Annotated in this window: 209 protein-coding genes, 1 tRNA gene, 2 other RNA genes and 1 pseudogene (2 of these 213 cut by a window edge); 134 read left to right on the top strand and 79 right to left on the bottom strand. The window is 67.0% G+C overall.

From position 1 onward, the window contains the following. The 6 genes from EP380_RS14320 to EP380_RS14295 all read right to left on the bottom strand — a co-directional run. Positions 1-1,307: the 5' portion of a TRAP transporter large permease gene (locus EP380_RS14320; RefSeq protein ID WP_127599072.1), read on the bottom strand. The gene continues 313 nt to the left of window position 1, outside the view; 1,307 of the gene's 1,620 nt are visible here — the first part of the coding sequence; the start codon lies at positions 1,305-1,307; its stop codon lies beyond the left edge, outside the window. A gap of 5 nt (positions 1,308-1,312) precedes the next feature. Beyond that, positions 1,313-2,008: a TRAP transporter small permease gene (locus EP380_RS14315; RefSeq protein WP_106571450.1), complete on the bottom strand. Its 696-nt coding sequence runs from the start codon at positions 2,006-2,008 to the stop codon at positions 1,313-1,315. Positions 2,009-2,103: 95 nt separating this feature from the next. After that, a complete protein-coding gene (locus EP380_RS14310; protein ID WP_106571451.1) occupies positions 2,104-3,105 on the bottom strand; it encodes a DctP family TRAP transporter solute-binding subunit in 1,002 nt (333 codons plus the stop codon). A 288-nt stretch (positions 3,106-3,393) separates the two neighbouring features. Next, positions 3,394-4,734, bottom strand: coding sequence for a sigma-54-dependent transcriptional regulator (locus EP380_RS14305; protein WP_127599071.1), 1,341 nt, complete (start codon positions 4,732-4,734; stop codon positions 3,394-3,396). Next, entirely contained in the window at positions 4,731-6,554 is a 1,824-nt protein-coding gene (locus EP380_RS14300) for a sensor histidine kinase (protein WP_127599070.1), read from the bottom strand. Before EP380_RS14300 ends, EP380_RS14305 begins: the two co-directional genes overlap by 4 nt. 201 nt (positions 6,555-6,755) lie before the next feature. Continuing rightward, positions 6,756-7,649 (bottom strand): LysR substrate-binding domain-containing protein, encoded by an 894-nt coding sequence (locus EP380_RS14295; protein WP_127599069.1) that lies wholly within the window; start codon positions 7,647-7,649, stop codon positions 6,756-6,758. 115 nt (positions 7,650-7,764) lie between these two features. On the opposite strand from EP380_RS14295, the gene EP380_RS14290 reads away from it, so the two are divergent. The 9 genes from EP380_RS14290 to EP380_RS14250 all read left to right on the top strand — a co-directional run bounded on the left by EP380_RS14290 (position 7,765) and on the right by EP380_RS14250 (position 17,232). Beyond that, entirely contained in the window at positions 7,765-7,980 is a 216-nt protein-coding gene (locus EP380_RS14290) for a hypothetical protein (RefSeq protein WP_127599068.1), read from the top strand. 250 nt (positions 7,981-8,230) lie between these two features. Continuing rightward, a complete protein-coding gene (locus EP380_RS14285) occupies positions 8,231-9,784 on the top strand; it encodes a benzoate-CoA ligase family protein (protein ID WP_127599067.1) in 1,554 nt (517 codons plus the stop codon). A 1-nt stretch (position 9,785) separates the two neighbouring features. Beyond that, complete coding sequence (locus EP380_RS14280) at positions 9,786-10,601, top strand: alpha/beta fold hydrolase (protein ID WP_127599066.1); 816 nt, start codon at positions 9,786-9,788, stop codon at positions 10,599-10,601. A gap of 32 nt (positions 10,602-10,633) precedes the next feature. Continuing rightward, the gene (locus EP380_RS14275) at positions 10,634-11,161 is read left to right on the top strand and encodes a DUF309 domain-containing protein (RefSeq protein ID WP_238719865.1); all 528 of its coding nucleotides are present in this window, start codon (positions 10,634-10,636) and stop codon (positions 11,159-11,161) included. 125 nt (positions 11,162-11,286) lie between these two features. After that, complete coding sequence (gene boxC, locus EP380_RS14270) at positions 11,287-12,948, top strand: 2,3-epoxybenzoyl-CoA dihydrolase (RefSeq protein WP_127599065.1); 1,662 nt, start codon at positions 11,287-11,289, stop codon at positions 12,946-12,948. An 89-nt stretch (positions 12,949-13,037) separates the two neighbouring features. Further along, entirely contained in the window at positions 13,038-14,489 is a 1,452-nt protein-coding gene (gene boxB, locus EP380_RS14265; RefSeq protein WP_106571460.1) for a benzoyl-CoA 2,3-epoxidase subunit BoxB, read from the top strand. Positions 14,490-14,567: 78 nt separating this feature from the next. Continuing rightward, on the top strand, positions 14,568-15,764 hold the full coding sequence (gene boxA, locus EP380_RS14260) for a benzoyl-CoA 2,3-epoxidase subunit BoxA (protein ID WP_106571461.1): 1,197 nt from the start codon (positions 14,568-14,570) through the stop codon (positions 15,762-15,764). Between the two features lie 15 nt (positions 15,765-15,779). Then, the gene (locus tag EP380_RS14255; protein WP_106571462.1) at positions 15,780-16,238 is read left to right on the top strand and encodes an acyl-CoA thioesterase; all 459 of its coding nucleotides are present in this window, start codon (positions 15,780-15,782) and stop codon (positions 16,236-16,238) included. 73 nt (positions 16,239-16,311) lie between these two features. Next, on the top strand, positions 16,312-17,232 hold the full coding sequence (locus EP380_RS14250) for a helix-turn-helix transcriptional regulator (protein ID WP_106571463.1): 921 nt from the start codon (positions 16,312-16,314) through the stop codon (positions 17,230-17,232). A 13-nt stretch (positions 17,233-17,245) separates the two neighbouring features. Here the strand turns inward: EP380_RS14250 and pbpC are convergent, their stop codons facing one another. The 3 genes from pbpC to EP380_RS14235 all read right to left on the bottom strand — a co-directional run bounded on the left by pbpC (position 17,246) and on the right by EP380_RS14235 (position 25,707). Next, entirely contained in the window at positions 17,246-19,348 is a 2,103-nt protein-coding gene (pbpC, locus tag EP380_RS14245) for a penicillin-binding protein 1C (protein WP_127599064.1), read from the bottom strand. A gap of 90 nt (positions 19,349-19,438) precedes the next feature. Then, on the bottom strand, positions 19,439-24,910 hold the full coding sequence (locus tag EP380_RS14240) for an alpha-2-macroglobulin family protein (RefSeq protein ID WP_127599063.1): 5,472 nt from the start codon (positions 24,908-24,910) through the stop codon (positions 19,439-19,441). Between the two features lie 203 nt (positions 24,911-25,113). Continuing rightward, positions 25,114-25,707, bottom strand: a complete 594-nt coding sequence (locus EP380_RS14235; protein ID WP_127599062.1) for an NAD(P)H-dependent oxidoreductase — start codon at positions 25,705-25,707, stop codon at positions 25,114-25,116. Positions 25,708-25,948: 241 nt separating this feature from the next. Between EP380_RS14235 and EP380_RS14230 the strand changes: the two genes are divergently transcribed. The 7 genes and pseudogenes from EP380_RS14230 (at position 25,949) to EP380_RS14200 (ending at position 40,126) form a co-directional block, all read left to right on the top strand. Then, positions 25,949-27,877 (top strand): autotransporter assembly complex protein TamA, encoded by a 1,929-nt coding sequence (locus tag EP380_RS14230; RefSeq protein ID WP_127599061.1) that lies wholly within the window; start codon positions 25,949-25,951, stop codon positions 27,875-27,877. Positions 27,878-28,001: 124 nt separating this feature from the next. After that, positions 28,002-32,171: a translocation/assembly module TamB domain-containing protein gene (locus EP380_RS14225; protein ID WP_338036302.1), complete on the top strand. Its 4,170-nt coding sequence runs from the start codon at positions 28,002-28,004 to the stop codon at positions 32,169-32,171. Positions 32,172-32,545: 374 nt separating this feature from the next. Then, positions 32,546-34,198: an ABC transporter substrate-binding protein gene (locus EP380_RS14220; RefSeq protein ID WP_106571468.1), complete on the top strand. Its 1,653-nt coding sequence runs from the start codon at positions 32,546-32,548 to the stop codon at positions 34,196-34,198. A gap of 222 nt (positions 34,199-34,420) precedes the next feature. Continuing rightward, positions 34,421-35,458: an ABC transporter permease gene (locus EP380_RS14215; RefSeq protein ID WP_106571469.1), complete on the top strand. Its 1,038-nt coding sequence runs from the start codon at positions 34,421-34,423 to the stop codon at positions 35,456-35,458. 12 nt (positions 35,459-35,470) lie between these two features. Then, positions 35,471-36,628 (top strand): ABC transporter permease, encoded by a 1,158-nt coding sequence (locus EP380_RS14210; RefSeq protein ID WP_106571470.1) that lies wholly within the window; start codon positions 35,471-35,473, stop codon positions 36,626-36,628. 78 nt (positions 36,629-36,706) lie between these two features. Further along, positions 36,707-38,806 (top strand): annotated as a pseudogene (locus tag EP380_RS14205) (dipeptide ABC transporter ATP-binding protein); the annotation flags it as partial. A gap of 864 nt (positions 38,807-39,670) precedes the next feature. Next, the gene (locus tag EP380_RS14200; protein ID WP_127599059.1) at positions 39,671-40,126 is read left to right on the top strand and encodes a hypothetical protein; all 456 of its coding nucleotides are present in this window, start codon (positions 39,671-39,673) and stop codon (positions 40,124-40,126) included. Positions 40,127-40,305: 179 nt separating this feature from the next. On the opposite strand, the gene EP380_RS14195 is transcribed toward EP380_RS14200, so the two are convergent. Continuing rightward, positions 40,306-40,542, bottom strand: coding sequence for a hypothetical protein (locus EP380_RS14195; RefSeq protein WP_127599058.1), 237 nt, complete (start codon positions 40,540-40,542; stop codon positions 40,306-40,308). 587 nt (positions 40,543-41,129) lie between these two features. Between EP380_RS14195 and EP380_RS14190 the strand changes: the two genes are divergently transcribed. From EP380_RS14190 to preA, 3 genes are read left to right on the top strand one after another with little or no spacing between them, the layout of a single operon-like run. Then, the gene (locus EP380_RS14190) at positions 41,130-42,485 is read left to right on the top strand and encodes an NAD(P)-dependent oxidoreductase (RefSeq protein WP_127599057.1); all 1,356 of its coding nucleotides are present in this window, start codon (positions 41,130-41,132) and stop codon (positions 42,483-42,485) included. Continuing rightward, on the top strand, positions 42,486-42,986 hold the full coding sequence (locus EP380_RS14185; RefSeq protein ID WP_127599056.1) for a hypothetical protein: 501 nt from the start codon (positions 42,486-42,488) through the stop codon (positions 42,984-42,986). A 2-nt stretch (positions 42,987-42,988) separates the two neighbouring features. Further along, positions 42,989-44,299 (top strand): NAD-dependent dihydropyrimidine dehydrogenase subunit PreA, encoded by a 1,311-nt coding sequence (preA, locus tag EP380_RS14180; protein WP_106571475.1) that lies wholly within the window; start codon positions 42,989-42,991, stop codon positions 44,297-44,299. 133 nt (positions 44,300-44,432) lie between these two features. Here preA and EP380_RS14175 read toward each other — a convergent pair whose 3' ends face one another. After that, complete coding sequence (locus tag EP380_RS14175) at positions 44,433-45,161, bottom strand: class I SAM-dependent methyltransferase (RefSeq protein WP_106571476.1); 729 nt, start codon at positions 45,159-45,161, stop codon at positions 44,433-44,435. A 378-nt stretch (positions 45,162-45,539) separates the two neighbouring features. On the opposite strand from EP380_RS14175, the gene EP380_RS14170 reads away from it, so the two are divergent. The 4 genes from EP380_RS14170 (at position 45,540) to EP380_RS14155 (ending at position 48,158) form a co-directional block, all read left to right on the top strand. Beyond that, complete coding sequence (locus tag EP380_RS14170; protein WP_106571820.1) at positions 45,540-46,070, top strand: RrF2 family transcriptional regulator; 531 nt, start codon at positions 45,540-45,542, stop codon at positions 46,068-46,070. A gap of 11 nt (positions 46,071-46,081) precedes the next feature. Beyond that, the gene (locus tag EP380_RS14165) at positions 46,082-46,546 is read left to right on the top strand and encodes a carboxymuconolactone decarboxylase family protein (protein WP_127599055.1); all 465 of its coding nucleotides are present in this window, start codon (positions 46,082-46,084) and stop codon (positions 46,544-46,546) included. Positions 46,547-46,753: 207 nt separating this feature from the next. After that, a complete protein-coding gene (locus tag EP380_RS14160; protein ID WP_238719864.1) occupies positions 46,754-47,701 on the top strand; it encodes a DMT family transporter in 948 nt (315 codons plus the stop codon). 46 nt (positions 47,702-47,747) lie between these two features. Further along, the gene (locus EP380_RS14155; protein WP_127599053.1) at positions 47,748-48,158 is read left to right on the top strand and encodes a PaaI family thioesterase; all 411 of its coding nucleotides are present in this window, start codon (positions 47,748-47,750) and stop codon (positions 48,156-48,158) included. A gap of 24 nt (positions 48,159-48,182) precedes the next feature. On the opposite strand, the gene EP380_RS14150 is transcribed toward EP380_RS14155, so the two are convergent. After that, a complete protein-coding gene (locus tag EP380_RS14150; RefSeq protein ID WP_127599052.1) occupies positions 48,183-48,815 on the bottom strand; it encodes a TetR family transcriptional regulator C-terminal domain-containing protein in 633 nt (210 codons plus the stop codon). A gap of 246 nt (positions 48,816-49,061) precedes the next feature. Here EP380_RS14150 and aptA point away from each other — a divergent pair, with 246 nt between their 5' ends. The 11 genes from aptA to EP380_RS14095 all read left to right on the top strand — a co-directional run bounded on the left by aptA (position 49,062) and on the right by EP380_RS14095 (position 59,903). Further along, the gene (aptA, locus tag EP380_RS14145) at positions 49,062-50,390 is read left to right on the top strand and encodes an omega-aminotransferase AptA (protein WP_106571481.1); all 1,329 of its coding nucleotides are present in this window, start codon (positions 49,062-49,064) and stop codon (positions 50,388-50,390) included. A gap of 1 nt (position 50,391) precedes the next feature. Further along, a complete protein-coding gene (locus EP380_RS14140) occupies positions 50,392-50,685 on the top strand; it encodes a cupin domain-containing protein (protein WP_127599051.1) in 294 nt (97 codons plus the stop codon). 13 nt (positions 50,686-50,698) lie between these two features. Continuing rightward, positions 50,699-51,949: a Zn-dependent hydrolase gene (locus EP380_RS14135; RefSeq protein ID WP_127599050.1), complete on the top strand. Its 1,251-nt coding sequence runs from the start codon at positions 50,699-50,701 to the stop codon at positions 51,947-51,949. A 125-nt stretch (positions 51,950-52,074) separates the two neighbouring features. Continuing rightward, positions 52,075-52,440: a hypothetical protein gene (locus EP380_RS14130; protein ID WP_127599049.1), complete on the top strand. Its 366-nt coding sequence runs from the start codon at positions 52,075-52,077 to the stop codon at positions 52,438-52,440. Positions 52,441-52,599: 159 nt separating this feature from the next. Next, complete coding sequence (gene hydA / locus EP380_RS14125) at positions 52,600-54,051, top strand: dihydropyrimidinase (RefSeq protein WP_106571485.1); 1,452 nt, start codon at positions 52,600-52,602, stop codon at positions 54,049-54,051. 88 nt (positions 54,052-54,139) lie between these two features. After that, positions 54,140-54,547 carry an NUDIX hydrolase gene (locus tag EP380_RS14120; protein WP_127599048.1) on the top strand — a complete coding sequence of 136 codons (408 nt, stop codon included), beginning with the start codon at positions 54,140-54,142 and terminating at the stop codon, positions 54,545-54,547. A 180-nt stretch (positions 54,548-54,727) separates the two neighbouring features. Continuing rightward, a complete protein-coding gene (locus EP380_RS14115) occupies positions 54,728-55,585 on the top strand; it encodes an ABC transporter ATP-binding protein (RefSeq protein WP_127599047.1) in 858 nt (285 codons plus the stop codon). A gap of 60 nt (positions 55,586-55,645) precedes the next feature. Continuing rightward, positions 55,646-56,575, top strand: coding sequence for an ABC transporter permease (locus EP380_RS14110; protein WP_106571488.1), 930 nt, complete (start codon positions 55,646-55,648; stop codon positions 56,573-56,575). Beyond that, entirely contained in the window at positions 56,572-57,429 is an 858-nt protein-coding gene (locus EP380_RS14105) for an ABC transporter permease (RefSeq protein WP_127599046.1), read from the top strand. The genes EP380_RS14110 and EP380_RS14105 overlap by 4 nt, the downstream gene beginning before the upstream one ends. 31 nt (positions 57,430-57,460) lie before the next feature. After that, positions 57,461-58,450, top strand: coding sequence for an ABC transporter substrate-binding protein (locus EP380_RS14100; protein WP_106571490.1), 990 nt, complete (start codon positions 57,461-57,463; stop codon positions 58,448-58,450). 166 nt (positions 58,451-58,616) lie between these two features. Next, entirely contained in the window at positions 58,617-59,903 is a 1,287-nt protein-coding gene (locus EP380_RS14095; protein ID WP_106571491.1) for a cystathionine gamma-synthase family protein, read from the top strand. A 25-nt stretch (positions 59,904-59,928) separates the two neighbouring features. Here the strand turns inward: EP380_RS14095 and EP380_RS14090 are convergent, their stop codons facing one another. Continuing rightward, positions 59,929-60,813 carry a helix-turn-helix domain-containing protein gene (locus tag EP380_RS14090; RefSeq protein ID WP_127599045.1) on the bottom strand — a complete coding sequence of 295 codons (885 nt, stop codon included), beginning with the start codon at positions 60,811-60,813 and terminating at the stop codon, positions 59,929-59,931. A gap of 113 nt (positions 60,814-60,926) precedes the next feature. On the opposite strand from EP380_RS14090, the gene pobA reads away from it, so the two are divergent. Next, a complete protein-coding gene (pobA, locus tag EP380_RS14085; protein WP_127599044.1) occupies positions 60,927-62,099 on the top strand; it encodes a 4-hydroxybenzoate 3-monooxygenase in 1,173 nt (390 codons plus the stop codon). Here the strand turns inward: pobA and pcaQ are convergent. Beyond that, the gene (gene pcaQ / locus EP380_RS14080; RefSeq protein WP_127599113.1) at positions 62,093-63,016 is read right to left on the bottom strand and encodes a pca operon transcription factor PcaQ; all 924 of its coding nucleotides are present in this window, start codon (positions 63,014-63,016) and stop codon (positions 62,093-62,095) included. The genes pobA and pcaQ overlap by 7 nt on opposite strands. Before the next feature lie 89 nt (positions 63,017-63,105). Between pcaQ and pcaC the strand changes: the two genes are divergently transcribed. From pcaC to EP380_RS14055, 5 genes are read left to right on the top strand one after another with little or no spacing between them, the layout of a single operon-like run. Further along, positions 63,106-63,519: a 4-carboxymuconolactone decarboxylase gene (gene pcaC / locus EP380_RS14075; RefSeq protein ID WP_127599043.1), complete on the top strand. Its 414-nt coding sequence runs from the start codon at positions 63,106-63,108 to the stop codon at positions 63,517-63,519. A gap of 1 nt (position 63,520) precedes the next feature. Next, on the top strand, positions 63,521-64,261 hold the full coding sequence (gene pcaH, locus EP380_RS14070; protein ID WP_106571495.1) for a protocatechuate 3,4-dioxygenase subunit beta: 741 nt from the start codon (positions 63,521-63,523) through the stop codon (positions 64,259-64,261). A 2-nt stretch (positions 64,262-64,263) separates the two neighbouring features. Beyond that, on the top strand, positions 64,264-64,878 hold the full coding sequence (pcaG, locus tag EP380_RS14065; RefSeq protein ID WP_127599042.1) for a protocatechuate 3,4-dioxygenase subunit alpha: 615 nt from the start codon (positions 64,264-64,266) through the stop codon (positions 64,876-64,878). A gap of 13 nt (positions 64,879-64,891) precedes the next feature. Beyond that, complete coding sequence (locus tag EP380_RS14060) at positions 64,892-65,956, top strand: 3-carboxy-cis,cis-muconate cycloisomerase (protein ID WP_127599041.1); 1,065 nt, start codon at positions 64,892-64,894, stop codon at positions 65,954-65,956. Beyond that, complete coding sequence (locus tag EP380_RS14055) at positions 65,953-67,125, top strand: multidrug effflux MFS transporter (RefSeq protein ID WP_164749853.1); 1,173 nt, start codon at positions 65,953-65,955, stop codon at positions 67,123-67,125. The genes EP380_RS14060 and EP380_RS14055 overlap by 4 nt, the downstream gene beginning before the upstream one ends. Before the next feature lie 27 nt (positions 67,126-67,152). On the opposite strand, the gene paaZ is transcribed toward EP380_RS14055, so the two are convergent. Next, positions 67,153-69,177: a phenylacetic acid degradation bifunctional protein PaaZ gene (gene paaZ, locus EP380_RS14050; RefSeq protein ID WP_127599039.1), complete on the bottom strand. Its 2,025-nt coding sequence runs from the start codon at positions 69,175-69,177 to the stop codon at positions 67,153-67,155. Between the two features lie 63 nt (positions 69,178-69,240). Continuing rightward, on the bottom strand, positions 69,241-70,455 hold the full coding sequence (locus tag EP380_RS14045) for a cytochrome P450 (RefSeq protein WP_127599038.1): 1,215 nt from the start codon (positions 70,453-70,455) through the stop codon (positions 69,241-69,243). Positions 70,456-70,581: 126 nt separating this feature from the next. Here EP380_RS14045 and paaI point away from each other — a divergent pair, with 126 nt between their 5' ends. Genes paaI through EP380_RS14030 form a run of 3 tightly spaced genes read left to right on the top strand, consistent with a single transcriptional unit; the run spans position 70,582 to position 72,961 of the window. Beyond that, the gene (gene paaI / locus EP380_RS14040; protein ID WP_106571501.1) at positions 70,582-71,022 is read left to right on the top strand and encodes a hydroxyphenylacetyl-CoA thioesterase PaaI; all 441 of its coding nucleotides are present in this window, start codon (positions 70,582-70,584) and stop codon (positions 71,020-71,022) included. 35 nt (positions 71,023-71,057) lie between these two features. Further along, positions 71,058-72,368: a phenylacetate--CoA ligase PaaK gene (paaK, locus tag EP380_RS14035; RefSeq protein WP_127599037.1), complete on the top strand. Its 1,311-nt coding sequence runs from the start codon at positions 71,058-71,060 to the stop codon at positions 72,366-72,368. Continuing rightward, positions 72,368-72,961, top strand: coding sequence for a TetR/AcrR family transcriptional regulator (locus tag EP380_RS14030; protein ID WP_127599036.1), 594 nt, complete (start codon positions 72,368-72,370; stop codon positions 72,959-72,961). Before paaK ends, EP380_RS14030 begins: the two co-directional genes overlap by 1 nt. A 58-nt stretch (positions 72,962-73,019) precedes the next feature. Here EP380_RS14030 and EP380_RS14025 read toward each other — a convergent pair whose 3' ends face one another. Both EP380_RS14025 and EP380_RS23595 read right to left on the bottom strand, forming a co-directional pair. Then, a complete protein-coding gene (locus EP380_RS14025) occupies positions 73,020-73,247 on the bottom strand; it encodes a hexameric tyrosine-coordinated heme protein (protein WP_106571504.1) in 228 nt (75 codons plus the stop codon). Positions 73,248-73,268: 21 nt separating this feature from the next. Further along, entirely contained in the window at positions 73,269-73,439 is a 171-nt protein-coding gene (locus EP380_RS23595; protein WP_158264357.1) for a hypothetical protein, read from the bottom strand. 246 nt (positions 73,440-73,685) lie between these two features. Between EP380_RS23595 and EP380_RS14020 the strand changes: the two genes are divergently transcribed. Continuing rightward, positions 73,686-74,564, top strand: coding sequence for a PaaX family transcriptional regulator (locus EP380_RS14020; protein ID WP_238719862.1), 879 nt, complete (start codon positions 73,686-73,688; stop codon positions 74,562-74,564). Between the two features lie 90 nt (positions 74,565-74,654). On the opposite strand, the gene EP380_RS14015 is transcribed toward EP380_RS14020, so the two are convergent. Further along, entirely contained in the window at positions 74,655-75,074 is a 420-nt protein-coding gene (locus tag EP380_RS14015) for a PaaI family thioesterase (RefSeq protein ID WP_127599034.1), read from the bottom strand. A 102-nt stretch (positions 75,075-75,176) separates the two neighbouring features. Here EP380_RS14015 and paaA point away from each other — a divergent pair, with 102 nt between their 5' ends. The 6 genes from paaA (at position 75,177) to paaE (ending at position 79,256) form a co-directional block, all read left to right on the top strand. After that, positions 75,177-76,172, top strand: a complete 996-nt coding sequence (paaA, locus tag EP380_RS14010; RefSeq protein WP_106571506.1) for a 1,2-phenylacetyl-CoA epoxidase subunit PaaA — start codon at positions 75,177-75,179, stop codon at positions 76,170-76,172. Positions 76,173-76,244: 72 nt separating this feature from the next. Further along, positions 76,245-76,532: a 1,2-phenylacetyl-CoA epoxidase subunit PaaB gene (gene paaB / locus EP380_RS14005; protein WP_127599033.1), complete on the top strand. Its 288-nt coding sequence runs from the start codon at positions 76,245-76,247 to the stop codon at positions 76,530-76,532. Between the two features lie 28 nt (positions 76,533-76,560). Beyond that, positions 76,561-76,857, top strand: a complete 297-nt coding sequence (locus EP380_RS14000) for a hypothetical protein (protein WP_106571510.1) — start codon at positions 76,561-76,563, stop codon at positions 76,855-76,857. Then, the gene (paaC, locus tag EP380_RS13995) at positions 76,850-77,602 is read left to right on the top strand and encodes a 1,2-phenylacetyl-CoA epoxidase subunit PaaC (RefSeq protein ID WP_127599032.1); all 753 of its coding nucleotides are present in this window, start codon (positions 76,850-76,852) and stop codon (positions 77,600-77,602) included. The genes EP380_RS14000 and paaC overlap by 8 nt, the downstream gene beginning before the upstream one ends. Positions 77,603-77,607: 5 nt before the next feature. Further along, positions 77,608-78,117: a 1,2-phenylacetyl-CoA epoxidase subunit PaaD gene (gene paaD / locus EP380_RS13990; RefSeq protein ID WP_127599112.1), complete on the top strand. Its 510-nt coding sequence runs from the start codon at positions 77,608-77,610 to the stop codon at positions 78,115-78,117. Between the two features lie 59 nt (positions 78,118-78,176). After that, complete coding sequence (gene paaE / locus EP380_RS13985; protein ID WP_127599031.1) at positions 78,177-79,256, top strand: 1,2-phenylacetyl-CoA epoxidase subunit PaaE; 1,080 nt, start codon at positions 78,177-78,179, stop codon at positions 79,254-79,256. Between the two features lie 21 nt (positions 79,257-79,277). On the opposite strand, the gene EP380_RS13980 is transcribed toward paaE, so the two are convergent. From EP380_RS13980 to EP380_RS13955, 6 genes are all read right to left on the bottom strand, one after another. Then, positions 79,278-80,978, bottom strand: a complete 1,701-nt coding sequence (locus EP380_RS13980; protein WP_127599030.1) for an ArnT family glycosyltransferase — start codon at positions 80,976-80,978, stop codon at positions 79,278-79,280. Positions 80,979-80,986: 8 nt separating this feature from the next. Further along, a complete protein-coding gene (locus tag EP380_RS13975) occupies positions 80,987-81,319 on the bottom strand; it encodes a lipid-A-disaccharide synthase N-terminal domain-containing protein (RefSeq protein ID WP_106571515.1) in 333 nt (110 codons plus the stop codon). Further along, positions 81,316-82,056, bottom strand: coding sequence for a glycosyltransferase family 2 protein (locus EP380_RS13970; protein ID WP_106571516.1), 741 nt, complete (start codon positions 82,054-82,056; stop codon positions 81,316-81,318). The genes EP380_RS13975 and EP380_RS13970 overlap by 4 nt, the downstream gene beginning before the upstream one ends. Before the next feature lie 84 nt (positions 82,057-82,140). Then, positions 82,141-83,790, bottom strand: coding sequence for a thiamine pyrophosphate-binding protein (locus EP380_RS13965; RefSeq protein ID WP_127599029.1), 1,650 nt, complete (start codon positions 83,788-83,790; stop codon positions 82,141-82,143). Beyond that, positions 83,787-84,962 (bottom strand): CaiB/BaiF CoA transferase family protein, encoded by a 1,176-nt coding sequence (locus EP380_RS13960; protein ID WP_106571518.1) that lies wholly within the window; start codon positions 84,960-84,962, stop codon positions 83,787-83,789. The genes EP380_RS13965 and EP380_RS13960 overlap by 4 nt, the downstream gene beginning before the upstream one ends. 97 nt (positions 84,963-85,059) lie before the next feature. Beyond that, complete coding sequence (locus tag EP380_RS13955) at positions 85,060-85,998, bottom strand: alpha/beta fold hydrolase (protein WP_127599028.1); 939 nt, start codon at positions 85,996-85,998, stop codon at positions 85,060-85,062. 114 nt (positions 85,999-86,112) lie between these two features. On the opposite strand from EP380_RS13955, the gene EP380_RS13950 reads away from it, so the two are divergent. From EP380_RS13950 to EP380_RS13925, 6 genes are all read left to right on the top strand, one after another. Continuing rightward, on the top strand, positions 86,113-86,967 hold the full coding sequence (locus tag EP380_RS13950) for a YiiX/YebB-like N1pC/P60 family cysteine hydrolase (protein ID WP_127599027.1): 855 nt from the start codon (positions 86,113-86,115) through the stop codon (positions 86,965-86,967). Between the two features lie 92 nt (positions 86,968-87,059). After that, on the top strand, positions 87,060-88,082 hold the full coding sequence (locus EP380_RS13945) for a ribonuclease T2 family protein (RefSeq protein WP_127599026.1): 1,023 nt from the start codon (positions 87,060-87,062) through the stop codon (positions 88,080-88,082). Between the two features lie 131 nt (positions 88,083-88,213). Next, a complete protein-coding gene (gene ettA, locus EP380_RS13940) occupies positions 88,214-89,863 on the top strand; it encodes an energy-dependent translational throttle protein EttA (protein WP_106571521.1) in 1,650 nt (549 codons plus the stop codon). A gap of 51 nt (positions 89,864-89,914) precedes the next feature. Further along, positions 89,915-90,139, top strand: a complete 225-nt coding sequence (gene relB / locus EP380_RS13935; protein WP_127599025.1) for a type II toxin-antitoxin system RelB family antitoxin — start codon at positions 89,915-89,917, stop codon at positions 90,137-90,139. A 2-nt stretch (positions 90,140-90,141) separates the two neighbouring features. Continuing rightward, positions 90,142-90,405, top strand: coding sequence for a type II toxin-antitoxin system RelE family toxin (locus EP380_RS13930; protein WP_127599024.1), 264 nt, complete (start codon positions 90,142-90,144; stop codon positions 90,403-90,405). A gap of 329 nt (positions 90,406-90,734) precedes the next feature. Then, positions 90,735-91,106: a hypothetical protein gene (locus tag EP380_RS13925; RefSeq protein WP_127599023.1), complete on the top strand. Its 372-nt coding sequence runs from the start codon at positions 90,735-90,737 to the stop codon at positions 91,104-91,106. Positions 91,107-91,222: 116 nt separating this feature from the next. On the opposite strand, the gene EP380_RS13920 is transcribed toward EP380_RS13925, so the two are convergent. Beyond that, positions 91,223-91,636: a hypothetical protein gene (locus tag EP380_RS13920; protein WP_127599022.1), complete on the bottom strand. Its 414-nt coding sequence runs from the start codon at positions 91,634-91,636 to the stop codon at positions 91,223-91,225. A gap of 179 nt (positions 91,637-91,815) precedes the next feature. On the opposite strand from EP380_RS13920, the gene EP380_RS13915 reads away from it, so the two are divergent. The 3 genes from EP380_RS13915 to EP380_RS13905 all read left to right on the top strand — a co-directional run bounded on the left by EP380_RS13915 (position 91,816) and on the right by EP380_RS13905 (position 94,187). After that, positions 91,816-92,148: a hypothetical protein gene (locus tag EP380_RS13915; protein WP_127599021.1), complete on the top strand. Its 333-nt coding sequence runs from the start codon at positions 91,816-91,818 to the stop codon at positions 92,146-92,148. Positions 92,149-92,329: 181 nt separating this feature from the next. After that, complete coding sequence (locus EP380_RS13910) at positions 92,330-93,451, top strand: beta-ketoacyl-ACP synthase III (RefSeq protein WP_127599111.1); 1,122 nt, start codon at positions 92,330-92,332, stop codon at positions 93,449-93,451. A gap of 118 nt (positions 93,452-93,569) precedes the next feature. Beyond that, entirely contained in the window at positions 93,570-94,187 is a 618-nt protein-coding gene (locus EP380_RS13905; RefSeq protein ID WP_127599020.1) for an MOSC domain-containing protein, read from the top strand. A gap of 49 nt (positions 94,188-94,236) precedes the next feature. Here the strand turns inward: EP380_RS13905 and EP380_RS13900 are convergent, their stop codons facing one another. Beyond that, positions 94,237-95,616: a serine hydrolase domain-containing protein gene (locus EP380_RS13900; RefSeq protein WP_127599019.1), complete on the bottom strand. Its 1,380-nt coding sequence runs from the start codon at positions 95,614-95,616 to the stop codon at positions 94,237-94,239. A 199-nt stretch (positions 95,617-95,815) separates the two neighbouring features. Here EP380_RS13900 and EP380_RS13895 point away from each other — a divergent pair, with 199 nt between their 5' ends. Next, positions 95,816-96,607, top strand: coding sequence for a glycoside hydrolase family 25 protein (locus EP380_RS13895; RefSeq protein ID WP_106571529.1), 792 nt, complete (start codon positions 95,816-95,818; stop codon positions 96,605-96,607). A 129-nt stretch (positions 96,608-96,736) separates the two neighbouring features. After that, a complete protein-coding gene (locus tag EP380_RS13890; protein ID WP_127599018.1) occupies positions 96,737-97,912 on the top strand; it encodes a lytic murein transglycosylase in 1,176 nt (391 codons plus the stop codon). 16 nt (positions 97,913-97,928) lie between these two features. Here EP380_RS13890 and EP380_RS13885 read toward each other — a convergent pair whose 3' ends face one another. After that, positions 97,929-99,146 (bottom strand): alanine racemase, encoded by a 1,218-nt coding sequence (locus EP380_RS13885; protein ID WP_127599017.1) that lies wholly within the window; start codon positions 99,144-99,146, stop codon positions 97,929-97,931. A 234-nt stretch (positions 99,147-99,380) separates the two neighbouring features. Between EP380_RS13885 and EP380_RS13880 the strand changes: the two genes are divergently transcribed. Continuing rightward, the gene (locus EP380_RS13880) at positions 99,381-100,331 is read left to right on the top strand and encodes a DMT family transporter (RefSeq protein WP_106571826.1); all 951 of its coding nucleotides are present in this window, start codon (positions 99,381-99,383) and stop codon (positions 100,329-100,331) included. 388 nt (positions 100,332-100,719) lie between these two features. Here the strand turns inward: EP380_RS13880 and metF are convergent, their stop codons facing one another. Then, complete coding sequence (metF, locus tag EP380_RS13875) at positions 100,720-101,640, bottom strand: methylenetetrahydrofolate reductase [NAD(P)H] (protein ID WP_127599016.1); 921 nt, start codon at positions 101,638-101,640, stop codon at positions 100,720-100,722. Continuing rightward, positions 101,637-102,659: an ArsR/SmtB family transcription factor gene (locus EP380_RS13870; RefSeq protein ID WP_106571532.1), complete on the bottom strand. Its 1,023-nt coding sequence runs from the start codon at positions 102,657-102,659 to the stop codon at positions 101,637-101,639. The genes metF and EP380_RS13870 overlap by 4 nt, the downstream gene beginning before the upstream one ends. Before the next feature lie 146 nt (positions 102,660-102,805). Here EP380_RS13870 and tsaA point away from each other — a divergent pair, with 146 nt between their 5' ends. Beyond that, positions 102,806-103,309 carry a tRNA (N6-threonylcarbamoyladenosine(37)-N6)-methyltransferase TrmO gene (tsaA, locus tag EP380_RS13865; protein WP_127599015.1) on the top strand — a complete coding sequence of 168 codons (504 nt, stop codon included), beginning with the start codon at positions 102,806-102,808 and terminating at the stop codon, positions 103,307-103,309. Beyond that, a complete protein-coding gene (locus EP380_RS13860) occupies positions 103,306-103,620 on the top strand; it encodes a DUF2293 domain-containing protein (RefSeq protein WP_106571534.1) in 315 nt (104 codons plus the stop codon). Before tsaA ends, EP380_RS13860 begins: the two co-directional genes overlap by 4 nt. On the opposite strand, the gene EP380_RS13855 is transcribed toward EP380_RS13860, so the two are convergent. The 3 genes from EP380_RS13855 to EP380_RS13845 form a co-directional block, all read right to left on the bottom strand. Beyond that, on the bottom strand, positions 103,617-104,345 hold the full coding sequence (locus EP380_RS13855) for a class I SAM-dependent methyltransferase (RefSeq protein ID WP_127599014.1): 729 nt from the start codon (positions 104,343-104,345) through the stop codon (positions 103,617-103,619). The two genes, EP380_RS13860 and EP380_RS13855, sit on opposite strands and share 4 nt — an antisense overlap. Next, the gene (locus EP380_RS13850) at positions 104,342-105,589 is read right to left on the bottom strand and encodes a BtaA family protein (protein WP_106571536.1); all 1,248 of its coding nucleotides are present in this window, start codon (positions 105,587-105,589) and stop codon (positions 104,342-104,344) included. The genes EP380_RS13855 and EP380_RS13850 overlap by 4 nt, the downstream gene beginning before the upstream one ends. A 111-nt stretch (positions 105,590-105,700) precedes the next feature. Continuing rightward, positions 105,701-106,504 (bottom strand): HAD-IIB family hydrolase, encoded by an 804-nt coding sequence (locus EP380_RS13845; protein ID WP_127599013.1) that lies wholly within the window; start codon positions 106,502-106,504, stop codon positions 105,701-105,703. 154 nt (positions 106,505-106,658) lie between these two features. Between EP380_RS13845 and EP380_RS13840 the strand changes: the two genes are divergently transcribed. Next, positions 106,659-107,048, top strand: coding sequence for a cupin domain-containing protein (locus EP380_RS13840; protein WP_127599012.1), 390 nt, complete (start codon positions 106,659-106,661; stop codon positions 107,046-107,048). 13 nt (positions 107,049-107,061) lie between these two features. On the opposite strand, the gene EP380_RS13835 is transcribed toward EP380_RS13840, so the two are convergent. After that, positions 107,062-110,700 (bottom strand): hydantoinase B/oxoprolinase family protein, encoded by a 3,639-nt coding sequence (locus EP380_RS13835; RefSeq protein WP_127599011.1) that lies wholly within the window; start codon positions 110,698-110,700, stop codon positions 107,062-107,064. Positions 110,701-110,806: 106 nt separating this feature from the next. Between EP380_RS13835 and EP380_RS13830 the strand changes: the two genes are divergently transcribed. The 6 genes from EP380_RS13830 to rnpB all read left to right on the top strand — a co-directional run bounded on the left by EP380_RS13830 (position 110,807) and on the right by rnpB (position 114,870). After that, entirely contained in the window at positions 110,807-111,328 is a 522-nt protein-coding gene (locus EP380_RS13830) for a winged helix DNA-binding protein (protein ID WP_106571540.1), read from the top strand. A gap of 123 nt (positions 111,329-111,451) precedes the next feature. After that, on the top strand, positions 111,452-111,658 hold the full coding sequence (locus tag EP380_RS13825) for a hypothetical protein (protein ID WP_106571541.1): 207 nt from the start codon (positions 111,452-111,454) through the stop codon (positions 111,656-111,658). A 198-nt stretch (positions 111,659-111,856) separates the two neighbouring features. Next, a complete protein-coding gene (locus EP380_RS13820; protein WP_106571542.1) occupies positions 111,857-112,576 on the top strand; it encodes a J domain-containing protein in 720 nt (239 codons plus the stop codon). Further along, positions 112,573-113,328: an N-acetylmuramoyl-L-alanine amidase gene (locus EP380_RS13815; protein ID WP_127599010.1), complete on the top strand. Its 756-nt coding sequence runs from the start codon at positions 112,573-112,575 to the stop codon at positions 113,326-113,328. The genes EP380_RS13820 and EP380_RS13815 overlap by 4 nt, the downstream gene beginning before the upstream one ends. A 200-nt stretch (positions 113,329-113,528) precedes the next feature. Further along, positions 113,529-114,332, top strand: a complete 804-nt coding sequence (locus tag EP380_RS13810; protein WP_127599009.1) for a lytic transglycosylase domain-containing protein — start codon at positions 113,529-113,531, stop codon at positions 114,330-114,332. A gap of 99 nt (positions 114,333-114,431) precedes the next feature. Then, positions 114,432-114,870, top strand: an RNA gene (gene rnpB / locus EP380_RS13805) — RNase P RNA component class A. A 117-nt stretch (positions 114,871-114,987) separates the two neighbouring features. Here the strand turns inward: rnpB and EP380_RS13800 are convergent. Continuing rightward, complete coding sequence (locus tag EP380_RS13800; protein ID WP_127599008.1) at positions 114,988-116,094, bottom strand: cystathionine gamma-lyase; 1,107 nt, start codon at positions 116,092-116,094, stop codon at positions 114,988-114,990. Positions 116,095-116,493: 399 nt separating this feature from the next. On the opposite strand from EP380_RS13800, the gene mraZ reads away from it, so the two are divergent. The 22 genes from mraZ to EP380_RS13690 all read left to right on the top strand — a co-directional run bounded on the left by mraZ (position 116,494) and on the right by EP380_RS13690 (position 142,565). Continuing rightward, positions 116,494-116,961 carry a division/cell wall cluster transcriptional repressor MraZ gene (mraZ, locus tag EP380_RS13795; RefSeq protein ID WP_106571545.1) on the top strand — a complete coding sequence of 156 codons (468 nt, stop codon included), beginning with the start codon at positions 116,494-116,496 and terminating at the stop codon, positions 116,959-116,961. Next, a complete protein-coding gene (rsmH, locus tag EP380_RS13790) occupies positions 116,958-117,980 on the top strand; it encodes a 16S rRNA (cytosine(1402)-N(4))-methyltransferase RsmH (protein WP_127599007.1) in 1,023 nt (340 codons plus the stop codon). Before mraZ ends, rsmH begins: the two co-directional genes overlap by 4 nt. Position 117,981: 1 nt before the next feature. Further along, positions 117,982-118,356, top strand: a complete 375-nt coding sequence (ftsL, locus tag EP380_RS13785) for a cell division protein FtsL (RefSeq protein WP_106571547.1) — start codon at positions 117,982-117,984, stop codon at positions 118,354-118,356. After that, positions 118,353-120,092 carry a peptidoglycan D,D-transpeptidase FtsI family protein gene (locus EP380_RS13780; protein WP_420845864.1) on the top strand — a complete coding sequence of 580 codons (1,740 nt, stop codon included), beginning with the start codon at positions 118,353-118,355 and terminating at the stop codon, positions 120,090-120,092. The genes ftsL and EP380_RS13780 overlap by 4 nt, the downstream gene beginning before the upstream one ends. A 41-nt stretch (positions 120,093-120,133) precedes the next feature. Then, positions 120,134-121,588 (top strand): UDP-N-acetylmuramoyl-L-alanyl-D-glutamate--2,6-diaminopimelate ligase, encoded by a 1,455-nt coding sequence (locus EP380_RS13775; protein WP_127599006.1) that lies wholly within the window; start codon positions 120,134-120,136, stop codon positions 121,586-121,588. Continuing rightward, positions 121,585-123,024 carry a UDP-N-acetylmuramoylalanyl-D-glutamyl-2,6-diaminopimelate--D-alanyl-D-alanine ligase gene (locus EP380_RS13770; RefSeq protein ID WP_127599005.1) on the top strand — a complete coding sequence of 480 codons (1,440 nt, stop codon included), beginning with the start codon at positions 121,585-121,587 and terminating at the stop codon, positions 123,022-123,024. The genes EP380_RS13775 and EP380_RS13770 overlap by 4 nt, the downstream gene beginning before the upstream one ends. Positions 123,025-123,043: 19 nt before the next feature. Beyond that, entirely contained in the window at positions 123,044-124,126 is a 1,083-nt protein-coding gene (gene mraY / locus EP380_RS13765) for a phospho-N-acetylmuramoyl-pentapeptide-transferase (protein ID WP_106571551.1), read from the top strand. A 2-nt stretch (positions 124,127-124,128) separates the two neighbouring features. After that, complete coding sequence (murD, locus tag EP380_RS13760) at positions 124,129-125,529, top strand: UDP-N-acetylmuramoyl-L-alanine--D-glutamate ligase (protein ID WP_127599004.1); 1,401 nt, start codon at positions 124,129-124,131, stop codon at positions 125,527-125,529. Next, positions 125,529-126,683, top strand: a complete 1,155-nt coding sequence (gene ftsW, locus EP380_RS13755) for a putative lipid II flippase FtsW (RefSeq protein ID WP_106571553.1) — start codon at positions 125,529-125,531, stop codon at positions 126,681-126,683. Before murD ends, ftsW begins: the two co-directional genes overlap by 1 nt. A 1-nt stretch (position 126,684) precedes the next feature. Continuing rightward, positions 126,685-127,809, top strand: coding sequence for an undecaprenyldiphospho-muramoylpentapeptide beta-N-acetylglucosaminyltransferase (gene murG, locus EP380_RS13750; protein ID WP_127599003.1), 1,125 nt, complete (start codon positions 126,685-126,687; stop codon positions 127,807-127,809). Further along, complete coding sequence (murC, locus tag EP380_RS13745; RefSeq protein ID WP_127599002.1) at positions 127,806-129,212, top strand: UDP-N-acetylmuramate--L-alanine ligase; 1,407 nt, start codon at positions 127,806-127,808, stop codon at positions 129,210-129,212. Before murG ends, murC begins: the two co-directional genes overlap by 4 nt. Continuing rightward, positions 129,209-130,171: a UDP-N-acetylmuramate dehydrogenase gene (gene murB / locus EP380_RS13740; protein ID WP_127599001.1), complete on the top strand. Its 963-nt coding sequence runs from the start codon at positions 129,209-129,211 to the stop codon at positions 130,169-130,171. Before murC ends, murB begins: the two co-directional genes overlap by 4 nt. A gap of 240 nt (positions 130,172-130,411) precedes the next feature. After that, positions 130,412-131,338, top strand: coding sequence for a D-alanine--D-alanine ligase (locus tag EP380_RS13735; RefSeq protein ID WP_127599000.1), 927 nt, complete (start codon positions 130,412-130,414; stop codon positions 131,336-131,338). After that, positions 131,326-132,255, top strand: a complete 930-nt coding sequence (locus EP380_RS13730) for a cell division protein FtsQ/DivIB (protein WP_106571558.1) — start codon at positions 131,326-131,328, stop codon at positions 132,253-132,255. The genes EP380_RS13735 and EP380_RS13730 overlap by 13 nt, the downstream gene beginning before the upstream one ends. Beyond that, positions 132,252-133,562 carry a cell division protein FtsA gene (gene ftsA, locus EP380_RS13725; RefSeq protein WP_106571559.1) on the top strand — a complete coding sequence of 437 codons (1,311 nt, stop codon included), beginning with the start codon at positions 132,252-132,254 and terminating at the stop codon, positions 133,560-133,562. The genes EP380_RS13730 and ftsA overlap by 4 nt, the downstream gene beginning before the upstream one ends. Before the next feature lie 67 nt (positions 133,563-133,629). Then, on the top strand, positions 133,630-135,249 hold the full coding sequence (gene ftsZ / locus EP380_RS13720) for a cell division protein FtsZ (protein WP_127598999.1): 1,620 nt from the start codon (positions 133,630-133,632) through the stop codon (positions 135,247-135,249). 286 nt (positions 135,250-135,535) lie between these two features. After that, the gene (gene lpxC / locus EP380_RS13715; RefSeq protein WP_106571561.1) at positions 135,536-136,486 is read left to right on the top strand and encodes a UDP-3-O-acyl-N-acetylglucosamine deacetylase; all 951 of its coding nucleotides are present in this window, start codon (positions 135,536-135,538) and stop codon (positions 136,484-136,486) included. 138 nt (positions 136,487-136,624) lie between these two features. Beyond that, on the top strand, positions 136,625-137,491 hold the full coding sequence (locus tag EP380_RS13710) for an outer membrane protein assembly factor BamD (protein ID WP_106571562.1): 867 nt from the start codon (positions 136,625-136,627) through the stop codon (positions 137,489-137,491). An 18-nt stretch (positions 137,492-137,509) separates the two neighbouring features. Beyond that, positions 137,510-139,183 (top strand): DNA repair protein RecN, encoded by a 1,674-nt coding sequence (gene recN, locus EP380_RS13705; RefSeq protein ID WP_106571563.1) that lies wholly within the window; start codon positions 137,510-137,512, stop codon positions 139,181-139,183. An 84-nt stretch (positions 139,184-139,267) separates the two neighbouring features. Further along, on the top strand, positions 139,268-141,391 hold the full coding sequence (gene ligA, locus EP380_RS13700) for an NAD-dependent DNA ligase LigA (RefSeq protein ID WP_127598998.1): 2,124 nt from the start codon (positions 139,268-139,270) through the stop codon (positions 141,389-141,391). 119 nt (positions 141,392-141,510) lie between these two features. Further along, positions 141,511-142,272 (top strand): AzlC family ABC transporter permease, encoded by a 762-nt coding sequence (locus EP380_RS13695; RefSeq protein ID WP_106571565.1) that lies wholly within the window; start codon positions 141,511-141,513, stop codon positions 142,270-142,272. Next, entirely contained in the window at positions 142,269-142,565 is a 297-nt protein-coding gene (locus EP380_RS13690) for an AzlD family protein (protein ID WP_106571566.1), read from the top strand. Before EP380_RS13695 ends, EP380_RS13690 begins: the two co-directional genes overlap by 4 nt. 111 nt (positions 142,566-142,676) lie before the next feature. Here the strand turns inward: EP380_RS13690 and EP380_RS13685 are convergent, their stop codons facing one another. Then, complete coding sequence (locus tag EP380_RS13685) at positions 142,677-144,512, bottom strand: aminopeptidase P family protein (protein ID WP_127598997.1); 1,836 nt, start codon at positions 144,510-144,512, stop codon at positions 142,677-142,679. A gap of 208 nt (positions 144,513-144,720) precedes the next feature. On the opposite strand from EP380_RS13685, the gene EP380_RS13680 reads away from it, so the two are divergent. Next, positions 144,721-144,900, top strand: a complete 180-nt coding sequence (locus EP380_RS13680) for a hypothetical protein (RefSeq protein ID WP_106571568.1) — start codon at positions 144,721-144,723, stop codon at positions 144,898-144,900. Between the two features lie 120 nt (positions 144,901-145,020). Here the strand turns inward: EP380_RS13680 and EP380_RS13675 are convergent, their stop codons facing one another. From EP380_RS13675 to EP380_RS23590, 3 genes are all read right to left on the bottom strand, one after another. Beyond that, positions 145,021-145,893 (bottom strand): 50S ribosomal protein L11 methyltransferase, encoded by an 873-nt coding sequence (locus EP380_RS13675; protein ID WP_127598996.1) that lies wholly within the window; start codon positions 145,891-145,893, stop codon positions 145,021-145,023. A 172-nt stretch (positions 145,894-146,065) separates the two neighbouring features. Then, the gene (locus EP380_RS13670; protein ID WP_127598995.1) at positions 146,066-146,647 is read right to left on the bottom strand and encodes an SCO family protein; all 582 of its coding nucleotides are present in this window, start codon (positions 146,645-146,647) and stop codon (positions 146,066-146,068) included. Positions 146,648-146,689: 42 nt separating this feature from the next. Next, positions 146,690-146,833, bottom strand: coding sequence for a hypothetical protein (locus tag EP380_RS23590; protein ID WP_164749852.1), 144 nt, complete (start codon positions 146,831-146,833; stop codon positions 146,690-146,692). Positions 146,834-146,968: 135 nt separating this feature from the next. On the opposite strand from EP380_RS23590, the gene EP380_RS13665 reads away from it, so the two are divergent. The 4 genes from EP380_RS13665 to EP380_RS23585 all read left to right on the top strand — a co-directional run bounded on the left by EP380_RS13665 (position 146,969) and on the right by EP380_RS23585 (position 149,172). Further along, positions 146,969-147,460, top strand: coding sequence for a CreA family protein (locus tag EP380_RS13665; RefSeq protein WP_106571575.1), 492 nt, complete (start codon positions 146,969-146,971; stop codon positions 147,458-147,460). An 82-nt stretch (positions 147,461-147,542) separates the two neighbouring features. Further along, positions 147,543-148,187 carry a DapH/DapD/GlmU-related protein gene (locus EP380_RS13660; RefSeq protein WP_127598994.1) on the top strand — a complete coding sequence of 215 codons (645 nt, stop codon included), beginning with the start codon at positions 147,543-147,545 and terminating at the stop codon, positions 148,185-148,187. Positions 148,188-148,467: 280 nt separating this feature from the next. Then, on the top strand, positions 148,468-148,827 hold the full coding sequence (locus tag EP380_RS13655) for a DUF488 domain-containing protein (RefSeq protein WP_127598993.1): 360 nt from the start codon (positions 148,468-148,470) through the stop codon (positions 148,825-148,827). Between the two features lie 198 nt (positions 148,828-149,025). Next, positions 149,026-149,172 (top strand): hypothetical protein, encoded by a 147-nt coding sequence (locus tag EP380_RS23585; RefSeq protein ID WP_164749851.1) that lies wholly within the window; start codon positions 149,026-149,028, stop codon positions 149,170-149,172. Between the two features lie 2 nt (positions 149,173-149,174). Here the strand turns inward: EP380_RS23585 and EP380_RS13650 are convergent, their stop codons facing one another. Next, positions 149,175-150,038, bottom strand: a complete 864-nt coding sequence (locus tag EP380_RS13650; protein WP_127598992.1) for a DMT family transporter — start codon at positions 150,036-150,038, stop codon at positions 149,175-149,177. A 107-nt stretch (positions 150,039-150,145) separates the two neighbouring features. Between EP380_RS13650 and EP380_RS13645 the strand changes: the two genes are divergently transcribed. Then, on the top strand, positions 150,146-151,543 hold the full coding sequence (locus tag EP380_RS13645; protein ID WP_127598991.1) for an aminotransferase-like domain-containing protein: 1,398 nt from the start codon (positions 150,146-150,148) through the stop codon (positions 151,541-151,543). Positions 151,544-151,608: 65 nt separating this feature from the next. On the opposite strand, the gene EP380_RS13640 is transcribed toward EP380_RS13645, so the two are convergent. From EP380_RS13640 to EP380_RS13610, 7 genes are all read right to left on the bottom strand, one after another. Next, positions 151,609-152,286 carry a transposase gene (locus EP380_RS13640; protein ID WP_164749850.1) on the bottom strand — a complete coding sequence of 226 codons (678 nt, stop codon included), beginning with the start codon at positions 152,284-152,286 and terminating at the stop codon, positions 151,609-151,611. A 62-nt stretch (positions 152,287-152,348) separates the two neighbouring features. Beyond that, complete coding sequence (locus EP380_RS13635) at positions 152,349-153,212, bottom strand: hypothetical protein (protein WP_127598989.1); 864 nt, start codon at positions 153,210-153,212, stop codon at positions 152,349-152,351. Between the two features lie 33 nt (positions 153,213-153,245). Further along, a complete protein-coding gene (locus EP380_RS13630; protein WP_127598988.1) occupies positions 153,246-155,852 on the bottom strand; it encodes an ATP-dependent helicase in 2,607 nt (868 codons plus the stop codon). Positions 155,853-156,109: 257 nt separating this feature from the next. Continuing rightward, on the bottom strand, positions 156,110-157,159 hold the full coding sequence (locus EP380_RS13625; RefSeq protein WP_127598987.1) for an MBL fold metallo-hydrolase: 1,050 nt from the start codon (positions 157,157-157,159) through the stop codon (positions 156,110-156,112). A 216-nt stretch (positions 157,160-157,375) separates the two neighbouring features. Then, positions 157,376-157,573 carry a hypothetical protein gene (locus EP380_RS13620; RefSeq protein WP_106571583.1) on the bottom strand — a complete coding sequence of 66 codons (198 nt, stop codon included), beginning with the start codon at positions 157,571-157,573 and terminating at the stop codon, positions 157,376-157,378. A gap of 163 nt (positions 157,574-157,736) precedes the next feature. Continuing rightward, positions 157,737-159,368, bottom strand: coding sequence for a chloride channel protein (locus EP380_RS13615; protein ID WP_127598986.1), 1,632 nt, complete (start codon positions 159,366-159,368; stop codon positions 157,737-157,739). Positions 159,369-159,376: 8 nt separating this feature from the next. Further along, a complete protein-coding gene (locus EP380_RS13610) occupies positions 159,377-159,862 on the bottom strand; it encodes a thioesterase family protein (RefSeq protein ID WP_127598985.1) in 486 nt (161 codons plus the stop codon). A 132-nt stretch (positions 159,863-159,994) separates the two neighbouring features. On the opposite strand from EP380_RS13610, the gene EP380_RS13605 reads away from it, so the two are divergent. After that, a complete protein-coding gene (locus EP380_RS13605) occupies positions 159,995-161,407 on the top strand; it encodes an FAD-binding oxidoreductase (RefSeq protein ID WP_127598984.1) in 1,413 nt (470 codons plus the stop codon). Positions 161,408-161,501: 94 nt separating this feature from the next. After that, positions 161,502-165,488: an AsmA family protein gene (locus tag EP380_RS13600; RefSeq protein WP_275069006.1), complete on the top strand. Its 3,987-nt coding sequence runs from the start codon at positions 161,502-161,504 to the stop codon at positions 165,486-165,488. A gap of 42 nt (positions 165,489-165,530) precedes the next feature. Here the strand turns inward: EP380_RS13600 and EP380_RS13595 are convergent, their stop codons facing one another. The 6 genes from EP380_RS13595 to EP380_RS13570 form a co-directional block, all read right to left on the bottom strand. Next, positions 165,531-165,782, bottom strand: a complete 252-nt coding sequence (locus EP380_RS13595; RefSeq protein WP_106571587.1) for a ribbon-helix-helix domain-containing protein — start codon at positions 165,780-165,782, stop codon at positions 165,531-165,533. Then, entirely contained in the window at positions 165,779-165,976 is a 198-nt protein-coding gene (locus EP380_RS13590; RefSeq protein WP_106571588.1) for a DUF4169 family protein, read from the bottom strand. Before EP380_RS13590 ends, EP380_RS13595 begins: the two co-directional genes overlap by 4 nt. A gap of 29 nt (positions 165,977-166,005) precedes the next feature. Beyond that, positions 166,006-166,566 carry an SspB family protein gene (locus EP380_RS13585; RefSeq protein WP_127598982.1) on the bottom strand — a complete coding sequence of 187 codons (561 nt, stop codon included), beginning with the start codon at positions 166,564-166,566 and terminating at the stop codon, positions 166,006-166,008. Between the two features lie 117 nt (positions 166,567-166,683). Further along, complete coding sequence (locus EP380_RS13580; protein WP_127598981.1) at positions 166,684-167,238, bottom strand: AAA family ATPase; 555 nt, start codon at positions 167,236-167,238, stop codon at positions 166,684-166,686. A 128-nt stretch (positions 167,239-167,366) separates the two neighbouring features. Beyond that, positions 167,367-167,722: a transfer-messenger RNA gene (gene ssrA, locus EP380_RS13575) on the bottom strand. A gap of 21 nt (positions 167,723-167,743) precedes the next feature. After that, positions 167,744-168,535: a crotonase/enoyl-CoA hydratase family protein gene (locus EP380_RS13570; RefSeq protein WP_106571590.1), complete on the bottom strand. Its 792-nt coding sequence runs from the start codon at positions 168,533-168,535 to the stop codon at positions 167,744-167,746. An 88-nt stretch (positions 168,536-168,623) separates the two neighbouring features. Here EP380_RS13570 and EP380_RS13565 point away from each other — a divergent pair, with 88 nt between their 5' ends. From EP380_RS13565 to EP380_RS13530, 8 genes are all read left to right on the top strand, one after another. Next, a complete protein-coding gene (locus tag EP380_RS13565) occupies positions 168,624-169,214 on the top strand; it encodes a TetR/AcrR family transcriptional regulator (protein WP_127598980.1) in 591 nt (196 codons plus the stop codon). 117 nt (positions 169,215-169,331) lie between these two features. Next, positions 169,332-169,787 carry a YHS domain-containing (seleno)protein gene (locus tag EP380_RS13560; RefSeq protein ID WP_127598979.1) on the top strand — a complete coding sequence of 152 codons (456 nt, stop codon included), beginning with the start codon at positions 169,332-169,334 and terminating at the stop codon, positions 169,785-169,787. A gap of 119 nt (positions 169,788-169,906) precedes the next feature. Continuing rightward, a complete protein-coding gene (locus tag EP380_RS13555; protein ID WP_127598978.1) occupies positions 169,907-170,701 on the top strand; it encodes a thymidylate synthase in 795 nt (264 codons plus the stop codon). A gap of 21 nt (positions 170,702-170,722) precedes the next feature. Beyond that, positions 170,723-171,217: a dihydrofolate reductase gene (locus EP380_RS13550; RefSeq protein WP_127598977.1), complete on the top strand. Its 495-nt coding sequence runs from the start codon at positions 170,723-170,725 to the stop codon at positions 171,215-171,217. Positions 171,218-171,405: 188 nt separating this feature from the next. Then, positions 171,406-172,488 carry an FtsH protease activity modulator HflK gene (gene hflK / locus EP380_RS13545; protein ID WP_127598976.1) on the top strand — a complete coding sequence of 361 codons (1,083 nt, stop codon included), beginning with the start codon at positions 171,406-171,408 and terminating at the stop codon, positions 172,486-172,488. After that, positions 172,488-173,447 carry a protease modulator HflC gene (gene hflC / locus EP380_RS13540; RefSeq protein WP_106571596.1) on the top strand — a complete coding sequence of 320 codons (960 nt, stop codon included), beginning with the start codon at positions 172,488-172,490 and terminating at the stop codon, positions 173,445-173,447. The genes hflK and hflC overlap by 1 nt, the downstream gene beginning before the upstream one ends. 1 nt (position 173,448) lies before the next feature. Then, positions 173,449-173,634 carry a DUF2065 domain-containing protein gene (locus EP380_RS13535; RefSeq protein WP_106571597.1) on the top strand — a complete coding sequence of 62 codons (186 nt, stop codon included), beginning with the start codon at positions 173,449-173,451 and terminating at the stop codon, positions 173,632-173,634. Positions 173,635-173,755: 121 nt separating this feature from the next. Further along, positions 173,756-175,243, top strand: coding sequence for a DegQ family serine endoprotease (locus tag EP380_RS13530; protein ID WP_106571598.1), 1,488 nt, complete (start codon positions 173,756-173,758; stop codon positions 175,241-175,243). A gap of 51 nt (positions 175,244-175,294) precedes the next feature. Here the strand turns inward: EP380_RS13530 and EP380_RS13525 are convergent, their stop codons facing one another. Beyond that, positions 175,295-175,858: a GNAT family N-acetyltransferase gene (locus tag EP380_RS13525; RefSeq protein WP_106571599.1), complete on the bottom strand. Its 564-nt coding sequence runs from the start codon at positions 175,856-175,858 to the stop codon at positions 175,295-175,297. Further along, positions 175,855-176,745: a phosphoserine phosphatase SerB gene (gene serB / locus EP380_RS13520; protein ID WP_106571600.1), complete on the bottom strand. Its 891-nt coding sequence runs from the start codon at positions 176,743-176,745 to the stop codon at positions 175,855-175,857. Before serB ends, EP380_RS13525 begins: the two co-directional genes overlap by 4 nt. On the opposite strand from serB, the gene miaA reads away from it, so the two are divergent. Continuing rightward, complete coding sequence (miaA, locus tag EP380_RS13515; RefSeq protein ID WP_127598975.1) at positions 176,744-177,691, top strand: tRNA (adenosine(37)-N6)-dimethylallyltransferase MiaA; 948 nt, start codon at positions 176,744-176,746, stop codon at positions 177,689-177,691. The two genes, serB and miaA, sit on opposite strands and share 2 nt — an antisense overlap. Positions 177,692-177,803: 112 nt before the next feature. Next, a complete protein-coding gene (locus EP380_RS13510) occupies positions 177,804-178,586 on the top strand; it encodes a GGDEF domain-containing protein (protein WP_106571602.1) in 783 nt (260 codons plus the stop codon). A 380-nt stretch (positions 178,587-178,966) separates the two neighbouring features. Here the strand turns inward: EP380_RS13510 and EP380_RS13505 are convergent, their stop codons facing one another. Beyond that, a complete protein-coding gene (locus EP380_RS13505; protein WP_127599109.1) occupies positions 178,967-180,847 on the bottom strand; it encodes an ATP-binding protein in 1,881 nt (626 codons plus the stop codon). A gap of 350 nt (positions 180,848-181,197) precedes the next feature. On the opposite strand from EP380_RS13505, the gene EP380_RS13495 reads away from it, so the two are divergent. From EP380_RS13495 to EP380_RS13460, 8 genes are all read left to right on the top strand, one after another. Further along, positions 181,198-182,985, top strand: coding sequence for an acetolactate synthase 3 large subunit (locus tag EP380_RS13495; protein WP_106571605.1), 1,788 nt, complete (start codon positions 181,198-181,200; stop codon positions 182,983-182,985). 96 nt (positions 182,986-183,081) lie between these two features. After that, positions 183,082-183,657, top strand: coding sequence for an acetolactate synthase small subunit (gene ilvN, locus EP380_RS13490; RefSeq protein WP_106571606.1), 576 nt, complete (start codon positions 183,082-183,084; stop codon positions 183,655-183,657). A 205-nt stretch (positions 183,658-183,862) separates the two neighbouring features. Further along, positions 183,863-184,456 (top strand): LysE family translocator, encoded by a 594-nt coding sequence (locus tag EP380_RS13485; protein ID WP_106571607.1) that lies wholly within the window; start codon positions 183,863-183,865, stop codon positions 184,454-184,456. A 51-nt stretch (positions 184,457-184,507) separates the two neighbouring features. Continuing rightward, on the top strand, positions 184,508-185,119 hold the full coding sequence (nthA, locus tag EP380_RS13480; RefSeq protein ID WP_106571831.1) for a nitrile hydratase subunit alpha: 612 nt from the start codon (positions 184,508-184,510) through the stop codon (positions 185,117-185,119). Beyond that, on the top strand, positions 185,116-185,784 hold the full coding sequence (gene nthB / locus EP380_RS13475; protein WP_127598974.1) for a nitrile hydratase subunit beta: 669 nt from the start codon (positions 185,116-185,118) through the stop codon (positions 185,782-185,784). Before nthA ends, nthB begins: the two co-directional genes overlap by 4 nt. Next, on the top strand, positions 185,774-186,100 hold the full coding sequence (locus EP380_RS13470; RefSeq protein WP_106571609.1) for a nitrile hydratase accessory protein: 327 nt from the start codon (positions 185,774-185,776) through the stop codon (positions 186,098-186,100). Before nthB ends, EP380_RS13470 begins: the two co-directional genes overlap by 11 nt. A gap of 125 nt (positions 186,101-186,225) precedes the next feature. Further along, on the top strand, positions 186,226-186,702 hold the full coding sequence (locus EP380_RS13465) for a hypothetical protein (RefSeq protein ID WP_238719861.1): 477 nt from the start codon (positions 186,226-186,228) through the stop codon (positions 186,700-186,702). Between the two features lie 124 nt (positions 186,703-186,826). Then, positions 186,827-187,954, top strand: coding sequence for an ATP-dependent DNA helicase (locus EP380_RS13460; protein ID WP_127598972.1), 1,128 nt, complete (start codon positions 186,827-186,829; stop codon positions 187,952-187,954). 14 nt (positions 187,955-187,968) lie between these two features. On the opposite strand, the gene EP380_RS13455 is transcribed toward EP380_RS13460, so the two are convergent. Further along, positions 187,969-188,370, bottom strand: a complete 402-nt coding sequence (locus tag EP380_RS13455) for a SpoIIAA family protein (RefSeq protein WP_106571612.1) — start codon at positions 188,368-188,370, stop codon at positions 187,969-187,971. A gap of 114 nt (positions 188,371-188,484) precedes the next feature. On the opposite strand from EP380_RS13455, the gene EP380_RS13450 reads away from it, so the two are divergent. The 6 genes from EP380_RS13450 to EP380_RS13425 all read left to right on the top strand — a co-directional run bounded on the left by EP380_RS13450 (position 188,485) and on the right by EP380_RS13425 (position 193,564). Then, a complete protein-coding gene (locus tag EP380_RS13450) occupies positions 188,485-189,234 on the top strand; it encodes a pyridoxine 5'-phosphate synthase (RefSeq protein ID WP_106571613.1) in 750 nt (249 codons plus the stop codon). Between the two features lie 80 nt (positions 189,235-189,314). Beyond that, the gene (locus EP380_RS13445) at positions 189,315-189,893 is read left to right on the top strand and encodes a transglycosylase SLT domain-containing protein (RefSeq protein ID WP_106571614.1); all 579 of its coding nucleotides are present in this window, start codon (positions 189,315-189,317) and stop codon (positions 189,891-189,893) included. A 211-nt stretch (positions 189,894-190,104) separates the two neighbouring features. Next, positions 190,105-191,325: an FAD-dependent oxidoreductase gene (locus EP380_RS13440; protein WP_127598971.1), complete on the top strand. Its 1,221-nt coding sequence runs from the start codon at positions 190,105-190,107 to the stop codon at positions 191,323-191,325. Between the two features lie 87 nt (positions 191,326-191,412). Further along, positions 191,413-192,093 (top strand): TetR/AcrR family transcriptional regulator C-terminal domain-containing protein, encoded by a 681-nt coding sequence (locus tag EP380_RS13435; RefSeq protein ID WP_106571616.1) that lies wholly within the window; start codon positions 191,413-191,415, stop codon positions 192,091-192,093. A gap of 2 nt (positions 192,094-192,095) precedes the next feature. Beyond that, entirely contained in the window at positions 192,096-193,115 is a 1,020-nt protein-coding gene (gene ilvC / locus EP380_RS13430) for a ketol-acid reductoisomerase (protein WP_238719860.1), read from the top strand. Positions 193,116-193,273: 158 nt separating this feature from the next. Then, entirely contained in the window at positions 193,274-193,564 is a 291-nt protein-coding gene (locus tag EP380_RS13425) for a PilZ domain-containing protein (protein ID WP_106571618.1), read from the top strand. Positions 193,565-193,710: 146 nt separating this feature from the next. Here the strand turns inward: EP380_RS13425 and EP380_RS13420 are convergent, their stop codons facing one another. Further along, on the bottom strand, positions 193,711-194,226 hold the full coding sequence (locus EP380_RS13420) for a BA14K family protein (protein WP_238719859.1): 516 nt from the start codon (positions 194,224-194,226) through the stop codon (positions 193,711-193,713). Between the two features lie 179 nt (positions 194,227-194,405). Here EP380_RS13420 and EP380_RS13415 point away from each other — a divergent pair, with 179 nt between their 5' ends. The 4 genes from EP380_RS13415 (at position 194,406) to EP380_RS13400 (ending at position 197,506) form a co-directional block, all read left to right on the top strand. After that, positions 194,406-195,518: an endonuclease/exonuclease/phosphatase family protein gene (locus EP380_RS13415; RefSeq protein WP_106571619.1), complete on the top strand. Its 1,113-nt coding sequence runs from the start codon at positions 194,406-194,408 to the stop codon at positions 195,516-195,518. Positions 195,519-195,581: 63 nt separating this feature from the next. Next, complete coding sequence (locus EP380_RS13410) at positions 195,582-196,232, top strand: GntR family transcriptional regulator (RefSeq protein ID WP_127598969.1); 651 nt, start codon at positions 195,582-195,584, stop codon at positions 196,230-196,232. A 249-nt stretch (positions 196,233-196,481) separates the two neighbouring features. Next, positions 196,482-197,072 carry a biotin transporter BioY gene (locus EP380_RS13405; protein WP_127598968.1) on the top strand — a complete coding sequence of 197 codons (591 nt, stop codon included), beginning with the start codon at positions 196,482-196,484 and terminating at the stop codon, positions 197,070-197,072. Then, entirely contained in the window at positions 197,069-197,506 is a 438-nt protein-coding gene (locus tag EP380_RS13400; protein WP_106571622.1) for a DUF1284 domain-containing protein, read from the top strand. The genes EP380_RS13405 and EP380_RS13400 overlap by 4 nt, the downstream gene beginning before the upstream one ends. A gap of 21 nt (positions 197,507-197,527) precedes the next feature. Here EP380_RS13400 and EP380_RS13395 read toward each other — a convergent pair whose 3' ends face one another. The 6 genes from EP380_RS13395 to aztA form a co-directional block, all read right to left on the bottom strand. Next, positions 197,528-198,568, bottom strand: coding sequence for a hypothetical protein (locus EP380_RS13395; protein WP_127598967.1), 1,041 nt, complete (start codon positions 198,566-198,568; stop codon positions 197,528-197,530). A 78-nt stretch (positions 198,569-198,646) separates the two neighbouring features. Then, positions 198,647-202,237 carry a peptidoglycan-binding domain-containing protein gene (locus tag EP380_RS23755; RefSeq protein WP_238719858.1) on the bottom strand — a complete coding sequence of 1,197 codons (3,591 nt, stop codon included), beginning with the start codon at positions 202,235-202,237 and terminating at the stop codon, positions 198,647-198,649. A 463-nt stretch (positions 202,238-202,700) separates the two neighbouring features. Beyond that, positions 202,701-202,776, bottom strand: a tRNA-Lys gene (locus EP380_RS13385). An 83-nt stretch (positions 202,777-202,859) separates the two neighbouring features. Then, positions 202,860-203,777 (bottom strand): PhzF family phenazine biosynthesis protein, encoded by a 918-nt coding sequence (locus tag EP380_RS13380; RefSeq protein ID WP_127598966.1) that lies wholly within the window; start codon positions 203,775-203,777, stop codon positions 202,860-202,862. A gap of 99 nt (positions 203,778-203,876) precedes the next feature. Then, complete coding sequence (aztB, locus tag EP380_RS13375) at positions 203,877-204,743, bottom strand: zinc ABC transporter permease AztB (RefSeq protein WP_106571625.1); 867 nt, start codon at positions 204,741-204,743, stop codon at positions 203,877-203,879. Further along, positions 204,740-205,552, bottom strand: coding sequence for a zinc ABC transporter ATP-binding protein AztA (gene aztA / locus EP380_RS13370; protein WP_127598965.1), 813 nt, complete (start codon positions 205,550-205,552; stop codon positions 204,740-204,742). The genes aztB and aztA overlap by 4 nt, the downstream gene beginning before the upstream one ends. A gap of 247 nt (positions 205,553-205,799) precedes the next feature. Between aztA and EP380_RS13365 the strand changes: the two genes are divergently transcribed. Then, the gene (locus tag EP380_RS13365) at positions 205,800-206,984 is read left to right on the top strand and encodes a DUF3095 domain-containing protein (RefSeq protein ID WP_127598964.1); all 1,185 of its coding nucleotides are present in this window, start codon (positions 205,800-205,802) and stop codon (positions 206,982-206,984) included. A 9-nt stretch (positions 206,985-206,993) separates the two neighbouring features. Here EP380_RS13365 and EP380_RS13360 read toward each other — a convergent pair whose 3' ends face one another. From EP380_RS13360 to EP380_RS13315, 10 genes are all read right to left on the bottom strand, one after another. Further along, positions 206,994-207,689, bottom strand: coding sequence for a gamma-glutamylcyclotransferase (locus tag EP380_RS13360; protein ID WP_127598963.1), 696 nt, complete (start codon positions 207,687-207,689; stop codon positions 206,994-206,996). Further along, a complete protein-coding gene (locus EP380_RS13355; RefSeq protein ID WP_127598962.1) occupies positions 207,686-208,981 on the bottom strand; it encodes an amidohydrolase family protein in 1,296 nt (431 codons plus the stop codon). Before EP380_RS13355 ends, EP380_RS13360 begins: the two co-directional genes overlap by 4 nt. Next, positions 208,978-209,919: an ABC transporter permease gene (locus EP380_RS13350; RefSeq protein WP_106571833.1), complete on the bottom strand. Its 942-nt coding sequence runs from the start codon at positions 209,917-209,919 to the stop codon at positions 208,978-208,980. The genes EP380_RS13355 and EP380_RS13350 overlap by 4 nt, the downstream gene beginning before the upstream one ends. A 5-nt stretch (positions 209,920-209,924) precedes the next feature. Continuing rightward, the gene (locus tag EP380_RS13345; RefSeq protein WP_106571834.1) at positions 209,925-210,974 is read right to left on the bottom strand and encodes an ABC transporter permease; all 1,050 of its coding nucleotides are present in this window, start codon (positions 210,972-210,974) and stop codon (positions 209,925-209,927) included. Between the two features lie 81 nt (positions 210,975-211,055). After that, positions 211,056-212,576 carry an ABC transporter ATP-binding protein gene (locus EP380_RS13340; protein ID WP_127599108.1) on the bottom strand — a complete coding sequence of 507 codons (1,521 nt, stop codon included), beginning with the start codon at positions 212,574-212,576 and terminating at the stop codon, positions 211,056-211,058. A 178-nt stretch (positions 212,577-212,754) separates the two neighbouring features. Next, positions 212,755-213,792 carry a BMP family protein gene (locus EP380_RS13335; RefSeq protein WP_127598961.1) on the bottom strand — a complete coding sequence of 346 codons (1,038 nt, stop codon included), beginning with the start codon at positions 213,790-213,792 and terminating at the stop codon, positions 212,755-212,757. A gap of 128 nt (positions 213,793-213,920) precedes the next feature. Then, positions 213,921-214,733: an ABC transporter permease gene (locus EP380_RS13330; RefSeq protein WP_106571632.1), complete on the bottom strand. Its 813-nt coding sequence runs from the start codon at positions 214,731-214,733 to the stop codon at positions 213,921-213,923. Then, positions 214,733-215,458, bottom strand: a complete 726-nt coding sequence (locus EP380_RS13325) for an ABC transporter permease (RefSeq protein WP_238719871.1) — start codon at positions 215,456-215,458, stop codon at positions 214,733-214,735. The genes EP380_RS13330 and EP380_RS13325 overlap by 1 nt, the downstream gene beginning before the upstream one ends. A gap of 108 nt (positions 215,459-215,566) precedes the next feature. Further along, positions 215,567-216,349 carry a transporter substrate-binding domain-containing protein gene (locus EP380_RS13320; protein ID WP_106571634.1) on the bottom strand — a complete coding sequence of 261 codons (783 nt, stop codon included), beginning with the start codon at positions 216,347-216,349 and terminating at the stop codon, positions 215,567-215,569. Between the two features lie 45 nt (positions 216,350-216,394). Continuing rightward, the gene (locus tag EP380_RS13315) at positions 216,395-217,207 is read right to left on the bottom strand and encodes an ABC transporter ATP-binding protein (RefSeq protein WP_106571635.1); all 813 of its coding nucleotides are present in this window, start codon (positions 217,205-217,207) and stop codon (positions 216,395-216,397) included. Between the two features lie 211 nt (positions 217,208-217,418). On the opposite strand from EP380_RS13315, the gene EP380_RS13310 reads away from it, so the two are divergent. The 3 genes from EP380_RS13310 to EP380_RS13300 are packed head-to-tail and all read left to right on the top strand — an operon-like array spanning position 217,419 to position 220,533. Continuing rightward, positions 217,419-218,288, top strand: coding sequence for a dimethylarginine dimethylaminohydrolase family protein (locus EP380_RS13310; RefSeq protein WP_164749848.1), 870 nt, complete (start codon positions 217,419-217,421; stop codon positions 218,286-218,288). Next, positions 218,285-218,938: a TetR family transcriptional regulator C-terminal domain-containing protein gene (locus tag EP380_RS13305; protein ID WP_127598959.1), complete on the top strand. Its 654-nt coding sequence runs from the start codon at positions 218,285-218,287 to the stop codon at positions 218,936-218,938. The genes EP380_RS13310 and EP380_RS13305 overlap by 4 nt, the downstream gene beginning before the upstream one ends. Beyond that, positions 218,938-220,533, top strand: coding sequence for a 5-guanidino-2-oxopentanoate decarboxylase (locus tag EP380_RS13300; RefSeq protein ID WP_127598958.1), 1,596 nt, complete (start codon positions 218,938-218,940; stop codon positions 220,531-220,533). The genes EP380_RS13305 and EP380_RS13300 overlap by 1 nt, the downstream gene beginning before the upstream one ends. Positions 220,534-220,561: 28 nt before the next feature. Here the strand turns inward: EP380_RS13300 and EP380_RS13295 are convergent, their stop codons facing one another. Both EP380_RS13295 and EP380_RS13290 read right to left on the bottom strand, forming a co-directional pair. Further along, complete coding sequence (locus tag EP380_RS13295) at positions 220,562-221,752, bottom strand: pyridoxal phosphate-dependent aminotransferase (RefSeq protein WP_106571638.1); 1,191 nt, start codon at positions 221,750-221,752, stop codon at positions 220,562-220,564. Beyond that, a complete protein-coding gene (locus EP380_RS13290) occupies positions 221,745-222,647 on the bottom strand; it encodes a homocysteine S-methyltransferase family protein (protein ID WP_338036305.1) in 903 nt (300 codons plus the stop codon). Before EP380_RS13290 ends, EP380_RS13295 begins: the two co-directional genes overlap by 8 nt. Positions 222,648-222,952: 305 nt before the next feature. Between EP380_RS13290 and EP380_RS13285 the strand changes: the two genes are divergently transcribed. Continuing rightward, entirely contained in the window at positions 222,953-223,663 is a 711-nt protein-coding gene (locus EP380_RS13285; protein ID WP_106571640.1) for a nitroreductase, read from the top strand. 12 nt (positions 223,664-223,675) lie between these two features. On the opposite strand, the gene EP380_RS13280 is transcribed toward EP380_RS13285, so the two are convergent. The 3 genes from EP380_RS13280 to EP380_RS13270 form a co-directional block, all read right to left on the bottom strand. Then, entirely contained in the window at positions 223,676-225,304 is a 1,629-nt protein-coding gene (locus EP380_RS13280) for an SIR2 family protein (RefSeq protein WP_127598956.1), read from the bottom strand. A 137-nt stretch (positions 225,305-225,441) separates the two neighbouring features. Beyond that, positions 225,442-226,029 carry a sarcosine oxidase subunit gamma family protein gene (gene soxG / locus EP380_RS13275; RefSeq protein ID WP_127598955.1) on the bottom strand — a complete coding sequence of 196 codons (588 nt, stop codon included), beginning with the start codon at positions 226,027-226,029 and terminating at the stop codon, positions 225,442-225,444. Beyond that, a protein-coding gene (locus EP380_RS13270) for a sarcosine oxidase subunit alpha family protein (protein ID WP_127598954.1) crosses the window boundary here: on the bottom strand, positions 226,022-228,189 show its 3' portion. The gene runs 832 nt beyond the window's last position; the window shows 2,168 of its 3,000 coding nt (coding positions 833-3,000); the start codon falls outside the window, past its right edge — the gene reads right to left on this strand; its stop codon occupies positions 226,022-226,024. Before EP380_RS13270 ends, soxG begins: the two co-directional genes overlap by 8 nt.

The raw sequence follows: 228,189 nt of genomic DNA, 5'->3' as shown, positions 1-228,189 counted from the left end.
AACTGGCCGCCGAGCAACAGCAAAAGGTTGACCGCGATCAGGAAGGTGAACCAGTTGAAGCCGTAGCCGATCATCAGGTCGGTGATGGCGTCGGGGATGCGCTCCGAGGTCAGGACATGGGCGAAAAGCAGCGCGTTGACGATGATGAACATCAGCATGATCGTCGTCTTCGACGCGTCGGTCATGACCTTGCGCGTGTCCTCGTTGAAGAACATGCGGAAGAAGTTGCGGCCCATCAGCGCGACATTGCGGCCCCAGATCGGCAGGCCGGCGACGATGTAGCCGGGAATGTTGAAGGGGTTGGATTCGCGGTCGCGCCACACCGCGTAGGCGACCATGATGGCGAGCGACAGCACCAGGCCGATGAGCGCGCGGCCGCCCGCGGTCACGCCTTCCCATTCGGCGGTGGCGAAGAAGGACAGGATCATGAACACGAAAAAGAAGGCGAGGGCGTAGACGAGGGCCGAAAAGCCGACGCGGGCGCGCTTGCTGTCGGTGTCCTGGATCCAGCGCACGCCCTTGAGCGGGCCCATGTCGCGATAGACGAACAGCGCGACGAAGAAGGCGTAGACGGCCGCGACCGCGGCGGCCTCGGTGGGCGTGAAGACGCCGCCATAGATGCCGCCCAGAATGATGATGATCAGGAACAGGCCCCAGCCTGCCTCCTTGCCGCCGGCCAGAATTTCGCCGAACCCCTTCCACTCCTCGGCCGGCAGGTTGCGGATGCGCGCCAGCACGTAGATCGCCGCCATCAGCATCAGCCCGGCGACGAGGCCGGGCACGACGCCGGCCAGAAACATGCGCCCGACCGACACGTCGGTGGCGGCGGAATAGACCACCATGACGATCGAGGGCGGGATCAGGATGCCGAGCGTGCCGGCATTGGCGATGATGCCGGCGGCGAAGTCCTTGCTGTAGCCGACCTGGCGCATGCCGGCGATGGCGATCGTGCCGATGGCGACCACGGTCGCCGGCGAGGAGCCGGACAGCGCGGCAAACAGCATGCAGGCCATGACGCTCGCCATCGCCAGGCCGCCGCGGAAATGGCCGACCGTGGCGATCGCGAAACGGATGATGCGCCTGGCCACGCCGCCGGTCGACATGAAGGCGGAGGCGAGGATGAAGAAGGGGATGGCGAGCAGCGTGTAGTTCTGCGAGGCGGTGAAAAGCTGCAGCGCCACCGAGGACATCGAATCGGCGGAGAAGAAGGCGATGATGATGATCGACGACAGGCCGAGCGACACGGCGACCGGCACGCCGAGAAACAACAGACCCAGGACGAGAACGAACAGAATGGCGGCTTCCATGGTGCTCAGTCCTTCAGGATGTCTTTGTGTTCGGAGACGAGCTCCTCGGCCTCGTGGCCGGCGATCACCAGTTCCCGCTCGCCGCGCAGGATGGCGATCATGGCTTCCAGAGACCGGAAGGCGAGCAGCGAAAGGCCGATCGGCAGCATCAGATAGGCGATCCAGCGCTGCACCCGCTCCTGGGTGCCGAACAGCGACTGGATCAGCTCCGGCCAGCGCAGATCGTCGAGGCCGGTGCCGCGGTCGAACATGAATTTCCAGTAGCCGATGGCGCCGGTCTGGCGCCAATTGGTGCTGACGTCGACCCCGAACCAGGCGAGCCAGCCGGCATGCAAGAGCATGAAGGCGTAGAGGAAGGCGCAAAACGCGCCGAACACGGCCACGACGCGGAAGGCGGGCTTGGGCAGGAAGCGGATGAAGGCGTCGACGCCCAGATGCATGTGCTGCTTGATGCCGTAGCTCATGCCGAACAGGATCAGCCAGGCAAACAGGATACGCGTCAGTTCCAGCGCGCCGCTCCAGCCGGTGTTGAAACCGTAGCGCGCGACGACCTGGAAGAACGACACCAGGGTGATGATCGCCATCAGCGCGGCGATGAAGTTTTCTTCAAGCCGGGTGATCGCCTCGGGCCAGCGCCGCTCGGCCGCGAAGAGGATCACAACGAGCGCGATCAGGCCGAGGATCGGCCACAACAAAGCCATTGGATGGTTCCCCCGCTTTGGACCGGCCGCGCTTTAAGGCGCGGCAGGAGAAGGACACGGCCGGGTCGCCTCGGCCGTGTCCGCGTCTTTTACGATCAGGAGCCGGCGCCCGCGGCGGCGTCGATCAGGTCCTTGCCGATATCGCCCTCGAACTTGTCCCAGACCGGCTTCATGGTCTTGACCCATTCGGTCCGCTGCTCGGGCGTCAGGGTGCGGATTTCGCCGTTGGCGTCGAGGATGCCCTGGCGGCAGTCGGCTTCCTTCTTGCCGACCTCGTCATTGGCGGCGTTGGTGACGTCCTCGGCGATCGCCAGAAACTGGTCGCGGACGTCGGCGTCGAGGCCGTTCAGCCACTCGGTCGAGGTGACTAGCAGATAGGCCAGCGCCTGGTGGTTGGTCTCCGAGATGCCGTCCTGAACCTCGAAGAATTTCTGCTTGTAGATGTTGCACCAGGAGTTTTCCTGGCCGTCGACAACGCCCGTCTGCAGCGCGCCGTAGACTTCCTTGAAGGCCAGTTTCTGGGCCGAGGCGCCCATCGCCTCGATCATCGCCACGGCGACGTCGGAGGTCTGGACGCGGAATTTCAGCCCGTTGGCATCGGTCGGCACCAGGAGCGGCTTCTTGGCGGAGAAATATTTCATGCCCGACATCCAGTAGCCGAGCCCGGTATAACCCTGGTCCTCCATCACCTTGAGAAGGTTCTTGCCGGCCTCGCTGCCGGTGAAGGCGCCGACGGCTTTCAGGTCGGCGAAGATGAAGGGCAGGTCGAACAGCCGGTATTTCAGCGTGTAGGCCTCGAACTTGGACAGCGACGGGGCGGCGAGCTGGACGTCGCCGAGAAGCAGCGCCTCCATCACCTTGTCGTCGTCGAACAGGGTCGAGTTGGCGAACACCTCCATGCAGGCCTTGCCGTCCATCTCCTTGTTGACGCGCTCGGCAAGCAGCGTGGCGGCGTCGCCCTTGGGGTGGCCGGTCGCGGCCACGACATGGCTGAACTTGATGACCATCTCGCCATCGTCGCAGCCTTCGGACGCGACGGCCTGTCCGGCAAACAGCGCCATGGCGAGCGCCGATACGGCGCCGAGAAGCTTTTTCATGATCGTCCTCCACTTGGTGGGCCCAGGCCCGGTTGTGCTTTCACATCCACGGCTTCCGCCGCGCTTGCGCTCCCCGGGGAGCGCGGCAGCGGTCCGCGCCGTGGCGGCGGACGCGCCGCTCGTCGTCTTGCTAGCAAGAGCGGTGCCAGTTTCGAGGCGCCGTAGGCTTTTCTTAAGAAATGCTTTCAAATCAGGCGGCTGGGCGTCTGTGCGCCCGCGACCGCCCGATCCGCTTGAAGTGGCGATGTTACGTCGATCACACATCGCGCCAGCGCCGTGGGTGGATATCTACCCATCGTCGTGCCCACCAAGTCCGAGCTTTTTCATCTTGTCGTAAAGGCCCTTGCGCGAGATGCCGAGCGCTTCGTAGGTCTCTTTCTGGCGTCCGCCGTGGCGTTTCAATTCGGCCTCGATGACCGAGCGCTCGAAGGCGGCGAGCCTGTCTGCAAGCGTGCTGGCGCCCCCGGCCGCGACGGGCGCATCCGGCGAAAAGCCGCGCCACAGCCCGAGCACCCAGCGATCGGCGACATTGCGCAGTTCGCGCACATTGCCTGGCCAGTCATGGGCGGTGAGCTCGGCTTCCAGCGCCGGGTTCATTTCGGGCATGTCGCGGCGGTAGCGGGCGCGCGCCTCGCGCGCCAGATGGGTGAACAGCAGCGGAATGTCGTCGCCGCGCTCGCGCAAGGGCGCGATCTTCAGCGTCGCCACGTTCAGCCGGTAAAACAGGTCGGCGCGGAAGCGGCGCGCCTCGCTCTCGGCCTTGAGGTCGGCCTTGCTGGCGGCGACGAAGCGCACGTCGAGCGGGATCGAGCGGTTGGAGCCGAGACGTTCGACGGTGCGGTGTTCGATGGCGCGCAGCAGCTTGACCTGCAGCTCGAGCGGCATCGATTCGATCTCGTCGAGGAAGACGGTGCCGCCGTCGGCGTGCTCCAGCTTGCCGATGCGCATTTCCTGGGCGCCGGTGAAGGCGCCGGCCTCGTGGCCGAACAGTTCGCTTTCGAAAATCTCCTTCGGCAGCGCGCCGCAATTGATGGCGACGAAATTGGCGCGCGCGCGATCGCCGAAATCGTGCAGGGCCCGCGCCACGACTTCCTTGCCGGAGCCGGTTTCGCCCAGAATGAGCACGTCGGCGTCGGTGCCGGCCAGAGCCGCGATCTCCTCGCGCAGGCGCCGCATGGCCGGGTTGCGACCGACCAGGCGCGATTCCAGATCGCCGGAGGCGTCGAGCGTTTCGCGCAGGACCCGGTTTTCCAGCACCAGGCGGCGTTTTTCGATGGCCCGGCGCACCACCGATGTCAGGCGGTGGACAGGGAAGGGTTTTTCGATGAAATCGTAGGCGCCGTCGCGCATCGCCTGGACGGCGAGCGCAACCTCGCCATGGCCGGTGATCAGCACGACCGGCAGCGCCGGGTCGATCTCCAGGCAGCGGCGCATGAGTTCCATGCCGCCCATGCCGGCCATGCGGATGTCGGTGACGATACAGCCATAGAGCTCGCGGCCGATGTCGGGCAGCGCCTCCTCCGCGCTGCGGTAGGCGGTGACGGCGAGGTCCTCGATTTCGAAACCCTGGACGAGGGCGGGGCGCAGATCGTCGTCGTCGTCGACAAGCAGGACGCGGGCGTCGCTCATGAGGCTTTGGCGAGCGTCTGCGGGGGGGCGGCGGCGGCCGACAGCAGAACGGTGAAGCGCGCGCCGCCGCCCGGGACGGCGGAGACGTGCACCGCGCCGCCGAATTCGCGCACGATATTGTAGACGATCGACAGGCCGATGCCGACGCCTTCGCCGACGCCCTTGGTGGAGAAGAACGGTTCGAACACCTGCTCGCGCAGCGCGTCGGGAATGCCGGGACCGTTGTCTTCCACGGTCAGCGCGACGCGCTCGCCGAGGCGGCGCGCGCCGATCGTGACCAGGGGCGCGTCCGGCCGGCCCTGCGAGCCGATGCCGCAGAGCGCGTCGAGCGCGTTGTTGAGCAGGTTGACCACCACCTGGGTGAGGCGCAGCTTGCCGCCGCGCACCGCGAGGTCGGGCACGATCGCCTCGCGCCGGATCTCGATGCCGGCATTGCGCGCCCTCGGTCCGACGAGCATCAGCGCCTCCTCCAGCACCGGGGCAAGCGCGACATCGCCGATTTCGGTGCCCGGCTTGCGGGCAAACGACAACAGCGTGCGCGACAGTTCCGACATGCGGTCGACGAGACCGGAAATGCGGGTCAGCGCCTCGCGGACGGACTCGGCGCGGCCGCGCTGCAGAAGCGCGGTCGCATTGTCGGCATAGGTGCGGATGGCGGCCAGCGGCTGGTTGTATTCGTGGCTGAGCGTGGCCGACATCTGCCCGAGCGCGGCCAGCTTGGCGGCCTGGATGAGCTCGTTCTGGGTCTTGCGCAATTGCGCCTCGGCCTCGGTGCGTTCCCTGACCTCGTGGGCAAGGGCCGCGTTGGCCTGGGTCAGGTCGGCGGTGCGCTCCTGGACCAGATGTTCGAGCCGGTGCGCTTCGGCCTCCGCGCGCGCCTGGCGCAGCGCAAAGGCCTCGCGGCGCTTGACGAGGAAGAAGGAGAGGCTGCCGGCGAGCAGGGCCGCCAGCACGACGACGAGGCTGGCCGTGCGTCCGGCGGCCACCACCGGCGCGCGGTCGGCCAGAACATGCAGGGTCCAGCCCATCAAGGGCAGGTCACGCCGGGCGGAAATATAGCCGAGGCCGGGTTCGCCGGTTTCGGCGACCACGCCGTCTCCGTCGGGATCGCCGCTCAGAACCGCGTCGCCGCCCGCCGGGCCGAACAGGCGGCGCTGGTTCCATTGCGTGCGGTTGGAGATGAAGACCAGGCCGCCGGCATCGGCCACGGCGATCGGGTTGGCCGAAAGCGACCAGGTCTGCTCGATCCGGTCGATGCGCACATAGACCGCGATCACCCCGACCAGCGCGCCGCCGCGCCGGACGGACGCGGCGAACACGTAGGCGCGTTCATTGTCGTCCGACCGGGTCTCGCGGCCGAGACGGCCCTGTCGCGCGGCGTCGAGCAGGGCGTTTTCGTTGAGGCGCGAATTGTCGAATATGCCGCGCGCGGAGGCGAAGATGCGCCCGGTCGCATCGGCGAAGGCGACATCCTTGGCGCCGGAATAGCCGGCGATCTCGAAGGCGACGTGGCGGGCCGCCGCACGCGCCTCGCCGTCATGCGGCGGAGCGAACAGGGCGATGATGTCGTCGCGTCGCGCCAGCAGCGGCGGCAGGAGGCGGTATTTTTCGAGCACGCCCGACAGGGTCTCGGATTGTAGGGCCAGCGCCTCGCTGGCGGACGCCTCGACCGCGCGCCGGGCCTGGGCGCTGCCGAAAGCATAGCCGAGCCAGGCCAGCGCCGCGCCGCAGACCAGCGTGGCGGCCAGCACCGCGAAGCCGATGCGCGCATAGCGCCTCCGGATCAGGCTTTCGCCGGCATGGATTTCGGCCGGACCCACATTCTCCTCCCCGTGCGCCTTGTCCGCGACCGTGTCGTCGTGGTGCGGCGGCGCACTTGTTTTGCCATGGTTTGGGCAAAATATCGGTGCGCGTCCAGCCTTTTCTGGCGGTGCGCATGCTGGCCTGCCACAGGTGGCGCGAACGATGCGGCCACGCCATGACCTGGATCAAGCGCGGCCGGCGCCGCGGGGCGCGCGCCCTCAGCGCGGCTGCCGGTCGAACAGCGGCAGGATCCAATCGCGAAAGGCGCGCGTCTTGGGCGCGTTGCGCCGGGCCTGCGGATAGACCAGGAAATAGGCTTGGCCCTCCGTGCCGACGATGTCGAAGGGCTGGACCAGTAGGCCGGCCTCGATCTCCTGGCGGTAGAAGGCCGTCGTCAACAGGGCCACGCCCTGGCCGGCGATCGCGGCGCTCGCCTCGACGGCTTGCGACCCCAGGCTGGTGTGCGGCCGTCCGGCGAGCGCGTCGGGGGCAAGCCCGGCGCGCGCCAGCCAGTCTGGCCACCATGGGTCGTTGGGCGACACGATCGGCAGCTTCAGCAGGTCGGCCGGCTCGCGCAGCCCGCCCGCCGAGGCGGCCAGCCCGGGCGACAGCATCGGCGAAAAGTCGGTGCCGATCAGTTCGTGCTCGATCAGGCCCGGCCAGCCGCCGGAGCCCGAACGAACGGCGATGTCGGCCTCGTCGCGGACGAAATCGATGACCTTCTGGTCGGTCTCGATGCGGACCGCGATGCCGGGATGGGCGATCTGGAAAGAGCCGATATGGCGCGCGAGCCAGGCGGAGGCGAATGTCTGCAGCGTGTTGATGACCAGCGTGCCCTGCGCGCCGTGGCGGGCCTCCTGCCAGGCGGCGGCGATCCGCTCGAAGGCCTCGCCGATCGCCGGCGCCAGGCGGCTGCCGGTCTCGGTCAGCTCTATCCGGCGCGGGCGGCGGACGAAAAGCGGCACGCCGACCCGCTCCTCCAGAACCTTGATCTGATAGCTGACCGCGGCCTGGGTCATACCGAGCTCGCCGGCAGCGCGGGTGAAGCTATTGTGCCGGGCGACGGCCTCGAAGGCGCGCAGCGCAGCCAGGGGCGGGAGCGGCGCAACCATGATGGATAAAACTCCCTTATGTGTTCCGGTTGCCGTTTGATTGGAAAATCTAGGCTTTTCCGGTCAGAGTCCCGATCGACGCATCAACAATCAAGCATAAGGAAGGCGGTGTGCCATGGCCAGCGCAGATTATCTCTCGCGACTTTTGGCGCCGCGTGGCCGGTCCTGGATCGGGCGTGTCGCGGCTTTCCTCGCCCGGCCGCGTTCGCGTCGGCGTCGCCTCGATCCGCGCACGCTTCCCGATCATCTCCGGCGCGACATGGGCTTTGCCGACGGCAACGACCCGCGCGGACGGCGCGCGCAGCGCCCGGACTGGCCCGACATGATCTGAACGGCATGGTGGTCGGGAGGGCCCGCACTTCCGCGACATCTGCAATATAATGCAATTATGGTCGCTGCCCTGGACCAAGTTTTTGACAAAAAAGCCGAAACGAGGCTGATGCGGATGGAATGGTTTGCAATCCATGCGTTCGCCTCCAGGAGGATGCTTGCCTTTCGCGGCGTGTTTGTGCATGATATCGCATAAATCCGCCGCCTGATCATATGGTTGTCGCGGAGCCAGAATCGCATTCGGGAGGAGGATGGTTTTGGGTCAGGAGAACGGCAACGCCGCCGCCTATTTCATCGACAGGCATGTCGCGGCGGGGCGCGGCGAGGCCGTTGCCTTCGTCGAATGCGGGCAAGAGGGACGGCGGTTGAGTTATGCCGACCTATCGCGGGAGGCCGGCCGCATGGCCGACCTGTTTTGCCGCCACGGGGTGCGGCGCGAGGATCGGGCTGCGATGATCGTGCTCGACCAGATCGAGTTTCCGGTGATCTTCTGGGGCGCGCTGAAGGCCGGCGTCGTGCCGGTGCCGCTCAACACGCTGCTTTCGGCCGATTATTACGAGATCATCCTGGCCGACAGCCGCGCCAAGGCGCTGTTCGTGTCGCGCGAGCTCCTGCCGGTGGTCGCGCCGATTCTCGACCGGCTGCCGGAGCTCGCCACGGTGTTCGTGGTCGGCGGCGCGGCGGACGGGCATGCCGATTTCGCCGCCGAACTCGCCACGAGCCGGGACGGCGGCACGGTCGAGGCGAGCGCGGACGAATGCGCCTTCTGGCTTTATTCGTCGGGTTCGACCGGCCGGCCGAAAGGGGTTCGCCATCTGCATGGCAGCCTGAAGGCGACCGCCGACACGTTCGGCGCGCAAATCCTCGGCATGCGGGCGGACGATGTCGTGTTGTCGGCGGCCAAGCTGTTTTTCGCCTACGGGCTCGGCAACGCGATGACGTTTCCGATGGCGGCCGGCGCGACGGCGGCGCTCTTCAAGGGGCGGCCGACGCCGGACGACATGTTCGCCGCCATCGCCCAGATCAGGCCGACGATCTTTTGCGGCGTGCCGACGCTCTACGCGGCCATGGTGGCCGCCGCCGGCGGGGCGCGGCCGGACGGGATGGACAGGCTCAGGCTTTGCGTGTCGGCCGGCGAGGCGCTGCCGGCCGAGATCGGCAATGGCTGGAAGGCGGCGACCGGCGTCGACATTATCGACGGGGTCGGCTCGACCGAGATGCTGCACATCTTCCTGTCGAACGCACCCGGCGACATCGTCTACGGCACGTCGGGCGTGGCCGTGCCGGGCTACGCGCTGCGGCTGGTCGACGAGACCGGCGGCGAGGTCGGGGTCGGCGAGGTCGGCGAGCTTCTGGTCGACGGTCCCTCCGCGGCGGAGAATTACTGGAACCAGCGCGAGAAGAGCCGCTCGACCTTCGAGGGGCGCTGGACGCGCACCGGCGACAAATACGAGCGCACCGCCGAGGGCCGCTTCGTCTATTGCGGGCGCACCGACGACATGTTCAAGGTTTCCGGCATCTGGGTGTCGCCGTTCGAGGTCGAGCAGGCGCTGGTGACCCATCCCGAGGTGCTGGAGGCGGCGGTGGTGGCCGACCGCGACGAGGCGGGGCTGGAAAAGCCGCGCGCCTTCGTCGTCTTGAAGACCAAGGTCGCGGGCGACGGGCTGGAGCAGGCGCTCAAGGACCATGTGAAGGCCAAGGTCGGCGCCTGGAAATATCCGCGCCGGATCGATTTCGTGCCCGACCTGCCGAAGACGGCGACCGGCAAGATCCAGCGTTTCAAACTCAGACAAGGAGCTGCCTGACATGTGGACCAGCGGCGAAAGCATGGTGATCCGGACCCGGGGCGTGTCGCTCGAGGGCAGGGGCTACGGCCCGACGCCGGAGCGCGCGCCGACGATCGTGCTCCTGCACGAGGGGCTCGGCTGCGTCGAGCTGTGGCGCGATTTCCCGCAAAAGCTCGCCGAGGCGACCGGTTATGGGGTGTTTGCCTATTCCCGGCAGGGATATGGCCGCTCGGACGCGGCCGCGCTGCCGCGCCCGCTCGACTACATGACCCGCGAGGCGGTCGACGTGCTGCCCGACGTGCTCAAGGCGATCGGCTTCAAGAAAGGCGTGCTCGCCGGCCATTCCGACGGCGCCTCGATCGCGGCGATCTATGCCGGCTCGGTCCAGGACCACCGGGTGCGCGGGCTGGTGCTGATGGCGCCGCATTTCTTCACCGAGCCGATGGGGCTCGACGCGATCCGCGACGCGCGCCAGGCCTATGACGAGGGCGACCTGCGCGCGCGGCTCGGGCGCTATCATCGCGATGTCGACAATGCGTTCCGGGGCTGGAACGACGCCTGGCTCGATCCGACATTCGAAGCCTGGAACATCGAGGAGGTGATCGCCTATATCCGCGTGCCGGTGCTGGCGATCCAGGGCGTCGACGACCAGTACGGCTCGCGCGCGCAGATCGAGGCGCTCGAGACGCAGAGCTACAATCCGGTCGACGTTGCGATGCTGGAAGACTGCCGGCATTCGCCGCATATCGACCAGCCGGCCCGCACGCTCGCGGCGATGGCCGAGTTCGTGGCGCGGCTCGACGCGATCGAGGCGGCCGAGGCGGAGGCGGCATAGCCGGCGAGGCGCGAACGGTGCCGGAAAACAGCATGTCCGATCGCATTTTCGGTCACGCCGCGGCCTGGCCGCTGCCGGACACCGCCTTCGTGCCCGGCGTGACGCGCCGGCCCGAAAGCGGCGTCTTCATCGACATCGCCGATGCCGCGCCGGAGACGACCGATCCGGCCGGCTGGGCCGACAATCAGGCCTGGCTCTACGGTTTCGCGCTCTACGGCAACGGCTTCTTCTGGGAGGCGCACGAGGTCTGGGAGCCGGTGTGGATGGGGCTCAGGCCCAACAGCGCCGAGCGGATGCTCGTCCAGGGCATGATCCAGCTGGCCAATTGCTGCCTGAAGCTCGGCATGGGGCGGCCGCGCGCGGCCGATCGTCTTGCCCATCACGCGGCCGACTGCTTGTGGAACGCGGGGCATGGCCGAACGGAACGCGTGATGGGGGTCGACGTGGCGCAGCTCGCCGAGGCGTCGATCGCCTTCGCCGCGGCGATCGACGCGGAGGCCGGCTCCGGCGCCTTGGAGCGCCTTGTGGCACGGCGGCCCGTATTGGCATGGAAAATATGAATTATAATTCATATTGAGCATGAAATCTGCGGAGCAATCGGCGAAATATCGCTATAGTTAAGCCAATCGGGCTTGGAATTTGCATCATATTGCACTAGAGTGCAGCAGCAAGGTGGAGGCAGAGCGTGGCCAAGACAATCGATTTCCAGACCGACCCGTCGCAGTATCGCCACTGGCGGATCGATTATGACGGCGAGGTCGCGCATCTGTTCATGGATGTCGACGAGAATGGCGGCCTGTTCGAGGGCTACGAGCTCAAGCTCAATTCCTACGATCTCGGCGTCGATATCGAGCTGGCGGACGTGGTCCAGCGGATGCGCTTCGAGCATCCCGAAATCAAGGTCGTTGTCCTGCAGTCGGGCAAGGACCGGGTGTTCTGCGCCGGCGCCAATATCCGCATGCTGGGCGGGGCGGCGCACACCCACAAGGTCAATTTCTGCAAGTTCACCAACGAGACCCGCAACACGTTCGAGGCGGCGGGGGCGGAGTCCGGGCAATATTACATCTGCGCGGTCAAGGGCGCGTGCGCGGGCGGCGGTTACGAACTGGCGCTCGCCTGCGACCACATCATCCTGGCCGACGACAGCTCGTCCTCGGTCGCGCTGCCGGAAGTGCCGCTTCTGGCCGTGCTGCCGGGCACGGGCGGGCTCACCCGCGTCACCGACAAGCGCAAGGTGCGCCGCGACCACGCCGACGTGTTCTGCTCGATCGAGGAGGGGGTGAAAGGGCGCCGGGCCAAGGACTGGCGTCTGGTCGACGACGTCGTGCCCAACACCAAATTCGCCGAGACGGTCGCGGCCCGCGCGCGGGAATACGCGGCCAAGTCGAAGCGGCCCGCCGACGCCAAGGGGATTACGCTGACGCCGCTCAAGCGCGGTTTTTCCGAGGACGGATCGGCGACCTATTCGAGCGTCGAGGTCGAGATCGACCGCGAAAAACGCATCGCGCGGCTGACCGTGCACGGTCCCGACGCCCCGGCGCCGGCCTCCGTCGAGGCGCTGCACGCCGAGGGCGCCGAAAGCTGGATGCTGCGGGCGGCGCGCGAACTCGACGACGCCATTTTGCATCTGCGCAACAATGAACTCGAGATCGGTGTCATCGTGTTTCGCAGCCAGGGCGACCCGGCTCTGGTCGCCGCGCACGAAGCGTTTTTGCTCGACAATCGCGACGACTGGCTCGCCAACGAGATCCTGCTTTACTGGAAGCGGGTTTTGAAACGCGTCGACATGACCTCGCGCTCGCTGGCGGCATTGATCGAGCCGGGCTCCTGTTTCGCGGGTCCCCTGGCCGAACTCGCCTTCGCCGCCGACCGCTCCTATATGGCCGACGGCGAGTTCGAGGGCGACAACCGCTCGGTCGCGACGCTTACCCTGACCAAGGGCAATTTCGGGCCGTACCCGATGTCGAACGACCTGACGCGCCTGGAGACGCGCTTTCTCGGCGAGCCGGCGAGCGTCGGGGCCGCCGAGGAACGGATCGGTGAGGCGCTGGAGGCGGACGCGGCGAGCGGGCTCGGCCTGGTCACCTTCGCCTTCGACGACATCGACTGGGAGGACGAGGTGCGCATCTTCCTGGAGGAGCGGGCGAGCTTTTCGCCCGACGCGCTCACCGGCATGGAGGCCAATCTGCGCTTCGCCGGGCCCGAAACCATGGAGACGCGCATTTTCGGCCGGCTGACGGCTTGGCAGAACTGGATCTTCCAGCGTCCCAACGCGGTCGGCGAGACCGGCGCGCTGCAGCGCTACGGCACCGGGCTGCGCGGCGAATTCGACATGAAGAGGGTGTGAGGACCGTCCACGGCGCGCGGCCGTTCGGGCCGGCCCGTTTCCTTCGCCCCGGCGACCAATCACGGCTTACAGTCTTGCGGGAGTGACCTATGTCCGAACTGATCAATGTTTCCTACGACACGATGATCCCCAACAATGTCGGGCTTTCGTCCGACCGGCGCGTTCTCAAGGCGCTGGAGAAGTGGCATCCGGGCTACATCAATTGGTGGAACGACCTGATCCCGCAGAAATTCCAGGAATCGCTGGTCTATCTGCGCACCGCGATCTCGGTCGATCCGAAGGGCTGGGCCAAGTTCGACTACGTCAAGATGCCGGAATATCGCTGGGGCATCCTGCTCGCGCCGCAGGTCGAGGATCGCCGCATCCCGTGCGGCGAACAATACGGCGAACCGGCCTGGCAGGAAGTGCCGGGCGAACACCGCGCCATGCTGCGCCGGCTGATCGTCATCCAGGGCGACACCGAGCCGGCCTCGGTCGAACAGCAGCGCCATCTCGGCAAGACCGCGCCGTCGCTCTACGACATGCGCAACCTGTTCCAGGTCAATGTCGAGGAGGGGCGGCATCTGTGGGCGATGGTCTATCTCTTGCAGAAATATTTCGGCGCCGACGGCCGCGAGGAGGCCGACGAATTGCTGCGCCGCTCGTCGGGGTCTGAGGAGGCGCCGCGAATGCTGGGCGCCTTCAACGAGGCCACGCCCGACTGGCTGTCCTTCTTCATGTTCACCTATTTCACCGATCGCGACGGCAAGATGCAGCTCGAAAGCCTGGCCCAGTCCGGCTTCGATCCGCTGTCGCGTACCTGCCGCTTCATGCTGACGGAGGAGGCGCATCACATGTTCGTCGGCGAGACCGGCGTGGGCCGGGTCATCCAGCGCACCTGCGAGGCGATGAAGGAGGCGGGCATCGAGGATCCCTACGACATCCAGGCGGTGCGCGCGCTCGGCGTCATCGACCTGCCGACGATCCAGAAGAAGCTCAACCTGCACTACACGCTGTCGCTCGACCTGTTCGGCTCGGAAGTGTCCACCAACGCCGCCAACGCGTTCGCCGCCGGCATCAAGGGCCGCTATCAGGAAACCAAGATCGACGACGACCACCAGCTCAAGGATGCGACCTATCCTGTCGTCCAGCTCGTCGACGGCAAGGTGGTGACGGCCGATCTGCCGGCGCTGTCGGCGATCAACATGCGGCTGCGCGACGACTATATCCGCGACTCCCAGGGCGGCGTGAACCGCTGGAACGCGATGATCGCCAAGATCGGCATCCCGTTCGAGATGAAGCTGCCGCATCCGGGTTTCCATCGCCAGATCGGCGTGTTCGGCCAGGCCAACATCACCCCCGACGGCGAGATCGTGTCGAAGGAGGAATGGGACAAGAAGCGCGACGAATGGCTGCCGTCGAAAGCCGACGGCGACTATATCGCCTCGCTGATGGTGCCGGTGTGGGAGCCGGGCAAGTTCGCCGGCTGGATCGCGCCGCCGCGCGTGGGGATCGACAACAAGCCCGGCGATTTCGAGTATGTGCAGCTGCACATGGCGTAAGGCGAGACCCGGCCTGCGCGCCCGCCAGAGGGGGCGCGGGACCGGTCTTGAAACCAGAACCCCGGAGCGAAGATTTTCATGACCGCGCTCGTCAAACAGCATCTGATCGATCCGGAAATCTGCATCCGTTGCCACACCTGCGAGGAGGCGTGCCCGATCGACGCGATCACCCACGACGACAACAATGTCGTGGTCGACGCTTCGATCTGCGATTTCTGCATGGCCTGCATCGCCCCGTGCCCGACCGGCTCGATCGACAATTGGCGGATCGTCAAGACGCCCTATTCGCTGGAGGAGCAGCTGTCTTGGATGGAGCTGCCCGAACAGGAGGAGTTCGAGGCCGGGGACGGGGCGGGCGGCGGCGCGATCGAGGCGCTGGACGACGAGGTCGCCGCCCTTCTGGCCGAGGCGCACAAGGGCGCAGGCGGCGCGGCCAAGGCGCCGGCCTCCGCGGCCAAGCCGACGGTCAACCTGTTCACCGCCGCCAGCCCGGCCGTCGCCACCGTGCAGGGCAATTACCGGCTGACCGGCGACAATGCCGATTCCGACGTGCGCCACATCATCCTCGATCTGGGCACGACCTCGTTTCCGGTGCTGGAGGGCCAGAGTGTCGGCATCGCGCCGCCGGGCACGGACGAAAACGGTCGGCCGCACCGCATGCGGCTTTATTCGGTGTCCTCGCCGCGCGACGGCGAGCGCCCGAACACCAACAACCTGTCTTTGACCGTCAAGCGCGAGCCGCACGGGCTGGCCTCCAACTATGTCTGCGATCTCAAGCGCGGCGACCAGGTCAAGCTGACGGGGCCGTTCGGCTCGACCTTCCTGATGCCGAACGATGCGCGCGCCGCGATCTTGATGATCTGCACGGGAACCGGCTCGGCGCCGTTTCGCGGCTTCACCATGCGCCGCCAGCGCGCCGCGTCTGGCGAGACCGGCGGCATGATGCTGGTGTTCGGCGCGCGCCGTCCCGATTCGCTGCCCTATTTCGGCCCGCTGAAAAAGGTGCCGGACGCGCTGCTCGACAAGCATCTGGTGTTTAGCCGGGTGGAGGGGACGCCGCGCGAATATGTGCAGGACCGGATGCGGGTCGAAAAGGACAAGATCGCGACCATGCTGGCCTCCGACACCACCCATGTCTATGTGTGCGGGCTCAAGGCGATGGAAGCCGGCGTGGAAGAGGCTTTTGCCGACATCGCGCGCGGGGCGGGGCTCGACTGGAAGGCGGTGCGCGACACGATGCGCGACACCGGCCGCTACCATGTCGAGACCTATTAGCGGAGCAACTGGACGATGGATGCCAGGACCGACGACAAGGCGTCTCAGGCCGAGGCGGGCAGCGGTTTCGTGCACACGGTGCATGTGCGCTGGGCCGATTGCGATCCGGCGCTGATCGCCTATACCGGCCGCATTCCCTATTTCGCGCTCGAGGCGATCGACGCCTGGTGGGAGGCGCATGTCGGCCAGGACTGGTACCGGCTCAATCTCGACCGCAATGTCGGCACGCCGTTCGTGCATATGAGCCTCGATTTCCGCGCGCCGGTCACGCCCCGACACCCGCTTGCCTGCGCGGTGACGCTCATAAAACTCGGCGAAAGCTCGGTGCGGTTTTCGGTCGCCGGACGCCAGGACGGGGGCTTGTGTTTCGAGGGCACGTTCGTGTGCGTGTTCGTCGAGGCGAAATCGTTCCGCAAGATGGCCGCGCCGCCGGATATCCGCGCCCTGATCGGGCCGCTGGCGGTATCCGGCTGACGGCGACGGCCGTTCTTGCGAATCTCGGCAATTTGTGCATTATAATGCATAAATTGGAACGGATCGTGAGCGCATGGACGAGATCGTCGGCTTCGATGGACGGGCAAGGCCGCCGGAAACGGCCGCCGGCGAGGACGCGGCCAACCGGGCCCTTTTGGCGCTGGTCGGCGAACGCGTGCGCACGGCGCGCGCCCGCAAGGGCCTGTCGCGGCGGGTGCTTTCGGAAAAGTCGGGGGTTTCGCAGCGATATCTGGCCCAGCTCGAGGGCGGCGAAGGCAATATTTCCATCCTGCTTCTGCGGCGCATCGCCGAGGCGCTCGACCTGAAGATCGAATGGCTGGTCGCCGCCGACGATCCGTGGGCGTCGGAGGCGGGCACCGTGACGCGGCTTTTCCAGCGCGCGACGGCCGAGGAGCGCCGGCGGGTGATCGCCATCCTCGATCCGCAGAACCCGGCGCTCAGGCGCGCCCGGCGCATCGCCTTCATCGGCCTGCGCGGTGCCGGCAAATCGACGCTGGCGCGCATGGCGGCCGACACGCTCGGCCTGCCGTTCATGGAGCTGAACGAGGAGATCGAGGCGGCGAGCGGCATGCCGGTGACGGAGGTGATGGCGCTTTACGGCCAGGAAGGCTATCGGCGGCTGGAACGCCAGGCGCTCGAGCGCGTCATCGCCACCTGCGAGGACATCGCGCTTGCGGCGGCCGGCGGCATCGTCGCCGAGCCGGAAACCTTCGACATCCTGTTGCGCAACTTTCATACCGTCTGGCTGAAGGCGGCGCCCGAGGAGCACATGGCCCGGGTGCGCGCCCAGGGCGACACACGGCCGATGGCCGGCAATCCGGCGGCGATGGAGGAGCTGAAATCGATCCTGACCAGCCGCGAGGCGCTCTACGCCCGCGCCGGCCTGCATATCGAGACCTCGGGCCGCACGCCGCAGGACTGTCTGGCCGAGGTGATGGACAAGCTCAAAGGCCTCGGCCGCCCGGCGGGGTAGGGACGGCGCTCGCCTATTCCAGAAACACGTTGACGCTGGCCGCGCGGCCGGCCGCGTCGATGACGGTCAAGGTCGAGGCGCCGGCGCCGTCCGGCGTCCAGGCGGCGGTGCGTCGCCGCGCCGACAGCCGCACCGGGCGGCCGTTGGCGAGCCAGCGGAACGGCGCGCGGCCGCCATTGATCTTCAGCGCCAGCGGCATGGTGGCACCGGCGCGCAGGCCGAGATCGACACGCGCGCCCTGCGGTGGATAGACGATCTCCGGCGCCGGTTCGACCGGCGCGTCGGCGCTCTCGCGCGCCGAGGGGGCGAAGCGGCGCTGGGCGAAGGGCAGGTCGGCGCGTGCAAGCCGGACCGCGCCGGCCGGCGGACGCGGCTGGGGCGCGATGCCGAGCCCGGATTTGGCAAACGCCTCGAACAGGATCGGCGCGGCGGCGAGATAGCCGGTGAGGCCGGGCACCGCGCCGCCGTCGGGACGGCCTACCCAGACCCCGATGACGTGGCGGCCGTCATAACCGACCGACCAGGCGTCGCGATAACCGTAGGAGGTGCCGGTCTTGTAGGCGATGCCGAGCCGCGGCGCGCCCTGGGGCGGGGCGACGCCGGACAGGATGTCGGTGATCTGCCAGACGGCCTGCGGCGACAGGATCGGCTCGCCGGGCGGCTTTGGCAGCTCGGCGCCGGCGCGGCTGTGCAGCCGCGCGACCCGGCTGCGTTGCGACAGGCCGGTATAGAGCTGGACCAGCTCCTCCAGCGACAGGCCGACGCCGCCGAGGCCGATGGCCAGCCCCGGCCTTTCGCCCTCCGGCAGCGTCGGCGTCACGCCGCCGCGCTTCATGCGCGCGACCAGCCGGACCGGGCCGACCGTGTCGAGCAGCCGCACCGCCGGCACGTTCAGCGACAATTGCAGCGCCTGGCGCACGCTGACGTCGCCCTGATACTCCATGTCGAAATTCTTCGGCCGGTAGCCGGCGAAATTGGCCGGCCGGTCCTCGATCGTCGTCTCCTGCATGACCAGGCCGTCCTCGAAGGCGAGCCCGTAGATGAAGGGTTTCAGCGTCGAGCCCGGCGAGCGGGCGACGCGCGCCATGTCGATCCAGCCGGCGCGGGCAGCGTCGAAATAATCGGCCGAGCCGGCCTTGGCGAGAATGGCGCCGGTGTCGGCCCGGGCGAGCACGATCGCCACCGAGACTTTCGGGCCGATGCGCGCCGCCGCCTTTTTCGCGACCAGTTCCAGCCGTTCCTGCACGCCGCGGTCGATGGTGAGCTGGTGGCGTTGCGCGGCGGGTTCTTCGCGCAGCGCGGCGTCGGCGACATGGGCGGCGAAGCCCGGCAGCGGGCGGCGGACCGGCGAGACCGGTTCGGCGGCCGCGCGCGCGACCTCGCTGTCGATGATGACGCCGGCGCCTGCCATGCGCGCCAGCACGCGGTCGCGGGCGGCGCGCGCGGCGTCGGGATGCCGGTCCGGCCGGCGCGCCTCCGGCGATTGCGGCAGGGCGACCAGCAATGCCGCCTGCGGCAGCGACAGCCGGGCCGGCTCCTTGCCGAACCAGGCCAGGCTCGCCGCGCGCACGCCCTCCAGATTGCCGCCATAGGGCGCGAGCGTCAGATAGCGGGTCAGGATCTCGCGTTTCGACAACCGGCGCTCGATCTGCAGGGCGCGCGCCATCTGGCGCAGCTTGGCGCCGAGGCTGCGTTCGGCGCGCGGCTCGATCAGCCGGGCGAGCTGCATGGTCAGCGTCGAGCCGCCCGACACGATGCGGCCATGGGCGAGGAACTGGCCGGCGGCGCGCAGAAGCGCCAGCGGATCGACGCCGCGATGGCTCCAGAACCGCTGATCCTCATAGGCGACCAGCATGGCGACAAAGGCGCGGTCTATCCTGTCGAGATCGGCGCCGAGCCGCCAGCGTCCGTCCTCGAGCGCGTAGGCGCGCAAAAGCACGCCGTTGCGGTCGACGACTTCGGTGGAGATCGCGGCGGCGCTGTCGAGCGGCGGCGGAAACGCGCGGTCGAGCCGGTCGAGCAGCCACAGGCCGGCGCCGGCCACGACCGCCAGAACGGCGACGGCGAGCGCGCTCCGGCGCGCGAGACGGACAAGGGCCGGCCGGTTCAGGCGCATGACCTTTCCGCCCGGCGCGCGCCGCGCGCGGGCGGTCCCGCACGCCGGAAACGGCCCATCGGGCGCGTGCTCATCGTCGGCCTCCGTCTCTTACTCGCCCACCACCTCCATGAAGCCGGAGGCCGTGCGCGCCGAAAGCTGCGGGCGGTACATGTCCTCCACACTGGCGGCGGGGTGGACGAAGACGCCCGGCGTGACGGCGCGCACCACATAGGCGAGCGTGTAGTCGCGATCGCCGCCCTGGCCGCGGGTGAAGGCGGCGATGAACCGGTCGTCGCGGAACTCGGTATGCACCGCGTTTGTCTGGCCGAGCCATTCGAAATTCTTCAGCTCGGCGCTGCCGACCAGGCGCGGATTGTCGATCTCGAACCCGGCGGGCAAGAGATCGTTGACCAGGATGCGCGAGGGCCAGTCGTTGTGTTCGCGCACCTTGATCACCACCACGTAGCGCTCGTTCTGGCGGGCGGCGGCGATCGAGGCGGGCTTGCCGTCGAGCGTGTAGTAGCTGCGCTCGATCGAAAACCCGTCTCCGCCGGCCGGCAGAGGCTGTTCGGGGGCGGCGAGCGTGGTCACCACCGCCTCGACCGGCTCGTCGCCGCTGTTTGTGATCACGAACGGATCGGATGCCAGCGCCTCGCCGCTAAGACGGCGCGAGAAGGCGCCCTCGTGCGGGCTGCCGCCGATGTCGAGGCGGATGTCGTCGCTGGCGCCGGCGACGGCGCGCGCGGCGAGCAGCATCCAGGCCTGGTCCTGCGTGCTGAGATACCGCGTCTGTTTGCGGATATCGGAGACGTAGGAGACCATTTGCGGCACCAGCGCCGGCTCGGGCCGGCTTTCGGCCGCCAGCGCCAGCATGGCCGCGCCGTCGCGCAGCGCCGAGCCATAGTCGGCGCGGGACTGCAGGCCGGGTTTCACGCCGCGCGCCAGCGTCAGCGCGGAGGAGAAGGCCTGGCCGGCACGCTGGGCGTCGCAGTAAAGCGACAGGCTGGCGGCGAGCTGGGCCCGTGCCAGCGGGCTGGAGAAGGCGCCGAGCTGCGTGTCGGAATAATAACGCAGATCGCCGGCCGACGCCTTGCGGTTGCGCGCCAGCACGTAGAGCGCATAGGCGACCTCGCTGCCATTGGTGGCGAGATCGACATCGTAGGCGAGCGAGTTCTGCAGATTAAGCAGTGCCTGGTCCATGGCCGCGGCCGGCACGTGATAGTCCTGCTCGCGTGCGCGGGTCAGGAAATCCGTGACGTAGGCGTCGAGCCACAGATCGCCGGAGCCCGGGCCCCACAGTCCGAACGAGCCGGACGAGGCCTGATGGGACAGGACCCGTTCGATCGCGTCGGCCACGCGTCCGCGCAGGGCCGGATCGTCCTCCAGCCCGGCCGATTTCGACAATTCGCCGACATAAAGCAGCGGCAGCGCCCGGCTCGTCGTCTGCTCGGCGCAGCCATAGGGATATCGGTCGAGCGACATCAGCAGCGCCGGCACGTCGAAGGCGGAGCCGCGGGTGACGTTGACGGTGACCGAGGCGCCTTGCGCGATCGACGCGGCGAGCAGTTCCCCGTCGATCCTCAGGCTGCCGCCCTTGCCTGCCAGCGCCACGGTGCGCCGGGTCGTGACCGGCATGACGCCGGGCCGGACCGGCAGCGCGACCGTGCGTTCGATCGCCAGGCCGGAGGCATGGGAGAGCGTGAGCGTGATCGCGCCGTCGCCGGCGGTTTCGGCCGCGACCGGCACTGTGAGCGTCGTCTTGCCGCCGGCGGGCAGGTCGAGGGTCGCGGGCAGGGCGCCGGTGTCGGCGACCAGGGCGGCGCCGGTGGCGAGGCCGAGCTTGTAGGCGCCGGCCGGCCCGTCGGTGTTGGCGATCTCCAGCAGCAGCCGGGTCTGGTCGCCGGGCGCCAGGAAACGCGGCAGGCTCGCCGTCAGCACGACCGGATCGCGGATGACGATGTCCCGTTCGGCGCTGCCGGTGCCCGATTTCGACCAGGCGACCGCCATCACGCGGGCGGTGCCGTTGAATTGCGGAATGTCGAAGGCGACCGTGGCGCGCCCGTCCTCGTCGACTTTGACGATGCCGGAGAAGAAGGCGACCAGCTTTTCGGTCGGCGGGCTGCCCTGAGGGCTCATGCCGCCGCCGTCGCCGCCGGTGCGCAGCCGGCCGGTCGCGCCGGGCGATCCGTCGATCAGCCGACCGTAGAGATCGCGCATCTCGATGCCGAGCATGCGCTGGCCGAAATACCAGCCGGCCGGGTCCGGCGCCTCGTAGCGGGTGAGGTTCAAGATGCCGACGTCGACGGCGGCGACCGTGACATAGGCCTCTTCGCCAGGCTGCAGGCCGGTGACGGCGAGCGGGATGGTGAGCGGCTGGCGCGGCTCGGTCTTTTCAGGCAGTTCCAGGGCGACGGCGAGCTTGCGCGGGCCGGGGTCGACGGTCAGCCATTTCACGCCGATGGCGCGCATCGGCAGGCGCGTCTCGGCGGCCTCGCCGGGCCTGAACAGGGTGGCCGTCACATAGGTGCCGGCGCCGAAGTCCTCGGTCACCGGGATCTCGATGGTCGCGCCGTCGGCGGGAACCGCGGCGGTCACGGTCGAAATCAGGCTTTCCGACCCGACGGTGACCAGCGCTTCGCCGGCGAAACGCGACTCGATCTTCAGCCGCGCGGTGTCGCCCACCCGGTAGCTTTCCTTGTCGAGCGCGATCTCCAGCCCGTCCGGCGTTTCTGTCGAGCGCGCGGCGACGAACCAGCCGGCGGAAAATTCCACGCTGGTGACCGGCCCCGCGGGGTCGTCCGTCTCGATCTCCAGCCGGTAGCGGCCCCAGTCGACCGGAACGCTGATCTGGGCCTCGCCCGCCGCCGTGGCGTCGATGCTGCCTTCCTCGACCAGGCTGGTCGAAACGATGGGCTCGTAGCGCCAGGAATTGCCGCTGCGATACCATTGATACTGGCGGTTGATCTTGACCAGCGACCAGGACAGGCCGGCGGCGTCGAGCCGCGCGCCGTCCGGGCCGACCGCGATGGCGCGGAAACTAGCGATGCTGCCTTCCGGCACCTGACCGCCCTCGAATTCGGGCTTGAGGCCGAGCGAGGGACCCTCGGGCTCCACGCCGAGTTCGAGCTTGCGCTCGACGGCGCGACCGCCGGCCTCGACCATGCGCACCGAGATCTCGGCCGAGAGCAGCTGGGTGGTGGAGGGCACTTGCGCAAGTTCGACCGGGAAGGCGGCCTTGCCGTCCGGGCCGGTGCGCGGCAGGCCGTCGAGCGCGACGCGCACGTCCTCGACATCCTCCTCGTCCTCGAGGCCGAACCGGTAACCCGGGAAGCGCGCCCATTCGCGGCTGCGCGTGATCGCCAATTGGCCTTCGAGCGCCAGGCCCTCGGCCGGCGCGCCGTAGAGATAACGCCCGTCGACCTCGACGGAGGCGGCCTCGCCAAGGGCGATGTCCTCGCGATCGGCGGCGAGATCGAACTCGATGCGGTCGGGCACGAAATCCTCCACCAGGAAGAACTTCTCCGACAGCGGCGGCTCTTTCGGATCGGCGTGGATGCGCAGGCTCCAGGTGCCGCGCATGGCGTTGTCGGTCAACTCCAGCTCGACGGCATGGCCGCCGAGTTCGGCACCGTTGGAAACGATGCGGCGGTCCTCCACCCCGTCCGGGCGCTGGAAGATGAAGGTCAGCGGCAGGTCGTCGATGGCGTCGGCGGCGGGATTGCGCGCCAGGGCGGCGGCGTGCACGGTCTCGCCGGCGCGGTAGATGCCGCGCTCGGTCCAGGAATAGACGTCGAGCGCGCCGGGCGAGGGCCGGCCGGTGACGCCGCGGTCGGACAGGTCGAAACCGGCCCGTGTCATGTCGAGAAAGACGAAATCCTCGCCGGTCTCGGCGGTTATGACGGCCGGGGCAAGGCCGTTTTCGCCGCGTGCGAGGCCGGCGTCGAAGCGGGCGCGGCCGTCATAGTCGGTGCGCGCGGTGGCGAGCACCTCGTTGTTGCGCGCAATGAGCTGCAGCGTGACGTCGGCAAGCGGCGCGGCGCTGTCGAGCGAGCGGGCGAAGACGTTGAGCCCGTCCTCGCCGGCGAAGGTGGCAAGCCCGATATCGGAGACCAGGAACCATTGCGTGGCGCGCGAATCCCAGCTGTCGCGGCGGTCGTTTTCGGGCACGGCGGTCATCACGTAGACGCCGGGCTCGCGCTCCGGGACGGCCTCGTCGACAGGGAAGGAGGTGATCACCTCCTTGTTGCGGTCGGCGGCGATGTCGATCGTGCCTTCGAAGACCGGCGCGCCGAGATCGTCGGCGATGCTGCCCAGCTCATAGGCGTCGAGCTGGCGCAGGAAGCGCGATTCGCCCATCAGCCGGGCGAGCGAACGCGCGCCGATGCGGTAGAGCGCGATCTCGGCCTTGTCGGTGTTCACCGAGACCAGCGGGATGCCGCGGCGCGCGCTGTCCGGCAGCACGAAATTGTCGCCGGTGAAGCGGATCGAGGGCGAGCGGTCGCGCACATAGATGTCGAGCGCGACGGGCTCGGCGATCACCTCGCCGATCGCGGCCGGCAGGCCCTGGCGGATGACGATGCGGTAGCGCCCGCCATGCTCGAGCCCGGCGACGCACAGTTCGCGCGCGCCCTTGTCGACGGCCGTGGTCGGCGCGTTGTCGACACGCACGAATTGCGCGTAGTCGATGCCGCTCTTGACCAGATCCTCGGAGAACTGGACGCACACGCGCGGCGTGGCGCTGTCGGAATCGATGGTGTGTTCGACGACGCGGAACCCCTTGCGACGCTTCAGGTCGGCGTAAAGCGCCTGGATCCGGGGCGAGGCTACCAGCGCCAGGCTTTCCTCGTAGGCGGTGATCGCCGGGCGGAACATGCTGCGTTTTTCGAGCGCCGGCGCCAGTTGGTTGAGCGCGTCGGCGCGCTGGTTGGCGGTGCGCGACAGGAGATAGGCGTTGATGGCGGCTCCCGTGCCCAGGCGCTGGAAATAATAGGCGCTTTCGCCCGAGCGCGGCACGACCGCGTTGGCGGCGGCGGCAAGCCCGGTCCAGATCGCCGTGTCGTCGGGCAGGATCGCGAGCGCGTTCTGGTAGTTGAGCAGGGCGGCGCGCGGATCGTTGGAGGCCATGGCGTTTTCGGCCGCCTGGACCAGGAAGGCGAGGCCGGCGCCGCCGGCATTGGCCTTGCCAAGCACGTCGGCGCGCAGGCGCTCGGCATCGCCGGTCACGTGGGCGGGCACGAAGGAGAGCGTTTTCGGCGCGCCGATGTCGGGCTCGCCGAGGGCCGTCTCGACCTTGCCGGCAACCGCGCCGGGAAACGGGTTCAGCTGATTGTAGTCGGATTTGAGAAAACACCATTTCGCGCTGGTGTTGAAGGTGAAGGCGCGGCAGGCCGGATCGGCCAGGCAGGCGGCCTTGCATTGGTCGAGCGAGACGTCGCGCTCGGTGCGCAGGTCGAAACCGTAATAGTCCGAATCGGCGGTGGTGACGATCTGGCGCGTTTCCTGGCCGAAGGCCGGCGCCGCAAGCAGGGCGAGCGTCGTGAAAAGGGTAAGAAAAAGGCCTTTGCCCGTGCGTGGCGACATGAAATCCTCCGGCGGTCGGCGCGTGGTCGCCGATATTTGGCCAAGCTTTGTGTCGGCTTGTCAATCAATGTGATGGTAGGCGCGCGAATGCGGCCAGAGCGTGTCGCGCCGCCTTCGCGCTCGAGGCCGGACGGCGCCTTTCGCCGTCTTCGCAGCAGGAGGCCGGGCGTCGGGCGGCGACGCACAGGCCGGCTGGCCGGCGCTCAGGCGAAAAACGCCGCCAGCCTGTGCTCGACCCTGGCCAGGAAGGCCGCGCGGGCCGGTTCGTCCGCCGCGTCCATCTCGTATTTGGCGAGGTAGAGCGTGCGGCAACGGCGCGCGCACAGCGCCCGGATGCCGCGCAGCAGGGTCTTGCGTCCGGGATGGCCGACGAGAAAGGACCACCAGCGCGGCGCGCCGCAGGTGGTGAGGATGGCGAGCTTTTCGACGTGGCGCATCAAAGGCTCGATCCGCCCGCCTTCGTCCGCAAGCGTGAAGGCGACGTCCTTGGCCCAGACCCGCTCGAACCAGCCTTTGAGCATGGCCGGCTGGCCGTACCACCATGTCGGGTAGACGAACACCATCGCCTGCGCCCAGCGCAGCGCCTGGATATGGGGCGCGAGCCTGTCGTCGACCGGTTCGTGGATGTTGTAGCCGCGCCGTTCCTCGGCGTCCATCACCGGATCGAAACCCTCGGCATAAAGGTCAACAAGGCGTGTTTCGTGACCGGCCGCGGCGAGCGCGGCAAGGGCGCGGTCGCGCAGGGCGGCGCAAAAACTCTCGGGCACCGGATGGCAGTAGACGACAAGCACACGCATCGGGCGCGGTTCCTTCCGTTCGCCGCGCTGGGGGGCCCGCAAAGCCATCCGGGCGGCGCCGATTTGCGTATCAGCTTGCCGTAATGGTGAAAACAGGGCGAAGCGATCGTCGTTTTTTTCCGGCGAACCCCTTGTGAAATCACCCAAGCATGCGAAGGGAGGGAACCGCGGAGGTGCATCCCGTTTCCACATCCGCTAAAACCTTCAGGGCAATTTTAACCATTATCGCTATGTTGGAGCCATGCTGAGCCCGGGCGCGGAAAGTTCTGGAGTACCGCACGGCAGGCGCGTTCGTCGCGGCCTGGCTTCCGTGTCCGCCGTCGCCTTGGCTCTCGTCCTGGCGCCGGGGCCGGCTTTTGCGTTCGAGCTTTTCGGCATCACGCTGTTCGGCTCCAAGCAGGAAGACGACGTCGCGGCCGTCGTCGATCCGCTCACCTATGCGGTCGAACTCGAAACCGGCGATGCCGGGTCCGAGCTGGACGGCAGGCTCAGAGCCGCCTCGACGCTTCTCGCCGACGCCGACCGTCCGGTGTCGGGGTCGCTGGGCCTGTTGGCGAAGGCGCGCACCGAGCGCGAATTGCTGGTCGCCGCGCTCTACGAGGCAGCGCGCTACGACGGCACGGTGGAGATTTCGATCGCCGGGCGGGCGCTGGACGACCTGCCGCCCGACGCGGAATTTACCGCCGAACCGGTGCCGGTGCGGGTGGTGGTGACGCCGGGCCAGGTCTTCCGTCTCGGCCGGATCGACGTCGGCGGCGATACCGGCGACATCGCGCCGGCCCGCTTCGGTCTCATGCCCGGCGGCGAGGCCGGCTCGACGGTGATCCTCAACGCCGAAGCGAAAATGGTGCGGGCGCTGCGCGACAGGGGCCACCCCCTGGCGCAGGTGACCGAACGCGAGATCGTGGCCGATCACAAGACCGGCCTGCTCGACGTCACCCTGGTGCTGGAGGCGGGGCCGGTCGCGCCTTTCGGCGCGACGCGCGTCGAGGGGACCGAAAGGGTCGACCGCGAGTTCACAGCCTATATGGCGGGGATCGAACCGGGCGCGACCTATTCGCCCGACGAGCTGGAGGCGGCGCGCGAACGGCTCCTGGAGCTCGAAGTGTTCGACAGCGTGGCGGTCAACGAGGCCGACGCGCTCGATGCCGACGGCAGCCTGCCGGTCGATGTGACGGTGTCGGAGCGCAAGCATCGCTTTTTCGGCGTCGGGGCCACGTTCTCCAATACCGAGGGCGCGGGGCTCGAGGGCTATTGGGGGCACCGCAACCTGTTCGGGCGGGCGGAAAAGCTGCGCGTGGAAGGTTCGATCAGCCGGATCGGCGACACGACGCAGTTCGGCAAGCTCGACTACCGGGCCGGGCTGCTGTTCGAAAAACCGGGCGTGATCGGGCCGCCGTCGAAATTCATCGCGCGGCTGGACGCCACGTTCGAGCATCCCGACGCCTTCGACCGCTTCTCGGTCAAGGGCGCGACGGGCCTGCGCTACGAACTCACCGACACGCAGACGGTGTCGGCCGAGGTCGCGCTCGACTATTCCAAGATCGACGATTCCTTCGGCAGCAACGAGCATCTGATCGCCAGCACGCCGATCCAGTACGTGTTCGACAACCGCGACAACAGGCTCGATCCGAAATCCGGCTTCCGTCTGCTCGCCTATGTCGAGCCGGCGCACGACTTCCTCAACGCGACCAGCTTCGTCAAGATCAAGGGCGAGGCGTCCGCCTATCGGGCGCTGGACGAGGCCAAGCGCTTCGTCGCCGCCGGTCGGCTGGCGGCGGGCTCGATCTTCGGCGCGCCGCTTGCCGCGATCCCCGCCGACCGGCGCTTCTATGCGGGCGGCGGCGGCTCGGTGCGCGGCTACGGCTACCAGGATATCGGTCCGCGCAATGCCGCCGGCATGCCGACCGGCGGGCTTTCCTACGTCGAGATGTCGGCGGAGATGCGCATCCAGGTCACCGACAGTTTCGGCATCGTGCCGTTCATCGACGGTGGCGCGGTTTCGACCTCGACCACGCCCGACTTCGCCGACATGCAGTTCGGCGCCGGCCTCGGGGTGCGCTACCTGACGCCGTTCGGTCCGCTCAGGGTCGATGTCGGCGTGCCCTTGAACAGGCGCCCCGGCGATCCGACCTTCGGCATCTATGCCGGCATCGGCCAGTCCTTCTGAGGTGTCCGGCGCCGGTGCGGCACGGCCTGCATGCCGCAGAGGGCCGTTCAACATGATTTCGGCGGAAATCACCCTATAGTCGTTGCCAGACGGACTGATTCACGGTCCGGCCGAAAGGATAGTCGTGCTTCGCAGAATCCTGCGCTCCGTGCTGATCGGGCTCGTCCTCGTCGTGGTGTTCGCGGCGGGGATGCTGGTGGTGTTCACCCAAACGCAGGCCGGGCGTGCCAAGCTGGCCGCGATCGCCTCGGGCCTGGCCTCGGGGCCGGAGCGCACGGTGCGCATCCAGGGGCTGGATGGGCTGCTTTCGGGGCAGGCGCGGGTCGGCTCGGTCGTCGTGTCGGACAGACGCGGCGCGTGGCTGTCGCTGAGCGATATCGCGCTCGACTGGTCGCCGCTGGCGCTCGCGGGGTTCGCGTTCCAGGCCGAGCGGCTTCATGCCGGCAGCATCGACATGCTGCGCCTGCCGGAGGCGGCCGAACCGGCCGACACCGATGACGGCGGCGGCTTCTCGCTTCCGGTTTCGGTCGAGATCGCGCGCATCGACCTGCCGCGGATCGCGCTCGGGGCCGACGTCGCCGGCGAGGCGATGACGCTCGCCGCGCGCGGCTCGGCGATGGCCGATGACGCGCCGCTGAGGATCGGCGCCGATCTTCAGGCCGAGCGCATCGACGGCGCGCGCACCGAGGTCAGCGCCAAGGTCGATTTCGCGCCGGACCAAAACCGTCTGGCGCTCGACGTGACCGCGCGCGAACCCGATGGCGGCCTTTTGGCCGGGCTCTTGAAACTGCCGGGCGCCCCCGCCGTCGAACTCGTGGTTTCGGGCAGCGGCCCGCTTGCCGACTGGCAGGCGCAAGGACGCCTGTCGGTCGACGATAAGGTGGTCACGAGCCTTTCGGCGCAGCATCGCCAGAGCGGGGCCGGGCGCTTCGTGGCGGCCAAGGGCGAAGGCGATTTTGCGCGCTTCCTGCCCGACGGGCTGGCGCCAGCGGCGGCCGGCACGATGCTGTTCGACCTCGCCGCAACGCTGGGCGAGGACGGCGCGGTGGCGATCGAACGCGCGCTGGTGCAGTCGGACGCGCTCAGCGCCACAGCGTCGGGGCGGGTCGATCCGAAAGCCGAGAGCGATCTCGACATTAAGGCCGCGGCGCAGAACGGGCCGGTCATGCTCACCTTCGGCCCCGATGCCGATCCGGTGATCGTGGGGGTGCGCGAGGCGCATGTGCGGGTGACGGGCAAGGGGGCGGCGCCGGCCTTCGAGGCGGCGCTGTCGCTCGCGTCCGCCCAGGCGGCGGGTTTCGGTTTCGCCGACATCGCGGCGAGCCTCTCCTCGGAGGGGCTCGACATCGCCGAGCGGACCGGTCCGGTGTCGCTGCGCCTGTCGGCGGGGGGCGTGGGCACGGTTCAGACCGCGCTCGCGCCGCTGGTGGCCGGGCCGCTCGACATGACGGGCAAGGCGCGTCTGGAAACCGGCCGGATCGTCTTCGACACGATCGCGGTCAAGAACAACCAGCTCAGCGCCAGCGCCGATGGCGCCTTCACGATCGAGGGCGCTGCCGTCGAGGCCAATTTTGCCGCGGACCTGCTGGTTGCGGCCCTGCCGGAAGCCGCGCGCGCCTATCTCGGCGACAGGCTGGCCGTCTCGGGCCGGCTCGAGCGGGGAGGCGATGGCGCTCTGGCGCTCAGCGACCTCGCGCTGCGTTCCGATCCGCTCGCCGCCGAAGGGCGGGTATCGCTTTCCGACGGCGCGCTCGACGCGCGGCTCGACGGCCGCTACGGCGCCGTCGCGCGGCTTTCCGACCAGGCGCAAGGCGCGATCAGCTTCGCCCTGGCGGCGACGGGCGAAGTGGCCCGGCCGGACGTCACGGTCACGGTGGAAAGCGAGCGCATCGAAAGCGCCGGCCGGGCGATCACCGATCTCGTGCTCGAAGCCTCCGGCACGGCCGATCTGGCGCGACCGGTCGCCGACATTTCGCTCAGCGGCGCGATCGAGGGCGAGACGATCAAGGGCAAGGCAACCCTGCGCTCGGCCGACGGCGCAAGCCGGGTCGAGGAGCTTTTGGTCGAGGTCGGCGAGAACCGCATCTCCGGCACGCTCGATCTCGACGACGCCTTCGTGCCGGTCGGCGAACTGACGATCGCGCTGCCCGATATCGGGCCGCTGGCGGCGATGGCGCTGGAAGAGGCAAGCGGCGATGTCTCCGGGTCCATCCGCTTCGGCAAGGACGGCGCGGTCCCGGTGGTCGATCTGTCGGCGCAGACGGGGCGGATCGTGCGCGGCGACATCGTTGTCGACGAGGCCCGCGTGAGCCTCAGCGCGCGTGACTATCTCGCCGCGCCGACCCTTGCCGGGCGCGTGCAGGCAAACGCGGTCAGGGCGGGCGGGGCCGATATCGGCGCGATCGACCTGCGGCTGACGCGCGAGGGCGCATGGACCGGCTTTTCCGGCGGGGCGACGGTTGCCGGCATACCGGCTTCGGCCGCCGGCCGGGTGGCGGTCGCCGACGGCGAGACGACCGTTGCGCTGGACGCGGCCAAGGGCACGTTCCGCGGCATTTCGGCGACGCTGGCGCGGCCGACGACGGTCACGGTGCGCGACGGCACGGCGGTGCTCGACCGGCTGGCACTCGGCCTCGGCGGCGGCGAAGCCGAGATTTCGGGCACGGCCGGCGCAACGCTTGATCTCAAGGTCCGGCTTTCGGGACTGCCGGCCTCGCTTGCCAACGGATTCGCGCCGGGACTCGGTGCGACCGGCGCGATCTCGGGCACGGTGGATGTCGCCGGCGCGGCGTCCGACCCCCGCATTGCCTATGCCGTCGACTGGCGCGACATGGCGACGAGCCAGACCCGCGAAGCCGGGTTCGGCGCGCTGTCGATCGCCTCCAGCGGCACGTTCCAGCAGGGCCGGCTGCGTTTCGACGCCGATGCGGGCGGTGCCGGCGGGCTGGGTGTGAAGGGCGGCGGCACGGTCGACACGGCGGGCGCCATCGCGCTCGATCTCAACTTCGCCGGCAAGGTGCCGTTTTCCTTCCTGACGCGGCGCCTGGCCGCGCAGGGGCTTGCCCTCGACGGCGGCGCCGATCTCCAGGTCGCGGTCTCCGGCCCGGCCGGCGCGCCGGCGATCTCCGGATCGGTCAAAACCACCGGCGCGCGGCTTGTCGATGCGCGCTCGGGCATCGCGGTCAAGGACATCGCCGCCGATATCGGTCTGGCCCGGAACGTGGCCACGATCCGCTCGATGACCGGCACGTTGTCGACCGGCGGGCAGTTGAGCGTCGGCGGCACGCTGGCGATCGACCCGGCGCGCGGCTTTCCCGCGGATCTGACGGCGCGGGTCACCGACGGGCGCTACACGGACGGGCGCGTGGTGACGGCCAATTTCGGCGGTACGCTGACGGTGACCGGGGGGCTGACCCAGTTGCCGCTGCTTTCGGGCCAGGTCGATCTCGGCAGAACCGTGATCACCGTGCCGGAAAAACTGCCGCCGTCTCTGGCCCAGCTCGACGTCAAGCATCGCAACGCCACCGGCGCGATCGAGGCACAGGCCGAAGCCATGCGTCCGGCCGAAGCGGGCGGGAGCGGCGGCGGCGGGCTGACGCTCGACGTCACGGTCGACGCGCCGCGCCAGATCTTCATCCAGGGCCGGGGCATCGATGCCGAGTTCGGCGGCAGGATACGCCTGACCGGCTCGGCGGCGGCGCCGCGCGCGATCGGCAATTTTACCATGCGGCGCGGGCGGCTTTCCATCCTCGGACAACGGCTGGACTTCACGCGTGGCACGCTCGACTTCGCCGGCTCGCTGATCCCGCGCCTGGATTTCGCCGCCGACACAAGGGCCGACGACGTCACCGCGACGGTGGCCGTGACCGGCCAGGCGAACAATCCGAAATTCTCGTTCACCTCGACGCCCAGCCTGCCGGAAGACGAGGTGCTGGCGCGGGTGATCTTCCGCCGCTCGTTGTCGAACCTGTCGCCGCTGCAGATCGCCCAACTCGCCGCCGCGGCCGCCCAACTGGCCGGCGTCGGCGGCTCGACCTCGCTGCTCGACAATCTGCGCGACCAGATCGGCGTCGACGACATCGACATCAAGACGGACGCGGAGACCGGCAAGGCGTCGGTTGCCGTCGGCAAATATCTCAACGACCGCACCTATGTGGGCATCGAGAAGGGCGACGGCGCCGGCACGGGCAAGGCCCGGATCGACCTCAATATCGGTCGCGGGGTGAAGCTGCGCGGCGAAGCCAGCGACGACGGCGAGGCCAAGGGCGGCATCTTTTTCGAACGCGAATACTGAGCCTGTTTCGCGCCTGCGGCGGCGGTCTCGACAAGCCGGGCGATTTTTTCTGCAACCGCGGCCTGTCGCGGGCAAAAGTCAGGGCAGGCAAGGCCTCGCGTCCCGATGCGTCGCTCCCGCGCGGCCTCGTCACGCCCGCGCGGCCGGTGCGCAACCATGGCGCGAGCCGCGCACGCGATCGTGGCCAGCGGCGCGCTATGCGCAACAATTCGGCGGCTTCGCGGCGATTCTAGCCTGTTCTTGTCGCAATCGCGGCATCTTGTCCTTTGGCGAAGTTGCACATTTCGCTCGGGAATGTCCCGTGTCCGGCTTTTGACAAGTGTGGCCGGATGCGGAATGCTAATAGGCGAAAAGCCAAACAACGGGAGAGTGCGATGAAGTTCTACAAGAGCAATGGCGACCGGGTGCCCGAGAAGATTGCCGAGCTCGCCGAGAGCGTGAAATCGGGCAAGATGGATCGCCGCGAGTTCCTCACCATGGCAAGCGTGTTCGGCGCCTCGACGGCGATGGCCTATGGCATGATCGGCCTGACCGCGCCAACCAAGGCTTTGGCGCAGGAGCCGAAGAAGGGCGGCGTGCTGAAGGTGGCGATGTGGGTCAAGGATCCCAAGGACCCGCGCACGGCGGACTGGTCGGAAATCGCCAATGCCCAGCGCCAGACCCTCGAGCCGCTGGTCAAATACACGCATCAATATACGATCGAGCCTTATCTGCTCGAAAGCTGGGACGTTAACGACGACGCCACCGAATACGTGCTTCACGTGCGTCCGGGCGTGACCTGGAACAATGGCGATACATTCAATGCCGACGACGTGATCTTCAATTTCACCCGTTGGGCCGACAAGAGCTCGGAAGGCAATTCCATGCCGGGCCGTCTCGGCTCGCTGGTGGACGACGAAACCGGCAAGCTCAGGGAAGGCGCGATCGAGAAGGTCGACGACATGACGATCAAGCTCAAGCTGACCAAGCCCGACATCGCCTTGATCCCGAACCTCACCGACTACCCGGCGCTGGTCGTGCACCGCAGCTTCGACGAGACCGGCGCGAACTTCGTCGAGAACCCGATCGGCACCGGCCCGTTCGAACTGGTCTCCTACGATGTCGGCCAGAGCGTGGTCTACAAGCGCCGCGAGAACGGCACGTGGTGGAACGGCGAAGCCTATCTCGACGGCGTCGAGTTCATCGACTACGGCACCGATCCTTCGGCGATGGTGTCGGCGTTCGAGGCCGGCGAGGTGCAGGCCAACCACGAGACCTCGGCCGATTTCGTCGACATTCTCGAAGGCGTCGGCATGGACACGTCGGAGACGGTCACCGCCGCCACGATCGTGGCGCGCACCAATGTCAACAACAAGCCGTATGACGACATCAAGGTGCGCAAGGCGCTGCAGATGGCGGTCGACAACAAGATCGTGCTCGCGCTCGGCTACGGCAATGCCGGCGAGCCGGCGGAAAACCACCACGTGGCGCCGATCCATCCCGAATATGTCGAGCTGCCCCCGCAGGAACGCGACGTCGAGGGGGCGAAGGCGATGATGGCCGAGGCCGGCCAGAGCGACTACGAGCACGAGCTGATCACGGTCGACGAGGACTGGCACAAGAACACCGGCGACGCGATCGCCGCGCAGATCCGCGAGGCCGGCATCAAGGTCAAGCGGACCGTTCTGCCCGGCTCCACCTTCTGGAACGACTGGACGAAATATCCGTACTCGATGACCAACTGGAACATGCGTCCGCTTGGCGTGCAGGTCCTGTCGCTCGCCTACCGCACCGGCGAGGCCTGGAATGAGGCCGGCTATTCCAACGCCGAGCTCGACGGCATGATCAACGAGGCGCTGACCATCGCCGATGCCGACAAGCGCAAGGTGCTGATGGAAAAGATCGAGAAGCACCTGCAGGATTCGGGCATCATCATCCAGCCCTATTGGCGCAAGCTCTACAATCACCACGCGCCGGAGGTGATGAATTTCGAGATGCATCCGACGTTCGAGCACGATTTCGGCAAGGTCTGGCTCGACAACGCGTAAGGAAAATCGGGAATGGGGGCGCCAGCGCCCCCATTTCGCGCGGGGAACGCCGCGGTCGGGCCGCCCAGAGGGAACAAGAAGAGCCGGAAAACCGGCTTGCATCGTGGAGTGGGTTTGGATGGAACGTCGATCCGTCCCGTTTTCGGCACCCGCAAAACATCCTTGATCTCGTAACGGCGACCCCGGCGCGCGGCATCCCCACCCGACCGGCAGGGGATAGAGATGATTTCATTCGTCGCGAGACGGCTCGGCACCATGGCGCTGACCATGTTCTGCCTGACGCTCGTCGTCTTTTTCATGGTCAATCTCGAGCCGAATCTGCGCAAGCTGTCGATCAGTCAGCTCGACATGCGCTCCTCGGACGAGCATATCGAAAGCTGGCTGGTCAAGAACGGCTACCGGGACAATTTCTTCGTCCGTTACGGCCGCTGGCTGGGCGTGGTCCAGAAACAGCCTTATGTCGACCCGGAGACCGGCGTGGCGACGGCGCGGTTCTCCTATTGCGACGAGCCCGACGAGCCCTATTACGGCGGCATTCTGCAGGGCGATTTCGGCTGCTCGACCAAGTTCAAGACGACGGTGGCGGCGAAGCTGTTTCCCGCGCTCGGCGCGACCGGCCTGCTGATGTTTTGGGTGATGATCGTGATGGTGCCGGTCTCGCTGTTGATCGGCGTGATCGCCGGCATGCGGGAAGGCACGCGAACCGACCGAAGTCTCTCGGTGGCCTCGATCGCCACCACGGCGACGCCGGAATATGTCTCCGGCGTCATCTTCACCGTCATCTTCGCCTCGTGGCTGGGCATCCTCAACGGATCGGCGGCAACCGCCACCAGCCGCGGCATCACATTCTCCAATTTCACCCTGCCGGTGATGACGATGGCGATCTACGGCATCGGCTATATAGCGCGCATGACGCGGGCCTCGATGGTCGAGGTGATGACGCAGCAATATATCCGCACGGCGCGCCTGAAGGGGCTGGCCTTCAACGCGGTGGTCATCAAACACGCGCTCAGGAACGCGCTGATCGCCCCGTTCACGGTGATCATGCTTCAGTTCCCGTGGCTGCTGACCGGCGTCGTCATCGTGGAGGTGATGTTCCGCTATCAGGGGTTTGGCTACACGCTGGTGGAGGCGGCCGGCAACAACGACATCGATCTTCTGCTCGGCTGCTCGCTGGTCTCGGTGTTCGTCGTCCTGTTCACGCAGCTCATCTCGGATGTGGGATATGCCTATCTCAATCCGCGCATCCGCGTAAGCTAGGGGGCGCTTCGCATGGAACTTGAATATCTCGGCGTCTTCCAGACCTTTGTTGGCGTGCTTGTCCGTTTCTGGCCGGTTTGGCTCGCGCTCGCGATCGTGTTGAGCCTGAGCATGACCTTCAAGGCCAGGCTCGGCCTTTACGGACAGCTCTTCGACACCGGTGCCGGCATCGCCGGCGTCGTCATCTGCCTGTTCTGGCTGTTCACGTCGATCTTCGCCGAAGTGATCTCGCCGTTCGACCCGTTGGCGCAGCTCTTCGTCATGAAGGATGCGCTGCCCGGCGCGATCGAGCCCGAATCGGGACAGGCGTTCCTGTTCGGCGGCGACCGGCTGGCGCGCGACATCTTCAGCCGGATGGTGTTCGGCAGCCAGATCGTGCTGGTGATCGCGCCGGCGGCGACCTTGTTCGCGCTGATGGTCGGCATCACGCTCGGCCTGCCGGCCGGCTATTACGGCGGGCGCATCGATTCGGTCCTGTCCTTCCTGGCCAATCTGGTGCTGGCCTTTCCGGTGATCCTGCTGTTTTACCTGCTGGTGACGCCGGGCATCATGGACACGCCGATCCCCTACGGCATGGCCGGCGTGTTCTTCCTGTTTCCGATCATCTTCTTCTGCACGCTGTTTTTCACGCGCTACAAGAGCCGCCCGCAACTGCTTGCCGTGCAACTGGTGGTGACGCTTTTGATCGGCGGCTGGGTCTATCTCGGGCTGGTCTTCGACGCCGATCCGTTCGGCATCATCGCCATCCGGCCGAACGAGCTCAACATCTTCGTGGCGGTCGTGTTCGCCTCGTCGCCGGGCGTGTTCCGCATCGTGCGCGGGCTGGTGATGGACATCAAGACCCGCGACTATGTCGCGGCGGCGCAGACGCGCGGCGAGAGCCCCTGGTACATCATGCTGTGGGAGGTGCTGCCCAATGCGCGCGGGCCGCTGATCGTCGATGCCTGCCTGCGGATCGGCTACACGACGATCCTGCTCGGCACGCTCGGCTATTTCGGCCTCGGCCTGGCGCCGGAAAGCCCTGACTGGGGCACGGCGATCAAGGAATCGAGCCGTCTCCTGCGCTCCTATATCCATCCGGCGCTGCCGCCCACGATCGCGCTGATGTCGTTCGTGCTCGGGCTCAACCTGCTCGCCGACGCGCTGCGCGAGGAGTCTTTGAAGGACTGACGGCAGCCGAACCACGATCTCCTCGCGTCCCGCCGCGCGGCGGGGCCCGCACAGACAGAAGAAACCGAGAGCGACGCCATGAACGAAGCCATCAGCATCTCGCGGAACCAGAAGACGGACGAACCGATCCTGGAAATCGAGAACCTGTCGATCTCGTTCTTCACCCGCAAGGGCGAGATCCCGGCGGTGATGGATTTTTCCTGTTCGGTGATGCCCGGCGAGGCGATGGGCATCGTCGGCGAATCGGGGTGCGGCAAGTCGACCGTGTCGCTCGGCATCATGCGCGACCTTTCGAATGTCGGCCAGATCGTCGGCGGGCGCATCAAGTTCAAGGGCCGCGACATGGGCGACATGTCGGACGCGGAGCTGCGGGCGATCCGCGGCAACGAGATCGCCATGATCTATCAGGAGCCGATGGCGAGCCTGAACCCGGCCATGAAGGTCGGACAACAGCTCATGGAAGTGCCGCTGATCCACGACAAGGTGTCGAAGGAGGAGGCCTATAGTCGCGCGCTGGAGATGGTGCGCTCCGTGCGCCTGCCCGACCCGGAGCGCATGATGCGGTCCTATCCGCACCAGCTTTCGGGCGGCCAGCAGCAGCGTATCGTCATCGCCATGGCGCTGTTGTCGAAGCCGGCGCTGCTTCTGCTCGACGAGCCCACCACCGCGCTCGACGTGACGGTCGAGGCCGGGATCGTCGAACTGGTCAAGGGGCTCGGCAAGGAGTTCGGCACGTCGATGATCTTCGTGTCGCATAATCTCGGCCTGATCCTGGAGACCTGCGACCGGATCACGGTGATGTATTCGGGCGAGGCGGTGGAAACCGGCAATATCGACGACGTGTTCAACCAGATGCGCCATCCCTATACGCAGGGCCTGTTCCGCTCGATCCCGCTGCCCGGCGCGGACAAGAACTCGCGGCCGCTGATCGCCATTCCCGGGCAGTTGCCGCTGCCGCAGGAGCGTCCGCGGGGCTGCAATTTCGCGCCGCGCTGCCACCATTTCGTGGAAGGGGTGTGCGACGCGGCCGAGATCCCGATGATCGACGTCGAGGGTCACGACCGGCACCAGAGCCGCTGTGTGCGGTTCAACGAACTCGACTGGGAGGCGCTGCCGGAAGGCGCGACGGTCGAGCACGAGGCCACCGAGCCGGGCGCGCCGGCGCTGGTGGTCGACAAGCTGAAGAAATATTACCACGTCGCCGCCAACGCGATCTTCGGCGGCTCGGAGACGCGCACGGTCAAGGCGAACGAGACGATCAGCTTCGAGGCGCGCGAGGCCGAGACCGTGGCGATCGTCGGCGAATCGGGCTGCGGCAAGTCGACACTCGCCAAGGTGCTGCTCGGCCTGGAAACGGCGACCGAGGGAAGGGTGACGCTGGGCAACAAGGAAATCCAGTCGACGCCGATCGAGGAACGCGACGTCGACACGATCTCCTCGATCCAGATGGTGTTCCAGAACCCGTTCGACACGCTCAATCCGAGCCATTCGGTCGGCTCGCAGATCATCCGCACGCTGGAGAAATTCAAGGTCGGCAACAGCCAGGCCGACCGCCATACGCGGATGCTGGAACTGCTCGACCTGGTCAAGCTGCCGCGCGCCTTCGCGGTCAGGATGCCGCGCCAGCTTTCGGGCGGCCAGAAGCAGCGCATCGGCGTGGCGCGCGCCTTTGCCGGCAATGCCAAGGTGGTGGTCGCCGACGAGCCGGTGTCGGCGCTCGACGTGTCGGTGCAGGCCGCCGTCACCGAACTCTTGATGGACATCCAGCGCAAGAACAAGACGACGATGCTGTTCATCAGCCACGATCTGTCGGTGGTGCGCTACCTCGCCGACCGGGTGGTGGTGATGTATCTGGGCTACATCGTCGAGCAGGGCACGACCGACCAGATTTTTTCGCCGCCTTACCATCCCTACACGGAGGCGCTGCTTTCGGCGATCCCGATCGCCGACACCAGCGTGGTCAAGCAGCATATCGTGCTTGAGGGCGATATTCCCTCCGCGCTCAACCCGCCCACCGGCTGTCCGTTCCAGACTCGCTGCCGCTGGAAGTCGCGCGTGCCGGGCAATAAATGCGAAACCGAGGTGCCGCCGCTCAAGGAACTCGGCAATGGCCACAGAAGCCTGTGCTGGCTCGACGACGAGATCCTGGACGAGATGGAGCCGGTGATCAGCTTCGAGGTCGGCGCCAGCAAGGTCGCCGAAACGAAGCGCAAACCGGCATCCGCCAAGGCCACCAAGGCCGCCGAGACGGCCCCGTCGCCCCGGCAAAAGGCGAAGGGCGAAATTCCGGCAGCCCGCGAGGCGGCGGCGAAGAAGACGGGCAGCGCGCGCACGCGCAAGACACCCTCGGCGCTGCCGGGCGAATCCGCGCCGGCCAAGGTGATGTCGCAGGTCGGCGCCGGCCGGCAGGCGGTGAGCGCATCGACCAAGCCGGCCGCCGCGAAGCGGCCGAAAACGGCCAAGCAGGCCGCGCCCGACACCGATCTCGCCGGCCGCAAGGCCACCCCGGCGGGGCCGAAGAAAGTGTCGCGCGGAGAGCTTGCCGCGCGCGAACCGGCACCGAAGACCGCCAAAAAAGCGCCGTCGGCTGCGGCCCGCAAGGGTAGCTCCGTCGGCGGGAAGGCAGGGCCAGCCAAGGCCCAGCCGGCGCCCGACCCGGACAAGAACCGCCCGCCGGCGATGAAAAAGCCGGCCAAGCCGGACGATCTCAAGCTGATCTCGGGCGTCGGCCCGAAGATCGAAGGCATTTTGAACGGGCTCGGCATTTACAGCTACGGCCAGATCGCCTCGTGGAAGAAAGCCGAACGCGCGTGGGTCGACGGGCATTTGAAGTTCCACGGCCGCATCGAGCGCGAGGATTGGGTCAAGCAGGCCAAGGCGCTCGCCAAGGGCGGCGAAGCCGAATATGTCAAGATATTCGGCAAGAAGCCGCGCTAGCCGCCGGAGCCGTTCTGCTTTTCACGGCTTCGCAGACCGGCTCTGACCTATCGTCTTGACGTGTTTTTGAACGGCGAACCGGCTTCCACTTCGCCGGGAAACGCTATGGCCGCAAAGCGCCGGTCTTGCCGGCGACCGAAGCCGTCGGTCCGGGAGGAGGGGCTGGACGCGATCGCCCGCCCCTCGCCGGACGCGGCCCGTGGCATCGGCCGTGCGGGATGTTTTCCTCCACAACCCACTGCAACCAGGGCCTGTTATGGGCGGAAACCCGCGCGTGTCCGTCTTGGCGGTTATGGTGCCGGCGGGGTGAGTGACAGTTTTGAAAAGGGGGATTTCGTCGTGGGCGCAAGAACGCGGGGAAGCCGGCATCAACGTCTGGTCTATCTACAAGAGCATTTGCGCGAGTTGCGCCAGCTTGCCGAAGGCGACGGGTTGCCCCTGATCGGCTATTTTGTCGAGATGGCCTATATCGAAGCGTGCGACACGGTGCGCAAGGAGCGTCCGTTCGATGCGTCTGTCGGTAACAACAATGTGCCGCATCCGGCCCTGGCCAGGGACTAAGCGTCCTGCTTTCCACGGTTTCGCAGACCGGCTCTGACTTTTCGTCTTGACGCGTTTGCGAACGGCGATCCGGCTTCCTCCTCGCCAGGAAACTCCAAAACGGGCTGATGTCCTTATCGAGTGGGGTTCGGCGGGCTGGATTTTCGGCCCGCGAGGAAACCGCGAGCCATGAGGACGGATTATCGCTGTGTCGCGCTCTGGTCGCGCGCGGCCGCCGGCGTCCATTTTTCGGGTGTCTGTTGCAGGCAGCGTTTTTCGATCTCTTCTCGAACCGCCCGCGCAAAAACCTTGTTGACCGCATGGTCTTCCGCGCGGGCTGCCTGCCGCAACGCGTGCTGCGGGTCTTCGCCGCCATAAGCTTCCATCACGGCGTCGGCGGCGCGCATCACGTCGGCGGGATCGGGTCTGCTTGTCATGCGGGTCAATCCAGGCTGAATGATTTGATATCCAAGTTTTTATAGCAAGAAACTTGCGTTCATACGATTCAATCCATCTATTTTCCGCAAGGCCAGCGAAGAAGTACACAGGAATCGTCAGGATTTTTGAATATCAGACATGACGCGGACTTGCGAGTCGAACGGAGCGAAAGTAGTCGCCGTCTTCGGCCGGCTCAATTGTGAGAAAATCTGAGAAAGATTGAATTCTTCTCAGCGATGTTTGCCGGGCGGTCGGCCCCGTTGCGGACTCGGCGGCGACGGGGTCGCGGCCTTGCCGACACGCCGCGCGTCCCGCACGGAGCGACCGGCCGCGGGTTGCGCGTCGGATGGCGATGACGGCAGTGAAACTGAAAAAGGGGACGGGCGGCGACGCGGCTGTCGCCGGCCCGCCGTCCCGGTCGGGGCCAAACCCGCCATGCCTGGAGATGGCCCGGATTCCCATTCCATAAAAACATGAAAGTAATAGTCAAGTAATAATCGTGGCCTGGCGCGGATTAAAAATTTGACCGATTGATAAAAAAACAAAACGTGCTAGATTTTTCCCAAACCAAGAATGGGGAACAGGGATGGCACAAGGCCAGTTCAAGGACGGGATCGTCGCCGGGCGACTGTCGCAGACGCAGTATTCGGACAATTTCTCCGACTTGCATCCGCCGCTCGACCGTCACGAGGCGGTGGTGGAGGCGGATCGCTGTTATTTCTGCTATGACGCGCCGTGCATGCAGGCCTGTCCGACCTCGATCGACATCCCCATGTTCATCCGCCAGATCGCGACCGACAATCCGCTCGGTTCGGCCAAGACGATTTTCGACCAGAACATTCTCGGCGGGATGTGCGCGCGTGTCTGCCCGACCGAAACGCTGTGCGAGGAAGTGTGCGTGCGCGAGGTCGCCGAGGGCAAGCCGGTCCAGATCGGGCGGCTGCAGCGTTATGCCACCGACGTGGCGATGGAGGCCGGTAAGCAGTTTTACGAACGCGCCGCGCCGAGCGGCAAGTCGGTCGCCGTGGTCGGCGCCGGACCGGCCGGTCTCGCCTGCGCCCACCGCCTGGCGGTCGCCGGCCATACGGTCACCATCTACGAGGCCAAGCCAAAGGCCGGCGGTCTCAACGAATACGGCATCGCGGCCTACAAGACCGTGGACGACTTCGCCCAGGCCGAGGTCGACTATGTGACGGCGGTCGGCGGCATTGCCATCGAATACGGCAAGGCGCTCGGCCGCGATATCGCGCTTGCCGAGCTCGCGGCCACGCACGACGCCGTTTTCCTGGGCATGGGGCTTGCCGGGGTCAACGCGCTGCGCGCGGAGGGCGAGGACGCGCCGGGCGTGGACAACGCGGTGGAGTTCATCGCCGGACTGCGCCAGGCGGACGATCTCGCCTCGATCCCGGTCGGGCGCCGGGTCGTGGTGATCGGCGGCGGCATGACGGCGATCGACGCGGCCATCCAGTCCAAGCTGCTCGGCGCCGAGGAGGTGACGATCTGCTACCGACGCGGCAAGGAGCACATGAACGCCTCGGAATACGAACAGGATCTCGCCGCCTCGAACGGCGTCGTCATTCGCCACTGGCAACAGCCGAAGCGCGTCGTTGCGGTCAACGGCACGACGGTCGGCATCGAGCTCGAATATACGCGCCTGGACCAGGGAAAGCTGGTGGGCACCGGCGAGGTGGTCACGCTTGCCGCCGACCAGGTGTTCAAGGCGATCGGCCAGACCTTCGATGCCGCACCGCTCAACGGCAGCGGCAACGCGATCGCGCTCGAACAAGGCCGCATCAAGGTCGACGAGGAGGGCCGCACGTCGATGAAGTCGGTCTGGGCCGGCGGCGACTGCATTGTCGGCGGCGAGGATCTGACGGTGTCCGCGGTCGCGCAGGGGCGCGACGCGGCCGACAGCATCAACCGGGCGCTGTTGGACAAGTGAATGACGAATCTCACAAAAGGTGAACGCGCCGCGTTGGTTGAGATTGCCAATACGCTTAACCCTGAGAGGTTGCGCACTTTTGTCACTAACGCTAGGCGCCAAGGCTCTGCAGCTGTCGAGCGAGCTGCTTTTACAAGACTGTGCGTTGTCCAGCCAGAGGCTAATCCGGGGACGGTCGAGCACGATGTTTGGCAATCGGTTTTTGCGCTTGAGGAGATGCTCCGCCAAGAGCGAGGCAAGACCGTCAAGCTCAGTCGAACCAGGCAAAAGATTGCCCGCGACGGCGAGGCAAAGACCGTATCAGACCTTACAATGAAACCTAACGTGTCGGCCGGGTTCACCGACCTGATCGAACGGGGCCATCCTGAACTTACATTTGAGGCGGTTGTGTTGTGTCATCCGAAGACATTTGACGATGAAGTGCAGGCCGCAGCACGCGCCCGGCTATCCAACGCCAACGTCGACCCGGCCCAAGTGCAGGATCACGCAGAAGGGAACTGACCATGGCAGATATCCGCAACAATTTCGTCGGCATCAAATCCCCCAACCCGTTCTGGCTGGCTTCCGCCCCGCCGACCGACAAGGAATACAATGTGGTGCGGGCCTTCCGCGCCGGCTGGGGCGGGGTGGTGTGGAAGACGCTCGGCGAGGACCCGCATGTCGTCAACGTCAACGGGCCGCGCTACGGCGCGATCTGGAGCGGCGACCGGCGCCTGCTGGGCATGAACAATATCGAGCTGATCACCGACCGGCCGCTGCAGACCAATCTGCGCGAGATCAAGCGGGTCAAGAAGGAGTGGCCCGACCGCGCGATGATCGTCTCGTTGATGGTGCCGTGCGAGGAGGAGAACTGGAAGTCGATCCTGAAACTGGTCGAGGAGACCGAGGCCGACGGCATTGAGCTCAATTTCGGCTGTCCGCACGGCATGTCGGAGCGCGGCATGGGCTCCGCCGTCGGGCAGGTGCCCGAATATATCGAGATGGTGGTGCGCTGGTGCAAGCAGAACTCGCGCATGCCGGTGATCACCAAGCTCACGCCCAACATCACCGACATCCGCAAGCCGGCGCGCGCGGCCAAGGCCGGCGGCACCGACGCCGTGTCGCTGATCAACACGATCAACTCGATCACCGGCGTCGATCTCGACAGTTTCGCGCCGCAGCCGACGATTGACGGCAAGGGTTCGCATGGCGGCTATTGCGGGCCGGCGGTGAAGCCGATCGCGCTCAACATGGTGGCCGAGATCGCCCGCGATCCCGAGACCGCCGGCCTGCCGATCTCCGGTATCGGCGGGGTGACCACCTGGCGCGACGCGGCCGAGTTCCTGGCGCTGGGGGCGGGCAACGTGCAGGTGTGCACGGCGGCCATGACCTACGGCTTCAAGGTCGTGGAGGAGATGATCGAGGGCCTGAAGACCTGGATGGACGTCAAGGGCCACGCCACGCTCGACGACGTGATCGGGCGCGCGACGCCGAATGTCTCCGACTGGCAGTACCTCAATCTCAACTACGTCACCAAGGCACGCATCAACCAGGATCTGTGCATCCAGTGCGGCCGCTGCCATATCGCCTGCGAGGACACGTCCCACCAGGCGATCACCGCGATCGTCGACGGCCAGCGCCGCTTCGAGGTGATCGAGGAGGAGTGCGTGGGCTGCAATCTGTGCGTCAATGTCTGCCCGGTCGAAAACTGCATCGACATGGTGGCGCTCGAGGCGGGGGCGCTCGACAAGCGCACCGGCGAGACGGTCGACCCGACCTACGCCAACTGGACGACGCACCCCAACAACCCGGCCGCAAGGCAGGCCGCGGAATAACACGCAGACGGCGCTGCCGTGGCCGATTGCGCGGGCGCCGTCACGCCCCGCCGGAGAGCATTGCGGCAGGGGCGGGCGGCGGTCGGGTATCGTGTCCGCCAAACCCTGCCGCGCCACGCGGAGACGGCTAACGCTAACGCTGCGCCGAGACCAGCAGCATCATCGGCCGTTCGACCTCTTCGGCGAGATCCGGGTTCTCGGCGATCTGCCCGGCCGTCGGCGCGAATTCTTCGACCTGGCGGATCGCGAAACCCGCGCCGATCAGGCTGTTGAGGGTCGTGGCGACCGTGCGGTGATATTTGAGCACGCCGCTGGCGAACCAGTCGGTGCGGCGCTCGCCCTCGCGCGAATAGCCGTTGACCGGCCATGTCTTGCGACCGTCTTCGTCGCTCAGCCAGTGCGGATGCGCGGCGGCCATGAAGATGGGATGCTCGATGGTGAAGACGAAATGCGCGCCCGGCGTCAGGGCCTGCCGGACGGTTGCCGCGAGGGTGCCGAAATCCTCGATATAGTGGAAGGTGAGGGCGCTGTAGGCGACATCGAAACCCGCCCGCGGCAGGACAAGCTTTTCCAGATCGGCGATCTCGAAGCTGACCATCGGGTCGGTCGTATCGGCCCTGGCGCGCGCGATCATGTTCTGCGACAGATCGATGCCGAGCGCGCGGGCGGCGCCGTTTTCGCGCGCCCAGCGCGTGAACCAGCCGAAGCCGCAGCCCAGGTCGAGCACGCGCTTGCCGGCAAGGTCGGGCAACATGGCGCGCACGGCCGGCCATTCCGGCGCGCCGGCCAGGCCGTGCACCTGGCGCGGCAAGGCGCTGTAGCCTGCGAAGAACTCGGGTTTGTCGTAGATATTCTGTGCCATTTTCTGTCCATCGATGGTGGCCGATGCGACGGGGCACGTCCGCTGCAGCAATAACCCCGTCCGTCGGCGGCGGGGTTGCTGGATACGCGATGCGTGCTGCTTTCAGCGTGCGCGTTTATCCGGCATCCCACCTGTCGGGATGCCGGCGAGCCGGGAAACGATCAGCGAGCCTTTTTCGCGCATGGGTCGATTATTAAGAACGCATCCCGGGCGCTGTCAACACGTGCTCGGCCCCGGTTTGGCGCCATCCGCAAAGACGCGGGTTTGCGCCGTCGGCTGCGGTGCCGCAATCCTGGCAGGGTGTGTCAGGAGCAGGTCGTGTCCCTATTGAAGATAAAAAATATCCAAGATATAAAATATCGAAGATAGGAGATGGCGATGAAACTGTCCGAAGGCGTGGAGGCGGCGATCCATTGCGCCGCGCTGCTGGCCGGTCTGGCGCCCGGCAAGACCCTGCCGGCGGCGGCATTGGCGGAGTATCACGGCGTGTCGGCGAGCTATCTCGTCAAACATCTCAACAGGCTGGCGGCGGCGGGCGTGCTTGTCTCCGTGCCCGGGCCGCATGGCGGCTACCGGCTTGGCCGGTCGGCCAAGCGCATTTCCCTGCTCGATATCGTGCTTGCGGTCGAGGGACCGGAGCCGGCCTTTCGGTGTGCGGAAATCCGCCAGCGCAGTCCGGGCGCGCTGGAGCCCGACGCCTATCAAAAACCGTGCGGCATCAAGGTGGCCATGCTCAAGGCCGAACAGGCCTGGCGTCAGGCCTTGCGCGCCGAGCGGCTTGCCGACGTGATCGCCGGCTACGAGGCCGAGGCCGATCCGCGCGCGCTCGCGTTCGGCTGTGCGTTTTTGCAACGCCACCAGCGGCCCGGCGACGCCGCCGCAATGTCCGCATCACCCGATCCCCAATGAAAGGAAACCCAATGCAACAGCGTCTCGACTACTGGAAGGCCGAACCGGCCTTGCTGAAGGCCGTGCTCGACCTCGACACCGCGGCGAGAGAGTCCGGCCTCGATGGCGGGCTGGTTCACCTCCTCAAGCTGCGCGCCTCGCAGATCAACGGCTGTTCCTATTGCGTGGACATGCACAGCCGCGAGGCGCGCCGCGACGGCGAGAGCGAACAGCGCGTTCAACTCGTCTCGGCCTGGCGCGAATCGCCGCTTTTTTCGCCGCGTGAACGCGCCGCGTTCGCGTGGACCGAAAGGCTGACCAGGATCGCCGACGGCCCGGTCGAGGACGCGGAGTACGAGGCGGTGTCGGCCCATTTCTCCGAGGCCGACCTGGTCAAGCTCACCGTCCTGATCGGCGTCATCAATGTCTGGAACCGGGTCGCGATCCCGTTCCGCACCGTTCATCCCGTCATCGGCGGCGAAAGCCGCGCCGCCTGACGGCGCGGTGCTTTTTGCAGGAAAGTCATCATGGCGGCCGTCCTTCCGGCCCCGGCCGAACCGGCCGGTCGCCGGTTGGCCGGCGCCGTGTCGGTCTTGACCGGCTGGCGGCCGGCTAGGGCGGACCTTGCCGGCCCAGGACCAACGGAAAAAGCTTTTCCCGCCGCGGCCGGCGCGTTACGTCAAAGGGCCCGAAGGGAGAGTTGCTTGACACACGCCGCCGATATCCACGTCGCGCGCCGCCCCGATCACAAGAGTTTCGCCACCGGCAGGCAAAAGCTGCTCGGCCACCTGGCGGGGCTGTGTTTTGCGGCGCTCGTGGCGGGCTCGTTTTCCTTCGGCGCGCTGGCGGCCCCGCATATCGGGCCGGCCGCGATCAATGCGGCGCGGTTCCTGCTCGGCACCACCATCATGGGGGTGGCGACGTGGCTGTTGATCGGCAGCGGGGCGCTGGCGCGGCCGCGCGCCCCCTGGCGGTTCCTGGTGCTGGGCGGCCTGATGGCGATCTTCTTCGTGACCATGTTCGTGGCCCTGCAATTCACCGCGCCCGTGTCGACCGGCGCGGTCTTTACGCTGATGCCGCTGATGAGCGCCGGGTTCGGTTATCTGTTTTTGGGCCAGGTGCCGCGGCCGCTGGTCGTGTTCAGCCTGGTGGTTGCCGCCGCCGGCGCGATCTGGGTGATCTTTCGCGGCGATCTCGACGCCATTCTCGGCTTCGATGTCGGACGCGGCGAGGTGATCTTCTTTTTCGGCTGCGCCTGTCACGCCGCCTATGCGCCGCTGGTGCGCAAGCTCAATCGCGGCGAGCCGGTGCTGGCCTTCACCTTCTGGACGCTGATGGCCACGGGCATCGTCATCGCCGCCTACGGCCTGCGCGAAATCTTCGGCACGGCTTGGGCGGACCTGCCCGCGATCGTGTGGGCGGTGATCGCCTATCTCGCCGTCTTCACCACCGCCGGCACCTTCTTCCTGCTGCAGTTCGCCACGCTCCGGCTGCCGGCCTCCAAGGTGCTCGCCTACGGCTATCTGATGCCGAGCATCGTCATCCTCTACGAGGGCATGCTCGGCCACGGCTGGGTGAGCGCGAGCGTGGCGGCGGGCGCGCTGGTCACCGTTCTCGCCCTGGCGGTGGTGGTGTTTTCGCGCGACGGCTGAGGCCGCCCGCACCGCGGATGAAGGGATCAACGTCATGGAGGCGGCAATGGATCAAGCGCTTTTCGACTATGGCCGCAAAATCTTGGCCGCCCAGCCGTTTAGTGTTCTTCTGGGCACCGAACTCGTCACCTTCGAGCCCGGCCGGGCCGAACTCGCGCTCGACTTGAAACCCGAACATTTGCAGCAGCACGGTTTCGCCCATGGCGGCATCGTCTCCTATCTGGCCGACAACGCGCTGACCTATGCCGGCGGCTCGGTGCTGGGGGATTCGGTGACGCTGGAGTTCAAGATCAATTATCTGCGGCCCGCCAAGGGCAGCCGGCTGGTGGCGCGGGCCCGCGTGACCGGCGCGGGCAAGACCCAGGCAGTGTGCCAGTGCGATGTGATGGCGATCGACGAGGCCGGCGTGGAAAAGCTGTGCGCGGCTGCGCAGGGGACGATCTGGAAGGCGGGCTGAGGCGGCCGACAGCCCCGCGCCGCGTCAGCCCTTCGGCTTGAGCCCGTCCATGAACAATTGCTCCAAAAACCGGGCGGCGTCTTCGAACCGGCCCTCGCCGTCGCGCCCGGGGCCGAGCACGGCGCGGACCTGAACGTCGAAATCGGCATAATGCTGGGTGGTGGCCCAGATCGAGAAGATCAGGTGCCGGGGGTCGGTGCGTGCGATCCGGCCGGCCTTCATCCAGCCCAGGATCACCTCGGCCTTCTCGTCGACCAGCGTCTTCAACTCGTCTTCCAGCATCGGCATGGCGCGCGGCGCGCCCTGCAGGATCTCATTGGCGAAAAGCCGGCTTTCGCGCGGAAAATCGCGCGCCATTTCGAGCTTGCGGCGGATATAACCGCGCAGTTCCGTCAGCGGGTCGCCGACCGCGTCGAGCTCGCGCAACGGCGCCAGCCAGGTGTCGAGCAGGCGCTGGATCAGCGTGTGATGAATGTCTTCCTTGTTGCGGAAATAATAAAGCAGGTTCGGCTTCGACATGCCGGCGGCCTCGGCGATCTGGTCGATCGTGGAGCCGCGGAAGCCGTGCTGGGAAAACACCTCGAGCGCGGCTTCCAGGATCAGTTCGCGTTTCTGTTTCTGAATGCGGGTGCGGGTCTTCGGCGAAGGCGTATCCACGGTCGTATTCCTGCTCCACTGGCGACGCTCAGAACCGCTCCCGTTTTTTGGACCAATCGACTGGACCAGTGGCTGCCGGCTTGTGGAGCGCGAAGCCGGGCGCGCACTTCGTCTACAATTCCCTTGACCGTCTTCATGGCGGTGCTAACGTTTGTCCATTCGGTCAAAAAATGCGTAGCACAGTTACGCGCGAAAAACCAAACGTTGGCGCAACATCGGCTCAAACCACAAAATGAAAGGCCTGGTATGTCCAACAGACTGAATGTCGCACCGAACGATCTTTCCGCGTTCTGGATGCCGTTCACCGCCAACCGTCAGTTCAAGCAGGCGCCGCGCATGCTCGTCGCCGCCGAGGACATGCACTACACCGCGTCCGACGGCCGCAAGATCCTCGACGGCACGGCCGGGCTGTGGTGCGTCAATGCCGGCCATTGCCGCCCCAAGATCACCGAGGCGATCCAGCGCCAGGCGGCCGAGCTCGACTACGCGCCCGCCTTCCAGATGGGCCATCCGATCGTGTTCGAACTCGCCAACCGGCTGGTCGACGTCGCGCCGCAGGGCATGGACCATGTGTTCTTCACCAATTCCGGGTCCGAATCCGTCGACACCGCGCTCAAGATCGCGCTCGCCTACCACCGCGTGAAGGGCGAGGGCTCGCGCTTCCGGCTGGTCGGACGCGAGCGCGGCTATCACGGCGTCAATTTCGGCGGCATCTCGGTCGGCGGCATCGTCGCCAACCGCAAGATGTTCGGCACGCTTCTGACCGGCGTCGACCATCTGCCGCACACCCATCTGCCCGAACAGAACAATTTCGTGCGCGGCGAGCCCGAGCACGGCGCCGACCTTGCCGATGAGCTGGAGCGCATCGTGGCGCTGCACGACGCCTCGACCGTCGCCGCGGTGATCGTGGAGCCCGTCGCCGGGTCGACCGGCGTGCTGATCCCGCCGAAAGGTTATCTCAAGCGCCTGCGCGAGATCTGCGACAAGCACGGCATTCTGCTGATCTTCGACGAGGTCATCACCGGGTTCGGCCGTCTCGGCACGCCGTTCGCCGCCGATTATTTCGATGTCATCCCCGACATCATGACCACCGCCAAGGGCGTGACCAACGGCGTCGTGCCGATGGGCGCGGTGTTCGTGAAGAAGGAGATTCACGACGCCTTCATGAACGGGCCGGAACACCTGATCGAGTTCTTCCACGGTTACACCTATTCCGGCAATCCGATCGCCTCGGCGGCGGCGATCGCCACGCTCGACACCTACAAGGAAGAGGGTTTGTTGACGCGCGCGGCGGAGCTGTCGGAGCACTGGGCGAACGCGCTGCATTCGCTCAAGGACGCCCCGCATGTCATCGACGTGCGCAATATCGGCCTCGTCGGGGCGATCGAGCTGGAACCGATCGCCGGCCAGCCGAGCAAGCGCGCCTTCTCGGCCTTCGTGAAGGCGTTCGAGCGCGGCGCGCTGATCCGCACCACCGGCGACATCATCGCGCTGTCGCCGCCGTTGATCATCACCAAGGGCCAGATCGACGAACTCGTCGACCATGTGCGCGAAGTGCTGACCATGGTGGATTGAGATGGGCAGCGAACGCCCGAAAGCCAGCCACGACGTCTTGATCGACGACGAGCGCGTGCGCGTGACCCGGTGGGATTTCCCGCCGGGCGCGGAAACCGGCTGGCACCGGCACGGCATGGACTATGTCGTGACCACGCTCACGCCCTGCGCCTTCCTGCTGGAAGAGCCGGGCGGGGCGGCGCGCCGCGTCGACATGGAGGCCGGCGCCAGCTATCGCCGCGACGAGGGCGTCGAGCACAATGTCGTCAATGCCGGCGACAGGGCGATGGCCTTCGTGGAAGTCGAACTGAAATAGGGGAAATCAGCACATGGCCGCACCGGGCGAGAATTTGAGGATCAACGCCGACCGTCTCTGGGAGTCCCTGATGGAGATGGCGAAGATCGGTCCCGGTGTGGCCGGGGGCAACAACCGCCAGACGCTGACCGACGAGGACGGCGAGGGCCGGCGCCTGTTCCAGCGCTGGTGCGAGGCGGCGGGACTGGAGATGGGCGTCGACGAAATGGGCACCATGTTCGCGCGCCGCGAGGGCACCGACCCCGACGCGCTGCCGGTCTATGTCGGCTCGCATCTCGACACCCAGCCGACCGGCGGCAAATATGACGGCGTGCTCGGCGTGCTCGGCGGGCTGGAACTCATCCGCACGCTCAACGACCTCGGCATCAAGACCAAACACCCGATCGTGGTCACCAACTGGACCAACGAGGAGGGCACCCGCTTCGCGCCGGCGATGCTGGCCTCGGGCGTGTTCGCCGGCGAACATACGCTCGACTGGGCCTATGCGCGCGAGGACGCCAAGGGCAAGACCTTCGGCGAGGAACTGGAACGCATCGGCTGGAAGGGCGAGGAAAAGGTCGGCGCGCGCAAGATGCACGCCTTCTTCGAGCTGCATATCGAGCAGGGGCCGATCCTGGAGGCCGAGGGCAAGGATATCGGCGTGGTCACGCACGGCCAGGGGCTGTGGTGGCTGCAGGTGACGCTGACCGGCAAGGATTCGCATACCGGCTCGACGCCGATGCCGATGCGCAAGAATGCCGGGCTCGGCATGGCGCGCATCACCGAGCTGGTGCACGAGATCGCCATGAGCCATCAGCCGGCCGCGGTCGGCGCCATCGGCCATTGCGACGTCTATCCCAATTCGCGCAACGTCATTCCCGGCAAGGTGGTCTTCACCATCGATTTCCGCTCGCCCGACCGGGAAACGCTCGACGCGATGAAGGCGCGGCTCGAGGCCGAGGCGCCGAAAATCGCCGAGGAACTCGGGCTTGGCATCGAGATCGAACCGGTCGGCCATTTCGATCCCGTCACCTTCGACGAAGGCTGCGTGACGGCGGTGCGCGAGGCGGCCGAACGGCTCGGCTATTCGCATCGCGATATCGTTTCGGGCGCGGGCCACGACGCCTGCTGGGTCAATCGGGTCGCGCCGACGGCGATGGTGATGTGCCCGTGCGTCGACGGGCTTTCGCACAACGAGGCCGAGGAAATCTCCAAGGACTGGGCCGCCGCCGGCGCCGACGTGCTGTTCCACGCGGTGGTCGAGACGGCGGAGATCGTGGAGTGAGGAATTGGCGTTCCGTATCGGCTGGTCATGCGCGGGCTCGACGCATGCCGGCGCGGGTCGACAGGCCTTCACGGAGGGCCCCGGCGCCGACCCGTCCTGCCACAGTCGAGTGGATCGGGTAAGCCGTGGCCGTGCGTGCTGGCGCGATCGGGCCGCGGGCGATCAAGGCGATCATCGCCGGCGAGATCGCGGCCTATGATCCGGTCGCCGAGGCGCGCAGGACCTCGCGCACCGGCAGCGCCGCGACGGCTAGCTGGTATGAACGCACGCTGGCGGATTTCGAGGCCGACTTGATCGAACCGGCTCCGGTCATGGTAGGGTTTTCCGGCGGCCTCGAGCAGCGTTGCTGGTCGGTGACGCGCGGCGACGAACGCTATCACGTCGTCTACATGCCGAAGGCCGGTTATTTCGCGCTCGCCGTCGCCACCGTGTTCGGCCCGGTCGACATCGGCGTGCACGGCACGGCGATCGACGTGTTCGGGGCGGTGTGAGGCGATGGCGCGCGCAGTCGGCCAAGACAAGATTTCAGGCGTGGGGGCGCCGAAAAGGAAAAACGGCGCCTGGCGCCGGAGCGGCAGGGCCGCATGAGCGGCCGGCGCGCCGATCCGACGGCGTGAGGCCACGACGAAGACCAGCAGGGAGGTTGCAGCATGTCCAAAGTCATCAAGAACGGAACCATCGTCACCGCGGACCGGACATGGAAGGCGGACGTGCTGATCAAGCACGACAAGATCGTCGGCATCGGGCCGGATCTGCACGCCGACCATGAGATCGACGCCACCGGCTGCTACGTTCTGCCGGGCGGCATCGACCCGCACACCCATCTGGAAATGCCCTTCATGGGCACCTATTCGACCGACGATTTCGAGTCCGGCACGCGCGCGGCGCTCTCGGGCGGCACCACGATGGTGATCGATTTCTGCCTTTGCCAGCCCGACGGCTCGCCGCTCGACGCCATCAAGATGTGGGACAACAAGTCGACCCGCGCCTGCTGCGACTATTCCTTCCACATGGCGATCACCTGGTGGGGCGAGCAGGTGTTCAACGAAATGCCGGAAGTGGTCGAGCGCGGCATCACCTCGTTCAAGCATTTCATGGCCTATAAGGGCGCGCTGATGGTCAATGACGACGAGATGTATTCCTCGTTCAGTCGCTGCGCCGAGCTCGGCGCCCTGCCGATGGTGCATGCCGAAAACGGCGACGTGGTCGCCGCCCTGCAGCAAAAGCTGCTTGCCGAAGGCAATAACGGGCCGGAGGCGCACGCCTATTCGCGCCCGCCCGAGGTCGAGGGCGAGGCGACCAACCGCGCCATCATGATCGCGGATGCGACCGGCGCGCCGCTTTACGTGGTCCATACGAGCTGCGAGCAGAGCCACGAGGCGATCCGCCGGGCGCGCCAGAAGGGCATGCGGGTCTACGGCGAGCCCTTGGTCCAGCATCTGGTGCTCGACGAGAGCGAATACGCCAATGCCGACTGGGACCACGCCGCGCGGCGGGTGATGAGCCCGCCCTTCCGCGACAAGCAGCATCAGGATTCGCTGTGGGCAGGGCTGTCGGCCGGCTCGCTGCAGGTGGTGGCCACCGACCACTGCGCCTTCACCACCGAGCAGAAACGCACCGGCATCGGCGATTTCACAAAAATCCCCAACGGCACTGGCGGGCTCGAGGACCGCTTGCCGGTCCTGTGGACCTATGGCGTTTCAACCGGCCGGCTGACGATGAACGAATTCGTCGCCGTCACCTCCACCAACCCGGCCAAGATTTTCGGAATGTATCCCAAGAAGGGGGCGATCACCGAGGGCGCCGACGCCGACATCGTGGTCTGGGATCCGGAAAAGACCAAGACGATCTCGGCCAAGACGCAGCAATCGGCGATCGATTACAACGTGTTCGAGGGGATCGAGGTCAAGGGCCTGCCGAAATACGTCTTGTCGCGCGGCGAGGTCGTCGTCGACGATTTCGAGGTCAAGGCCAAGCCCGGCCACGGCCAGTTCGTCGCGCGCGAGGCGCGCGGCCCGGTCAGCACGGCGCTGTCGCAATGGAAGGAGATCACCGCCCCGCGCAAGGTCGAGCGGTCGGGCATCCCGGCAAGCGGGGTCTAAGCGTGGCCGGCCTGTCGCCGGACGAGAGCGGATTGTCGGCGCGGGAAAAGGCGCTGAACCCGGCCTGGCGCTCGGTCGGGGCGCACGCATGAGTGTGGCGACGGCTGCAACGATCCGGATCGCCGCCGCGGCCATCGTCAACCGGCGCGCCCAGATGCTGCTGGTGCGCAAGGCCGGCACCGACATCTTCATGCAGCCCGGCGGCAAGATCGATGCCGGCGAGACGGCGTGCGATGCGCTGGTGCGCGAATTGCGGGAGGAACTGGGGCTTGAGACCGACGAGGGGGCCCTGTGCTTCCTGGGCAGGTTTTCGGCGCCGGCCGCCAACGAGCCCGGCCATGTCGTCGAGGCCGTCCTTTACCGGCTGCATCACGACGGGCCGGTCTCGGCTCAGGCCGAAATCGCCGAACTGGCCTGGTATCCCGGCGGTTTGCCACGGCGGGCGCTGCTTGCGCCGCTGACGCGCGACCACGTGATTCCGGCGGCCGGGCTGTGACGATGGTCTTGCGCGTCGCCTCGATCGCAAGCCCGCGGCGACGGTCGCGCGCTTGCGCGCTGCCTGCGTGTTCTGCGCCCGGCGCAGCGGCTCCAAGGCAGCGGCTTGGCGACGGCCGGCTTGGCGTTCTATCCTCGACACAAGCGTCGCGGGGGCGGCGTATCCAAGGGAGACGGATCGATGCGCGATAGTTCCGCCGCAATCAGGCAGGAGGCCACGGCCGGCGACGGCGCGGCCTTGCCGGCGGAGGCCGGGGCCGGGGCGCGAAGCGTCGTCGAGGCCAAGGGGCTCGGCCTGACCTTCCAGACCGGAGACGGGCCGGTGCGGGCGCTGGCCGATGTCGATCTTTCGATCGGCAGGGGCGAATTCGTGTCCTTCATCGGGCCGTCCGGCTGCGGCAAGACGACGTTTCTGCGCGTCATCGCCGATCTCGAACAGCCGACCGCCGGTTCGATCACCGTCAACGGCATGACGCCGCAGGAGGCGCGGCGCCGGCGCGCCTACGGTTATGTCTTCCAGGCGCCGGCGCTTTATCCCTGGCGCACGATCGAGAAGAACGTCGCGCTGCCGCTGGAAATCATGGGTATCGCGCGCGCCGAGCAGCGGCAGCGCATCGCGCGCGTCTTGGAACTGGTCGACCTGAAGGGGTTCGGCAACAAATTTCCGTGGCAGCTTTCCGGCGGCATGCAGCAGCGCGCCTCGATCGCGCGCGCGCTCGCCTTCGACGCCGATCTGTTGCTGATGGACGAGCCGTTCGGCGCGCTGGACGAGATCGTGCGCGACCATCTGAACGAGCAATTGCTGAAATTGTGGGAACGCACGACCAAGACGATCTGCTTCGTCACCCATTCGATTCCGGAGGCGGTCTATCTGTCGACCAAGATCGTGGTGATGTCGCCCAGGCCGGGACGGGTGACCGACATTATCGATTCGACCCTGCCCAAGGAGCGGCCGCTCGACATTCGCGAAAGCCCGGAGTTTTTGAAGATCGCCCATCGCGTGCGCGAGGGGCTACGGGCGGGGCACAGCTATGAATGAGGCCAGGGCGATGGCCGCCACGGCCGGCCGCGGCCCAGGAAAGCCGCACGGAGGCGGGTGATGGCCGCGCTCGATCCCGCAGCGAACGTGCCGACGGCAAGGCCCACGCTGGGCGCGCGCCTCGTCGCCGGCAAGACGTTTCCCATTCTCACCGTCGTCGTTGCGCTCGTGGCGCTGTGGTACGCCTTCGCGGTCTATCTGAACGCGCCGTGGCAGCTCGACCGCTACGCCAAGGCCGAGCGGGAATGGACGGCCGGCGAGCTTGTCCGCGACACGCTCAACCAGGAACGGCCGGTGCTGCCGAGCCCGCATCAGGTGGTGGCCGAAATCTGGAAGACGACGGTCGATGTGCGCCCGACATCCAAGCGCAGCCTCGTCTATCACGGCTGGGTCACGCTGTCTTCGACCCTGCTCGGCTTCGCCATCGGCACCGTACTCGGCATTCTGCTCGCCGTCGGCATCGTTCACAACCGGGCCATGGACAAGTCCGTCATGCCGTGGGTGATCGCCTCGCAGACGATCCCCATCCTGGCGATCGCCCCGATGATCATCGTGGTTTTGAACGCGATCGGCCTGTCGGGCATCCTGCCCAAGGCGCTGATCTCGACCTATTTGTCGTTTTTCCCGGTCGTGGTCGGCATGGTCAAGGGACTGCGCAGCCCCGAAGCGATCCAGCTCGACCTGATGCGCACCTATTCGGCCGGCGCCGGCCAGGTGTTCTGGAAACTGAGATGGCCGAGCGCGCTGCCTTACCTGTTTACCTCGATGAAGGTCGCGGTCGCCATCAGCCTGGTCGGCGCGATCGTCGGCGAACTGCCGACCGGCGCGGTGGCGGGTCTGGGCGCGCGGCTTCTGGCCGGCTCCTATTACGGCCAGACGGTGCAGATCTGGGCGGCGCTGTTTGCCGCGGCCGCGATCGCGGCGGTCTTGGTGATGGCGGTCGGTTTCGCGCACGGCCTGGTCTTGAAGCGCATGGGGATGGCGCGATGAGTGTGTTCCTGCTCGCCGTCCTGTTCTGGCTCGCGGCCTGGGCCTTTAACGAATGGCTGGTGCGCCGGCAGCCGGAAAGCCGCACCCAGGCGCGGCTGATCGGTATCGCCGTGCCGCTGATCTTCGGCGTGACCCTCCTGGTGCTATGGGAAGGCGCGGTGCGCGGCTTCGAGGTTCCCTTCGTGCTGCTGCCGCCGCCGTCGGCGATCTGGGAACGGCTGATCAATTCGCTGCCGATCCTGTGGGCCGATTTCCGCCAGACCTTTTTGAAGGCGGTGCTGGCCGGCTACGTGCTGGGATGCGGATCGGGCTTCCTGGTCGCGATCCTGATCGACCGCTCGCCGTTTTTGCAGCGCGGGCTGTTGCCGCTCGGCAATTTCGTCTCGGCGCTGCCGGTGATCGGCGTGGCGCCGATCATGGTGATGTGGTTCGGTTTCGACTGGCCGTCGAAGGCGGCGGTCGTCATCATCATGACCTTCTTTCCGATGCTGGTGAACACGGTCCAGGGGCTGACCGCGGCGTCGTCGATGGAACGCGACCTGATGCGCACCTATGCGGCGGGCTACTGGCAGACCTTGTTCAAGCTGCGCCTGCCGGCCGCCGGACCGTTCATCTTCAACGCGCTCAAGATCAACTCGACGCTGGCGCTGATCGGCGCGATCGTGGCGGAGTTTTTCGGCACGCCGATCGTCGGCATGGGGTTTCGCATCTCCACCGAGGTCGGGCGGATGAACATCGACATGGTCTGGGCCGAAATCGCGGTTGCAGCGCTGGCGGGTTCTGTCTTTTATGGTGTGGTCGCGCTCGTGGAACGGGCCGCCACGTTTTGGCATCCGTCTATCCGTGCGGGATAGGCATCACTTCAACCACAGAGGGAACGGCACAATGAAAAAATTGATGACTGCCATGCTGGCCGGGGCGATGTCCTTCGCCGCCGCCCAGGCGCTCGCCGCCGACAAGCTGACATTGCAGCTCAAATGGGTCACGCAGGCCCAGTTCGCCGGCTATTACGTCGCCCAGGACAAGGGTTTTTACGAGGAGGAAAACCTCGACGTCGAGATCAAGCCGGGCGGGCCGGACATCGCGCCGCCACAGGTCCTGGCCGGCGGGGGAGCCGACGTCATCATCGACTGGATGCCGGCCGCGCTTGCCACGCGCGAAAAGGGCGTGCCGCTGGTCAACGTCGCCCAGCCGTTCAAATCGTCGGGCATGATGCTGGTGTGCCGCAAGGAGACCGGCATCGAAAGCCCGGAGGATTTCAAGGGCAAGACGCTCGGCGTGTGGTTCTTCGGCAATGAATATCCGTTCCTGTCGTGGATGAGCCATCTCGGCCTGCCCACCGATGGCGGCGAGGAGGGCGTGACGGTGCTCAAGCAGGGCTTCAACGTCGACCCGCTGATCCAGAAGCAGGCCGACTGCATCTCGACCATGACCTACAACGAATATTGGCAGGTGATCGACGCCGGCTTCGAACCCGACGATCTGGTGGTGTTCAAATATGAGGACCAGGGGGTCGCCACGCTCGAGGACGGCATCTACGTGCTCGAGGACAGCCTCGAGAACAGGGATTTCGTCGACCGGCTGGCCCGCTTCGTGCGCGCCTCGATGAAAGGCTGGAAATGGGCCGAGGAGAACCCGGACGAGGCGGCGATGATCGTGCTCGACAACGACGCCACCGGCGCCCAGACCGAAAAGCACCAGAAGCGGATGATGGGCGAGGTCGCCAAGCTGACGGCCGGCTCCAACGGGGCGCTCGACCCGGCCGACTACGAGCGTACCGTCAAGACGCTGCTGGAGGGCGGTTCCGACCCCGTCATTACCAAGGAGCCCGAGGGCGCCTGGACGCATGTGGTCACCGATAAGGCGCTGCAGTAGCAAAACGGCCTGACAACGGCGGGAAAGGGGCGGGCGACCGCCCCTTTTTCGTGGGGCAGCGCCGCCGCCGATCTTGTGCAGGAAGGGCCCGTTATGCGCACGCATGGGGCGAAACCGGCCGGCCGAGATGCTAGGCTGCGGACCGAGTCCATCTGGAGTGAGCCTCATGACCGCGCCGCGCCCCTACAAGACCCATATCGGCAACCATCGCCTCCATCCCGAAACGCTGATGCTGTCCTATGGCTTCGATCCGGTCCTGTCGGAGGGCGCGGTCAAGCCGCCCGTCTTCCTGACCTCGACCTTCGTGTTCAACAGCGCGGAGGAGGGGCGCGACTTTTTCGACTACGTCGCGGGCCGCAAGGAGCCGCCGGAGGGTTCGGCCGCCGGACTGGTCTATTCGCGCTTCAACCATCCCAACAGCGAAATCGTCGAGGACCGGCTGGCGGTCTATGAAGGGGCGGAGGCCTGTATCCTGTTTTCGTCCGGCATGTCGGCGATCGCCACCACGCTTCTGGCGATCGCGCGGCCGGGCGACGTGATCCTGCATTCGCAACCGCTTTATGGCGGTACCGAGACGCTGTTGGCGCGCACGCTGGCCGATTTCGGCATCCAGTCGGTCGGGTTTTCCGACGGCGTCGACGACAAGGCGGTGCGCGCGGCGGCCGATGCCGCGCTGGCCAAAGGCCGGGTTTCGGCGATCTTCATCGAGACGCCGTCCAATCCGCTCAACACGCTGATCGACATGGGACTGATCGCGCGGGTCGCCGACGAGATCGCGGCGCGGCAGAACGGTCTTCGGCCGGTGATCGCCTGCGACAACACGCTGCTCGGTCCGGTGTTCCAGCGTCCGCTCGACCACGGCATCGACATCTCGGTCTATTCGCTGACCAAATATGTCGGCGGGCACTCGGACCTGATCGCGGGTGCCGTGCTCGGCTCCAAGGCGGTGATGAAACCGATCAAGGCGCTGCGCGGGGCGATCGGCACCCAGCTCGACCCGCATTCGTGCTGGATGCTGGGCCGCTCGCTGGAGACGCTGACGATCCGCATGGAGAAGGCCAACACCAATGCGCATGTCGTGGCCGAATTCCTGCGCGACCACGCCAAGGTCGAAAAGGTGCACTATCCGCCGTTCTTCGGTGCCGACACACCGGCCGGGCGCTGCTTCGCGGCCCAGTGCACGGGCGCCGGTTCGACATTTTCCTTCGACATTCGCGGCGGCGAGGCGGCGGCCTTCGCCTTCCTGAACGCGCTGCAGATCTTCAAGCTGGCGGTCAGCCTGGGCGGAACGGAATCGCTGGCCAGCCATCCCGCCGCCATGACCCATTCGGGCGTGCCTTTGGAGATCCGCAACCGGATCGGCGTGCTCGACACCACCATCCGCCTGTCGATCGGCGTGGAGAACGCCGACGACCTGGTCGCCGATCTGGCCCAGGCGCTGGCGGTGGTGTGAGGCCGGGGGCGGGGCCGGCGCGCGGTCAGAATTTCAGCCGCGCGCGCTCGCGTTCGCGAAAGGCGCCGGGCGTCATGCCGGTCTGCTTGCGGAAGAAGCGGCTGAAATAGGCCGGGTCGGAAAAGCCGAGCGACAGGGCGATCGACTGCGCGGGCAAAAAGGTGAAGACGAGATCGCGCCTGGCCTCCTCGACGAGGCGCAGGGTGAGAAGCTGGCTGACGCTGCGGCCGGTGGCGCGCTGCGCGATCCGGTTTAGCTGCGCGGCCGAAACGCCCAGCCGGTCCGCGTAGAAGCCGACCGGCCGGTGCTCGCGGAAATGCGCGCCGATCAGCGCGCCGAGCGCTTCCACGCGTTCGCGGTCGAGGCCGTCCGGCGGCGGGGCTTGACCGGCATGTGTCGCGCCGGCGCGGGCGAACTCGATCAACGCCGCCGTCACCAGCGCGTCGAGCATGGTCCAGCGCCCGAGCGCGTGGCCGGCAAGTTCGGCGGCGATGCGCGACAGGGCGTCGACGGCGCGCGGGGCGCCGGTGTCGGCGTCGAGCAGAAGGCGCGGGTCGCGGGCGAAGGCGGCGATGTTGCGGTCGGCGGCGGTCAGCCGGTCGAGCCGGTCGCGCAGCACGGTGACGACCAGGCCGCAAATGTCGGGGGAAAAGCGGAAACCGTGCACGGCGCCGGGCGGGACGAAGATCGCCGCCGGCGCCTCGAACGGGCGATAGGCGCGGTTCATCAGCGCTTCGCCGTTGCCGTTGGAAATGTACAATATCTGGAAAAAGGCGGCATGGCGATGCGGGCGAATCTCCCAGTCGTGCAGCCGGCTCCGCTCCGGGATGGACTCGCAGTGAAGCCAGAAATCGGCGCTTTCGGCGTGTTTGTCGCCATAGAGCTGATAGGTGGGGACGTGTCGGGTCATGTCGGGTTGTTCTCAGTCATGCGCGAATTGTGCAAGATGTTGCGCCGCGTGTCCATTGAGGCGCGACAGGTCCAAGGTCCAGTGTGGCATGAAAGCGGAATGTGGGAGATTTCATGCGCACCCAGGTGGCGATCATCGGGTCGGGGCCCTCGGGCCTCTTGCTCGGACAGCTTCTGACCAATGCCGGGATCGACAACGTCATCCTCGAGCGCGCGACCAAGGCGCATGTGCTGGAGCGCATCCGCGCCGGCGTGCTGGAGGAGGGCATGTGCGCGCTTCTGGACGAGGCGGGGGCGGGCGCGCGCATGCGCGCCGAGGGGCTGGCGCATGAAGGCATCGACCTGGCCTTCGACGGCAGGCGTCACCGCATCGACCTTGCGGATCTGACCGGCGGCAAGAAGGTGATGGTCTACGGTCAGACCGAGGTCACCCAGGACCTGATGGACAAGCGCGAGCAGAGCGGCGGCGTCAGCGTCTACGAGGCGGCCAACGTCGCATTGCACGATTTCGACGGCGCCAGTCCGTCCGTCACCTTCGACAAGGACGGCGTGACGCAGCGTCTCGACTGCGATTTCATTGCCGGCTGCGACGGCTATCACGGCGCGGCGCGCAAGTCGGCGCCCGCGGCGGTGCTGAAAACCTATGAGCGGGTCTATCCGTTCGGCTGGCTCGGTATCATCGCCGAGGTGGCGCCGGTCAATCACGAACTGATCTATGCCAACCATCCGCGCGGCTTCGCGCTTTGTTCGATGCGCTCGACGACGCGCAGCCGCTATTACGTCCAGGTGCCGCTCGACGAAAAGATCGAGGACTGGCCCGACGACCGGTTCTGGGACGAGATTCGGCGGCGCCTGCCGGCGGCGACGGCGGAGCAGGTGACCACCGGGCCGTCGGTGGAAAAATCGATCGCGCCGCTGCGCTCCTTCGTCGCCGAGCCGCTGCGTTTCGGACGCTTGTTCCTGGTCGGCGATGCCGGTCACATCGTGCCGCCGACCGGCGCCAAGGGGCTGAACCTGGCGGCGAGCGACGTGCGCTATCTGTTCGACGCGCTCGGCGAATTCTACGGCGAGCGATCGCAGGCCGGTCTCGACGCCTATTCGCAACGCGCGCTGAACCGGATCTGGAAGGCGGAGCGGTTTTCCTGGTGGATGACGACGCTGATGCATCGTTTCCCCGATACCGGCGCCTTCGGGCAGAAGATCCAGGAGGCGGAACTCGATTATCTGGTGCACTCGCGCGCGGCGTCGACCTCGCTGGCCGAAAACTATGTCGGCCTGCCTTACTGAGAGGCGCGCAGCGCGGCGGTGGCGGCGCGGAGCGCCCGGCCGAAGGCGTCGAGTAGCGGCGGGCGGTCCTGGTCGGCGCGCAGGGTGAGGCCGACGGCGCCGCGGGTTTCGGCCGTGTCGACCGGCAGCGCCACGAACGCGCCGGCGGCGATCTCGTCGGCGACCACGCCCTCGGAGATGATCCACACCGCGTTGGTCTCGCGCAGGAAGGCGCGGCCGAAGGAATCCGACACGCTTTCGATGCGCCGCTGCGGCTCGGGCAGGGCAAGCGCGATCAGCAGGCGTTCGACATACGGGCGGATGACCGAGCCGGGTGTCGGCATGATGACGGGGTAGGCGGCGATGGCGGCGGGCGCGAAGGCGTGCGTGTCGGCAAGCGGGTGGCCGCGGCGGACGACGAAGCGCACCTCCTCGGAATAGAGATGCTCGAAACTCAGGCCGAACATGCGCTCGGGCGCGGCCAGCCGGCCGACGACGACGTCGAGCTCGCCGCGCGCGAGCCGGTCGAGCAGCACCGTGTTCTCGCCGGTCACGATCGTCAGCAGCGCGCCGGTGTCGGCGAGGAAGCCGGCGGCCACCTTGGGCATGATGCGCGCCGACACGGTCGGCAGCGCGCCGATCCGCAGCGCGGCCCGGCCGCTGCCCGCCAGATCCTGCACGGCGTCGACGCCGCGGCGCAGCGCCGCCAGGCTGGCGGCGGCATGGCGGCAAAATTCCTCTCCGGCCGGCGTCAGCCGAATGCCGCGCCCCTCGCGCGCCAGCAGCGGCCGGTCGAGCGCGGCCTCCAGTTCGCGCAGCGTGCGGGTGGCGGCCGGCTGCGACAGGCCGAGCGCCGCCGCCGCCTTGCCGACGCTCATGCGCTGGGCGGTCTCGACGAAAACGGCAAGGTGGCGGGTCTTGATCTGCATCGCATTCATATCGTTATTGATATGGTAGCGGCGAAAAATAGCATTTTTCATAACCGGTTCAATCTGGTTGAGTGCGGAAAACCGAAAATGGAGGCCGCATGTCCGCACATTCGCAAAAGCCGGAGCGTCACCGGCAAGGCATGGCGACGCGCCGGACCGTGCTCGGCGATGCCCATGTCGAGCGGGCGGAGGCGCGCAAGACGCCCTTCGACGAACCATTCCAGGATCTGATCACCGAGGCGGCATGGGGCCATGTCTGGTCGCGCCCCAACTGGACCAAGCGCGAGCGTTCGATGGTGACGCTGGCATTGCTGGCCGCGCTCGGCCATTACGACGAGGTCGCCATGCATGTGCGCGCCACCGCCAATACCGGCGCGAGCCCGGATGACATTCGCGAGGCGATGCTGCATGTGGCAATCTATGCCGGCGTGCCGGCGGCCAACCACGCCATCAAGGTGGCCAAGCAGACGCTCGACGAAATGGGCGCAAGCGCCGCCGAACAGGAGGGATGAGATGTCGAACGAACGGCCCGAGACCGGCGCGTTTTTCCAGCGCGACCGCCAGTGGCAGCCGCCGGCCTATACGCCGGGCTACAAGACCTCGGTCGTGCGCGCGCCGCAAAAGGCGCTGATCTCGCTCGACAACACGCTTTCGGAGATCACCGGGCCGGTGTTCGGCCATTCCATGCTCGGCGCGCTCGACGCCGACCTGATCCACAATTTCGCCAAGCCCGGCGAAAGTGCGATCGGGCCGCGCATCATCGTCCACGGCCGGGTGCTCGACGAGCGCGGCAAGGGCGTGGCCGGCGCGCTGGTGGAGGTGTGGCAGGCCAATGCCGGCGGGCGCTACCGCCACAAGAAGGAAAGCTATCTGGCGCCGCTCGATCCCAATTTTGGCGGCTGCGGGCGCGTGATCACCGACGCCGACGGCAATTATTGTTTTCGCACCGTCCAGCCCGGACCCTATCCGTGGCCGAACGGCGTCAACGACTGGCGGCCGGCGCATATCCATTTTTCGGTCTTCGGCCACGGGTTCGCCCAGCGGCTGATCACGCAGATGTATTTCGAGGGCGACCCGTTGATCTGGCGCTGCCCGATCGTGGCCACCATTCCCGACCGCGCGGCGGTGGAGGGGCTGGTCGCGGCGCTCGACATGCAGGCCACGATCCCGATGGATGCGCGCGCCTACAAGTTCGACATCGTGCTGCGCGGCCGCCGCTCGACGCTGTTCGAAAACCGGCTGGAGGGGAATTGATCATGGTGCAGTCGCTCAATCGCCTGAAGGAAAGCGCCTCGCAGACGGCCGGCCCCTATGTCCATATCGGGCTGACGCCGAATTTCTCCGGCATCAAGGGCGTCTTCGCCGACGATCTCGGCGCCGCGATGGTCAACGACAAGACAAAGGGCGAGCGCATCACCGTGCGCGCCCGGGTGATCGACGGCACCGGCACGCCGCTCAAGGACGCGCTGATCGAGATCTGGCAGGCCGACGCGGCCGGGCTCTACAATTCGCCCTCGGAGCTGCGCGGCGCCGCCGATCCGAATTTTTCGGGCTGGGGCCGGCTCGCTTCGGACATGGAAAGCGGCCTGTTCGAGTTTTCCACCATCAAGCCGGGCCGCGTCCCGTTCAAGGACGGCCGGCTGATGGCGCCGCACATCACCTTCTGGATCGTGGCGCGCGGCATCAATCTCGGCCTGCATACCAGGATGTATTTCGCCGACGAGCAAGAGGCCAATGCGCAGGACCCGCTGCTTCAGCGCATCGAGCACAAGAACCGGGTGCCGACCCTGATTGCGCCGCGCGACGGCGACGTCTACACCTTCGACATCCATCTCCAGGGCGAGAAGGAAACGATCTTCCTCGATATCTGAGCCGCATGTCATCGTGAGCGTTTTTCCCTTCGAGCATCCTTTCCTGTCCGGCCTGACCGGCGACCGGGAGATCGCCGCGCTGTTTTCGGTCGAGGCCGAGATGGCGGCGATGCTCGCCTTCGAGGCGGGGCTGGCGGCGGCGGAGGGGGCGGAAGGTGTCGTTCCGGCCGGTGCGGCTGCCGAAATCGAGAGTCGCATCAAGACGTTCCGGCCCGACCTTGAGGCTTTGAATCAGGCGACGGCGCGCGACGGCGTCGTCGTGCCGGAGCTGGTGCGCCAGCTTCGCGCCGCGGTCGGCGAGCCGCATGCGAAATACGTTCATTTCGGTGCGACCAGCCAGGACGTGATCGACACCGGCCTGGCGCTGCGGCTGGCCTCCGCGTTCGACATTTTCGGCGCCCGGCTCGACGCGTTGGCCGTCGCGCTGGACGCGCTCGCCGTGCGCGACGGCGCGGTCGAGGTGATGGCGCATACCCGCATGCAGGCCGCGATCCCGGTGCCGGCTTCACGCAAGATCGAAAGCTGGCGCGCGCCGCTTCTCAGGCATCGCGCGGCGATGGCCGGGGTGAGAGAGGGTGTGTGCGTGCTGCATTTCGGCGGGGCGGCCGGCACGCGCGACAAGCTCGGCGCGGCCGGCGCGGCGGTGGCACGGCGGCTGGCCGTCGGGCTCGACCTGACGGTGCCGGACACGGTGCGCCACGCCGAGCGCGACGGCATTGCCGGCCTGGCCGCCTGGCTGTCGCTGGTGACCGGCACGCTCGGCAAGATGGGCCAGGACATCGCGCTCGCCGCGCAGAGCGAAATCGGCGAGATCCGGCTTGCCAGCGGCGGCGGGTCGTCGGCGATGCCGCACAAGGTCAATCCGGTCGGCGCCGAATTGTTGGTCGCCCTGGCGCGCTTCAACGCCACGCTCCTGTCCGGCATGCACCAGGCGCTGGTGCACGAAAACGAGCGTTCGGGCGCGGCCTGGACGCTGGAATGGCTGCTCCTGCCGCAGATGGCGGTCGCCTGCGGTGCGGCGCTGCGCACGGCGCTTTCGCTGGTCGAGACGATTTCCTTCGAGGGGCGATCGGGGTGAGCGCGCGTGCGCTGATCGTCTATTGCGGGCTGTTGATGTCCGTCTCCGCCTTCGCCGTCGACATCACGCTGCCGTCCTTCGGCGCCATGGTCGACGCGCTCGACACGCGCTACGCGCTGGTCCAGTGGACCATCACTTTCTACATGTTCGCCGCCGCCTTCGGGCAATTGCTGTGGGGCTCGGCGTCGGACCGCTACGGGCGCCGGCCGGTGCTGGCGGCGGGCCTGACGCTGTTCGTCGTCGGCTGCGCGGTCGCGGCGCTGGCGCCGACGATCACGGTGCTGCTGGGCGCACGCGCGGTGCAAGGCTTTGGCGCGGCGGCGGCGATCGTGTCGTCGCGGGCCATCATCCGCGATCTCTATTCGGGCGCCGATCTGGCGCGCAATCTGGCGTTTGCCACCGCCATCTTCGCCGTCGGGCCGATCGTCGCGCCGCTCGCCGGCGCGGGCATTGCCGCGCTGTTCGGCTGGCGGGCGATCTTTGCCGTTCTGGCGCTGTTCGGCGTGTTCTTGCTCGCCGCATTGACGCGGTTTTCCGAGACCATTCCCAAGCTCGCCCCCGACGCGCTCAGCCCGGCGACCTATCTGCGCCGCACCAGGCGGCTCGTCGGCCATCCGCAGGCGCGCCATTTCCTGATCCTGTCGGCGGTGGTGATGGCGACCATGCTGTTGATCCTGGCATCCGCGCCACGGGTCTATGAGAGCGAATTCGGCATTACCGGCGGGCTTTTCGCGCTCTATTTCGCCCTGCATGGCACCGGCATCGTCATCGGTCAGATGGTCAATCGCCGGCTGATCGCCGTGGCCGGCATCGTGCCGGCGATGCTGGTCGGCAACGCGGTGCTGATATTGTCGGCGACCTTGATCCTGGCGACGGCTTTGGCAGGCCTGCTGACGCCTTGGCTGCTGGCCGCGTTTTTCGTGTTGTTCGCAACCAGCTATCTGGTGGTCTATTCCAATGCGGCGGCGATGGTGCTCGACCCGCATGGCGACATCGCCGGCTTTTCCGCCTCGCTCTACGGTTTTGCAAGCCAGATGGGCGGGGCGCTTTTGGTCACCGCGCTGGTGGTTGTGACCGGCGAAGGGGTTGTGGCCTTCGCCGGCACGCTGCTTGTGCTCTGTCTCGCCACCATGGCGATGATCGCCTGGTGGCATTGGAGCCGGCGTTAAGGCCGGTCCGGGACCGCCTGTCGGGGCCTACATCTGGTTCATGGTCAAAAGCTCGTAGCCGGCGACCTGTTCGCCGTCCTGGTTGACGACCGTGACGTCCCAGCGCACCTCGCCATAGTCGGCGTTGCGCCGGGTCTTGGCCTTGGCGGTCAGGCGCACCTTCAGCCTGTCGCCGGGCGAGACCGGCTTCATGAAACGCAGATTGTCGAGGCCGTAATTGGCGAGCACCGGGCCGGGGGCGGGGTCGACGAACAGGCCGGCGGCAAACGACAGGATCAGATAGCCGTGCGCCACCCGGCCGGGGAAGAACGGGTTGGCCTTGGCGGCCTCCTCGTCCATGTGGGCGTAAAAAGTGTCGCCGGTGAATTCGGCGAAATGTTCGATGTCCTCGAGCGTCACCTGGCGTTCGGCGGTCTCCAGCGTATGGCCGATCTCCAGTTCCGGAAAGCGCAGGCGGAAGGGGTGTTTTTGCCCGGCGATCGGGGTCGCGCCCTTCACATAAATGCGGGTGATGCCGGTCAGCAGATCGGGGCTTGCCTGGAGGGCGGTGCGCTGCATGTAGTGCATGACGCCGCGAATGCCGCCCATCTCCTCGCCGCCGCCGGCCCGGCCGGGGCCGCCATGGACCAGATGCGGCAGCGGCGAGCCGTGGCCGGTCGCCTCGCGGCCGGTGTCGCGATTGGCGAAATAAAGCCGGCCGTGAAAGGCGCCCGAGGCGAGCACCACCCGGCGCGCCACCGCGGGGTCGTGGGTGAACACGGAGGCGACCAGCGAGCCGGCGCCGCGATTGGCGAGCGCGGTGGCGTGGTCGAGGTCGCGATAGGCCATCACGGTCGAGACCGGGCCGAACGCCTCGACCGAATGAACCTTGTCGGCGCCGTCCGGATCGTCGCAGGCAAACAGCATCGGCGACACGAAGGCGCCGTTCTCGGCGTCCACGCCCTCGGCGAAGCCGTTTTCCGTCCCATAGACCTGACGCGCCTCGGACCCGATCAGCGCCGCCTTGTCCAGCACGTCGCGGCGCTGGGCGAGGCTGGCGAGCGCGCCCATGCGCGTCGCCTCGGCCCTGGGGTCGCCGATCACCGTCTTGGCGAGCCGCGCCGAGATCGCCTCGATCACCGCCTCGCGGTGGTCGGCCGGCACCAGGATGCGGCGGATGGCGGTGCATTTCTGCCCGGCCTTGGCCGTCATCTCGCGATGCACCTCCTTGACGAAAATGTCGAATTCGGGCGTGCCGGGCGCGGCGTCGGGGCCCAGAATGGTGGCGTTGAGCGAATCCTGCTCGGCGATGAAGCGGGTGGCGTTTTCCAGGATCGTGGGGGTCTTGCGCAGCAGGTTGGCGGTGGCGGCCGAACCGGTGAAGGAGACCACGTCCTGCGAACCGAGCCGGTCGAGAAGGTCGCCTGTGGAGCCGGCGACGAACTGCACCGCGCCGTCGGGCAAAAGCCCGGATTCGACGATCATGCGAAAGGCGGCCTCGGCGAGCCAGGCCGTGGCCGAGGCCGGCTTGACGATCGCCGGCACGCCGGCGAGTAGCGTCGGGGCGAGCTTTTCCAGCATGCCCCAGACCGGGAAGTTGAAGGCGTTGATGTGCACGGCCACGCCCTGCAGCGAGGTGGCGACATGCTGGCCGACAAAGGCGCCGGTCTTGCCGAGCTGTTCCAGATTGCCGTCGACATAGATCACGTCGTCGGGCAGTTCGCGCCGGCCCTTGGAGGCGAACACGAACACCGTGCCGATGCCGCCGTCGATGTCGATCATCGAATCGGGCTTGGTGGCGCCGGTCTCGTAGGACAGTTCGTAGAGCGCGTCGCGGCGCTCGTTGAGATATTGCGCCAGCGCCTTCAGTTTCGCCGCGCGTTCGTGGAAGGTGAGCGCGCGCAGGGCCGGGCCGCCGACCGCGCGGGCGTGCTCGATCATGGCGGCGAAATCGAGCTCGGCGCCGAGTTCGGCGATCACGCGGCCGTCGACCGCGCTTTTCAGGCTGGTCAGGTTGCCGGACGGGGCGACCCATTTGCCGGCGGCGAAGCTGTTGAGGGAAAGAACGGTCATGGACGATACTCCTGGGCGAACGGGGTTGCTCGGTCGGCGTGGCGGACGGTCTTTGCCGCCCGGCTAGGCGACGCTGGCCGGTAGGGTCGAAAAGCCGCGAAAGCGCACGCGGCCGGTGCGTTTCGGCGCGCCTGAAAGCCGGTAATTCGGAAAACGCTTCAAGAACCGCGAGACGGCGATGCGGCCCTCCATGCGGGCGAGCGAGAACCCGGCGCACAGATGCGGGCCCTGCGCGAAGGCGAGATGGCGATTGGGCTTGCGGGCGAGGTCGAGCCGGTCGGGGGCCTCGAACTGGCGCGGGTCGCGATTGGCCGCGCCGATCGCCAGGTGGATGCGCGTGCCGGGCGCGATCGTCTCGCCATGGAATTCGCATTCGGCCAGCGTCATGCGGTTGCCGAGCTGGTTCGGGCTCTGGAAGCGCAGGAACTCGTCGACGGCGGTGTCGATCAGGTCGGGATTGTCGATCAGCCTTTGGCGCTCGTCCGGCCATTGGGCGAGTTCGTGGAGCGCGTTGCCGATCAGGTTGGTCGTGGTCTCGTGACCGGCATTCAGGATGAAGATGCAGTTCTGCAGCAGCTCGGTGTCGGACAGCAGCTCGCCGTCATTGCCGTCGATCAGCCGGGTCAGCACGTCGGTCGCCGGATCGCCGGGGCGCGACCTGCGTTCGGCGGCAAGCCCGGCCAGATAGGTCTTGAAGGCGGTGACGGCCTGGTTGCCGCGCGCCTTGTCGGCCTCGCTCAACACCGGCTCCAGCGCGCCGAGGATCGCCAGCGACCAGTCGCGCAGCGGCCCGCGCTCGTCGTGCGGCATGACGAAGAGATTGCCGATCACCTCGATCGGGATGGCGGCGGCGAAATCCTCGATCAGGTCGGCCTCGCCCTTGTCGGCGATGCGCTCGATAAGCCCGTCGACCAGCGCGATCAGGCCGGGCTCCATCGCCGCGATCGCCCTGGGGGTCAGCGCGCCGACCATGATCTTGCGCACGCGCGTGTGCAGCGGCGGGTCGTTGAAGACCAGGCTGGTGGTGTGATGTTCGTAAAGCGGCGTGTCGCCGAATTTCGGCAGGAACTCGACCTTCTTGTCGGAGGAAAAGGTTTTGGTGTCGCGATAGACCCGGTCGAGATCGGCGTAGCGCGACAGCATCACCGACCCGTCGGCAAAGTGCTTGAGCGGCATGTGCTCCAGCAGCGCGTGGTAGACCGGGAACGGGTTTTCGGCAAAGCCCGGCGGCAGGGCGTTGATGTCGAACGCCTCGGCGAGCGCGCGTGTCGGCTCCATCGCGTCGTGTCCTCCCGTCCTGCGCGGCGGGCCCGCAGAGGGCCGCCCGAGTATTATTGACCGACTGGCCGGTTTATGCAAGTCTTGCGTCCGACGTGAGATGGGATCGCGCGGGGAGGGTTGCGGATGGCGTTGTCGGCGGAAGAGATCGCGCGCAGGTCGGCGGCGGCGATGTGGGCGCGCGACGATGCGTCGAAATGGCTGGGCGCCAGCCTCGACGCGGTCGGGCCGGGAACGGCGCGCTTGTCGATGACGGTCGAAAAGCACCACACCAACGGTCACGACATCTGCCACGGCGGCTACATCTTCACGCTGGCGGATTCGGCCTTCGCCTTTGCCTGCAATTCCTACAACACACTCGTGGTCGCGCAGCACAATGCGATCACCTTCATCGCGCCCGGCCGGCTCGGCGACCGGCTGGTGGCGGACGCGCGCGAGGTTGCCCGGTTCGGCCGCTCCGGCATTTACGACGTGCGGGTGAGCAATCAGGCCGGCGCGCTGATCGCCGAGTTTCGCGGCAATTCGCGCGTCATCGAAGGTCGGCATTTCGACGAGGACAACGCCTGAGGCTGCGGCCTTGCAGGCGGCCGTGGAGGAGCACCATGAAGGACCTGACCCCGAACAAGGCCGATCTCGACCCGATCGAGATCGCCTCGCGCGACGAGATATCGGCGCTGCAGCTAGAGCGGCTGAAATGGTCGCTGAAACATGCCTACGACAACGTCGCCTTCTACCGGAAGAGCTTCGATGCCGCCGGCGTCCATCCCGACGACCTGAAAACCCTGTCCGATCTGGCAAAATTCCCGTTCACGGTGAAGACCGACCTGCGCGACAATTATCCGTTCGGCCTGTTCGCCGTGCCGCGCGACAAGGTGGCGCGCATTCACGCCTCGTCGGGCACGACCGGCAAGCCGACGGTGGTGGGCTACACGGCCAACGACATCGACGTGTGGGCGACCTGCGTGGCGCGCTCGATGCGCGCGTCGGGCACGCGGCCGGGCGATATCGTGCATGTCGCCTATGGCTACGGGCTGTTCACCGGCGGGCTCGGCGCGCATTACGGCGCCGAAAAGCTCGGCTGCACGGTGGTGCCGGTCTCCGGCGGCATGACCACGAGGCAGGTGACCTTGATCGAGGATTTCCGCGCCTCGACCATCATGGTCACGCCGTCCTACATGCTGTCGATCCTCGACGAATATCGCGCCCAGGGGCTCGACCCGCGCGAAAGCCCGCTTCAGGTCGGGATTTTCGGTGCCGAGCCGTGGACCAACGCGATGCGCACGGAAATCGAGGCCGCCTTCGACATGCATGCCGTCGACATTTACGGCCTGTCGGAGGTGATGGGGCCGGGGGTCGCCAATGAATGCGTGGAGACCAAGGACGGGCTGCATATCTGGGAGGATCATTTTTATCCCGAGATCATCGACCCGGCGACGGGCGAACCGGTCGCCGACGGCGAGAAGGGCGAACTCGTCTTCACCTCGCTGTCGAAGGAGGCGTTTCCGATCATCCGCTACCGCACGCGCGACCTGACCCGGCTCCTGGCCGGCACGGCGCGCTCCATGCGACGGATGGAAAAGATCACCGGCCGCTCGGACGACATGATGATCCTGCGCGGCGTGAACGTGTTTCCCACCCAGATCGAGGAGCAGATCCTCAAGGTCGACGTGCTGGCGCCGCATTTCCAGGTCGAGCTGTCGCGCCACGGGCGCATGGACGAGATGACGGTCAATGTCGAGGCGTTGCCCGACCATGCCGACAATGCCGAGCGCGCCGGCGCCGCCGCCGAGCTCGCCCGGCGCATCAAGCAGGTGATCGGCATCACGGTCCGCATCAACGTCACCGAGCCCGGCGGCGTCGCCCGCAGCCAGGGCAAGGCGCAGCGCATCGTCGACAACCGGCCGAAGGCATAATGGCCCGCACCCGCGCCAAGGACTATGACGACAAGCGCCAGGCGCTGCTGCACCAGGCGGCGCTGACCTTCGCGCGCGACGGTTACGACCGCGCCTCGATGGCCTCGCTGGCGGCCGATTGCGGCGTGTCGAAGGCGCTGCTTTATCACTATTACGCCTCCAAGGAGGCGTTGCTGTTCGATATCATCAACACCCATCTGGAGGCGCTGGTCGATGCCGTCGAGGCGGCCGACCGGCCGCTTGCCGAACCGCGTCAGCGGCTCGAGGCGCTGGTCGGCGCGTTGCTGGAGGCCTATCGCGACGCCGATGCCGAGCACAAGGTGCAGCTCAACGCTCTGCAGCTCCTGCCGGACGACGAGCAGCGGCAGTTGAAGGCGCTCGAGCGCCAGCTCGTCGACCGTTTCGCCGCGGCGATCGGCGCCTTGCGGCCGGAGCTGTTCGCCGGCACGTCGCTGCTCAAGCCGGTGACGATGAGCCTGTTCGGCATGCTCAACTGGTTTTATATGTGGCACCGCGAAGGCGGCCCGGTCAGCCGCGGCGACTACGCCAAACTCGCGACGGTGCTGCTGGTGAGCGGCGTCGAGGGCCTGTGACGCATTCCCGGCCGCGGGCGGGACAGCCCGTCTTTGTCGCCGGTCGGTTTTTTGCCGGTCAGTTTTCGTTCCAGTAATTATTGGCCCGCGCGACGGTCTGGAAATTGGTCGCCACGACCTGCGAGGCCATGGTCAGGCTGTCGGCGTCGTTGGCGTAGTCCGGCCGCAGGCGGTCGCGCACCTCGTCGTCGGGCTGGGTCTTCTTCACCGCCATCCGGCTGAGCTTGATTGCCAGGTCGAAGCCTTCCTCGGGGGTTGCGGTTTTCAGCGACGGCAGCCAGCTCATGCGAAATCTCCTCGGCGTTGATCAGATGATGTATTTGATGGCGATCCACATGCCGATCGCGGTCCAGAAGCACATATTGACGAAGGAGCGCAAAATGCCGCCATCCTCCTCGATATTGATGCCGATCCAGCGCAGAACGAGGGTGCCGGGGAGCAGGATCACCTGGGCGACGGCGGAAAGAAACCTCATCATGACTGCCTCGTTGAGCGCGTTTCGGGTGGCGAAGCGGAATCGGGCCGTAAAACATTCATATTGTTTATATCTTTTAATAGCAGCCTCCGCCGCCGTTTGCAACGGGTGAAATCGGGCGGCGGATCGCGGCTGCGCGCGCGCCGCCGGCCGCGCGCGTTGCCGCGGCTGGTCCGGGTCGGCCCGTGGCCAAGCGGCTTGCCAAATCCGCGGCGGGCATGCCATCTGCCTGCCATGGATGCGAGCGACATGTGCGCCGGCGAAGCGCTTGAGGGGATGATCGACACCCTGCACGCGCGGGGGCGTTTGCGGGTCTGGTCCCTGATCGTGACCGTGTTCGGCGACGCCATCGTGCCGCGCGGCGGCCGCGTCGCGCTGTCGGTGCTGCAGGAGCTGATGGCGCGGCTGAGAATCGAGACCGGGGCGGTGCGCACGGCGATGTCGCGGCTTGCCGCCGATTGCTGGCTCGAGCGCGAGCGCGACGGGCGCAATTCCTATTACAGGCTCGCCGACGCCGGGCGCCACGCCTTCGACTTCGCCACCCGGCGCATCTACGCCGCCGGCCCGCCGGCCTGGGACGGCACCTGGTTGGTGGCGCTGGCGCCCGGTGGCGCCGGCAACGGGGTGCGCGCCGGGCGTGAGCAGGCGATGGCCGAGCTCGGCTTCGCGCAGGCCGGCGCGGGCAGTTTCGTGCGCCCTTTCGCCGACATTCCCGAACTGACCGAGGACGTTCCGCCCGGTCTGTTGGTGGTGCGCGGCGCCGCGCTGCGCGAGGCGCCGGACCTTGCCGCGCTCTGGGAGCTCGACGAACTGGCCGCGGCCTATCGCGCGCTCGGCGACAACCTGGCGCCGCTCGCCGCTGCGCTGGCGCGCGGGGCGGGGCTCGCGCCACTCGACGCCATGGCCGCGCGCGTGCTCGTCGACCATTCCTGGCGCCGCATCGTCTTGCGCGATCCCGGCCTGCCGGCCGCGCTTTTGCCGGCCGACTGGCCGGGCGAGGCGGCGCGGGCGCGGGTCAAGGCGGTCTATGCCGCGCTCGCCGGGCCGAGCGAGGCCTGGCTCGACGCATCCGGCCTGCCGGAACAGGTGGATACGAAGAGGTTCAAGGCCCGGTTCGGCGGGATTTGAGGCCGGGTTAAGCCTCGCACTATCGTCCGCTTGTCCGCAGCGCGGCGCGGCGAACCTGCCAAGATGGCGGATCGAGCAGGGCGAAAGGGCTCACTCCTCCAGATAGGCGAACGCGCTTGTCGCGGTGACGGCGACCTTTTCCGCGCCCCTGGCCCTCATCTCGACGCGCGTATAGGCCATGCGCTTGCCGTTGGAGAGCACCTCGACGCGGATGTCGACGTCGCCGGGTTTCAGCGGCCGCAGAAAATGCGTGGTCAGGTCGACCGTCGTGCAGACGCGGAACCGCCCGTTGAGCGCGGCCAGCGCCACCACCGAGCAGGTGTCGGCCGCCGCCGCCGTCGCCTGGCCGCAGATCACGCCGCCGACATGGACGAGCGCCCGGTTCTCCGGCAGCAGGAAATCGCCGCCGCCGGCGTCGAAACCGACCGGTTTCAGCCCCATGTCGACGATCCAGGGCGCGAAGACCCGCGCGATCGTCTCCTCCGCCTGCTTGAGCCCGAACTCTGTCATCGATCCTCGCTTTTCATGTTACGAAATATTGCGGCATGTTTGATTTTTTGTTACATGTCACGCTGGACGGATTAGCCGCCATCCGACCACGGAGGAGATGCCATGTACAGCCAGGGCCTGATCGGGGCGAAGACCGACACCGACGAGGACGAGGCCTTTCTCGCCGCGTTCCAGGCGCGTATCGACGCGGAGGAAAAGATCGAGCCCAACGATCCGATGCCGGAAGGCTATCGCAAGACGCTGGTGCGCCAGATCGGCCAGCACGCGCATTCCGAGATCGTCGGCATGCTGCCGGAGGGCAATTGGATCACGCGCGCGCCCTCGCTCAGGCGCAAGGCGGCGCTGCTGGCCAAGGTGCAGGACGAGGGCGGCCACGGGCTTTATCTCTATTCGGCCGCCGAGACGCTCGGCGTCAGCCGCGAGCAGATGACCGAGGAGCTTTTGTCGGGCAAGGCGAAATATTCCTCGATCTTCAACTATCCCACGCTGACCTGGGCCGATATCGGCGCCATCGGCTGGCTGGTCGACGGCGCGGCGATCATGAACCAGATTCCGCTCTGCCGCTGCTCCTACGGGCCCTATGCGCGCGCCATGATCCGGGTGTGCAAGGAGGAAAGCTTCCACCAGCGCCAGGGCTACGAGATCATGATGACGCTGGCCAACGGCACGGCCGACCAGAAGGACATGGCCCAGGATGCGCTCGACCGCTGGTGGTGGCCGTCGCTGATGATGTTCGGTCCGCACGATTCCGACAGCCAGCACGGCGACCGGTCGATGAAATGGAAGATCAAGCGCTTCACCAATGACGAGCTCAGGCAGAAATTCGTCGACGCCACCGTGCCGCAGGGCGAATTTCTGGGGCTGACCTTTCCCGATCCCGAGTTGAAATGGAACGAGGAACGCGGCCATTACGATTTCGGTCCCATCGACTGGGACGAGTTCTGGCGCGTCGTCAAGGGGGGCGGAATCATGAACCGCGAGCGCATCGCCGCGCGCCGCAAGGCCTGGGACGACGGCAAATGGGTGCGCGAGGCAGCGCTTGCCCATGCCGAAAAACGCCGGGCCCGGCGCGAGGCGACGAAGCTGGCGGCGGAGTAGTCCGACATGCCGCTTCGGTCGCGCTGGGCCGGGGCGGGAAACGTATACGCGACGCGCCCGAGGACAACGATCATGAGCAAGACCGAAATCCCGCTTTGGGAAGTTTTTATCCGCCCCCGCAACGGGCTCGCGCACAAGCATTGCGGCTCCGTGCACGCCGCCGACGAGGTGATGGCGATTCAGGCCGCGCGCGACGTCTATACGCGGCGCGGCGAGGGCGTGTCGATCTGGGTGGTGCCGTCGGCGGCGATCGTCGCCTCGGACCCCGAACACAAGGACGAGAATTTCGAGCCGGCGCTGACCAAGATCTACCGCCACCCGACCTTCTACGACATCCCCGAGGACGTGGGCCACATGTAGGCCGGCTCGCAGATCGACCGAGGCGCCGATGGATCCGTTTCACATTCTGTTCAGTCCCTTCGTCCTGATGACGCAACATCCGTGGATCGCCTTCGTGCTGGCGATCCTGTTCGGCCTCGCGGGCTGGATGAGCGCATGGGGCGGGTGGCTCGTCAAGACGGCGGCGGTGCTGTGGTTGGCTTACGCGGTGTGGGAGACGCTGGTGCAGATCCTGACGCCGGAAGCCAATATCAGGGTCGACCTGCTGGTCATCGCGCCGGTTCTGGTCGTCGTGTCGCTTGCCGCCCTGGCATTGTTTTTGAGAAAGGCGTTCGCTCGTGTCTGATGCATTGCTGACATTTCTTCTGCGCCTTGCCGACGATCACCTCATCCTCGGCCACCGGCTGTCGGAATGGTGCGGCCACGCGCCGATGCTGGAGGAAGATCTGGCCATGCCGAACATGGCGCTCGATCTGATCGGCCAGGCGCGTGCGCTCTACCAGTACGCGGCCGAGATCGAGGGCAAGGGGCGCAGCGAGGACGATCTCGCCTATCTGCGCCGCGAGCGCGACTACGTGAACTGCCTGATGGTCGAGCGCCCGAACGGCGATTTCGGCCATACCATGCTGCGCCAGCTCTATTTCGCCGCCTTCATGGAACCGTTCTGGACGGCGGCGGCGGCGTCGAGCGACGAAACCCTGGCCGGTATCGCGGCCAAGGCCGTCAAGGAGACCGCCTACCATATCCGCCATGCCGGCGAGTGGGTGGTGCGGCTCGGCGACGGCACCGAGGAAAGCCGGCAGCGCATGGAGGCGGCAATCGACGCGCTGGCGCCCTATGTCGACGAGCTGTTCGAAGGCGATGCCGTCAGCGCGGCGATGGCGCAGGCCGGCATCGCGCCCGAGCCGGCTTCGCTGCGCGCTGCGTTCGACCGCACCGTCGGCGCGATCTTCGCCGAGGCGGGGCTGACCTTCGCCCCGGCCGCCCATGCCCAGACCGGCGGCCGCCAGGGCCGCCACGGCGAGGCGATGGGCTTCATCCTGGCCGATCTGCAGCACATGCAGCGCAGCTATCCGGGGGCGACCTGGTGAGCGGGATGGCGCCTTATCCGCCTCCTGGCGGGCAGGCCAAGGCGGCGGCGCGCGCCTGGGCGGCGGCCGCTTTCGTCCCCGATCCGGAAGTGCCGTGCGTGACGGTCGCCGATTTGGGCATCCTGCGCTCGGTGGATCTTGAGGACGGGGTCGCGGTTGCCAGGGTGACGCCGACCTATTCCGGCTGCCCGGCCACGCTCGCCATCGAGCTGTCGGTCGAGACCGCCTTGCGCGAGGCCGGTTTCGAGGCCCGCGTGGAGCGTGTCGTTGCCCCGGCCTGGACTACCGACTGGATCACCGAGGCGGGGCGGGAAAAGCTGAGGGCTTATGGCATCGCGCCGCCGGTCGAGGGCTCCAACTCGATCCGGGCGCTGTTCGGCGAAACCGTCGTCGCCTGCCCGAAATGCGGTTCGCGGGAAACCGAACGGGTTTCCGAATTCGGCTCCACGCCGTGCAAGGCGCATTATCGCTGCACGGCGTGCCGGGAGCCGTTCGACTATTTCAAATGCATCTGAGCGGCCGTTTCCCTGACACTGACCAGGGCGCGCCGTCTCCCGAGGCTTGAGGTTTGACCATGGCATCCCGTTTTCACGATCTCACCGTGTCGGCCATCGAGCGCCAGACGCCCGAAGCCGTCGCGATCGCCTTCGACGTGCCGGAGGCGCTGCGCGATGCGTTTTTGTTCAAGCCGGGCCAATATCTCACGCTGGCGACCCGTCTCGACGGCGAGGATGTGCGGCGCTCCTATTCGATCTGCTCCGCGCCGGGCGAGGCGCGGCTCAAGGTGGGGGTCAAGAAGGTCGCCGACGGCCGGTTCTCGCGCTTCGTCAACGAGACGCTGTCGGTCGGCGACACGATCCGCGTCATGCCGCCGGAGGGCCGGTTCACCTCGCTCGCCGGGCCGCGTCACGACTATCTGCTGATCGCGTCCGGTTCGGGCATCACGCCGATGCTGTCGATCGCCAAGACGGTGCTGGAGCACGAGCCGGACTCCACGGTGAGCCTGCTCTACGGCAACCGCTCGACCGAGACGATCATGTTTCGCGAGGAGCTGGAGGATCTGAAGGACCGGCATCTGCGCCGCTTTTCGCTGGTGCACCTGCTGTCGCGCGAGAAGCAGGATGTCGACCTGTTGAACGGCCGCATCGACGGCGAACGGGTGAAGGAGCTCGCCGAACGCGGGCTGATCGACCCGCGCGGTTCGGACGGCGTCTTTCTGTGCGGTCCGGGCGAGATGATCGACGACGTCGCGGACACGCTCAAGGCCTATGGCGTCGACGAGGACCGCATCCGTTTCGAGCGTTTCACGCCGACGGGCGAGGCGCCGCGGCCGCGTGCGCCTTCCGCGCAGGCCAGGAAGGCCGCGACCGACGGTGTTGCGGTCGAGGTGGTGCTCGACGGTTCGCGGCGCGAATTCGCCATGGACGAGACGGCGGCAACGGTGCTCGATGCCGCGCACAAGGCCGGCATCGAGCTGCCTTATTCCTGCGCGGGCGGCATGTGCTGCACCTGCCGCTGCCGGGTGGTCGAGGGCGAGACCGAAATGGCGGTCAATTTCTCGCTCGAGCCGTGGGAGATCGAGGCCGGTTTCACGCTCGCCTGCCAGACGAGGCCGCTGTCGAACAGGCTGGTGCTCGATTTCGACGCCGCCTGAGGATTTTGCGCCGCGCTCGCCTCACTCGGCCATGCCGTAGAGCGTCAGCACCAGCGGCGTCCCCTTTGAATAGTTGATGCCGCTGACCGCGCCGCGCGCCGCCACGCTGGCTTGTCCCGCGGGCAGGGCGGCGAAAAACGCTTGCGTGAGGTCGCCGCGCACCAGCGCCAACGTGCAGGCGGGATTTTCGGCCAGGGTCTCGGCGGCGGTTTTGGGATCGGTCAGCAGCGTGTTCGTGCCGACGAGAAAGATCAGGCTCGGCTCGTAATAGCCCGTCGACACCAGCCGGCCCTGCGGGCAGGGTTTGTGCTCGGCAAACAGGCGCGCGATTTCCGGGCTGAGCCAGACCGGCTTCAGCGGCGGCAGCACGAAGATCGCGGCGAGCGCCAGCGTGGCGCCGGCGCCGAGCGCGGCGGCGAGCGTGCGCGGCAGGGCGGCGAGCGGCGGGCGAAAGCCGCTGCCGAGCCAGCCGGTGACGACGACGACGATCGCCGCGAGCGCGCCCCACCAGGAAAAACTGCCCAGCACGTAAGGGGTGATGCCGATCGCGATGGCGGCCAGCGCCACGGTGACGACGACGAGGCCGAACGCGGTCGCCCAGCGCAGCCAGCTCTGCCAGCGCCGCAGCGGCGCGTCGCGTGCCGCCGGGTCGCCGAGCGCCCAGCCGAGCGCCAGAACCAGGGCCGGAAAGGCCGGCAGCATGTAATGCGGCAGCTTGGTCGGCACCAGTTCGATGATCAGCCAGTAGGGCAGGTACCACGCCGCGAGAAACAGCAGCCGTGGATCGGCGCGCATGCCGTTGAGCACGCGCAGGCCGGCGTCGATCGCGGCGAGGCCGAACGGCCACATGGTGAGCGAATAGACCAGCACGTAATAGCCGGGCGGAAAACCGTGCGATTCCTGGCCCGACCCGATCTTGCCGAGCAGGTCGCGGCCGACCGCCTCCTGCCAGAACGCCGCCCCGCTCTTATAGGTTATCAGCGCAAGCCAGGGGGCCGCGACCAGCAGCATCAAGGCGACGCCGGGCAGCGCGCGCATTTTTGTCAGCCAGGCCCGGTCGCGGTCGAATGCAAGCAGGAAGCCGGCGGTCAGCAGGCTGAGGAAGGGAATTACCGGTCCCTTGATCAGGATCGCGGCGCCCTGCGCGGCCCAGAACAGCCACGGCGCCCAGCCGGGAACCGGCGTGCCGGCGCGGTGGCCGAGATAGATCCGCGCCAGCATGGCCTGCGCCACGAGGCCGGTCGCCAGCAGCGTCGCGTCGGTCTTGGCGATGCGGGCCTCGAAGCCGAGCATCAGCAGGCCGGCGAGCGAAACGGCCGCGATCAGCCCGGCGGTCGTGCCGAACATCCACGCGCCCAGCCAGGCGGTGGCCAGAACGGCGAGCATCGCGCCGAGGATCGAGACGGTGCGGTAGACGGCGACCGGCGCGTCGGCGCCCTGGCCGCTGATGGCGACCGCCGCCGATTGCAGCCAATAGATGCCGGCCGGCTTCTTGTAGCGCGGCTCGTCCTGAAAGCGGATATCGACATAGTCGCCGCTCTCGACCATCTGCTTGGTCGCCTGCACGAAGCGCGCCTCGTCGCGGTCGGTCGGCGGCAGGGTGGTGATGCCGGGCGCGAACAGCAAGAGGCACAAAAGCGCCAGCCCGAGATAATGCGCCAGGCCGAGCGCGCCCGCGGCGGGCCGGGCGGACGAGACCGGGTTGGAACGGTTGGCGCTCATGCGACGGGTCAGTCGGTGCCTGACATCGCGCTGCGATGCTCGTTGGCGATCAGCCACAGATTGCGGATATAGATGACGAGGCCGAGCGCCTGGCCGGCGATGAAGACGGGATCCTTGCGGTGAATGGCGTAAAGCAGAAGCAGCGTGCCGCCGCCGAGCGAGAAGAACCAGAACGCGACCGGCACCACCGAGCGCTTGGCGCGCTCCGAGGCGATCCACTGCACCAAAAAGCGCATGGTGAACATCGCCTGGGCGACGAAGCCCAGCAGGATCCAGGCGCTGAACTGGTCGACGAAGACCTGGTAGGCCCAGTTGTAGAGCGACTGGAAAGTGTCGGTCATCGGGACGGCTCCGTGATGCGGGGGAGGGTCTTGCGTCGTCGGCGCAGCCACCACACGCCGAACAGGTCGAGTATGCCGCGCAGGCCGCGGTCGAGAATGCCGTAATTGGAGGTGCCGTGCCGGCGTTCGCGGTCGACGACGTCGACATGCAGCACGCCGAATCCCTCGCGCAGCACCAGCGCCGGCAAATAGCGGTGCCAGCCGTCGAAATAGGGCAGCTGACGGAACAGCTCGGTGCGCAGCGCCTTGAGCCCGCAGCCGGAATCGCGCGTGCCGTCGCGCAGGATCGCCTCGCGCAGGGCATTGGCGAAACGCGACGACCAGCGCTTGATCAGCGTGTCGGTGCGCTTCAGCCGCTGGCCGGCGACGATGCCGACCGTGGCGTCGGCCGACAAAAGCCGGTCGGCGAGCACGGGCAGATAGCGCGGGTCGTTCTGGCCGTCGCCGTCGATCGTCACCACCACCGCGCCGCGCGCGGCGAACACGCCCGAGCGCACCGCCGCGCTCTGGCCGGCCGAGCGGTCGTGGCGGATATGGCGCAGATGGCGCGCGCCGGCGTCGATACGGCCTGCCAGCATGGCCGGCGTGTCGTCGCTCGAGCCGTCGTCGATCACCAGAACCTCATGGTCGCGGCCGGCGAGCGCGGTGTCGATCTCGTCGAGCAGCACGGCCAGATTGGCGGATTCGTTCTTGCAGGGAATGACGATCGAAATCGCGGGTCCGGTTCCCTCGTGCATGGGCCTCTTTCCAGTTCACGCGCCCCAGATGACGCGGGCTACTAACACGCGGGGCCGGGAATCGGAATGAGGCTTGTGATCGGCCTATCGCTTTTCGCGGATCTCGGTCAGCGTCCTGGTTGGCGTGATCGCCTCGGCGTCGATGAGCACGTCGAGGATCGCCGGCTTGCCGCTGGCGCGCGCGCGCTCGAAGGCGGGCGCGAACTCGGCGGTGGCGCGCACCGTCTCGCCATGGCCGCCATAGGCGCGGGCGAGCGTGGCGAAATCGGGGTTCGTCAGCGTCGTTCCCGATACGCGGCCTGGATAGTCGCGCTCCTGGTGCATGCGGATCGTGCCGTAGATGCCGTTGTTGAGGATCACGACGATGATCGGCCGGCCGTATTGCACGGCCGTCGCGAATTCCTGCCCGTTCATCAAGAAATCGCCGTCGCCGGCCCAGACCACGACCTCGCGTTCGGGAAAGATGCCCTTTGCCGCCACGCCGGCCGGCACGCCGTAGCCCATCGAGCCCGAGGTGGGGGCCGCCTGCCCGTTGAAGCGGCGGTAACGGTGGAACCGATGCATCCAGGTGGCGAAATTGCCGGCGCCGTTGGCGATGATGACGTCCTCGGGCAGGTTTTCCTCCAGCCATGCCATCACCGGGCCGATCTTGACCGCACCCGGCCCGTCCATCGGCGGCGTCGACCACTCCAGATAGGACTGGTGCAATTCCTCGGTGCGCTTCGCCCAGCGCGGGCGCGCGTCCGGCGCCGTCTCGGCAAACGCCGCGGCGAAGGCCGTGTTGGAAGCGTTGATCGCCAAAGTGGGCCGGTAGACGCGGCCCAGCTCTTCCGGGTCGGGGAAGATGTGGACCAGTTTCTGGTCGGGGTAGGGGCTTTTTACGAGCGTGTAGTCGGCCGACGGCATCTCGCCGAAGCGGCAGCCGACGAGGATGACGAGGTCGCTTTGCTTGATGTAGGCCGCAAGCGTCGGGTTTGCGCCGATGCCGATGTCGCCGGCATAACAGTCGTGCAGCTGGTCGCAGAGCGTCTGCCGGCGGAAGGAGCAGCCTGCCGGCAGGCGCCAGCGGCTGATGCCGGCGCAGACCTGGCTAACGGCCTCCTCGGTCCAGCGTGTGCCGCCGAGCACCAGGAACGGGCGCTCGGCCGCCTCGAGCAGTTCGACCAGCCGATCCATCTCCGGCCGGCCGGGCCTTGTCTCGACGGCGACGAAGGGCAGGGGCGTCGGCGCCTCGACCGTGTCGGTGAGCATATCCTCGGGCAGGACGACCACGACCGGGCCGGGGCGCCCGGAGGTGGCGACCGCGAAGGCGCGGGTGACGAGTTCGGGAACGCGTGCCGCGTCGTCGATCTGCACCACCCATTTCGCCATCGTGCCGAAAAAGGCCCTGTAGTCGACCTCCTGGAACGCCTCGCGCTCCAGATTGCCGCGCGCCACCTGGCCGACGAACAGGATCACGGGATTCGAATCCTGCCGGGCGATGTGGATGCCGGCGGAGGCGTTGGTCGCGCCGGGGCCGCGCGTCACGAAGCAGATGCCGGGTTTTCCCGTCAGCCTTCCCTCGCAGTCGGCCATCATCGCCGCGCCGCCTTCCTGACGGCAGACGACGTTCTCGATCTTGGAATCGTGCAAGGCGTCGAGGACGGCGAGATAACTCTCGCCGGGCACGCTGTAGAGGCGTTCGACGCCGTTTGCCTCCAGACAGTCGACGACCAGTTGTCCGCCCGTTTTCATGCGTCTTTCGCCTCCAGTTCGGCCAAAACCTCGGCAGTATGCTCGCCGAGCCGCGGCGAGGGCCGGTCATAGACAGGGGGTGTCTTCGACATCAGCATCGGCGCGCGCACCGACGGCAACGCATTGCCCTGGCCGTCGTCGAGATCCATGCGCATGCCGCGCGCGATCGCCTGCGGGTCGGCGAAGGCCTCGCCGATATCGTTGATCGGGCTCGCGGGCACGTTGGCGGCTTCCAGCCTGTCGAGCAAGGGTTGCTTTTGCCAGCCGGCAAGCGTGGCGACCAGCTTTTCGCGCAGGCGCCGGCGATGTTCGACCCGCGCCGGATTGGTGGCGAAGTCGGGATCGTCGGCAAGGGCTTCCAGCCCCAGCACCTGGCACAAATGGCGGAACTGGCCGTCATTGCCGACCGCCAGGATGATGTGCCCGTCGGCGACCGGCACGACTTCGTAGGGGGCGATGTTCATATGGGCATTGCCCATCTGCACCGGCGGCGTGCCGGAGACCAGATAGTTGAGGTTCTGGTTGCCGAGCACCGAAATCTGGGTGTCGAACAGCGCCATGTCGACATATTGGCCTTCGCCGGTGCGTTCGGCGTGGCGCAGCGCCGCCTGGATGGCGATGACCGAATAAAGCCCGGTGAAGACGTCGGAAATCGCGACGCCGGCCTTTTGCGGCTCGCGGCCGGGTTCTCCAGTGATCGACATCATGCCGGCCATGCCCTGGATGATGAAATCGTAACCCGGGCGGCGGGCATAGGGTCCGGTCTGGCCGAAACCGGTGATCGAGCAATAGACCAGGCGCGGGTTGTCCGCCCGCAGGCTTTCGTAGTCGAGGCCGTATTTCTTCAGCCCGCCGACCTTGAAGTTCTCGATCACCACGTCCGCGGTGGCGATCAGCCTCTTGACGGTCTCCGCGCCCTCGGGCGTGGAAAAGTCGATCGCCACCGAGCGCTTGCCGCGATTGGTCGAGTGGTAATAGGCGGCGGAAAGATTTTCGCCGTCATGGCTTTTCACGAAGGGCGGCCCCCAGCGGCGGGTGTCGTCGCCGCCGTTCGGATTCTCCACCTTGATGACGTCGGCGCCCAGATCGGCGAGCAACTGCCCCGCCCAGGGGCCGGCCAGGATGCGGGCAAGCTCGATGACGCGGATGCCGGCGAGGGGAGGGTTTGCCATGGGGATTATGCGCCAGTTGTTTCGGTTGCCCCGGAATACCAAATCAGCGCCCCAGCGTCAGCCCGGATTCGCCGCATCGCCTTATGCGCTTGGCGCATCAACCGGTGGCCAGAACCCGGTCCACCCAGGCGATGAAATCGGCCATGATCGCGTCGCGATTGACCTCGTTCAGGCTTTCGTGGCGGGTTTCGGCGTAAACCGTTGAAACCAGATTCGAAAACCCCATCGCCCGCATGCGCGCCGCAAGCGCGTGGATCGCCTTGCCGCCATCGGTCGCCGGGTCGTGTTCGCCGCCGACCAGTTGCACGGCAAGCTCGCGGCGCAGATCGGCGAAATTGGCGTCGGCGGCGCCGGCGAACACCCAGGAAAACAGGTCGCGCCACATCGACACCGACGCGTCCCAGCCGCACAGCGGATCGGCGATATAGGCGTCGACCTCGTCGGGATCGCGCGACAGCCAGTCGAACGCGGTGCGATGGCCGGGCACCTGTTTGGCCCAGGCCTGGAAGGTGAGCTTCGGCAAGAGGCGCGAGGGCACGTCGGAGCCGAGCCGCAACCGCTCCCAGGCAAGCAGCGCCTGCGCCGCGCGGCCGGTGAGCCCGGCGGAAAAATTGGCGTTCCAGATCGCGGCCGCCGCGACGCGCCCGGAATGCCGCAGCACGAAGTTCAGCGCGATCAGCCCGCCCATCGAATGGCCGAAGACGATCACCGGCACGCCGGGATGGGTTCGCGCGATATGGTCGTGGACGGCGGCGACGTCGGCGATCACCTTGGCGCCGCCGTCGCCCTCGGTGGAAAAGACGCGCGGCGGCGCGTCGGGCGCGCGGGTGTGGCCGTGGCCGCGATGGTCGTGGGCGAAGCTGGCGATGCCGTTGCCGGCGAGAAAATCGGCGAAGCGGGCGTAACGCGCGGCATGCTCGGCCAGGCCGTGATTGATCTGCACGACGGCGCGCGGCGCCTCGGGCGGCCGGCGGGCATAGAGTTTCAGCCGCGCGCCGGTCGGCGTGTCGAGATCCAGCTCTTGATCGAAGGACATGGTGGCTCCCCGTTTGGTGGCCAAGAGTGGCGCGATATCGCCGCGCGGGCAATCGCAAAGCGGGCGCGCGGCGTCGACGTGGCGCCGGCGCGGTTTCATGCTAGGCTTTTCGCCATGGGTTCGGGGTGCTCGACACCGGCGCGGCTGGCCGCGCTGATGCTGACGGCCGTGCTGGCCGCATGCGCGGCGGCCAGGACCTATGTCGCGGCCGAAGACGCGCCGGCCTATGCCAAGGACGGGTATGTCGACCCGCGGCTGGCCCTCACCCGCGTGATCGGCGCGCCGCTGGCGCCGATCGTGCGCAATCTCAGGGCGCCGCACGGCCGCCTGCACGGGCGGGCGGGGCTGGAGCGGTTCCTGCGCGACGCGTTGCGGCCGCTCGACATCGTGGTGATCCGCTCGCGCCCGGCCGCGACCCGTCTCCTCATTCCCGGCCATTTCACCCACGCCACGGTGTGGCTGGGGACGCCGGCCGAGATGCGGGCGCTCGGCGCGTGGTCGCTGAGCGCGGTCAGGCCTTACCGCGAGCGGCTGCGGGCGGGGCGGCCGGTGTTCGAGGCGGCGCGCGACGCCGTGCAACTGTCGCCGATGCGCGAGATCACCGATGTCGACGAAATCGTCATTTTGCGCCCGCGTCCGGGCGGACGGGGCTGGGCGCGCGAAAAATATGCCGGCCTGTTCACGGCGATCGGACGGCCGTTCGACTATAATTTCGACTGGACGGACAAGGCGCGGCTGACCTGCGCCGAACTCGTGGCCGGCGTCTTTCCCGAATTCGAGCTGCCGGTGCGCTACACCCAGGGCCGTTATGCCATCGTTCCCGACGATATCGTGCGCGCCGCCACGGTCCCTGGATCGCGGCTGCGCATCGTCCGGTACGTCGCGCCGGCCGCGGGCGACGGGTTTTCCGCCTCCGGAGGCGAGGCGGTGCTGAAGCTGCTGAGCCGTCCGCGCGACGATGCGACTTGAAACAGGGCCATCGGATATGGGAAGGCAGGCCCCTTGCCGGGCCAGGAACATGCCCGTTTCGTCCGAAACCCGACCCGTTTCCGGAGTCCGCGATGCCTGCCCTGCGGTTGACGAGCCTGTTTCTGGCCTTGGCTTTCGGCCTGGTCCCGCCGGCGCCGGCAAGGGCGGAGGTGGCGCTCGACGGGCGGTTCGTCGCCGACAGGGCCTGTCCGGCGACGCCGTCGATCCGCAAAAAGGCCAATCCCGGCAACGTCAGGACGCGCGCCGGCCAGGCCTATGCGGCGCTGGCCGCCAACCGGGCCGACCCGACCCACTATCTGGTGCTGATGCCGGGGGCGGCGCCGGAACGGCGCTGGGTGCGGGCCGGCTGCGGACGCCTCGTGCAGGGCGAGGCCGGCCGCCGCGGCGACGGCACGACGGCGGCCGCGCGGGAGCGCGCACAAGCGCCCCGCCGGACCCGCCATGTGCTGGCGGTCAATTGGCAGCCCGGCTTTTGCGAAACGCGGCCCTCGGTGCGCGAATGCCGCACGCAGACGGCCGCGCGTTTCGACGCGTCGCATTTTTCTCTGCACGGCCTGTGGCCGCAGCCGCCGGGCACGGCCTATTGCGGCGTGCCGGCCGCCCTTGTCGAGCGCGACAAGGCGGGGGCCTGGAAAACCCTTCCAGAACTCGGCCTGCAGACGAAGACGCTGCGCGAGCTCGTCACCGTCATGCCGGGCGCGGCCTCCTATCTGCACCGGCACGAATGGATCAAGCACGGCGCGTGCTACGGCGGCGACGCCGAGACCTATTATCGCCGCTCGCTGGCGCTGATGCGGGCGCTCAACGGCTCCGAGGCGCGCGCCTTCTTCGCCGCGCGGATCGGCGAGACGGTCACCGCCGGCGAGATCCGGCGCGCCTTCGACGCCGCGTTCGGCAAAGGCGCGGGGAAAAGGGTGCGGGTCGTCTGCGTCGACGATCCGTCGAGCGGGCGCCGGCTGATCGGCGAGATCACCATCGCGCTGTCGGGCGCCCTGGAGCCGGAGGCGCGGCTGGGCGAGCTCATCCACGCCGCGCGGCCGACCGGCAGTAGCGGCTGCCAGAAAGGCATTATCGACGCCGCCGGCCTGCAATAGGGGCTGCGGGGCGAGCCGCCCGGCGAGGTGCCGGGTCGCCCGGCGCTGGCCCATTGCTCCGGGCGGTGCTTTCGCCTACATACGCCGCGACCCTTTCCCCGCAGCCCAGCTTACGGAGTGCGACGCGCGCCATGGCACGCCAGTTCATCTATCACATGTCCGGCCTCAACAAGGCCTACGGCACCAAGAAGATCCTCGAAAACATCCATCTGTCCTTCTATCCCGACGCCAAGATCGGCATTTTGGGGCCGAACGGCGCCGGCAAGTCGACGGTGCTGAAAATCATGGCCGGGCTCGACAAGGAGTTCACCGGCGAGGCGTGGCTCGCCGACGGGGCGACCTGCGGATATCTGCCGCAGGAGCCGGAGCTCGATCCCGCGCTCGACGTGATGGGCAACGTCATGGAAGGCGTGGCGGCCAAGAAGGCGATCCTCGACCGCTACAACGAGCTGATGATGAACTATTCCGACGAGACGGCCGACGAGGCGGCCAGGCTCCAGGACGAGATCGACAGCCAGAATCTGTGGGATCTCGACAGCCAGGTCGAGATGGCCATGGAAGCGCTCGGCTGCCCGCCCGGCGAGGCCTCGGTCGACAAATTGTCGGGCGGCGAGAAGCGCCGCGTGGCGCTGTGCCAGCTCCTGTTGCGCAAGCCCGACCTTTTGCTTCTCGACGAGCCGACCAACCATCTCGATGCCGAAACCACGGCCTGGCTGGAAAAGCATTTGCGCGACTATCCCGGCGCCGTGCTGATCATCACCCACGACCGCTACTTCCTCGACAACGTCACCGGCTGGATCCTCGAGCTCGATCGCGGCCGCGGCATCCCCTACGAGGGCAACTACACCGCCTATCTGGAGGCCAAGGCCAAGCGCATGGCCCAGGAAGGGCGCGAGGAGGCGGCGCGCGAAAAGGCGCTGGCGCGCGAGCGCGAATGGATCGCGGCCTCGCCCAAGGCCCGGCAGGCGAAATCCAAGGCGCGCTTCAAGGCCTATGACGAGCTGGTCAAGCAGGCCGACGACCGCCGTCCGGGCGACGCCCAGATCGTCATTCCGGCCGGCGAGCGCCTCGGCCAGGTGGTGATCGAGGCCGAGGGGCTTACCAAGGGTTTCGGCGACCGGCTGTTGATCGACGATCTCGAGTTCAAGCTGCCGCCCGGCGGCATTGTTGGCGTGATCGGGCCGAACGGCGCCGGCAAGACGACGCTGTTTCGCATGATCACCGGCCAGGACGAGCCCGATTCGGGCACGATCCGCGTCGGCGACACCGTCAAGCTCGGTTATGTCGACCAGAGCCGCGACACGCTCAACCCGGACAAGACGGTGTGGGAGGAGATTTCCGGCGGCAACGACATCATCAAGCTCGGCAAGCACGAGATCAACAGCCGCGCCTATTGCTCGTCCTTCAACTTCAAGGGCGCCGACCAGCAGCAGAAGGTCGGCACGCTGTCGGGCGGCCAGCGCAACCGGGTGCATCTGGCCAAGCTGTTGAAGGATGGCGGCAACGTCATCCTGCTCGACGAACCGACCAACGACCTCGACACCGAGACGCTGGCCGCCCTTGAGGACGCGCTGGAGAATTTTCCCGGCTGCGCGGTCATCATCTCGCACGACCGCATGTTTTTGGACCGGCTCGCCACCCATATCCTGGCCTTCGAGGGCGACAGCCACGTGGAATGGTTCGAGGGCAATTTCGAGGATTACGAAGCCGACAAGATCCGCCGGCTCGGCCCCGATAGCGTCAACCCGAAACGGGTGACCTATAAAAGGCTGACGCGGTAGGGGATTGCGGGCGGGGCTTCACCGCTATACATGTATAGCAAGGAGACGCTCATGCTTGCACTTCGCTTGCCGCCGGAGCTTGAGAAGCGCCTTGATGACCTTGCCCGCAAAACCGGCCGCACCAAGAGTTTCTATGCGCGCGAGGCGTTGATCGAGCACATCGACGACCTCGAAGACCTTTACCTTGCCCAACGGCGGGTCGAGGAAAACGGGCCGCGTGTCCCGCTCGACGCCATGATTGAAAAATACGGTCTCGGCACCGACGACGAGACCTGAGTGTGTGGACGATCGAGTTCGACGCCAAGGTCGACAAGGACATGGCGCGGCTCGCGCCAAGGGATCGCCAGCGCATCTTGCGTTTCCTGCGCGAACGCGTCGCGCCGCTCGCCAACCCGCGTGATCTTGGCGAGGCACTTGCCGGCCCGCTTTCGGGCTTCTGGAAATACCGCGTTGGAGATTACCGGGTGATTGCGAAAATCGAGGACCGGCAGGTCACCATTTTCGTCGTCCGGATCGGCAACCGGCGAGAGGTCTATCGCTAAGGCGGTCGCGCGACTGGCCTGAAGTCGCCGCTATCCGCCTGTCACCCGCTTTCGCTCGCAGCACGCGTTCTGATCGCTGAAGCGGGATCGAGAACTCAGCAATCATGGAGCGCTGCAGCGGCACGAGCCGCCTGCCGGCCCGTCATCGCCGCCGGCGTGTGGACACATGCCGGCACCGCTCCTCGCAAAATCAACGTCTTGCGCGAAATCCGCCCTGCGCCGGTCCACACCGCTGATAAGCGGATGGACAATGGCGGCCGGCGAACGAAGGGCCATCGAAGATGGACGTGGATGTGGCGAGAGGGGACCGGCGGAATTTGCGGCGCATCATGACGCTGCTCGGCGCGCTCGCCGTGCTGGCCGAGCGCGCCGGCGCCCGCTCCTGGCCCGTTCGCTGTTTGGTTTTGTGTATATTGCGGCGGGCCGAGCCCGTGGCGAGAGGGTTTGTCGCCGAGGCGACGGGCCTGCCGCCATCGGCCCTCGAGCCGATGCCTGGTATCCGCAATGACGCGGTCGAGGCGCTGCGTCTCGCCGTCTGTTTCAGGGCGCTGGCGGCCGCGCTCGCCGCGCTGTTGCGCCTGAGCGGGCGTTCTCGCTGCCCGAGCGGTCGCGCCGGCGGCGCGCCCCGGTGTCCCGGCCCGCGCCAGCATGGGTTTGCGTTCAGCCGCAGCTGGACCGGATTGCCAAACGACACGTCATGACGAGGCTCGGCGCGGCCGGGGCTCGCCCCTTGCCGGTAAATCCCTGTCGCGCGCGTCCTGGCATCGGATATCGCTGCGATCGTCGGAAACCGGACGATCGGTGCCGGTGCGCGCCTTCATTCCAGCCGGCAGCAGAACGGGAAGAACGGTCCGGACAGCCCCGGCGCGCCGGTCGGCGTGAAGGTGAAATCGTGGACGGTGTCGCCCTCGTCGGTGCAGCCGGCGGGCGTATAGGCGATCGAGCCGGTCACGGGATGGCTGGTCTCGAAGGCCCACGGGTCTTCCGAGGAGAAAGTGACCGTGCCGGGCGTGGTCGTGATGTCGCCGCCCGAAAAGGCGTCGATGAAGGTCGACGTCATTTGCGGTCCCTCGCACAGGAGTTCGACCGCCCAGTTGGGCTCGAAGCCGGGACAGATCATCTTCTGGCCGAACGGAACGAGGCTGTTGCAGGTGTAGTCGGCCGCCGCAGTGGTGCCCGACGACGCGGCAACGGCGATGGCGGCAAGTGCGGTGAGGGCGCGAATATGCACGGCGGACCTCCTTCGGTCACGTTGTTCCCCGCAAGCCGATCCTATGCCGAGCTGCAACACCGGTAAAGAAGTTGCGTCGGCGATGGTGAATGCGCGACCGGATCGCTTGACCCGTCGCGCGGTGCGTGGCTCGATAAATGCGCGGCCGATCAACGCTTGTTGTGGAGGGAAATCTGCCGATGAAACGTCTTTTCTTAGCCGCGCCGCTGCTCGCCGTCGCAGCTCTCGGCCTCGGCAGCGCGGCCGCATTCGCCAAGCCGGCGCGCTGCTTCACCACCGATGACGGTTATTACAATTGCGATTTTCGCGGTGTCGACGGGGCCGGCTCGTTCGTCATCGCGGCGAACGGCTACCCGACCTATTCGCTGGTGATCGACCGGCCGGGCTTCGCCTTCGGGTTCGTCAATTTCGGCGACCGCAACATTGCACTGCCGGGCGAATATGTGCGCAGCCGCGACGACGCGGCGTGCTGGAACAATCCGCAGACCAGCACCAAGATCTGTGCCTGGTGAGGCGGGTGCGCCGCGGCGCCGGCAAGGCGCGTGCCGCGACCGCGCCGTGGCAATTGCGTTGCACTGCGATATAAAACGGGCATAAAGAGCAGGCATGGAAGCATCACGCGCATTCACAGCCAAGGAGCGCCTCGCGCCCGCCCCCCTCGCCACGCCGGACAAGGGCGGCGGCCGAACCGAGATGGCCCGGGTGGCGCTGTCGGGCATCGGGGTCAGCATTCCCGAGGCCTTTATCGACAACGAAGCGCTGGTCGATTGTTTCAATCTGTGGGTCGAGCGCGAAAACCGGCGCCGGGCGGCCGACGGCGGCGCGCCGCTGCAAAAGTCGAGCGCGGCCTTCATCGAGCACGCCTCGGGCATCCGGCAGCGCCACGTCCACACCCCGGAGGGCATTCTCGATCCGGACCGCATGGCGCCGCGCATCGCCGCGCGGGCCGACGACGATCTGTCGGTGCTGGCCGAGTTCGGCGCGCGCGCGGCGCGCGCGGCGCTCGACGATGCCGGCATCGCGGCCTCCGACGTCGATCTGGTGATCTGCGCGGCCTCGCATCTGGAACGGCTCTACCCGGCGATCGGCATCGAGATCCAGAAGGAGATCGGCGCCCGGGGCGCGGCGTTCGATCTCAGCCTCGGCTGCTCGTCGGCGAGCGGCGGGCTGCATGTCGCCTTCAATCTCTTGCGTTCGGGCGCGCATCGCCGGGCGCTGGTCGTCACGCCGGAGCTGATCACCCCGCATCTGAATTTCCGCGACCGGCAGACCCATTTCATCTTCGGCGACGCGGCGACGGCGATGCTCGTCGAGGCGATCGGGCCCGACGAGGAGCGGCCGGGCCGGTTCGAGGTGATGGACACGCGGAGCTGGACCCAGTTCTCCAACAATATCCGTTCCAATTTCTCCTATCTGAACCGGGCCGCGCAGGACGATGTCGGCGTCATCGACACCGAAGGCAAGCTGATCAAGCAGCAGGGCAACAAGGTGTTCAAGGAAGTCACCATCGCCAGCCACCGCTTCATCGTCGATTTTCTGGCCGAGCACGGCCATACGCCGCAGACCGTGCGCCGCTTCTGGCTGCACCAGGCCAATGCGCGCATGAACGGCATGATCTTGAAGCTCGCCTTCGGCGAGGAGGTCGGCCACGACCGCGCGCCGATGGTGCTCGACCGGCTCGGCAACACCGCCGCCGCCGGCGCCGTGGTCGCGTTGTCGGAAAACCATCGCGACATGACGGCCGGCGATTTCGGCCTGTTGTGCACCTATGGGGCGGGCTATTCGCTCGGCGGGGCGCTGTTGCGCATGATGTGAGGCCGCGCTCGGAGCTCGGCTCACCGATCGATCCGCGTGATCGGTCGATCATCCCAATTGACTGGAATTCGTCCGCTCCGCGCGCCAAGGTGCGCGCCTTTCACGGGAGGGAAGCGCGATGGACTTGCCGCTGACACGGTTCGACCCGGAGCCGGAGATCGTGCCGACGCGAAAACTCTCGGCATGTGCCGACGGCGTCTACGCCGCGCTGTCTGACGGGTTCGTCACCCAGGCCGTGGATGCGCTCGATCTCGATTTCGACGGTATCAAAGGCGACTTTCACGCCGGCGCGACACGCCGCTCGGGCGGGCGCGAGCCGTGGTATCCGCGCGGCACGCAAATGCGCAACGAACGCCAGATTTCGATCGTGGCGGCCGACGAGATGGCCGCGATCGCGCGCGGCATGGGGATAAGCGAGATCCGGCCGGAATGGATCGGCGCCAATCTCGTTTTCTCGGGCGTGCCGCGGCTGTCGATGCTGCCGGCCGGCACGCTGCTTTTCTTCAAGAACGGCGTCACTTTGAAGGTCGACAGCCAGAACGGGCCGTGCCGCATCGCCGGGCGCTCGGTCGCCGACCATGCGGGCATGCCCGACCGCGAGGCCGGCGCGCTGGCGTTTCCCAAAGCCGGCAGGCGCCGGCGCGGGCTGGTGGCCTGGGTGGAAAAACCCGGCCGGATCGCGACGGGCGAGGCGGTGTCGGTGCGCATTCCCGAACAATGGATTTATCGGCCCTGACGGCTCGGCGGCAGAGCCTGGGACGCGGCGCGGCGCGGTGCGCGCCGGGTTACGGCAGCGCCTCGACCAAGGCCTCGACCAGCGCCTGGGGCTTGTAGCCGAGCTTGGACGGCGTCAGGCCGAGCCGCACCACCACCAGGTCCTGCGAGGGTAAGACGGTGACGGTCTGGCCGTCATGGCCGAGCAGCCAGAACGCGTCCTCGGGCAGGTCGAAGCCGGCATCGGCATGCGTGCCTTCCGGCGTGGTGCCGCGCGGGCCGTGCAGCCATAATTGGCCGCGGCCATAGGCGCCGTCGGAGGCCGGCGCGGCCTGGCGCATCCAGGCGACATAACCGAACGGCAGCACGTCGGCGCCGTTCCAGCGCCCGTCCTGCAGCAGCAATTGGCCGAAGCGGGCCCAGTCGCGCGCCGTGGCGTAGAGATAGGACGAGCCGACGAAGGTGCCAGACGCGTCGGCCTCCAGCACCGCGCTCGCCATGCCGATGCGGTCGAACAGCGCTTCGCGCGGCCAGTCGAGCGCGGCCTGCGGTTCGCCGAGCGCGTCCTGCCACAGCCGCGACAGGATCAGCGTCGTGCCGCTCGAATAGGAAAAATCGGTGCCCGGCTCCGCGGCGAGCGGCTTGGCGGCGGCGAAGCCGGCCATGTCTGGCTCGAGATAGAGCATGCGGGTGACGTCGGTGACGTCGCCATAATCCTCGTTGAAGGCGAGCCCGCTCGACATCGCCATCAGATCGGCGAGCGTGATGTCGCTGCGCTCGTCGCCGTTCCAGATTTCCAGGAGTTTTTCCTGGCCCTGGGCGAGTTTGCCTTCGGCGATCACCGTGCCGATGATGGCCGCCGTCACCGTCTTGGTCATCGACCAGCCGAGCAGCGGCGTCACGGCGGAAAACCCCTCGCCATAGCGTTCGCCGACGATGCGGCCGTTCTTGACCACCACCACCGCGCGCATGCCCGGCCCGGTCAGGTCGTCATCGGCGAGGATCGCCGCCAGTTCGGGGTTCTGCGAGGGGGCGACGATCTCGCCTTCGGGCCATGGCGCCTGTGTGTCGGCGGGCGCGGCCTGGGACGCCGAGAGCCCCTCCAGGAGTCCATCACCCGACACCACCGTGCAGCCCAGCCCCTCGCGCATCACCGCGCGCTCGCGTCCGAAAAGGCCGAGCAGGGCGGCGGAGACCGCGCGGTGCGCGTCGTCGACCTCGATCCGGATATAGCCCAGCAGCGGATGGCCGGGCGCCTGTACGTCCTCGGCCAGCACCCGGGTCGCATCGCGGTCGGCGAGGAAGACGTTGGAACACACCATCTTGGCCGAATAGGCCGCGCCCACCCTGATCAGGGCCGGCGGCGCGACATAAAGCCATCCGGCCAGGCCGACGACCGCCAGCACCGCCAGTGCGATCACAAAAATCGCGATTTTCGCCAGAATCCGCATCCAAAACTCCGTTCGTGGCCGCCGGCGGTCCCACCACATCCCCGCCATCTTCCTTGTTTACCGGGGCAATCTCGGGCGGCGACACGGCAAAAGCAACAGCCAAAACGGCCACGTCAAACGGGAAGGGGTCGCTGGCCGGGTCACAATTGGCCATGCTCGGTCTGGCCTGGATGTGATTCGGCAATGGGAGGATAACGCTATGCGGCGCTGGGCGGGGCTGGTTGCGATCGCGCTGGCGGCGGGCTGCACGTCCGTCAATTACGACTTCGCCGACGTCGCGCCGTCCACGACGGTCGCCGTCACCAATCCGCGCTTCGGCGACCGCGATCCGCACGACTGGTCGCGGCGCGCGCCGTGGACCTATCCGATCCACGGCACCGACGTGGCCAAATATCAAAAGGATATCGACTGGAAAAAGGCCAAGGCGAGCGGCATTTCCTTCGCCTTCATCAAGGCCACGGAGGGCGGCGACCGTCTCGACGACTATTTCCACCGCAACTGGAACGGCGCCAAGGTCGCCGGCATCCCCCGCAGCGCCTATCACTTCTTCTATTTCTGCCGCCCGGCGATCGAACAGGCGCGCTGGTATATCCGCAACGTGCCGCGCGACGCCTCCGCCCTGCCGCCGGTGCTCGACATGGAATGGAACCATCTTTCGCCGACCTGCAAGCTGCGCCCGCCGGCCGCGACCGTGCAGAAGGAGATGCGCATCTTCCTCAAGACGATCGAGAACCATTACGGCAAGAAGCCGATCATCTACACCTCGATCGACTTTTTCGACGACAACCGGCTGGCGAATTTCAAGGGCTACCCGTTCTGGCTGCGCTCGGTCGCCGGCCATCCCGACGAGAAATACGGCCGCCATCCGTTCCTGTTCTGGCAGTATACCGGCACCGGCATCGTGCCGGGCATAAACGGCGACACCGACATCAACGTCTTCAACGGCGACCGCAAGGCCTGGCGCAAATGGCTTGCCGCCAACACCAAATGACCCGCAGGCCACGCAGCCCCGGCCAATGATCGCCGTTCCGACCGCTCGCTTGTCAAACGCCTGTCGCCGCAGCATGCTGCAACCGTGGCCGGCGTTGGCGAGATATGGCGTGATACGAAAGGCGTTGCGATGAAAGTCTGGCTTGCGGCCCTGTGTGCGGCCATCGCGACTGCCGTTCCCCGTCCCGCGGCGGCCGAGCAATGCGGCGGCGACTTCGAGACCTGGCGCGCCGCGGTGGCGAGCCAGGCCAGCGCCGAAGGCGTCGGTGCCGCCGGGCTCGACGCGCTGTCTCAAGCGCGTTTCGACACGCGCGTTCTCGCCCGCGACCGCGCGCAGGGCGTGTTCACCCAGGATTTCATCCAGTTTTCCGGCCGCATGGTCAACGATTACCGCCTCCAGCACGGGGCGGCGCGGATGAAAAAATATGCCGGCGCCTTTTCGCTGGCGCAGCAGACCTATGGGGTTCCGGCTCCCGTCATCACCGCGTTCTGGGCGCTTGAGACCGATTTCGGGGCTGTGCAGGGCGATTTCTCGACCCTCGACGCGCTCGCCACGCTCGCCCATGACTGCCGCCGGCCCGAACTGTTCCGTCCGCATCTGATCGCGCTGTTGAAACTGATCGACCGGGACGTGCTGCCGGCCGACGTGGAGGGCGCCTGGGCCGGCGAGATCGGCCAGATCCAGATGCTGCCGGGCGACTATCTGGAAAAGGGCGTCGACGGCGACGGCGACGGACGGGTCGACCTGCGCGGCAGCGTGGCGGACGTCATCATGACCGCCGCGCGCCTGATCGCCGCGCTCGGCTGGCGCGCCAACGAACCCTGGATGCAGGAAGTGCGCGTTCCAGAAACGATGCCGTGGGAGGAGACCGGACGCACCAACCGGCTGCCGCTGGCGCAGTGGGCGTCGTGGGGCGTGACCACACGCGACGGTGGCACGCTGGGCGAGGGGCCCGATGCCGGTCTCGTGCTGCCGATGGGGCGCAAGGGGCCGGCCTTCCTCGTCTACGCCAATTACGACGTCTATCTGGAATGGAACAAATCCTTCGTCTACACGCTGACGGCGGCCCATCTCGCCCGCCGGTTCGCCGGCGACCCACCCTATCGCAAGGGCTATCCCGAGCCCGGCCTCAATCCCGAAGAGATGCGGGCGCTGCAGGAAAAGCTCGTCGCCCGCGGCCACGATGTCGGCGGCGTCGACGGCGTGCTCGGCGTCAACACGCGCGAGGCGGTGCGCAAGGAACAGGCGCGGCTCGGCATGGCCGTCGACGGCTGGCCGACCCAGGCGCTGCTGGCCGCGCTGTAGCCGGCCGGGCGCAAGATCAGGCCATCGTCTCCAGGCTGGCGAAGCTTTCGGGCGCGCCGCCCTGCTCGAACGGCGTCGTCACCTCCACGAACGTGTCGGGATAGAACCCGTTGAAGCGCGTCCTGAGCGACATCGAATAGGCGCCGATATGGCCGATCTCGATCCAGTCGCCGGTATCGACCGTTTCGGGCAGCCAGAACGGCCGCGACAGGATGTCGACCGAATCGCAGGTCGCCCCGCACACCTTGAACGGCACGATCTTGCTCTTGTCGCCGTTGCGGCTGCGGATCGCCGGGTCGGGGATGAAGCGGGCCGGCAGGGTGATCTTGCCGGTCCAGCTGTCCGACAGCGACGACCAGATGCCGTCATTGATGTAAAGCCGTCTGCCCTTGCGCAGCATCACCCTGACGATCAGCGAAAAGGCGTGCGCGCAGATCACCCGGCCGGGTTCGGCCACCAGCGGCATGTCCATGAACGCCCATTCCTCGAGATCGGCCCGCAGCCTGGCCATCAGCTCCTCCAGCGAGGGCAGGTCGGGCGCCTTGCGGTTGGGGTCGTGGCCGTATTCGGCCGGAAAGCCGCCGCCGACGTCGAGGCCGGCGAGCGGCACGGCGGCGCGGTTGCGGACCCAGTCGGCCGAGCGCAGCGCGCGCTCATAGGTTTCGGGATCGGCGATCTGGCTGCCGACATGAAAGCAGATGCCGACCTTGTAGCCGTTGCGGTCGAGCCGCCTGAGAAGCTCGACGGCATGGGCCGGTCCGGCGCCGAATTTCTTCGACAATTCGTAGGCGGCGCTTCCCTTGGTCTGGATGCGCACGAACACGGTGAGCGAGCCGGGATCGATATCGAGCGCCTGGACGACGCGCGACAGCTTGGTGATCTCGTCCTCGTGGTCGACGGCGACGACCCGAATGCCGTAGGTCTCCAGCGCCAGCCGGATGTCGGACTGGGCCTTGACCGGGTGCATGTAGAGCATTTCCGCCTCGGGCGAGGCCGCGCGCACCGCCTCGAACTCGGCCGGGGAGGCCACGTCGAAGGCCTCGATGCCGGCTTCGGCCAGCGCCTTTAGCACCATCGGTTCGCCGTTGGTCTTGACCGCATAGGCCGTCTTGCCCGGAAACAGCGCCATGAAACGGCGCGCATCCGCCTTCAGCACCTCCGGACGGAAGCAGTAGACCGGATCGTCCGGCCTCAGTGTCAGGGCCGCGTCGCGGGCATTGTCGAATCGTTGCATGGGTGCTCCTGAGTGCCGGCATAGGCTAGACCATGCGGCATTTTCATGAAAACCGCGTTTTTCGCGCGCTGGGGCCGTTGCGGGCGGGCCGTGGCCGGACCCGTGGCATGGCGCATGCCGCGACCGTGGCGCTGGGCGCGAATCGGGTGGCCGGTTAAGGCCGGAAACGCTACCTCGACGCAACGCGTGAGGGGGATTGCCGTGACGGAGATCAAACAGGCCGCGCAGCCGCCGATGACGGTGGTCGTATGGGCGCAACTCGTCGTGCTCGGCACGATCTGGGGCGGATCGTTCTTTTTCGCCCGCATCGCGGTGCTGGAAATCGCGCCGCTGACGTTGGTGCTGTTGCGGGTCGCGATCGCGGCGGCGGCATTGCAGCTTTATCTCGCCGCGCGCGGCATCGCGTTTGCCCCGGTGCTGAAAAAATGGCCGGTCTTCGCGCTGCTGGCGCTGGTCAACAACGTGATCCCGTTCTCGCTGATGTTTCTCGGCCAGACCGCGCTCGGCGCCGGCACCGCCTCGGTCCTCAATGCGACCACGCCGTTTTGGACCATCATCGTGGCGAGCCTGTTCATCGCCGACGAAAAAGCGAGCCTGGCCAAGCTGTTCGGCATCGCGCTCGGTATTGCGGGCACCGCCGTGATGGTCGGACCGGGTCTTGCCGCCGGGCTCGGCGGTCCCGTCTGGGCCAAGATGGCGCTGCTCGGCATGGCGTTTTCCTATGCGTTCGCCTTCGTCGTGGCCCGCCGTTTGACCGGCCTGGCGCCGGCCGTGGTCGCGGCCGGCCAGCTTTCGGCCTCCACGGCGATCATGCTGCCGGTCGTCGCGCTGACCCAGGAAACGGCCGCGCTGGCAACGGTCGGCGCCGGCACCTGGGCGGCCGTGGCCGGGCTTGCGCTTTTGTCGACCGCCGCCGCCTATATTCTTTATTTCCGGATCGTGGCGGCCGCCGGCGCCACCAACGCCTCGCTGGTGACGCTGATCGTGCCGGTGAGCGCCATCGTGCTCGGCGCGCTGTTTCTGGGCGAGCGGCTCGAACGGTTCGAACTGGCCGGCATGGGCTTGATCGCCTGCGGATTGTTGGTCATCGACGGGCGCGTCCTGCGCGGGCGAACCGGTGCTGCCGCGGCGTCGGAAACGCGGTCCGCAGCCGGGCGATCGGAAAAAAAATCCACAGGTTCCTGACAGACCGGAGAGCCCGGAATTTCAAGGACTAAGACTTTGGTCGCAGGCCGGTTCTGCACAAGCTTGCCGCAGCGCAGCACAAAATCCGCTTGTCAGTGGGCCAAACTCACCTACACTTTTGGCATAGTCTAAAGAGGAGGCTATGAGATGGGACTGACGAAGCCAATCAACGCTTTGATGGTTTGTGCTGCGTTCGCCTTCATCGGCGCCCTCATTCTGGGGGCTCTTCCCTAAAGCTTTCGCGGGGGAAGCCTCGGCAAGACAGCCAACGAAAATCGAAACGGCCGGGACCCACGCCCGGCCGTTTCCTTTTCGAAGGCGATCGCCGGACGGGGGCGGTGCCTCCCGACGATCGCTGGCCAATCGGCCGTCGGCATATAGGCCGGGTTCACGCCGCCGCGGGTTTTGCGTCCTCGCCGGCGCCATTGGCGCGAATGCCGATCATGTGGCAGATCGCGAAGGCCAGATCGGCCCGGTTCATCGTGTAGAAGTGGAAATCCGACACGCCGCGCTCGACCAGGTCGAGCACCTGTTCGGCCGCGACGGCGGCGGCAACCAGCGCATGGGTCTGCGGATCCTTTTCCAGCCCCTCGAAGCGTTCGGCCAGCCATGCGGGCACATGCGCGCCGCAGCGGCCGGCGAAATTGGCGACCTGGCCAAAATTGTGCACCGGCAGGATGCCCGGAACGATCGGCACGTAGATGCCGGCCCGGCGGGCGCGCTCGACATAACGCTCGTAGAGGTCGTTGTCGAAAAAGAACTGGGTGATGGCGCGTTTGGCGCCGTTGTCGACCTTGCGCTTGAGCATGTCGATATCGGTTGCGAAATCCGGGCTTTCGGGGTGCTTTTCCGGATAGGCGGCGACCGAGATGTCCTTGGCGCCGTGCCGGGCGAGCGCCTCGACCAGTTCGGCCGCGTTGGCGTAGCCGCCCGGATGCGGCGTGTAGCGCGCGCCGACGCCTTCGGCCGGATCGCCGCGCAGGGCGACGAAACGCGATACGCCGAGGTCGAGGAACTGCCGAATCACCTGGTCGGCCTCCTCGCGGGTGGCGTCGACGCAGGTCAGATGCGCGGCCGGCGTCAGCGCGGTTTCGCGGATAATGCGCTCGACGGTGCGGGCGGTGCGTTCGCGCGTGGAGCCGCCGGCGCCGTAGGTCACCGACACGAATGAGGGCGAAAGCGGCTGCAGCCGCTCGGTCGTCTCCCAAAGACGGGCTTCCATGGCATCGTTTTTCGGCGGAAAGAACTCGAACGATACGTCGATCTGATCGCCTATGTCGGGTCGCCGCGAAAGTCGGAACTGGTTCACGAAGTCATCTCCGTTGGTTGCCCCTCGGCAGTGTTGTCGGCCGCGACGAGGAGCCTGCGGTCGCGGCCGAGCCAGAGTTTCACGGTAAGCTTGTCGCCGGCGACGCCGGTCGGGGCGAAATCCAACGCCCTTTCCAGGTCGAGACCGGCCTCGTCGAGCCATTCCGTGATCTGGCGATCGGAAAAGCCGAGCCGCGCATGGGCGTGCTCGGCGCGCAAAAATTCGAGATCGTGGGGCGCGAAATCCACGATCAGCATGCGTCCGGACGGACGCAACAGGCGCGCCGCCTCGCGGATCGCCGCCTGGGGATCGTCGAGATAATGCAGCACCTGATGGATGGTGACCAGATCGAAGGCGTCGCGCTCGACCGGGGGCGCGAAAATGTCGCCCTGCCGGACCTGGGCGTTTTCCACCGCCGCCTTGTCGAGATTGGAGCGTGCCACGGTCAGCATCTCGCGCGACATGTCCACCCCGACGCCGCGCTGATAGAGCGGCGACAGGATTTCCAGCATGCGCCCCGTGCCGGTGCCGAGATCGAGCATGGTGCGGAACGGCCGCTCGGCCATCAGCGTCAGGATCGCGTCTTCCACCGCCTTTTCGGGCACATGCAGCGAGCGGATACGGTCCCAGGCATCGGCGTTTTCGCTGAAATAGGCGGCCGCCTTCTCCTCGCGCTTGCGTTTGACGTCGGTCAGCCGTTCCAGATCGCGGTCGACCGGAGACTGGGTGGCATCGATGCGCGCGATCAGGCTGGCGACCAGTTCGCGCTCGAAACCGCTGTCGGCGAGGCGGAAATAGGCCCAGGATCCCTCCTGATAGCGCTCGATCAGCCCTTCATCGAGCAACAGCTTGAGATGGCGCGACACGCGCGGCTGCGACTGGCCGAGCACCTCGGTGACGTCCGAGACGGTCAGATCGCCGCGCGACAGCAAAAACAGAATCCGCATGCGGCTGGATTCGGCCGCCGCCTTCAAGCTATCTACCAGCAGGTTGAGGTCGATCTGGCTGCGTGACAGCATCCAAGTCTCCAAATGATATAAAGATATCTTTATATCGATTTTGCGATGGACGCAAGGCTGGTGTCGTAGATGGGCCAGAAAATGGCGCAGGATCCGTTTCGCGGCGCAACCGGCGGCCGGATCGGCAAAAAACGGCGAGGAAAACCATGCAGCGCGACGGCGAGACGGCCCTGGAGTTCGACCCGAAGGATGCGGCGGCCGACGCCGGCGTGGTCTTCATCGGCCGGATCGCCTCGCCCTGGACGGAGCGCGGTGCGTGCCCGCGCAACATGGCGAGCGCGCGCGAGGCCGGTCGCGGCGCCCGGATCGAGATCGACGCGCCCTACCGGCCCGGCCTGTCGGGCCTGGAGGAGTTCAGCCACGTTGCCGTGCTGACCTGGCTCGACCGCGCGCCGCGCAACCTGATCCGGCAGATGCCGCGCCATGTCGAGGCGCCGCGCGGCGTGTTTTCGCTGCGCTCGCCGGCGCGGCCCAATCCCGTCGGCCTGCACGTGGCGCGCATCACCGCGCTCGACCAGGCGGCGGGGCTGATCGAGATCGACGCCATCGACGTGCTCGACGGTACGCCGGTAATCGACATAAAACCCTATTTCGCCAGCATCGACGCCTTCGCCGATGCGCGCAGCCGGCGCGACAGCGGCAAGACATGATCGCCCGCACCGGCCGCCAGCGCGCCATCGCCAAGGCGCTGACCCTGCTCCTGCCGGCCGCGCCCTATGCCGACATCGAAAAAATCCGTGCCGAATCGCTGGCGCCGCACCTGAAAGCGCTGCCGGTGTCGCTCGCCGTTTGGCTTGCCGCCGTCGCGCATGTGCGCCACGAGCATTCCGCCTATGAGACGCTGCTGGCCGAGGGCTACGACCGCGACTCGGCCCGCTTCTTCGTCATCGACGAGATCAACCGGACCCTGACGGCATGGCGCGCCACCCGGCTGCTCGATCCCGACGACACCGACGCCTAGAACCGGTGGAGGACCGCTTCGATGCGCTGGTTGCCCGTGGCGTTGCTGTGCCGTGCGGCGCCGGATGGCCGGGTGACGACCGCGTGAACGGCGTAACCGCGAAAAAGCGAATCGAAGCGGAGGCTTGCGCCGAAACGTTGAGATTCCGATTCCAGCACTTCGCGCAGGCCGTCGCGCGGCGCGACGTGGAAGCGCTCCAGCCAGGCGCGCAGCATCGAGCCGAACCAGCGCGGCAGCCGCTCCTGGCCGCCGAAATCGACGATATGCAGCGAACCGCCCGGCGCCAGGCATGCGAGGCCGGCGGCGACGGTGCGCTCCCAGCCCGGGATCATCGACAGCGCGTAGGAGACGAAGACGCGCTCGAATTTCTGGTGGCCGAACAGGGCTTGCTGGTCGAAGTCCGTGGCGTCGGCGCGGGCGAGCCGGGTGCGCCCGCCAAGGCCCCGGCGGGCGAGGGTCTTGTGCGCGGTCGCCAGCATTGCGTGCGAGATGTCGAGGCCGAACAGGCGGGCATGCGGATAGCGCCTCGCGACCTGGACGAGGTTGCGCCCGGTGCCGCAGCCCAGTTCCAGCACGCTGCCGCCGGCCGGCACCTGCAGCGCGTCGACCAGCCGGTCGCGTCCGAGCAGGTAATATTTGCGGGTCAGGTCGTAGACATGCCGCTGGAAACGGTAATTGGCATCCATCAGCGCGGCGTGATCGCCGCCGTGCGCGCCGGCCGTCATCGATCCGCGCGCACGTAGAGATGAAAACCGCCATAGATGGCGGAGCGGTCGCGCGCGCCGAGTTCCAGCGAGCGTTGCTTTTCGTAACGCCAATGGCCGAGCGTTTCGGCCGCGACCCGGCCGGGCAGGATCGACGGCGCGGCGGCGGTGCGGAAGATGACGCGCGCGCCGGGGGCGGCGGTGCGGGTGATTTCGGCCCACAAGGCGTTCAGTTGCCGGTCGTTCATCCAGTCCTGCGCGTCGAGCAGCACGTAGCGGTCGAGCGAACCGGCCGGCTTGCCGGCCAGGAATTCGGTGAAATTCGCCCGGTGCACGGCGACGCGCCCGGCATGGGCGCGGATCGTGTCGTGATTTGCCTTGTCGAGATAGGCCGGCAGCACGGCTTCGCCCGGACGTGCGTAGCGACGGGCAAAAGCCTGCCAGGCGAAATAGTTCTCGGCGAGCGGAAAGTGGCAGGCGAGCTTTTCCAGCCGCGCCGCCAGCACCTCGGCCATGGTGCCGCTGCCGGCGCCGATCAGGCTGTCATATTGCGCGGGCGGAATGCCCAGGCCGAACAGCGACGCCTTTTTCGAGGTCGCCCAGCGGATCAGCGGCTTGTCGAACAGGGGGCGCAGCCGGTCGTCGAAAAAGGCTTTCTGCTGACGCGTGGTGCGCGCCGCCATGATCTCGGCCGGGTCGACGCCGTGCAGCCTGGCGACGCCGTGGCCGAGGGCGATGAACAGGCCGAGCAGGCCGGTGCGGTAGAAGTCGCGGGCAAAGACGGTGACGCGGCGCCGGCCGCGCCAGTCGCGCCCTTCCCAGTAGCGGCGGCTGGCGGGGTCGAGATGCGGGGCGATGAACCGGTCATAGGCGATCGCGTTGTGGCGGTTGCCGGCGGCGCCGAAGAAACGATGGAAATCGCCGTGCGAGGGCAGGTGGGCGGCGGCCGCGAGCTTGAGACGGTTGAGCGCGACATGGGCGCGGTTGAGGTCGACGGCGTCGATACGGGCGGGCCGGCGCGTCAGATAGGCGAGCACGTTGCAGCCGCCCGACGCGATCGTCACCACCCGGTGGCGTTCGCACAATTCCATCGCATCCATGTCGATTTCGGGGTCTTCCCAGATCTGCGGATAGACCAGGCCGGAAAACAACAGCGCGAACAGCCGCTCCGATATGCCGGCCCGGCTGAGCGCGCGATGCTGGTAGACGGCGTTGCCGATCGGGCGCGAGGCGGAAAGGCCGATTTCGGCCGAAAGGTCTGTCATGGCGCGGCTCCCGCTTTGCAAGGGCATCGACATGCGGGTAGTCGAGCGCGATGACAGCGGCGTGACAGGCAAAGACGCAGATTGCGGGTGGGGCGGTCGGGCGCGGGGCGGTCAGGCGTCGAATTCGGCGGAGCCCGCGAGCCGCCTGAGGATTTCGATCATCGCGGCGTTCCAGCCCATCGGGCCGGGCAGTTCGGTGCGGATGACACGCCCCTCGCGCTCGCCGTCGAGCTCGGCCAGCGGCGGATGGGCGGGATTGGCCACCACGACGCCGTAATCGGCGGCTTCCAGCATCTCCCGGTCCTCCTCGGCGTCGCCCAGGGCGACCAGCGGCCAATAGCGCCGGCCGTCGCGCCTTTCCACAAGCGCGCGCACGGCGTTCATGCGTCCGGCCTTGGAGCCGCCGCGCGAGACGGTCAGGAACCGGCCATGACGTTCGGCGCACAGGCCGTGCGCGGCCAGGTGCCGGCGCAAAGCAACGAGCTGGGTTTCGCTGCCGGTAAAAAGGCCCGGTTCGGAAAAGCCGCGCCGGGACGCGCGGGCGGCCCGTGCCCTGTTCAGCCCGGTCAGGGCGGCGATGCGACGGGCATCCATGTCGCCGAACCCGGCGAAACAGCCTTTCAGCCTTGCCGGCAGGGCGTCGAGACAGGCGCGAATCTCGTCGTAGCAGGCATCGGCCTCGGCAGGCCCGGCGGGGGCGGCCGGCCAGAAGACGCCGCCGCCATTTTCGACGATGGCCGGCGTATCGAGCTTGAGCTCGACCAGGACCGGTCCGATCTCCGCCGCCGTCCTGTCGGTCGCCACCACCACCGGAACGGCGCGCGCGGCCAGGGCGGCGAGCGCCGGCAGGGCGGCATGATGGTCGCAGGTATCGGGCTCGAGAAGCGTTCCGTCCAGATCCGTAAAGACGATCATGGCTTTGGTCTAAAGCGGATTTTCTCCAGATGGAAGCCATTTGAGGTCACGGATTCTGTTCCGGCAGGCAGACGATGCGAGTGCGGCGCAGCCCGCGGGCGCGGCTTGCCGGACCCGTTCGTGTCGATCATCCTGCCGGCGGAGGTTTGCAACAATGTCCCGACATGATTTCGACCCCGCGACCGTTGCCCCCGACGGTCGCCCGCCGGCGAAGGCCCGGCTTTTCGACGGCACGCGCGAAGGGCCCTATCGGGGCTCCGTGGAAGGGGAGGCTCTGGCCACGCAGGTCACCGTGCTCACCTACGGCAATGACGAACCCGGCACCGGTCCGGTGCTGCACGTCCATCCCTATGACGAGGTCTTCGTCGTCCAGCAGGGGCGGGCGCGGTTTTTCGTCGGCGAGGCGGTGATCGACGCCGAGGCCGGCGAAACCGTGCTCGGACCGGCCGGCGTGCCGCACCGCTTCGTCAATCGCGGGCCCGGACGGCTGCAGACGCTCGACATCCACCTTTCGCCGCGCTGGATCCAGACCGACCTGGAATAGGGATGGGGCCGAATTAGCCGCGGCCGAACCCGCCCGCCGTCGGGGTGGTCACGATCACCGCCTCGCCCGCCTCGATGACGGTCTGGTCGCAGGCCTTCAGCGTCTCGAGCGTGCCGTCGGCGCGGCGTACCTCGGTCCGGCCGACCTGGCCGTCGCCGCCGCCGGCCGCGCCGCGCGGCGGGCGTTGGCGGTGCGAGGACAGGATCGCGCATTCCATCTCCTCCAGGAAGCGGATGGTGCGGCGGGTGCCGTCGCCGGCGTTCCATTTTCCGGTGCCGCCGGAGCCGGTGCGGATGTGGAAATCCTCCAGCAGCACGGGAAACCGCAATTCCAGCACTTCGGGGTCGGTCAGGCGCGAATTGGTCATGTGGGTATGCACGCCGGAGGTGCCGTCAAAGCCGCGGCCGTCGTTCATGCGCCCGGCCGGCGAGCCCGAACAGATGGTCTCGTAATATTGGTAGGTGGCGTTGCCGAAGGTGAGATTGTTCATCGTGCCCTGGGCGTTGGCGAGCGCGCCCATGGCGCCGAACATGGCGTTGGTGACGTGCTGGGAGGTCTCGACATTGCCGGCGACGACGGCCGCCGGATAGGCCGGCCGTAGCATGCATCCCTCCGGGATGACGATGTTGACCGGCCGCAGGCAGCCGGCATTCATCGGGATCTGATCCTCGACCATGACGCGGAAGGCATAAAGCACGGCCGCGCGGGCCACCGGTTCGGGGGCGTTGAAATTGTTGTTGTGCACCGGCGAGGTGCCGGTGAAGTCGACGGTCGCCTCGCGCTTTTGCCGGTCGACGGAGATTTTCACCTTGATCAGCTGGCCGGTGTCGGTGGGATATTCGTATTCCGACACGTCGGGCAGCCGGTCGAGCACGCGGCGCACGCTTTCGGCAGCATTGTCCTGGACATGGCCCATATAGGCCTCGACCACGTCGAGCCCGAACTGGGCGACCATCTTGCCGAGCTCGGCGACGCCCTTTTCGTTGGCGGCGATCTGGGCCTTGAGATCGGCGATGTTCTGGTGCGGGTTGCGCGCCGGCCAGGCGTGGTCGGTCAAAAGCTCGTGCAGTTCCTTCTCGCGGAAGCGCCCGCGTTCCACCAGCCGGAAATTGTCGAACAACACGCCTTCCTCGTCGACGGTGGTGGCGAGCGGGGTCATCGAGCCCGGCGCGGTGCCGCCGACATCGGCGTGGTGGCCGCGCGAGGCGGCCCAGAACAGGATTTTTTCGCCGGCCTCGTTGAAGACCGGGGTGACCACGGTGATGTCGGGCAGATGGGTGCCGCCATTATAGGGCGCGTTCAGGGCAAAAACGTCGCCCGGCGCGATGTCACCCCGGTTCAGGCGGATGACGGTTTCGACGGAGCGGTCCATCGATCCCAGATGCACCGGCATATGCGGTGCGTTGGCCACAAGCGCGCCGTCGCGGTCGAACACCGCGCAGGAGAAATCGAGCCGTTCCTTGATGTTGACCGAGTAGGCGGTGTTCTGCAGCGTCACGCCCATCTGCTCGGCGATCGACATGAACAGGTTGTTGAACACTTCCAGCATGACCGGATCGGCCTCGGTGCCGATCGCGGCCTGGCGCGCCTTGCGCTCGACACGGCTCAGGAGAACGTGGTTGCGCGCCGTGATCTCGGCGCGCCAGCCCGGCTCCACGACGATCGTCTGGTGATCCTCGATGATCAGCGCCGGCCCGGCGAGCCGGTGTCCGGGCGCCAGATCGCCGCGCCGCACGACGCGGGCGTCGCGCCACTCGCCCTCGCTGAAGAACTGCGTCGTCTCGCCTGCGTTCGCATCGACCGCGTCGAGGCGGGCCTCGGTCTCGTCGGTGCCCTGGTCGCGCATGTCGATGCCCTCGACGCTGATCGCCTCGACGATCATCGGCTTGTCGTCGTAGACGAAGCCGAACTGGGCCTTGTGCGCGGCCTCGAAGCCGGCGACGGCGTCGGCGACCGAAAAGCTTTCGAAATCGACCGGCAGGGCGGTGTCGGTGCCGTCGTAGCGAACCTGAAGCACCGGGCGCCAGGCGATTTCGTCCTCGGCGATGCCCTGATCCGTCAGTTCGGCAAAGACCGCTTTCTTCAAGCCGCGCACGGCAAGGCGGATATCGTTCAGCGAGGCCTCGGCAAGCGGTTTCAGCAAAGCCTGCTGGCGCGAGGCGAAGACGGCGGCAAGCCCGATGCCGTAGGCCGACAGCAGGCCGGAGAACGGGTGGATCAGGACCGATTCCATGCCGAGCGCGTCGGCGACCAGGCAGGCGTGCTGGCCGCCGGCGCCGCCGAAGGAGTTGAGCAGGTAGCCGGTAACGTCGTGGCCGCGCTGGACCGAGATCTTCTTGATCGCATTGGCCATGTTCTCGACCGCGATCGTGATGAAACCTTCGGCGACCGCCTCGGGCGAGCGGCCGTCGCCGATTTCGGCGGCCATGGCCTGGAAGGCCTCGCGCACCGCCGCTGCGTCGAGCGCCTGGTCCTGGCCGGGGCCGAAGATCGCCGGGAAGAAATCGGGCTGCAGCTTGCCGAGCATGACATTGGCGTCGGTGACGGCGAGCGGGCCGCCGCGCCGGTAGCAGGCGGGACCCGGATTGGCGCCGGCCGAATCCGGCCCGACCTGGAAGCGCCCGTCCTGGAAATGCAGCACGGACCCGCCGCCGGCGGCCACCGTGTGGATGCGCATCATCGGCGCGCGGATGCGCACGCCGGCGACCTCGGAATCGAACACGCGCTCATATTCGCCGTCATAGTGGGTGACGTCGGTCGAGGTGCCGCCCATGTCGAAGCCGATGGCTTTTTCGAAACCGGCGCTGCGCGCGGTCTCCACCATGCCGACCACGCCGCCGGCGGGTCCGGACAGGATCGCGTCCTTGCCCTGGAAGCGGTCGGCGGCGGTGAGGCCGCCCGACGACATCATGAACATCAGGCGCGCCGTCGCCGCGGCCTGGTCGCCGTCGGTCTCGATGTTGAGCGCGTCGGCGACCCGGCGGACATAACGCGCCAGGATCGGCGACAGATAGGCGTCGACCACGGTGGTGTCGCCGCGGCCGACCAGCTTGATCAACGGCGAAACCTGGTGGCTGACGGATATCTGCGAAAAGCCGATGCGGTGGCACAGGCTTGCCGCCATCACCTCGTGGCCGGGCGCGTTCCAGGCATGCATGAAGACGATGGCGACCGCGTCGATGCCGTCGCGGCGGGCCTGGGCGATCTCGTCCTCGACGGCGTCGAAATCCGGCACGGTCTCGACCAGCCCGTCGGCGCGCACCCGCTCGTCGATCTCGATGACGCGCTCGTAAAGCTGCTCCGGCAGGAGGATTTGCTTGGCGAAAATGTCGGGCCTGGCCTGGTAGGCGATCTTGAGCGCGTCGCGGAAGCCCTTGGTGATCAGCAAAAGGACCCGGTCGCCCTTGCGCTCCAAAAGCGCGTTGGTGGCGACCGTGGTGCCCATCTTGACCTCGCCGATGCGCTGCGAGGGCACCGGCTCGCTCGCCGCGACGCCCAGCAGGTCGCGGATGCCCTGGACGGCGGCGTCGTCATAGGCTTCCGGGTTTTCCGACAAAAGCTTGCGCGCGTGCAGACCGCCCTCCGGGTCGCGGCCGATAATGTCGGTGAACGTGCCGCCGCGATCGATCCAGAAGTCCCAGGTCGCGCTCATCGGTGTCTCCACGCATTGATGGACAGTGTGATGCCGGATTTGCTATACAGCAAATCAAATGATTTTCGTCAACATTTTATAGATAAATCGAGATTGAGAGCGCGCCATGAGCGAAACCACGCCAACAATCGGGCCCGTCGTGCTGGCCTCGCATCTGGCCGAGGGCACCATGCCCGCACTGTCGGAAATGGAATTCGCGCTGACCGTGCTCACCAACGCGTTTCAGCGCTGGATGGTGCGCTGCATGGCCGCGGCCGGCGTCACCGGGCTCGCGCCGATCGACGTTCATATCCTGCACGCCGTCCATCATCGCGGCCGCGAAAAGACGCTGGCCGAACTGTGCATGGTGTTCAACATCGAGGACACGCATGTCGTGTCCTATGCGCTCAAGAAGCTGGAGAGCATGGGGCTGGTGGAAACCGGACGCCGGGCGAAGGAAAAGACCGTAACGATCACCGAGACGGGTGCGGCCGCCTGCCGACGCTATCGCGAGGTGCGCGAGGCGCTGCTGGTGTCGGGCGTGAAGGCCCTGAATACCGACGAGGACGAGGTGAGCCGGATCGCCGCGCTGATGCGTGCCCTGTCGGGACAATACGATCAGGCAGCGCGCAGCGCGGTGACCATGTAGGCCGTTTTGGCCGTTTACGGATTGTGTCCTGCCGTAAGCCGATGTGACGAAACGTTTCCTTTCGGCCGGAGTTTTTCCGGCAACGGCCTCAAGCGGCCAGGATTTCGAAGAAAGGAGCCCGTCATGAAAAAACTGATCGTCGCCACGACATCGGCCATCGCGCTGCTGGGGCTCGCGGCCTGCAGCGACAATACCGACACCACCACCACCCAGAGCGTGGAGCCCGATGTGCAGGAGACCCAGCCGATCGAGCCGGCCGATCCGAACGCGGCGCCGGCGCCGTCCGAAGAGCAGCCGGCCGACGACGGCGAAGTGCGCCCGGTCGACTAGGCTTGTACACGGCTGCAAGCCAGCCAGGCCCGACGGGAAAGCCGGCCTTGCGCCGGCTTTTCGCGTTTCGGGCTTTGGCGCGCCGCCTCCGGGGAACGCAATGGCGCCGAAACGACAGGTCGCAGTCGATCGCTCCCGCGACGGATTATCGCCGGGGCAGCGCTCGCATTCGTCGCCGATTCACTTTAGACAGGGCCCATGTCGATCTGGGGCCGATTTGGTGAATTCATCAGCCGGGTGACGTCGGGCGCGGTCGCCGGCGTGGCCGACGTCGTGGAGGCGGTGCGCACCGCCTTCGAGGGCGATCCGGAACTGCGCCGCAAGGTGGCGTTTTCGATCGCCATGATCGCGCTGTCGGCCAAGATGGCCAAGGCCGACGGCATCGTCACCCAGGACGAGGTGCGTGCCTTCCACGAGATTTTTGCCGTGCCGCGCGAGCAGGAACGCAATGTCGCGCGCCTCTACGATCTCGCCACCGCCGACACCGCCGGGTTCGAGGCCTATGCCGAACGCATGGCGCGGCTGTGCGGTTCGGGCGAACGCAATTGCCGCATGCTGGAGGATATTCTCGACGGGCTGTTCCACATCGCCAAGGCCGATGGCTATCTGCACGAGCGCGAGGTCGCGTTCCTGCATCGGGTCGCGGAGATCTTTGCGATCGACGCGCGGCGCTTCGACGGTATTCTCGCCCGCCACGCCGTGCGGCCGGCCGACGACCCCTACGCGGTCCTGGGTGTGACGCGCGACACGCCGTTCGAGGCGGTGCGCCGGCGCTACCGCGAACTGGTGGCCGAAAACCATCCCGACCGGCTGATCGCGCGTGGCGTGCCGGAGGAGTTTTTGGCGATCGCCAACGATCGCGCCGCCGCCATCAACGCCGCCTACGAGGCGATCGAGCGCGGCCGCGTTTCGGCATGAGCGGCTTTGCCGCCGACCACCAGGGCGCGCGGGTCAGGCCGTCGCCCAATCATGGCGAACGCCGGGGCGTCGCCGGACCCGACATGATCGTGCTGCACTATACCGGGATGGAGAGCGGGCAGGGGGCCGAGGACTGGCTATGCGACCCGCAAAGCGGGGTGTCGTCGCATTATCTCGTCCATGAGGACGGTGCCGTGGTGCAGATGGTGGCGGAGGCCGCGCGCGCCTGGCATGCCGGCAAGAGCTTCTGGCAGGGCGAGAGCGACATCAATTCGCGCTCGGTCGGGATCGAAATCGTCAATCCGGGCCATGTTCTGGGGTACAGGGCCTTTCCGGACGCCCAGATCGAGGCGGTGATCGCTCTGTGCCGCGATGTTGCAGTGCGGCATGCGGTCGCGCCGGCGCGGGTTCTGGCGCATTCGGACGTGGCGCCGGGACGCAAGATCGACCCCGGCGAGAAATTTCCCTGGGCGCGGTTGCACGCCGCCGGGATCGGTCATCTGGTGACGCCCGCGCCCGAGACGACGGGTCCGGTTCTGGGACTGGGCGACAGCGGTCCGTCGGTCGCGCGCTTGCGAAGCGATCTCGCAATCTACGGCTATCTTATTGAAATCGATGACCTTTTCGACGAGTGGACCGGGACGGTGGTCGCGGCCTTTCAAAGGCATTTCCGCCCGGCGCGGGTCGACGGCCGCGCCGATCCGGCGACCGTCAATACATTGACCCGGCTTCTGGAGGCGTCCCCCGCTTGACGCTGCGTAAGCGGATCGCTTCCTCTATCTTCTTGTAACACAAAGAGAAAAAAGTTGAGCTTGACGGCCATTTTTGCCGCCCAATCCGGCGGCATCTGGCGGTTTCGCACTCGTTCCGGGTCCTTTGTGTGTGGATCCGGGAGCGTATCGGAAAACCGCCGTCCCCGAACGCGGACGCCAAGCCAGAGACCCAAGACAACATGAAGAAACGAAGCCTGATTTCGGCGATGCTCGTCGCCGGACTGACGATGCCTGTCGCCCATGCCCAGGAGCAGCCGACGAGCCTTCATCCCGCCAACCTCGAAAAGGTCTTTACCAAAACCGACGCGAAGGCCGAGCGGGCCGGCAAGGCCAAGTCCGCCGACGCGTCGAAGTCGGCCGCGGCGGCGCGCGATGGCGAGGTCCGCTATGCGACCAGCTATGCCAAGGCCGAGGCGGAGCGCGCGGCAAGCCGGGCAATCGACAAGATGACGACCGGTGCGATCGAACGCGGCGAGGCGAAGAATTTCGCGCGCAGCAGCGACAAGGTGAAGGCCAGGCGGAAACCCGCCGAGGCCAGCCAGACGGCCAAAGTCGGCAAGACCGCCAAGGCAGCCAAGACCGCCAAGACCGTTAAGGCCACAAAGGGCGGCAAGGGCGGTTACCACGGCATCATCGCCCGTTATGCCTCCAGCTACGGTGTGCCCGTCAGCCTGGCGCGGGCCGTGGTACGGGTGGAAAGCAATTTCCGGGCGAACGCGCGCGGCAAGGCCGGTGAGATCGGGCTGATGCAGATCAAGCCGGCCACGGCGCGCATGATGGGGTATCGCGGTTCGACCAAGGGGCTGTTCAATCCCGAGACCAACATCAAATACGGCATGAAATATCTCGCCAAGGCGCACAAGCTCGGCGGCGGCTCCACCTGCGGAACGATCCTGAAATACAATGCCGGCCACGGCGCCAAGCGCATGAACCGCATTTCGGCGGCCTATTGCAGCAAGGTCAAGCGGCATCTGGGCGGCTGACCCGCCGGCCGCGCGGGTGTCGCAACGGGCGTGACCCGTGCTGCAAGAAATGCGGCGCGGGGCTTGCGTTTTCGCCCGCCGATGCCTTTATGCGTTCTGCCAGTCGGCCGGGCGGCCGCGCGCGCAAGCGCCGAAAGGCGGCGTGCGAGGAAAGTCCGGGCTCCATGGAAACACGGTGCCGGCTAATGGCCGGCGGGGGCGACCCCAGGGAAAGCGCCACAGAAAGCAAACCGCCCCGCCTGCAAACCGGTCGCCGCGCACAGCCCGCGCGGACCGGTTCGTTGGCGGGGCAAGGGTGAAAGGGTGGGGTAAGAGCCCACCGCGCTGCTGGTAACAGCAGCGGCACGGCAAGCCCCACCGGGAGCAAAACCGAATAGGGACGGTGCGGGAGGCGACTCCCGGGCAGTTTCCGGCCCAGCCGTCCGGGTTGGTTGCAAGAGGCGGGCGGCAACGTCCGTCCCAGATGAATGGCCGCCACGTTCCGGCGCCCTCGGGGGCCGGGGCCATACAGAACCCGGCTTATAGGCCGACTGGCATTTTTCTCGTGTTTGCGGGCGGTTGCCCGCATTCCATAACATGTCGATTCACGTTGTTGCGTGCGTGATTCAGCGTCCTCGCGCGCCGAATCACGCGCGGCCGGCAACTCGTCTTGACGTCAGGCCGCGAGGGCCGCGGCGATCGCCTTCCACAGTTCTTCCGTCGGTTCGCAGCCGACCGACAGCCGCACGAAGCCCGGATCGACGGCATCGCCCCAGCGCGCGCGCCGTTCGGCGGAGGTGTGGACCCCGCCGAACGAGGTGGCCGGCTGGATGAGCGTACAGCGCTCGATGAAGGTTTCGGCCTCCTCCGCGGAGGCGAGGGTGAGGCCGATCAGGAAGCCGAAGCGCTGCATCTGGCGGGCGGCGAGCGCGTGGCCGGGATCGTCCTTCAGGCCGGGATAGCGCAGCGCACGCACGCGCGGGTGCTCCCGCAGCCGCGTGGCGATCAGCTCGGCCGAATTGCACATGCGCTCGAAGCGCACCTCCAGCGTCTCCAGGCCGCGATGCACCAGCCAGGCCTCGAACGGGCCGGGTATGCCGCCGGCGAGCTTGCGCCAGTCGCGCACCGACGCGACAATCGTCTCGTTGCGGCTTGCCACATGGCCGAACAGCGCGTCGGAATGGCCGTTGGGCGCCTTGGTGTCGGCGGCGACGACGACGTCGACGCCGAGGTCGAGCGGACGCTGGCCGTAAGGGGTCATGGTGGTGTTGTCGGCCACGACCAGCGCGCCGGCCGCCCGTGCCCTGGCAGCGACGGCGGCGATGTCGCAGAGATCGAGACCGGGATTGGCCGGCGTCTCGATGAAGACCAGCCGATAGCCGTCGAAACCGCCGTCGAGAAAGCCGGCGGTCGGACGGGTGTCGAAGCCGATCCCCATCGGCGCCAGAAAACGCTCGGCCAGAACGCGGACCGTGTAATAGCCGTCGGCCGGCAACAGCACGCGCTCGCCGGTTTTCAGCAGCGAAAACAGCACCGCCGAGATCGCGGCCATGCCGGAGGGGAAGGCGACGGCCGGCGCGTCCTCCAGATGACCCAGCAGCTTTTCCACGCCGTCCCAGGTCGGGTTGGCGAAGCGGCCGTACTGGCTGACGCCGGCCGGGTCGCCGGGCAGGTGGAACATCGCCGCCATGGTGAGCGGCAACGGCACCGGGTCGCCCTTGTCCAGGCCGGCGCGGCGCAGATGGGACACGCGGGCGGCGCGGTCGCTGGAACTGTCGGTCATGCTGTCTTGCCTTTTTGCAGGGGCGACGGGGCAACGAAAGCGCGTGAAGCCGTAGGCGGTTTCGGCCGCGGAGGCCCCGAAACAGGGCCCTAACCCTTCGTTAGGCTTAATGGAGCATAAATCAGGCATCGCGGCGAGGTGCGCGCGCGAGATCGCTTCGGTGAGAAGGGAAGCTGGCATAATCCCATTGACGCCCATATTGGCCCATGATATCCCAAAAGCACATTCCGAATTTCGTTCCAGTGGCGAGTGAAGCGTCTTTTCATCCGGCCGTCGCGGCGGCGGGTGCGGGGATGTTTGCCGTTGGACATGAATCGGGCGGGGGGCGCCGGAGACCGTGTTTCGGCGCGGAAAAAAGAATGAAGGAATTGGCGGCGTCGACGGCGTCCGTGTCGCGTGATGGATCGTTTCCTTTCCAGTGCAGTCAACCGGATCGACGCCAAGGGCAGAGTGTCGGTGCCAGCGCATTTTCGCGCTGTGCTGCAAAAGAAGGGATTTGCCGAACTCTACGCGCTGCGTGCGCTCGACATTCCGGCCCTGGACGTGGGCGGGCTCGATCTGCTGGACCGCTACGAGGCGCGGATCGAGCAGGAAGACCCGTTTCTGCAGACCGCGGACGACATGTCCTTCTTCTGCCACGGCGACGGGGCCTTTTTGAAGATCGACCGCGAGGGGCGCATCATGGTGAGCGATTTCATGCGCGAGCATACCGGCATCGACGCGGATGTCGCCTTTGTCGGACGGGGGCATTTTTTTCAGATCTGGCAGCCGGAGCGCTTGAAGGCCTACGGGGCGGAGGTGCGCGCGCGGCTTGCGAAACTGCGTCAGTCCGCGGTTCGGGGGCGACCGGGCGAGGACCGGGAATGATGGCGGGCCCCGGCGGCCGCGAGGACGCCGGTGGCGGACCGGCCCGCCACATTCCCGTCCTGCTCGACGCGGTGATCGCCGCCCTGCGTCCGCAACGCGACGCGCTTGTCGTCGACGGCACGTTCGGCGCCGGCGGCTATACGCGTGCCCTGATCGCGGCCGGCGCCAGGGTGATCGGCATCGACCGCGACCCGGACGCGATCCGTCACGGCGCGGCTCTCGTCCAGGCGTCCGGCGGCCGGCTGCGGCTCGTAGAGGGTCGCTTTTCCGAACTCGACAGGCTTGCCGGCGAGCCGGTCGACGGCGTCGTGCTCGATATCGGTGTTTCCTCCATGCAGCTCGACCAGGCCGAGCGCGGCTTTTCCTTCCGCCGCGACGGCCCGCTCGACATGCGCATGGAGCGCTCCGGACCGTCCGCCGCCGACATCGTCAACAGTTTCAAGCCCGGCGACCTGGCGCGGATTTTCGGGATTCTTGGCGAGGAGCGCCATGCCGGACGGATCGCGCGCCTGATCGAGCGCCGGCGGGTCCAAAAACCCTTCACGCGCACGCGCGATCTCGCCGATGCGATCGAGGCGCTGGTCGGCCGCCACCCCAAGGACAAGATCCACCCCGCGACCCGCTGTTTCCAGGGGCTGCGGATTTTCGTCAATGACGAACTCGGCGAGCTGGCCCGGGCCTTGTTCGCCGCCGAGCGGGCGCTGCGTCCGGGCGGCCGGCTTGCGGTCGTGACCTTCCATTCGCTGGAAGACCGGATCGTGAAGCGTTTCCTGGCCGACCGCTCCGGCGCGGCCGGCGGTTCGCGCCACCTGCCCGAACCGGCCGCCAAGATCGCCACCTTCGACAAGCCGGACCGCATGATCGCGGCCTCCGACGCGGAGGCCGCGGCCAATCCGCGGGCGCGCTCGGCCAAATTGCGTGCCGCCACGCGGCTCGACGCACAAGCCGGCGCGGCGGATTTCACCCTGTTTGGCTTGCCGAAGCTGCCGGCGCCCGGCCACGGCGCGGAAAGGAGCTAGCGTGTTTCGCACGACCGACATGGTTTTGATCGCGGTCATGATCTCGGCGGCCGCCTTCACCTACAAAACCAAGCACGAGGCCGAAAACCAGTTGGACGCCCTGCGCAAGATCGAGGCGCGGCTTCGCCTGGAGCGGGAGACCATCGATCTCCTGAAGGCCGATTGGAGCCTGCTCACGCAACCCTCGCGCCTGCAAAAACTGGCGGAAACCTATCGCGAAGAGCTCGCGCTCGAGCCGGTCGAACCCTACCAGATCGCCGGTCCGGCGGAGCTTCCCGAACGGCCGGCCGAGCCCGAACCCGACCCGTCGACGACCGCCGGCGCGGCCGGGCAGGCGGGCGCGGACGGGATCGTCACCGGGAGCACCGAACCATGAGGGGCATGCCCGGTCTCCGCAACATTCTGGCCCGTTTCGCAAAACGCGGCGGCGAGGGACGCCCCGGCGGCTCCATCGTGGTCGAGGGCGCGCGCAAGTCCAGCGGCGGGCGCTCGCGCTCGCGCGTCATCATGGCGATGGGGGTGTTTTTCGCCCTTTACGGCGCGATCGCCGGCCGGTTGGTCTATCTCGGCCTGCAGGACGTGGAGGTGACCTATGTGCCGGGTGCCGACCGCTTGCTGGCCGCGCGCCCCGACATTGTCGACCGCAACGGCCAGGTGCTGGCGACCGACATCAAGTCCGCCTCGCTCTACGCCGAGCCGCGCCGCATCGTCGATGCGGACGAGGCGGTCGAGCGTCTGGCCACGGTGCTGCCGTCGCTCGACTACGAACGCACCTATTCCAGGCTCAAGAGCGGCGCCGGCTTTGCCTGGCTCAAGCGCGAGATCACGCCCAAGCAGCAGAACGAGATCCTGCAGCTCGGCATTCCCGGCATCGGTTTCCGCCCTGAAAAGCGCCGCTTCTATCCGGGCGGGCCGACCGCCTCGCACATTCTGGGCCTGGTCAATGTCGACAATCAGGGCATCGCCGGCATCGAGAAATATGTCGACGATCAGGGGCTGGCGGATCTGCGCGCGGCCGGGCTGGTCAGCGATGCCGCGCTGGCGCCGGTGCAATTGTCGATCGATCTGCGCGTGCAGCATATCGTGCGCGACGAACTGGCCGGCGCGATGGAGCGCTATCAGGCGATCGCGGCCGGCGCGGTCGTGCTCAACGCCAAGACCGGCGAGGTGGTGGCGATGGCCTCGCTGCCGGACTTCGATCCCAACAATCCGGTCACCGCGCACCAGAAGGACCGGCTGAACCGGATGACGGCCGGCGTGTTCGAGATGGGCTCGACGATCAAGAGCTTCACCACCGCGATGGTGCTGGATTCCGGCAAGGCGACGCTTGAAAGCCGCTTCGACGCCACCCGCCCGCTGAGGATCGGCGGCTTCACCATCCGCGACTTCCACGGCAAGGGGCGCGTGCTGACGGTGCCGGAAGTGTTCATCTATTCCTCCAACATCGCTTCCGGCCGCATGGCCGAGGCCGTCGGCATCGAGGGGCACAGGGCGTTCCTGAAGCGCATCGGCCTGCTGGACCGCATGCAAACCGAACTGCCTGAAATCGCGACCCCGACCGAGCCGGCGACGTGGAAACGGATCAATTCGATCACGATCTCCTTCGGGCACGGCATGTCGACGACGCCGCTGCAGACCGCGGTCGGCGCGGCCGCGCTGATGAATGGCGGCAAGCTGATCCCGCCGACCTTCCTGCCGCGCACCGAGGCCGAGGCGGCCGCGATCGCCGAGCAGGTGCTTGCGCCCGAAACCAGTGCCGCGATGCGTTATCTCTATCGTCTCAACGCGGAAAAGGGCTCGGGCCGGCGCGCCGAAGTGCCCGGCTACCGGGTCGGCGGCAAGACCGGCACGGCCGAGAAAGTGGTCAATGGCCGCTATTCCAGCAGCAAGCGCTTCAATGCCTTCCTGGCCGCGCTGCCGATGGAGGACCCGCAATATATCGTGCTGTCGATCGTCGACGAACCCCAGCCGGAGCGGCCCGGAATCGGCGCGACGGCCGGCCTCAATGCGGCCCCGGTTGTGGCCAATATCATCCGCCGCGCGGCGCCGCTTCTTGGCGTGAAGCCGGATTTCGGCCAAGAAGACGCCGCAACGCTGGTCTCGCACCAATGATTCTGCGCCGGTCAGACCCGGCGGCAGCCACACGGATTTACATGAAGCTCAGCGACCTTGCCGATCTCTTCCCCGACAACACCGTGCCGAGCGGCGGGGTCGCGCTCGCCGGGCTCAGCTCGGATTCGCGGGCGGTCGGCCCCGGCTTTCTGTTCGCCGCGCTGAAAGGCGTGAAGACGGACGGCATGGCCTATGCGCGCCAGGCCGCCCAGGCGGGCGCGGTCGCCATCCTGGCCGGGCCGGACGCGGATGCGGCGGATCTCGACATACCGGTTCTTCGCGTCTCCGACCCGCGCCGCACGCTGGCGCTGGCGGCGGCGCGCTTTTATGCCGGCCAGCCCGAAACCATGGTCGCGGTGACGGGCACGGCCGGCAAGACCTCCGTCGCCTCCTTCGTGCGCCAGATCTGGGAGCGCACCGGCCAAAAGGCCGCCAGCATCGGCACCACCGGGCTGAGCGCGCCCGGCCGCGAGGAATACGGATCGCTGACCACGCCGGACCCGGTGGCGCTGCAGAAATTGTTGCGCGAACTGGCCGATGCCGGCGTCACCCATGCCGCGATGGAAGCCTCCAGCCACGGGCTCGACCAGCGCCGCCTCGACGGGGTGCGGCTTGCCGCGGCCGCGTTCACCAATCTGGGGCGCGACCATCTCGACTACCACCCGACGCTCGAAGACTATCATCGCGCCAAGATGCGCCTGTTCGACACGCTGTTGCCGAAGGGGGCGGCGGCGGTCGTGTTCGCCGACGATCCCTGGTCGGCGGCCACCATCGAGGCGGCCGAACGCGCCGGCTGCAAGGTGTTGACCGTCGGCCGCCGCGGCAAATTCATGAGCCTGAAGCGCGTCGAGCACGAGCGCCAGCGCCAGCGTGCCGAAATCGAGGCGGACGGCAAGATTCACGAGATCGTGCTGCCGCTCGCCGGCGATTTCCAGATCGCCAACGCGCTGGTGGCCGCCGGGCTGGCGGTCGCGACGGGTACCGAGACCGAGGCCGCGCTGCGGGCGCTGGAAGATTTGCGCGGCGCCTCGGGCCGGCTCGAACTGGTCGGCCAGACCGGTGCCGGCGCGCCGGTCTATGTCGACTACGCCCACAAGCCCGAGGCGCTCGAAAACGCGCTTTCCGCGGTGCGGCCGTTCACCACCGGCCGGGTGGTGGTCGTGTTCGGCTGCGGCGGCGACCGCGACCGCGGCAAGCGGCCGATCATGGGCGCGATCGCGACGCGGCTCGCCGACGTGGCGATCGTGACCGACGACAATCCGCGCAGCGAGGTGCCGGCGGAAATCCGCGCCGAAATCCTCGCCGCCGCGCCGGGCGCGGTCGAGATCGGCGACCGGCGCGAGGCGATCCGCACGGCGGTCTCGATGCTGCGTGCCGGCGACACGCTGGTGGTGGCCGGCAAGGGACACGAGGAGGGGCAGACGATCGGCGAGGTGACCCATCCGTTCTCCGATCACGCCGAACTCCGCAAGGCATTGGCGGAGCAGCGGACATGAGCGAATTGTGGACGGCGGAGGCGATGGTCGCGGCCATGGAAGGCCGCCCGTTCGGGCAGTTGCCCAAATCGGTTTCCGGCGTTTCGATTGATACGCGCACGCTCAATCCGGGCGAGGCGTTTTTCGCCATCAAGGGCGAGACCTTCGACGGCCACGATTTCGCGACCGCGGCGGTTGCCGCCGGCGCGGCGCTGCTTGTGGTCTCCGAAGGGCGCCTGCCGGGGCTCGGTCGGCTGACCTGTCCGATGATCGTCGTCGGCGACGTGCTCATCGCGCTGGAACGGCTGGCAGAAGCCAGCCGCCGGCGCTCGAAGGCCAAAATCATCGCCGTCACCGGCTCGGCCGGCAAGACCACGACCAAGGAAGCGCTCAGGCGCGCGCTTTCCGGTTCGGGCACGGTGCACGCGGCGGAACGCTCCTTCAACAATCATTGGGGCGTGCCGCTGACCCTGGCGCGTATGCCCGCGGACACCGATTTCGGCGTGTTCGAGATCGGCATGAACCATGCCGGCGAAATCCGCCCGCTGGTCAAGCTGGTGCGCCCGCATGTGGCGATCGTCACCCTTGTCGCGGCCGCGCATCTCGGCCATTTCCATTCGCTCGACGACATCGCCCGCGCCAAGGCCGAGATTTTCGAGGGGCTGGAGCCGGACGGCCATGCGCTGATCAACCGCGACGACGCGCGCTGGCGCATCCTGCGAAAGGCCGCCAAGGATGCCGGCGTAAAGCATATTCACGGCTTCGGCGAGCATGCCCGCGCCACCTACAGGCTGGTCCAGGCGGTTCTGAAGCCCGATCATTCGAGCATCACCGCGCGGATCGGCGGCAGCGAAATCGTGGCGCGGATCGGCGCGCCTGGCCGGCATATGGTGCAAAACGCGCTCGCGGTGCTGGGCGCGGCGCATCTGGTCGGCGCCGATGTCGCCAAGGCGGCCGGCGCGCTCGGCGCCTTCCAGGCGGAAAAGGGCCGCGGCGCGCGCCATGTGCTTGCCCATCCCGACGGGCCGGTCACGCTGATCGACGAAAGCTACAACGCCAACCCGGCCTCGATGAAGGCGGCGATCGCGCTGCTTGCCGGCACGCAGACCGGCCAGGACGGACGCCGGATCGCGGTTCTGGGCGACATGCTCGAACTCGGCGCGCATTCGGCCGGGGAACATGCCGGGCTCGCCGAGGCGATCCTGGAGGCCGGGATCGACCGGGTCTATCTGGCCGGCGAGGCGATGGCGGCCCTGCGCGACGCGCTTGCACAGCATGTCGCGGTCGACTATCGCCCGACGCGCGAGGAATTGCAGCCGGTGCTGGTCGCCGGGGTCGGGGGCGGCGACGCGGTGATGGTCAAATCGTCGCTTCGGCTCGGCTTTGCCGGGCTGGTCGACGCGCTTTTGGAAAAATATCCTCCGCAACAGACTTCGACCGCGGCGGACGAGGGGTGAAGAGGGGGATTTCCAGCACATGCTCACCTTGCTGGTAAGTGCGGCCGACCAGTTCTCGGTCTTCAACGTCTTTCGCTACATCACCTTCCGCACGGGAGGCGCGCTGATCACGTCGGCGCTGATCGTGTTCATGTTCGGACCGGTGATCATCAATTCGCTGCGCGTGCGCCAGGGCCGCGGCCAGCCGATCCGCGCCGACGGGCCGCAGACCCATTTCAAGAAAGCGGGCACGCCGACCATGGGCGGCCTGATGATCATGACCGGCATCATCTGCTCGTCGCTTTTGTGGGCAAATCTGTCGAGCGTCTATGTCTGGACCGTGCTCCTGGTCACGCTGCTGTTCGGCGCGATCGGCTTTTACGACGACTACATGAAGGTGACGAAGCAGTCGCATCTCGGCATATCGGGCAAAGTGCGGCTCCTGGCGGAATTCCTGATCGCCGGCACCGCGGCCTGGATCATCATGCGCAACGGCCAGGCGCCGTTCTCCTCATCGCTCACCTTTCCCTTCTTCAAGGACCTGATCATCAATCTGGGCATCTTTTTCGTGCCGTTCGCCGCCTTCGTCATCGTCGGGGCCGGCAACGCGGTCAATCTCACCGACGGTCTCGACGGGCTCGCCATCGTGCCGGTGATGATCGCGGCCTCGTCCTTCGGCGTCATCGCCTATCTTTCCGGCAACGCGGTCTTCGCCGACTATCTGCAGATCCATTTCGTGCCGGGCACGGGCGAGCTGGCCGTGGTGCTGGGGGCCGTCATCGGTGCCGGGCTCGGGTTTTTGTGGTTCAACGCGCCGCCGGCCGCCATCTTCATGGGCGATACCGGCTCGCTGGCGCTGGGCGGCCTGATCGGCACGATCGCGATCGCCACCAAACACGAGATCGTGCTGGCGATCATCGGCGGGCTGTTCGTGATGGAGGCGCTGTCGGTCATCATCCAGGTGGCGGTGTTCAAGATGACGGGCAAGCGCGTCTTCCTGATGGCGCCGATCCACCATCATTTCGAGAAGATGGGCTGGACGGAAAGCCAGATCGTGATCCGCTTCTGGATCATCGCGGTCATCCTGGCGCTGATCGGCCTGTCGACGCTGAAGCTGAGATAGAGATGATCGCAGCGCGCAGTTTCAACGGCAAGACCGTCGCCCTGTTCGGGCTCGGCGGGTCGGGCATCGCCACGGCGGCCGCGCTCGCCGCCGGCGGGGCGCGGGTGATCGCCTGGGACGACAATCCCGAAAGCGTGGCGCGGGCCGGGCGCGAGGCGATCGCCACGCAGGACCTGCGCGCCATCGACTGGAGCGGCGTTGCCTCGCTGGTTCTGTCGCCCGGCGTGCCCCTGACCCATCCCAAGCCGCACTGGAGCGTGGAGCTGGCGCGGGCTGCCGATGCCGAGATCATCGGCGATGTCGAACTGTTTTCGCGCGAGCGCGCCGCACGCGCGCCCGACGCGCCGTTCATCGCGATCACCGGCACAAACGGGAAATCGACCACGACCGCGCTGATCGGGCATATCCTGACCCATAGCGGTCGCGATGCGCAGATCGGCGGCAATATCGGGCGCGCGGTGATGACGCTCGATCCGCCGGCCGCCGGCCGCTCCTACGTGGTGGAATGTTCGTCCTTTCAGATCGACCTGGCGCCCTCGATCCGGCCGACCGCCGGCATCCTGCTCAATCTTTCGCCCGACCATCTCGACCGCCACGGCACCATGCAGCATTACGCCGCGATCAAGCAGCGGCTGGTCGCCGGCAGCGATCTGGCGATCGTCGGCGTCGACGACGTGTGGGGCGCGCAGATCGCCGACCGGCTCGAACAGACCGGCGCCGAGCTGGTTCGTATCTCCAAGCGCCTGGCGCTCGCCAACGGGCTGTTTGCCGAAGGCACGGAACTGAAGCAGGCCCGCGAGGGCAAGGTGCGCCGGCTCGCCTCACTGGCCGGAATCGGTGCGCTGCGCGGTCAGCACAACGCCCAGAACGCGCTCGCCGCGATCGCCGCCTGCCGCAAGATCGGCGTCTGCGACGCCGACATCCAGGCGGGGCTTGCGAGCTTCCCCGGCCTGGTCCACCGCATGGAGCAGGTGGCGCGGCGCGGACATGTGCTGTTCGTCAACGATTCCAAGGCCACCAACGCCGATGCCGCGGCCCCTGCGCTGTCGAGCTATCCGCGCATCTACTGGATTGCCGGCGGGCTCGCCAAGGAGGGCGGCATCGAGCCGCTGCGCGGCCTGTTTCCGCGTGTCGCCAAGGCGTATCTGATCGGCGAGGCGGCGCCGGCCTTTTCGGCGACGCTGGGCGACATGGTGCCCTACGAAATCGCCGGCACGCTCGACGCCGCGGTCGCCCATGCGGCCGCCGACGCGCAGAACGACCCGGCCGGCGAGGCGGTTGTGCTGTTATCCCCGGCTTGCGCAAGCTTCGATCAGTATAGGAATTTCGAGGTGCGCGGCGACGCCTTCAAGGCTGCCGTGCGCGGCCTTGCCAATATCGAACCGATCGGAGGGACAAGCTGATGGTCAGTCGTGTCGACAAAGGGCCGGTCGCCAATTGGTGGTGGACGGTCGATCGCTGGTTTCTGGCCGCCTTTTTAAGCCTGATGGTGCTTGGCGTCGTGTTGTCCTTCGCGGCCAGCCCGGCAGTGGCCGAGCGCATCGGCCTGTCGGAATTCCATTTCGTGGAACGCCAGATCATCTTCATGCTGCCGGCGGTCGGCGCCATGCTCGCGGTCTCCTTCCTGTCGCCGCGCAACATCCGCAGGCTGGCGCTGGTCATGCTGGCCGGGTCGCTGGTCGCAATGGTGCTGGTGCTTTTCGTCGGGGTCGAGGTCAAGGGCGCGCGGCGCTGGATCTCGCTTCTGGGCGTCTCCGTCCAGCCGTCGGAATTTCTCAAGCCGGCCTTCGTGGTGATCTGCGCGTGGCTGTTTGCCGAACATGCGCGCCAGCCCGACATTCCCGGCAATCTGTTCGCCATCATCCTTCTGGGCCTGGCGCTGGCATTGCTTGTCGCCCAGCCCGATCTCGGCCAGACCATGCTGGTGCTGGGCACCTGGGGGGCGATGTTTTTCCTGGCCGGCATGCCGTGGCTGTGGATCGCCGTGCTCGGCGGTCTCGGCGCGGCCGGCGCGGTCGCCGCCTATTCGATCTTCCCGCATGTCGCCGACCGTATCGACCGCTTCGTCACCGGCGAGGGCGACACGTTTCAGGTCGATACCGGGCGCGAGGCGATCATCCGCGGCGGCTGGTGGGGCGAGGGCCCCGGCGAGGGCACCGTCAAGCGCATTTTGCCCGACAGCCACACCGACTTCATCTTCGCCGTGGCGGCGGAGGAGTTCGGCATCGTTTTATGCTTCATCATCGTCGGCCTGTTCGCCTTCGTCGTGCTGCGCGGCTTGCGCTCGGCGCTGCGCGAGGAGGACGATTTCGTCCGCTACGCCGTCTGCGGGCTGGTCGTGCTTTTGGGCTTCCAGTCGGTCATCAACATTTCCGTCAATCTCCAGCTGATGCCGGCCAAGGGCATGACGCTGCCGTTCATCTCCTATGGCGGCTCGTCGCTGATCGCGATGGCGATCTCGATGGGCATGGTGCTGGCGCTGACGCGACGCCGGCCGGAACGGCGCAAGACGTCGGATTTCCCGTTCGCGCCCGGCAGCGCCTTCGCGGCCAAGTAGGATGAGCCGCGGAACCATCCTGCTGTCGGCCGGGGGCACCGGCGGCCATCTGTTTCCGGCCGAGGCGCTGGCGCACGCGCTCAAGGCGCGCGGCTGGAGCGTGCATCTGGCCAGCGACGACCGCGCCGCCCGTTATGCCGGCTCCTTTCCCGCCGACGGTCATCACGAGATCACCTCGGCCACGATCGGCTCGCGCAACCCGCTCGCGGTCGCGCGCGCCTTCTGGGCGCTGTGGCGCGGTTATCGCGAGGCCTCGGCGCTGCTGCAGCGGCTGAAGCCGAAGGCGGTGGTCGGCTTCGGCGGCTATCCGACCCTGCCGCCCGTCTTCGCCGCGACCCGGCGCGGCATCCCCACCCTGATCCACGAGCAGAACGCGGTGATGGGACGGGCCAACCGGGCGCTGTCGACCCGTGTGACCGCCATCGCCGGCGGGTTTTTGAAGGCCGAGGGGGCGCTGGCCGGCCGGATCGTTGAGACCGGCAACCCCGTGCGCCCGGCCGTGATCGAGGCCGCCGCCACGACGTACCGGCCGCCGGCGCCCGACGCGCCGTTCGCGCTTCTGGTGTTCGGCGGCAGCCAGGGCGCGCAGTTTTTCTCGCAAGCCGTGCCGCCGGCCATCGCGGCCCTGCCCGACGAGGCGCGCCGGCGCCTGCGCGTCACCCAGCAGGCCCGGCCGGAAGACGAGGCGGCGGTGCGCGCGGCCTATGAGGCGATGGGCGTCGCGGCCGAGATATCGCCGTTCTTCACCGACATGGCGGCGCGGATCGCGCGCGCGCATCTGGTGATCGCGCGCGCCGGCGCGTCGACCGTGTCAGAAATCGCGGCGATCGGGCGCCCGGCGCTGCTGGTGCCTTATCCGTATGCGCTCGATCACGACCAGGCGGCCAACGCCGCCGCGCTGGAGGCGGCCGGCGGGGCGGAAGTCCATGCCCAGGCGACGCTGACGCCGCAGACACTGCGCGACCTCCTCGACGGCTTGATGCGCGATCCCGCGAGACTGGGCGCCATCGCGGCGGCCGCCAGGACGGCCGGCAAGCCGGATGCGACCCGGTTGCTCGCCGACTTGACGGACGTTATTGCGTCGGGTCTGTCGGTTGACGCATTCAAGCAAGGAGTCCGATCATGAAGATGCCCGAGACGATCGGCCTGGTTCATTTCGTCGGCATCGGCGGCATCGGCATGAGCGGCATCGCCGAGGCGCTCGACAATCTCGGTTACGAGGTGCAGGGCTCCGACCAGTCCGACAACGCCAATGTGCAGCGGCTGCGCGACAAGGGCATCCGCGTTTTCGTCGGCCACGACGCGGCCAATCTCGGGGAGGCCGAGGTGGTGGTGGTGTCGACGGCGATCAAGAAGGACAATCCCGAGCTCGCCGCCGCGCGCGAACGCCTCCTGCCGGTGGTCCGGCGCGCCGAGATGCTGGCCGAACTGATGCGCTTCCGCCAGGCGGTGGCCATCGGCGGCACCCATGGCAAGACCACAACGACATCGATGGTGGCCACGCTGCTCGATGCCGGCGGACTCGATCCGACGGTGATCAATGGCGGCATCATCAACGCCTACGGCACCAATGCGCGTATGGGCGAAGGCGATTGGATGGTGGTCGAGGCCGACGAGAGCGACGGCACCTTCTTGAAGCTGCCGGCCGAGATCGCGGTGGTGACCAATATCGATCCCGAGCATCTCGACCATTACGGCAGTTTCGACGGCGTGCGCGAGGCGTTCCGCCAATTCGTCGAAAACGTGCCGTTTTACGGGTTCGGCGTGATGTGTATCGACCATCCCGAGGTGCAGGCGCTGGTTTCGCGCATCGAGGACCGGCGCGTCATCACCTATGGCGGCAATCCGCAGGCCGCCGTTCGGTTCGAAAATGTCAGCACGGAGGGAACCCATTCCCTGTTCGACATCGTCGTGCGCGACCGCAAGACCGGTCGGGTCAGCGACATTCGCGGCCTGCGCCTGCCGATGCCCGGCCGTCACAATGTCGCCAACGCGACGGCGGCGATCGCGGTGGCGCACGAACTGGGTATTTCGGCCGACGACATCCGCAAGGGGCTGCTATCGTTCGGCGGTGTCAAGCGGCGCTTCACCCCGACCGGCACCTGGAACGGGGTCCATTTTTTCGACGATTACGGCCATCACCCGGTCGAGATCTCCGCGGTTCTGGACGCCGCCCGCGAGACCTGCAAGGGCCGCGTCATCGCGATAGCGCAGCCGCACCGCTTCACCCGGCTGCACGATCTGTTCGACGATTTCGCCTCCTGCTTCAACGATGCCGACACGGTTCTGGTGGCGCCCGTCTATGCGGCGGGCGAAGACCCGATCGACGGCGTGTCGGCCGAGACGCTGGTGGCGCGCATGCGCGCGGGCGGCCACCGCGACGCGCGCGCGATCGCCGGGCCGCAGGCGATCGCGCCGATCGTGCGCGATCTCGCCCGCGACGGCGACTACGTGATCTTTCTGGGCGCCGGCAACATCACTCAATGGGCCTATCAGGTGCCCGAGGCGCTTGCCGGGGGCGGGGCATGAGCGGTGCGGCGCTCCTGGAGCGGCTGGGAGACCGGCTTTCGGCCGTGCGCGGGCGCATCACGCCCGACGCGGCCATGGACAAGATCACCTGGTTTCGGGCCGGCGGCACGGCGGATGCGCTGTTCCAGCCCGCCGACGAACAGGATCTGGCCGCGTTCTTGAAAGCGGTGCCGCACGACATCCCGATCACCGTCGTCGGCATCGGTTCCAACCTGCTGGTGCGCGAGGGCGGCATTCGCGGGTTCGTCGTCAGGCTGTCGGCCAAGGGGTTCGGCGCGGTGCAGGCGATCGGCGACGATCGCCTTCGCGCCGGCGCGGCGGCGCCCGACAAGCGCGTGGCGGCCGTGGCGCTCGAGGCCGGTCTCGGCGGCTTCCATTTTTATCACGGCATTCCCGGCGGCATTGGCGGGGCGCTGCGCATGAATGCCGGCGCCAATGGCGTGGAGACGCGCGAGCGCGTCGTGGAAGTGCGCGCGCTCGACCGCGACGGTACGCTCCACGTCCTTTCGGATGCCGATATGGGATATGCCTATCGCCATTCGGCCGCGCCGAAGGACCTGATCTTCACCGAGGCGATTTTCGCCGGCGAGCCCGCCGATAAGGACGAGATCAGGGCGGCGATGGACGCCGTCCAGCATCATCGCGAGACCGTGCAGCCGATCCGCGAGAAGACCGGCGGCTCGACCTTCAAGAACCCGGAAGGAACGTCGGCCTGGAAGGAGATCGACAAGGCCGGCTGCCGGGGCCTGATGATCGGCGGCGCGCAGATGTCGCCCATGCATTGCAATTTCATGATCAACACCGGCACCGCGACCGGATACGATCTCGAGCTTCTGGGCGAGACCGTGCGCGCCCGGGTGCTGGAACATTCCGGCATCAGGCTGACCTGGGAAATCCGGCGCATCGGCGCCTTCAAGCCCGGTCACGAGATCGACGAGTTCCTGGGGCAGATGCTGTAGCCGGCACCCTTGCCGCGAGGCGCGCCGCGCCGAAGCGGGCAATCCGGGCACGAGCGGCCGCAACCCGACATTCCAGACTTGCCAGCGGGCTAAAGCTCTGATTCTTTGGGGCCAAGCGTTTCCTGATTTGAGTCGTTTCACGCGTTCGCCGCGTTTTTGACTGGGGGGTCTTCCGCCGGTGGACTCGGACTCAAACCCGGATTGCGCGGAGAGGCCCGCCGAAGCAGGGGAAGTCTGGGTATGGCGAAAAAACACGTTGCCGTTCTGTTGGGGGGCTTTTCCTCCGAGCGGCCTGTTTCGCTGTCGTCGGGCAAGGCCTGCGCGGACGCGCTGGAGGGCGAGGGGTATCGCGTCACGCGGGTCGATGTCGGCCGCGATCTCGGCCGGGTGCTGGCCGAGCTGCGGCCCGATGTCGCCTTCAACGCGCTGCACGGGCCGTTCGGCGAGGACGGCAAGGTTCAGGGCATCCTCGAATATCTCGAAATTCCCTACACTCATTCCGGCGTGTTGGCCTCGGCGCTGGCCATGGACAAGGAAAAGGCCAAACTCGTCGCCAGGGCGTCGGGTATTCCGGTCGCCGAATCGAAGATCCGCAACCGTTTCGAGATCGGCTCCCGGCATCCCATGAAACCGCCTTACGTGGTCAAGCCGGTCAATGAGGGGTCGAGCTTCGGCGTCGTCATCGTCAAGGCCGATCAGCCGCATCCGCCGCAAATCATCCAGTCGGACGACTGGAAATACGGCGACGTCGTCATGATCGAGCGATTCGTGCACGGGCGCGAATTGACCTGCGCGGTGATGGGCGACGTGGCGCTCGGCGTCACGGAAATCGTGCCGGTGGGCCATTCCTTCTACGACTACGATGCAAAGTATGCGGCAGGGGGCTCAAAACACGAATGCCCCGCAAAAATTTCACCGAATATTTACCAAAAAATACAGACACTCGCGCTCAAGGCTCACCAAGCCATCGGCTGCCGGGGCGTGACCCGGTCCGACTTCCGCTACGACGACCGCCATTCGGACAATGGCGAGCTGATCTGGCTCGAGGTCAACACGCAGCCGGGCATGACGCCGACATCGCTCGTGCCGGAACTGGCCGCGCATGCCGGGCACGGGTTTGGTGAGTTGCTGCGTTGGATGGTGGAGGACGCTTCGTGTTTGCGTTGAGACCGGCAAAAAACCGCAAAACGGGCGCTTCGCTCCCGTCGCGGACGCTTGCCGGCTTTTCGGACGGCGTTCTGCCGCCATTGCTGCGCCGGCCGGCGCGCTTCCTGTCGCGCCTGGATGTCGATGCGGTCGAAGTGCCGCGTCACGCCATGCTGGTCGTCACGCTCGGCATGCTGGCGGCGACCGGCGCCTATGGCGCCGTCCTCGGCGGCCATACGCCGTCGATCGTCAAGGCGGTGACCGCGCGCAGCGGCTTCGCGGTCAACGATGTTCGCATTTCAGGTCATGTCGAAACGTCCGAGATCGACATTCTCGGCCGGCTGGAACTCGACGGATGGACCTCGCTGGTCGGGTTCGACGCCGACACCGCGCGCACGCGGATCGCCGCCATGCCGTGGGTGCGCTCGGCCTCGGTGCGCAAGATCTATCCCGACGCGATCGAGATCGAGATCGTCGAGAAACAGCCGTTCGCGATCTGGCAGCGCGGCAGCGACCTGACGCTGATCGAGCGCGACGGGGCCGAGATCGCGCCCTATCGCAGCGACCGCTACGCCCAGCTGCCGCTGGTGGTGGGCACGGGCGCGGCCGAGCGCGCGCAGGCAATCGTGCGCAAGCTTGCGGCCCATCCCGCGCTTGCCGGGCGCGTCAGGGGGTTCGTGCGGGTGGCCGATCGGCGCTGGGATTTGCGGCTCGCCAACGGCGTGACCGTCAAGCTGCCGGAGAACGAGGAAGACCGCGCGATCGCCGAACTGGCCGCGCTCGAGCGCACGCACGGGCTTTTGGAACGCGATATCGCCGCCGTCGACATGCGGCTGGAGGACCGTCTGGTAGTCAAGCTGACGCCCGAAGGGGCGGAGCGGCGCGACGCGGCCTTGAGCGGGCGCATCAAGGGCAAGCGCAAGGGGCGATCGATATGAGCTGGCTTGCCGCCCCCCGCGATACCGCCGCCCGCCGCTCCGGCGTGGTGACCGTGCTCGATGTCGGATCGAGCAAGATCTGCTGCATCATCGGCAAGCTCAGGCCGGCCGAAGGCGGCCAGCTTTTGAAGGGGCGCACGCACCAGGTCCGCATCGTCGGCATCGGCCACCAGAAATCGCAGGGCGTGAAGTCCGGCATGGTCGTCGATCTCGACCGCGCCGAGCACGCCATTCGATTGGCGGTCGACGCGGCCGAGCGGATGGCGGGCGTCACCGTCGATTCGCTGATCGTCAACCTGTCGGCCGGCCGGTTGAAAAGCGAGGTTTCGACCGCCACGGTCAATCTCGGCGGCCATGCCGTCGACGCCTCCGACATCAAGAAGGTGCTCGCCGCCGGCGCCAAGCAGGCCCTGGAGGCCGAGCGCGAATTGTTGCACTCGCTGGCCGTCGGGTTTGCGCTCGATGCCGAACGCGGCATCCGCGATCCGCGCGGCATGGTCGGCGAGACGCTGGGCGTCGACATGCATGTGCTGACCGCGGACGCGGCGCCGATTCGCAATCTCGAACTGTGCATCAACCGTGCCCATTTGTCGGTCGAGCGCATGGTGGCCACGCCCTATGCGAGCGGCCTGGCGGCGCTGGTCGACGACGAGGCCGAGCTTGGCGCGGCCTGCATCGACATGGGCGGCGGCACCACGACGCTGTCGGTGTTTGCGGAAGGAAAATTCGTTCACGCCGAATCGATTCCGGTCGGCGGCAACCATGTGACCCTCGATCTGGCGCGCGGCCTGTCGACCAGCGTCGAGGTGGCCGAGCGTTTCAAGGTCATGCACGGCTCGGCGCTGCCGAGCACCGCCGACGAGCGCGACATCGTCAATGTCCCCTCGGTCGGCAGCGGCGACGGCGACGAGCCGCTGCAGGTGCCGCGCGCGGTGATGACGCGCATCATCCGCGCGCGAGTCGAGGAGACGCTGGAACTGGTGCGCGAGCGGCTGGGACGTTCGGGTTACGGCAGCACGATCGGCAAGCGCGTGGTTCTGACCGGCGGCGCGAGCCAGCTGGTCGGCCTGCCGGAGGCGGCGCGGCGCATATTGGGACGCAGCGTGCGCATCGGGCGACCGCTCGGCGTGGCCGGTCTTCCCGAGGCGGCCAAGGGACCGGCCTTCGCGGCTGTGGCCGGACTGATGATCTATCCCCAGGTGGCCTCGTTCGAAAACAGCCGGGTTTCGAAGTTCATGGGCATGCGCGCGACCGGAACGGGCGGGCGGTTCCTGCGTATGGGTCAATGGTTGAGAGACAGTTTCTAACTTTGAGGATCACACCTCCTGGCGGCCGCGGCGGCGATGCGGCGAGAAAGGCGAAAAGGACGACGACATGACAATCAATCTGCAAAAGCCGGACATCACCGAGCTAAAGCCGCGCATCACCGTTTTCGGTGTCGGCGGCGGTGGCGGCAACGCCGTCAACAACATGATCACGGCCGGCCTCAAGGGGATCGATTTCGTGGTCGCCAATACCGACGCGCAGGCGCTGACGATGTCGAAGGCCGACCGGCTGATCCAGCTTGGCGCCCATGTGACCGAGGGGCTCGGCGCGGGGTCGCAGCCGGAAGTGGGCCGCGCGGCAGCGGAAGAATGCATCGACGAGATCGTCGACCATCTCGCCGGCACGCATATGTGCTTCGTCACCGCCGGCATGGGCGGCGGCACCGGCACGGGTGCGGCGCCCGTGGTCGCGCAGGCCGCGCGCGAAAAGGGCATTTTGACCGTCGGCGTCGTCACCAAGCCGTTCCATTTCGAGGGCCAGCGGCGCATGAAGATCGCCGATCACGGCATCGAGGAGTTGCAGAAGTCGGTCGACACGCTGATCGTCATCCCCAACCAGAACCTGTTCCGCATCGCCAATGACAAGACGACCTTCGCCGATGCTTTCGCGATGGCCGACCAGGTGCTCTACTCGGGCGTTGCCTGCATCACCGACCTGATGGTCAAGGAAGGGCTGATCAATCTCGACTTCGCCGACGTGCGCTCGGTGATGCGCGAGATGGGCAAGGCGATGATGGGCACCGGCGAGGCGTCCGGCGAGGGGCGCGCGATGGCCGCGGCCGAGGCTGCGATCGCCAACCCGCTGCTCGACGAAAGCTCGATGAAGGGCGCCAAGGGCCTGTTGATCTCGATCACCGGCGGCCGCGACCTGACCCTGTTCGAGGTCGACGAGGCGGCGACGCGCATCCGCGAGGAAGTCGACCAGGAAGCCAATATCATTCTCGGCGCCACCTTCGCCGAGGATCTGGAAGGCGTGATCCGGGTCTCGGTCGTTGCCACCGGCATCGACAAGAAGGCTTCGGAGATCGCGGCCACGCCGGTCGAAATCCGCCAGCAGCCGAAGCCGGTCGCGCCGCGCGCGGCAACCCCGCAGCAGGCGCCCGAGGCACGTCCCGCTCCGGCGCCGGCGGCCGCGCCGGCCGCCGAAGCCGCCCCCGCCGAGGACCCGGTAGCCGAAGCGATCCGCGACGCCGAACGCGGTGGGCAGCAACCGGAGTTCCGCCCGCAAAGCCGCATCTTCCAGGCACCGCCCGAGCAGGCCGCGGCCGCGCCGGCCAGGCCCGCCGCGCCGCGGATGCAGCCTGCCGCCGAGGCCCAGCCCCGCATGCCGCGCGTGGAGGATTTTCCGCCGGTCGTGAAGGCCGAGCTGCAGGCGCGCTCCGGCGCCGAGGCCGGGGCCGAAGACAAGGGGCCGATGGGACTGTTGAAGCGGCTGACCACCGGCCTGTCGCGGCGCGAAGACGAGCCGGCCCGCAGTGCCGGCGCGCCACGCGAGCCGCAATTGGTGCGCCAGCCCGAAGCCCGGCGCCTCGCCAGCCAGGACGCGCAGCTCTATGCGCCTCGGCAGGGGCAGCTCGACGACCACGGGCGCCTGACGCCGGCCTCGCGTGCGCCGCAGGAAGACGACCAGCTCGAGATCCCGGCATTCCTGCGCCGGCAAGCCAACTGAGGGGCCGACGAGCCTGTTAACAACCGGAAGCGGGCCGGAGGGAAACCTTCAGTCCGCTTCCTTCGTTTCATCAACGAAATCAGGGTGTAACGGGAGCAGCTTCAACAAAGAAACTCGTAACACTGAGTAAGAAACCGTGATTTGGCGACTCTCCGCGCGGACAGTATCTTCGGCCCCGATTTGTACAGGCGCAGTGCAGGGCTTTCGGGGATTGGAGTTCCTGAACGTACGCGCAAAGGACCCGCGGGCTTGCGATCGGTCAAGCGGTGTCGTACGGGGCGGGGCGATGGGATTGGAATTGCACGAATATCAGACCACGCTGAAATCGCGCGTCTCTCTTTCGGGAGTGGGCGTGCATTGCGGCAAGCCGGTGACGATCCATTTCAATCCCGCCGATGCCGATTCGGGCGTCGTGTTTTCCTATCAGGACGGGGCGGGGGAACCGGTCGAGATTCGCGCCTTGGTCTCCGAGATCGGCGCGACCGACCTGTGTACCGCGCTCGGCGCGCCCGGCGGGCCGCAGATCGCGACGGTCGAGCATCTCATGGCGGCTCTGTTCGCGCTCGGCATCGACAATGTGTCGATCGACATTGACGGGCCCGAAGTGCCGATCATGGACGGCAGCAGCGAGAATTTCGTCGAGGCGTTCGAACAGGCCGGCATTCGCCCGCTCGCCGTCAAGCGTCGCTACATCCGTGTCCTGAAGCCGATTCGGGTCGAGAAGGGCGGTTCGTGGGCCGAATTCCTGCCCTATGACGGAACCCGGTTCGAGGTCGAGATCGATTTCGACAGCAAGGCGATCGGGCGCCAGCTCTTCGCGTCGGACATCGATCCCGGCGTGTTCAAGCGCGAAATCTCACGCGCGCGCACCTTCGGGTTCATGAAGGACGTGCAGCGCTTGTGGGCGGCCGGCTACGCGCTCGGCTCGTCGCTGGAGAATTCGCTGGTGATCGCCGACGACGACAGCATCGTGAATATCGAGGGCCTGCGCTACGAGGACGAGTTCGTGCGGCACAAGACGCTCGACGCGATGGGCGATCTCGCTTTGGCGGGCGCGCGTTTCATCGGCTGTTTCCGCTCCTATCGCGGCGGCCACAGCCTCAACGCCACCGCGCTGCGGCTGTTGTTGTCCGATCCGTCGGCCTTCGAGATCGTCGAGACCGGACGTCGCGAGCGCGGCCGCTCGGCGGAACTAGTGGCGGTGAACGCGCCGGCCTATGCGCCGTGGCGGCTATGAAGACTGTGCGGGCGCCCGCTGGACGGCGTTTCGCCACAAAATTGCGCGATTGAGGGGCGATAGCGTTGCCCGAAAGCCGATGCTGTGATTTATGGCGTCGGTCGACAGGCCGTATCGGCCCGAGGGACCAGAGCACAGATGCGATCCGATCGAATTTCTAGGCCAAGCAGGCGCGCGGGCAATTTTTTGTTGGCGCTGTCGGTGCTTGCGCTCCCGCTCGCCGCGGCCGGTTGCGCTTCGGAAAAGGATATCGATCTCGCCAGCTATGTGGAGGATATCGAGCCGGCGGATACGCTCTACAATCAGGGCCTGGCCAATCTCGAAGCCGGACGGATGAGCGAGGCGATCGCCAAGTTCGAGGCCGTCGACCGCCAGCATCCCTATTCGGAGTTCGCCCGCCGCGCGATGGTGATGCACGCCTTCACCAATTACCGGCAGGGCAACTACCAGGACGCCATCAACACGGGCAAGCGCTATGTGTCGCTCTATCCCTACACGGATGACGCGGCCTATGCGCAATATATTGTCGGGTTGAGCTATTTCCGGCAGATCCCCGACGTCACGCAGGACCAGAAGGACGCGCGGCGCACGATCGAGGCCATGGACGAGGTGATCACCCGCTGGCCCGAATCCGAGTATGTCGAGGACGCCAAGACCAAGAAGCGATTCGCCCGCGACCAGCTCGCCGGCAAGGAAATGCAGATCGGCCGCTATTATCTCGAGCGGCGCGAATATGTCGCCGGGATCAAGCGGTTCCGCCTGGTGGTCGAGGCCTATTCGGACACGCGCCATGTCGAGGAGGCGCTGGCGCGGCTGACGGAAGCCTATTTCGCCATGGGGCTGGCCTCCGAGGCGCAGACCGCAGCCGCCGTGCTCGGACACAATTATCCCGACAGCCAGTGGTATCGCGATTCCTACGCGCTCCTGCAGACCGGGGGGCTCGAGCCGCGCGAAAACAGGAAGTCGTGGCTGTCGAAGGCCGGAGCTGCCATTCTGGGCGGCTGACGAGAGCGGGCGTTTGCAATGCTCGTCCAGCTTTCGATCCGCGATATCGTCCTGATCGAAAAACTCGATATCGGGTTTGACGGCGGCCTGTCGGTGCTGACCGGCGAAACCGGCGCCGGCAAGTCGATCCTGCTCGACGCGCTGTCGCTGGCGCTCGGCATGCGCGGCGATGCCGGGCTGGTGCGCTCCGGCGCGGCGCAGGGCCAGGTCGTGGCCGCCTTCGACGTTGCCGCCGATCATCCCGCCCGTGCCATCCTGCGCGACAACGCCATGGAGGACGACGGCGACATCGTTTTGCGCCGGGTGCAGACGGCGGACGGCCGCACGCGCGTCTTCGTCAACGACCGGCCCTCGAGCGTCGGCCTGATGCGTCAGGTCGGACGCGCGCTGGTGGAAATCCACGGCCAGCACGACGAGCGCGCGCTGGTCGACCCCGATGCGCATCGCGACCTGCTCGACGCGTTTGGCGGGCTGGGCCAGCGGGCCGAAGCGGTACGGGCGTGCTGGCAGGCGTGGCGCGCGGCCGATCAGGACCTGGCGCGGCACCGCGCCCGGGTCGAGGCCGCCGCGCGCGAGGCCGATTATCTGCGCGCGTCCGTGGACGAACTCAACAGGCTCGGTCCCATGCCCGGCGAGGAGGAGGAGCTTGCCGGCCTGCGCGCCACGATGATGCGGGCCGAGAAGATCGCGACCGAGATCAGCGACGCACAGGAGGTCTTTTCCGGTCCCGCCTCGCCGGTGCCGCAGCTTGCCAGCCTGCTCAGGCGTCTGGAACGCAAGGCCGGCGAGGCGCCGGGCCTGCTGGAGGACACGATCAAGGCGCTCGACGAGGCGCTGATCGCGCTCGATTCGGTGCAAAGCGGCATCGACGCGGCGATGCGGGCGACCGAATTCGACCCCAAGCGGCTGGAGGAGGCCGAGGAGCGGCTGTTCGCGCTGCGCGCAGCCGCGCGCAAGCACAATGTCGCGGTCGAGGCGCTTGCCGAACTGCGCGACGGCATGGCGGCCGACCTCGCCGATCTCGATGCGGGCGAGGAACGCCTGGCCGGGCTGGAAAAGGCGGCCCTTGCCGCGCGCGCGGCGTATGACCGGGCCGCGGCCGCGCTTTCGGCCGACCGTCACGCCGCCGCGGCAACCCTGTCGGCGGCGGTGATGGCGGAATTGCCCGCGCTGAAGCTCGACCGGGCCGAATTCATCGTCCAGATCGACAGCGAGCCCGACGACCGGCGCGAGGACGGCATCGACCAGGTCGAGTTCTGGGTACGCACCAATCCCGGCTCGCGGCCGGGACCGATGGTCAAGATCGCCTCCGGCGGCGAGTTGTCGCGCTTCCTCCTGGCGCTGAAGGTGGCGCTGGCCGACCGCGGTTCGGCGCCGACGCTGGTCTTCGACGAAATCGACACCGGTGTCGGCGGCGCGGTCGCCGACGCGATCGGCAAGAGGCTGGCGCGGCTGGCGGAGCGGGTGCAGGTGCTATCGGTGACGCACGCCCCCCAGGTGGCGGCGCGGGCGGCGAATCACTTCCTGATCTCCAAGACCGGCACCGCCGAAAGCGTGGCGACCGGGGTCGAGGCGCTGGCCGAGGCGGCGCGGCGCGAGGAGATCGCGCGTATGCTCGCCGGCGCCACGATCACCGACGAGGCGCGCGCCGCCGCGAGCAGGCTTCTGGGCGAGAACGCGGCTGTCAGTTGAAGTCTGCGGCAAAGCTGGCATAGCTTGGCCGCTCCAGCCGCCGGGCAGCCGGCGCGTCTCGTGCAACCAGTCCCCGGGCCGTCCATGCCAAAACACTCCCCCGCCTCCAAATCCGTCGGCGACCTTTCGGAACAGGAGGCCGGCATCGAGCTCGAACGGCTTGCCGGCGAGATCGCCGAACACGACCGGCGCTATCACTCCGAGGACGCGCCGGTCATCACCGATGCCGACTACGACGCGCTTCGGCGCCGCAATATGGCGATCGAGCAGCGCTTTCCCCATCTCACGCGCGCCGATTCGCCCTCCCATGCCGTCGGCGGCGCGGTGTCGGAGAAATTCGAAAAGGTCCGTCATCGCGTGCCGATGCTGTCGCTCGACAACGCGTTTTCCGACGAGGAGGTGCGCGAGTTCGTCGAGCGGGTGCGCCGCTTCCTGCGCCTGCCCGCCGATGCCGCGCTCGGCATCACCGCCGAACCCAAGATCGACGGCCTGTCCCTGTCGCTGCGCTACGAGAACGGCCGGCTGGTGACGGCGGCGACGCGCGGCGACGGTCAGACCGGCGAGGACGTGACCGCGAATGCCCGCACGATCGCCGACATTCCCAACGTGCTGTCGGGCGACTTTCCCGAGATTTTGGAAGTGCGCGGCGAGGTTTACATGACCCAGGCCGACTTTCTGGCGCTCAACCGGCGCCAGGAGGCGGAGGGCAAGCCAACCTATGTCAATCCGCGCAACACGGCGGCCGGCTCGATCCGCCAGCTCGACGCCTCGGTCACGGCCGGCCGGGCGCTGCATTTCTTCGCCTATGCCTGGGGCGAGGTCAGCGCGATGCCGGCGGATACGCAGATCGGCATGGTCGCCGCCTTCGCCGGCTACGGTTTTCCCATCAACCCGCTGATGCGCCGCTTTGACGATGTCGAGGGCCTGCTCGAACACTACCGGCTGATCGAGGAAAGCCGCGCCGGGCTCGGCTACGATATCGACGGGGTGGTCTACAAGGTCGACGACCTGGCGCTGCAGCAGCGGCTCGGTTTCGTCTCGCGCTCGCCGCGCTGGGCGACCGCGCACAAATTCCCGGCCGAAAAGGCGACCACGGTGCTCAACGGCATCGACATCCAGGTCGGGCGCACCGGCGCATTGACCCCGGTGGCGCGGCTGACGCCGGTCACGGTCGGCGGGGTGGTGGTGACCAATGCGACCTTGCACAATGCCGAGGAGATCGAGCGGCTGGGCGTGATGATCGGCGACACCGTCACCGTGCAGCGCGCTGGCGACGTCATCCCGCAGATCCTGGGCGTTGACCTCGACAAGCGCCCGGCCGACGCGGTCGCGTTCGAGTTTCCCTCGGTGTGCCCGTGCGAGCTGAAAACGCCGGTGGTGCGCGAAGAGACGGCCGGCGGCAGCGAGGGGGTGATCCGGCGATGCACCGGCGAATTCGCCTGTCCCTTCCAGCGCATCGAGCATCTGCGCCACTTCGTTTCGCGCCGGGCCTTCGACATCGAGGGGCTGGGCGAGAAGCAGATCGAATTCTTCTTCAACGATCCCGACCTGCCGGTCAAAAGCCCGGCCGACATTTTTTCGCTTGCCGCGCGCGACGACAAGAACCTGAAGAAGCTGAAGGACAAGGAAGGGTTCGGCGCGGTCTCGGCCGCCAAGCTGTTCGCCGCCATCGAGGCGCGCCGCGACATTCCGTTGGAGCGTATGGTCTACGGGCTCGGCATTCGCCATGTCGGCGAGACGACGGCGCGCACGCTGGCGCGCGCCTACGGATCCTGGCAGGCCTTTCACGACGCCGCGCTGGCGGTCGCCCGGGGCGACGAGACCGCGCGCGAGGACATGGACGCGCTCGACGATATCGGCAATGCGGTGATCGACGCGATCGCGCGCTATTTCGGCGAGGAGCACAATCGCGAGCTGGTCGAACGGCTGGCCGGCGCGGTCCGGGTCAAGGACGCCGAAAAAATCGCCTCGGATTCGCCGGTCGCGGGCAAGACGATCGTGTTTACCGGCGCGCTGGAGCGCATGTCGCGCGACGAGGCCAAGGCGATGGCCGAAAAGCTGGGCGCCAAGGCCGCCGGCTCGGTGTCGAGCAAGACCGATCTGGTGGTTGCCGGCCCCGGTGCCGGCTCGAAGCTGAAGAAGGCGGCCGAACTCGGCATCGAGGTGATCGACGAGGCGACCTGGTTCGAGCGGATCGCCGAGGCGTGAGCGGCCACGGCACGGCCGTTTGCCGGCGCCGCTCATCAGCGCCGCTGATTGCTGGCTCAAGCGAATTCATGTGACAGGCCGGCCGCGCGTTCCTACATAAGGCCGGTTCTGGAGAGCCCATGTCCGTAGAAACAAGCTATGCGTCCGACGGCACGTCCGAATTCTGGGCCGGGGTGCGGCTCGGCCTGCCGATCATCGTGGCGGTGGCGCCCTTCGCCGCCCTGTTCGGCGCACTGGCGATCCAGAACGGGTTCAGCGAATTCGAGGTCGTGTTGATGAGCGCGACCATTTTCGCCGGCGCCAGCCAGATGGTCGGCCTGGAACTGTTCGGCCAGACGATCGCCCCCTGGCTGGTGGTGTTTTCGATCTTCGCCGTCAATTTCCGCCATATCCTTTATTCCGCCGCCGTCGGGCGGCGCATGGGCGGGTGGACCGCCTGGCAAAAGGCCGTCGGCTTTTTCTTCCTGGTCGATCCGCAATACGCGGAAGCGGAGCGCCGCGGCGAAAGCGGCCGGTCGGTCGGCTTTGCCTGGTATCTGGGCATGGCGCTGCCGGTCTATGTGTTTTGGGTGTTCAATTCCTGGCTCGGCGCGCGCTTCGGTTCGCTGATCCCCGATCCGCACGCGCTCGGCATCGACTTCCTGCTGCCGATCTATTTTCTCGGCCTCGTCGTCGGTTTCCGCAACCGGCCGCTGTGGTTGCCGGTGGTGCTGGTCAGCGCGGTCGTGTCGATCTTGGCCTACAAGGCGATCGGATCGCCGTGGCACATCTCGGTCGGCGCGCTGGCGGGCGTCGTGCTGGCGGCGGCGATGCCGCCGAGCCCGCAGGCGCGGGCGGATTACGACGATCCGCCGCCGGACCAGTCGGGGCAGGGCGTATGAGCCAGATCACCTGGATCATCCTGGCCAGCGCGGTGCTGACCTATCTGACGCGGTGCGGCGGCCATCTCGTGCTGTCGCGGTTTTCGCGCATCCATCCGCGCGTGGAGGCGGGGCTGAACGCGGTGCCGACGGCGGTGCTGACGACGCTGGTGGCGCCGGCCGCCTACACGGCCGGGCCGGCCGAGGCGCTGGCGCTGGTCGCCGCCGGCCTGATCGGGCTGCGCGGCGGCATGATGAGCGTGTTTTTCGGCGGGGCCGCGGTGCTGATCGCCGGGCGCCAGTTTTTCGGCTAGAGCCGGTCTGCTTTTCACGCAATCGCAGATCGGCTTCACCTTATTGTTTTGAAACGTTTTTTGAACGGTGAACCGGCTTCCGTTTCGCCTGTAAACGCTTAATCCGGGCGGTCAGTGGCGGGCCAGCGGCGCGGCGGCGCGTTCCAGCCAGGCGCGGTCCTCGCCGTCCAGCATCGGCCCGATCTCGGCCAGCACGCGGGCGTGGTAGCCGTCGAGCCATTGCAGTTCCTCTTTGGTCAGCAAGTCCTCGGCGATCAGCCGGCGGTCGAAGGGGGCGAGCGTCAGCGTCTCGAAACCGTGCATCGGCTTGTCGCCGCCGGGAACGGGCGTCGCCTCGCCGACGACGATCAGGTTTTCGATGCGGATGCCGTAGGCGCCTTCCTTGTAGTAGCCGGGCTCGTTGGACAGGATCATGCCGGCAAGCAGCTTTTCGGTTCCCGTCCTGGCCAGGCGCTGGGGGCCTTCGTGCACGGACAGGTAGGAACCGACGCCGTGGCCGGTGCCGTGGCCGTAATCGAGGCCGGCCTTCCACAGCGCCATGCGGGCGACGGCGTCGATGTCGCTGCCGCGGGTGCCGGGCGGAAATTTCAGCACCGTGATGCCGATCAGCCCCTTGAGCACCAGCGTGTAACGCTCGCGCATTTCCGCGTTCGGCGCGCCGATGGCGACCGTGCGGGTGATGTCGGTGGTGCCGTCCTCGTATTGCCCGCCCGAATCGACCAGAAAAAGCTCGCCGGGGCCGAGCGTGCGGCTGGTCGCGTTCGTCACCCGGTAGTGGATGACGGCGCCGTTCGGGCCGGCGCCGGAAATCGTGTCGAAGGAGATGTCGCGCAGCGGCATCTGCGCCGCCTCGCCGGCGGTGCGCCGGGCATCCTCGAGGGCCCGCACGGCGCCGATTTCGTCGACGGTGCCGGCCGGCTGGCGGTCGAGCCAGGCGAGGAAGCGGGTGACGGCGACACCGTCGCGCCGATGCGCGGCCCGGCTTCCGGCCAGTTCGGCCGCGTTCTTGGTTGCGCGCGGCAGGCGGGCGGGGTCGGGCAGGGCGATGACGGTGCCGCCGCGATCCTCGACGACCAGCCTGAGCTTTTCGGCGGCAAGCGCGGGATCGAGCCCGATTTTGACCCCGCTCCCGGCCAGGTCGGCGAGGGCGTCTTCCAACGCCGAGGGCGGCTGAAGGTCGGCGAGCTGGGTCAGATAGGCTTCCGTCTTCATCGGCAGCTTGCGCTTGTCGATGAAAAGTTGCGGCCGGCCTTCGGCGGGCAGGATCGAAAACCCCAGTGCCAACGGGGTATGCGGCACGTCGCCGCCGCGAATGTTGAAGGCCCAGCACAATGAGGCTGGATCGGTGAGCACGGTGTGGCTGGCCTTGGCGGCGCCGACCGCCGCGGCGAGGTCGGCGAGCTTGTCGCGCGCCAGCCGGCCGGCATAACGCTCGGGATGGATCGCGACCGGCTTCAGCGGCGGCGCCGGCCGGTCCTGCCAGACCGCGTCGAGTGGGTTCTCGTCGAGCGCCAGCAGCGCGCCGCCGCCTTCGCCGAGCGCCTTTCGCAGCTTCCTGGCTTCGTCGATCGTGTGCAGCCAGGGATCGAACCCGATCCGGGCGCCCGCCGGCAAGCGCGTGCGCAGGAAGACGGCCGGCGGCGTCTCGACCAGATCGACGATCTCGAACAGGCCGGGATCGGTCTGGGTCCGGCCCTGCAGCGTGTAGCGGCCGTCGACGAACAGCCATGCCTTGTCTTCCATGATCAGCGCGACGCCGGCCGAGCCGGTAAAGCCGGTGATCCAAGCCAGTCGCTCGGCGCAGGCCGGCACGTATTCTCCCTGATGCTCGTCGGCGCGCGGCACCAGAAACCCGTCGACACCCGCCTGCGCGAGCCTTGTGCGCAGGCGCGCCACCCGGCCTGCCGCCAGGGACGGATCGGAAACGGTGTCGAAGTTCTGGAACATCGCGGTCTCTGCTCTCCATCAAATCCGGCAGACCGTAGTCGGGCCCGACAAGCGAGGCAATGGCGAACGGTTTTCGCAGGTGCGGCATAGATTTTGTTGCATTGCAACAAGCGCATGGCTTCCATGCGTCTCCGGCGCTGGTGGAACGCGCTCGCCGAGCCTACCTAAGGAGCGTGGAGGACATTTCTTCCAATTGCGAGGTTTAGACATGGCACAGACACGTGGGTTTTTCCGTAACGCACTCGACAGAATGGTCGAGGCCCGCATGCGTCAGGCCAACCACTACGTCAACGGTGCGCTGTTGATGCTCGACGACGAGACGCTGAAAGCCAATGGCTACAGCCGCGCCGAGCTGAAGAAGCGCAGCACGGGCTATTATTTCTACTAGGCCCGGTTTTACGGATTGGCGCGCGGGCGGCGACCTCCAGCCCGCGCCGGGACGAGCGGCTTCCGACGAAGCCGCTCTTTTTTGTTGGCAGCCGGAAGAAAACGCCGGTTGTCGGGCGATCTAACGCTTGAGATGCAGGCTCACCCATTCGCCGCGCGTCAGTGTGCGGACATGGCCGAAGCGCTGTCCGGCATAGGCGGCGATCACCGCATTGCGCTGGCGTGCGAGGATTCCCGACAGGATCAGCGAGCCGCCCGGGCGCAGGTGCCGGGCCATGCCGGGGGCGAGCTGCATCAGCGGCCGGGCGAGGATGTTTGCGACAATCAGGTCGTAGGGCGCGCGCCGGGCGATTTCGCGATGGCGGAAACCCGTCGCCGTCACCGCGTCGACATCGGCGCCAACGCGGTTGAGCCGCATGTTGCGCGCCGCGACGGCGGTCGCGATCGGATCGATATCGGTGGCCAGGACCGGCACATGCGCCAGTTTCGCGACCGCGATCGCAAGCACCCCGCTGCCGGTGCCGAGATCGAGCACGCTGGCCGGGCGTTCGCGCCGCACGACGTCGGCGATCATTTCCAGGCAGCCGGCGGTGGTGCCGTGATGACCGGTGCCGAATGCCTGGGCGGCTTCGATCTCGATCGACAGGTCGTTTGCGCGCACCTGGTCGCGGTCGTGGGCGCCATGAACCAGGAACCGGCCGGCGCGCACCGGTTTCAGCCCCTCGAGCGACCGCGCCACCCAGTCGATGTCGGGCAGGGTCTCCGTCTCGATCGCGCCCTCGACACCGGCGCGCGCCACCACGGCGTGCATGCGCGCCCGCGCCTCGTCCAGCCCGGCCTCGTCGACGTAGAGCTCGACACTGTGCAGGCCGGCCGCCTCGTCGATTTCGGTGATGGCGATGGTGTGGCCGTCGCGCTCGAACTCGACATCGAGAAGCTCATAGAGCCTTCTGGCGTCGGGTTCCGGGGCTGAAAAGAACAAACGGCATTGCATGGCGGGAGGTCCGGGCAGGTCGGCTGTCAGGGCGCACGCGGGCCGGGGCGGGGAGCTGGGCCGCGCATGCGCCGGCCTTCCTGCCCGATCGGCGGCCGGCGTGCAAGCAGCGGCGTGGGCGTGGCTTGATCCTGCAATGCTGCCGGCGGCGACCGTCGGTCGGCTTTACCGGTCAGCTTTCGTTGGCCAGCCGCTTCAGCTTGGCGATCGCGGTCTCGGCGTTCTCGCCATAGGCGATGGTGCCGAAAAAGTCGCCATCGCGGCCCAGAAGCAGCACGGACGCGGTGTGGTCCATCGTGTAGTCGCCGCCGTCGAGCGGCACCTTCTTGGCGTAGATCTTGAACGCCTTGGCCATTTCCGCGACTTTCTGCGGCTCGCCGGTGATGCCGGTGATGCGCTCCGACACGTTGGCGACATAGCGGTCGAGCACGTCCGGCGTGTCGCGCTCGGGGTCGATGGAGACGAAATAGGCTTCGATCTCCTCGCCCTCCTCGCCGAGCTGGGCGAGCCAGCCGTCGAGTTCGTAGAGCGTCGTCGGGCACACTTCCGGACAATGGGTGAAACCGAAGAACAGCGCGGTCGGGCTGCCCTTGAAAGCGGCCTCGGTGATTTCTGCGCCCTTCTGGTCGACGAGCGTGAACGGGGCGCCGAAGGCTTCCCCGCCGCCATAGGTGGTGCGGTACCAGTCGAATGTCAGCCAGCCGACGGCGCCGGCCATGAGAAAAAGAATGCCGATCAGAACGCCGCGCATCATGGTGTTTTTATCCTGCCTGCCGAAATCCGTGTCGAAGCGATCTCAAAAACACCAGGCCAAACCGTTTTCGACGACCGCGAGGAAAATTTCAGGTCCCTGTTGCGCCCACATGGCAAACACCACGCCGGAGCCTGCGGCGAGGGCGGCGACCAACAACGTTGTTTGGGTGGCGCGGCGCACGGACATTGTATTTCCTCTCACCAACAAAATAATGTGTCGGCAGGTCGCTGGCAAAGGGGCTTTTGGTCGCGCACGCGCCGGGCCCCTTGCGGGGGCGCCGCGCACGCCCCATCTGCCCGTCACAGCGTTGAGGAGTATTCGATGAACCGCATTCTTGTTCTTGCCGCAATCTTGCTGGTCGCCGGCGCGGCGGCCACCGGCGCGCGCGCCCAGGAAGTGGGCGAGGTCGGCGTCGACTGGCTCGGCAACGACATCATCGTGGAGGCGATCCGCGATCCCAAGGTGGAAGGCGTGACCTGCCATGTCGCCTATTTCGAGCGCGGCATGATCGACCGGCTGCAAAAGGGGAACTGGTTCGAGGACCCCTCCAACAGCGCGCTGTCGTGCCGGCAGACCGGGCCGATCACGATCGGCGACATCGCGCTCGGCGAAGGCGGCGAGGAAGTCTTCAAGCAGGGCATCAGCCTGATCTGGAAGAAGCAGGTGGTCAACCGCATCTACGACAAGGCCAACGACACGCTGATCTATCTGTCGAATACCCGCCAGGTTCAGGACGGCTCGGCCAAGATGGCGATCTCGACCGTGCCGCTCTACGGCCAGGAGGTCGTGTGGAGCCAGGGCAAGCCGCAATAGGGCTTGCCGGTTGCCGCCAGACCGGCTTTTAAGGCTGGGGACGGCCCGAAGCCGTCCCCCTTACGCCAGCCGGGGAGCGGAGATGAGCGACAGCGCCGATTTGCGATTTACCGATCCGGCCCCGCGCATTCATTCCACCGCAACGCTGAAGGCCTGCCGGCTCGGCCGCCACGTGGCGATCGGCGAGCGCGTCGTTTTGCGCGAGGTCACGGTCGGCGACTATTCCTATTTCGAGCGCCACGGCGAGGCGATCTACGCCGAGATCGGCAAATTCTGCTCGATCGCGGCCAATACCCGCATCAACGCGCTCGAGCACCCGATCGAGCGCCTGACCAGCCACAAGATCAGCTACAGGCCGAACGAATATTTCCGCTATCTCGGCGTCGACCAGGCGTTTCGCGCGCAACGGCGGGCAAAACCCGTCACCATCGGCCACGATGTGTGGATCGGCCATGGCGCGGTGATCCTGCCCGGCGTGCGGGTGGGCACCGGCGCGGTCGTCGGCGCCAACGCGGTCGTGACCGGGGATGTCGCGCCGTTTGCCATCGTCGCCGGCGCGCCGGCGCGGATGCTGCGGGCGCGCTTTTCCGCGCCGACCGTGGAGCGCATCATGCGGCTCGGCTGGTGGGACTGGCCGGAGACGAGATTGTTCGAGGCCGTGCCGGATATGCAAGCCCTTGGAATCGAAGCATTTTTGGACAAATGGGAGCCGCTGTCACGGGCCTGACCCGTCGCGGTGCCAAGCCGCTCGCCGAGGGTGGAGCCCTTCCGTCGCAGGGGGCCACGACGGAAGGGAGGAGCACCCCGCCTTGGGGGAAGGCGGTGCAGGGATTGGCCTGCATCCCCACCTTGGCCGGTGGGTTTTTGAGATCGGGTAAAGGCCGCCGGCACGTTCTGCGTGTAGTCGCGCCACCCTCTGTCGGGCGGAGGCGGCCGCCATTCCGCCCGGCTTCGAACCGGGCTAGAGTGCCGCATCAAGGCGGGGGCTGCCGATCGGGAGCACGCACATGCACACGGTGCGGATAAAGCGGATCTATCAGCCGGCCGCGGCCGATGACGGGTTTCGGGTTCTGGTCGACCGGGTCTGGCCGCGCGGCCTCTCGAAGGCCAAGGCCGCGGTCGATCTGTGGATGCCCGAAATCGGCCCCTCGACGGCGTTGCGCACATGGTTCGGCCACGATCCCGAGCGTTGGGAGGTTTTTCGCCGGCGCTATCGCGACGAGCTCGACCAGCGTCGCGACCTGCTCGAGGCGTTGCGGGCGCACGGCCGCGACGGCCCGCTCACGCTGGTCTATTCGGCCCGCGACGAACGGCACAACCAGGCCGTGGTCATTCGCGAGGTGCTGGACCCCTCGGGCGCGGCTTGACCGACATCAACGCTTTGGCCGCCGCATGGTGCTTGTATTTTTTGCGGAGCGTGCGGCGACCTGCGGATCATGACAGCATTTTTGGCGAATGCCGTCATGATCCGGCATCTTCGGCGACGTCATTCGGCGTTGAAGCCGGCGTCTGCGCGTCGGGCGGGCGCCTCGGCGATGCAGGCGATCCGGGACGGGAGGCCCGACATGAACGATCTGGCGACCATCGGCATTTTCTTTGCCGGTTTTTTCGGCGGGCTGGGGGTGTTTTTCCTCGGCGTGGGACTGTTGTGGTGGGTCTCGCTCACCGAGCGCGCGATGAAACGACAGCAGGCCGGCAATGTTCGTGGCTGATTTCAGCCGGCATAGCGGCGCGCGCCGGCCACGCAGGCGATCACCGCGACGGTGACGGTGAGCATGGCGGTCGTCACCGGCTCGCCGAGCAGACCGGCCGCGAGCGCGAAGCCGAAGAACGGCTGCAGGAGCTGGAGCTGGCCGACCGTGGCGATGCCGCCCGCGGCCAGGCCGCGATACCAGAAGAAGAACCCGATCAGCATGCTGAACAGCGACACATAGGCAAGGCCGATCCAGGCGGGGACGCCGATGCCGATAAACGTTCGCGGCATGGTGATGATGCTGAGCAGGGCCATCGCCGGTAGCGACAGGACGAGCGCCCACGAGATCACCTGCCAGCCGCCGAGCCTGCGCGAGAGCCTGGCGCCCTCGGCATAACCCAGCCCGCAGACCAGGACCGCCGCCAGCATCAACAGGTCGCCGACCGGCGAGGCGGCGACGCCCTGCGCCAGGGCGAAGCCGACGACGAGCGCGCTGCCGAGGCCAGAAAACAGCCAGAAGGCCGGCCTCGGCCGCTCGCCGCCACGCAGGACGGCGAAGATGGCGGTGGCGAGCGGCAAAAGGCCGATAAAGACGATCGAATGGGCCGCGGTGACGTGTTTGAGCGCCAGCGCGGTCAACAGCGGAAAACCGACGACGACGCCCAGCGCCACGATGGCGAGCGAGGGCAGGTCGGCGCGAGCGGGACGCGCCGCGCCGAGGCCCCGCAACAGGGTGATCGCGAGCAGGCCGGCGATGGCGGCGCGCGCGACGGTCAAAAACACCGGATCGAAATCGAGCACCGCCACGCGGGTGGCCGGCAAGGAGGCGGAAAAGATCACCACGCCGATCAAGCCGGCGATCCAGCCTTGTGTCGTTCTGTCCATGCCGTTTCCTTCGCGTTGGAGCCTCGCTATCGCCCGGCAGGGCTATTTCTGGAAGAAACGGTGCGATACAATCTGGCCAAACTGTACCGATAACGGATGCAATACGGATGACGATTCCAGACCGGGGCGGCGGCCGTGTGGCGATGGTGATGGAGACGATCCGGCAGCGTGTCGCCGGCCGCGCCCTGACGGCCGGGGCGCGGCTGCCGTCGATCCGCCAGATGGCGCGCATGGCCGGTGTGTCGCCCTCGACCGTGGTCGAGGCCTATGACCGGCTGGTTGCCGAGGGGTTGATCGGCGCGCGCCCGGGCTCGGGTTTTTACGTCGCGGCCCAGGCCGCGCCGCTGGAGCTGGCCCGGGTCGGGCCACGGCGCGACCGGGCGATCGATCCGCTATGGGTGTCGCGCCAGTCGCTGGAGGCGGGCGCGACCGCCCTCAAGCCGGGTTGCGGCTGGCTGCCGCCGTCCTGGCTGCCGCAGGAGGCCGTGCGCAGGGCGCTGCGCGGTTTGGCGCGCGCCGACGAGGCGGTGCTGGCGGATTACGCAACGCCGCTGGGGTTGGCGCCGCTGCGCCAGCTGATCGCGCGGCGCCTGGCCGACAAGGGCGTGGAAGCCGCACCCGAGCGGATCGTGCTGACGGAGTCCGGCACGCAGGCAATCGACCTGATCTGCCGGCTTGTTCTGGAGCCCGGCGACACGGTTTTTGTGGACGATCCGTGCTATTTCAACTTCCAGGCGCTGCTGCGCGCCCATCGCGTCACCGTGGTCGGCGTCGCGCACACGCCGAGCGGGCCCGACGTTGCCGCCTTTGCCGCGGCGCTCGCCGCCCATCGGCCGAAGCTCTACATCACCAATGCCGCGATCCACAACCCGACCGGCGCGACGCTGTCGGCGGCGACGGCGCACCGGGTGCTGAAGCTTGCCGAAGACTTTTCCGTGACCGTGGTCGAGGACGACATTTTCGCCGATTTCGAGCATCGGCCCGCGCCACGGCTCGCCGCCTTCGACGGGCTCGAGCGGGTGATCCAGATCGGCAGTTTCTCCAAAACCCTGTCGGCGTCGGCGCGTTGCGGTTTCATCGCCGCGCGCGGCGACTGGGTGGAGCGGCTCGTCGATCTGAAGATCGCCACCACGTTCGGCGGCGGCCGGCTGGACGCGGCGCTGGTGCTGCGCGTTCTGACCGACAGCGTCTACCGCAAGCATTGCGAGACGCTCAGGACCCGGCTGGCGCGCGCCCGCGCGGAGGCGGGGACGAGGCTGAAACGGATCGGCCTGAAACCCTGGCTCGAGCCGCAGGCCGGCATGTTCTTGTGGTGCGCGCTGCCGCAGGGCGTGGACGCCGCCGACGTCGCGCGGCGGGCGCTCGAGCATGAGGTGGTGCTTGCGCCCGGCAACGTGTTCAGCGTGTCGCAATCGGCAACCGGCTTCCTGCGCTTCAACGTCGCCCAATGCCCGGAACCGGTGTTTGCCGTGCTCGACCGGGCGCTCCGCGAGGCGCGCGGGTAGCGGCGCTGAGTGCCGGCACAAGTACGGGGAGCGTTGCCGGAGGCGACAGACGGGCTTCATGTGCATCAGAAATTTTCTGCTGCACATTTGCGCCCATATGCAGCAGAAAGCAGTTTGATACACACAAATTGCGCGGAACACAGCGGGACATGGACATTATCGAGGATGACCACGTCGCCTCGGCTCAACGCCGGCGCAAGTTGCGTATTGACGTAGCGTTCGAATATCTCGCCGTTCATCGCACCCTCGACGATCCAGGGAGCGACGAGGCCGTGGCTGCGCAGGCTGGCGACGAAGGTCTGTGTACGCCAGCGCCCGAAGGGCACATGCGCCAGGTAGCGCTCTCCCTTTGGCGACCAGCCGGTGCGCTTGCTCAGCTTGGTATTGGTCGAGGTTTCGTCGATGAAGACGAGGCGGGCCAAGGCTTTGGCGATGAACGGCTTTCGGCCTGTCGTCCAGGCCTCCCGTGCCGCCTTCACCTCAGGCCCCAGCTGCTCGCTGGCGCGCAGAGTTTTTTGTGGCTGAGGCCCAGGCGGTGCGGCAGCCGACCGATGCTCGATCGAGACACGACGCAGCCGCGCGCCTTCAGTTCGACGCAGAGTTCGTCCAGCGTCAGTTACCCGGCCTGCGCCATCCGACAGCGCACGAAGCCGGCGTGAGGCGCCAGTTTGCCCCGGCCCGGCGCTTTGCCCCTGCCGGCGCGGCTCCAGCGAGCCGGTTTCCCCATCGCGGTTCTCCTTCAAACCGCAACGAATCTTGCCAGAGTCACCTTGGGAATCCTGAAGCAGGTCAAGGGCGACATGCTTTAGGAGCGTTGAGCAGCCTCCGCCAGCTTCTGTTCGAATGATTTCTTCGTACGCTTATCGAGATGGAAATGATCAATGAACCATCGCACGCCATCCAGCAGAATAGGCGTAGTTGCCCGTGAAGCGTTCTCCATTCGACGATACATCAGGTAGGTTTCGGAGTTAGAAGCGGCTGGCATCGATGAAGCGACTGAAGCGGGTGCTTTCCTGTCTGTGTCGTGACGAGACCGACGATAGGAGAAATTCCAGGCGAACAGTGCGTCTTCGATCCGGTCGCCTGCAACATTGGCTGGCCCAGTAGGTATCTTGATTCTGCCTCGCGGCTGAAATCGTGGATAGTTCCTCAGAATGTCATCGAACCGTCTACCAACGTATCGTTTTTGACTGGCAGGAACTTTCCAATCCGTGCCGACCGTCCATTGCATCCCGACCGTCATTCGCCGAAGCGAGAAAACAAGCTGGTCAAGCATGAAGAGATCGCTCGGCTCTTTGAACCAAGATATCAATCGATAACGACTATCAGGGTGACCCTGCATCTCGATTTTTTTCAGAAAAAGCTCGGTTGTCTTCGGGCGCCACAATTCGTTCTTTAGTGTGGGTGGCTTCTTGAAACTTCGAGGTGTTAGATCCCCGAAATTCAATTCGAATCGTTCAAAAGCAGCTGACAAGTCATGACTAAGCCCGTGTGCGGGGACATCGTTAACAACAAGCCCGGCCTTCATGTATTTTTCGATTGCCTGCTGTGCTTGCCAAAAAAACTCGGCATGTAGGCTATTAATTCTACACCAGCGAGCGAGAAAGTAATTATCGTCAGCAGGAGCTACAAGGAGCCTGTAGGTCGTCACCGCCTTGAAATGGTTCAAGGTATTGTATGGTTCGTCCCCCACCCCTCCACCTCACACCCTTTCCACGAACCCGTCGAGCACGCGTTTCTGGCCGGCCTTGTCGAAATCGATGGTGAGTTTGTTGCCCTCCACCGAGGCGACGTTGCCGTTGCCGAATTTCAGGTGGAAGACGCGGTCGCCGACCGCAAAGGACGAGGGCTGGTCGGCGACGGATTTGGCGACCAGTTCGCCGTCGATCACCCGGCCCTTGACCGAGCCGCGCCCGGCGCCGTAGCCCGAATCGGTCTCGCCGTAGCCGATGCGTTCGACGCCGTGGCCGGAGCGCGTGCCCCAGTTGCGGTCGGTCGCCTCGGTGCGGTTTTGCTGGGCGCGTTTCCAGCCCGGCGTGGCGTAGGTGTTGGAAAACGAGCCGCCGGCCTCGTCGAAGCGCGAGGCGCCATAGGGGTTGCGCCGGCCGCCATAATTGCCCTGGCCGCCGCCGGAGGCGTAGCCGCCGTAGTTCTGGCCGGTCTCGGCGACTTCGACATGGGCCTCGGGCAGTTCGTCGAGAAAGCGCGACGGGATGGTCGACTGCCACAGCCCGTGCACGCGGCGGTTTGAGGTGAACCAGAGATGCAGGTTCTTCTTGGCCCGGGTGAGCCCGACATAGGCCAGGCGGCGTTCTTCCTCCAGCCCGGAGCGGCCGCCCTCGTCGAGCGCGCGCTGATGGGGAAAGAGCCCTTCCTCCCAGCCGGGCAGGAACACGGTCTCGAATTCCAGCCCCTTGGCCGAATGCAGCGTCATGACGGAGACGGCGTCGAGATTTTCGTCCTGCTCGGTGTCCATCACCAGCGCGACATGTTCGAGGAAGCCGCGCAAGCTTTCATAGTCCTCCATCGAGCGGATCAGCTCTTTGAGGTTTTCCAGCCGTCCGGGCGCGTCGGCCGAACGGTCGTTCTTCCACATGTCGGTATAGCCGGATTCCTCCAAAATCGTCTCGGCGAGCTCGGTATGCGGGGTGGTGTCCAACAGCTCCTGCCAGCGGGCGAAATTGGCCGCCACCTGGCGCAGCGCCGCGCGCGGCTTGGGCTTCATCTCGTCGCTCTCGGCGAGCTGGCGGGCGGCCTCCAGCATCGGCACGCCGAGCGCGCGCGCCGTGTCGTGCACCTGGCGCACCGAGGCCTCGCCCAGGCCGCGCTTGGGCACGTTGACGATGCGCTCGAAGGCGAGGTCGTCGGCACCCTGGGCGACGACGCGGAAATAGGCCATGGCGTCGCGGATCTCGGCGCGCTCGTAAAAGCGCGGGCCGCCGATGACGCGGTAATTGAGGCCGAGCGTGACGAACCGGTCCTCGAATTCGCGCATCTGGAAGGAGGCGCGCACCAGGATCGCCATGTCGTTGAGGGCGTGACCCTTGGCCTGCAGCGCCTCGATCTCCTCGCCGACGCCGCGCGCTTCCTCCTCCGAATCCCAGGCGGCGTGCACCATCACCCTGGCGTCGTCGGGGTCGGGCTGCTCGGTGAACAGCGTCTTGCCGAGCCGGCCCTCATTGTGGGCGATCAGGTGCGAGGCCGCGCCAAGGATATGGGCGGTGGAGCGGTAGTTGCGTTCCAGCCTGATCACGGCGGCGCCGGGAAAGTCCTTGTCGAAGCGCAGAATGTTGTCGACCTCGGCGCCGCGCCAGCCGTAGATCGACTGGTCGTCGTCGCCGACGCAGCAAATGTTTACCTGCCGATTTTCCCTTGCACCGTCGGCCTGACCGGCCGAACCCAGGTCGACCTCGGAGCCTTCGTCCGCGGGCGCGCTCGCGGCCGGCGCCCGGGCCGCGGCGGAGCGTTGCGCCTGCGGCCGCTGCGCCAGCAGGCGCAGCCACATATATTGCGCGGTGTTGGTATCTTGATACTCGTCCACCAAAATATAGCGGAATTTCTGCTGATATTCGCGCAAAATATCGGGATTTTCGCGCAAAAGCCGGATCGGATGCAGCAAAAGATCGCCGAAATCGCAGGCGTTCAGCGTTTTCAGCCGCTCCTGATAGGCGGCGTAGAGTTCGCGGCCCTTGCCATTGGCGAAGGCGCGGGCATCGCCCTCGGGGATTTGGGCCGGCGACAGGCCCTTGTTCTTCCAGCCGTCGATCATCTGGGCGAACTGGCGCGGCGGCCAGCGCTTGTCGTCGAGCCCCTCGGCCTGGATCAACTGCTTGAGCAGCCGGATCTGGTCGTCGGTGTCGAGAATGGTGAAGTCGCGTTTCAGCCCGGCGAGTTCGGCATGGCGGCGCAGGAGCTTGACGCCGATCGAGTGAAAGGTGCCGAGCCAGGGCATGCCCTCGACCTGTTCGCCGACCAGAAGCCCGACACGGCTCTTCATCTCGCGCGCGGCCTTGTTGGTGAAGGTGACGGCCAGAATCTGGCTCGGCCAGGCGCGTCCGGTCGCCAGGATATGGGCGATGCGGGTGGTCAAAACCCGTGTCTTGCCGGTGCCGGCGCCGGCCAGCACCAGCACCGGGCCCTCGGTGGTCTCGACCGCGCGCCGCTGTTCGGGGTTGAGGCCGGCGAGATAGTCGGGCGCCCGTGGATGGCGGGCGGCCATGGCGCGCGCGGCCAGTCCGCCGCCGGCGGCGGGCGGCGCGGACATCTCGTCCCCTTGGTGGATGGGCAAATCGTCTGGGCGGCTGGACATTGCCTTGAATGTAGTGATTCGCGCCAGAAAGGCCAGCGGCGCGGCGCCTGTCACCGCCAAAGCCCGTCAGCGGAACCATTTTTCGCCATCGGCCGTTTCCGTCGTGCTGCGGGCCGCGTCAACCGGGCGCGGCGGTACGGCGAACAGGACGGATTTTCCCGGTTTCCCCTCCTGGCCAACGAATCGGCAGACGAGCGCCTGTCCCGCCCGGCCCGCGGCGGCTTTTTTCGCGACGGACCTGCCCGCCGCGACAAAGCCTACCGCGCCAGAACGCGGGTTTCGCCGATCCGGAACACGGTCGTGCGGGTTTGGGTCGTCGCGGCGGCCAGAAAACGCCGTTTCTGCTCGGCCGGCGGATCCTCGGAAAGCGCGAATGTGCCCCAATGCATGCCCACGGCCAGCCGCGCGCCGAGCATCTTGGCCAGTTCCGCGGCCTCGGCCGGATCGACATGGTAGGGACGCTGGAAGCGGTGCGGGGACCAGGCGCCGGTCGGCACCAAGGCCACGTCGACGGGACCCAGGCGCCGGCGCATGTCTGAAAAGATCGCTTGATCCTTGGCGGTATCGCCGGCGAAATAGACCCTGTTTTGCCTGTCGCCGATCACGAAACCGGCCCAATGCATGCTGTCGATGGCAAAAGGCGGGCGGCGCACGCCGTGAATGGCCGGTACGGCGGTGATCGACAGGCCGTCGAGCCGCGCCGTCTCGTACCAGCGCATTTCTTCGACACGGGCAAAGCCCGCCCGCCGGACCAGGAACGCCGTGCCCTCGGGGACGAAAACGCGCGCATGGGGAAAACGACCGGCGAGCCTTTTCAGGCTGGCGATGTCGAGATGGTCGTAGTCGGCATGGGAGATGACGATCGCGTCGAGACGCCGGATCAGACCGGGGTCGGGGCGCAAAGGCGGCAGGCGATGCAGATGCAAATGTCCGGGCCCGACACGATTGCCAAGCACGGGATCGGTGAGGACGGCATGGCCGCCGATCCGGATCAGGAAGGTGGAGTGCCCGAACCAGGTGAGCGCCAGCCGCGCCGCGCGTGCGCTCTCGAATTGTGCTTCGGCCTGCGCGGGCGTCAGCCAATGGTCGGGCGGCAGCGTGTCCTTTTGCGGAAACAGCTTGAGCGCCATCTTGGCCAGATGGTCGGTCCAGCCGACGATTTGCGGCGCCGGGGCGGGCCGGCCCGGATTGGCGTAAAACCGTGGCCCGTCCGTGGCGCGTCGGCCAGGCCCGGCACAGGCTGCCAAGGCGAGCGCCGCCAGCACGACGACGGTTTTCGCGCGTGTTGCTTCCCCGCGAGAAAGCACTCCCACCCCCCATTTTGCGCCAGTCTAACCGGTGTTTGCCCGGGAACAAACCCGCGTGTGCCGGATGATGGGGCGTGGGGATGCGTACGGCGGGCCGGTCAGGCTCGATGTCTGCTCCCGACGGCGCGCTTGGAAACTGCCGGCCGGGCTGGGGCTATTGCGTTGCGGTCGAACGGCCGACGCACCGCAAACCCGCACCAGCATAAGCAGTCGGGCTCACCCCTCCTGCCGGAGATGGCGAACCTCGCGCACCACGGCGCGCCATCGCAGATAATCGATCGGGATCGGTTCGTTGCGTCCGGCGATGGCGTGGATCGCGTTTTCGAGATTGTTCTTGGCCCGCCAAAAATCATAGTCGGAAAAGCGCCGGTCTCGGGCAAGCGTTTGCGCCAGCGCCTGGACGTCAGTCGTCACGCCATCACCTCGATATCGTTGTAAGTGCCCGTCGCCTCACCCGTTTCCCGAGCCATCTGTTGCGAGTCGGCCTATGCGTTCAAGGCCGGGCTTCGGCTGTCCACATTAACGTTTCGTTAAGGTTAACAATGTGTTGCGCCGGCCGGGACGGTTCCTGCGCGCATCAACGATGCTCCTCGACCGAGGTCTGGACGAGGGCCTGGTTGAAGTGGCGCAGTGCCGCCACCAGGCTGACCCAGGCGATGATGCGGGTGGAGTCGGCAGGGTCGACGACCGGCAGGCGTTCATGGCCGCCAGTGTCGAGGGCGCGCAGTGCCGCATCGAGCGTGTCGGTCGGTTTGAGCGCCGTGCCGCCGCGTTCGGGGTCATAGGCGAGGGGCTCGCCGCCAGCGGCGACCGGCTCCATGAAATCCATCACCCGCACCGAGGCGCCGAGCGGCTTGTGCGGGCCCTCGCGCACGTCGAGGCCGCGCAGGCGCAACTGCCACTGGAACCAGGAATGACCGTGCACGGCCTGAATGACGCCCTGAGCCACGGCCACCGTCAGCAACAGCGCGATGGCGAGCGCGTAGCCGCCGGTCAGTTCGAACACGATCATCGCCGTGGAGATCGGCGCGCCGAACACGGCGCCGGCGACCGCGCCCATGCCGAGCATGGCGTAGAGGCCGCCGCTGGAGGCCATGTCGGGGAAAAGACCGGAGGCGATCATGCCGAAGGCGCTGCCGGTGAGCGCGCCGACCACCATCGCCGGCGCGAACACGCCGCCGCCGAAGCGCGCCGCAAGCGAGATTGCCGTCGCCACCGTCTTCAGCACGATCAGCGACAAGACGAGCGCCAGCGGCAGTTGCTCCGACAGGGCCAGGTCGGTGAGCTCGTAACCGACACCCAGAATATGCGGAAAAAAGACGCCGACCGCCCCGACCAGCACACCGCCGGCCACCGGCCGGGTCCAGAGCGGAATATCCACGCGGCGGGCGGCGAAATCGGCGATGAACAGCGCGAACTGGAACAGGATCGCGACCACGGCCGAGACCAGGCCGAGAAGCACGAAGGCGGGAAATTCCCAATAGGAAGCGACCGCGTAGGCCGGCACGGAAAAGGAGGCGTCGGGCCCGAACCACAGCCTGGACAGGACGCTGCCGGCGGTCGAGGCGATCATGATCGGCACGAAGGAGCGCAGCGCATAATGGCCCAAAACCACCTCGTGGGCGAACAGCACGCCGGCGAACGGGGCGTTGAAGGAGGCGGCGACCGCGCTTGCCACGCCCGCCGAAAGCAGGGTGCGACGGCACCATTCCGGCAGCGCGGCGCGGCGCGCGATCACCCCGCCGAGCGTTGCGCCGAGATGCACGATCGGCCCCTCGCGTCCGGCGCTGGCGCCGCTGCCGACCGAGATGGCCGAGACCAGCGCCGACCACAACCCGTCGGCCATGCCGAGCTTGCGTCCGGTAAAGGCGCGCGCCTCGATGACGTCGGCGACGCCGCCGGCGCGGCGCACGGAAATGCGCTGCAGCAGGAGGCCCACGACGAGGCCGCCGACGACCGGGCCGGCGACGATCACCCACCACGGCATGCCGGCGGCGGCCGTCAGGGTCTGTTCGGAGCGGCTGCCGAGCCAGAACCATTGCGCGATGCCGATCAGTTCGCGGAAGATGATCGCGGCAATGCCGGCGCCAAGGCCGATCGCCAGCGCCAGGCACAAGACCAGCGGCTGGCGTTCCTTGCGGAAATCGCGCCAGTTCGGGCCGACCCAGCCCCTGAGCGCGACGATCGCGCGCTTGGCGAAGAGATTCATCGCCCAGCCTAGTTGGATTTGCGCCGGATCGCGATCGAGCGGCCGGCGCGTTCGGGCATCGGCAAGGCCCGGTGGGCGGCGCGCACCGCCTCAACCCTTTGCCTTATGTCGTCGGGAAAGGCGGCGACCCGCGGCCCGGCCATGTCGATATGCAGGGACAGCGTTTCCGACGTCGCGGCCAGCCAGCCGTCGAGATGATGGATCTCCTGGTAGGCGCGCAGGCGCTTGTCGTCATGGTCGATGAGATTGAAGGAGACGCGGACACGATCGCCCAGATGCAGTTCGCGGACGTAACAGACATGGACTTCGGCGGTGTAGATCGTCAGCCTGCGCGCGCTGGCATAGTCGGGACCCATGCCCATCAATTCGAACGCCTCGTCGGAACAGCGATCGAACAGCACATTGTAATAGGCCATGTTGAGGTGGCCGTTATAGTCGATCCAGTCCTTTTCGATCTCCATGATGCGCGACAGGAGCGGTGCGTTGATGGTCATTGAATTTCCCCGCTTGATGAACTCTCCGGCGCGGCCGATAAAGGCGCGGACGCCCGCCGGCCCGGTCCCGATACTCATCAGAACCGGGACGCCTTCTCAAGGCCTGCGCGGCACAATGCACGGGAGGAACACATGGCGCTTGCCGATCTTGTCCGCGTCGAACGCAACGAAGACGGCATCCAGGCCGTGCTCGGCGTCCTCAAGCAGCGCTTCGGCGAGCGGTTTCAGACCGGCCAGGCGATCCGCGAGCAGCATGCCCACACCACCACCTATATTCCCGCGCAATTGCCGGACGGGGTGGTGTTCGTACACTCGACGCCGGAGGTGCAGGAGGTGGTGCGCCTTTGCGCGACGTATCGCGTGCCGGTGATCCCGTTCGGCACCGGCACGTCGCTGGAGGGTCATGTCAACGCGCCGGGCGGCGGCATCTCGCTCGACCTGATGGGCATGGACAAGATCGTGTCGGTCAATGCCGAGGATCTCGACTGCACGATCGAGCCGGGCGTGACGCGCGAGGCGCTCAACACCTATCTGCGCGACACGGGGCTGTTTTTCCCGATCGATCCGGGCGCCAATGCCAGCCTCGGCGGCATGGCCTCGACGCGCGCGTCGGGCACCAACGCGGTGCGCTACGGCACGATGCGCGACAATGTGCTGGCGCTGACGGCGGTGACGGCCGACGGGCAGACGGTGACGACCGCCAAGCGGGCCAAGAAATCCTCGGCCGGCTACGATCTGACGCGGCTTTTCATCGGCGCGGAAGGCACGCTCGGCATCATCACCTCGCTGACGCTCAGGCTGCAGGGCATTCCCCAGGCGATGTCGGGCGGGGTGTGCCCGTTTCCGAGCGTGGAGGCGGCCTGCGAGGCGGTGATCGCCACCATCCAGATGGGCGTGCCGGTCGCGCGCATCGAACTGGTCAACCGGCTGCAGATGAAGGCGATGATCGCCTATTCGAAGCTCGACTATCCCGAAAGCCCGTGCCTGTTCCTCGAGTTCCACGGCACCGAGAGCGGCGTGGCCGAACAGGCGCAGCTTTTTGGCGAGATCGCGGCCGAGCACGGCGGCGGACCGTTCATCTGGACCCAGGTCGCCGAGGAACGCACCAAATTGTGGAAGGCGCGCCACGACGCCTATTGGGCCTCGCTGCCGCTCAGGCCCGGCGCGCGCGGCCTGTCGACGGATGTGTGCGTGCCGATCTCGCGGCTGGCCGAATGCATCGCCGAAACGGAACGCGACATCGAGGCGATGGGCCTGGTCGCGCCGATCGTCGGCCATGTCGGCGACGGCAATTTCCACGTGCTGGTGCTGATGGACCCCGAAGACACGCGCGAGATCGCGCAGGCGGAGGCCTTCGTTGCCCGGCTCAACGAACGGGCGCTGGCGATGGAGGGCACCTGCACCGGCGAGCACGGCATCGGCCAGGGCAAGGCGAAGTTTCTGGAACTGGAACTGGGCACCGGCGTCGACGTGATGCGGGCCATCAAGAAGGCGCTCGATCCGCAGAACATTCTCAATCCGGGCAAGATTTTCGCGCTCGACTGACGGGTTTTTCGCGCTGGCCGGGATCGGCGCCGCCACTTTATCGACACGCCGATCGGGGTAAGGTGTCGGCTATCGACGACTCAGGAGCAGGTTTCTGGCCCGTCTGTTCGTATTCATCGGCGGCTTGATCGTGCTGGTGCTCACCGCGGCGCTGGTGGGGCCTTATTTTGTCGACTGGACCAGCTATCGCGCCGATTTCGAACGCGAGGCAAGCCGCATACTCGGCCGCGCGGTCACGGTGGAGGGCACCGCCACGGCGCGGCTCTTGCCGTTCCCCTCGGTGCGGTTCACCGATGTCAGGGTGGCCGGGGCGACGCCCGGCGAGCCGCAGATGACGGTCGACAGCTTCTCGATGGACGCGGAATTGTCGCCGTTCCTGCGCGGCGAGATCCTGATCTTCGACATGCGGCTCGAGCGGCCGTCGGCGGTCATCACGGTGGCCGAGGACGGCACCATAGACTGGGCGGCGCGGCCGGCGAGCCTTTTCGATCCGTCGCAAATATCGCTCGAAAAGATCACGGTGGCCGAAGGCAGGGTGCGGCTGCGTCATGCGCTCAGCGGCCGCGAGCATATTGTCAGCGAGATCAATGCCGAGATCGCCGCGCGCACGCTCGCCGGGCCGTGGCGGCTCGACGGATCGATGCGCCTCGACGGGCAGGCGGCGGCGGTCACGCTGTCGACCGGTACCGTCGAGGACGACGGCACGTTGCGGCTGCGCGCGCGGGTGCGCCCGAGCGACCGCGCCTTCGCGCTGGAAACCGACGGCCGGGCGCGGCTGCATGACGGGGCGGCCAGCTATGACGGCCGCTTCAAACTGGATGCAGGCATCCGCAGCGCCGACGGCGAGACGGGCGAGCAGCCCGAAGCGCCGGCCGGCTTTCGTTTCGCCGGCGCGTTCACGCTCGACAACAACCGGCTCGACGTTTCGGAGTTTCGGCTCGAGACCGGTACGCTCGACGACCCCTATACCGCCGACGGCACCGCGCTGCTCGATTTCGGCGTCTCGCCGCGTTTCCTGATCCAGGCGACCGGCGCGCAGGTGCGGCTCGACCGCGGGGAGGGCGAAGCAGGCGACATAACCGGCCTGGCGCTGCAGGATCGCCTGGACGCGCTCAACGAGGCCGTGCTCGACCTGCCGCGGCCGGGCATCGCGGGCACGGTCGACATCGACCTGCCGGCGATCGTGGCCGGCGATACCACCATTCGCGACGTGTCGTTCTCGGCCGAGCCGGGCGCGGACGGCTGGACGGTCAACACGCTGCGCGCGACGCTGCCCGGCCGCACGCGGCTGGAGGCGAACGGGCTGATTTCGGCCGGCGAGGCAATGCGCTTCGACGGCCGGCTTTTGTTGGCGGTCGGTCAGCCGTCGGGCTTCGCGGCCTGGCTTGCGCGCGACGTCGACGAGGCGATCCGGCGCCTGCCGGCCGCCGGTTTCGCCGCCGATGTCGAACTGGGCGCCGAGCGCCAGCTTTTCAACAATCTGGAATTGATCCTGGGCACGGCGCGGTTTCGCGGCTCGCTCGACCGCCAGCGGCGCGACGCCGTGCGGCCGGCCATGACCGCCAAGCTGGAAGGCGAGGCGCTGGACGTCGACGGCATGGCGGCATTCGCCTCGCTGTTCGTCAGCGATGCCGGCGTGACCCATTTCGGCGGCCACGACATCGATTTCAGCCTGAAGGCGGGGCCGGTGCGGCTGTCGGGCCTGGCTGCCGAGGAGGTCGATACCGCCTTCAGGCTGCGCGGCGACCAGCTCGACATCGACCGGCTGGCGGTGACCGGCCTGGCCGGCGCCAATATCAGCGCGACGGCGAAGCTACGCGACATTGACGGCCGGCCGAGCGGCTCCGTCGACGCCTCCATCCTCGCCGGCGATCTCGCCCCGTTCGCGCGGCTGGTGGCGGCGCGCTTTCCCCAAAACGCCCTGGCGGCCGCGCTTGCCGGCCGGGCCGATGCCTATCAGGGGCTGATGGACGACGCGCAGATCGACATGGTGGCGAGCCTGGAGCGCGCCGGCGCGGGGCCGGGCCAGGCATCGCTGGGCGCGCAGGGCCATATCGGCGACAGCGATGTCAGCCTGTCGCTGTCGTCGGAGGCTTTCGACGGCGACCTTTTCGGCGCGCCGCTGGCGCTGTCGCTGGAGGCCGAAACCACGAATACCGCCGAACTGCTGGCCTTTGCCGGCCTGCCGGCCTTCGATCTCGGCCTGACCGGCGAAGGCACGGCGCAACTGGCGGTGGACGGCACCTTGTCGGAAGGCGCCGCGGTCCGGTTCGCGCTCCTGTCGCCGCAGGCCCAGGCGCGGTTTTCCGGCAGCGCCACGGTAAACGGCATGGCGCTGTCGGCCAAGGGCGGGCTCGACCTGTCGGGCGACGATCTGGAACCGTGGCTGATGACCTCGGGCCTGACCCTGCCCGGCATGGGGCTCGGGCTTCCCGCCGATCTCAAAAGCGATGTCGCGCTGGAGGGGGGCGTGCTCACGCTTTCCGAGATCGCCGGCAATCTCGCCGGCAATACGGTTTCGGGAGATTTGCGGGCGCGGCTCGCGGACGGGATGCCCGATCTCGCCGGCAGGCTCGCGCTCGGCGGGTTCGATCTCGCGCTCGCGGCCGGGCTGGTGCTCGGCGAAGGGGCGATCGAATATGACGGCGAGGGCTGGCCCGACGCGCCGTTTGTCCAGGCCGCGACGGTGCCGTTTACCGGGCGGCTGGCGTTCGAGGTCGGCACGCTCGGCGTCGGTGCCTGGCTGAGCGCGGAGGAGGCCAGCTTCACTCTGGCGCTGGACCGGGAAGGGCTGCGGCTCGCCGATCTTGAGGCCGGCTTCGTCGGCGGTTCGCTGGAAGGGCTTGCGGAGCTCAACAACAATCAGGGGGCGGGCCTGTTTTCGGCCCAACTGAAGATCGCGGGCGCCGACAGCGCGACGCTGCTGCGCGCGCCGGGTTTGGGCGGCAGCGCCGATCTGAGCGCGTCGGCGACGGCAAGCGGGCGCACCGTCGGCGGGCTGATCGCGGCGCTGACGGGATCGGGCACGGCGCGGTTCGTCGGGCTTGCCGTGCCGGGCCTGAGTGCGGACGCGCTCGGGCCGATCCTGGCGCGCGCCGACGAGATCGGCCGCGACATCACCGCAGACCAGACGGCCGGTTTCGCGCCTGCGCTGGTCGCCGACGGGACGCTCGGGATCGGCGAAATCGTTGCCCCCTTCACCATTGCCGGCGGCGTGATCCGTACGCCGCCGCTGTTCATGGAGGCCGGTGCGGCGCGTTTGGAGACGCAGGCCCGCGCCGATCTCAATTCCGGCGCGGTGTCGATGGACGGGCAGCTTCGTTACGAGGCCGGCGACGAGGCGGTGGTCGGGTCCGAGCCGGTGGTCGGCTTTGTCGCCGAAGGGCCGATCGGCAATGTGATGCGCCGTTTCGATACCGCGCCGCTGGCGCAATTCCTGACCCAGCGCGCGCTCGAGCGCGAACAGGCGCGGGTGGAAAAGATGCAGGCCGAACTGCTCGAAAAGCAGCGGCTGCGGCGCGAAGTGCGCTATTACACGCAGCTTGCCGAATTGCGCCGCGTCCGCCAGGCGGAAGAAGAGGCGCGACGCCAGGCCGAGGAAGCCGCGCGGTTGAAGGCGGAGGAAGAGGCCGCGCGTCAGGCCGACGAGGAAGCGCGGCGCCAGGCCGACGAGGAAGCGCGGCGCCAGGCCGAGGAAGCCGCGCGGTTGAAGGCAGAGGAAGAGGCCGCGCGCCAGGCCGAGGAGGAAGAGCGGCGCCAGGCCGAGGAGGAAGCGCGATTGAAGGCGAAGGAAGAGGCCGCGCGCCAGAAAGCCGAGGAAGAGGCCGCGCGCATCCGCGCCGAGGACGAGGCCCGGCGGCGCGCGGAGGAGGAGGCGCGGCTTCGTGCGGAACAGGCCGCGCGCGAACAGGCCCGCGAGCCGGTCGACGAGGCCGGGACCGCATCGACCGACACGATCACCCGCACGCCGCTGCCGCCGCCCGCGCGGCCGCCGAGACCGAGGCCGGGTTCCGCTTCGGAACTCGATTTCGACGCGATGGACATCGAAGAATTTCTGAAGTCCCATTCACCGGGGCGCTGAGTTTGCGGCAGGCGCGTCCCGGCCGAGCGCGGCGCGCGGCTGTTACGATGACGGTTCGGGACGGCGGGCGCGTTCGGCGTCGCGCGCGCGCACATGGTCAAGCACGTAAAGTCGCAATGCCGACGACAGATTGGTGTCGCGCGGGCGCTGTTCGTCGATTTCGGCGACGAGCGCGGCCAGGGCGCGATCACGCCGGGCCGCGATTTTCTTCAACTCGTCGTAAAAAGCCTGTTCGATCGAATAGCTGGTGCGGTGGCCGCGGATCGTGACCGATCGTTTGCGCACGCCGCTCACGGCCGGTCGTCGCCTTGCGGCTTGTCGCGGCGATGGCCGTCGAGCGCTGCGCGGGCGGTTCGTTCGGTGCGGGCTTCGGTCTGCTTTTCGGTCTTGGTGCGGCCGTGGCGTGCGCGATTTTCGCTCGCCCGCTTTTCGCGCGCGGCCCGTTCGGCACGCTTGCGCGCCAGGCGCAGATTGACGATCTCAGCCATCGGCGCTCCCGAGCGGACACGCTTTTGGGTTATTTCTTTCGGAACGCATCGAGCGAGACGACCTGGGCGCCCTTGGTTTCGGCCTCCGCCTCGGCGGGCTCCTCGGCCTTGAGATCGTCCTTTTTCTTCTTTGCGCGCTCGCCGCCGGATTTTTTCGCCGCGGTCGCCTTGGCGGGCGCGGCGGCTTTTTTGTCGTCCGCCTCCGGTTCCGGCGCTTCTTCGGCCGGGGCCTCCACCTTCACGTCGAACTCGAGTTCGAAATTGACGGACGGGTCGTAGAAACCGCGCACGGCCGAGAACGGGATTTCGAGCTTTTCGGGCACATCGGAAAACGACAGGCCGATCTCGAAGCCGCTATCGGTCACCTTCAGGTCCCAGAACTGGTATTGCAGCACGATCGTCATCTGCTCGGGATAGCGCTCGCGCAGCCGGCTGGAGACCCGCACGCCGGGCGCGCCGGTGAGGAAGGTGATGAAAAAGTGATGGTTGCCCGGCAGGCCCGTCTTGGCAACCTCGCTCAAAACCTTGCGCATCACGCCGCGCAAGGCTTCCTGGGCGAGGATGTCGTAGCGAATTTGGTCGTCCGTCATGCAGTCGGGGTCCATCGAGTGAGTCCGGTTAGATTTAGTGCGGTTTGCACAAAGATGGAACCGGCGAGTGCGATATTCCCGCATGCGGCGCCGGTCAGCATCGCGGCCGGCGATGTCTCATGCCGTCCGCAGCGTGTCGACCACAAAGCGCACCCGTTCGGCAAGACCGGTTTTGGGCAATTCGACAAGCCGGTAGCCGAAGGCGGAATAGGTGTTTGCCATCGCGGCGTGGGTGCGCCGCGCTTCCTCGGGCGATTGGCGGCGTTCGGCGTCGTTGACGTAGATCTCGGGCCAGTGCGGCGCGATGAAGACGGTCGCGTTGTAACGGAAATCGGTGGCGGCCCGTGTCAACGCCGGCGGCACGGCAAGCCGCGACAGGGCGAGATAGCCGACAATGTCGGGGATGGCACGGTCGAACAGGACGGTCCCGCTGCGCTGCATGGCGAGCGCGTGCGACCGCAATTCCCAACACAGCATCCAGTCGGCGAAGCGTGCCCGATCAGCCCAGGGCAGGGCGTCGGAGCCGATCGCCTGTTGCTGGCGGATGACGCCGCGCCCGGCCTCGTCCATGACGGCGAAGCCGGTCGCGGCCAGTGCGTCGAGCAAAGTGGTTTTGCCGGAGCCCGGCCCGCCGGTGAAGACGAACAGGCGCTCGCTCTGTGGTGAGGACATGGCATGCTCCCTGGCTGGATGATTTTGGCGGCGACGGCGTGCGCGCGGGAAAGCGGCCGCGGGGCGCGCCAAGCGGCGCCGACACGCGCGACAGCGGACGGGAATGGACGGGGAGGCAGATGGGGAGAAGTGGAGGCTTCTGTTGCCAGGTGCCTCCGAACCCCGCCTAGAGGTGCGAACCGCTAGGACTTGAATTGAAGCTGTCGAGCCGCATTACGCAGCGAGACGTGCTTCCGCATAGTTGTCGTTTGCAACTACAAGTTTAGCCCGATAACGGTGGTACAATGCCGGGCAAAAGTCCGATCTTTACACCTTCGTCGATCCTATTTCGCCCCCATCAAAAACCGCCAGGCAAAGCGGTTTGTGGTGGAGGCGCCGGGTACCGCCCCCGGGTCCGAACGGCTTATTACATCGGCAGTTTATCGCCATAGTCAGTCAAGCTGACGGGACGAATATAGGCATGCCGACGGCAAATGAAAAGACCGCCGGCACGCGGTTTGTCGCGCTATGCGGCCGGAACCGGCTTCGCCTTGCGCGCCAGCCACCGGTCGAGCCGGTCGGAGAGATCGTGCGTGGGCACCAGGCCGGCGAACAGGTCGCATTCGGTCTGCAGGCCCTCGGCGATGCTCATGTTGAGGCCGCGCGTGGTCGCCGCCAGGACCGCCGCGGCGGCCGAGGCGGTGTGGACCGTGATGCGACCGGCCAGGTCGCGCGCTGTCGCCATCAGCTCGTCGTGCGGCACGACGCGGTTGACCAGCCCGAGTTCGAGCGCATATCGCGGCGAGAAGGTTTCGCCGGTCAGCAGCAATTCCAGCGCGCGCTTGCGGCCCGCCAGCCGGGCGAGGCGCTGCGTGCCGCCGAATGTCGGCGGCATGCCGAGCCGGATTTCCGGCTTGGCGAACAGGGCGTCGTCGCTGGCGACCGTCAGGTGGGCGGCTTCGACGATCTCGCAACCGCCGCCGAAGGCGAAGCCGTTGACCGCCGCGATCACCGGCTTGCGATAGGCCTCGATCCGCGCCGTCATGCGCTGGCCGCGGCGCACGAAGTCGCGCACGGCGCAGTCGATGCCCGCGCGCACGCTTTCGCGAAATTCGGCGATGTCGGCGCCGGCGGAAAAGGCGCGCTGGCCTGCACCGGTCAGGATCACTGCGCGGCAGCGGCTGTCGCTCTCGATCCCGTCGAGCAGGTCCAGCACGCGGTCGATCATCGCGCGGGACAGCGCATTGAGCTTGTCGGGACGGTTGAGGGTGAGGACGGCGATGCCGTCGGCGACGTCGATGAGAACCGGTTCTGGCATGGTGCTTTTCCTGCGTGCGTGGGGGGACGACGGGAAGGTAGCGCGACGCCGTTGTTGTGTATATTCACTAGTCGGTATACATAGGGCCATGGCGACGACGGCATTATCCACCCGCGAACGTATCGTGCAGGCGGCCACGACGCTGTTTTACGGCGAGGGCATCCGCGCGGTCAGCGTCGATGCGGTCGCCGCCAAGGCCGGGGTCACCAAGCGCACGCTTTATTATCATTTCGCCAGCAAGGACGAGTTGATCGCCGCCTATCTGGAAGGGCGCGACCAGCCCAATCTTGCCACTTTCCGGCGCTGGTTCGCCGAAACCGACGGTTCGCTTGCCGACAAGGTGCGCGGCATTTTCTGCGCGCTCGCCCGATCGGCCCGCAAGCCGGGATGGAAGGGCTGCGGCTTCCTGCGCACGGCGGCCGAATTGGCGGCAATGCCCGGCCACCCGGCGATGCGCATCGGCGCGGCGCATAAGAAGAAGTTCGAGGCCTGGCTTGCGGAAATTTTTGCGGGCGCGGGGCTGGCGGAGCCGGACCGTCTGGCGCGGCGGATCGTGCTGCTGCTCGACGGCTCCTTCGCCGTCGTGCTGTTGCATCGCGATCCGGACTATATGGAGGAAGCCGGCGCGACGGCCTTTATCCTGGTCGAGGCCGCGCTGTCCCGGTCCAGGCGGACCTGAGGCGGTCCGCCACGTTCGCCGGTATTGCGCCGGGATCAAGCATTCGTGTGAGGTCGTGTAGCGCGCGGCAAGCCCGGCCGCGCTACAAGCGGTGTCGGCAGACAGGGAGGATGTGCGATGCAGCGACGTGGGGTCTTGGGCCTGATTGCCGGCGCGGCGACCGCGCTTGGCACCGCCGGCGCGGCGGTTGCCGCCGACAAGGTGTTTACCGGCCTGGTGGCGGGAGTGGGCGCCGGCGGCTACGATGTCGTGGCCTACCAGAGTGAAAACGCCGCGATCCCGGGCGATCCGGCGATCGAAGCCAGCCACGAGGGCGTGCGCTACCGCTTCGCCAGCGCACGCAACCGCGACGCTTTCCGCGCCGATCCGCAAAAATATCTGCCGCACTATGGCGGTTATTGCGCCTGGGCGGTGAGCCAGGGCTATACCGCCAAGGGCGATCCAGAGGCCTGGACGGTCGTCGACGGCAGGCTCTATCTCAACTATTCGCAGTCCGTGCGCGCACAATGGTCGCAGGACATCGCCGGCAATGTCGCCAAAGCCGACGCCAATTGGCCGGCCGTGCTGGACTGAGATGCCGGCGCCGGCATTGGCTGCGTTTTACCGGTTGGGGACAGGCCGGACGATGGCGTGCGCGGCCGGGCGCGATAGGCTAGTGTGAGGCGCGAAGAGAATCGCTGTCCCGGAACATCATGCGCCAATATCTCGACCTTTTGTCCCACGTGCTCGACACGGGCACCGATCGCGGCGACCGCACGGGGACCGGCACCCGCTCGGTGTTCGGCCACCAGATGCGGTTCGACCTCGATGACGGCTTTCCGGTGCTGACCACCAAGAAGCTGCATTTGAAGTCGATCATCCACGAATTGCTGTGGTTTTTGTCCGGCGACACCAATATCGGCTACCTCAACCAGCACGGCGTGACGATCTGGGACGAATGGGCCGACGAGAACGGCGATCTCGGCCCCGTCTATGGCTCGCAATGGCGCTCCTGGCCGACGCCGGACGGTGGCTCGATCGACCAGATCGCGCAACTCGTCGACCAGATCCGCGACAATCCCGAGTCGCGGCGCCTGATCGTGTCGGCCTGGAACCCGGCCGAGATCGGCGAAATGGCGCTGCCACCGTGCCACTGCCTGTTCCAGTTCTACGTCGCCGAGGGCCGGCTGTCGTGCCAGCTCTACCAGCGCTCGGCCGACATCTTCCTCGGCGTGCCGTTCAACATCGCCTCCTACGCGCTGTTGACGATGATGGTGGCGCAGGTGACGGGACTGCGGCCGGGCGAATTCGTTCATACGCTCGGCGACGCGCATCTCTACCAAAACCATTTCATGCAGGCGCGGCTGCAGCTGACCCGCACGCCGAAGCCGCTGCCCACGATGCGCATCAATCCCGATGTCGCCGACCTGTTCGCCTTCCGCTACGCCGATTTCAGCCTCGAAGGCTACGAGGCCGACGACTCGATCAAGGCGCCGATCGCGGTATGAGGCGGGTGTGAGGGGCTCGCCATGAGCAGTATCGCGATCGTGGTGGCCGTCGCCGAAAACGGCGTCATCGGACGCGACGGCGGCATGCCGTGGCGCCTGTCGACGGATCTCAAGCGGTTCAAGGCGGTCACGCTGGGCAAACCCGTCATCATGGGACGCAAGACCTTCGACAGTATCGGCAGACCCTTGCCCGGCCGGGCCAACATCGTGGTGACGCGCAATCGCGACTGGCGCGCCGACGGCGTCACGGTGACGGCGACGCTCGAAGAGGCGCTGGCGATGGCGGCGCGCGAGGACGGCGATGAGATCTGCGTGATCGGCGGCGGCGAGCTCTATGCCCAGGCGATCGGCCTGGCCGACCGGCTGCATGTGACCCATGTGTTGGCCGATATCGACGGCGACACGCGTTTTCCGCCGATCGACCCGTCTGTGTGGGCGGTGGTGGAGGAGGCCGAGGTCCCGCCGGGAGAAAAGGACAGCCACGCCACCCGTTACGCCGTTTACGAAAGGCGCTGAGCGCTTGCATGGCCGTGCCCGGTTTTTTACCCTATGATGTAAGAAAGCGCGACCATGTGCGGCAAATGACACCGCAAGGTCCATGCCCGCGTTGAAAGGGCGGTAGCGCATCCCTATAACTCTCGACACATGGATTCCGCCCGGCATTCAGGCCGTCGCGAAGCGGAACGCACAATGAAAGGAATTTCATGCCCTGGAGTAATCAGAGCGGAGGCGGCGGCCCTTGGGGGGGCGGCAATGGCGGTGGCCCCTGGGGCCAGGGACCGCGCGGTCCGGGTGGACCGTCCAACTCCCCCCCCGACCTTGAGGATATTATCCGACGCGGCCAGGACCGGCTGAAGCAGGCTCTGCCGGGCGGCGGCGGCTTCAGCCCCGCCATTGTCGGGCTGATCGTGGTCGGCCTGCTCGGACTGTGGGCCTTCAAGGCGATCTACACCGTCCAGCCCGACGAACTTGGCGTGGAACTGCGCTTCGGCAAGCCGAAGGACGATATTTCCGAGCCCGGCCTGCATTTCCATTGGTGGCCGATCGAGACCGTCGAAAAGGCCAACACGGCCGAAAAACTGCTCAATATCGGCGATGCGAGGGGATCGACCTCCTCCGGTCTGATGCTGTCGGGCGACCAGAACATCGTCGATGTCAGCTTTTCCGTCGCCTATCAGGTCGCCGATCCGCGCGCCTATCTGTTCAACGTGCAGAACCCGGACGACATGATCCGCCAGATCGGCGAGAGCGCGGTGCGCGAGGTCGTCGGCCGGCGGCCGGCCCAGGACGTGTTCCGCGACGATCGCCAGGGCATATCCGACAATGTGCGCAGCATCATCCAGACGACGCTCGAGGAATACGGCTCCGGCCTGGCGGTGAACGCGATCTCGATCGAGGACGCCGCGCCGCCGCGCGAGGTGGCCGACGCGTTCGACGAGGTGCAGCGCGCCGAGCAGGACGAAGACCGCTTCGTCGAGGAATCGAATCAATATTCCAACCAGCAACTCGGCCAGGCCCGCGGTGAAGCCGCCCAGATCCGGGAAGAGGCGGCCGCCTACAAGAACCGTGTCGTGCAGGAGGCGCGCGGTGAGGCCCAGCGCTTCATCTCCGTCTACGACGAATACGCCAAGGCGCCGGACGTCACCCGCAAGCGTCTGTTTCTGGAAACGATGGAACAAATCCTGAAAGGATCCAACAAGGTGATCGTCGAACAGGACAATGGCCAGGGCGTGGTGCCGTATCTGCCGCTGCCCGAACTGCAGAAGCGCGCGAGAGGAGACCAGTAATGTCGAACCGTCTTCCCATTATCGCGTTTGTGGTCGCGATCCTCGTCATTCTCGGATTTTCGTCGTTTTTCATCGTCAACGAACGCCAGCAGGCGATCGTGCTGCGCTTCGGCGAGATCGTCGAGGTGAAGACCGAACCGGGCCTCTATTTCAAACTGCCCTTCGGGTTTCTGGAGGCCGACAATGTGCAGCTGATCGAGGACCGCGTGCTGCGCTTCGATCTCGACGACATTCGCGTCCAGGTCTCGGGCGGCAAGTTCTACGAGGTCGACGCGTTCGTCGCCTACCGGATTTCCGATCCGCGCACCTTCCGCCAGACCGTGTCGGGCAGCGTGACGCTGGCCGAGCAGCGCCTGCGCACGCGTCTCGACGCAGCGCTGCGCCGGGTCTACGGCTTGCGCGGCTTCGAGGCCGCGCTTTCGGAAGAGCGCTCTTCGATGATGCGCGAGGTGCGCGACCAGTTGCGCCCGGACGCAAATTCGCTCGGCCTGGAGATCGAGGACGTGCGCATTCGCCGGACCGACCTGACCCAGGAGGTTTCGCAACAGACCTATGACCGCATGAAGGCCGAGCGCCTGGCCGAAGCCGAGCGCCTGCGTGCGCGCGGTCGCGAGGCGGCCCAGCGCATCCGCGCCCGCGCCGATCGCGAGGTGGTGGAAATCGTCGCCGAGGCACGCCGGGAATCGGAGATCCTGCGCGGTGAGGGCGAGGCGGAGCGCAACGCGATCTTCGCCGACGCCTTCGAGCGCGATCCGGAATTCTTCGAGTTCTATCGTTCGATGGCCGCCTATACGCAGGCGCTGGACAGCGAGGGCACCTCGATGGTGCTGTCGCCGAACTCGGAGTTCTTCCGCTATTTCGGTTCGGCCGCCGGCCGCGCGCCGGCGCCGGCCGAAAACGCTCCGGCCGCTCCGCGCGCCGACCGCACGACCACCGGCGCGACGCCGCCCGGCCAATAGAATGGGCGACTTCGTTGCCGCCATCGGTCTCGTCCTCGTGATCGAGGGCGTGATCTATGGCGGCTTCCCCGGTTTCGCCCGGCGGCTGGCAGCCGAAATGCGCGAGACGCCGGAACATGTTCTGCGTTATGGCGGGCTGGCGGCGGTCGCGGCCGGGGTCGCGATCGTGTGGATGGTGCGCGGGTAACGCAGGCGTTATCGATACGGCGCGCGCGAGGTCGCAAACGCGCCGTATTTTTTGGGAAGTCTCAGTCAATCGGGCGAGGGCCGCGCCGACGGTCATGCGCCGCTACCGGGAGAACGATCGCATGTCCTTGACGCGAGTTTGGCCGTCGCTGCGCACGAGCCTGATTGCGGCCGCGGCCGCTGTTTCCGTCGCCGGCGTCACCATGTCCGTGCCCCAGGCCTCAGCCCAGAACGCCGGGCCGGCCTCGGTCGCCGACCTCGCCGACGGGCTGATCGGGGCGGTGGTCAACATCTCGACCTCGCAAACGACGCGCGGCGGACGCGACGCGGTGCCGATGCCCAAATTGCCGGAAGGGTCGCCGTTCCAGGATTTCTTCGACGAGTTCTTCCGCAACCGGGAAGGCCAGGACAACCGGCCGCGCAAGGTGCAGTCGCTCGGGTCCGGCTTCGTGATCGATGCCGAAGAGGGCATCATCGTCACCAACAATCACGTGATCGCCGATGCCGACGAGATCGAGGCCAATTTCTCCGACGGCAGCAAGCTGAAGGCCGAACTGATCGGGCGCGACACCAAGACCGATCTGGCGATCCTGAAGGTCGATCCGACGAAAAAGAAACTGACCGCGGTCCCGTTCGGCGATTCGGACAAGATGCGCGTCGGCGACTGGGTGCTGGCGATCGGCAATCCGTTCGGGCTCGGCGGCTCGGTGTCGATCGGCATCGTGTCGGCCAACAACCGCGACATCAATTCCGGTCCCTATGACGACTACATCCAGACGGACGCGGCGATCAATCGCGGCAATTCGGGCGGACCGCTGTTCAACATGGCCGGGGAGGTGATCGGCATCAACACCGCCATCATCTCGCCGTCGGGCGGCTCGATCGGCATCGGTTTCTCGATCCCGGCCAAGCTCGCCGTCAACGTGATCGACCAGTTGCGCGAGTTCGGCGAGACGCGGCGCGGCTGGCTCGGCGTGCGCATCCAGCCGGTGACCGACGACATCGCCGAAAGCCTCGGCATGGCGACGGCCAAGGGCGCGCTGGTGGCCGGCATCGTCAAGGACGGCCCGGTCGACAACGGCTCCATCCAGCCCGGCGACGTGATCGTGAAGTTCGACGGCCAGGACATTATCGACATGCGCGACCTGCCGCGCATCGTCGCCGAAAGCCCTGTCGGCAAGGCGGTCGACGTGGTGATCGTGCGCAAGGGCAAGGAAAGCACGGTCGAGGTCACGCTCGGCCGGCTGGAGGACGGCGAGCAGCTCGCCTCGGCCGAGACGGGCGGCGAGGGCGACGACGGCACGGTCGCAACCGCGACGGTGCTCGGCATGACCATCGCCGAGCTCGACGACCCGGCGCGGCAGCGTTTCGAGATTTCCGAGGATGTGTCCGGTGTGGTCGTGACCGAGGTCGCGCCGGATTCGGCGGCGATGGAAAAGGGTATCGCGGCCGGAGACGTCATCACCGAAATCGCTCAGGAATCCGTTTCGACACCGCAGCAGGTGATGGACCGGATCGCCGCGCTCAAGGAACAGGGCCGCAAAAACGCGCTGTTGATGCTGGCCTCCAAGAACGGCGAATTGCGTTTCGTGACCGTGCGGATGAATTGACGCGCACGCATATGGCCGCCGGGCATGCGGCCCGCGCGGTCTGAATGCGGTCTACGGCTCGGCGCGGGCGCGCCAGGCCTCGCGGGACAGGCGGTAGAGGACGTGGCGGCGCAAGTCGGGATGGGTTTCGGGCACTTTCGGGTGGTCGAAATCCGCCTCCGGGTCGCGCCGCATGCCGATCCGCTCCATCACCGCGGTCGAGCGGGTGTTGTTCCACACCGCGAAGGACACGATCTCGTCAAGGCCGAGATCGTCGAACCCGTAGGCCAGCAGCGCCCGGGCGGCCTCGCTGGCGTAACCATTGCCCCAAAATTCCGGCGCCAGCCGCCAGCCGATCTCGAACGTTTCGGCGGGCAGGACCGGTTCGAGACCGGCCGGCTGGAGACCGGCGAAGCCGATCGGCGCGCCGGTGGCGCGCAGTTCGAGCGCCGCGAAGCCGTAGCCGTTCCTGGCGATGCCGTCGCGCAGCATGTCGAACAGCCGGTCGGCCTGCTCGCGGTCTCGGCGGAAAGGGAAAAACGCCATCACCCGATCGTCGGAATTGATCCGGAAAAACAGCTCGCGGTCGCGATCCCGCCAGTTGCGGATCAGCAGACGGGGCGTCTCCAGCCTCATGGCCGGTGGAACTCGGGCTGGCGATAGCCCTGCAGGTAGAGCAGCGCCGTCAGGTCGCCATGGTCGACGCGGATTCGGGCCTGGGCGGCGACGCTCGGCTTGGCGTGCAGCGCCACGCCCGTTCCGGCGAGCCGCAGCATGTCGAGATCGTTGGCGCCGTCGCCGACGGCGATGGCGTCGGCCGTGTCCAGGCCGAGGCGCGTGGCGATCGCCTGCAGGGCCTCGGCCTTGGCGCTGCGGCCCAGAATCGGTTCGTCGACCCTGCCGGCCAGCACGCCGTCTTCTTCGACCAGCCGGTTGGCCTGGTTCTCGTGAAAGCCGAGCATGGCGGCGACCGGCCCGGTAAACAGCGTGAAGCCGCCCGACACGAGCGCGGTGAAGGCACCGTCCCTTCGCATCGTGGCGACCAGTTCGCGGCCGCCGGGAGCGAGCGTGATGCGCTCGGCGATCACGCGCGCGACGACCTCAACCGGCAGGCCCTTGAGCAGCGCCACACGCTCGCGCAGCGCCGGCTCGAAGGCGATCTCGCCGTCCATGGCGCGCGCGGTGATCGTCTCGACCTGAGCGCGCAGGCCGACTTCGTCGGCGAGTTCGTCGATGCATTCCTGGCCGATCATGGTGGAGTCCATGTCGGCGATCAGGATTTTCTTGCGCCGGCCGGCCCGGTCCTGAACGGCGATGTCGAGCGGGTGGCCGGCGAGCGCGGCCCGCAGGCGCGCGCCGGCATCGGCCGCATCGATGTGCGCGGGCACGGCGATGTCGGCGGCGACGGCCGGCGCCAGCCACTCGACCCGGCTTGCGCCGAGAGCCGATATGGCCATAGTCGCCGCGTCCTCGCTGAGCGCGCGGGCGACGGGATTGGAAATGATTGTTGCGACCAGTGCCATGAAAAACCCTGCACCGGCCGAACGCCGGGCACCGTTGAAAAACGCGATCCTGATAGCCGGCCCGACCGCCAGCGGCAAGTCGCGGCTGGCGCTGGCGCTGGCCGAGCGCAGCGGCGGGCGGATCGTGAATGCCGATTCCATGCAGGTCTACGCGACGCTCGAACGCATCACCGCACGGCCGGACCGTGCCGCACGCGACCGGGCGCCGCACCATCTTTACGGCCATGTCGATCCGGCACGGGCCTATTCCACCGGGGCCTGGCTGCGCGATGTCGCCGCGCTCGTGGACCGATTTGGCGTCGACGGCGCCCCGTTCATCTTCGTCGGCGGGACAGGGCTTTATTTCCGCGCCCTGGAAGGCGGGCTCTCCGACATGCCCGACATTCCTGCGGCGGTTCGCCGCCGCTGGCGCGACCGCCTCGCGCGCGAGGGCAGCGCCGCGCTTCACGATGAGCTGGCGGCGCGCGACCCGGCAAGCGCGGCAAGGCTCGCGCCGGCCGACGGTCAGCGCATCGTGCGCGCGCTCGAGATTTTCGACCATACCGGCCGTCCGATCGGCGATTGGCAGGCCCGTCGGGCGCCGGCGATCGTGGAGCCGGACACGCTTCGCCGCTTCGTGCTCGAGGTCGACCGGGCGACGTTGACCCGCAGGATCGATGCGCGCTTCGACGACATGATGGCGTCCGGCGCGCTGGAGGAGGTCAGCGCGCTGGTCGCGCGCGACCTGGACCCGGACCTTCCGGCGATGAAGGCGATCGGCGTGCCCGAACTGTCGGCGGCCCTCGCCGGGGCGACGACGCTCGAGGATGCGGTTTCGCGCGCCAAGACCGCAACCCGGCGTTACGCCAAGCGCCAGGCGACCTGGTTTCGCAATCAGCTGGATTCGTCATGGACGAAAATCGCCCCGGACGTTCGGGTGGACAGAATATTTACCCCTCCCATTTAAGACACGACCAGGCCATTGCCGGCAGAGAAATTTTCACTCAAGGGTTGCAGTCATTAATACGGCCGTAAACAAAGACGTGCGAAACTCGGTTTCGGCTGGTTGGTGGTGGACGATGCGTTTCCATAAATCGGAATCGGCGTTTTTTGCCTTTATCGCCCTGATCCTCACGTCCGGGGCCTTCACGCTCGTCGCCTATGACGCGCTTGGCGGTTTCGAGGATATGGGCGGTTTCGGCGCGGCTGGGATGCGCCCGTCCCAGCTTTTGTTCGCCTCGGTGATGCTTCTGGCCGTCGCGGTATTTTTCGGCATGTTCTTCATCTACCCGCTTATCCGCACCCAGGTGAAGGAAGAAGGCAAGCTGCGCGAGATGACGGCCTCGCTCAGCGCGCGCTCCGAGACGCTGGAGCAGGCGGCGTTGACCGACGGGCTGACCGGGATGCAGAACCGGCGTTATTTCGACGATGCGCTACGCGAATATCTGCACGAGTTCCGCCGTATCGGCAAACCGATCGGCCTGATGATCCTCGATCTCGACCATTTCAAATCGGTCAACGACACCCATGGCCACGATGTCGGCGACGAGGTGCTGCGGGCGGTCGCGGGCTGCTTGCGCGATTTCACCCGCTATCACGATGTCGCGGCGCGGCTGGGCGGCGAGGAATTCGCCGTGGTGGCGCCGAACATGGACGAGGAACTGCTTACCAAGCTCGCCGAACGCATCCGCAAGGCGATCTCGGGCCTGACCGTGGTGTCGGGCAATATTCGGTTGAAGGTGACGACGAGCGTCGGCATCGCGGTGTGGGACGGCAAGGAAACGGCGGAGGACTTTTTCCGCCGCGCCGATCGCATGCTCTACCAGGCAAAACGTATGGGCCGCAACCGGGTCTGCGCCTGAGGCCGGGCGCCTCGCAGCGCCGCGCCCGACGGGCTCGTCCCGTTCCGGCGCCCGCCAAACCGCACGCCGGCCGGCAGCGAAAATATCCTTCCTGAGAAGATCGACGAACAGGTTCGCGCCGTGGCGCCGGCGGGCTTTGCGGCCTATGCCGGCGCAGATCCGGCGGCGACAAAGGGCGTGGGCGGCGGAAAAGCTGGTTTGGAAAAGGCGGCCGCCGCGCCGCGCGCGCTCGCGGCGCGGCTATGCCGGCGTTGGAGGCGTTCTGCTTTGCACGGCTTCGCAGTCCGGTCCCAACGCATTGTTGCAAGACGTTTGCGAACGGCTCGGCGGCTTCCGCTTCGCCTAAAAACGCTTGAGGGCTTGCTTGCCGGTCGGCCGGGTCAGTCGCGGATCGGGCGGTAGGTGGCGTCGCCGAAACGGCGCGCGCGGCGCGGTTCGTCGTCGAAAGCGGCAACGCCGCCGCCCCGTTGTTCGCGGTCGGCCCAGCCGCCGCTATTGGCCGCGCCGCCGGGCAGGACGCGTTTCAACACGCTGCTCGGCTCGCCGAAGAAGGCGGGATCGGCCTGCGGATCGGCGGCGTTGGCCGGCTCGGCCCGGTTGACGTGCCGCATCCGCTCGATCATCGCGGCGAGGTCAAGGTCGTCGGGCTCGGTCACCTCGCCGAAGTCGCTGTCGGCGTGGGCACCGGGAATCAGGTCGGGGCTGAGTTCCTCGAATTTCAGGCGCATCGGCGTGGCCACGCCCTCGCCGAAGGCGATCGCCTCGCGTTGTCCCATGGACGACAGAAACGACAGGGTGGAGGCCGACGAGTCGGCGATCGCGCTGCGGATGATGTCCTGATCGCGATCATTGGACAGGCGCATGGCGAACACGGTCGAGCATTGCGACAGGATGGTCGGGTCGAGTTCGCCCGGTCGCTGGGTCACGACGCCGAGATAGCAGCCATATTTGCGGCCTTCCTTGGCGATCCGGGCCAGGGCGTGGCGGGTCGGCGCGAAGCCGAGCCGCGGGTCGGACGGCATGTAGCGGTGGGCTTCCTCGCACAGCACCAGCAGTTTCAGCCGGTTCGCGCTCGCCTGGGCGAGGTCGAAGGCCAACCTTGCCAGCACCGAACAGACCGAGTTGACCACCTCCGAGGGCATGCCGGCCATCTGGAAACACATCACCGGCTTGCCGCCATGGGGTACGCGGAAGATCTTGCCGATGATGTCGCGGATGGAATCCTCGACCAGGCTCGGCGCGAACATGAACCGGTAGGACGGGTCGTTGATGATGCTTTCGAGCCGGCCGCGAAGCGAACGCAGGACGGGCCGCTCGGCCTTGGAATCGAGCAGGCCCATGCGCTCGTCGATCAGCCTGATCAGATCGTTGATGCGATAGGGCACCGGCGTGTCGGCGGTGACCGAACCATGATCGGACGAGCGCCGCAGACGCGCCGCGCCGGAGGGTTGGCTGTAGGCGAGCTTGGCCGCGGGAATAAGGTCGCGAAGCATGTCGATTTCCTCGACCACCCCGTCGCGGCCGCGAAACAAGACCTCGGTCAACTCTTCGAGCCGGAACAGCCAGAACGGCAAGTCGAGCGTCGTCTGGTCGATGCGCGCGGCCTGACTGGGGAAGGCGGCGGAGAATTCGTTGTGCGGATCGAGGATGAGAATGCGCAGATCGGGGCGTTCCTCGATCGCCTTGTGCAAGAGCAGCGACACGGCGGAGGATTTGCCGACGCCGGTCGTGCCGACGATCGCGAAATGGCGATTGAGCATGCAGTCGATCGCGATGCGCGCCGGCAGCTTGGTGTTTTGGGCGAGTTGGCCGATGGCGACCGCCCGCTTGCCGTGCATCTGGTACACGGCCTCGAGATCGCGCGACCTGATCTGGTGCGCGATCGAACCGATATTGGGATAGACGGTGATGCCGCGGTCGAAGACCGGCCGGCGGGTACCGGGCTCGTCGCGAACCTCACCGATCAGTTCGAGATGAACCGTGATCGGATTGGTGCCGGTTTCGGCCCAGATGCCCGAGGGCGTCTCGATCGAGCAGACCAGGCCGACGAGACGGGTCTGGCCGGTCGACACCGAAATCAGCTTGCCGATGTTCCACAGATCGGTCGGTGCGTCCTCGGCCGCGTCGACATAGGACGAAATGGTCGCGCGCGCGCCGTCGCACTGGATGACGCGTCCCAGCATCCGGGCGTCCGGCTGCTGGGGGTTGCGTCTTTCCTGGCTGACCGTTTCGCCGACGGCCTTGCCGTTCTCGGCATACATCATCGACACATTCCCGTACCCTCGTTGCCAGGCACGGTAGCCGTGTTGGGTTAAGGCGGGGTGTTGGGGAATGGTAGACATTTCCCTAATGGCGGGGACGGCTCGCCGATGACGGGAACGGTCGTGGACGCGTTTTCGCGTTGACGGGGGCCGAAACCGTGCCTAAAGTCCGCGCTCATGAACACACGGATCATTCTCGTAGTAGGAACGCGCATGGGCAAGGCGGTGTAACCGTCGGGCAAAAGCACCCATGCGCGATCGTCAGGCTCCTTCGGGGGCCTTTTTTATTGTCAGGATCGCCGCTAAGGAACGTGGCGGCAGCGCGCAGAAGAAGATTGGGACGAAAGACAATGGTGAACCCGAAAGACGATACCGGCCGTGCCGAGATGACGGGCGCGGAGATGGTCGCGCAGGCGCTGAAGGACAACGGCGTCGAACATATTTTCGGCTATCCCGGCGGCGCGGTGCTTCCCATCTACGACGAACTGTTCCAGCAGGAGGATATCGAGCATATCCTGGTGCGGCACGAACAGGGCGCCGGCCACGCCGCCGAGGGCTATGCGCGCTCGACGGGCAAGGCCGGCGTGATGCTTGTGACGTCCGGGCCGGGGGCGACCAACGCGGTCACGCCGCTGCAGGACGCGTTGATGGATTCCATTCCGCTGGTCTGCATCACCGGCCAGGTGCCCACGACGCTGATCGGCTCGGACGCGTTTCAGGAATGCGACACGGTCGGCATCACCCGCCCGTGCACCAAGCACAATTGGCTGGTCAAGGACGTCAACGAGCTCGCCGGCATCATCCACGAGGCGTTCCACGTCGCCACCACCGGACGGCCGGGGCCGGTCGTGGTCGACATTCCCAAGGATATCCAGTTCGCCAAGGGCATCTACACCCCGCCGCAGCAGGCGCCGCGGACGTCGTACCGGCCGCGCCTGCAAGGCGATCTGGAGGCGATCAAGGCGGCGGTGCACCTGCTTTCCGAGGCCAAGAAGCCGATCATCTATTCGGGCGGCGGCGTGGTGAATTCGGGACCCGAGGCAAGCCATTTGTTGCGCGAACTCGTCGACCTGTCCGGTTTTCCGGTCACCTCGACGCTGATGGGGCTCGGCGCCTATCCGGCCTCGGGCGAGCGCTGGCTCGGCATGCTGGGCATGCACGGCACGTTCGAGGCCAACATGGCCATGCACGATTGCGATGTCATGCTGTGCATCGGCGCCCGTTTCGACGACCGCATCACCGGGCGCCTGGACGCGTTTTCGCCCAATTCGAAGAAGATCCACATCGATATCGATCCGTCCTCGATCAACAAGAACGTTCGCGCCGACATTCCGATCCTGGGCGATGTCGGCCGGGTGCTGGAGGATGTCGTGCGGCTGTGGCGCGCGACGGTCACGCCCGACCGTGCCGCGCTCGGACCCTGGTGGGAGCAGATCGAACGCTGGCGGGCGCGCGATTCGCTGGCCTACAAGCCCAATGACGACGTCATCATGCCGCAATATGCGGTCCAGCGGCTCTACGAATTGACCAAGGACCGGGACACGTTCATCACCACCGAGGTCGGCCAGCACCAGATGTGGGCGGCGCAGCACTACGGTTTCGAGCAGCCCAATCGCTGGATGACCAGCGGCGGGCTCGGCACGATGGGCTACGGCCTGCCGGCCGCGCTGGGCGTGCAGATCGCCCATCGCGACAGCCTGGTGATCGACATCGCCGGCGACGCTTCGGTGCTGATGACGATCCAGGAGATGAGCACGGCCGTCCAGTACCAGGCGCCGATCAAGATCTTCATCCTCAACAACCAATATATGGGCATGGTCCGGCAATGGCAGCAATTGCTGCACGGCAACCGGCTGTCGCATTCCTACACGGAGGCGCTGCCGGATTTCGTCAAGCTGGCCGAGGCCTATGGCGGCCACGGCATACGCTGCGAAAAGCCCGGCGAGTTGGACGACAAGATCGAGGAGATGATCGCGGTCAAGAAACCGGTGATCTTCGACTGCCGGGTGGCCAACCTCGCCAATTGCTTTCCGATGATCCCGTCCGGCAAGGCCCATAACGAGATGTTGCTGCCCGACGAGGCGACCGACGAGGCCGTTGCCAATGCCATCGACGCCAAGGGCAGGGAACTGGTCTAGGCGCGGAGAGCCGAGGGCTCGGCCACGCGGTTCGCAAGGACGGTCGGGCGCCCGCAAGAACCCGCCCGCCACAGCGCAGAAGGAAAAAGCGCAAAGATGAACGCCCAACTCAAACCGACCGGTTCCGCCTATTTCATCGCGCGCGAGACCGAGACCCACGAAACCCGCACGCTGTCGGTGCTGGTCGACAACGAACCGGGCGTTCTGGCGCGCGTGATCGGGCTGTTTTCGGGGCGCGGCTACAATATTGACAGCCTGACCGTGTCGGAGACCGAGCACGAGCGGCACCTGTCGCGTATCACCATCGTCACCCGCGGCACGCCGCACGTGCTGGAACAGATCAAGCATCAGCTCGAGCGCATCGTGCCGGTGCACAAGGTGGTCGACCTGACCGTGGTGGCGCGCGAGCGCGGGCAGGACCGGCCGCTGGAGCGCGAATTGGCGTTGGTCAAGGTAGCCGGCGTCGGCGACCATCGGGTGGAGGCGCTGCGGCTCGCCGACGCCTTCCGCGCCCAGGTGATCGACGCCAATACCGAGCACTTCATCTTCGAGATCACCGGCAGGGTCTCCAAGATCGAGCAGTTCATCGCCATCATGCAGCCGCTCGGGCTGGTGGAGGTGTGTCGCACCGGCGTCGCCGCGCTCAACCGCGGCGCCCAGGGCATGCAGTAGGACCGGCGGGCTCGTTGTTTTTTCTCGGAGCGGACGGCTTTCCGCCGCGCCTTGCAAACCATGACGATCCCCGGGTCGTCAAAATTGTTCCCCGGACAAATTCGGAGTCGATTTTCAGGCAATTTAGGACAATAATACTGTCCTAAGTGCGTGCCCGCGGATCCTTGCATAGGCGCGGCGGGCACGGTGCAAACGGAACCGGACCATGACCGCCGACGTCTTTTTCGCCCTGCTGGTTTTCGCCTTCGTTTCCTCGATCACGCCCGGTCCGAACAATCTCATGCTTTTGGTTTCGGGCGTGAATTACGGTTTCTGGCGTACCGTGCCGCATATGCTCGGCATCGGTGCCGGGTTCGTCACATTGTTGTTGTCCGTCGGACTCGGCCTTGGCGCCGTGCTTTCCAGCTTTCCGTCTTTGCATACGGCGCTGAAATTCGCCGGCGGCGCCTATCTGCTCTATCTCGCCTGGCGGATCGCCATGTCGCGGTCGATCGATGGGGTGTCGGGTAACGGCCGGCCGATGTCCTTCCTGTCGGCGGCGGCGTTCCAATGGGTTAATCCCAAGGCCTGGGTGATGGCGGTGACGGCGATGGTGCTCTACACCAATGCGGACAGCCCCTTCGGATCGGTTTTTCTGGTCGCCGTCGCCTTCGGCCTCGTCAACGTGCCGTGCGTGTCGTCCTGGGCCGGGTTCGGGGTCGCGCTGCGACGGTTTCTGGCCGATCCGATCCGGCTGAAATGGTTCAACATCGCCATGGGACTGCTTTTGGCGGCGACGCTGTGGCCGATGCTGCGCTGATCGGCGTTGACATCTTGCCCTGAGCCGGTGCGCGCCATACTCTGCGCGATCATGGCGCACGATCACCACGACAACGAGCTCGATCCGATGACGGCGCGCGTGCGGGCGCTCGAAACCGTGCTTGCCGAAAAGGGGCTGATCGACCCGGCCGCCGTCGACGCGATCGTGGAGACCTACGAACACAAGGTCGGACCGAAAAACGGCGCGCGCGTCGTCGCCAGGGCATGGACCGATCCGGGCTTTTCTGAATGGCTCCAAAACGACGCCACCGCCGCGATCGCCTCGCTCGGTTACACCGGCCGCCAGGGCGAGCACATGCAGGCGGTGTTCAACAGTGCCGACACCCACAATCTGGTCGTGTGCACCTTGTGCTCCTGTTATCCGTGGTCGGTGCTCGGCCTGCCGCCGGTCTGGTATAAATCGCCGCCCTATCGCTCGCGGGCGGTGATCGATCCACGCGGCGTTTTGGAGGAGTTCGGGCTGAAACTGCCGGGCGAAACCGCGATCCGGGTGTGGGATTCGACCGCCGAGCTGCGCTATCTGGTCGTGCCGCTACGCCCGCCCGGCACGCAGGGCTGGGCCGAGGAGGCGCTTGCCGGCCTGGTGACGCGCGATTCCATGATCGGCACCGGGCTGGCGCTGGCGCCCGAGGCCGCACCGTGAACGGTCCGCACGACCTCGGCGGCCAGATGGGCTTCGGCGCCGTGGCGCCTGAGGTCGACGAACCGATCTTTCATGCCGAGTGGGAAAAGCGCGCGCTCGGCGTCACGCTGGCGGCCGGCGCGATGGGACACTGGACCATCGACGAAAGTCGGTACGCGCGCGAATGCCTGCATCCAGCCGACTACTACGCGTCGAGCTATTACGAAATCTGGACGAAGGCGTTGGAACGGCTGTTGGTGCGGCACGGTTTCGTCACCGAGGACGAACTGGCAGCCGGCCGGGCGCACGGCGCGGGCGCGACCCCGAAACGCGTCCTGCGGGCGGCCGACGTGCCGGGCGCGCTCGCCAGAGGCGGGCCGTGCGACCGGGCGGTCGCGGCCGCGCCGCGCTTTTCGTCCGGCGCCCGCGTGCAAACCCGTACCATGCATCCGCAGGGCCATACGCGGCTGCCGCGCTATGCGCGCGGCAAGGTGGGGGTGATCGAGGCGGTGCGTGGCGGGTTCGTCTTTCCCGACGCCAACGCGCATGGCGCGGGCGAGGCGCCGCAGCATCTCTACACGGTCGTGTTTTCGGCACGCGAATTGTGGGGCGAGGCGGCGGACGCGACGCTGTCGGTGTCGATCGACGCCTGGGAAAGCTATCTGGAGCCGGCCGATGAGCCATGAGGACGGCGCCTTCGCCGAACCCTGGCAGGCCGAGGCCTTCGCGCTGGCGCTCGCCCTGCAGGACAAGGGGCTGGTCTCGCCGGGCGAATGGGCCGCCGCGCTCGGTCGCGAGCGCGCGCGCGCCGGCGTTGCCGCCGACGGCAGCGACTATTACCATGGCGTGGTCGCCGCGCTCGAGGCGTTGCTCGCCGAAAAGGGGCTTGCCGACCGCGCCCGGCTTGCCGAATTGGCGGCCGCCTGGCGCCGCGCGGCCCGCGCGACACCGCACGGCGCGCCGATCAAGCTGGAAAACGACCCTCGCGGCTACGCCGGCTGAGCGGCCTCGCGCCGGCCCGCCCGTTATGCGCCGGTACGAGCGATCGGCTTGGCGATAGACGCAATCAGGCTGGCGCAGGCCGCGGGCGCGCGGCCTATGCTATACTGGGTTTCATGATCCGGCATGTGACCGTTTTACGCGTCCTGGCGGCAACGGCGACGATCCTCGTCCTGCTGCTTGCCGTCGGCTGGCTGACACGCGAGGATCCTTCCTCGAAGCCCTATCTGAAGATCCTCGGCAGCGGTTTCATGTTCAATTACCGTGTCGCCGACGTCTATTACGGCTTTACCGCGCTGGTGCAGCGCCCGCTGCCCACCGGCTCGATCATCGAGGCGACGTTCGAGGACCCCGCCGGCGGCGCCGGCCACGTGGTGCGCACGCGCGTCGGCACCGACACGGCGCGCTATTCGCTGCGCTCGCCGCCGGTGCGCGGTGTTGAGAAGGACAAGCCCTACCGGGTGGCGATCCGGGTTTTGGACCGCGAGGCGCGCGCCGTGCTGTGGCGCGACAGCCTGAGCGTGCGCTCGCAGATCAGCGACGCGGTCGTGCCGGACAGGCCGCTGACGATCGGGCCGGGTTATGCGCGCAACCCGCTCCGGTGAGACATCGCCGCGAAATTCGAGCGTTTCGATCGCCGGATGTCTTTGGCAGGCCGGGCCGGCTCGGCGGTGACGGGGCGCGTCGAGCGCCCTTGCGCAAGGGGCGCGAATCCTGTCTTTCGGTGCCATGCAATTTTCTCCCCAACAGGACGAGGCGCTGAAGGCGGTATCGCGCTGGCTCAAGGAGGGCCGGCCGCAAATCTTTCGGCTGTTCGGGTATGCCGGCACCGGCAAGACGACGCTTGCGCGCCATTTCGCCGAACATGTCGACGGCTCGGTGCAGTTCGCCGCCTTCACCGGCAAGGCCGCCCAGGTTCTGCGCGCCAAGGGCGCCACCAATGCGCGCACCATTCATTCGCTGATCTACCGGCCGCGCGGCGAGGAGGCGATCGCCGACGAGACGACCGGCAAGACCTCGATGTCGCCGACCTTCTCGCTCAACCGGCAAAGCCCGGTGGCGCGCGCCAAGCTGATCGTCATCGACGAGTGCTCGATGGTCGACGAGCAATTGGGGCGCGATCTTTTGACCTTCGGCACGCCGGTGCTGGTTCTGGGCGATCCGGCGCAGTTGCCGCCGATTTCGGGCGGCGGCTTCTTCACCGAGCACGAGCCCGATTTTTTGCTGACCGAAATCCACCGCCAGGCGCGCGACAATCCGATCATCCGGCTGGCGCTCGACGTGCGCGAGGGCCGCGAGTTCATGAAGGGCGATTTCGGCGCCGCCCAGGTGATCGGCCGCGAGGATGTCGACCAGGAGTTGGTTCTGTCCGCCGACCAGGTGCTTGTGGGCACCAACCGCACGCGGCGGCGCTACAACCAGCGCCTGCGCGAATTGAAGGGGTTTTCCGGGCCGCTGCCGCAGGCCGGCGACAAGCTGGTGTGTCTGAGAAACGATCCGGCCAAGGGCCTGCTCAACGGCTCTTTGTGGAAGGTGATGACGGCTTCGAAGGAAACGGTGAAGCCCGGCATCAACCTTCTGGTGTCGCCGGAGGAGGACGATCCCGACCGGGGCGTGTCCAAGATCAAGCTGTTGAAAGCCGCCTTCGAGACGCCCGACGCCGACATTGCCTGGCAGCAGAAAAAGCGCTTCGACGATTTCGACTACGGCTACGCGCTCACCGTGCACAAGGCGCAGGGCTCGCAATGGGACGAGGTCGTGCTGTTCGACGAGAGCTATGCGTTCCGCGACACCCGCCAGCGCTGGCTTTACACCGCGATCACCCGCGCCGCCGAGCGGCTGACCATCGTGCGGTGAATGGCGGCCGGCCGTTATCCTTCGGCCGGCTCGGCGTCCAGCCATGCCCAGGCCTCGGCTTCCCGGTCGGCCTCGAAATGGCGCATCTCCATCGACATGAACGGCTTGAAGACCGTCATCATGGTGGCGATCCAGGCCGGTCCGCCGACGACGGCATATTTGCGGATATGCCGCAGCGCGTGGGTCTTGCCGATCATGGTCGATTCCTTAAAGGCCGCGCTCCAGTCGAAACCCTCATAGGCGGACATGCGCACCAGGAGGTCGATCTTGTCGTGAATTTCGTAGGCCCCTTCGAGCAAGCCGTACATGTTTTCGATGTCCGGCGCGGTGACATGGCCGGTGACGTCGAAGGCGTAGGCGTCGTCGCGGGTGGTGTCGATGCGCTTGATGGTGGGCGGGTTTTCGTTGACGAGCATGATGTTGATCCTCGTTTGCCGTTGTGCTGTCCATAAAATGAACGGCGTTTGGTCCTGTGCGTTCCGGCAAAAGCGACTATACATCGTCGCGTTGGAAAATTCCGCGAGTCAGCCATGCCGGCAAAACTGTCCGTAAACCTCAACGCCATCGCGATGCTGCGCAACCGGCGCGACCTGCCATGGCCGAGCGTGACGGGTCTCGGTCGCATCGCGCTGGCGGCGGGCGCGGGCGGGCTGACCGTGCATCCGCGCCCCGATCAGCGCCATATACGCTTCACCGACGTGCCACAGATCCGGGCGCTGATCGACGACGAGTTTCCCGACCGCGAATTCAACATCGAGGGATATCCGACGCAGGATTTCCTCGATCTGGTGGAGAAGGCGGAACCCGAGCAGGTGACGCTGGTGCCGGACGACCCCGAGCAGGCGACCTCCGATCACGGCTGGGATTTCGTCGTCAATGGCGACATTCTGCGCGCCATCGTCGCGCGGCTGAAGGCGAACGGGGCGCGGGTGTCGCTGTTTTGCGACCCCGATGCCTCGCAGGGCCAGATCGCCGCGGCCCGGGCGACGGGCGCCGACCGGGTCGAATTCTATACCGGGCCCTACGGCGCCTGCTACGACGATTCCAAAAAGGCGGCCAAAGAGCTGGAAAAGCTCAAAGAAACCGCGTTGCTCGCAAAAGATGCCGGGCTCGGCGTCAATGCCGGCCACGATTTGACGGTCGCCAATCTGCCGGCGCTGGCGCGGGCGATTCCGCATTTGGCGGAAGTCTCGATCGGCCAGGGCCTGACCGCCGACGCGCTCGAACACGGCATGGCCGAGACGGTGAGGCGGTTCCTGCGCGCCTGCGCGGGCCAGTAGCAGCGCGCGGGACCCGCAATTCGGTCAGAATTTATTAGGATTTTAGCGATTACATCCTCGTCAGAGCACGAGGATTTGTTATTCGTACCGTCGTCGCCATCGTCTTGTTGATCGCGCTCGCAGGTTGTGGGTCCACGCCGCGCGGCATCAACAATGTGTGCACCGTCTTCGACCAGAAGGACGGCTGGTTCGGCAATTGGTACCGGGCGGCCAAAAAGACGGAGCGCGAATACGGCGTTCCGGCGTCGGTTCTGATGGCGACCATCCGCATCGAGTCCGGTTTCGATTCCGATGCGCGGCCGCCGCGCAAGAAACTGCTCGGGATCATTCCCTGGAAGCGCAAATCGACCGCCTACGGCTATTCGCAGGCGCTCGACGGCACCTGGCAGGGATATAAGCGCGAGACCGGCCGCTGGCGGGCGAGCCGAACCGATTTCGCCGACGCGATCCACTTCGTGGGCTGGTATCACTATAACAGCCATCGCAAGAACGGCATCGCGCTCAACGACGCCTACAGTCTCTATCTGGCTTATTATGCCGGTCAGGCCGGCTATGCGCGCGGCGTGTGGCGGGGCAATGCCGGCATGCAGAAATCCGCCCGCAAGGCCGCCAACATGGCCAATTCCTATGCCAGGCAGATGCGTCAATGCGGACGCTAGGCTTTCGCACCTGAAAGCCGGACGGGTTTTCAAGCCAAGGCATCCACGGATATCCCAAGCGCTCATCACGGTACCGTCTGGCGGGGCCGTGCCGAAACGCCGTGGCCGGTCGACCCGGCGCGGGCCGCGCGAATGACGGCCGCGCGGCCTTTCGCTTGTCAGGGCCGCGCCCGGCGTGCCATTTCGTGGTCGAACGGGGGATTTCGACCATATGGACATCGCGATCGCCGGAGCTGGCCCGGCCGGGCTCGCCGCGGCGCTTTTTCTCGACCGGGCCGGGCACCGGGTGACGGTTTTCGAGCGTTTCGAGGCAGCGCAGCCATTGGGCTCGGGACTGATCCTGCAGCCGACCGGGCTGACGGTACTGGCCGCGCTCGGCCTTCTCGACGCGATCGTGCCGCGCGGCAGCCGCATCGAGCGGCTGCACGGCAGCGACGCGCGGTCGGGGCGCACGGTGCTGGATGTGCGCTACGCGGCGTGGCGCGGCGGCCGCTTCGGCCTGTCCGTGCACCGCGCCGCCCTGTTCGACGTGTTGTTCGACGCGGTCAGGGCGGCCGATATCGGCGTGGAAACGGGCACCGAGATCGAGGCGCTCGACGTGACGGGGGCGCGGCCGCGGATCGTCACCGCGACCGGGCGTCTGTTCGGCCCGTTCGATCTCGTCGTCGATGCCAGCGGCGCGCGCTCGAAGCTGAAGCGGCATGCGCGCCGGCCGTGCGAGCCGCGGCCGCTCGCCTATGGCGCGTTCTGGGCTTCGCTCGACTGGCGCGGCGACGGTTTCGACCCGCACGCGCTGGTGCAGCGCTACGACAAGGCCAGCGTGATGATCGGCGTTCTGCCGATCGGCCGACCAAGGCCGGACGGCGAGGCGCAGGCGGCGTTTTTCTGGAGCCTGAAACCGGCGCAGGCGGCCGCGGTTCGCACGGCCGGACTGGAGGCCTGGAAAGGGCGGGTCGAACGGCTCTGGCCCGAAACGCGGGCCTATCTCGACCAGATCGCGGATTTCGACCAGCTCACCCTGGCGCGCTATGGGCACCATACGCTCAAGGTTCCGGCCGGGCGCGGGCTGGCGGTGATCGGCGATGCCGCGCACTCGACCAGCCCGCAACTGGGGCAGGGCGCCAATATGGCGCTGCTCGACGCGGCCGCGCTGGCGCACGCATTGGACAGGGCGCGCGACGTGGCGGCGGCCCTCGATGCCTATTGCGCGATGCGACGCTGGCACGTGCGCACGTTCCAGGCATTGTCGGCGGCCCTGACGCCGTTTTACCAGTCCGACTCCGCGGTGATGCCATTCGTGCGCGACCGGCTTGTGGCCACGCTCGCCCATATCCCGCCCGTGCCGCAGATCTTGGCGGCGATGGTGGCCGGCACGCTGGCCGCCCCGTTTCGCCCGATCGGGCTTCGCGAGATCGACTGGCGCGCCATATAGGCCTTGCATGGCGTGGGGGCAAAGCGCTATGACGACCGAACCGTAACGTACGGTACACCGCTGGGCGGTTTACCGCCGGAGACAGAGTTGCAGGTCGCGCACGAGACAGAACGGCTGGAAACGCTCACCCCGCGCCAGGGCGAAGTGCTGGACGCGGTGCTCGCGCTTCTGGTGGAAGGCCGCGACGCGCTTACCATGAGCGCGGTGGCGCGGCGGGCGAGCTGCTCGAAGGAAACGCTCTACAAATGGTTCGGCGACCGCGACGGGCTGTTGACGGCGACCGTGCGCTGGCAGGCGGCGAAGGTGCGCACGGGCAGCTATGAGCGCCAGCGGCTCGATGCGGCGGCCTTGCGCGAAAGCCTGGAGGATTTCGCCGCCACCTGGCTGCGCGTCATTTCCTCGAAAAGCTCGATCGCGCTCAACCGGGTGGCGATTTCGCATGCCGGGTCCGGCAAGAGCAATCTCGGCCGGATCGTGCTGGCCAATGGCCGTTTTGCCATCGGCGAAAGGCTGAAACCCGTTTTGGAAGCCGGACGCGCGGCCGGGCTGCTTGCCTTCGACGACGCCGAAACCGCCTTCCGCAGCTTTTTCGGCCTGGTGGGCCGTGACGTTCAGATCCGACTTCTGCTCGGCGACCGGCTGGGCATGAGCGAGAGCGAGATCGCCCGCGACGCCGCATCGGCGACGCGGCAGTTCTTGGCTCTCTACGCAGCAAAACCGGCGCCGGAATCCGGTGCCGCCGGAACGCAAACCCAGGAAAGGAAATGATTATGCGTGTCTATTACGATCGCGACGCCGATCTCAATCTCATCAAGGGCAAGAAGGTCGCCATTATCGGCTATGGCTCGCAGGGCAGGGCGCACGCGCTCAACCTGAAGGATTCGGGCGCCAAGGAGATCGCGATCGGCCTGAAGGAAGGCTCGGCGACCGCCAAGAAAGTCGAGGCCGACGGGCTGAAGGTGATGAGCGTGGCCGAGGTCGCCAAATGGGCCGACCTGATGATGATGGCCACGCCCGACGAATTGCAGGCCGACATCTACAAGAACGAGATCGCGCCGAATATCCGCGACGGCGCCGCGATCGCCTTCGCCCACGGCCTGAACGTGCATTTCGGCCTGATCGAGCCGAAGGCGAGCGTCGACGTGCTGATGATCGCGCCGAAGGGCCCGGGCCATACGGTGCGCGGCGAATACCAGAAGGGCGGCGGCGTGCCGTGCCTGGTGGCGGTGCATCAGGACCCGTCCGGCAACGCGCTCGACCTGGCGTTGTCCTACGCATGCGGCGTCGGCGGCGGCCGCTCGGGCATTATCGAGACCAATTTCCGCGAGGAGTGCGAGACCGACCTGTTCGGCGAGCAGGTGGTGTTGTGCGGCGGCCTAGTCGAACTGATCCGGGCCGGCTTCGAAACGCTGGTGGAAGCCGGCTACGCGCCCGAAATGGCCTATTTCGAGTGCCTGCACGAGGTCAAGCTGATCGTCGACCTGATCTACGAGGGCGGCATCGCCAACATGAACTACTCGATCTCCAACACCGCCGAATGGGGCGAATATGTCTCCGGGCCGCGCATCATCACCGCCGAGACCAAGGCGGAGATGAAGCGGGTGCTCAACGACATCCAGACCGGCAAGTTCACCTCGGAATGGATGCAGGAATACCGTTCGGGCGCGGCGCGCTTCAAGGGTATCCGCCGCATGAATGACGACCATCCGATCGAACAGGTCGGCGAGAAGCTGCGCGGCATGATGCCGTGGATTTCGGCCAACAAGCTGGTCGACAAGGCCAAGAACTAACGGGTGGGCCTGCCGCCGGTTGCGGCCGGGCGGGCCTTCGCAGAAACTGCAAAAAAGCACAGGCGCCGGCCTTCTGGTCCGGCGCCTGTGCCGTTTCGGCACACTCATCGTGGCACGAAATTCGCTTCGAGAGCCCCATCAATGCGAGGAGGCTCGACATGATGCCGATTACCAAGAAGTCGATCGCCATCGATGGCCGCATTTTCCCCGACCGTCGCCGCGAACTGCGCCATCGGGTTTTGAAAGGCGCGAAGCTCACCTTCAACAACGGCTACGGCGCGAGCGAATGCGTGGTGCGCAACCTGTCGGAACGGGGCGCGAAACTCGCCTTCGGCGACACGCTCGGTGTGCCGCGCCGGTTCCGGCTGCACATTGCCGGCGAGACCATCACCCACGAAGCCGATGTGTGCTGGCGCGGCATCGGCGAGATCGGCGTGCGCTTCACATAACAAAAACAGGCGCATGCCAGGCTGGCCGGCCGCGGCGTGGGGCGGGCCGGCCAGCCGTAATGCCGGGCCGCTCCCGGTCTTGCCGCGAAACGCAAAACGCCGCCCCGAAGGGCGGCGCTTGGGATCCGGCCGTCGGCCGGGCCGGTTCAGCTATAAGGCGACACGCATTGGCGCCGCCGGCCGTGATAAGGCTGAAACGTGTTGTCGCGCACCCGATACGACCGGTAGCGGTCGAAACACCACTGGATATGGGCGTTCGAAAGGCCGCGATGCCGCTTGTAATAACGGCGCGGCTGCACGTGGCGCCGCGGCGGATAGGCATCGTAAAGCAGCCCGGGCACGTTGAGATAGATCCGCGGTCCGCCGTGGCGATAGATGCGCCGATTGTGACGACGATCATAACGGCGCTTGTAGACGCGGCGATCGCGGAAATCGCGATCCCTGTAGACATGGCGGCGCTTCGCCCGGCGGTCGAAATAGACGCCGCCGCCGCGATTGATGATCGTTGGGCAATCGGTCGAGCCGCCGGCGCAGCCGATCGCGGTCAGACCGCCGCCGTGGCGCCAGATGCGCTCGCCGGCCGAAGCCGAATTGGTGCTCATCGACAGCGCGCCGACGACAAGCGCCGCGCACCAAACGAAGAGCGGAAAGATTCTGGACATTGTCGAGCCTCCTTGCGCAGTTGTCTTCCCGCGCCCACGGGGCCCAGAAAGCCGTAGCAAACACTCCTACTAGCCAATCCTACCTGAACTAGGGATGAACGGAAGCTTTTCAACCGCTGCGCGCGCAAGCGTGATCGCTGCCTTGTTATTTGCGGTGGGGGCGGGCAAATATGCCGCCCATGTCCGTGCGCGTCGCCAGTTTCAATATCGAGAACCTGATGAACAGGTTCGATTTTTCCGGGTATCGCAACGAGCTTTGGCAGGACAGGGCCGTGGCGCTGTTCGACATCAAGGACGAGGCCGAATATCGCGAGGTCGAGCGGGCGCGCGCGATCGCGCATACCGACGACGCCCGCCAACTGTCCGCGCTTGCCATCGCCGAAACCGGCGCGGACATCCTCTGTCTCCAGGAAGTCGACAATCTCGACGCGCTGAAGGCGTTCGAATACGGCTACCTGTTCAAGATGGTCGGGCGCGGCTATCGCCACAAATACATGACGGCCGGCAATGACGGCCGCGGTATCGACGTCGCGGTGATGATGCGGCCGGAAACCAGGCACGGCCAGCCGATCGAATTCGTCGCCATGACGAGCCATGCCCACGTTACCTTCGAGGATTTCGACCTGCATACGCCCGAACTGGCGGAGCTGGGCATCGAACCGTTTGCCCGCATCTTCCGCCGCGACTGCCTGGAGGTCGACGTGCTGGTCGACGGGCAGCCTCTGACCATCTACACGGTTCATTTCAAGTCGATGGGCACGCCGCGCAACGGCCTGTCGGGCCGGGATGCAAGCATGCCGGTGCGGATTGCCGAGGCCCGCGCGGTGCGCCGCATCATCCAGGAACGCTTCGGGGCCGGCGAGGCGGCGGACAAGCGGTGGGTGATTTGCGGCGACATGAACGACTACCAGGAACGGGTCGTCATCAGCGGCGACCGGTTTTCCGGCTACGACTTCACGCCGGTGCGCGAAGCGTTTTCCAGCGTCGATCTTTTGACCGAGGACGGTTTCAGCATCAATCCGGTCGAGCGGCGGCCCGAACTGGATCGCTGGACGCTCTATCACACGCGCGGGCCGCAGGAGCGCCATCTGTGCCAGCTCGACTACATCTTGCTGTCGCCGGCGCTGGCGCGCGGCAATGCCAAGGCCGTGCCCGACATCATCCGCGCCGGGCAGCCGTTCCGGACGCTGTTTCCGCCCGGCCAGGCGGTGGAGCGCTATCCGCGCATCGGCTGGGACCGGCCGAAGGCATCCGACCATTGTCCGATTGCGATCACGCTGGACCTGGTGTGAAGCCGGCGGCGCCCGCCTGCGGCACACTCGACGGGGCGTCTTGTTGGCATTATCTATAATCCCATGTCGCGTCACAAATCAGAACCCGTTGCCGCGCGGATCGGCCGCGAACTCGCCGAGCGCATCATCTCCGGCCGGATCGGCGCCGGCGCGCGGCTGCGGCAGGACCAAATCGCCGATGAGTTCGGCGCCAGCCATGTGCCGGTACGGGAAGCCTTCCGGCGCCTCGAAGCGCAGGGGCTGGTGGAAAGCGAGCCGCACCGGGGCGTTCGGGTAGCGGGCTTCAGCCTGGAGGAGGTGCGCGAGGTCGCCGCGATGCGCGCCGCGCTCGAGGTGCTCGCCTTGCGCAACGCCGCGCCGCATCTGACCAAGGCCATTCTGGACCAGGCCGAGGAGGCCACGCGCGCCGGCGATCAGGCGGGCGACGTGCAGGCCTGGGAAGACGCCAACCGCGCCTTCCACCGGCTGATCATCACGCCCTGCGGCATGCCGCGCCTGCTGCGGACCATCGACGATCTGCATATCGCCAGCGCCCGCTTCCTGTTTTCGGGCTGGCGGGCGGAGTGGGAAACGCCGACGGATCGCGATCACAGGGCCATCCTCGCGGCACTGCGTGCGGGTGACATCGATGCCGCCACGGCCGTGCTTGCGCGGCATGTGCAGTGGATCGGAAAAAAACCGGAACGGCCGGGCGCCGTCGGCGCAGGGCGATAGGGCGCGCCAGAAAACCAGGCGGCACAAAGACGGGTCGCGGATTGCCGAATCGGGTGCGGCGGGCGACGCCGCGCGCATAAGGCCCGCCGCCTGACGGCCGCCTGGCGGCCAGCGCAATTTTCCTGTTGCTGAAACGCTTTGCGCCGGGCGCAGGGGCGGATGCGCCCGCCGGGCTTGCAATGGGCACGGTTTTGTGGACTCCATTAGCGATAGAATATCCAAATTATCTATAATCTGAAAAGGACAGCCATGACCCTCTCGACCAGCGCCCGGCAAAGGCCGGCCTTCAGTCCGCTCGATCTGCAGCGTCGCCCGCTGATCTGGAGGATCGGCGCGGTGTTTTTCGGCAGCCTGTTTCTTGCGCTGTCGTCCTATATCGAAGTGCCGATGATCCCCGTCCCGGTGACGATGCAGACTTTCGCCGTCGCGCTGGTGGGCGCGCTTTACGGCTGGCGCCTCGGCGGCGTCACCATCGCCGCCTGGCTGCTGGAAGGCGCGCTTGGTCTGCCGGTTCTCGCCGGCGGGGCCGCGGGCGCGCACCATTTCGTCGGGCCGACCGCCGGTTATCTCTTTGCCTTTCCGGTCGCGGGCATGGCCATGGGCTGGCTGGCCGAGCGCGGATGGAACGGCCATCGTCCCGCTCTGGCCTTTGTCGGCATGCTGATCAGCAATCTGCTTTGCCTCGTGGTCGGCGCGGCATGGCTGGCGGCCCTGATCGGCCCGCAGCAGGCGGTGATGGCCGGGATCGTGCCTTTCCTCGCCGGCGCGGTTCTCAAAGCGGCGCTCGGTGCCTTGACGCTCCGGCTCATGGCGCGCGAGCCGAGACCGGCTGCCGAATGACGGTGCGCTTGCGCCCGCACCATCTGCTGTGCGTGCTGACCTATGCGGGAAAGGGCTACAGCCCCGCCTTCACGGCCAATATGACCGCGATCGCGGGGCGCCTGGCAGGGGGCGAAGACGTTGAGGTCGTGGCCGGGCCGGACGACGTCTGTGCCCCGCTCCTCAGCGACCCGCAGCCCCATTGCCATCGTGCCAGCGTCAGCGAACGCGATCGCGCGGCGATCGACGATCTCGGCCGTGTTCTGGCCTTGCCGGTGCGCCTCGGCGGCCGGCTGAGGCTCGATGCGACCTGGCTCGGTCGGCTGCGCGCCGCTTTCGCGGCCGGCCACGTCCGCTCCGCCTGTCACGAGTGCGAATGGGACGCGCTGTGCACGGCGATTGCGCAGGACGGTTTTGCGCACACGGTACTTGCCGCGCGGGCGCGGGAGGCGTGAGCCTCGCCGCCCGCCGGCGCCTTATTTGCTCTGGCCGATGGCGAAGCAGGGATAATAGGTCGCCGGATCGACGGCGGCGGCGGCGCATTGATCGAGCACGGTAAATTCGCTCTGGTCTTCATAGAGCAGATAGGGGTCGACCAGCATGCGGCCGGAGAGGTCGCGCGAATTGCCGAACCTGTCGATCTGGCCCTCGACTTCGGGGCTGAGCTCGAGCAGGGCACGGCGCAGCACGTCGCCCTCCAGAAAATTGTCCGGCAGCTGGTCGAACGGCCCGTCGAAAAACGTGTTGAGCGAGGTTTCGTAGGCGCGCACCCCGACCAGGATCTGGCGGTCGAGATAGCGGTCCTGGTACCAGGCGAAACCGGTGCGTCGTCCGATGCTGACCTGGGTCGACGTCTCGGACTGGAAATAGGATTCCGACGGCACGTTGTCGTCGAGCACGTAGAGGAACATTTTCAGTTCCTGGTTCCACAACAAGAACATCTGCACGCCGGCCTCGTCGAAGACCGGGCCGAGATAGTCCTCGCCCGGCCCGAGCTTCGATTTCGGGATCCGCACGTCGCGCAGATCGTTGAGATGGAAGGTCACCGTGCGCCCCTTGCGGGTCAGCGCATAGGTGAGGTCGTCCTTTTTCTCCACGGTCACGCCCAGCGCGGCGCTATAGGCGCGATGCTTGGACAGTTCCTGCTCGGTGAAGGGATTGTTTTCGGTGAAATAGGCGAAGTGGACGATGCCGTCGTCGCGGTCGGCGATGTCGAGACGGAAATTGCCGGCATAAGGCACCGCGTCATGGATGAACTTGAAATAGTAGTAGTTTTCGGTCGGATAGACGGTGACGTCGTCCTTGAGCTGGGAAAACACGTGGTCGAACACCGCGTCGATGTCGGTGATGTCGAAAGCCGGCGCGGCACGCACGGCGTCGACATAGGCTTCGTTGGTCGTGATCGTGCTGGTGGACGCAGCCGCGGCCGGGTGCGCCCAAACCATCGCCGCGGCCGCCAGGCCGAAACAAAGCCGGGCAAAAGCAAAGCCCCGCGGCATGAATGATGCCGGTATCATATCGATCTCCATTCCCATCGTCGGGATCTGCGGGGGAGCCTGGCCTGCAGGCCCCCCGCGCCTTTGAACTGCACGTGCCTAGAGCTTAGGCAGGAAAGCCGGTGGCTTTTCGATCGCCGAGCCTTTTTTCAGATGCGACTGCAGCTTGTTGTGCGGCCTGACCGAACCGGTCTTGTTGTGCGACTGCGCTTTGTTGTGCGGCCTGACCGAACCGATTTTCTTGTGTGATTGCGCCTTGTTGTGCGGCGAGCCTGTCTTGAGGTGCGATTGCACCTTCTTATGCGGCGAACCGGTTTTGAGGTGCGACTGCGTCTTCTTGTGCGGCGAGCCGGTTTTGAGGTGCGACTGCAGCTTCTTATGCGGCGAACCTGTCTTGAGGTGCGACTGCGTCTTCTTGTGCGGCGAGCCGGTTTTCAGGTGCGACTGCAGCTTCTTATGCGGCGAGCCGGTCTTGAGATGCGATTGCGTCTTCTTGTGCGGCGAGCCGGTTTTGAGGTGCGACTGCAGCTTGTTGTGGGGCGAGCCGGTCTTGAGGTGCGATTGCGTCTTCTTGTGCGGCGAGCCGGTTTTCAGGTGCGACTGCAGCTTGTTATGCGGCGAGCCTGTCTTGAGGTGCGATTGCGTCTTCTTGTGCGGCGAACCGGTTTTCAGGTGCGACTGCAGCTTCTTATGCGGCGAGCCGGTCTTGAGATGCGATTGCGTCTTCTTGTGCGGCGAGCCGGTTTTGAGGTGCGACTGCAGCTTGTTGTGGGGCGAGCCGGTCTTGAGGTGCGATTGCGTCTTCTTGTGCGGCGAGCCGGTTTTCAGGTGCGACTGCAGCTTGTTATGCGGCGAGCCCGTCTTGAGGTGCGATTGCGTCTTCTTGTGCGGCGAACCGGTTTTCAGGTGCGACTGCAGCTTGTTGTGGGGCGAACCCGTCTTGAGGTGCGACTGCAGCTTGTTGTGCGGCGAGCCGGTCTTGAGATGCGACTGGAGCTTGTTGTGGGGCGAGCCCGTCTTGAGGTGCGACTGCAGCTTGTTGTGCGGCGAACCCGTCTTGAGGTGCGATTGCAGCTTGTTGTGGGGCGAACCCGTCTTGAGGTGCGACTGGACCTTGTTGTGCGGCGAGCCGGTCTTGAGGTGCGATTGCAGCTTGTTGTGGGGCGAGCCGGTCTTGAGGTGCGACTGCAGCTTGTTGTGGGGCGAACCCGTCTTGAGGTGCGATTGCAGCTTGTTGTGGGGCGAACCCGTCTTGAGGTGCGACTGGATCTTGTTGTGCGGCGAACCTGTCTTGAGATGCGACTGGATCTTGTTATGCGGCGAGCCAGTCTTCAGATGCGAGTTCCACTTGGAGTGGATCGGCGCCGGATCGCCGGTGCCGACATCGTGGCAGTCCTGGTCGTTGGTGCTGTCGAGATCGCCGATGATCCCCACCAGGCCGGGATAGAGCAGGCCGAGCGTTTCGTCATCGAGTTCGCCGGTCGGGTCGAGACCGCTATCGGACTGCAATTGCGCCAGCGCCGACTGGGTTTGCGGGCCCATAATGCCGTCGACCGGGCCCGGGTCGTAGCCCAGAAGCGTGAGCGCGACCTGGATGGCCTGCACGTCGACACCGCCGTCCTGACCGTAGAGCCACTGGATGCTGACGCAATTGGTCAGGATGTCGGAGCGATATCCGGCCGGAATGGAGAGCTTGAGCGCGAATTCCGTCGATTCGCCGACACCGAGCGTCACGCTCGGATTGTAGCACTGGATGCCCGCGTCGAGCTCGAAACAGTTCCAGCCGGTTCCGATCACGTCGACGAACGGCGCCGCCTCGGGTTCGATCACGTCCCACAGATAGACCGGACCGGAGAAATCGGCCGGACCGTTATTGGTCAGCTTGATGGTGAAGCTGCATTCCGAACCCGGCAGACATTCGGCCGGACCGCTCTTGTCGATGTCGAGATCGTAGCCTTGCGGCTGCGGCAGGGCCGGTTCTCCGGGCGGCGGGGCGCCCGGGCCGGCGCGATAGATTTCCACGTCGCCGATCTTGGTGGCGTCGTGCTTGAGCGCCTCGACGGCGATCGGGTTGCCGGCCTCGTCGATATTGGTGTCGAGATCGATCATGTAGGAGGCGAGCACGGCGTCGGCGGGATAGGGATCGCCGGTTGCCGGATAGGCGCCGAGCGCGGCCTCGGGCAGCACCTCGTCGAGCGCTTCGACCGGAGTGCCCTGGAGGCCGTGCACCTCGGAAATGTCGTTGCGTTCGCCGCTCGAAGGCTCCAGGCAGGGCCCGTCGGGCGAGCACAGCGAATCGCCGGAGGCCCAGATGCTGCCATAGGGCCGTTCGGCGTCGATCGTGCCGTCGGTGGTATAGCCATAACCGAAATCGACACCGCCGGCGGCATTGGCGCGGATATGCGGCGGGCCGAGCGACTTGCGGTCGTGAAAGCCGACATCGTAGCGGCCGAGGGGGAACCAGAACCCTTCGCCCGTCAGCGTATAGTGCAGCACGCGCGCGGCATGCGGCGTGGCGAACGGTTGCGGCTGATCGAGGCCGAGATTGCGAACGCCGCCGCGCTCGCCGACCAGCATCACGCCTTCGTTGGAAATGGCGAGGTCGGCCACCGCGCGCGGCGTGGCGTCATCGCCGCCGAATTCCGGCAGCACGATTTCGCGGCGCACGTCGGTGCCGTCAAACCCGCCATTCTCGTCCAGGCCGATCGACCAGACACTGTTGGCGGCGTCGTCGCCGGCGCCGTCCCAGTCGGGATTGCCCATGCCGTCCGCGCCCGAAACGGCATAATAGAGCCGGGTTTCGTTCGAAAGCGGGTCGGTGAACACGGCGAGGCCGAAGACGCGGCGGCGGAAATCGGCATAGTTCCAGCATTCCGGCGTCTGCGCGAAGGTCTGGGGCGACCCGCCGGCGTCGGCGCAGTCGCCGATCGCCGCGCCCGAGGCCGGGTCGAAGGCGACCGCCGGCAGGGTCACGTTCTCGCCGGTGATCGCGTCGAGAAAGCCGGTGCGCCCCGCCGCGCCGTGGTCGAAGCGGTCGATCTGCGTGCCGTCGAGCGCCAGGCGGTGGATCATGCCGGTTTCGAGATCGGAGACGAACAATTGCCCGTGCGCCTTGTCGAAGGCGACATTGCCGAGACCGGCGCCGGTGTTTTCGCGCCCGTCGAGCGTGATCGCGGCCAGCAGTTCCGGCTGGTAGCCATTGTCGGCGTTGAGCCTGTAAAGCCCGCCGGGACCGCCTTCGCCCCATTGGCCGGGCAGCCAGTCGGTGTTGTCGGGATCGCGATGCAGGCCGAATTGCGAGGTGGCGGTCAGGTAGATATTGGCCGGGCTGCCGTCATCGATGGCGATGCCGAAGACCTGGCCGACCTGGCCGGCGGTAACGGGAAGGCGTTGCGGCTCGTCGATCCAGTGGCGGCCGTCGGCGGCAAAGCCGGGAGTGCGCACGTCGACGACGGAACCGACCACGCCGCTTTCGTCGATCAGGGTCAGGCGCTCGCCGTCGGCGAGGGTGATTTCGGTGGTGCCGGAAAAGCGCGTGGCAAAGGCCTCGCCTGCCGACAGCGCCTCCTGCGCAACAGCGGCGGGCACCAGCGCGGACGACCCCAAAAGCAGCGCCGAAACCAAGGCGAGGCGTTTTCCGGTGAGAGAATTGCGTGAAAAATAACGGGCATGTAACGGGTTGGCGGCCATGGGATGCTCCTCCTCCTGGCAGGCTATCTGTCCCTTTTTATTCGGGCCTTCACTAGGTCCGCTTGCCCTCCGGGTAAATGAAGCACTTCACACCACCCGCGGGACACAAAGCTAGGCACGAAATCTCGTCATGGTAAAGCGCTGGCGCGCCCTGTTCCTGTTTTGACCTTGCTCTTGCAGAAATCCGCCATGGATTTTTCAACTTACAGGCGATTTCGGCGTCAGAGTTTTTGACTGGACGAAATCTTGCCGATCGCGCGTGAACCGAAGCTGAATGGCCGAAAATGCGGGCGGTGCGGGGGCCCGACGGCGATGTGGGAACGGCCCGCCAGCGGCCGGGCATTGCCGCGACAATGCGGGTCAGATTGGCTTGCCGGAACCAGAAAGTCACACATGTGCCGTGTGACGGGTCACACGTTCACGGTGCGTTCCGCTATCATTGCCGCTAAGTCATTGAAATAATTGGTGGGTGATGTAGGGATCGAACCTACGACCCGCTGATTAAGAGTCAGCTGCTCTACCAACTGAGCTAATCACCCACGGGGCCGTGTCTCAAGGAGCACGAGCGTGCGGCTCTATAGCCGCTCGTTTCGGCCGTTGCAAGCCTCGACACACGAAGAATTCAGACGAAAAGCGTCCCGTCGGCGACCCGGACCGCGTGGCCGCCGATGCGCGCGGCCGTGAGTGCGCCGCCGGCGGTTTCGACCTCCAGGCGGATGCGCGACGGACGGCCCATCTCGACGCCCTGTTCGATCCAGTGATGGCCGGGCCCGTCGACCGGGGCGTCGAAGGCGACCAGCGCGCCGGCGAAGGCGGCCGCCGCCGAACCGGTGGCGGGATCTTCGACAATGCCGTCATGCGGGGCGAACATGCGGGCGTGAAAGGCGCAATCCTCGCCGACCGTCTCGCGGCAATAGACATAGGCGCCGGGGATGAGGTTGCCCGACGGCGGCGCGATATCGAGCCATAGTCGCGGGTCGAGCCGGGCCCTGGCGGCCGCCTCGAGGCCGGCCACCGGGACGCAGACATAAGGCACGCCCGCCGACCAGGCCGAGGCACGATGGTTTTCGAAGCCGATCTCGTCGGCATCGAGCGAAAGGGCCGCGGCGATCAGTTCCGGCTCGGCCGACAGCGCGGCCGGCACGGGCAGGCGCGGCAGGTCGAATTCGGCGAAGCTCGCCCGGCCGGGCGTCGCGCTGACGGCACAGCGCACCGGGCCGATCTTTTCCTCAAGCACGATAAGGGCGGTGCCGTCGGGCGCCGCCGGTGCCTTGCCCTCGTAAAGCGCGATCGCGCTGCCGACGGTCGGGTGGCCGGCAAACGGCAGTTCCGTCTTCGGCGTGAAGATGCGCAGGCTGGCGGTATGGGCCGGGTTTTCCGGCGGTCCGACAAAGACGGTTTCCGACAGGTTGAATTCGGCGGCGATGGCCTGCATCGCCTCGCCCGTAAGCCCGTCGCTGTCGCGCACGATCGCCAGCGGGTTGCCGGCAAGCGCACGGTCGGTGAAGACGTCGTAGATTTCGTAGCGCCGTGCGGCCATGGCGGTCTCCGTGCGTGGGCGGGTCGTGGACTGTCGACCGCCACAAGAGCGCTTCGGCGCCGGCTTGGCAAGCGCCTGGCCGCCAAACCCGCGTCCGCCTCAGGCCGTGCGGTGCCGATGGCGGGTCAAAAGCACGCGCACGATGCCGCGCGCGCCGAACAGGATCGAGACGAAATAGACCAAGCCGGCCGACAGGATGATGGCCGGGCCCGAGGGCAGGGTGAAATGATAGGACAACAGCAGGCCGGCCGTGCTCGACGCGATGCCGATGGCGACCGCCAGCAGGCACATCGTGTCGACGCGCGCGGTCCAGAAACGGGCGGCGGCTGCCGGCAGCATCATCAGCCCGACCGACAACAGCGTGCCCAATGCCTGGAAGCCGCCGACCAGATTGAGCACGACCAGGCCCAGAAAGACGAAATGGACCAGCGGACCGATGCCGCTGACCGAGCGCAGGAACAACGGGTCGAGACATTCCGCGATCAGTCCGCGCCATAACAGCAGAAGCGCTGCCAGCGTGGCGATCGAAATGCCGGCGATCAGCGTCAGCGCCTCGTCGTTGAGCGCCAGCACGCTGCCGAAAAGAACATGCATCAGGTCGACGCTGGAACCGCGCAGCGACACGATCAACACGCCGACGGCGAGCGAGATCAGATAGAAGGCGGCCATCGAGGCGTCCTCCTTCTGCACGGTCAGGCGCGAGACCGCGCCCGCGCCGAGCGCGACCAAAACACCGGCGATCAGGCCGCCGATGGTCATCGGCACGATGGCGAGGCCGAACAGCAGGAAGCCGGTGGCGGCGCCCGGCAGGATCGCGTGCGCCATGGCGTCGCCGGCCAGGCTCATGCGGCGCAGCATCAAGAACACGCCGACCGGGCACGACGACATCGACAACAGCACGACACCGAGCAGCGCGCGGCGCATGAAGGCGAATTCGACAAATGGCGTCACCAGCAGCTCGATCATGCGGATCGGCCCCGTTCGGCCGCTGCCGCAACCGGCGCCGACCGGGCGCCGGCATGGTCGTGTCCGGCCTGCGGGCCGTGCCCCGCGCACCAGGGCGCGTCGTCGTGCCAGGCCTCGTCGAAGCGCCGCGCCCGCGCCAGGATGTCGGGCCGCATGACCTCGTCCGTGCGGCCCCAGGCGATCGCGCGGCGGGCCAGAACCAGCGTTTCGGGAAAATGTTCCCGCACGAGCTCGAGATCGTGAACCACCACGAGCACGGTGCGCCTTTCGCCATGCCAATGCCGGATCAGCGCGATCAGGTCGGCTGTGGTCTTGGCGTCGATGGCGTTGAACGGTTCGTCGAGCAGGATCAGATCCGCCTTCTGGACGAGCACGCGGGCAAACAGAGCGCGTTGCAGCTGGCCGCCGGACAAGGTGTCGATCGGCCGGTGCTCGAAGCCGGCAAGGCCGACCGCGTCGAGCGCGTGGCGCAAATCCTCCCGGTCCTGGCTGTCGTAGCGCCCCAGAAGGCCGCGTTTCGGCCACAGGCCGAGGCCAACGAGATCGACAACGCGGGCGGGAAAGCTGCGGTCGATCTCGGATTGCTGGGGCAGATAGGCGAGGCGCTGGCCGGGTGCCGTCTTAACGGCGCCGGCCATCGGCTTGATGATGCCGACGATGCCCTTCATCAGAGTGGATTTGCCCGAGCCGTTCGGCCCGACCACGGCGGTCAGCGAGCCGCGCCCGACGGGTCCGCTCAGGTGATGCACGGCCGGGTGGCTGCCATAACCAAGGGTCAGGTCGGAAAAGGTCAGGCTGGCGTCCGTCATTGCCATGTCCGGTGAAATCCTCGGCACCGCGGCCGATTCCCACTGGTTATGTGATGTTATTACATTCGTCAATGGCGGCGCCGCAAGGCGGACCGGGCGCTCGGGTCTCGAACACGCAACCGTGTTCGCCAAACGGTGCCGGAATTGAAACCAAAACGGACCGCGCACCGTCTAACCGGCAAAACCGCTCTTGAAGGCGGCGGCGGAGCCGGCTTGGATGGCGCGGCAACAAGGCGGGTGATGGCGAATGAACGAACGGTCCTCGGGTGACGACGCGGTGGGCGCGGGCGCGGTCCCCTCCGAGTTTTACGACGCTCTGCCGGTTCATGCCGGCTTCGAGGACCTGGCGGACGGGGCGGCCTACCGGCCGGTGCCGGACGACTGGTTCGTCGGCACCGCCGATATTGTCGGCTCGACAGAACTGATCGCGGCCGGTCGCTACAAAGTGGTCAACACGGTCGGCGCGGCGGTGATCTCCGCGCAGATCAACGCGGCCGGCGGGCGGCGTTTTCCGTTCGTGTTCGGCGGCGACGGCGCCGGGTTCGGCTTCGGCGCGGACCGGCTGGACGGGGCGCGTGATGCGCTGGCGCGCGTGATCGGCTGGGCCAGGCGCGAATTCGACATCGAGATGCGCGGCGCGATCGTGCCGGTCGGCGCGATCCGCGCGGCCGGCTACGAGCTGGCCGTTGCCCGCTATGCGCCGTCTCCCGGCGTCGATTATGCGATGTTTTCGGGTGGCGGCATGGTCTGGGCGGAAGGCGAGATGAAGCGGGGGCACTACCGGGTCGACGCCGCGCCGGAGGGCGATTATCCCGATCTCAACGGGCTGTCCTGCCGCTGGACGCCGCTGCGGTCCCGGCACGGCAAAATCCTGTCGCTGCTCGCGATCCCCAGAGCGGATGCGCCGGCGGCGGCGGTTGCCGAGGCCATGCGCCGGATCATCGCCCTAACGGTCGGGCTGGAGCGCGGCGGCCACCCGGTGCCGGTGACCGGCCCCGGTTTCGAATGGCCGCCGCTCGGACTGGAGCTCGAAGCGCGCGCCCGGCGCGGCGGCGGCTCGTTGATGCTTCACAAGCTGCGGCTTCTGGCCGAAACGCTGTTCGCGCTTTTTCTGTTCAGGACTGGGCGCGGGGTCGGCGGTTTCGATCCGGGCCATTATGTCGAGACGACCAGCGCCAACGCCGATTTCCGCAAGTTCGACGACGGCCTGAAGATGACGATCGATTGCGATGCCGAAACCCGCGACAGGCTGGAGGCGATGCTGGCCGAGGCGGCGGCCAAGAACCTGCTCGATTACGGCCTGTTCGAGCAGGACGAGGCGATCATGACCTGCATCGTGCCGTCGGTGACGAGCGACGACCACGTCCATTTCGTCGACGGCGCGGCGGGCGGTTACACGACGGCCGCGCTGGCGATCAAGGGACGGGATTAGCCGCATTCATCATCGGCCGGTTCTCGCGTCTTGCGGCAAGGCGGCGATGCGTGCCGCCACCAGTTCCTGCATCCGCCACAAATGCCGGTCGTGCAGGCCGAGCCGTTCGAGATGCTCGACCGTGTTGAGCAGATATTCGGCCATCGAGCCCCAGAAGCCGACGGCGACCGCCAGCCGGTCGGCGATCTCGCTTTCGCTCAAGCCGCCGACATAACCGGCATAGCCGCGTTCGGCGACGAAGGCGATGGCGCGCAGCGGGCCGGTGTCGGTGACGACATTGACCCAGCGCGGCACGATCGGCGGCTCGCGTTCGAGCAGAGCGACGAGGTCGGCGTCGAGGCGTTCCGGCGCGATCTTCAGCGCCACGCCCTTGCAGCTTCCGCCCCGGTCGAGCGACAGCATCAGGCCCGGCTGGTCGACATTGCCGCGATAACGCGTATCCCAGCCGAGGCAGAAGGCGCGGTGCCAGCCGCGCACGAGGCCGGTGCGCCGGTCGGCAAAGGCGATCGGTGCGCGCCAGATCAACGAGCCGAAGGCGAACACCCACAACGGCTCGCCGGGCGCCAGCGCGGCGCGCAGGGATCGCGCGGTGTCGGCAAACCAGCTCTTGGGCACGGATTTTTGCCGCTGCATCGGCCCGGGATCGGCGAGGTCGCGGTGAACCCGCCGGACGAGATCCGGGGTCAGTCGCGGGTGTCGCGTCATTCCTGTCGTGCGATCGGGGCGCGATGGCGGCGCGCGACGGTCGACGGCCGGCCGGGCAGGGCAAGCCGGGTCTGTTGCCGGTCGCGCTCGGCCACCACCTTGCCGGCGGCGACCACGCATAGCCGTTCCGGCCGCAGCCGGATCGCCTCGACCGGGTCGCCGGCGTCGAGAACGATCAGGCTCGCCTTCTTGCCGACCGCGAGACCGTAATCGTCAAGCCCCATGATCGCCGCGCTCTCGCTGGTGACCATGTCGAAGCAGCGGCGCATCTCGTCGGGATGCGACATCTGCGCGACATGCAGACCCATGAAGGCGACGTCGAGCATGTCGGCGGTGCCGAGCGAGTACCAGGGGTCGAGCACGCAATCCTGGCCGAAGCCGACGCGGATGCCGTGGGCGTGCATTTCCTTGACCCTGGTCAGGCCGCGGCGTTTGGGAAAGCTGTCGTGGCGCCCCTGCAGCATGATGTTGATCAGCGGGTTGGGGATCGCAGCGACCTGGGCCTCGGCCATTAAAGGCAGGAGCTTGGAGACGTAATAATTGTCCATCGAGTGCATGGAGGTCAGATGCGAGCCGGCGACGCGGCCGCCGAGGCCGAGACGCTGTGTCTCGTAGGCGAGCTGCTCGATGTGGCGCGACAGCGGATCGTCGGTCTCGTCGCAGTGCAGGTCGACCATCAGGCCGCGCTCGGCCGCGATCTCGCACAGGGCGGTGACCGAGCGGGTGCCGTCGGCCATGGTGCGCTCGAAATGCGGGATGCCGCCGACGACGTCGATGCCCATGTCGAGCGCGCGCAGCGTGTTTTCGCGCGCGCCGGGCGAGCGGAAGAACCCGTCCTGGGGGAAGGCGACCAGCTGCAGGTCGATATGGGGTGCAACTTCCTTGCGGACTTCCAGCAGCGCCTCGACGGCAAGCAGCCGGTCGTCGCAGACGTCGACATGGCTGCGGATCGCCAGTAGCCCCATCGAAACCGCCCAGTCGCAATAGGCGAGCGCGCGCTCCTTGACCGCCTCGTGGGTCAGGAGCGGCTTCAGCTCGCCCCACAGCGCGATGCCTTCCAGAAGCGTGCCCGACGCGTTGATGCGCGGCAGGCCATAGGACAGCGTGGCGTCCATGTGGAAATGCGGATCGACCAGCGGCGGGGCGACGAGATTGCCGCTCGCCTCGACGACGCGGCCGGCCTCGGCGGTGATGCCGGGCTCGATGGCGGCGATCTTGGCGCCGGCAATCGCGATGTCGGCGGTTTGGCCGTTGGGCAGGGTGCCGCCCTTGACGATCAGGTCGAAACTCATCTCTCGCCTTTCTGGTAGGGAATCATCAGTGCCTTGGGATAGGTCGCGCGGCGGGCGACGAGAATCAGCGCCAGGATCGACAACACATAGGGCAGCATCAGGAAGAGCTGGTAGGGGATGACGCCGCCGGTCACCTGCTGCAGGCGCACCTGATAGGCGTCGAAGGCGGCAAACAGCACCGCGCCGAGCAGCGCCTTGCCCGGGCGCCAGGAGCCGAACACGACCAGCGCGATGCAGATCCAGCCGCGGCCGTTGACCATCTCGAAAAAGAACGAGTTGAAGGCCGACATGGTCAAAAAGGCGCCGCCGACGGCCATCAGCGCGCTGCCGGCCATCACCGCGCCGATCCGCGTGGCGGTGACGCCGATGCCCTGAGCCTCGACGGCGGCCGGGTTTTCGCCGACGGCGCGCACGGCCAGCCCCAGCGGCGTGCGATAGAGCACCCAGCCGACCACGGCGACGGTGGCGAAGGCGAGATAGGTGAACGGGGTCTGGGCGAACAGCGCCGGGCCGACGAGCGGAATGTCGGACAGGAGCGGGATTTCCAGCGGTTGGAACGAGTCGATTTTCGGCGGCGAGGTCACTTCCGGCAGGGCGAGACGATAGGTAAAATAGGTCAGCGAGGTGGCGAGCAGGGTGATGCCGATGCCGACCACGTGCTGCGACAGGCCGAGCGGCACGGTCAGCGTGCCGTGCAGCAGCCCGAAGGCGGCGCCGGTGGCCGCGGCGACCGCGATCCCGGTCCACAGATCGCCGCCCGCATAGACGGTGAACCAGCCGGTGAAGGCGCCGGCAACCATGATGCCCTCGATGCCGAGATTGAGCACGCCGGCGCGCTCGCAGATCAGCTCGCCCATGGTGGCGAAGATCAGCGGCGAGGCGATGCGGATCGCGGCGACCCAGAACGAGGCGGTGAACAGGATTTCCAGAGCTTCGATCACGCTCACCTCCACCGGATGCGGTAACGCGTCAGCATGATCGCCGTGACCATGGTCAAAAGCGCGGTCGCCGTCATGACATTGGCGATGTAACTCGGCACGTCGGCGGTGCGGCTCATCGCGTCGGCGCCGACGAAGATGCCGGCTACGAAGATCGCCGCGGCGATCACGCCGAGCGGATTGAGCATGGCGAGCATGGCGACCACGATGCCGGTGTAGCCGAAGCCCGGCGACAGATCGAGCGTGAGGTTGCCCTTCAGCCCCGACACTTCGGAAAAGCCGGCAAGCGCGGCCAGGCCCCCCGACAGGAGCGCCGTCTTCATCAGCACCGTGTTGACGGGGATGCCGGCGAAACGCGCGGCCGCGGGGTTGTGGCCGACGGCGCGCATCTCGTAGCCGAGCGCGGTCTTTTTCATGATCACCCAGACCCAGAGCGCGGCGAGGACGGCGATCACGAAACCGTAGTGCAGGCGCTTGCCCTTGACGATGCGCGGCAGTTGGGCCTCAGCGATCACGCGTTCGGATTGCGGCCAGCCGAGCCCCATCGGGTCCTTCAAGACGCCTTCCAGCAGCATGGAGACCACGAGCAGCATGATGAAGTTCAACAACAGCGTGGTCACGACCTCGTCGACGCCGAGCCGGGTTTTCAAGAAGGCCGGACCGAGCAGAAGCAGGGCGCCAGCCGTCATCGCGGCCAAGATGATCAGCGGGATGAGGACGATCGCCGGCAGGGGCAGGGCACCGGTGCCGAGCACGACGGTGATGATGGCGCCGGCGTAAAGCTGGGCTTCGGCGCCGATATTCCACAATTTGGCGCGAAAGGCGACCGCGACCGCAAGCCCGGTGAAGATCAGCGGCGTGGCGCGGGTCAGGGTTTCGAACAGGGCGAATTGCGAGCCGGCCGCGCCTTTGGCCACCAGCGCGAACACCGACAGCGGCGAGGCGCCGGCCGCCAGCACCAAAATGGCGGCGATCGCCATTGTGGCCAGGATCGCGCCCGCCGGATAGGCCAGCGTGGTGGCGAGCGAGGGCGCGGGTTTGGGTTCAAGCCGCATGATGAGGGCGTCCATGGCCTTTGTGGTGGTCGGCGGCGGGCGGCGGGGCGCCGCGCGCGATCGCGGGGCGGGGAGATGCCGTCATGCCGCCTCCATGCCGTGGCCGGCCATCAGTTCGGCAAGGTCGCGCACCGAGCGTTCGCCACGCGCCGAAGGGGGCGAAAGCCGGCCCTTGAACATCACGCAGACATGGTCGGAGAGCGTCAGGATCTCGTCGAGATCTTCGGAGATCAGCAGCACCGCCGCGCCACGCGCACGCGCCTCCAGCAGTCTCCGATGCACATAGGCGATCGCGCCGACGTCGAGACCGCGCGTGGGCTGGTTGGCCAGGATGATCTTCGGATCGGGATCGAGCGCCCGGCCGAGGATCAGCTTTTGCATATTGCCGCCCGAAAGCAGGCGCACGCGCGCTTCCGGCGAAGGGCATTTGACGTCGTAGTCGCGGATCAGCTCCTCGGCGAAACCGCGCGCGGCGGCCCAGTCGAGAAAGCCGTGCCGGGAAAAGCGCGGCGAGCGGTAACGCTCGGCGATGACGTTTTCGGTCACGCTCATGTCGCCGATCGTGCCGACGGCGTGCCGATCCTCGGGGATGCGGGCGACACCGGCCTGCAGCGCGATCGCCGGCGACCATGCCTCCACCGCCTCGCCGGCGATGCGAAATCGTCCCGATCGCGGGCGGTGAATGCCCGACAGAAGTGCCGCCAGCGTCGTCTGGCCGTTGCCCGATACGCCGGCCAGTCCGACGATCTCGCCGCCGCGCAGCGTCAGCGAGACGCCGTCGAGGCCGACCGGACCGGAGGCGGGCGGGGCGCAAACGGCCTCGCATTCGAGCAGGATGGGTCCCGGTGCCGTCTCCGCGATCGCCGGCGGAGCGATCTCCTGGCCGATCATCAGCGCGGCCAGTTCCTGGCGCGTCGTGCCCTTGGTTTCGCGTTCGCCCGACAGGCGGCCGGCGCGCAGCACCAGAACGCGGTCGCTGATCGCCAGCACCTCGTTGAGCTTGTGCGAGATGAAGATCACCGAAAGCCCCGAGGCGACGAGTTTCTTCAGGGTCGCAAACAGCGCCTCGGTTTCGATCGGCGTCAGCACCGCGGTCGGCTCGTCGAGGATCAGCACGCGCGCGTCGCGATAAAGCGCCTTGAGAATCTCCACGCGCTGGCGCTCGCCGACGGTGAGGTTTGCGACCGTCTGGTCCGGTTCGACGGCGAGACCGAAATCGGCGGCGAGCGTGCGGATGCGGGCGAGTGCCGTGGCGCGGTCGAAGCGCGGCGACCAGGACGACTGGGTTCCGAGCGCGATATTCTCGAGCACCGTCATGTTGTCGGCCAGGGTAAAATGCTGGTGGACCATGCCGACGCCGGCTTCCAGTGCCGCACGCGGATCGCCGGGCGGCAAGGCCTTGCCGAACGCCTCGACCGTGCCTTCGTCGGCGACATAGTGGCCGAACAGGATGTTCATCAGCGTCGTCTTGCCGGCGCCGTTTTCACCCAGCAGCGCCACGACCTCGCCGCGCCGCAATTCGAGCGAGATCGCGTCGTTGGCGACAAGCGGGCCGAAGCGCTTGGTGATGTTGTGCAGATGCAGGACGGGTGTGGCGGTCATCGGGATCCCGGTCGCAACGGTCACGACCCTTTCTCCGCGTTGGGGCGAAGCCGGTCGCGCTGTGAGCGATCGGACGAGGAGCGCCGAAGCGGCGTCTTGAGCCTCGCCCGGATCGCGGGTCGATTGCGGATGGCAAAAAGCCGATTCCGGCCCCTCCCGGGCGGGAGAGGCCGTTCGATCAGCTCGACTTCGGCTCCTCGTCGTTGATCTCGACGGTGAACGAACCGTCCCTGATCGCCTTTTCCGTCTCCGCCACCTTGGCCATCACCTCGTCGGGAACCTTGCCCTCGAAGGTGCCGAGCGGGGCGAGCGAGCAGCCGCCATGCTTCATGAAGGAATAGATGCCGTAATCGTCGGCCTTGAAGGAGCCGCCCTTGACTTCGGCGATCGCCTTGTCGAGCGTCGGTTCGAAATGCCACAGCGCCGAGGCGACGACGGTCTCGGGATAGTCGGCCTGGGTGTCGATGACGTTGCCGATCGCCAGAAGCTTGCGTTCCTGGGCGGCGTCGGAGACCCCGAAGCGTTCGGCGTAGAGAATGTCGGCGCCGGCGTCGATCTGGGCGAAGGCGGTCTCCTTGGCCTTGGGCGGGTCGAACCAGGAGCCGATGAAGGCGACCTGGAAGGTGATGTCGGGCGCCATCTCGCGCGCGCCGGCCATGAAGGCGTGCATCAGCCGGTTGACCTCGGGAATCGGGAAGCCGCCGACCATGCCGATATTCTTCGACTTGGTCAGCGCGCCAGCGATGATGCCGGTCAGGTAGGAGGCATCCTGGATATAGTTGTCGAACACCGCGAAATTGGGATGGGCGTCGTCGGGCTTGAAGCTCGATCCCATCAGGAAGGCGGTGTCGGGGTAGTCGGCGGCGACGGTGCGCGCGGCGTCCTCCACACCGAACACCTCGCCGATGACGAGCTGGTGGCCGGCCTCGCAATATTCGCGCATCACGCGCTCATAGTCGCTGTTGGAGACGTTTTCGGAAAACACATAGTCGATGTCGCCGCGGTCCTTGGCGGCGTTGGCGGCTTTGTGGATGCGGCTCACCCATTGCTGCTCGACCGGGACGGTGTAGATCGCGGCGACCTTGACCGGTTCCTGGGCGAACAGGCGCGACGGCAGCGTCGCAGCGCCGGCAAGGACCGCCGTGGCGCTCGCCGCCTTCAAGACGGTGCGGCGCGAGACGAGAGAGCGTGTTGATCCGGGAGAGAGTTTCGTCATGGGTCCACCTCTGGTTGCTACGGGCCTGATGGCGTTGTTCGCCTCATTTTTTATCAATTGGTAAAGACTAGAAGAAATTTCTTCGCCCGGCAATCGCGATCGGCGCGTTGCCCACCGGTGTCGTGCGCTCAGCCGAGCCTGGCGGGAATGCGGGCCTCGAGGCGCCGGAAGGCGAGGACGATCAGCCCGGTAATGACGAGATAGACCAGCGCCAGTAGCAGCAGCGGTTCGAAGATGATGAACGTGTCCTGGCGCACCCGGCTCGACACGGCGTAGATGTCGACGACCGTGATCGTGGCGACCAGCGGCGTCGCCTTCAGTTGCAGCACGGTTTCGCCGGCAAGCGTCGGCAAGGCGCGCTGGATCGCCTGCGGCAGCCAGATGCGGCGGAAAATTTTCCAGCGGCTCATGCCGAATGCGCGCGCGCTTTCCAGTTGTCCGCGCGGCACGCCGGCAAAGGCGCCGCGCATGACCTCGCCCTCGTAGCCGGCGAACGACATGGTCAGCGCCAGCACGGCATAGGGCCAGGCCTGGCGCAGATAGGGCCACAACTCCGAGTCGCGGATCCAGGGAAATTGCGGAAACAGCGAGCCCAGCCCGAAATAAAGCAGCCACAATTGCAGCAACAGCGGCGTGCCGCGGATCGCCGTGCAGAAGGCGCGCGCCGGCCCGGCCAGATAGGCGGGGCCCGCCGCCTGGGCGAGGCCGAGCGGCACGGCGAGCGCGAAGCCCAGCATGCAGGTCACGACCAGCAGCCACAGCGTGCGCCACACCCCCTCGACGGCGAGCGGGGCGTAGTCGGGAATCCAGTCCCAGCGCATGGTCCAGCCGGCATAGGCGGCGAGCGCCAGCGCGATCGCGATCAGCACCACGCGATGCGGTTTCAGCCAGGCGCGCAGCGGCGGCAGCGGCTTGCCGGTGACCTCGATGACGTTCGCCATCAGCCCGCGCCTCCCACATGCGGCATGCCGCGACGGGCCCAGCGTTCGACGCGGGCGATGATGACGTTGGAAAACAGGGTCAAGAGCAGATAGAGCGCGCCGGCGGCGACGAAGAAGGTGAAATAGGCCTTGGTCGCGCCCGCAGCCTGGCGGGTCGCCAGGGTCAGCTCGTTGAAGCCGACGACGGCCAGCAGCGCGGTGTCCTTGGTGGCGATCAGCCACAGATTGGCGAGGCCGGGAATGGCGTAGGGCAGCATTGCCGGCAGGGTGATGCGGCGCAGGAGCAGGCCCGGCGCCATGCCGTAGGCGCGCGCGGCCTCGATCTGGCCCTGCGGAATGGCGCGAATGGCGCCGCGAATGACTTCGGTCGAATAGGCGCCCTGGACGACGCCGAGCACGGCGATGCCGGCGACGAGGCCGGAAATGTCGACCGGCGGATAACCGAAGGCCTCGAGCGTGCGGTTCACCAGATCGGTGCCGGCGTAATAGAGCAAAAGGATCAGCACCAGTTCGGGCACCGCGCGCACCACGGTGGTGTAGACCTCCAACAGGTCGCGGACGACCGGGCCGCCGTAAAGCTTGCCCCAGGCGCCGGCGGTGCCGATCAACAGGCCGATGCCGAACGCGCCGAGCGCGATCTGGACGGAACTCGCGAGGCCGCGCAGCAGCGTGCCGCCCCAGCCGGGCGGGCTGGGGGCCAGCAGCTCGAAAAGGCTCAGTTGCAGCAGGGTTTCAAGCAGGTGCCCGCCTCCGGCTGTGAAAGGGCGCTGCGCCCGCCACCCGGCCCGACCGCGTGGCGGGCGGGGCGGCGGGCGCGCCTTTCCTGGCGCGGGTCAGCCGCCGAAAATGTCGAAATCGAAATATTTCTTGGTGATCTCGTCATATTTGCCGCTGTCGCGGATTGCGCCGATGGCGGCGTTGAGCTTGGCCTTCAGATCGTCCTCGCCCTTGCGCACGCCGAAGCCGACGCCCGGTCCCAACACGTCGATGTCGGGCGCGACGGTGCCTTTCATCTCGCAGCAGGCCTTGCCCTGGTCGGTTTGCAGAAACGCGTCGAGGGCGAGCGAATCGGCCTGGGTGGCATCGATGCGGCCGGCGGCCAGATCGGCATTGGCCTCGTCCTGGGTCTGGTAGACCTTGATCTCGGCAACCGTGTCGGCGAAATGCTTCTTGGCGTAGACGTCGTGCACGGTCGACACCTGGACGCCGAGGATCTTGTCCTTAAGCCCCTCGGGCGTAGCGTCCATCTCCACAGCCTTGGCGCCGGCGATCCCGGTCGGGGTGTTGTAATATTTGTCGCTGAAATCGATCGATTTCATCCGCTCGGCGGTGATCGACATCGAGGCGGCGATGAAATCGATCTTCTTGGCGTTGAGCGCCGGAATGATGCCGTCCCACGACACCGGCGTGATCTCGCAGTCGAGTTCGGCCGCCGCGCAGATCGCGTCGGCGATCTCGACCTCCCAGCCGACCCACTTGCCCGAGGCGTCTGGCGAGGCGAAGGGCGGATAGGGCTCTGCGGCGATGCCGACCTTGACGGTCTCGGCCTGTGCCGCGCCGAGCGACAAGAAGCCGGCCGCGACCAGGCCGGCGGCGAATTTTGCGAAGGACTTCATGGATAACTCCCTTTGTTTCGTTGCGGTTCCCTGATTTCTTTTGTCTCAGCCGACCGTGCGCAAAAACTGCTGCAAGCGATCGGATTTCGGCGCGCCGAACAGGTCTTCGGGCCGGCCTTCCTCCTCGACCAGGCCCTGGTGCAGGTAGACGACGTGGCTGGCGACCTCGCGGGCGAATTTCATCTCGTGGGTGACGAGCACCATGGTGCGGCCCTCGCCGGCGAGGTCGGCGATCACTTTCAGCACCTCGCCGACCAGTTCTGGATCGAGCGCGGAGGTCGGCTCGTCGAACAGCATGACGCGCGGCTCGACGGCGAGCGCGCGGGCGATCGCGCCGCGCTGCTGCTGGCCGCCGGACAGGAAGGCGGGGTAGACATCGCGCTTTTCGGCCAGCCCGACCCGTTCGAGCAGCGCCTCGCCGGTGGCGATCGCCTCGGCCCGGGCGACGCCGAGCACATGCACCGGCACCTCGATGACGTTTTCGATCAACGTCATGTGGCTCCACAGATTGAAGCTCTGGAACACCATGCCGAGCCGGGAGCGGATGCGCTCGATCTGGCGCCGATCGGCCGGCACCATGTCGCCGTGTCCGTCCGGTTTCAGCCGGATCTGCTCGCCATTGACGCGGATGATGCCGCTGGTGGGGTTTTCCAGGCAGTTGATGCAGCGCAGCAGCGTCGACTTGCCCGATCCCGAGCCGCCGATGATGGCGACCACCTCGCCGTCGCGCGCCGACAGCGACACGCCCTTCAACACGTGCAGGGCGCCGAACTTCTTGTGCAAGTCCTCGACATGGATCGCCTCGGCCGGCATGCCGGACGGCTCCTGGACAACGGGGCTCGCGGTGGCCGCCGTCATCGTTCGCGCTTTCGCGGCGTATCGAACACCCGCAGACCCACCCGGTGCGCCATCGCCTGTCGCATCGTTCCCCGTTTCTTTCGCCAAATCCGTGGTCGCCGTGGCGGCGGACCGGCCTTTGTTTTTCGAGGCCATTACGGCACTTGCCGGCTTGTTATGCAAGCGTATAAATACGGGCGCCCCGATTTCGCGGGCCGGAGGAAGAAGAATCGTGATGCAATACGGCTCGCAATCGATGGCCGCGCCGCTGCAAAGGGTGCTGATGTGTTCGGCTGCGACCGCCATGCGCGGCGCCGATCCGGCGCGCTGGCATTACGGGCCGCAATTCGACCCGGTGAGGGCGGCGGCTCAGCACGCCAGACTGAGCGCGCTGGTGGAAGAAGCCGGTGCGCGGATCGACTGGCTCGACGGCGCCGACGGGCTGGCCGATTCCGTCTTCACCCACGATCCGTCGCTGATGACCGACCGCGGCGCGGTGATCCTGTCGATGGGCAAGGCGCTGCGCATGCCGGAGCCGGGGCTGCACGAGGCGTGCTATCGCGCCCTCGGTATCGCCGTTCTCGGCCGGATCGAGGCGCCGGGCCAGGTCGAGGGCGGGGATTGCGTGTGGCTCGACCCGTCAACGCTTGCCGTGGGGCGCGGGGTGCGCACCAACGAGGCCGGCATTCGCCAGCTCGCCGCGCTGCTTGAGCCGCTGGGCGTAGCCGTGCACGGGTTCGATCTGCCTTTGTGGCACGGGGCCGACGCCTGCCTGCACCTGATGTCGGTGATCAGCCCGCTCGCCGACGATCTGGCGCTGGTTCACGCGCCGCTGCTGCCGGCGCCGTTCTGGCAGATGCTGCGGGCGCGCGGCGTCATGCTGGTGGAGGGCGATCCGGACGAATTCGCGGCCAGCAACGGGCTGTCGCTCAACGTGCTGGCGACCGCGCCGCGGGCGGCGATCGCGGTTGCCGGCTTTCCCAGGACGAAGGCGGCGATGGAACGGGCCGGCTGCAGCGTGGCCACCTTCGAGGCCGATGCGCTGTGCATTGCCTGCGAGGGCGGGCCGACCTGTCTGACCCGGCCGATCCTGCGGCAATGACGGCCAGCGGCCGCCGCAAGTTTCGTCGCGAAGGCGAGGGGCGCCGCCGCCGGGATCTGATCGAGGCGACGCTCGACTGCGTTGCCGAGAACGGCATCGAGGGCGCGACGGTCCGCGCGATCGCGCAGCGCGCCGGCGTCAGCGCCGGGCTGATCAGGCACTATTTTCCCGGCAAGGCGGAGCTTTTGCAGGCCGCCTATGCGGCGGTGGTCAAAAGGATGACCGACCAGGCCAAGGACGCGCTTGCCGCGCGCGATGCGCGCCCGGCCGAGCGGCTTGCCGCGTTCGTGCGCGCCAATCTGGGTCCGCCGGTGGTCGATACGCAGATTTTCGCCCTCTGGGCCGGCTTCATCGCCCGCGCCCACGCCGATACCGCACTGGCCGCCGTCCATCGGGAAGGTTATCTCGGCTTTCGCGACGAGGTCGAAAGCCTGGTCGGCGCGGTGCTGGAAGAAGCCGGCCGTCCGGCCGACATGGCGGTGTTGCGCCGGCATGCGATTGCCATCAACGCCATTATCGACGGGCTGTGGATCGAGGGCTGCATGGCCAGCAGCCTGTTCGACGAGGGCGAACTGGCAAGGATCGCCATCGCCAGCGTTGCCGCGCAGCTCGGGGTCGACCTGCCGGGCCATGAAGGGAGCGGGCGTTGATGAAGACAGTCGGCGAGGCGTTGGTTGCGCTTTTGGAGGCGCAAGGGGTCGATCTCGTGTTCGGCATTCCCGGCGTTCATACGATCGAGCTTTATCGCGGCCTTGCCGGTTCCCGTATCCGGCATGTCACGCCCCGCCACGAGCAGGCGGCGGGGTTCATGGCCGACGGCTATGCGCGCGCCACCGGGCGGCCGGGTGTGGCCTTGCTGATCACCGGGCCCGGCCTGACCAACGCCATCACCGCGATAGCCCAGGCGCGCGCCGACAGCGTGCCGATGCTGGTGATATCCAGCGTCAACGCGCGCGACAGCCTCGGCCGGGGGGGCGGCCATCTGCACGAACTGCCCGACCAGCGCGCGACGATGCGAAGCGTCTGCCTGATGTCGGAACGTGTCGAGCGGCCACAGGATCTCGGCGGAACTATCGGCCGTGCCTTCGACCGCCTCGCCACCGGCCGACCGGGCCCGGTGCATATAGAGATTCCGCTCGATGTGATGGGCCTGCCTGCCGGCGACCTGTCCCTCGAAGCCGCGCCGCGACCGGCCCCCGCGCAGCCCGCCGCGACGGAACTCGACCGCGCCGCGCAAACATTGGCGCGGGCCCGTCGACCGGCGCTGCTGATCGGCGGCGGCGCGCGCGGCGCGGCCGAGGCCGTCATGCGGTTGGCCGAACGGCTCGACGCGCCGGTGATTTCGACGGCCAACGCGCGCGGCATCATGCACGGCCATCGGCTGGCGGTGCCGGCAAGCCCGAGCCTGAAGGCGGTGCGCGCGCTGTTGGCCGACAGCGACGCGGTGCTGGCGCTGGGCACCGAGATCGGGCCGACCGACTACGACGTCTATGCCGATGGCGGCATGCCCGCCCTCGCCAATCTGGTGCGGGTCGATTGCGACGGCGACCAGCTCGAGAACCCCCCCTGCGCGGTGGCGCTCCCAGGCGATGCGGCGGCCACCGCCGCGGCGCTGGTCCTGGCCCTCGGCGACGGCGGTGACGGTTCGGCCGGCGCGGGCGCCGAACGCGCCCGGCAGGCGCGAGACGATGCCTGGGACGAGATCGGCCAGCGCATGCGTACCCATGTCGGCGCGCTGGACGCGATCCGCGAGGCCGCGCCCGGCGCGATCATCGTCGGCGATTCCACCCAGGCGATCTATGCCGGCAATCTTTTTTTCGATCACGACCGGCCGGGCGGCTGGTTCAACGCCGCCACCGGCTACGGCGCGCTCGGCTACGGGCCGCCGGCGGCAATCGGCGCGGCCCTCGGCAGACCGGGCACGCCGGTCATCTGCCTCAGCGGCGACGGCGGCATGCAGTTCGTTTTGGCCGAACTCGGCACGGCGGTCGACGAGGCCGCCCCGGTGATCTTCGTCGTCTGGAACAATCGCGGGTTCCAGGAGATCGAGGCGTCGATGCGCGCGGCCGGTATCGTGCCGGTCGGCGTGCGCCCGTCGGCACCCGATTTTTGCGCCGTGGCCGCCGCCTACGGCATGCCCGCCGAGCGGATCGGCTCACTGGACGATCTCGGTGCGGCGGTGGCGCGGGCGCGGTGCGCGGGCGGCCCGGCCCTGATCGAGCTTGCCGGCGCGCCGGAGCTTTGAGGCCGGTCCGTGCCCGCTATGAGGGCGTTCAGGCGGAGCGACGCCGCTCGCCGTAGCTGGCCACAAAGCGGCGCAGCCGCTCGGCGGCCTCCCGCAGCACGTCTTCGCTCTGGCACAGGCTGATGCGGACATGGCTTCGGGCGGCCTCGCCGAAGCTGAGCCCCGGCATCACGGCGACCTTTTCGGTCTCCAGCAGACGCCATGCAAACTGCTCGCAGTCGAAATCGACGGCGGAAATGTCGAGCATGACATACATGCCGCCTTGCGAGCCGCGCACGGTGACGTCGTTGAAGCCGCGCGTGGCGTCCAGAAAGGCCTTGCGCCGGGTGGCGTAGCGCTCGGCGATCTCGTCGACGCCGTAGGCGTTTTCCAGCGCCTCGATGGCGGCTCGGCTGACGAAGTCGTTGAGGCCGTAGGTGGTGACCAGGTTGAGGCTCACCAGCCTGGCGACGAGATCGGCCGGCGCGGTCAGCCAGCCGATCCGCCACCCGGTCATGCCGTGGCTCTTGGACATCGAATTGACCACGAGTGTGCGCTCGGCCATGCCGGGCAGGGCGCGCGGAGAGACATGTTTCTTGCTGCCGGGCAAGGTCCAGTAGACCTCGTCGGAGATCAGCCAGAGGTCGTGGCGCCGGCACACTGCGGCGATCGCCTCCAGCGTGTCGGGCGAATAGACGGCGCCGGTCGGATTGTTCGGCGTGTTGATCAACAGCGTTCGGGTGTTGTCGCGGATCGCCGCCTCGATCGCTTCGGCGCGCGGCTCGAAACCGTCTTCGGCCCGCGCCTCGACCACGGTGAACTCGGCGCCGGCGGCGCGGAAGGTGCCGGGATAGGTGGCATAATAGGGCGCGATCATGATCGCGTGGTCGCCGGGGTCGAGCGTGGCCTGGGCGGCGGCGAACAGGGCGAGCTGGCCGCCGGGCGTGGCGATCACCTCGTCGGGGCGGGTGAGGAGACCGGTCGCCTGTTCGGAGATCGCGGCCATGGCCGCGCGCAGCCTGGGCAGGCCGGCAAGCTGCGTATAGTGGTGGCGGCCCTGGCGGACCGCCGTCACGCAGGCTTCGACGGTTTGGGCGGGCGTGTCGAAATCATGGTCGCCGACCGACAGCATCATGATGTCCTCGCCGGCCTGCTTGCGGGTCATGGCGGCGAAATGAACCTCCCAGCCATCCTTGCCGTGGGGCGTGATGCCGGAAATGCGGGAAGAAGGATTAGGCATGGGCTGGTCCCGTGATGGTGTGTCCGGTGTGTTCGAGTTGGCGCTTCAACTCACAAATATGATCCGGGCCGATCTCGCAACAGCCGCCGACGATCGTGGCGCCCTGCGCCACCAGCTCGAGCGCCCAGGCTGCGTAGGTGGCGGGGTCGAGATCCGTGCGCGCGGTCAGCGTGTCGACCGTGCCGCCGGGACGTAGCGCGTCGATGCCGGTGAAACCGTTGGCGTAGACCCCGAAGGGCAGGCCCGCCGCGGCGAGTTCGGAGCGCGCGGCCGAGATCGTTTCCGGCCAGCAGCAATTGGCCAGCACCGCATGCGCGCCTGCCGCGCGCGCGGCCTCAAGGCCGGCGCTGAGCGGTTCGCCCGAGCGCAGCATCGCAGAAGACGCGCCGTCCATCAGGCTGACCGCCGTCCAGACCGGTCGGCCGGTTTCGGCGGCCGCGCGGGTTGCCGCGGCGATCTCGAGGGTGGACGACAAGGTCTCGCACAGTATCAGGTCGACCAGCGGGCCCTGAATTTCGGCAATCCGCCGATAGGTGGCGAGCGCGAGGTCGAAATCGCGCGTCAGCTCCGGCCGATAGCTCGCGACCAGCGGCGGCAGACAGCCGGCAATGGCGACCGGGCGTTTCGCCGCGTCGCGCGCGGCACAGGCAAGATCGATGGCGCGCCGCTGCAAAGCGTCGAACCGCGCCGGATCGCCGTCGCGCTCCAGACGCTCGGGGGTGGCCGAATAGGCGTTGATGGTGATGACGCGTGCGCCGGCCTCAATATAGTCCCGGTGGACCCGTTCGACGATTTCGGGCTCGTCGAGCAGGATTTGCGTCGACCAGAGCGGCGTCGGCGCGGCGCGGCTGCGGGCGATCAGCTCCTGGCCCATACCGCCGTCGAGAAGGATCACGTCATGCAAACCGGCTCTCCTTTCCTCCACCCCATAGCATGGCCAGCCTGCCGGATTTGTCCACCGTGCGGTGCTTCGCTGCCGACAGGGCCTGTCACCTGACCGACGCAAGCGCGGCGTGCGGCAGGGCGCCTGCACGCAAGGTGCGGCGCGGAGTCGACCCGAGAGCGACAATATGCAAAGGAAGATGCGGTCCTGCCGAAAGGCCGTGCAATGCACGGCCGGCCGGCTCCGGCCCGACAGAGTGGCAAGGATGGCCGCGCGCCGACCGCGCGGTCGCAGCAGATTGAGGTGGGGACGGCCAGATGCTGGCGCCAGACAACCAGAACGATACCGTATTGGACGCCGATATTGTCGACGAGGCGATCATTTCGCGGCGATCGGTGCGTGCATTTCTGCCCGATCCGGTCGACGAGGATACGATCCGCGACATTCTCAAGGTCGCGAGCCGGGCCCCGTCGGGCACCAATATGCAGCCTTGGAAGGTTTATGTGACGACCGGCGACAAGAAACGCCAGATCGCCGATGCCATCCTCAATTCCGGGATCAGGGCCGAAAAGGCCAAATGGGACGAATACCGCTATTATCCCGACCAGTTTTTCGAGCCGTACCTGTCGCGTCGCCGCGCGGTCGGGTTCTCGCTCTACGGCCATCTCGGCATCGGGCGCCGCGACGTCGACCAGATGCGTGCCCAGCACGACCGCAATTTCGTCTTCTTCGACGCGCCGGTCGGCATGATCTTCACCATCGACCGCCGGCTGAATCAGGGATCGTGGATCGACTACGGCATGTTTTTGCAGAACATCATGGTCGCCGCGCGCGGCAGGGGGCTGCATACGTGCCCGCAGGCGGCGTTCGCGCCCTATCATCGCCAGATCCGGCCCGTGCTCGGCATCCCCGACGAGGAGATCGTGGTGTGCGGCATGGCGCTCGGCCACGAGGACACCTCGAAGCCGGAAAACAAGCTGCGCACCGAACGCGCCGCTCTCGATGAGTTCGTCACCTTCGTCAAATAGGCGCGGCCGGCCTCACGGCATGGCCTTCAACGCGGACTGGAACCAGCGTTCCTTGCGGATATTTTCAAGGTCCTTGTCATTGCCGATATAGTCCTTGTCCGGCAGCTTGCCGTTCTCGGCGGCGTGAAGGAACATGTTTTTGCAGCCTTCGATGTCGTTGACGACCGAAAGGAAGCATATGTAGTTGTAAGGCTTGCTTTTTCCGAATTCTCCGAAGCCGTTCCAGATCTCGTCCACCTTTTTGCGATAGCGGCCGTCTTTGCGGATTTTGTACATTTCCGAATATGCGGAAATGATGTTGTATCCCATTTTGTCGGACCGTTTCCTGTGCGGCGTGCCCCAGTACAGTTCCAGCGCCGATTTCAGGTGTTTTTCCTTTTTTGTAATGTGATATAGCAATATGAATATGTTTATCTTGTTGTTCAGGTAGTCGTTTTTCTCTTCGATCGATATCGCCTTGTTGATATTGCGAAGGGATTTTTTCAGGGTCGCGGCCTTCTCACCCTTTTCCTCTATTTTTCCGTTGGCGACAGCCACCCACAATTTGTAGCTCACCTCCGAGTAGGACCAGGACACGATATTGCGATGGAAGGGGGAGGAGAGGACGCCGTGTTTGTTCCTCGACCTTTCGAACCGTTTGACGATGTCGTCGAAATTCATCGACAGGATGGACTGTTCGAATTTGGGTAGCCTGCCGTAATCCTTGTTCCAGTCATGGTCCATCTGCTCGATCTTCGTTTTCGAAAAATATTTCAGATCGATCGACTGCTGGTCGGCGCCCGGGCGGAAGGTGGAGATGTTGTCGATGAAGGTTTTGAGCCGTTCGAGCGGCCTGGTGACGATCATGGGCGGCCACTCGTTGAGTTCGATCGCCAGCGAAACCATGAAGGCGTCGAACTCGATATTGCCCAGATAATCGGCGGCCGGATGGGTGAGGATCTTGTTCAGATGCGGCCGGGGCGACGATTCGTGCCCGAGCCAGGTGAGATATTCCGCGCCGTCATATTGTTTTTGAATGGTCTGGAAAACATTGTCGGATTCGCCGCTATAGCCGATTGCGAACAGTGGCGAGTTCGAGAGGGAAAAATCGAGCATCGGCTTGATGTTTTTCGAGTGATCCCGATTTTCCTTTTCGGTATTGAGTTGAATGAAGCCGTAACTCTGGCCATGAAGATGGATGATCGACGGAAATACGAGGTAGTTCGTGTTGACCGTTTTCGTCGCCGCGATGTCGTAGATCGCCGGACTGAAACCAACCAGGCTGCAGGCTATCTGGAGCTGCTGGTCGAAATTCAGGCTGAGGACGGCGTCGACATAACCTTTTTCGAGGAGTCGGGCGAGGGCGAGATAACCCCAGCTTATCTTGGCCTCCTCGGTTATGGATATTATCAGGTCGCGCCGCTCGTTGCGCGGGAGCAGGTCTATCGCTTTCCTGTAATTTTTCCTGTCTTCCTCGGGAAGATTGTTGAAAGAATTCGGAAATTTTTTCTCGATCAGGGACAATATGCCTTGCGCCGTCGGTATGCCGCAAGAAATTGAGCACCCCGCTCCGATCAGAAAATGAGCGGGCCGACCGCGAGAATAGGCCGCCCTGATCTTTTCCGCGCAAATCTTCGCGGCAAGACTATTGTATTCATCCATGTGATCGTCCCGTCCCGGGACGAAATATGCGTTTGCGACTTTTTGGTGTCAACAACACAGCGTGCGCCGCATCCGGACTCATGTCGCGGTGCTTCGAAGGCCTGCCGACGGCTCGCGCGCGGGCAAAGCGCGGCTTGTCATCCGACCCTGTATCCGGCTTCCTCGCTCGCATGGCACAGTGCCGTCCAGAAGGCGCGGGCGAAGGAGCGGAAGACGTAGAGGTCGAACTGCTCGGCGCCGGAACGCTGGATCTGGGCGAAAATGTCGTGATGGCTGGTCGCGCGGCCGGCGCCGGGCGGAAAGGCGGTCTGCGAAAAGTCGAGCGCGAAGAACTTTGCCAGCACCCATTCGGCCTTCGGTCCGGCCAGGCGCAGCGCCGTGCGGCCGTGCGACAGGTCGGTGACCGTGCCGGTGTCCACGCCGATCGCCGCGCCAAGGGTGGCGGCGAGCCCCTCCTTCTGGTCCACGACCACAAACGTGCCGGGCGCGATGCCGAACGCGGCCTTGGCGCCATCGACCCGCCCGGCGCCGGCGCCGTCGGCGAGCGCCAGGCCGGTAACCGACTTGATGGCGGCAATCAGCGTCTTTTCCCGGCCGGGCCAGGCGGCGACCTGGACGATCGAGCCCGGCCGGGTCTCGCTCAGGACGAGACCGGTCTCGCCGGCGGTATTGGGATAGGCGCCCGGTTTCCAGGCCGCGCCGAGCGGCGACACGGGTTCAACCATGCATGCGGCTCCCTTCCGGATCGTAGAAATGGTGGCTGACGATCTCGACCGGCCCGAAGCGCTTGCGCAGCGGGTCGGAGACGAAGGCGCGCGTGCCGTGGCGCGTCTTGCCGCCCTTGACGAGCGCCAGCGCGATATATTTGCCGAGTGCGGGCGAATAGCAGCCGGCGGTGACGTGGCCGATCGAATCGCGCAAGGCGGCGGGGTCGTCGTGTTCGACGATATGGGCGCCGCCGCCGAGCGGCCTGTCGTCGAGGGCGACGATGCCGACAAGGCGGATGCGGTCGTCGTCGCACAGGCCCTCGCGATCCATCATCATCGATCCGGCGAAGGGTTTTTTCTTCGACAGCATCCAGTCGAGATAAAGATCGCGCGCGGTGGTGCGCCCGTCGATCTCCGCCCCGGTCACATGGCCCTTTTCGATACGCAGCGTCCCCAGCGCCTCGAGCCCGTAGGGCACGATGGCGAACGGTTTGCCGGCCTCCATCAACGCTTCCCACACATGCAGGCCGTGGCCGGCGCCGCAATAGACCTCGTAGGCGCGCTCGCCGGAAAAGGACAGGCGGCAGATCATCACCGGCACGCCGTCGATCTCGCCGCGGACGATGCCCATGAAGGGCAGGGTGTCGTTGTCGACGGCCGTGCCGGTGACGCAGGCGGCCAGCACGTCGCGCGAGCGCGGGCCCGAGACGGCGGCGCCGGCCCATTGGTCGGAGACGGAGGTGAGCGTCACCTTCAGGTCGGGCCAGACGATGTCGAGATAATATTCGAGCTGCTGCATGACCTTGCCGGCATTGGCCGTGGTGGTCGTCATCAGGAAATCGGTCTGCGACAGGCGCCAGGTCGTGCCGTCGTCATAGGCCAGCCCGTCCTCGCGCAGCATCAGCCCGTAGCGGGCCTTCATCACCGGCAGGGTGGAGAATTTATTGGTGTAGACCCGGTCGAGGAAATCGGCCGCGTCGGGCCCCTGGACCATGATCTTGCCGAGGGTGGAGACGTCGACGATGCCGACCCCGGCGCGCGTGGCGGCGGCTTCGCGCACATAGGCCTGCTCGACCGTCTCGCCGCGCCCGCCATAGATCATCGGCCGGTACCAGAGCCCGGCCGCATACATCGTCGCGCCGTTTTCGACATGCCAGTCGTGCATCGGGGTGAGCCGGTCGGGCCGCAAGTCGCCGTAGCGCTCGGCCGCCAGCGCGCCCAGCGAGACGGGGGTGAAGGGCGGGCGGAAACGCGTCGTGCCGACCTCGGGAATGGTTTTGCCCAGCGCTGCGGCCATGATGGCCAGACCGGGCACGTTGGAGGTCTTGCCCTGATCGGTCGCCATGCCGAGCGTGGTGTAGCGCTTGAGATGCTCGACGGAGACGAACCCCTCGCGGTGGGCCAGGCGCACATCCTCGGCGGTGACGTCGTGCTGAAAGTCGACGAAGGCCTTGCCGGCCTTGCCGGGCGGGCGGATCTCGAAGACCGGCGCGGGCGCGATGTCCAGTTCCACGGCCTCGACCCTGGGCTGCGCGGATTTGCGCGGCGGCTTGCCGCCGGCCACCTTCGCGCCGGCGGCAAGCCCATCGGCAAGGGCGGCGGCGGTCGCGAAACGGCCGGCAAAGGCGCCGGCGCCGATCCAGTTCTGGGTCGGCTCCGGCGGCAGGAAGGCCTGCAGCGCCTCGTCCCATCGCGGCGCCGTGCCGGCCTGGCTCGCCAGATGGATCGTCGGCGACCAGCCGCCCGACATCAACAGGCAGTCGACCGCGATCTTACGCGGCTGGCCGGTGATTTCACCCTCGCGCAGGCGCTGGACGGCGATCTCGCGGAGCGCCTTGCCGCCTTTCGTGCCGGTGACGGCGTGGCCGGCAAGCAATTCCGCGCCGGCCCGTTCGGCGAGCGCCCGGGCGGCCGACGAGACCGTGTCGCGCATGTCGACGATGGCGGCGATTGTCGCGCCGGCCTCGGCCAGCGCCGCAACCGCGCGATAAGCATCGTCGTTGTTGGCAAAGAGCGCGACCCTGGAGCCGGCGACGACGCCGTATTCCCGCAACAGACGCACGGCCGCGTCGGCAAGCATTACGCCGGGCCGGTCATTGCCGGGAAAGACCAGCGGGCGCTCGAACGCGCCCGTCGCCAGCACAACCGTGCCGGCGCGGATCGTCCAGTGGCGGTGGC

The sequence above is a fragment of the Nitratireductor alexandrii genome, from assembly GCF_004000215.1.
Lineage (GTDB): Bacteria > Pseudomonadota > Alphaproteobacteria > Rhizobiales > Rhizobiaceae > Mangrovimarina > Mangrovimarina alexandrii.
Note: the sequence above shows the minus strand (reverse complement) of the source record. Positions and strands in the feature narration are given on the sequence as shown.

Coding starts and splice junctions, on each gene's coding strand:
- EP380_RS14315 (WP_106571450.1), bottom strand. CDS start 2,008: ATGGCTTTGTTGTGGCCGATCCTCGGCCTGATCGCGCTCGTTGTGATC.
- EP380_RS14310 (WP_106571451.1), bottom strand. CDS start 3,105: ATGAAAAAGCTTCTCGGCGCCGTATCGGCGCTCGCCATGGCGCTGTTT.
- EP380_RS14305 (WP_127599071.1), bottom strand. CDS start 4,734: ATGAGCGACGCCCGCGTCCTGCTTGTCGACGACGACGACGATCTGCGC.
- EP380_RS14295 (WP_127599069.1), bottom strand. CDS start 7,649: ATGGTTGCGCCGCTCCCGCCCCTGGCTGCGCTGCGCGCCTTCGAGGCC.
- EP380_RS14290 (WP_127599068.1), top strand. CDS start 7,765: ATGGCCAGCGCAGATTATCTCTCGCGACTTTTGGCGCCGCGTGGCCGG.
- EP380_RS14285 (WP_127599067.1), top strand. CDS start 8,231: ATGGTTTTGGGTCAGGAGAACGGCAACGCCGCCGCCTATTTCATCGAC.
- EP380_RS14280 (WP_127599066.1), top strand. CDS start 9,786: ATGTGGACCAGCGGCGAAAGCATGGTGATCCGGACCCGGGGCGTGTCG.
- EP380_RS14275 (WP_238719865.1), top strand. CDS start 10,634: ATGTCCGATCGCATTTTCGGTCACGCCGCGGCCTGGCCGCTGCCGGAC.
- boxB (WP_106571460.1), top strand. CDS start 13,038: ATGTCCGAACTGATCAATGTTTCCTACGACACGATGATCCCCAACAAT.
- boxA (WP_106571461.1), top strand. CDS start 14,568: ATGACCGCGCTCGTCAAACAGCATCTGATCGATCCGGAAATCTGCATC.
- EP380_RS14255 (WP_106571462.1), top strand. CDS start 15,780: ATGGATGCCAGGACCGACGACAAGGCGTCTCAGGCCGAGGCGGGCAGC.
- EP380_RS14250 (WP_106571463.1), top strand. CDS start 16,312: ATGGACGAGATCGTCGGCTTCGATGGACGGGCAAGGCCGCCGGAAACG.
- pbpC (WP_127599064.1), bottom strand. CDS start 19,348: ATGCGCCTGAACCGGCCGGCCCTTGTCCGTCTCGCGCGCCGGAGCGCG.
- EP380_RS14240 (WP_127599063.1), bottom strand. CDS start 24,910: ATGTCGCCACGCACGGGCAAAGGCCTTTTTCTTACCCTTTTCACGACG.
- EP380_RS14235 (WP_127599062.1), bottom strand. CDS start 25,707: ATGCGTGTGCTTGTCGTCTACTGCCATCCGGTGCCCGAGAGTTTTTGC.
- EP380_RS14230 (WP_127599061.1), top strand. CDS start 25,949: ATGCTGAGCCCGGGCGCGGAAAGTTCTGGAGTACCGCACGGCAGGCGC.
- EP380_RS14220 (WP_106571468.1), top strand. CDS start 32,546: ATGAAGTTCTACAAGAGCAATGGCGACCGGGTGCCCGAGAAGATTGCC.
- EP380_RS14215 (WP_106571469.1), top strand. CDS start 34,421: ATGATTTCATTCGTCGCGAGACGGCTCGGCACCATGGCGCTGACCATG.
- EP380_RS14210 (WP_106571470.1), top strand. CDS start 35,471: ATGGAACTTGAATATCTCGGCGTCTTCCAGACCTTTGTTGGCGTGCTT.
- EP380_RS14200 (WP_127599059.1), top strand. CDS start 39,671: ATGGCCGCAAAGCGCCGGTCTTGCCGGCGACCGAAGCCGTCGGTCCGG.
- EP380_RS14195 (WP_127599058.1), bottom strand. CDS start 40,542: ATGACAAGCAGACCCGATCCCGCCGACGTGATGCGCGCCGCCGACGCC.
- EP380_RS14190 (WP_127599057.1), top strand. CDS start 41,130: ATGGCACAAGGCCAGTTCAAGGACGGGATCGTCGCCGGGCGACTGTCG.
- EP380_RS14185 (WP_127599056.1), top strand. CDS start 42,486: ATGACGAATCTCACAAAAGGTGAACGCGCCGCGTTGGTTGAGATTGCC.
- preA (WP_106571475.1), top strand. CDS start 42,989: ATGGCAGATATCCGCAACAATTTCGTCGGCATCAAATCCCCCAACCCG.
- EP380_RS14175 (WP_106571476.1), bottom strand. CDS start 45,161: ATGGCACAGAATATCTACGACAAACCCGAGTTCTTCGCAGGCTACAGC.
- EP380_RS14170 (WP_106571820.1), top strand. CDS start 45,540: ATGAAACTGTCCGAAGGCGTGGAGGCGGCGATCCATTGCGCCGCGCTG.
- EP380_RS14165 (WP_127599055.1), top strand. CDS start 46,082: ATGCAACAGCGTCTCGACTACTGGAAGGCCGAACCGGCCTTGCTGAAG.
- EP380_RS14155 (WP_127599053.1), top strand. CDS start 47,748: ATGGATCAAGCGCTTTTCGACTATGGCCGCAAAATCTTGGCCGCCCAG.
- aptA (WP_106571481.1), top strand. CDS start 49,062: ATGTCCAACAGACTGAATGTCGCACCGAACGATCTTTCCGCGTTCTGG.
- EP380_RS14140 (WP_127599051.1), top strand. CDS start 50,392: ATGGGCAGCGAACGCCCGAAAGCCAGCCACGACGTCTTGATCGACGAC.
- EP380_RS14135 (WP_127599050.1), top strand. CDS start 50,699: ATGGCCGCACCGGGCGAGAATTTGAGGATCAACGCCGACCGTCTCTGG.
- hydA (WP_106571485.1), top strand. CDS start 52,600: ATGTCCAAAGTCATCAAGAACGGAACCATCGTCACCGCGGACCGGACA.
- EP380_RS14120 (WP_127599048.1), top strand. CDS start 54,140: ATGAGTGTGGCGACGGCTGCAACGATCCGGATCGCCGCCGCGGCCATC.
- EP380_RS14115 (WP_127599047.1), top strand. CDS start 54,728: ATGCGCGATAGTTCCGCCGCAATCAGGCAGGAGGCCACGGCCGGCGAC.
- EP380_RS14110 (WP_106571488.1), top strand. CDS start 55,646: ATGGCCGCGCTCGATCCCGCAGCGAACGTGCCGACGGCAAGGCCCACG.
- EP380_RS14105 (WP_127599046.1), top strand. CDS start 56,572: ATGAGTGTGTTCCTGCTCGCCGTCCTGTTCTGGCTCGCGGCCTGGGCC.
- EP380_RS14100 (WP_106571490.1), top strand. CDS start 57,461: ATGAAAAAATTGATGACTGCCATGCTGGCCGGGGCGATGTCCTTCGCC.
- EP380_RS14095 (WP_106571491.1), top strand. CDS start 58,617: ATGACCGCGCCGCGCCCCTACAAGACCCATATCGGCAACCATCGCCTC.
- EP380_RS14090 (WP_127599045.1), bottom strand. CDS start 60,813: ATGACCCGACACGTCCCCACCTATCAGCTCTATGGCGACAAACACGCC.
- pobA (WP_127599044.1), top strand. CDS start 60,927: ATGCGCACCCAGGTGGCGATCATCGGGTCGGGGCCCTCGGGCCTCTTG.
- pcaQ (WP_127599113.1), bottom strand. CDS start 63,016: ATGAATGCGATGCAGATCAAGACCCGCCACCTTGCCGTTTTCGTCGAG.
- pcaC (WP_127599043.1), top strand. CDS start 63,106: ATGTCCGCACATTCGCAAAAGCCGGAGCGTCACCGGCAAGGCATGGCG.
- pcaH (WP_106571495.1), top strand. CDS start 63,521: ATGTCGAACGAACGGCCCGAGACCGGCGCGTTTTTCCAGCGCGACCGC.
- pcaG (WP_127599042.1), top strand. CDS start 64,264: ATGGTGCAGTCGCTCAATCGCCTGAAGGAAAGCGCCTCGCAGACGGCC.
- paaZ (WP_127599039.1), bottom strand. CDS start 69,177: ATGACCGTTCTTTCCCTCAACAGCTTCGCCGCCGGCAAATGGGTCGCC.
- EP380_RS14045 (WP_127599038.1), bottom strand. CDS start 70,455: ATGGAGCCGACACGCGCGCTCGCCGAGGCGTTCGACATCAACGCCCTG.
- paaI (WP_106571501.1), top strand. CDS start 70,582: ATGGCGTTGTCGGCGGAAGAGATCGCGCGCAGGTCGGCGGCGGCGATG.
- paaK (WP_127599037.1), top strand. CDS start 71,058: ATGAAGGACCTGACCCCGAACAAGGCCGATCTCGACCCGATCGAGATC.
- EP380_RS14030 (WP_127599036.1), top strand. CDS start 72,368: ATGGCCCGCACCCGCGCCAAGGACTATGACGACAAGCGCCAGGCGCTG.
- EP380_RS14025 (WP_106571504.1), bottom strand. CDS start 73,247: ATGAGCTGGCTGCCGTCGCTGAAAACCGCAACCCCCGAGGAAGGCTTC.
- EP380_RS23595 (WP_158264357.1), bottom strand. CDS start 73,439: ATGATGAGGTTTCTTTCCGCCGTCGCCCAGGTGATCCTGCTCCCCGGC.
- EP380_RS14020 (WP_238719862.1), top strand. CDS start 73,686: ATGTGCGCCGGCGAAGCGCTTGAGGGGATGATCGACACCCTGCACGCG.
- EP380_RS14015 (WP_127599034.1), bottom strand. CDS start 75,074: ATGACAGAGTTCGGGCTCAAGCAGGCGGAGGAGACGATCGCGCGGGTC.
- paaA (WP_106571506.1), top strand. CDS start 75,177: ATGTACAGCCAGGGCCTGATCGGGGCGAAGACCGACACCGACGAGGAC.
- paaB (WP_127599033.1), top strand. CDS start 76,245: ATGAGCAAGACCGAAATCCCGCTTTGGGAAGTTTTTATCCGCCCCCGC.
- EP380_RS14000 (WP_106571510.1), top strand. CDS start 76,561: ATGGATCCGTTTCACATTCTGTTCAGTCCCTTCGTCCTGATGACGCAA.
- paaD (WP_127599112.1), top strand. CDS start 77,608: ATGGCGCCTTATCCGCCTCCTGGCGGGCAGGCCAAGGCGGCGGCGCGC.
- paaE (WP_127599031.1), top strand. CDS start 78,177: ATGGCATCCCGTTTTCACGATCTCACCGTGTCGGCCATCGAGCGCCAG.
- EP380_RS13980 (WP_127599030.1), bottom strand. CDS start 80,978: ATGAGCGCCAACCGTTCCAACCCGGTCTCGTCCGCCCGGCCCGCCGCG.
- EP380_RS13975 (WP_106571515.1), bottom strand. CDS start 81,319: ATGACCGACACTTTCCAGTCGCTCTACAACTGGGCCTACCAGGTCTTC.
- EP380_RS13970 (WP_106571516.1), bottom strand. CDS start 82,056: ATGCACGAGGGAACCGGACCCGCGATTTCGATCGTCATTCCCTGCAAG.
- EP380_RS13965 (WP_127599029.1), bottom strand. CDS start 83,790: ATGAAAACGGGCGGACAACTGGTCGTCGACTGTCTGGAGGCAAACGGC.
- EP380_RS13960 (WP_106571518.1), bottom strand. CDS start 84,962: ATGGCAAACCCTCCCCTCGCCGGCATCCGCGTCATCGAGCTTGCCCGC.
- EP380_RS13955 (WP_127599028.1), bottom strand. CDS start 85,998: ATGTCCTTCGATCAAGAGCTGGATCTCGACACGCCGACCGGCGCGCGG.
- EP380_RS13950 (WP_127599027.1), top strand. CDS start 86,113: ATGGGTTCGGGGTGCTCGACACCGGCGCGGCTGGCCGCGCTGATGCTG.
- EP380_RS13945 (WP_127599026.1), top strand. CDS start 87,060: ATGCCTGCCCTGCGGTTGACGAGCCTGTTTCTGGCCTTGGCTTTCGGC.
- ettA (WP_106571521.1), top strand. CDS start 88,214: ATGGCACGCCAGTTCATCTATCACATGTCCGGCCTCAACAAGGCCTAC.
- relB (WP_127599025.1), top strand. CDS start 89,915: ATGCTTGCACTTCGCTTGCCGCCGGAGCTTGAGAAGCGCCTTGATGAC.
- EP380_RS13925 (WP_127599023.1), top strand. CDS start 90,735: ATGACGCTGCTCGGCGCGCTCGCCGTGCTGGCCGAGCGCGCCGGCGCC.
- EP380_RS13915 (WP_127599021.1), top strand. CDS start 91,816: ATGAAACGTCTTTTCTTAGCCGCGCCGCTGCTCGCCGTCGCAGCTCTC.
- EP380_RS13910 (WP_127599111.1), top strand. CDS start 92,330: ATGGCCCGGGTGGCGCTGTCGGGCATCGGGGTCAGCATTCCCGAGGCC.
- EP380_RS13905 (WP_127599020.1), top strand. CDS start 93,570: ATGGACTTGCCGCTGACACGGTTCGACCCGGAGCCGGAGATCGTGCCG.
- EP380_RS13900 (WP_127599019.1), bottom strand. CDS start 95,616: ATGCGGATTCTGGCGAAAATCGCGATTTTTGTGATCGCACTGGCGGTG.
- EP380_RS13895 (WP_106571529.1), top strand. CDS start 95,816: ATGCGGCGCTGGGCGGGGCTGGTTGCGATCGCGCTGGCGGCGGGCTGC.
- EP380_RS13890 (WP_127599018.1), top strand. CDS start 96,737: ATGAAAGTCTGGCTTGCGGCCCTGTGTGCGGCCATCGCGACTGCCGTT.
- EP380_RS13885 (WP_127599017.1), bottom strand. CDS start 99,146: ATGCAACGATTCGACAATGCCCGCGACGCGGCCCTGACACTGAGGCCG.
- EP380_RS13880 (WP_106571826.1), top strand. CDS start 99,381: ATGACGGTGGTCGTATGGGCGCAACTCGTCGTGCTCGGCACGATCTGG.
- EP380_RS13870 (WP_106571532.1), bottom strand. CDS start 102,659: ATGCTGTCACGCAGCCAGATCGACCTCAACCTGCTGGTAGATAGCTTG.
- tsaA (WP_127599015.1), top strand. CDS start 102,806: ATGCAGCGCGACGGCGAGACGGCCCTGGAGTTCGACCCGAAGGATGCG.
- EP380_RS13860 (WP_106571534.1), top strand. CDS start 103,306: ATGATCGCCCGCACCGGCCGCCAGCGCGCCATCGCCAAGGCGCTGACC.
- EP380_RS13855 (WP_127599014.1), bottom strand. CDS start 104,345: ATGACGGCCGGCGCGCACGGCGGCGATCACGCCGCGCTGATGGATGCC.
- EP380_RS13850 (WP_106571536.1), bottom strand. CDS start 105,589: ATGACAGACCTTTCGGCCGAAATCGGCCTTTCCGCCTCGCGCCCGATC.
- EP380_RS13845 (WP_127599013.1), bottom strand. CDS start 106,504: ATGATCGTCTTTACGGATCTGGACGGAACGCTTCTCGAGCCCGATACC.
- EP380_RS13840 (WP_127599012.1), top strand. CDS start 106,659: ATGTCCCGACATGATTTCGACCCCGCGACCGTTGCCCCCGACGGTCGC.
- EP380_RS13835 (WP_127599011.1), bottom strand. CDS start 110,700: ATGAGCGCGACCTGGGACTTCTGGATCGATCGCGGCGGCACGTTCACC.
- EP380_RS13830 (WP_106571540.1), top strand. CDS start 110,807: ATGAGCGAAACCACGCCAACAATCGGGCCCGTCGTGCTGGCCTCGCAT.
- EP380_RS13825 (WP_106571541.1), top strand. CDS start 111,452: ATGAAAAAACTGATCGTCGCCACGACATCGGCCATCGCGCTGCTGGGG.
- EP380_RS13820 (WP_106571542.1), top strand. CDS start 111,857: ATGTCGATCTGGGGCCGATTTGGTGAATTCATCAGCCGGGTGACGTCG.
- EP380_RS13815 (WP_127599010.1), top strand. CDS start 112,573: ATGAGCGGCTTTGCCGCCGACCACCAGGGCGCGCGGGTCAGGCCGTCG.
- EP380_RS13810 (WP_127599009.1), top strand. CDS start 113,529: ATGAAGAAACGAAGCCTGATTTCGGCGATGCTCGTCGCCGGACTGACG.
- EP380_RS13800 (WP_127599008.1), bottom strand. CDS start 116,094: ATGACCGACAGTTCCAGCGACCGCGCCGCCCGCGTGTCCCATCTGCGC.
- mraZ (WP_106571545.1), top strand. CDS start 116,494: ATGGATCGTTTCCTTTCCAGTGCAGTCAACCGGATCGACGCCAAGGGC.
- rsmH (WP_127599007.1), top strand. CDS start 116,958: ATGATGGCGGGCCCCGGCGGCCGCGAGGACGCCGGTGGCGGACCGGCC.
- EP380_RS13780 (WP_420845864.1), top strand. CDS start 118,353: ATGAGGGGCATGCCCGGTCTCCGCAACATTCTGGCCCGTTTCGCAAAA.
- EP380_RS13775 (WP_127599006.1), top strand. CDS start 120,134: ATGAAGCTCAGCGACCTTGCCGATCTCTTCCCCGACAACACCGTGCCG.
- EP380_RS13770 (WP_127599005.1), top strand. CDS start 121,585: ATGAGCGAATTGTGGACGGCGGAGGCGATGGTCGCGGCCATGGAAGGC.
- mraY (WP_106571551.1), top strand. CDS start 123,044: ATGCTCACCTTGCTGGTAAGTGCGGCCGACCAGTTCTCGGTCTTCAAC.
- murD (WP_127599004.1), top strand. CDS start 124,129: ATGATCGCAGCGCGCAGTTTCAACGGCAAGACCGTCGCCCTGTTCGGG.
- ftsW (WP_106571553.1), top strand. CDS start 125,529: ATGGTCAGTCGTGTCGACAAAGGGCCGGTCGCCAATTGGTGGTGGACG.
- murG (WP_127599003.1), top strand. CDS start 126,685: ATGAGCCGCGGAACCATCCTGCTGTCGGCCGGGGGCACCGGCGGCCAT.
- murC (WP_127599002.1), top strand. CDS start 127,806: ATGAAGATGCCCGAGACGATCGGCCTGGTTCATTTCGTCGGCATCGGC.
- murB (WP_127599001.1), top strand. CDS start 129,209: ATGAGCGGTGCGGCGCTCCTGGAGCGGCTGGGAGACCGGCTTTCGGCC.
- EP380_RS13735 (WP_127599000.1), top strand. CDS start 130,412: ATGGCGAAAAAACACGTTGCCGTTCTGTTGGGGGGCTTTTCCTCCGAG.
- ftsA (WP_106571559.1), top strand. CDS start 132,252: ATGAGCTGGCTTGCCGCCCCCCGCGATACCGCCGCCCGCCGCTCCGGC.
- ftsZ (WP_127598999.1), top strand. CDS start 133,630: ATGACAATCAATCTGCAAAAGCCGGACATCACCGAGCTAAAGCCGCGC.
- lpxC (WP_106571561.1), top strand. CDS start 135,536: ATGGGATTGGAATTGCACGAATATCAGACCACGCTGAAATCGCGCGTC.
- EP380_RS13710 (WP_106571562.1), top strand. CDS start 136,625: ATGCGATCCGATCGAATTTCTAGGCCAAGCAGGCGCGCGGGCAATTTT.
- recN (WP_106571563.1), top strand. CDS start 137,510: ATGCTCGTCCAGCTTTCGATCCGCGATATCGTCCTGATCGAAAAACTC.
- ligA (WP_127598998.1), top strand. CDS start 139,268: ATGCCAAAACACTCCCCCGCCTCCAAATCCGTCGGCGACCTTTCGGAA.
- EP380_RS13695 (WP_106571565.1), top strand. CDS start 141,511: ATGTCCGTAGAAACAAGCTATGCGTCCGACGGCACGTCCGAATTCTGG.
- EP380_RS13690 (WP_106571566.1), top strand. CDS start 142,269: ATGAGCCAGATCACCTGGATCATCCTGGCCAGCGCGGTGCTGACCTAT.
- EP380_RS13685 (WP_127598997.1), bottom strand. CDS start 144,512: ATGTTCCAGAACTTCGACACCGTTTCCGATCCGTCCCTGGCGGCAGGC.
- EP380_RS13680 (WP_106571568.1), top strand. CDS start 144,721: ATGGCACAGACACGTGGGTTTTTCCGTAACGCACTCGACAGAATGGTC.
- EP380_RS13675 (WP_127598996.1), bottom strand. CDS start 145,893: ATGCAATGCCGTTTGTTCTTTTCAGCCCCGGAACCCGACGCCAGAAGG.
- EP380_RS13670 (WP_127598995.1), bottom strand. CDS start 146,647: ATGATGCGCGGCGTTCTGATCGGCATTCTTTTTCTCATGGCCGGCGCC.
- EP380_RS23590 (WP_164749852.1), bottom strand. CDS start 146,833: ATGTCCGTGCGCCGCGCCACCCAAACAACGTTGTTGGTCGCCGCCCTC.
- EP380_RS13665 (WP_106571575.1), top strand. CDS start 146,969: ATGAACCGCATTCTTGTTCTTGCCGCAATCTTGCTGGTCGCCGGCGCG.
- EP380_RS13660 (WP_127598994.1), top strand. CDS start 147,543: ATGAGCGACAGCGCCGATTTGCGATTTACCGATCCGGCCCCGCGCATT.
- EP380_RS13655 (WP_127598993.1), top strand. CDS start 148,468: ATGCACACGGTGCGGATAAAGCGGATCTATCAGCCGGCCGCGGCCGAT.
- EP380_RS23585 (WP_164749851.1), top strand. CDS start 149,026: ATGAACGATCTGGCGACCATCGGCATTTTCTTTGCCGGTTTTTTCGGC.
- EP380_RS13650 (WP_127598992.1), bottom strand. CDS start 150,038: ATGGACAGAACGACACAAGGCTGGATCGCCGGCTTGATCGGCGTGGTG.
- EP380_RS13645 (WP_127598991.1), top strand. CDS start 150,146: ATGACGATTCCAGACCGGGGCGGCGGCCGTGTGGCGATGGTGATGGAG.
- EP380_RS13630 (WP_127598988.1), bottom strand. CDS start 155,852: ATGTCCAGCCGCCCAGACGATTTGCCCATCCACCAAGGGGACGAGATG.
- EP380_RS13615 (WP_127598986.1), bottom strand. CDS start 159,368: ATGAATCTCTTCGCCAAGCGCGCGATCGTCGCGCTCAGGGGCTGGGTC.
- EP380_RS13610 (WP_127598985.1), bottom strand. CDS start 159,862: ATGACCATCAACGCACCGCTCCTGTCGCGCATCATGGAGATCGAAAAG.
- EP380_RS13605 (WP_127598984.1), top strand. CDS start 159,995: ATGGCGCTTGCCGATCTTGTCCGCGTCGAACGCAACGAAGACGGCATC.
- EP380_RS13590 (WP_106571588.1), bottom strand. CDS start 165,976: ATGGCTGAGATCGTCAATCTGCGCCTGGCGCGCAAGCGTGCCGAACGG.
- EP380_RS13585 (WP_127598982.1), bottom strand. CDS start 166,566: ATGACGGACGACCAAATTCGCTACGACATCCTCGCCCAGGAAGCCTTG.
- EP380_RS13580 (WP_127598981.1), bottom strand. CDS start 167,238: ATGTCCTCACCACAGAGCGAGCGCCTGTTCGTCTTCACCGGCGGGCCG.
- EP380_RS13570 (WP_106571590.1), bottom strand. CDS start 168,535: ATGCCAGAACCGGTTCTCATCGACGTCGCCGACGGCATCGCCGTCCTC.
- EP380_RS13565 (WP_127598980.1), top strand. CDS start 168,624: ATGGCGACGACGGCATTATCCACCCGCGAACGTATCGTGCAGGCGGCC.
- EP380_RS13560 (WP_127598979.1), top strand. CDS start 169,332: ATGCAGCGACGTGGGGTCTTGGGCCTGATTGCCGGCGCGGCGACCGCG.
- EP380_RS13555 (WP_127598978.1), top strand. CDS start 169,907: ATGCGCCAATATCTCGACCTTTTGTCCCACGTGCTCGACACGGGCACC.
- EP380_RS13550 (WP_127598977.1), top strand. CDS start 170,723: ATGAGCAGTATCGCGATCGTGGTGGCCGTCGCCGAAAACGGCGTCATC.
- hflK (WP_127598976.1), top strand. CDS start 171,406: ATGCCCTGGAGTAATCAGAGCGGAGGCGGCGGCCCTTGGGGGGGCGGC.
- hflC (WP_106571596.1), top strand. CDS start 172,488: ATGTCGAACCGTCTTCCCATTATCGCGTTTGTGGTCGCGATCCTCGTC.
- EP380_RS13535 (WP_106571597.1), top strand. CDS start 173,449: ATGGGCGACTTCGTTGCCGCCATCGGTCTCGTCCTCGTGATCGAGGGC.
- EP380_RS13530 (WP_106571598.1), top strand. CDS start 173,756: ATGTCCTTGACGCGAGTTTGGCCGTCGCTGCGCACGAGCCTGATTGCG.
- EP380_RS13525 (WP_106571599.1), bottom strand. CDS start 175,858: ATGAGGCTGGAGACGCCCCGTCTGCTGATCCGCAACTGGCGGGATCGC.
- miaA (WP_127598975.1), top strand. CDS start 176,744: ATGAAAAACCCTGCACCGGCCGAACGCCGGGCACCGTTGAAAAACGCG.
- serB (WP_106571600.1), bottom strand. CDS start 176,745: ATGGCACTGGTCGCAACAATCATTTCCAATCCCGTCGCCCGCGCGCTC.
- EP380_RS13510 (WP_106571602.1), top strand. CDS start 177,804: ATGCGTTTCCATAAATCGGAATCGGCGTTTTTTGCCTTTATCGCCCTG.
- EP380_RS13505 (WP_127599109.1), bottom strand. CDS start 180,847: ATGTATGCCGAGAACGGCAAGGCCGTCGGCGAAACGGTCAGCCAGGAA.
- EP380_RS13495 (WP_106571605.1), top strand. CDS start 181,198: ATGGTGAACCCGAAAGACGATACCGGCCGTGCCGAGATGACGGGCGCG.
- ilvN (WP_106571606.1), top strand. CDS start 183,082: ATGAACGCCCAACTCAAACCGACCGGTTCCGCCTATTTCATCGCGCGC.
- EP380_RS13485 (WP_106571607.1), top strand. CDS start 183,863: ATGACCGCCGACGTCTTTTTCGCCCTGCTGGTTTTCGCCTTCGTTTCC.
- nthA (WP_106571831.1), top strand. CDS start 184,508: ATGGCGCACGATCACCACGACAACGAGCTCGATCCGATGACGGCGCGC.
- EP380_RS13470 (WP_106571609.1), top strand. CDS start 185,774: ATGAGCCATGAGGACGGCGCCTTCGCCGAACCCTGGCAGGCCGAGGCC.
- EP380_RS13460 (WP_127598972.1), top strand. CDS start 186,827: ATGCAATTTTCTCCCCAACAGGACGAGGCGCTGAAGGCGGTATCGCGC.
- EP380_RS13455 (WP_106571612.1), bottom strand. CDS start 188,370: ATGCTCGTCAACGAAAACCCGCCCACCATCAAGCGCATCGACACCACC.
- EP380_RS13450 (WP_106571613.1), top strand. CDS start 188,485: ATGCCGGCAAAACTGTCCGTAAACCTCAACGCCATCGCGATGCTGCGC.
- EP380_RS13440 (WP_127598971.1), top strand. CDS start 190,105: ATGGACATCGCGATCGCCGGAGCTGGCCCGGCCGGGCTCGCCGCGGCG.
- ilvC (WP_238719860.1), top strand. CDS start 192,096: ATGCGTGTCTATTACGATCGCGACGCCGATCTCAATCTCATCAAGGGC.
- EP380_RS13425 (WP_106571618.1), top strand. CDS start 193,274: ATGATGCCGATTACCAAGAAGTCGATCGCCATCGATGGCCGCATTTTC.
- EP380_RS13420 (WP_238719859.1), bottom strand. CDS start 194,226: ATGTCCAGAATCTTTCCGCTCTTCGTTTGGTGCGCGGCGCTTGTCGTC.
- EP380_RS13415 (WP_106571619.1), top strand. CDS start 194,406: ATGTCCGTGCGCGTCGCCAGTTTCAATATCGAGAACCTGATGAACAGG.
- EP380_RS13410 (WP_127598969.1), top strand. CDS start 195,582: ATGTCGCGTCACAAATCAGAACCCGTTGCCGCGCGGATCGGCCGCGAA.
- EP380_RS13405 (WP_127598968.1), top strand. CDS start 196,482: ATGACCCTCTCGACCAGCGCCCGGCAAAGGCCGGCCTTCAGTCCGCTC.
- EP380_RS13400 (WP_106571622.1), top strand. CDS start 197,069: ATGACGGTGCGCTTGCGCCCGCACCATCTGCTGTGCGTGCTGACCTAT.
- EP380_RS13395 (WP_127598967.1), bottom strand. CDS start 198,568: ATGATACCGGCATCATTCATGCCGCGGGGCTTTGCTTTTGCCCGGCTT.
- EP380_RS23755 (WP_238719858.1), bottom strand. CDS start 202,237: ATGGCCGCCAACCCGTTACATGCCCGTTATTTTTCACGCAATTCTCTC.
- EP380_RS13380 (WP_127598966.1), bottom strand. CDS start 203,777: ATGGCCGCACGGCGCTACGAAATCTACGACGTCTTCACCGACCGTGCG.
- aztB (WP_106571625.1), bottom strand. CDS start 204,743: ATGATCGAGCTGCTGGTGACGCCATTTGTCGAATTCGCCTTCATGCGC.
- aztA (WP_127598965.1), bottom strand. CDS start 205,552: ATGACGGACGCCAGCCTGACCTTTTCCGACCTGACCCTTGGTTATGGC.
- EP380_RS13365 (WP_127598964.1), top strand. CDS start 205,800: ATGAACGAACGGTCCTCGGGTGACGACGCGGTGGGCGCGGGCGCGGTC.
- EP380_RS13360 (WP_127598963.1), bottom strand. CDS start 207,689: ATGACGCGACACCCGCGACTGACCCCGGATCTCGTCCGGCGGGTTCAC.
- EP380_RS13355 (WP_127598962.1), bottom strand. CDS start 208,981: ATGAGTTTCGACCTGATCGTCAAGGGCGGCACCCTGCCCAACGGCCAA.
- EP380_RS13345 (WP_106571834.1), bottom strand. CDS start 210,974: ATGCGGCTTGAACCCAAACCCGCGCCCTCGCTCGCCACCACGCTGGCC.
- EP380_RS13340 (WP_127599108.1), bottom strand. CDS start 212,576: ATGACCGCCACACCCGTCCTGCATCTGCACAACATCACCAAGCGCTTC.
- EP380_RS13335 (WP_127598961.1), bottom strand. CDS start 213,792: ATGACGAAACTCTCTCCCGGATCAACACGCTCTCTCGTCTCGCGCCGC.
- EP380_RS13330 (WP_106571632.1), bottom strand. CDS start 214,733: ATGGCGAACGTCATCGAGGTCACCGGCAAGCCGCTGCCGCCGCTGCGC.
- EP380_RS13320 (WP_106571634.1), bottom strand. CDS start 216,349: ATGAAGTCCTTCGCAAAATTCGCCGCCGGCCTGGTCGCGGCCGGCTTC.
- EP380_RS13315 (WP_106571635.1), bottom strand. CDS start 217,207: ATGACGGCGGCCACCGCGAGCCCCGTTGTCCAGGAGCCGTCCGGCATG.
- EP380_RS13305 (WP_127598959.1), top strand. CDS start 218,285: ATGACGGCCAGCGGCCGCCGCAAGTTTCGTCGCGAAGGCGAGGGGCGC.
- EP380_RS13300 (WP_127598958.1), top strand. CDS start 218,938: ATGAAGACAGTCGGCGAGGCGTTGGTTGCGCTTTTGGAGGCGCAAGGG.
- EP380_RS13295 (WP_106571638.1), bottom strand. CDS start 221,752: ATGCCTAATCCTTCTTCCCGCATTTCCGGCATCACGCCCCACGGCAAG.
- EP380_RS13285 (WP_106571640.1), top strand. CDS start 222,953: ATGCTGGCGCCAGACAACCAGAACGATACCGTATTGGACGCCGATATT.
- EP380_RS13280 (WP_127598956.1), bottom strand. CDS start 225,304: ATGGATGAATACAATAGTCTTGCCGCGAAGATTTGCGCGGAAAAGATC.
- soxG (WP_127598955.1), bottom strand. CDS start 226,029: ATGGTTGAACCCGTGTCGCCGCTCGGCGCGGCCTGGAAACCGGGCGCC.